168 protein-coding genes, 3 tRNA genes and 6 pseudogenes (1 of these 177 running past the window's edge) are annotated in these 185,450 nt (G+C 61.3%); 78 read left to right on the forward strand and 99 right to left on the reverse strand.

Features of this window, described 5'->3' with window-relative positions:
- Positions 1–1,390 carry the 3' portion of a molybdopterin cofactor-binding domain-containing protein gene (locus QRN36_RS20030; protein WP_285425669.1) on the forward strand. It extends 803 nt beyond the left edge of the window, so the window shows 1,390 of its 2,193 coding nt (coding positions 804–2,193); its start codon lies off the left edge, out of view; its stop codon occupies positions 1,388–1,390.
- Between the two features lie 10 nt (positions 1,391–1,400).
- Entirely contained in the window at positions 1,401–2,618 is a 1,218-nt protein-coding gene (locus tag QRN36_RS20035; RefSeq protein ID WP_373568775.1) for a c-type cytochrome, read from the forward strand.
- A gap of 3 nt (positions 2,619–2,621) precedes the next feature.
- Here QRN36_RS20035 and QRN36_RS20040 read toward each other — a convergent pair whose 3' ends face one another.
- Positions 2,622–3,014, reverse strand: a complete 393-nt coding sequence (locus QRN36_RS20040) for an ester cyclase (protein WP_285425670.1) — start codon at positions 3,012–3,014, stop codon at positions 2,622–2,624.
- Between the two features lie 137 nt (positions 3,015–3,151).
- Here QRN36_RS20040 and QRN36_RS20045 point away from each other — a divergent pair, with 137 nt between their 5' ends.
- Together QRN36_RS20045 and QRN36_RS20050 are read left to right on the forward strand one after the other, a co-directional pair.
- Positions 3,152–3,577 carry an NUDIX hydrolase gene (locus QRN36_RS20045; RefSeq protein ID WP_285425671.1) on the forward strand — a complete coding sequence of 142 codons (426 nt, stop codon included), beginning with the start codon at positions 3,152–3,154 and terminating at the stop codon, positions 3,575–3,577.
- A 250-nt stretch (positions 3,578–3,827) separates the two neighbouring features.
- Positions 3,828–6,251 carry a glucose/quinate/shikimate family membrane-bound PQQ-dependent dehydrogenase gene (locus QRN36_RS20050; protein ID WP_285425672.1) on the forward strand — a complete coding sequence of 808 codons (2,424 nt, stop codon included), beginning with the start codon at positions 3,828–3,830 and terminating at the stop codon, positions 6,249–6,251.
- 47 nt (positions 6,252–6,298) lie between these two features.
- On the opposite strand, the gene QRN36_RS20055 is transcribed toward QRN36_RS20050, so the two are convergent.
- The gene (locus QRN36_RS20055) at positions 6,299–7,246 is read right to left on the reverse strand and encodes a LysR family transcriptional regulator (protein WP_285425673.1); all 948 of its coding nucleotides are present in this window, start codon (positions 7,244–7,246) and stop codon (positions 6,299–6,301) included.
- 142 nt (positions 7,247–7,388) lie between these two features.
- On the opposite strand from QRN36_RS20055, the gene QRN36_RS20060 reads away from it, so the two are divergent.
- Complete coding sequence (locus tag QRN36_RS20060; RefSeq protein ID WP_285425674.1) at positions 7,389–7,793, forward strand: RidA family protein; 405 nt, start codon at positions 7,389–7,391, stop codon at positions 7,791–7,793.
- Between the two features lie 109 nt (positions 7,794–7,902).
- Here the strand turns inward: QRN36_RS20060 and QRN36_RS20065 are convergent, their stop codons facing one another.
- Together QRN36_RS20065 and QRN36_RS20070 are read right to left on the reverse strand one after the other, a co-directional pair.
- Positions 7,903–8,574: an ATPase gene (locus tag QRN36_RS20065; RefSeq protein WP_093467327.1), complete on the reverse strand. Its 672-nt coding sequence runs from the start codon at positions 8,572–8,574 to the stop codon at positions 7,903–7,905.
- 175 nt (positions 8,575–8,749) lie between these two features.
- Complete coding sequence (locus QRN36_RS20070) at positions 8,750–10,084, reverse strand: PLP-dependent aminotransferase family protein (protein WP_285425675.1); 1,335 nt, start codon at positions 10,082–10,084, stop codon at positions 8,750–8,752.
- Between the two features lie 101 nt (positions 10,085–10,185).
- Here QRN36_RS20070 and QRN36_RS20075 point away from each other — a divergent pair, with 101 nt between their 5' ends.
- Positions 10,186–11,082 carry a DMT family transporter gene (locus QRN36_RS20075; RefSeq protein ID WP_285425676.1) on the forward strand — a complete coding sequence of 299 codons (897 nt, stop codon included), beginning with the start codon at positions 10,186–10,188 and terminating at the stop codon, positions 11,080–11,082.
- A 32-nt stretch (positions 11,083–11,114) separates the two neighbouring features.
- Here the strand turns inward: QRN36_RS20075 and QRN36_RS20080 are convergent, their stop codons facing one another.
- The 9 genes from QRN36_RS20080 to QRN36_RS20120 form a co-directional block, all read right to left on the reverse strand.
- Positions 11,115–12,449 (reverse strand): sorbosone dehydrogenase family protein, encoded by a 1,335-nt coding sequence (locus tag QRN36_RS20080; RefSeq protein ID WP_285425677.1) that lies wholly within the window; start codon positions 12,447–12,449, stop codon positions 11,115–11,117.
- 299 nt (positions 12,450–12,748) lie between these two features.
- Positions 12,749–14,032, reverse strand: a complete 1,284-nt coding sequence (dctM, locus tag QRN36_RS20085) for a C4-dicarboxylate TRAP transporter large permease protein DctM (RefSeq protein WP_285425678.1) — start codon at positions 14,030–14,032, stop codon at positions 12,749–12,751.
- Positions 14,032–14,664: a TRAP transporter small permease gene (locus QRN36_RS20090; RefSeq protein WP_093467313.1), complete on the reverse strand. Its 633-nt coding sequence runs from the start codon at positions 14,662–14,664 to the stop codon at positions 14,032–14,034. The genes dctM and QRN36_RS20090 overlap by 1 nt, the downstream gene beginning before the upstream one ends.
- 103 nt (positions 14,665–14,767) lie before the next feature.
- Complete coding sequence (locus tag QRN36_RS20095) at positions 14,768–15,763, reverse strand: TRAP transporter substrate-binding protein (RefSeq protein ID WP_285425679.1); 996 nt, start codon at positions 15,761–15,763, stop codon at positions 14,768–14,770.
- 266 nt (positions 15,764–16,029) lie between these two features.
- Positions 16,030–16,854, reverse strand: a complete 825-nt coding sequence (locus QRN36_RS20100) for a CoA ester lyase (protein ID WP_285425680.1) — start codon at positions 16,852–16,854, stop codon at positions 16,030–16,032.
- Positions 16,855–17,004: 150 nt separating this feature from the next.
- Positions 17,005–18,204, reverse strand: a complete 1,200-nt coding sequence (locus tag QRN36_RS20105; protein ID WP_285425681.1) for a CaiB/BaiF CoA-transferase family protein — start codon at positions 18,202–18,204, stop codon at positions 17,005–17,007.
- 141 nt (positions 18,205–18,345) lie between these two features.
- Positions 18,346–19,695 carry an MmgE/PrpD family protein gene (locus tag QRN36_RS20110; protein ID WP_285425682.1) on the reverse strand — a complete coding sequence of 450 codons (1,350 nt, stop codon included), beginning with the start codon at positions 19,693–19,695 and terminating at the stop codon, positions 18,346–18,348.
- 10 nt (positions 19,696–19,705) lie between these two features.
- The gene (locus tag QRN36_RS20115) at positions 19,706–20,869 is read right to left on the reverse strand and encodes an acyl-CoA dehydrogenase family protein (protein WP_285425808.1); all 1,164 of its coding nucleotides are present in this window, start codon (positions 20,867–20,869) and stop codon (positions 19,706–19,708) included.
- A gap of 66 nt (positions 20,870–20,935) precedes the next feature.
- Positions 20,936–21,775 carry a MaoC family dehydratase N-terminal domain-containing protein gene (locus QRN36_RS20120; protein ID WP_285425683.1) on the reverse strand — a complete coding sequence of 280 codons (840 nt, stop codon included), beginning with the start codon at positions 21,773–21,775 and terminating at the stop codon, positions 20,936–20,938.
- 127 nt (positions 21,776–21,902) lie between these two features.
- On the opposite strand from QRN36_RS20120, the gene QRN36_RS20125 reads away from it, so the two are divergent.
- On the forward strand, positions 21,903–22,787 hold the full coding sequence (locus tag QRN36_RS20125) for a LysR family transcriptional regulator (RefSeq protein WP_093467298.1): 885 nt from the start codon (positions 21,903–21,905) through the stop codon (positions 22,785–22,787).
- 60 nt (positions 22,788–22,847) lie between these two features.
- On the opposite strand, the gene QRN36_RS20130 is transcribed toward QRN36_RS20125, so the two are convergent.
- The 4 genes from QRN36_RS20130 to deoC form a co-directional block, all read right to left on the reverse strand.
- Positions 22,848–23,228: a cupin domain-containing protein gene (locus QRN36_RS20130; RefSeq protein ID WP_285425684.1), complete on the reverse strand. Its 381-nt coding sequence runs from the start codon at positions 23,226–23,228 to the stop codon at positions 22,848–22,850.
- A 307-nt stretch (positions 23,229–23,535) separates the two neighbouring features.
- Positions 23,536–24,399 carry an AraC family ligand binding domain-containing protein gene (locus QRN36_RS20135; RefSeq protein WP_373568776.1) on the reverse strand — a complete coding sequence of 288 codons (864 nt, stop codon included), beginning with the start codon at positions 24,397–24,399 and terminating at the stop codon, positions 23,536–23,538.
- Between the two features lie 119 nt (positions 24,400–24,518).
- Positions 24,519–25,472, reverse strand: a complete 954-nt coding sequence (locus QRN36_RS20140) for an alpha/beta hydrolase (protein ID WP_285425685.1) — start codon at positions 25,470–25,472, stop codon at positions 24,519–24,521.
- 226 nt (positions 25,473–25,698) lie between these two features.
- Positions 25,699–26,379: a deoxyribose-phosphate aldolase gene (gene deoC / locus QRN36_RS20145; protein ID WP_285425686.1), complete on the reverse strand. Its 681-nt coding sequence runs from the start codon at positions 26,377–26,379 to the stop codon at positions 25,699–25,701.
- Positions 26,380–26,471: 92 nt separating this feature from the next.
- Here deoC and deoR point away from each other — a divergent pair, with 92 nt between their 5' ends.
- Positions 26,472–27,278, forward strand: coding sequence for a DNA-binding transcriptional repressor DeoR (deoR, locus tag QRN36_RS20150; RefSeq protein WP_306470493.1), 807 nt, complete (start codon positions 26,472–26,474; stop codon positions 27,276–27,278).
- 171 nt (positions 27,279–27,449) lie between these two features.
- On the opposite strand, the gene QRN36_RS20155 is transcribed toward deoR, so the two are convergent.
- From QRN36_RS20155 to QRN36_RS20175, 5 genes are all read right to left on the reverse strand, one after another.
- Positions 27,450–28,535 (reverse strand): aldose 1-epimerase family protein, encoded by a 1,086-nt coding sequence (locus QRN36_RS20155; RefSeq protein ID WP_285425688.1) that lies wholly within the window; start codon positions 28,533–28,535, stop codon positions 27,450–27,452.
- Complete coding sequence (gene fucP, locus QRN36_RS20160) at positions 28,532–29,863, reverse strand: L-fucose:H+ symporter permease (RefSeq protein ID WP_285425689.1); 1,332 nt, start codon at positions 29,861–29,863, stop codon at positions 28,532–28,534. Before fucP ends, QRN36_RS20155 begins: the two co-directional genes overlap by 4 nt.
- A gap of 79 nt (positions 29,864–29,942) precedes the next feature.
- A complete protein-coding gene (gene rbsK / locus QRN36_RS20165; RefSeq protein ID WP_285425690.1) occupies positions 29,943–30,863 on the reverse strand; it encodes a ribokinase in 921 nt (306 codons plus the stop codon).
- A 377-nt stretch (positions 30,864–31,240) separates the two neighbouring features.
- Positions 31,241–32,191 (reverse strand): DUF979 domain-containing protein, encoded by a 951-nt coding sequence (locus QRN36_RS20170; RefSeq protein ID WP_285425691.1) that lies wholly within the window; start codon positions 32,189–32,191, stop codon positions 31,241–31,243.
- Positions 32,188–32,916 (reverse strand): DUF969 domain-containing protein, encoded by a 729-nt coding sequence (locus QRN36_RS20175; RefSeq protein WP_093467253.1) that lies wholly within the window; start codon positions 32,914–32,916, stop codon positions 32,188–32,190. Before QRN36_RS20175 ends, QRN36_RS20170 begins: the two co-directional genes overlap by 4 nt.
- Before the next feature lie 263 nt (positions 32,917–33,179).
- Here QRN36_RS20175 and QRN36_RS20180 point away from each other — a divergent pair, with 263 nt between their 5' ends.
- Entirely contained in the window at positions 33,180–34,106 is a 927-nt protein-coding gene (locus QRN36_RS20180; protein ID WP_285425692.1) for a LysR family transcriptional regulator, read from the forward strand.
- A 169-nt stretch (positions 34,107–34,275) separates the two neighbouring features.
- On the opposite strand, the gene QRN36_RS20185 is transcribed toward QRN36_RS20180, so the two are convergent.
- Positions 34,276–35,163: a LysR family transcriptional regulator gene (locus tag QRN36_RS20185; RefSeq protein WP_285425693.1), complete on the reverse strand. Its 888-nt coding sequence runs from the start codon at positions 35,161–35,163 to the stop codon at positions 34,276–34,278.
- 106 nt (positions 35,164–35,269) lie between these two features.
- Here QRN36_RS20185 and QRN36_RS20190 point away from each other — a divergent pair, with 106 nt between their 5' ends.
- The gene (locus QRN36_RS20190) at positions 35,270–35,773 is read left to right on the forward strand and encodes a multidrug/biocide efflux PACE transporter (protein WP_285425694.1); all 504 of its coding nucleotides are present in this window, start codon (positions 35,270–35,272) and stop codon (positions 35,771–35,773) included.
- Here QRN36_RS20190 and QRN36_RS20195 read toward each other — a convergent pair.
- Positions 35,768–36,667 (reverse strand): alpha/beta fold hydrolase, encoded by a 900-nt coding sequence (locus tag QRN36_RS20195; protein ID WP_285425695.1) that lies wholly within the window; start codon positions 36,665–36,667, stop codon positions 35,768–35,770. The two genes, QRN36_RS20190 and QRN36_RS20195, sit on opposite strands and share 6 nt — an antisense overlap.
- 239 nt (positions 36,668–36,906) lie before the next feature.
- On the opposite strand from QRN36_RS20195, the gene QRN36_RS20200 reads away from it, so the two are divergent.
- Positions 36,907–37,344, forward strand: coding sequence for a carboxymuconolactone decarboxylase family protein (locus QRN36_RS20200; RefSeq protein ID WP_285425696.1), 438 nt, complete (start codon positions 36,907–36,909; stop codon positions 37,342–37,344).
- Positions 37,345–37,372: 28 nt separating this feature from the next.
- Here the strand turns inward: QRN36_RS20200 and QRN36_RS20205 are convergent, their stop codons facing one another.
- Together QRN36_RS20205 and QRN36_RS20210 are read right to left on the reverse strand one after the other, a co-directional pair.
- A complete protein-coding gene (locus tag QRN36_RS20205) occupies positions 37,373–38,524 on the reverse strand; it encodes an MFS transporter (protein ID WP_285425697.1) in 1,152 nt (383 codons plus the stop codon).
- 284 nt (positions 38,525–38,808) lie between these two features.
- Entirely contained in the window at positions 38,809–39,450 is a 642-nt protein-coding gene (locus QRN36_RS20210; protein WP_285425698.1) for an HD domain-containing protein, read from the reverse strand.
- A 262-nt stretch (positions 39,451–39,712) separates the two neighbouring features.
- Between QRN36_RS20210 and rarD the strand changes: the two genes are divergently transcribed.
- Positions 39,713–40,597, forward strand: a complete 885-nt coding sequence (rarD, locus tag QRN36_RS20215; RefSeq protein ID WP_093467228.1) for an EamA family transporter RarD — start codon at positions 39,713–39,715, stop codon at positions 40,595–40,597.
- A gap of 52 nt (positions 40,598–40,649) precedes the next feature.
- On the opposite strand, the gene zapE is transcribed toward rarD, so the two are convergent.
- Positions 40,650–41,771 carry a cell division protein ZapE gene (zapE, locus tag QRN36_RS20220; RefSeq protein WP_285425699.1) on the reverse strand — a complete coding sequence of 374 codons (1,122 nt, stop codon included), beginning with the start codon at positions 41,769–41,771 and terminating at the stop codon, positions 40,650–40,652.
- A gap of 9 nt (positions 41,772–41,780) precedes the next feature.
- A complete protein-coding gene (locus tag QRN36_RS20225) occupies positions 41,781–42,989 on the reverse strand; it encodes an MFS transporter (RefSeq protein ID WP_285425700.1) in 1,209 nt (402 codons plus the stop codon).
- Positions 42,990–43,555: 566 nt separating this feature from the next.
- Between QRN36_RS20225 and QRN36_RS20230 the strand changes: the two genes are divergently transcribed.
- The 3 genes and pseudogenes from QRN36_RS20230 to QRN36_RS27695 all read left to right on the forward strand — a co-directional run bounded on the left by QRN36_RS20230 (position 43,556) and on the right by QRN36_RS27695 (position 47,218).
- A complete protein-coding gene (locus QRN36_RS20230; protein WP_285425701.1) occupies positions 43,556–45,001 on the forward strand; it encodes a SulP family inorganic anion transporter in 1,446 nt (481 codons plus the stop codon).
- Between the two features lie 420 nt (positions 45,002–45,421).
- A pseudogene (locus QRN36_RS27690) lies at positions 45,422–46,363 on the forward strand (cache domain-containing protein); the annotation flags it as partial.
- 126 nt (positions 46,364–46,489) lie between these two features.
- A complete protein-coding gene (locus QRN36_RS27695) occupies positions 46,490–47,218 on the forward strand; it encodes a methyl-accepting chemotaxis protein (RefSeq protein WP_373568778.1) in 729 nt (242 codons plus the stop codon).
- Positions 47,219–47,302: 84 nt separating this feature from the next.
- Here the strand turns inward: QRN36_RS27695 and QRN36_RS20240 are convergent, their stop codons facing one another.
- Together QRN36_RS20240 and QRN36_RS20245 are read right to left on the reverse strand one after the other, a co-directional pair.
- Positions 47,303–47,863: a cysteine hydrolase family protein gene (locus tag QRN36_RS20240; protein ID WP_285425703.1), complete on the reverse strand. Its 561-nt coding sequence runs from the start codon at positions 47,861–47,863 to the stop codon at positions 47,303–47,305.
- 30 nt (positions 47,864–47,893) lie between these two features.
- Positions 47,894–48,817: a LysR family transcriptional regulator gene (locus QRN36_RS20245; protein WP_285425704.1), complete on the reverse strand. Its 924-nt coding sequence runs from the start codon at positions 48,815–48,817 to the stop codon at positions 47,894–47,896.
- A gap of 118 nt (positions 48,818–48,935) precedes the next feature.
- Here QRN36_RS20245 and QRN36_RS20250 point away from each other — a divergent pair, with 118 nt between their 5' ends.
- The 10 genes from QRN36_RS20250 to QRN36_RS20295 all read left to right on the forward strand — a co-directional run bounded on the left by QRN36_RS20250 (position 48,936) and on the right by QRN36_RS20295 (position 56,977).
- Positions 48,936–49,685, forward strand: a complete 750-nt coding sequence (locus QRN36_RS20250; RefSeq protein ID WP_285425705.1) for a 3-oxoacyl-ACP reductase family protein — start codon at positions 48,936–48,938, stop codon at positions 49,683–49,685.
- Between the two features lie 164 nt (positions 49,686–49,849).
- Positions 49,850–49,939 (forward strand) — tRNA-Ser (locus tag QRN36_RS20255).
- A gap of 420 nt (positions 49,940–50,359) precedes the next feature.
- Entirely contained in the window at positions 50,360–50,845 is a 486-nt protein-coding gene (locus QRN36_RS20260) for a helix-turn-helix domain-containing protein (RefSeq protein WP_285425706.1), read from the forward strand.
- Positions 50,846–50,912: 67 nt separating this feature from the next.
- Positions 50,913–51,344, forward strand: coding sequence for a DUF4124 domain-containing protein (locus QRN36_RS20265; protein WP_285425707.1), 432 nt, complete (start codon positions 50,913–50,915; stop codon positions 51,342–51,344).
- 161 nt (positions 51,345–51,505) lie between these two features.
- Positions 51,506–51,904 carry a nuclear transport factor 2 family protein gene (locus tag QRN36_RS20270; protein WP_285425708.1) on the forward strand — a complete coding sequence of 133 codons (399 nt, stop codon included), beginning with the start codon at positions 51,506–51,508 and terminating at the stop codon, positions 51,902–51,904.
- Between the two features lie 188 nt (positions 51,905–52,092).
- Positions 52,093–53,595 (forward strand): cytosine permease, encoded by a 1,503-nt coding sequence (locus tag QRN36_RS20275; RefSeq protein ID WP_285425709.1) that lies wholly within the window; start codon positions 52,093–52,095, stop codon positions 53,593–53,595.
- 177 nt (positions 53,596–53,772) lie between these two features.
- On the forward strand, positions 53,773–54,066 hold the full coding sequence (locus tag QRN36_RS20280; protein WP_093467192.1) for a DUF6388 family protein: 294 nt from the start codon (positions 53,773–53,775) through the stop codon (positions 54,064–54,066).
- 148 nt (positions 54,067–54,214) lie between these two features.
- Positions 54,215–54,907: a crotonase/enoyl-CoA hydratase family protein gene (locus QRN36_RS20285; RefSeq protein WP_285425710.1), complete on the forward strand. Its 693-nt coding sequence runs from the start codon at positions 54,215–54,217 to the stop codon at positions 54,905–54,907.
- Between the two features lie 250 nt (positions 54,908–55,157).
- On the forward strand, positions 55,158–55,934 hold the full coding sequence (locus tag QRN36_RS20290; protein WP_285425711.1) for a 1-acyl-sn-glycerol-3-phosphate acyltransferase: 777 nt from the start codon (positions 55,158–55,160) through the stop codon (positions 55,932–55,934).
- A 71-nt stretch (positions 55,935–56,005) separates the two neighbouring features.
- Entirely contained in the window at positions 56,006–56,977 is a 972-nt protein-coding gene (locus tag QRN36_RS20295; protein ID WP_285425712.1) for a magnesium and cobalt transport protein CorA, read from the forward strand.
- 55 nt (positions 56,978–57,032) lie between these two features.
- On the opposite strand, the gene QRN36_RS20300 is transcribed toward QRN36_RS20295, so the two are convergent.
- From QRN36_RS20300 to QRN36_RS20310, 3 genes are all read right to left on the reverse strand, one after another.
- Entirely contained in the window at positions 57,033–57,755 is a 723-nt protein-coding gene (locus QRN36_RS20300; protein ID WP_285425713.1) for an amidotransferase, read from the reverse strand.
- Between the two features lie 141 nt (positions 57,756–57,896).
- The gene (locus QRN36_RS20305) at positions 57,897–60,056 is read right to left on the reverse strand and encodes a 3-hydroxyacyl-CoA dehydrogenase NAD-binding domain-containing protein (RefSeq protein WP_285425714.1); all 2,160 of its coding nucleotides are present in this window, start codon (positions 60,054–60,056) and stop codon (positions 57,897–57,899) included.
- Between the two features lie 87 nt (positions 60,057–60,143).
- Positions 60,144–61,349, reverse strand: coding sequence for an acetyl-CoA C-acetyltransferase (locus QRN36_RS20310; protein ID WP_285425811.1), 1,206 nt, complete (start codon positions 61,347–61,349; stop codon positions 60,144–60,146).
- A gap of 653 nt (positions 61,350–62,002) precedes the next feature.
- Here QRN36_RS20310 and QRN36_RS20315 point away from each other — a divergent pair.
- Positions 62,003–62,374 carry a rhodanese-like domain-containing protein gene (locus QRN36_RS20315; RefSeq protein ID WP_285425715.1) on the forward strand — a complete coding sequence of 124 codons (372 nt, stop codon included), beginning with the start codon at positions 62,003–62,005 and terminating at the stop codon, positions 62,372–62,374.
- Between the two features lie 21 nt (positions 62,375–62,395).
- Positions 62,396–63,202, forward strand: coding sequence for a cytochrome c (locus QRN36_RS20320; protein ID WP_373568779.1), 807 nt, complete (start codon positions 62,396–62,398; stop codon positions 63,200–63,202).
- A gap of 392 nt (positions 63,203–63,594) precedes the next feature.
- Here QRN36_RS20320 and QRN36_RS20325 read toward each other — a convergent pair whose 3' ends face one another.
- The 5 genes from QRN36_RS20325 to QRN36_RS20345 all read right to left on the reverse strand — a co-directional run bounded on the left by QRN36_RS20325 (position 63,595) and on the right by QRN36_RS20345 (position 68,159).
- Complete coding sequence (locus QRN36_RS20325) at positions 63,595–64,434, reverse strand: transglutaminase family protein (RefSeq protein WP_093467169.1); 840 nt, start codon at positions 64,432–64,434, stop codon at positions 63,595–63,597.
- Positions 64,431–65,390: an alpha-E domain-containing protein gene (locus tag QRN36_RS20330; RefSeq protein ID WP_093467166.1), complete on the reverse strand. Its 960-nt coding sequence runs from the start codon at positions 65,388–65,390 to the stop codon at positions 64,431–64,433. The genes QRN36_RS20325 and QRN36_RS20330 overlap by 4 nt, the downstream gene beginning before the upstream one ends.
- A gap of 12 nt (positions 65,391–65,402) precedes the next feature.
- Entirely contained in the window at positions 65,403–66,812 is a 1,410-nt protein-coding gene (locus QRN36_RS20335) for a circularly permuted type 2 ATP-grasp protein (RefSeq protein WP_093467163.1), read from the reverse strand.
- Between the two features lie 525 nt (positions 66,813–67,337).
- Complete coding sequence (locus tag QRN36_RS20340; RefSeq protein ID WP_093467160.1) at positions 67,338–67,676, reverse strand: ribonuclease E inhibitor RraB; 339 nt, start codon at positions 67,674–67,676, stop codon at positions 67,338–67,340.
- A gap of 246 nt (positions 67,677–67,922) precedes the next feature.
- Positions 67,923–68,159 (reverse strand): hypothetical protein, encoded by a 237-nt coding sequence (locus QRN36_RS20345; protein WP_093467157.1) that lies wholly within the window; start codon positions 68,157–68,159, stop codon positions 67,923–67,925.
- A gap of 286 nt (positions 68,160–68,445) precedes the next feature.
- Here QRN36_RS20345 and QRN36_RS20350 point away from each other — a divergent pair, with 286 nt between their 5' ends.
- Positions 68,446–69,741 carry an OprD family porin gene (locus QRN36_RS20350; protein ID WP_285425717.1) on the forward strand — a complete coding sequence of 432 codons (1,296 nt, stop codon included), beginning with the start codon at positions 68,446–68,448 and terminating at the stop codon, positions 69,739–69,741.
- Between the two features lie 185 nt (positions 69,742–69,926).
- Here the strand turns inward: QRN36_RS20350 and QRN36_RS20355 are convergent, their stop codons facing one another.
- The 3 genes from QRN36_RS20355 to QRN36_RS20365 all read right to left on the reverse strand — a co-directional run bounded on the left by QRN36_RS20355 (position 69,927) and on the right by QRN36_RS20365 (position 73,531).
- Positions 69,927–71,999 (reverse strand): LTA synthase family protein, encoded by a 2,073-nt coding sequence (locus QRN36_RS20355; protein ID WP_285425718.1) that lies wholly within the window; start codon positions 71,997–71,999, stop codon positions 69,927–69,929.
- A 309-nt stretch (positions 72,000–72,308) separates the two neighbouring features.
- Positions 72,309–73,169, reverse strand: coding sequence for a polyamine aminopropyltransferase (gene speE, locus QRN36_RS20360; protein ID WP_285425719.1), 861 nt, complete (start codon positions 73,167–73,169; stop codon positions 72,309–72,311).
- A gap of 170 nt (positions 73,170–73,339) precedes the next feature.
- A complete protein-coding gene (locus tag QRN36_RS20365) occupies positions 73,340–73,531 on the reverse strand; it encodes a PLDc N-terminal domain-containing protein (protein WP_024688144.1) in 192 nt (63 codons plus the stop codon).
- Between the two features lie 238 nt (positions 73,532–73,769).
- Here QRN36_RS20365 and QRN36_RS20370 point away from each other — a divergent pair, with 238 nt between their 5' ends.
- From QRN36_RS20370 to QRN36_RS20380, 3 genes are read left to right on the forward strand one after another with little or no spacing between them, the layout of a single operon-like run.
- A complete protein-coding gene (locus tag QRN36_RS20370) occupies positions 73,770–74,501 on the forward strand; it encodes a hypothetical protein (protein WP_285425720.1) in 732 nt (243 codons plus the stop codon).
- On the forward strand, positions 74,501–74,926 hold the full coding sequence (locus tag QRN36_RS20375) for a phage holin family protein (RefSeq protein WP_285425721.1): 426 nt from the start codon (positions 74,501–74,503) through the stop codon (positions 74,924–74,926). Before QRN36_RS20370 ends, QRN36_RS20375 begins: the two co-directional genes overlap by 1 nt.
- Complete coding sequence (locus QRN36_RS20380) at positions 74,923–75,780, forward strand: DUF3618 domain-containing protein (protein WP_285425722.1); 858 nt, start codon at positions 74,923–74,925, stop codon at positions 75,778–75,780. The genes QRN36_RS20375 and QRN36_RS20380 overlap by 4 nt, the downstream gene beginning before the upstream one ends.
- Before the next feature lie 83 nt (positions 75,781–75,863).
- Here QRN36_RS20380 and QRN36_RS20385 read toward each other — a convergent pair whose 3' ends face one another.
- Both QRN36_RS20385 and QRN36_RS20390 read right to left on the reverse strand, forming a co-directional pair.
- The gene (locus QRN36_RS20385) at positions 75,864–76,388 is read right to left on the reverse strand and encodes a hypothetical protein (RefSeq protein WP_285425723.1); all 525 of its coding nucleotides are present in this window, start codon (positions 76,386–76,388) and stop codon (positions 75,864–75,866) included.
- A gap of 67 nt (positions 76,389–76,455) precedes the next feature.
- Entirely contained in the window at positions 76,456–77,001 is a 546-nt protein-coding gene (locus QRN36_RS20390) for an ankyrin repeat domain-containing protein (RefSeq protein WP_285425724.1), read from the reverse strand.
- Between the two features lie 489 nt (positions 77,002–77,490).
- Between QRN36_RS20390 and QRN36_RS20395 the strand changes: the two genes are divergently transcribed.
- Positions 77,491–77,769 (forward strand): DUF3509 domain-containing protein, encoded by a 279-nt coding sequence (locus QRN36_RS20395; RefSeq protein ID WP_093467128.1) that lies wholly within the window; start codon positions 77,491–77,493, stop codon positions 77,767–77,769.
- Positions 77,770–77,913: 144 nt separating this feature from the next.
- Here QRN36_RS20395 and QRN36_RS20400 read toward each other — a convergent pair whose 3' ends face one another.
- The 6 genes from QRN36_RS20400 to aroC all read right to left on the reverse strand — a co-directional run bounded on the left by QRN36_RS20400 (position 77,914) and on the right by aroC (position 83,158).
- Positions 77,914–78,630, reverse strand: coding sequence for a LuxR family transcriptional regulator (locus QRN36_RS20400; protein ID WP_285425725.1), 717 nt, complete (start codon positions 78,628–78,630; stop codon positions 77,914–77,916).
- Positions 78,631–78,944: 314 nt separating this feature from the next.
- Positions 78,945–79,628 (reverse strand): acireductone synthase, encoded by a 684-nt coding sequence (gene mtnC, locus QRN36_RS20405; protein ID WP_285425726.1) that lies wholly within the window; start codon positions 79,626–79,628, stop codon positions 78,945–78,947.
- Positions 79,629–79,635: 7 nt separating this feature from the next.
- Positions 79,636–80,181: an acireductone dioxygenase gene (locus tag QRN36_RS20410; RefSeq protein WP_093467119.1), complete on the reverse strand. Its 546-nt coding sequence runs from the start codon at positions 80,179–80,181 to the stop codon at positions 79,636–79,638.
- Between the two features lie 88 nt (positions 80,182–80,269).
- A complete protein-coding gene (locus QRN36_RS20415) occupies positions 80,270–80,884 on the reverse strand; it encodes a methylthioribulose 1-phosphate dehydratase (RefSeq protein WP_285425727.1) in 615 nt (204 codons plus the stop codon).
- The gene (locus QRN36_RS20420) at positions 80,881–82,029 is read right to left on the reverse strand and encodes an MFS transporter (protein WP_285425729.1); all 1,149 of its coding nucleotides are present in this window, start codon (positions 82,027–82,029) and stop codon (positions 80,881–80,883) included. The genes QRN36_RS20415 and QRN36_RS20420 overlap by 4 nt, the downstream gene beginning before the upstream one ends.
- Before the next feature lie 37 nt (positions 82,030–82,066).
- Positions 82,067–83,158: a chorismate synthase gene (aroC, locus tag QRN36_RS20425; protein ID WP_285425730.1), complete on the reverse strand. Its 1,092-nt coding sequence runs from the start codon at positions 83,156–83,158 to the stop codon at positions 82,067–82,069.
- A 128-nt stretch (positions 83,159–83,286) separates the two neighbouring features.
- On the opposite strand from aroC, the gene QRN36_RS20430 reads away from it, so the two are divergent.
- Together QRN36_RS20430 and QRN36_RS20435 are read left to right on the forward strand one after the other, a co-directional pair.
- A complete protein-coding gene (locus tag QRN36_RS20430; RefSeq protein WP_285425732.1) occupies positions 83,287–84,282 on the forward strand; it encodes an alpha/beta hydrolase in 996 nt (331 codons plus the stop codon).
- Positions 84,283–84,450: 168 nt separating this feature from the next.
- A complete protein-coding gene (locus tag QRN36_RS20435; protein ID WP_285425733.1) occupies positions 84,451–85,251 on the forward strand; it encodes a hypothetical protein in 801 nt (266 codons plus the stop codon).
- A 117-nt stretch (positions 85,252–85,368) separates the two neighbouring features.
- On the opposite strand, the gene prmB is transcribed toward QRN36_RS20435, so the two are convergent.
- On the reverse strand, positions 85,369–86,277 hold the full coding sequence (prmB, locus tag QRN36_RS20440; protein ID WP_285425734.1) for a 50S ribosomal protein L3 N(5)-glutamine methyltransferase: 909 nt from the start codon (positions 86,275–86,277) through the stop codon (positions 85,369–85,371).
- 254 nt (positions 86,278–86,531) lie between these two features.
- Here prmB and QRN36_RS20445 point away from each other — a divergent pair, with 254 nt between their 5' ends.
- From QRN36_RS20445 to QRN36_RS20455, 3 genes are all read left to right on the forward strand, one after another.
- Positions 86,532–87,155: a cysteine hydrolase family protein gene (locus QRN36_RS20445; RefSeq protein ID WP_285425735.1), complete on the forward strand. Its 624-nt coding sequence runs from the start codon at positions 86,532–86,534 to the stop codon at positions 87,153–87,155.
- A 238-nt stretch (positions 87,156–87,393) separates the two neighbouring features.
- Positions 87,394–87,714 (forward strand): hypothetical protein, encoded by a 321-nt coding sequence (locus tag QRN36_RS20450; protein ID WP_285425736.1) that lies wholly within the window; start codon positions 87,394–87,396, stop codon positions 87,712–87,714.
- 94 nt (positions 87,715–87,808) lie between these two features.
- Complete coding sequence (locus tag QRN36_RS20455) at positions 87,809–88,369, forward strand: Smr/MutS family protein (RefSeq protein WP_285425737.1); 561 nt, start codon at positions 87,809–87,811, stop codon at positions 88,367–88,369.
- A gap of 178 nt (positions 88,370–88,547) precedes the next feature.
- Here QRN36_RS20455 and QRN36_RS20460 read toward each other — a convergent pair whose 3' ends face one another.
- Together QRN36_RS20460 and QRN36_RS20465 are read right to left on the reverse strand one after the other, a co-directional pair.
- The gene (locus QRN36_RS20460) at positions 88,548–88,736 is read right to left on the reverse strand and encodes a hypothetical protein (RefSeq protein WP_285425738.1); all 189 of its coding nucleotides are present in this window, start codon (positions 88,734–88,736) and stop codon (positions 88,548–88,550) included.
- Between the two features lie 220 nt (positions 88,737–88,956).
- Positions 88,957–89,145, reverse strand: coding sequence for a hypothetical protein (locus QRN36_RS20465; protein WP_306470498.1), 189 nt, complete (start codon positions 89,143–89,145; stop codon positions 88,957–88,959).
- A gap of 235 nt (positions 89,146–89,380) precedes the next feature.
- Between QRN36_RS20465 and folE the strand changes: the two genes are divergently transcribed.
- Positions 89,381–89,926, forward strand: coding sequence for a GTP cyclohydrolase I FolE (folE, locus tag QRN36_RS20470; RefSeq protein ID WP_093467093.1), 546 nt, complete (start codon positions 89,381–89,383; stop codon positions 89,924–89,926).
- Positions 89,927–89,999: 73 nt separating this feature from the next.
- Complete coding sequence (locus QRN36_RS20475; protein ID WP_285425739.1) at positions 90,000–90,371, forward strand: glutathione S-transferase N-terminal domain-containing protein; 372 nt, start codon at positions 90,000–90,002, stop codon at positions 90,369–90,371.
- 72 nt (positions 90,372–90,443) lie between these two features.
- On the opposite strand, the gene QRN36_RS20480 is transcribed toward QRN36_RS20475, so the two are convergent.
- From QRN36_RS20480 to QRN36_RS20490, 3 genes are all read right to left on the reverse strand, one after another.
- On the reverse strand, positions 90,444–90,830 hold the full coding sequence (locus QRN36_RS20480; protein ID WP_285425812.1) for a lysozyme inhibitor LprI family protein: 387 nt from the start codon (positions 90,828–90,830) through the stop codon (positions 90,444–90,446).
- A gap of 125 nt (positions 90,831–90,955) precedes the next feature.
- Positions 90,956–91,558 carry a glutathione S-transferase family protein gene (locus QRN36_RS20485; protein WP_285425740.1) on the reverse strand — a complete coding sequence of 201 codons (603 nt, stop codon included), beginning with the start codon at positions 91,556–91,558 and terminating at the stop codon, positions 90,956–90,958.
- Positions 91,559–91,615: 57 nt separating this feature from the next.
- On the reverse strand, positions 91,616–92,782 hold the full coding sequence (locus QRN36_RS20490) for a PLP-dependent aminotransferase family protein (RefSeq protein WP_285425741.1): 1,167 nt from the start codon (positions 92,780–92,782) through the stop codon (positions 91,616–91,618).
- Positions 92,783–92,863: 81 nt separating this feature from the next.
- Here QRN36_RS20490 and QRN36_RS20495 point away from each other — a divergent pair, with 81 nt between their 5' ends.
- Complete coding sequence (locus QRN36_RS20495) at positions 92,864–93,301, forward strand: MarR family transcriptional regulator (protein ID WP_093467085.1); 438 nt, start codon at positions 92,864–92,866, stop codon at positions 93,299–93,301.
- A 192-nt stretch (positions 93,302–93,493) separates the two neighbouring features.
- On the forward strand, positions 93,494–94,681 hold the full coding sequence (locus tag QRN36_RS20500) for a benzoate/H(+) symporter BenE family transporter (protein WP_285425742.1): 1,188 nt from the start codon (positions 93,494–93,496) through the stop codon (positions 94,679–94,681).
- Positions 94,682–95,457: 776 nt separating this feature from the next.
- Here the strand turns inward: QRN36_RS20500 and QRN36_RS27700 are convergent.
- The 4 genes and pseudogenes from QRN36_RS27700 to QRN36_RS20515 form a co-directional block, all read right to left on the reverse strand.
- Complete coding sequence (locus QRN36_RS27700) at positions 95,458–96,339, reverse strand: methyl-accepting chemotaxis protein (protein WP_373568780.1); 882 nt, start codon at positions 96,337–96,339, stop codon at positions 95,458–95,460.
- Positions 96,319–97,428: pseudogene (locus QRN36_RS27705) on the reverse strand (HAMP domain-containing protein); the annotation flags it as partial. The pseudogene QRN36_RS27705 and the gene QRN36_RS27700, both read right to left, overlap by 21 nt.
- A 333-nt stretch (positions 97,429–97,761) precedes the next feature.
- The gene (locus tag QRN36_RS20510; protein WP_285425743.1) at positions 97,762–98,691 is read right to left on the reverse strand and encodes an LD-carboxypeptidase; all 930 of its coding nucleotides are present in this window, start codon (positions 98,689–98,691) and stop codon (positions 97,762–97,764) included.
- Positions 98,692–98,830: 139 nt separating this feature from the next.
- Positions 98,831–100,303: a mechanosensitive ion channel domain-containing protein gene (locus tag QRN36_RS20515; protein ID WP_285425744.1), complete on the reverse strand. Its 1,473-nt coding sequence runs from the start codon at positions 100,301–100,303 to the stop codon at positions 98,831–98,833.
- A 168-nt stretch (positions 100,304–100,471) separates the two neighbouring features.
- Between QRN36_RS20515 and QRN36_RS20520 the strand changes: the two genes are divergently transcribed.
- A complete protein-coding gene (locus QRN36_RS20520; protein WP_285425745.1) occupies positions 100,472–101,047 on the forward strand; it encodes a TetR/AcrR family transcriptional regulator in 576 nt (191 codons plus the stop codon).
- 1 nt (position 101,048) lies between these two features.
- Here the strand turns inward: QRN36_RS20520 and QRN36_RS20525 are convergent, their stop codons facing one another.
- A complete protein-coding gene (locus QRN36_RS20525) occupies positions 101,049–101,810 on the reverse strand; it encodes an SDR family oxidoreductase (protein WP_285425746.1) in 762 nt (253 codons plus the stop codon).
- A 247-nt stretch (positions 101,811–102,057) separates the two neighbouring features.
- Between QRN36_RS20525 and QRN36_RS20530 the strand changes: the two genes are divergently transcribed.
- The 3 genes from QRN36_RS20530 (at position 102,058) to QRN36_RS20540 (ending at position 105,316) form a co-directional block, all read left to right on the forward strand.
- Entirely contained in the window at positions 102,058–103,062 is a 1,005-nt protein-coding gene (locus tag QRN36_RS20530; RefSeq protein WP_285425747.1) for an NADP-dependent oxidoreductase, read from the forward strand.
- 254 nt (positions 103,063–103,316) lie between these two features.
- Entirely contained in the window at positions 103,317–104,660 is a 1,344-nt protein-coding gene (gene pssA / locus QRN36_RS20535; protein WP_285425748.1) for a CDP-diacylglycerol--serine O-phosphatidyltransferase, read from the forward strand.
- 2 nt (positions 104,661–104,662) lie between these two features.
- On the forward strand, positions 104,663–105,316 hold the full coding sequence (locus QRN36_RS20540; RefSeq protein WP_285425815.1) for a TetR/AcrR family transcriptional regulator: 654 nt from the start codon (positions 104,663–104,665) through the stop codon (positions 105,314–105,316).
- Positions 105,317–105,500: 184 nt separating this feature from the next.
- On the opposite strand, the gene QRN36_RS20545 is transcribed toward QRN36_RS20540, so the two are convergent.
- From QRN36_RS20545 to QRN36_RS20560, 4 genes are all read right to left on the reverse strand, one after another.
- Positions 105,501–109,127: a molybdopterin cofactor-binding domain-containing protein gene (locus QRN36_RS20545; protein WP_285425749.1), complete on the reverse strand. Its 3,627-nt coding sequence runs from the start codon at positions 109,125–109,127 to the stop codon at positions 105,501–105,503.
- A 14-nt stretch (positions 109,128–109,141) separates the two neighbouring features.
- A complete protein-coding gene (locus QRN36_RS20550; protein WP_285425751.1) occupies positions 109,142–109,630 on the reverse strand; it encodes a (2Fe-2S)-binding protein in 489 nt (162 codons plus the stop codon).
- A 249-nt stretch (positions 109,631–109,879) separates the two neighbouring features.
- Complete coding sequence (locus QRN36_RS20555) at positions 109,880–110,338, reverse strand: MarR family transcriptional regulator (RefSeq protein WP_285425752.1); 459 nt, start codon at positions 110,336–110,338, stop codon at positions 109,880–109,882.
- A gap of 398 nt (positions 110,339–110,736) precedes the next feature.
- Entirely contained in the window at positions 110,737–111,786 is a 1,050-nt protein-coding gene (locus QRN36_RS20560) for a 2,5-dihydroxypyridine 5,6-dioxygenase (protein ID WP_093467052.1), read from the reverse strand.
- Between the two features lie 356 nt (positions 111,787–112,142).
- Between QRN36_RS20560 and QRN36_RS20565 the strand changes: the two genes are divergently transcribed.
- The 5 genes from QRN36_RS20565 to QRN36_RS20585 all read left to right on the forward strand — a co-directional run bounded on the left by QRN36_RS20565 (position 112,143) and on the right by QRN36_RS20585 (position 117,716).
- Positions 112,143–113,291, forward strand: coding sequence for an FAD-dependent monooxygenase (locus tag QRN36_RS20565; RefSeq protein WP_285425754.1), 1,149 nt, complete (start codon positions 112,143–112,145; stop codon positions 113,289–113,291).
- Positions 113,288–114,106 carry an alpha/beta fold hydrolase gene (locus QRN36_RS20570; RefSeq protein WP_285425755.1) on the forward strand — a complete coding sequence of 273 codons (819 nt, stop codon included), beginning with the start codon at positions 113,288–113,290 and terminating at the stop codon, positions 114,104–114,106. Before QRN36_RS20565 ends, QRN36_RS20570 begins: the two co-directional genes overlap by 4 nt.
- 76 nt (positions 114,107–114,182) lie before the next feature.
- Positions 114,183–114,815, forward strand: coding sequence for an N-carbamoylsarcosine amidohydrolase (locus QRN36_RS20575; RefSeq protein WP_285425756.1), 633 nt, complete (start codon positions 114,183–114,185; stop codon positions 114,813–114,815).
- A 305-nt stretch (positions 114,816–115,120) separates the two neighbouring features.
- Entirely contained in the window at positions 115,121–116,434 is a 1,314-nt protein-coding gene (locus QRN36_RS20580; RefSeq protein ID WP_285425757.1) for an MFS transporter, read from the forward strand.
- A 205-nt stretch (positions 116,435–116,639) separates the two neighbouring features.
- A complete protein-coding gene (locus QRN36_RS20585) occupies positions 116,640–117,716 on the forward strand; it encodes a nucleoside hydrolase (protein ID WP_285425758.1) in 1,077 nt (358 codons plus the stop codon).
- A gap of 375 nt (positions 117,717–118,091) precedes the next feature.
- Here QRN36_RS20585 and QRN36_RS20590 read toward each other — a convergent pair whose 3' ends face one another.
- Together QRN36_RS20590 and QRN36_RS20595 are read right to left on the reverse strand one after the other, a co-directional pair.
- Positions 118,092–119,063: an aldo/keto reductase gene (locus tag QRN36_RS20590; RefSeq protein WP_285425759.1), complete on the reverse strand. Its 972-nt coding sequence runs from the start codon at positions 119,061–119,063 to the stop codon at positions 118,092–118,094.
- Positions 119,060–120,361, reverse strand: a complete 1,302-nt coding sequence (locus tag QRN36_RS20595) for an NTP/NDP exchange transporter (protein WP_285425816.1) — start codon at positions 120,359–120,361, stop codon at positions 119,060–119,062. Before QRN36_RS20595 ends, QRN36_RS20590 begins: the two co-directional genes overlap by 4 nt.
- Positions 120,362–120,542: 181 nt before the next feature.
- Between QRN36_RS20595 and QRN36_RS20600 the strand changes: the two genes are divergently transcribed.
- Complete coding sequence (locus QRN36_RS20600; RefSeq protein WP_093467031.1) at positions 120,543–120,887, forward strand: hypothetical protein; 345 nt, start codon at positions 120,543–120,545, stop codon at positions 120,885–120,887.
- 106 nt (positions 120,888–120,993) lie between these two features.
- Here QRN36_RS20600 and QRN36_RS20605 read toward each other — a convergent pair whose 3' ends face one another.
- Positions 120,994–121,335 (reverse strand): carboxymuconolactone decarboxylase family protein, encoded by a 342-nt coding sequence (locus QRN36_RS20605; RefSeq protein ID WP_093467028.1) that lies wholly within the window; start codon positions 121,333–121,335, stop codon positions 120,994–120,996.
- A 113-nt stretch (positions 121,336–121,448) separates the two neighbouring features.
- Here QRN36_RS20605 and QRN36_RS20610 point away from each other — a divergent pair, with 113 nt between their 5' ends.
- Positions 121,449–122,399, forward strand: coding sequence for an AraC family transcriptional regulator (locus tag QRN36_RS20610; protein ID WP_285425761.1), 951 nt, complete (start codon positions 121,449–121,451; stop codon positions 122,397–122,399).
- A gap of 120 nt (positions 122,400–122,519) precedes the next feature.
- Here QRN36_RS20610 and ligD read toward each other — a convergent pair whose 3' ends face one another.
- Positions 122,520–125,165, reverse strand: a complete 2,646-nt coding sequence (ligD, locus tag QRN36_RS20615) for a DNA ligase D (protein WP_285425762.1) — start codon at positions 125,163–125,165, stop codon at positions 122,520–122,522.
- A gap of 47 nt (positions 125,166–125,212) precedes the next feature.
- Positions 125,213–126,133 (reverse strand): Ku protein, encoded by a 921-nt coding sequence (locus QRN36_RS20620; RefSeq protein ID WP_285425763.1) that lies wholly within the window; start codon positions 126,131–126,133, stop codon positions 125,213–125,215.
- A gap of 245 nt (positions 126,134–126,378) precedes the next feature.
- Between QRN36_RS20620 and QRN36_RS20625 the strand changes: the two genes are divergently transcribed.
- On the forward strand, positions 126,379–127,590 hold the full coding sequence (locus QRN36_RS20625; protein ID WP_285425764.1) for an MFS transporter: 1,212 nt from the start codon (positions 126,379–126,381) through the stop codon (positions 127,588–127,590).
- 54 nt (positions 127,591–127,644) lie between these two features.
- A complete protein-coding gene (locus QRN36_RS20630; protein WP_285425765.1) occupies positions 127,645–128,367 on the forward strand; it encodes an SDR family oxidoreductase in 723 nt (240 codons plus the stop codon).
- A gap of 87 nt (positions 128,368–128,454) precedes the next feature.
- Here QRN36_RS20630 and metC read toward each other — a convergent pair whose 3' ends face one another.
- From metC to QRN36_RS20680, 10 genes are all read right to left on the reverse strand, one after another.
- Positions 128,455–131,193: a cystathionine beta-lyase gene (gene metC, locus QRN36_RS20635; RefSeq protein WP_285425766.1), complete on the reverse strand. Its 2,739-nt coding sequence runs from the start codon at positions 131,191–131,193 to the stop codon at positions 128,455–128,457.
- A gap of 79 nt (positions 131,194–131,272) precedes the next feature.
- A complete protein-coding gene (locus QRN36_RS20640; protein ID WP_285425767.1) occupies positions 131,273–131,929 on the reverse strand; it encodes a glutathione S-transferase N-terminal domain-containing protein in 657 nt (218 codons plus the stop codon).
- On the reverse strand, positions 131,926–132,522 hold the full coding sequence (locus QRN36_RS20645; RefSeq protein ID WP_285425768.1) for a cysteine dioxygenase: 597 nt from the start codon (positions 132,520–132,522) through the stop codon (positions 131,926–131,928). The genes QRN36_RS20640 and QRN36_RS20645 overlap by 4 nt, the downstream gene beginning before the upstream one ends.
- A gap of 177 nt (positions 132,523–132,699) precedes the next feature.
- A complete protein-coding gene (locus tag QRN36_RS20650; RefSeq protein ID WP_285425769.1) occupies positions 132,700–133,539 on the reverse strand; it encodes an amino acid ABC transporter ATP-binding protein in 840 nt (279 codons plus the stop codon).
- On the reverse strand, positions 133,526–134,314 hold the full coding sequence (locus tag QRN36_RS20655; protein ID WP_285425770.1) for an amino acid ABC transporter permease: 789 nt from the start codon (positions 134,312–134,314) through the stop codon (positions 133,526–133,528). Before QRN36_RS20655 ends, QRN36_RS20650 begins: the two co-directional genes overlap by 14 nt.
- Entirely contained in the window at positions 134,304–135,056 is a 753-nt protein-coding gene (locus tag QRN36_RS20660) for an amino acid ABC transporter permease (RefSeq protein WP_285425771.1), read from the reverse strand. The genes QRN36_RS20655 and QRN36_RS20660 overlap by 11 nt, the downstream gene beginning before the upstream one ends.
- Entirely contained in the window at positions 135,053–136,270 is a 1,218-nt protein-coding gene (locus tag QRN36_RS20665) for an aminotransferase class I/II-fold pyridoxal phosphate-dependent enzyme (protein ID WP_285425772.1), read from the reverse strand. The genes QRN36_RS20660 and QRN36_RS20665 overlap by 4 nt, the downstream gene beginning before the upstream one ends.
- Positions 136,267–137,706, reverse strand: a complete 1,440-nt coding sequence (locus QRN36_RS20670; protein ID WP_285425773.1) for an FAD-binding oxidoreductase — start codon at positions 137,704–137,706, stop codon at positions 136,267–136,269. The genes QRN36_RS20665 and QRN36_RS20670 overlap by 4 nt, the downstream gene beginning before the upstream one ends.
- A 17-nt stretch (positions 137,707–137,723) precedes the next feature.
- Positions 137,724–138,572, reverse strand: coding sequence for a transporter substrate-binding domain-containing protein (locus QRN36_RS20675; RefSeq protein ID WP_285425774.1), 849 nt, complete (start codon positions 138,570–138,572; stop codon positions 137,724–137,726).
- Positions 138,573–138,614: 42 nt separating this feature from the next.
- Positions 138,615–139,457, reverse strand: coding sequence for a transporter substrate-binding domain-containing protein (locus tag QRN36_RS20680; RefSeq protein WP_285425775.1), 843 nt, complete (start codon positions 139,455–139,457; stop codon positions 138,615–138,617).
- Between the two features lie 401 nt (positions 139,458–139,858).
- Between QRN36_RS20680 and QRN36_RS20685 the strand changes: the two genes are divergently transcribed.
- Positions 139,859–140,713: a LysR substrate-binding domain-containing protein gene (locus QRN36_RS20685; protein ID WP_285425776.1), complete on the forward strand. Its 855-nt coding sequence runs from the start codon at positions 139,859–139,861 to the stop codon at positions 140,711–140,713.
- A gap of 44 nt (positions 140,714–140,757) precedes the next feature.
- Here QRN36_RS20685 and QRN36_RS20690 read toward each other — a convergent pair whose 3' ends face one another.
- The 3 genes from QRN36_RS20690 to QRN36_RS20700 form a co-directional block, all read right to left on the reverse strand.
- A complete protein-coding gene (locus QRN36_RS20690) occupies positions 140,758–141,480 on the reverse strand; it encodes an alpha/beta hydrolase (protein ID WP_285425777.1) in 723 nt (240 codons plus the stop codon).
- Positions 141,481–141,758: 278 nt separating this feature from the next.
- Positions 141,759–143,084, reverse strand: coding sequence for an LLM class flavin-dependent oxidoreductase (locus QRN36_RS20695; RefSeq protein WP_285425778.1), 1,326 nt, complete (start codon positions 143,082–143,084; stop codon positions 141,759–141,761).
- A 14-nt stretch (positions 143,085–143,098) separates the two neighbouring features.
- On the reverse strand, positions 143,099–144,040 hold the full coding sequence (locus QRN36_RS20700; RefSeq protein ID WP_285425779.1) for an aliphatic sulfonate ABC transporter substrate-binding protein: 942 nt from the start codon (positions 144,038–144,040) through the stop codon (positions 143,099–143,101).
- 210 nt (positions 144,041–144,250) lie between these two features.
- On the opposite strand from QRN36_RS20700, the gene QRN36_RS20705 reads away from it, so the two are divergent.
- Positions 144,251–144,694 carry a hemerythrin domain-containing protein gene (locus QRN36_RS20705; protein ID WP_285425780.1) on the forward strand — a complete coding sequence of 148 codons (444 nt, stop codon included), beginning with the start codon at positions 144,251–144,253 and terminating at the stop codon, positions 144,692–144,694.
- A 78-nt stretch (positions 144,695–144,772) separates the two neighbouring features.
- Here the strand turns inward: QRN36_RS20705 and QRN36_RS20710 are convergent, their stop codons facing one another.
- From QRN36_RS20710 to QRN36_RS20720, 3 genes are all read right to left on the reverse strand, one after another.
- Positions 144,773–145,771 carry a bile acid:sodium symporter family protein gene (locus QRN36_RS20710; RefSeq protein ID WP_285425817.1) on the reverse strand — a complete coding sequence of 333 codons (999 nt, stop codon included), beginning with the start codon at positions 145,769–145,771 and terminating at the stop codon, positions 144,773–144,775.
- Positions 145,772–145,974: 203 nt separating this feature from the next.
- Positions 145,975–146,205: a hypothetical protein gene (locus QRN36_RS20715; protein WP_285425781.1), complete on the reverse strand. Its 231-nt coding sequence runs from the start codon at positions 146,203–146,205 to the stop codon at positions 145,975–145,977.
- A 186-nt stretch (positions 146,206–146,391) separates the two neighbouring features.
- Positions 146,392–148,299: a sigma-54-dependent Fis family transcriptional regulator gene (locus tag QRN36_RS20720; RefSeq protein WP_285425782.1), complete on the reverse strand. Its 1,908-nt coding sequence runs from the start codon at positions 148,297–148,299 to the stop codon at positions 146,392–146,394.
- 247 nt (positions 148,300–148,546) lie between these two features.
- Between QRN36_RS20720 and QRN36_RS20725 the strand changes: the two genes are divergently transcribed.
- Complete coding sequence (locus QRN36_RS20725; protein WP_285425783.1) at positions 148,547–150,385, forward strand: NAD(P)/FAD-dependent oxidoreductase; 1,839 nt, start codon at positions 148,547–148,549, stop codon at positions 150,383–150,385.
- 493 nt (positions 150,386–150,878) lie between these two features.
- Here the strand turns inward: QRN36_RS20725 and QRN36_RS20730 are convergent, their stop codons facing one another.
- Entirely contained in the window at positions 150,879–154,673 is a 3,795-nt protein-coding gene (locus tag QRN36_RS20730; protein WP_285425784.1) for a hypothetical protein, read from the reverse strand.
- A gap of 425 nt (positions 154,674–155,098) precedes the next feature.
- A pseudogene (locus QRN36_RS20735) lies at positions 155,099–155,467 on the reverse strand (histone-like nucleoid-structuring protein, MvaT/MvaU family).
- A gap of 242 nt (positions 155,468–155,709) precedes the next feature.
- Between QRN36_RS20735 and QRN36_RS20740 the strand changes: the two are divergent.
- Together QRN36_RS20740 and QRN36_RS20745 are read left to right on the forward strand one after the other, a co-directional pair.
- Positions 155,710–156,636, forward strand: a complete 927-nt coding sequence (locus tag QRN36_RS20740; RefSeq protein ID WP_285425785.1) for a DUF6216 family protein — start codon at positions 155,710–155,712, stop codon at positions 156,634–156,636.
- A gap of 250 nt (positions 156,637–156,886) precedes the next feature.
- A pseudogene (locus tag QRN36_RS20745) lies at positions 156,887–157,282 on the forward strand (transposase); the annotation flags it as partial.
- A 178-nt stretch (positions 157,283–157,460) separates the two neighbouring features.
- Here QRN36_RS20745 and QRN36_RS20750 read toward each other — a convergent pair.
- Both QRN36_RS20750 and QRN36_RS20755 read right to left on the reverse strand, forming a co-directional pair.
- Positions 157,461–157,551 (reverse strand) — tRNA-Ser (locus QRN36_RS20750).
- Between the two features lie 9 nt (positions 157,552–157,560).
- Positions 157,561–157,672 (reverse strand) — tRNA-Ser (locus tag QRN36_RS20755).
- Between the two features lie 134 nt (positions 157,673–157,806).
- Here QRN36_RS20755 and QRN36_RS20760 point away from each other — a divergent pair.
- Entirely contained in the window at positions 157,807–158,478 is a 672-nt protein-coding gene (locus tag QRN36_RS20760) for a Bax inhibitor-1/YccA family protein (protein ID WP_093466862.1), read from the forward strand.
- A gap of 113 nt (positions 158,479–158,591) precedes the next feature.
- Positions 158,592–158,960 (forward strand): annotated as a pseudogene (gene tusD, locus QRN36_RS20765) (sulfurtransferase complex subunit TusD); the annotation flags it as partial.
- Here the strand turns inward: tusD and QRN36_RS27710 are convergent.
- Positions 158,871–159,059 (reverse strand): annotated as a pseudogene (locus tag QRN36_RS27710) (hypothetical protein); the annotation flags it as partial. The pseudogenes tusD and QRN36_RS27710 sit on opposite strands and share 90 nt — an antisense overlap.
- Between QRN36_RS27710 and tusC the strand changes: the two are divergent.
- The 5 genes from tusC (at position 158,986) to QRN36_RS20790 (ending at position 162,076) form a co-directional block, all read left to right on the forward strand.
- The gene (tusC, locus tag QRN36_RS20770; RefSeq protein WP_285425787.1) at positions 158,986–159,348 is read left to right on the forward strand and encodes a sulfurtransferase complex subunit TusC; all 363 of its coding nucleotides are present in this window, start codon (positions 158,986–158,988) and stop codon (positions 159,346–159,348) included. The pseudogene QRN36_RS27710 and the gene tusC sit on opposite strands and share 74 nt — an antisense overlap.
- Positions 159,348–159,647 (forward strand): sulfurtransferase complex subunit TusB, encoded by a 300-nt coding sequence (gene tusB / locus QRN36_RS20775; protein ID WP_285425788.1) that lies wholly within the window; start codon positions 159,348–159,350, stop codon positions 159,645–159,647. Before tusC ends, tusB begins: the two co-directional genes overlap by 1 nt.
- Complete coding sequence (locus QRN36_RS20780) at positions 159,644–159,979, forward strand: TusE/DsrC/DsvC family sulfur relay protein (protein ID WP_093466854.1); 336 nt, start codon at positions 159,644–159,646, stop codon at positions 159,977–159,979. The genes tusB and QRN36_RS20780 overlap by 4 nt, the downstream gene beginning before the upstream one ends.
- Positions 159,976–160,977 carry a glycosyl transferase family protein gene (locus QRN36_RS20785; RefSeq protein WP_285425789.1) on the forward strand — a complete coding sequence of 334 codons (1,002 nt, stop codon included), beginning with the start codon at positions 159,976–159,978 and terminating at the stop codon, positions 160,975–160,977. Before QRN36_RS20780 ends, QRN36_RS20785 begins: the two co-directional genes overlap by 4 nt.
- 97 nt (positions 160,978–161,074) lie before the next feature.
- A complete protein-coding gene (locus tag QRN36_RS20790) occupies positions 161,075–162,076 on the forward strand; it encodes a glutathione S-transferase family protein (protein WP_285425790.1) in 1,002 nt (333 codons plus the stop codon).
- Positions 162,077–162,165: 89 nt separating this feature from the next.
- Here the strand turns inward: QRN36_RS20790 and cysG are convergent, their stop codons facing one another.
- From cysG to ftsK, 6 genes are all read right to left on the reverse strand, one after another.
- A complete protein-coding gene (cysG, locus tag QRN36_RS20795) occupies positions 162,166–163,560 on the reverse strand; it encodes a siroheme synthase CysG (RefSeq protein WP_285425791.1) in 1,395 nt (464 codons plus the stop codon).
- Positions 163,561–164,841 (reverse strand): serine--tRNA ligase, encoded by a 1,281-nt coding sequence (gene serS, locus QRN36_RS20800; RefSeq protein WP_285425792.1) that lies wholly within the window; start codon positions 164,839–164,841, stop codon positions 163,561–163,563.
- Positions 164,842–164,870: 29 nt separating this feature from the next.
- Positions 164,871–165,245, reverse strand: a complete 375-nt coding sequence (gene crcB / locus QRN36_RS20805) for a fluoride efflux transporter CrcB (protein ID WP_093466843.1) — start codon at positions 165,243–165,245, stop codon at positions 164,871–164,873.
- Positions 165,245–166,567, reverse strand: a complete 1,323-nt coding sequence (locus QRN36_RS20810) for a replication-associated recombination protein A (RefSeq protein ID WP_285425793.1) — start codon at positions 166,565–166,567, stop codon at positions 165,245–165,247. The genes crcB and QRN36_RS20810 overlap by 1 nt, the downstream gene beginning before the upstream one ends.
- Positions 166,568–166,586: 19 nt before the next feature.
- A complete protein-coding gene (lolA, locus tag QRN36_RS20815; RefSeq protein WP_285425794.1) occupies positions 166,587–167,210 on the reverse strand; it encodes an outer membrane lipoprotein chaperone LolA in 624 nt (207 codons plus the stop codon).
- A 75-nt stretch (positions 167,211–167,285) separates the two neighbouring features.
- Positions 167,286–169,691 (reverse strand): DNA translocase FtsK, encoded by a 2,406-nt coding sequence (gene ftsK, locus QRN36_RS20820; protein ID WP_285425795.1) that lies wholly within the window; start codon positions 169,689–169,691, stop codon positions 167,286–167,288.
- Between the two features lie 438 nt (positions 169,692–170,129).
- Between ftsK and aat the strand changes: the two genes are divergently transcribed.
- From aat to infA, 3 genes are all read left to right on the forward strand, one after another.
- Entirely contained in the window at positions 170,130–170,819 is a 690-nt protein-coding gene (gene aat / locus QRN36_RS20825) for a leucyl/phenylalanyl-tRNA--protein transferase (RefSeq protein ID WP_373568777.1), read from the forward strand.
- A gap of 47 nt (positions 170,820–170,866) precedes the next feature.
- Positions 170,867–171,574 (forward strand): arginyltransferase, encoded by a 708-nt coding sequence (locus QRN36_RS20830; RefSeq protein ID WP_093466831.1) that lies wholly within the window; start codon positions 170,867–170,869, stop codon positions 171,572–171,574.
- Positions 171,575–171,675: 101 nt separating this feature from the next.
- Complete coding sequence (gene infA, locus QRN36_RS20835; protein WP_002553999.1) at positions 171,676–171,894, forward strand: translation initiation factor IF-1; 219 nt, start codon at positions 171,676–171,678, stop codon at positions 171,892–171,894.
- 263 nt (positions 171,895–172,157) lie between these two features.
- Here the strand turns inward: infA and clpA are convergent, their stop codons facing one another.
- Together clpA and clpS are read right to left on the reverse strand one after the other, a co-directional pair.
- Positions 172,158–174,428, reverse strand: a complete 2,271-nt coding sequence (clpA, locus tag QRN36_RS20840) for an ATP-dependent Clp protease ATP-binding subunit ClpA (RefSeq protein WP_285425797.1) — start codon at positions 174,426–174,428, stop codon at positions 172,158–172,160.
- A gap of 29 nt (positions 174,429–174,457) precedes the next feature.
- On the reverse strand, positions 174,458–174,820 hold the full coding sequence (gene clpS / locus QRN36_RS20845; protein WP_074755300.1) for an ATP-dependent Clp protease adapter ClpS: 363 nt from the start codon (positions 174,818–174,820) through the stop codon (positions 174,458–174,460).
- Positions 174,821–175,042: 222 nt separating this feature from the next.
- Between clpS and cspD the strand changes: the two genes are divergently transcribed.
- Positions 175,043–175,312: a cold shock domain-containing protein CspD gene (gene cspD, locus QRN36_RS20850; RefSeq protein ID WP_306470501.1), complete on the forward strand. Its 270-nt coding sequence runs from the start codon at positions 175,043–175,045 to the stop codon at positions 175,310–175,312.
- Here the strand turns inward: cspD and QRN36_RS20855 are convergent.
- On the reverse strand, positions 175,303–175,488 hold the full coding sequence (locus QRN36_RS20855) for a hypothetical protein (RefSeq protein ID WP_285425799.1): 186 nt from the start codon (positions 175,486–175,488) through the stop codon (positions 175,303–175,305). The two genes, cspD and QRN36_RS20855, sit on opposite strands and share 10 nt — an antisense overlap.
- Before the next feature lie 481 nt (positions 175,489–175,969).
- On the opposite strand from QRN36_RS20855, the gene QRN36_RS20860 reads away from it, so the two are divergent.
- From QRN36_RS20860 to QRN36_RS20895, 8 genes are all read left to right on the forward strand, one after another.
- Positions 175,970–178,195 (forward strand): NADP-dependent isocitrate dehydrogenase, encoded by a 2,226-nt coding sequence (locus tag QRN36_RS20860; protein ID WP_285425800.1) that lies wholly within the window; start codon positions 175,970–175,972, stop codon positions 178,193–178,195.
- 202 nt (positions 178,196–178,397) lie between these two features.
- On the forward strand, positions 178,398–178,838 hold the full coding sequence (locus tag QRN36_RS20865; RefSeq protein ID WP_285425801.1) for an NUDIX hydrolase: 441 nt from the start codon (positions 178,398–178,400) through the stop codon (positions 178,836–178,838).
- 405 nt (positions 178,839–179,243) lie between these two features.
- Positions 179,244–180,374: a tRNA 2-thiouridine(34) synthase MnmA gene (gene mnmA, locus QRN36_RS20870; RefSeq protein ID WP_285425802.1), complete on the forward strand. Its 1,131-nt coding sequence runs from the start codon at positions 179,244–179,246 to the stop codon at positions 180,372–180,374.
- The gene (gene hflD, locus QRN36_RS20875; RefSeq protein WP_074755312.1) at positions 180,374–180,994 is read left to right on the forward strand and encodes a high frequency lysogenization protein HflD; all 621 of its coding nucleotides are present in this window, start codon (positions 180,374–180,376) and stop codon (positions 180,992–180,994) included. The genes mnmA and hflD overlap by 1 nt, the downstream gene beginning before the upstream one ends.
- Before the next feature lie 133 nt (positions 180,995–181,127).
- Positions 181,128–182,498, forward strand: a complete 1,371-nt coding sequence (gene purB / locus QRN36_RS20880; RefSeq protein ID WP_285425804.1) for an adenylosuccinate lyase — start codon at positions 181,128–181,130, stop codon at positions 182,496–182,498.
- Between the two features lie 84 nt (positions 182,499–182,582).
- A complete protein-coding gene (locus tag QRN36_RS20885; protein WP_093466814.1) occupies positions 182,583–183,749 on the forward strand; it encodes a cupin domain-containing protein in 1,167 nt (388 codons plus the stop codon).
- The gene (locus tag QRN36_RS20890) at positions 183,742–184,167 is read left to right on the forward strand and encodes a GNAT family N-acetyltransferase (RefSeq protein WP_093466812.1); all 426 of its coding nucleotides are present in this window, start codon (positions 183,742–183,744) and stop codon (positions 184,165–184,167) included. The genes QRN36_RS20885 and QRN36_RS20890 overlap by 8 nt, the downstream gene beginning before the upstream one ends.
- A 165-nt stretch (positions 184,168–184,332) precedes the next feature.
- Positions 184,333–185,121: a secretin N-terminal domain-containing protein gene (locus tag QRN36_RS20895; protein WP_285425805.1), complete on the forward strand. Its 789-nt coding sequence runs from the start codon at positions 184,333–184,335 to the stop codon at positions 185,119–185,121.
- Positions 185,122–185,450 lie beyond the last annotated feature (329 nt).

The raw sequence follows: 185,450 nt of genomic DNA on the forward strand, positions 1-185,450 counted from the left end.
CGTGCGCCTGGACAACGCCGTCGCGGTCACCGCGAGCAACTTCTGGGCGTGCCAGCAGGCGCTCAAGGCGCTGAACATCGAATGGGACATGGGTCCACATGCCGGTCTCGACTCCGCGCAGCTGGACAAATCGCTGTTCGAGGCGAGCGCTGGCGACGGCGTCTTCGCCCACCAGGCCGGCGACATCGCCAATGCCCTGAAGAATGCGTCCAGCCGATTCGAAGCCATTTATGAGCAGCCGTTTCTTTCCCACTCGCCGCTGGAGCCGATGACCTGCGTGGCCCACGTACGTGCCGACGAATGCGAATTGTGGGTCGGCTGCCAGGCGCCGGGGCTTGCCCAGATGGGCGCCGCCAAGGTCTGCGGCCTGCCGGTGGAAAAGGTGGTGATCCACAACCAGTTGATCGGCGGAGGATTCGGTCGGCGTCTGGAATCGGACTTCATCTTTCAGGCGGTCGATATCGCCCGTCAGTTGAGCTATCCCATCAAGCTGATCTGGAGCCGCGAAGAGGACATGACGCATGACCGTTATCGTCCGCATTACGTTGACCGGCTGACCGCGGCGCTGGACAAAGACTTGCGCCCGGTGGGCTGGGAACACCGCATCGCGGGCGCCTCGGTGGTGGCGGCATACCTGGGCGGGCTGCCACCGGACGGGGTCGATTTCGACGCCGTGGAAGTGGCCAAGGACCCGATCTACACCCTGCCTCACCTGCAAGTGCGGTATATCCGCCACGACCCGCAAGTGATCCCGGTTTCCTGGTGGCGAGGCGTGGGTCCGCTGCGCAGCACCTACGCACTGGAGTGCTTCATCGATGAGCTGGCGCATAACGCCAAGGTCGATCCGGTGAAATACCGGCTCGGGCTGATGCAATCGCAACCTCGGGCGCAGGCGGTGCTGACCAGAGCCGCGCAACTCACTGACTGGGACACGCCTCTGCCGACCGGATCCGGACGTGGCGTGGCGGTGACAGCGGTGTTCGGCAGCTTCGTTGCCACCGTCGTCGAGCTGGAAAAACAGGGCGACAAGGGCCTGCGCATCAAGCGACTGGTCACGGTCATCGACTGCGGTTTTGCCAACAACCCGACCTCGGTGGCCTCGCAGATGGAAGGCGGCACGCTGTTCGGTCTGTCGGCGGCACTGTTCAACGAAATCCTCATCGAAAACGGCCAGGTCCAGCAGACCAACTTCCACGAGTATCGGCAGATCCGCATGAGCGACGCGCCACCGGTGGAAGTGCACATCGTCGACAGCGTCGAAACGCCCGGCGGCGTGGGCGAGACCGGCGCAGTGCCGGCCGCGGCCGCGCTGGTCAACGCGTTGTTCGCGGCCACCGGGGTTCGCGAGCGTCGTCTGCCCCTGAGCCGTTCCGGCTATTTCACTGTTTGAGGAGCGCATCATGAAATATTTCCAGCGTGCGCTCGGACTGCTGGCCAGCTGTCTGGCTGTCAGCGTCCATGCGAGCGAAACACCGGCCATGAGCAAGGGCGAATACCTGACCCGTGCGGCGGATTGCGTGGCCTGCCACGTGGTGCCCGGCGGCAAGCCGTTCGCCGGCGGCCTCGAGTTCAAGCTGCCGTTTGGCAGCCTGTATTCACCCAACATCACACCGGACAAGGAAACCGGTATCGGCAACTGGACCGACGACGAGTTTGTCGACGCGCTGCAGAAAGGCGTCGGCAAGGACGGCAAGCATTACTACCCGGCCTTCCCGTACACGTCCTACACCTTGATGTCGCGCGAAGACATTCTGGCGATCAAGGGCTACCTGTTCAGCCTCGAACCGGTCAGGCAGGCACCCCCGGAAAACAAACTGTCATTCCCGTTCAACCAGCGCTGGGGAATGATGTTCTGGAACATGATCTTCGCCTCCAACGAACGCTTCGTACCGGACCCCAAGCAGTCGGCGGAATGGAACCGCGGCGCTTATCTGGTACAGGGCCCGGGCCACTGCGGCGAGTGCCATACCCCGCGCAACCTGTTCCAGGCGATGAGCACCGGCCGATCGCTGGCGGGCGCCGAGCTGGGCAACTGGCAGGCGTACAACATCAGTTCCGACAGCCAGTACGGGATCGGCGCATGGCCTGAAGAGGCGATCGTCAGCTACCTGTCCAAAGGCTACGCGGCAGGCTTCGGCGGCGCAGGCGGACCGATGGCCGACGCCGTGGAGCACAGCTTGCGCTGGCTTGACCCGGCCGACTTGAAAGCCATCGCCGTGTTCCTCAAAAGCACGCCTGCGCGCGCCGAAGGGATCGCGCGCCCGGCAATGGCGGTCAACGACGCGGCGCTGCAGAAGGGGCTGGGCATGAAGCTGTTCAATGACACCTGCGTGGCGTGCCACAGGCTTGATGGCAGCGGCCGGCAATCACCGGCCGGCGGGCTGGCAGGGCTGAAAACCGTCAACGACCCGTCCGGCAGAAACCTCGTCGCCACGCTGCTCGAAGGCCATACGCCGCTGGCCAGCCGTGCCGATCAGCGCATGCCTTACTTCGCACGCAGCTACAGCGATGCGGAACTGGCAGCGGTGAGTACTTTCGTCCTGCGCCGTTTCGGCCAGAGCAACGGTGAGATCAAGCCAGAAGACGTGGCGAAGAACCGCGCCAGCGCCCTGCACTGACGCTCAGCCTGACAACTGCGCCTCGATGGCGGCCTTGTCGATCACCGACCAGACGGTGACGATGCGGCCGTCGTCGAAGGCGTAGAACACATTTTCGCTGAAACGTACGCGCTGCCCGTTCACCGGTAACCCGAACAATTCGCCCGCCGGCGTGCAGTCGAAACGCAATCGGGCAGCCACGTGCGGCGGTTCGGCGATCAGCAGATCGATGTTGAAGTGCAGATCCGGGATGGCGCGAAAGTCGTTTTCGAGCATCTGCCGGTAACCGCTCAGGCCGATGCGCTGGCCGTTGTACTGCACATCCTCGGCGACGAAATCGCCCAATACCTTCCAGTCCTGCCGGTTAAGACAGTCGATGTAGCCACGATAACGCTCGCTGATGGCCTGGCTGCTCATCATTCCCCTCCTCGCCTGAACCGACGTGACATCAACTTCGTTGCGGTTGAAGATTCGGGCAGCCAATCGGGGTGATCGTTCCACATGACGGGCGGGCCGGTGCTAAGTTAACCGCACACTTCCCAGAAGGCGCTGCCATGGCCCCGCACCCTCCTTTTTCCGGCGCGAAGATTGCCGTCATCTGCGACGGCGAACTGCTGACGTATTTGCGCGACGACAAGCCCACCATTCCCTGGCCCAATCTCTGGGACCTGCCCGGCGGCGGCCGTGAAGGCGATGAAACCCCGGAGCAATGCGCGCTGCGCGAGACACTGGAGGAATTCGGCCTGGCCCTGGACCCGGTGAGCATCGTCTGGAAGCGGTTGTATCCCGGTCAGGGTGTCAACGGGCTGGACACCTGGTTTTTCGTCGCCCATGTGGCTGACGGCGTGTTCGACCAGGTGATATTCGGCGATGAAGGCCAACGCTGGCAGGTCATGACGATCGAGGCGTACCTGACGATGGACAACGCGATCGATCGGCTGCAGGCGCGGTTGCGTGATTATCTGGCCCGAGACCGCTGATCCAGAGCGGTCAAGCCCACAGACACAACGCATTATTACCAATCGCACAAGAGTGTTTATCCCGAGTGTCCGGGGACAATTTGCCGCAGGGCACGGTTTTTTTGGTATCTTTATGCAAATTAACTAACCGGTTAATTACACGATAGATGGCCGCCGCTGCTCGCATCCGTTGGCCATCGACACGAACGACGTTGTCCCCACCACTCTTGACGTTCTCGCGAACGTTCATGTGTCAGCAGGATCATGCAACATGACTAAGTCTCGACCTTCGGCATCCGCCAGTCGCTGGCCCATCTGGGTCGTCGCGATCGGCGTGCTGGTATTTGGATTACTTTTCGCAGCAGGTGGCGGCTACCTCGTCACGCTTGGTGGCAGCTGGTACTTCCTGCTTGCCGGTCTCGGATTGATCGTCAGCTCCGCGCTGCTGTTCAGGCAGCGCTTGCTGGGCGCCTGGCTGTTCGCCGCCGCCATGATCCTGACCGTGATCTGGGCAGTGGCCGATGCGGGCCTGAATTTCTGGCCGCTGGTGTCGCGCCTGTTCGCCCTCGGCGTGCTGAGCCTGCTGGTGGCGCTGGTCTACCCGACCCTGCGCAAGGCCAATGGCCTGGCGGGCGGTCGCGGTGGTTATGTGCTCGGCGGCGTGCTGGCGATTGCCATGGTCGCGGGTTTCTGGGGCATGTTCCAGCCTCACGCCTCGGTGGCGCCGACCGGTGATGGCCCGGCCGTGACCAAAGTCGATCCGACCAAGGCGCAGAAAGACTGGGCGCACTACGGTAACGACGAAGGCGGCGGCCGCTTCGCCGCACTCGATCAGATCAACCGCGACAACGTCTCCAAGCTGGTTCCGGCCTGGACTTACCACACCGGTGACGTCGCCATCAGCGACGGCAATGGCGCCGAAGATCAGATGACACCGCTGCAGGTCGGCGACAAAGTGTTCATCTGCACCCCGCACAACAACATCATTGCGCTGGACGCTGACAGCGGCAAAGAGCTGTGGAAGCACGAAACCAACGCCAAATCCGCCGTCTGGCAGCGCTGCCGTGGCCTGGCGTATTTCGACGCCACCGCCGCTGTCGCGCAACCCACCGATGACAGCACGCCTGCCGCGCCGGTTGCCGTCCCTGCGGGCGCCAACTGCCAGCGTCGCTTGCTGACCAACACCATCGACGCGCGCCTGATTGCTGTGGACGCCGACACTGGCGAGCTGTGCAAAGGCTTTGGTGACAATGGCCAGGTCGACCTGAAAGCCGGTCTGGGTAACGTGCCGGACTCGTACTACCAACTGTCGTCGGCGCCGCTGATGGCCGGCACCACCGTGGTCGTTGGCGGCCGCGTGGCCGACAACGTGCAGACCGACATGCCTGGCGGTGTGATCCGTGGTTTCGACGTGGTCAGCGGTGAAATGCGCTGGGCCTTCGACCCGGGCAATCCTGAAGACAAGCAGGCTCCGGCGGGCGACAAGACATATGTGCGCAGCACGCCGAACAGCTGGGCGCCGATGTCTTACGATCCGGCGATGAACACCGTGTTCCTGCCGATGGGCAGCTCGTCCACCGACATCTACGGCGTTGAACGCACCCAGCTCGACCACACCTACGGCGCCTCGGTTCTGGCGCTGAACGCCACCACCGGTCAACAGAAGTGGGTCTATCAGACCGTCCACAACGACCTGTGGGACTTCGACCTGCCGATGCAGCCGAGCCTGATCGATTTCACCAAGGCTGACGGCAGCAAGGTCCCGGCAGTGGTCATCGGCACCAAGGCCGGTCAGATCTACGTGCTGGACCGTCACACCGGCCAACCGCTGACCGAGGTCAAGGAAGTGCCGGTCAAGCCGTCGAACATCCCTAACGAGCCGTATTCGCCGACTCAGCCCAAATCGGTGGGCATGCCGCAGATCGGCGCGCAGACCCTGACCGAATCGGACATGTGGGGCGCCACGCCGTTCGATCAGCTGCTGTGCCGTATTTCATTCAAGAAGATGCGCTATGACGGCCTGTACACCGCGCCAGGCACCGACATTTCGCTGAGCTTCCCGGGATCGCTGGGCGGCATGAACTGGGGCAGTCTGTCGACCGATCCGGTGCACGGCTTCATCTTCGTCAACGACATGCGTCTGGGCCTGTGGAGCCAGATGGTCCCTCAACAGAAAGACGCGATCGCCTCCTCAGGCGGTGAAGCGCTGAACACCGGCATGGGCGCTGTGCCGCTCAAAGGCACGCCGTATGCGGTGAACAAGAACCGCTTCCTGTCGGTCGCCGGCATTCCGTGCCAGGCACCGCCGTTCGGCACGCTGACCGCCATCGACATGAAGACCCGCAAGATCGCCTGGCAAGTGCCGGTCGGCACCGTGCAGGACACCGGCCCGATGGGCATCAAGATGCACATGCAGCTGCCAATCGGCATGCCGACGCTGGGGGGCACCCTCTCTACCCAAGGCGGCCTGATCTTCATCGCCGGCACTCAGGATTACTACCTGCGCGCCTTCAACAGCGCCAACGGCGAAGAAGCCTGGAAAGCCCGTCTGCCGGTCGGCAGCCAGGGCGGCCCGATGACCTTCGTCTCGCCGAAAACCGGTAAGCAATACATCGTCATCACCGCAGGCGGCGCTCGCCAGTCGGCGGACCGTGGCGACTACGTGATCGCCTACGCGCTGCCAGACAGCCAGTAAGCGGCCGTAACAAAACCGCTGTCGCCTGTCCGGGTGGCAGCGGTTTTTTATTGCCCGGACGCGTCACCTGCACCTTGATACCCGGAAACGCCCGGTCCGCGATCGGCCATCAGCTCGACGATCCAGTCGATGAACACGCGAAGCTTGATGCTGATGTGCCGGTTGGGCGGAAATGCCACGTACATCGGCAGAGTGTCCAGATGCCAGTCCCCGAACAGCGGCAACAGTTCGCCGCTCGCCACGTGGTTACGCGCCATGTAGTCCGGCAGCCAGAGCACGCCCATTCCTGCCAGCCCCGCCGCCAGAAACGCGTTGCCGTCGTCGACCGACAGCACGTAGCGGCTTTGCACCTGTACGGTCTCGTTGTTGCGCTGCATGATCAGCGGGTACAACTTGCCGGTCCGCGCCCAGCGGTAGCCGACGACCCGGTGATCACTGTTTTCGAGCTCGCTCGGGTGTGCCGGTGAACCGACCCTTTGTAAGTAGGCCGGGGCTGCATAGACGCCCAACTGCAGATCGCCGATGTGGCGCGCCATCAGCGACTCATCGGTGAGTTCGCCGCCGCGCACCACGCAATCGACGTTCTCGCCGATCAGGTCGATCATCCGGTCACTGGCACCCAGGTCGATCTGGATATCCGGGTAACGGGCGTGAAACTGCGGCAGCGCCGGGATCAGGATCATCCGCGCGAACGGACTGGGCACGTCGACACGCAGACGCCCGCGAGGCACTGCAGCGGCGGCCGACAGGCTGGTTTCGGCGTCATCCAGATCGAGCAGCAGACGCACCGCGCGCTCGTAATACACCGCGCCATCAGCGGTGACGTTGACCTTGCGCGTGGTGCGGTTCAGCAACTTGACGCGCAGACGGGCTTCCAGTTGCTGAATCAGCTGCGTGACGGTGGTCTTGCTCATGTGCAGGGTGTCAGCGGCTTTGGTGAAACTGCCGGTCTGCGCCACCCGCACGAAGGCCTGCATCGCGTCGAAGCGGTCCATTCAAGCTCCAGAAGATCAGTGATTGTTTGGGTTTGCCAAACAGTGCTGACTAAGGTTGCGCGTTTATCCGCCCGGTTCAAGTCCCTACAGTGGCTTCATCGTCAATTGCGGGCCGCAGCCGGCCCATCGATGGAGGCAACACATGACCCAGCGCAACGTGATTTTTCCGCCAGGCCGCCACGCGCTCTATGAACGCAACCGCTACTCCCCCGCGGTCCTGTCCGATGGCTTTCTGTTCGTCTCCGGACAAGTGGGCAGCCGCGAGGACGGCTCGCCGGAGCCCGATCTGCACGCGCAGGTGCGGCTGGCTTTCACCCATCTGAACGCGATCCTGCACGCGGCCGGCATCACCTTCGACGACGTGGTCGATGTCACGGTGTTCATGGTCGACCCGGCGAATACCTTCGAGAGGATCTGGGAAGTGGTGCCGGAGTTCTGGGGCAAGGCGCCCTACCCCACGATCACCGCCGTTGGCGTGACCTGGCTCTATGGATTCGATTTTGAAATCAAAGTGATCGCGAAAGTACCGCAGCCTCGCCAGGCGTGAGCGGGCTGGACTGAAAGCGACAAGAGGGTTGGAGCGGGCGCGGCAGGCCGGGAGGATGGCGTTCAACTCGATGAGCGGAACGTGTGGCCTGTCGCGGAAGGTGACGGGATCAGTTGCTGGCGACCTCGGCGGTAGCGCCGGTGGTCACCAGCGCCTTGAGCGAGGCGTCGAACTGTTTCAGCGCATTGATCTGCAACTCGCGCTGCTGGTTGATCTGGGCGGCGATCTCGGGCGCCGCTTTGTCGTGGACCCACACCGAAGACAGCTCCTTGGCGCCCAGGCCCTCGGCCTTGCCGATGTACTGAAGATCGGCGTCATAGAACTTGGCGACGAAGCGGGCTTCGACCTGCGAGTTGCGCTGAGTCACCAGACGGTTGTAGGTGTCGAGCATGACGACCACATCAGGGTGCGCCTGCACCACCGCATCGAGGCTGTCGTAGACGGTGACCGAAGCGAACTCCTTCTGCAGCGACGCTTTGAGCCAGTCAATGGCCAGTTTCGGGTCGGAGCTGCTGACGAACGCATCGCGGATGCGGGCGTCCAGCGCGCCATTTTTCACGCCTTTCAGCGCGACTGAGTGATAGCGCTCCAGATACTCCAGCGTGCTGACCGTGTTTTCGCTGTAGATCACGCCCACGCTCTGGGAGTGCTTGAGTGCCACGCCGCTGTCGGCGACCGGCTGGAAATGGCAGGCTTGTTCGTCTGCGGCAGAGGCAGGAGCAGTGGCGGCAAAGCCACCGGCCAGTACGGCGACAAGTGTCAGCAGGGTTGAAATTCTCATCGCGTCGGGTCCTTCTCAAGCCAATTCGGTATGGCTCTATCCTCCTCCTTCCAGAAAAAAAAAGAACTCGCGAAGGATGATGGTAACTATCGATTTCGCGAATGGTATGTCTGCGGAAACAGACCTTTACCCAGAATCGAATAAAGCCGCCCGGCGCTATGCTTTAGCAGACTGATCAATAGGCAAATTCGGCAATGACCTGGCGGACTTTATGCAGCGCGACTTCCAGCGCGTCCCGCTCGAGCGAGCCCAGCGCCAGCCGGATCGCGTGCGGCACGATGCCGGAAACGGCGAACGGCTCGGCGGTCGACACCGACACGTTGGCGGACAGCAACGCCATCGCCACCTGATCGGCGCGCACCTCTTCGGGCAGCGGCAGCCACAGAAAGTAAGACGCCGGATGGCTGACGATGTGCAGGCCGTCCAGCACCTGCCGGGCAAGGCGTTGACGCGCTTTCGCGTCCTGGCGCTTCTGCGCCTCCAGACGCCGGACCGTGCCATCGTCGATCCAGCCACAGACCAGCGCGGTCATGACGCCAGGCGTATTCCAGGTGGTCGCCCGGATCGCCCGTTCCAATGCCGGGACCCATTTCAGCGGCGCCACGACGTAGCCGACCCGCAGCCCGGTCGCGATGTTTTTCGAGAACCCCGACACGTAAACCGTCAGGTCCGGCGCCAGCGTCTTCAGCGGCGCGGGCGGCTGATCGGCCAGAAACGCATACGCCGCGTCTTCGATCAGCAGCAAGCGGTGATCGCGGGCCATCGAGACCAGACGCTCACGCCACGGCAGGTCCATGACCCAACCCATCGGATTGTGCAGCGTGGGCATGGTGTAGACCGCCTTGATCCGACGTCGCCGGCAAAGCTGTTCCAGCCCGTCCAGGTCAGGCCCGTGGTCGGTGATCGGGATGGCCACCAGTTCCAGCCGGTGCGCTTCGGCAACCACCTTGAACCCGGAATAGGTCAGCGCATCGACCGCCACCACGTCGCCCGGTTTGAGCAGCGCCAGCACCGTGGCCGCCAAGGCATGCTGCGCGCCGCTGACGATCAGGACTTCTTCGGCTTCCACCGCCAGTCCGCGCTCCGTCAGATGGCGGGCAAAACAGGCGCGTTCGTGACTGCGTCCGGCATGGGGCTGATAACGCAGCAGCGCTTCCAGATCCCCCGACAAGGCCAATTGACGCAAACCGGTGCGCAACAACTCGGCCTGCCCGGGCAAGGCGGGATAGTTGAAATTGAGGTCGAGCACGCCCACCGCAGCGGCCTGCTGATCGACGCCATGCCCCAGCGGCAGCGCGGTTTCCCGGACAAAGGTGCCGCGACCGGTTTCGCCGCTGATCAGCCCCATCGCTTCGAGTTCGGCGTACACCCGCGATGCAGTCACCAGCGCCAGCCCTTCCTGCTCCGCCAGATGCCGGTGGGTCGGCAGGCGCGTGCCCGGCGGCAAGGCACCGGAGGCAATGTCGGCGGCAAAGCGGTCAACGACGGTCTTGTAACGGGCGCGGGGCATGGGTGACGTATCCATGACAATTTTTTGATTGTATCGATTCTGCGCCCTAGCATCGGCAGACCGCAACCGGTCGAATCGGGCCATCAAGGGATCAGACGCACATGGATCAAGCATCGAAACTGCACAACCACGGCACCGCCAACGCCTCTTCGGGCTGGCTCAACGGCCTGATCGGCGTAGTGATCTTCAGCGGCTCGTTACCCGCCACGCGAATCGCAGTGATGGAATTTGCCCCGGTGTTCCTGACCGTCGCCAGAGCCTCCATCGCCGGAGCGCTGGCGCTGTGCATGCTGATGCTGCTCAAGGAGAAACGCCCACACCGCCAGCAATTGTTGTCACTGTCCGTCGTCGCCGTGGGCGTCGTGGTGGGGTTTCCGCTGCTGACCGCGCTGGCGCTGCAATACGTGACTTCAGCACACTCGATCGTCTTCGTCGGCCTGTTGCCGTTGGCCACCGCTGCCTTTGCCGTACTGCGCGGTGGCGAGCGCCCGCGTCCGGCCTTCTGGCTGTTCTCGACACTGGGCAGCGCGCTGGTGGTGGGTTATGCGCTGAGCCAAGGGCTGAGCGCGTCTGCGACAGGCGACCTGCTGATGCTGCTGGCCATCACCGTCTGCGGACTGGGTTATGCCGAAGGCGCCCGACTGTCGCGGACCCTCGGCGGCTGGCAAGTCATCTGTTGGGCGCTGGTGCTGGCGCTGCCGTCGATGCTGGCGCTGACGTGGTTCACCGCACCGGTTTCACTGACCCACGTCAGCTTGCCCGCCTGGCTCAGCCTAGGGTACGTGTCGGTGTTCAGCATGCTGATCGGCTTCGTGTTCTGGTACCGCGGGCTGGTTCAGGGCGGCATTGCAGCGGTGGGACAGTTGCAGCTGTTGCAGCCGTTCTTCGGCCTGGCACTGGCCGCCACGTTGCTGCATGAACAGGTGAGCATGGGCATGCTGGCCGTGACCGTGGCGGTGATTCTTTGCGTTGCCGGTGCGCGTCGGTTTTCCAGATGACCGACGCGACCGGCTGACCATTGCCAGCGGCATCACTGCCGGCTGACGCGCCACACTTTGTTGCCCACGTCATCGGCCACCAGCAAGGCGCCCTGCTTGTCGAGGATCACGCCCACCGGACGACCCTGCGCATCGCCATCAGCGTTGAGGAATCCGGTCAGGAAGTCCATCGGCATGCCGGATGGCTGGCCGTCCTTGAAGCCGATGAAAACCACTTTGTAACCCGCCTGCGGATTGCGGTTCCACGAGCCGTGCTCACCGACGAAGACGCCTTCGGCAAAGTTTTCCGGCATCCCGCGGGCGTCAGACCAGGTCAGGCCCAGTGGTGCGACATGGGTGCCCAGCGCGTAGTCCGGCGCGATTGCCTGGGCCACCTTGTCGGGACGGGGCGGCTGCACGCGGGTGTCGACGTGATTGCCGTAATAGCTCCACGGCCAGCCATAGAACGCACCGTCCTTGACCGACGTCAGGTAATCGGGCACCAGATCGCTGCCGATCTCGTCACGCTCGTTGACCACGGTCCACAGTTCATCGCTGCCCGGTTTCCAAGCCAGACCGTTGGGGTTGCGCAGGCCACTGGCAAACAGGCGCTTCTGGCCGGTCTTCACATCGACCTCCCAGATCGCCGCGCGGCCCTGCTCCGCTTCCAGACCGTTTTCGCCCACGTTGCTGTTGGAACCCACCGTCACGTACAGCTTGCTGCCGTCGCGGCTGGCGATGATGTTCTTGGTCCAGTGATGATTGATGCCCGCCGGCAGGTCGGTGACCTTGACCGGCGTGGCGGTGATTTCCGTCTGGCCCTCGCTGTACGGGACTTTGACCACCGCATCGGCATTGGCGATGAACAGCTCGTTGCCCACCAGCGCCATGCCGAACGGTGACGTCAGGCCGCTGATGAAGACCTTGTGCACCTCGGCGCGGCCATCGCCATCGGCATCGCGCAACAACGTGATGCGGTTGGCGCTGGGTGCTTCGGCCCCGACGCGGCTCATGACGATGCCCGAGGCGGTGCGCTTGATCCACGCCATCACCCCGGTGCCGCCATCGCTTGAGCCTTCAGGTTTGGGCGGTTTGTTGCTCTCCGCAACCAGCACGTCGCCATTGGGCAGGCTGTAGAGCCAGCGCGGGTGGTCGAGGTTGTCGGCCAGCGCGTTGACTTTGAAACCTTCCGGCGCCTTGGGCGTGTCGTTGCCGGTCCAGCCCACGGCTTTGGACACCTTGAGCGTGGGGATCAGTGAAGTGGTGGGCTCGGGCAGTTGCGGCTTGGGACCGACACCGGCCTGAAACGGCAGCCTGGAAGATTCACCGCACCCGCCGAGCAACGCAGCGGCGGTCATCAGCAGTGCAAAACGGCGCAACACAATCATCGTTATAACCTCGCGACGGCCATCCGTGGGCCCATTATCCGGTTTGACAAAGACTGGCGAGTATCGCCATGTCGGCCGCCAGCAAACAGCACAGGGGACACAAATGACATTTGCCCTTCAGTCACGAATCAACCGACCACGCCACTCCCCCGCCGGTTCACTCGCCCGCGCTGACTCTCGGGAGCAAGCAGCCCTGCGCCAGAGGGTTACCCAGGCAATAGCCGTAAAAAAGCCCTCGAAGACTTCACGTCGACGAGGGCCAAGGCACTGCGCTCACAGTTCGGGGTGGATCGGTGTCGCTACGGCATGCCCAGCCAGTTCGGCAATGCCAGGGAGATGAACGGCACGTAGGTCACCAGAATCAGGAATAACAACAGGATAGACAACCACGGCAGGGCTGCACGGATTGTCTGGCCCAAGGTGAGGCCGGTCACTGCCGAGGTCACGAACAGGTTCAGGCCGACCGGTGGATGCACCAGACCGATTTCCATGTTCACGACCATGACGATGCCCAGGTGAATCGGGTCGATGCCCAACTTGGTCGCGATCGGAAAGAAGATCGGCGCCAGGATCAGCACGATGGCCGACGGCTCCATGAAACTACCGGCCACCAGCAGCACCACGTTGACCATGATCAGGAAACCGATCGGGGTCAGGCCTTCGGAAATCACCCAGTTGGTGATCTGCTGCGGGATCTGTTCGGTGGTCAGCACGTGCGCGAACAGGATCGCGTTGGCGATGATGAACATCAGCATGATCGACAGCCGCCCGGACTCCAGCAGCACCTTCGGGCAGTCGCGCCAGCTCATGTCCTTGTACACGAACAGGGCGATGAACGCCGAATAAACCGCCGCCACCGCCGCCGCTTCGGTCGGGGTGAACATGCCGCTGTAGATGCCGCCAAGGATGATCACCAGCAACAGCAGGCCCCAGAATGCCCGGCGCGCCGTCGTCAGCCACTGACGAAAGGAAACCCGAGGCTGGGCCGGCAACTTCTTGACCCGCGCCACGATGTAAATCACCACCATCAGGATCACGCCGAGCAGGATCCCGGGCACCACACCGGCAATGAACAGCTTGCCGACCGAGGTCTCGGTTGCCGCCGAATAGACCACCATCACGATCGAGGGCGGGATCAGAATGCCCAGCGTACCGGCGTTGCAGATGATCCCGGCACCGAATTCCTTCGGATAACCGGAGCGCACCATCCCGGCCACGGCAATCGAGCCCACCGCCGCGACGGTCGCAGGCGACGATCCGGACAATGCCGCGAACAGCATGCATGCCAGCACTGCCGCGATCGCCAGGCCGCCGCGGATGTGGCCGACGCAGGCGTTGGCAAAGTCGATCAGACGCTGCGCGACGCCGCCGGTGGTCATGAAGGCGCCCGACAAGAGGAAAAACGGAATCGCCAGAAAGGTGTAGCTGTCGGACGTTTCAAACAGCTTGATCGCCAGCGAGCTCAACGAGTCCTGGCTGAACAGCAGAATGGATACGGCGCCCGAAAGGCCCAACGAGATCGCGATGGGCACGCCCAGAAACATGAACACGAACAGCAACAGGAACAAACAGATAACCGTCATCAGTGTTGCTCCTCACCAGGATTGGCCAGCTTGCTCGCTTCCGCCGCCTCATCGGCCAGGCCCAGGCCTGTCTGCCGGTGGGTCCAGATGCGGTAGAGAATTTCCAGGTAACGCAGGATCACGAGGGTGAAACCGATGGGCACGATGACCGCGATATAAGCGGTCTTGACGCCATAGCGGTCCAGGTCTTCGGCACCGATGCCGGCCACGAACAGCGCCGACACCCATTTGTAGCTGGCGACCAGAAACAGCGCGGCGTAGGCCATGCAGGCCAGACACGCGATCAGCGACAGCGCTCGCTGGACCGGTTTGCTGGTGCGTTTGACCAGCGCGTCGACGCCCAGATGCCCGGCCGTGCGCACGCCGTAGGAAATGCCGAAGAAGATCAGCCAGCCAAACAAGGCCTTGGTCAGCGCCACGCTCCAGGTCATGCCCTGGGCGTAACCCATGAGGTGATCGCCAATCCCTGCGAAAAAATCACTGCTGACCGCCCACTGATCGCTGAGGGTGTAAAACAGCGTGTAAATGTTGTTCAGCGCCACGTAGACGAAAGTCACCAGCGTCATGGCAGCCAGCAGAAAGGCGATCATGCCCTCCTCCAGGTGCTCCCAGAGTCGCGTCAGCGATTGCATAAAAGTTCTCCGAACGTAGAGAGGGCGACCACCCGCAACCGGGTGGCCCCGCAGGCATCAACCGCGCGTGGCGATGCCTGGATGGATCAAAGCGCTCGAGGGCTCAAGGCGCCTTGTTCGAGTCGTCCGCAGCCTTGATCAGGTCCGGGCCGATCTCCTCGGAGAACTTGTCCCAGACCGGCTTCATGACTTCACGCCATTTGGCGCGTTGCTCGGGGGTGAGCGTGACGATCTCGCTGGTCTTGGAGTCGATGATCTTCTGCTTGGCCGTCTGGTTCAGCGCTTCGGCCTGCTTGTTCACCTCAACCGTCACCTGATCCATGATCTTCTGCAGCTCGTCACGCACGTCAGGCTGCAGGCCGTTCCAGAACTTGGAATTGGTGATGACCATGTAGTCGATCAGACCGTGGTTGGATTCGGTGAAGAACGGCTGGACTTCGTTGACCTTCTGGCTTTCGTAGTTCGACCAGGTGTTCTCGGTACCGTTGACGGTCCCCGTCTGCAGGCCTTGGTAGACCTCGGCGAAGCTCATTTTGCGCGGGTTGGCGTGCAGCGCGACGAACTGCGCTTCCAGCACGCTGGAGGCCTGGACGCGGAATTTCAGGCCGCGTGCATCTTTGGGCTCGACCATCTTCTTGTTCGCCGACAACTGCTTCAGGCCGTTGTGCCAGTACGCCAGACCGTGAATGCCCTTGTCATCCATTGCGGTCAGCAGCGCCTTGCCTTGCGGCCCTTGCTGGAAACGGTCGACGGCAGCCAGGTCGTTGAACAGGAACGGCAGGTCGAAAATCTGCACCTTTTTAGTGTATTGCTCGAACTTGGCGAGGGACGGCGCAAGCATCTGCACGTCGCCTAACAGCAAGGCTTCCATTTCCTTGCCGTCACCGAACAGCGAGGAGTTGGGGTACACCTCGACCTTGACCTTGTCTTTCAAGGCCGGATCGGCGGCAACGAGTTTCTGGAACATCAAGGCGCCCTGGCCTTTTGGCGTGTTTTCCGCCACGACGTGAGCGAACTTGATGACGATTGGATCAGCGTAGGCCATGCCGGCCACGGACACTGCGGCGGCGCAGAAGAGCGCCTTGGTCAGCTTCAACATCGATATCACCTTCTTATTGTTGTAGGAGCTTATTTTTGTAGGAGCAGTCGGTAGAGCTTGAGCGTAGCGCCAACTTACGATGCCCAACGCGGTGTGTTTGTAGAATCAGCTTTTATGTAAGCCAGCGTTCGGCAAAGCTGAACGCCAGCCAATCAGCATGATTTTCCAGCACCCGCGAGCCAGACAGCGCGTGTCGAGAAAATTAGCAGGCTAATGAAAAAGTGCCACTATTGCCTGCACCGGCGTTCAGCCTGTGCGTCCTTATCTCACGCCCGAACCAGTGCCAACAACCGCTGCGCCCGCAACAGCACGGGTGCGTCGATCATCTGTCCGTCCAGTTGAAAGGCCCCGGCGCCGTTGGCTGCTTTGCTGGCATCCACCACTTTCTGTGCCCAATTCAAATCGTCGGCGCTGGGCGCCAATGCGCCATGAATCACCGGGATCTGCGCGGGATGGATGCACAGCGCGCCGCCGTAGCCCATGTCGCTGGCGTGCCGGATACTCCGGTGCAGCCCGTCCGGGTCGTTGATCGCAGGATGCACGCCGTCCAGCGGCGGCAGCAGGTCGGCGCCGCGCGAGTGCAGCTGCACCGACATGCGCGCCTGATCGAGGAACATCCGGGCGGCCGCCGTGCCTGTGTTGAGGTTCAGGTCCAGCGCCAGATCGAGGCCGCCGAAGGACAGGCGCTCTACCCCCTCGGCCCGGGCGATCTGCTCCAGCGCCAGCAAGCCTTTTGCGCTTTCGATGATCGGCCAGACCGGCTTGCCGGTTTTCCGGACCGCCGCCACCTGCGCAGCGCTCTCGACCTTGGGCAGCAGCACGCCGACGACGCCCGCCTGTTGCGTGCAGAACGCAAGATCGGCAGCGTGTTCCGCGTGATCCGGGGCGTTGACCCGCACCAGCACCGAGGCGTGTGGATGCGCCTTGAGGAACGCGGCGAGATGATCGCGGGCCTGGCGTTTGAGCGGCTCTTCGACCGCGTCTTCAAAATCGACGATTACCGCATCGGCGCCAGCGGCGAGCGCCTTGGCAAAACGCTCGGGCCGACTGCCGGGCACGAACAGCGCAGAGCGAACGATGGATGGGGGCATGGGCAAAATTCCTGATCGATAAGCAGTGACTGAGCAGCGCCGCCTCACTTGCAGGCGCGTGGTTCGTCCCATGAGCTGCCGCTGCGCGACAGATCGCGGGACAAGGTGGAGCGCCACCCCGGCAGCGCCTGCGGTGAATGTGCGAGTCGGCTAGACCACCCCGGCCGCAGTCATCCGCGCCTGTTCCTCGGCGCTGAAACCCAGCTCGTCCAGAATGCTGCCCGTGTGCTGGCCCAACCCCGGCACGCCATCCATGCGCGGGGTGAACGCCGCGTTGCGACCCGGTGGCAGCAATGACGGCAGCGGCCCGGACGGGCTGTCCACTTCGCGCCAGCTGTCTCGCGCCTTGAGCTGCGGATGCTCCCAGACGCCATGCATGTCGTTGACCCGGGCATTGGCGATCTGCGCGTCTTCCAGGCGCGCCACCACTTCATCGACGCTCAGCGCGGCGAACCCCTCGACGATGATCTGACGCAGCACGTCGCGGTTTTCCGAGCGCTTGAAGTTTGCCGAGAATCGCTCGTCGGTCGCCAGCGCCTTGTCCAGCAGCACTTTCTCGCAGAACAACGCCCACTCTCGCTCGTTCTGCAGTCCGAGCATGATGGTGCCGCCACCGCCCGTCGGGAATGGCCCATACGGGTAGATCGTCGAGTGCGACGCCCCCGCGCGCGGCGGTTGCGGTGCGCCGTTGTAGGCGTAATACATCGGATAGCCCATCCACTCCACCAGGCTTTCGAGCATGCTCACGTCGATGCGACTGCCTTCGCCGGTCTTATCCCGCAGCAACAACGCCGAGAGGATGCCGGTGTACGCGTACATGCCCGCAGCGATGTCGGCGATGGAGCAACCGGCCTTCGCCATTTCGTTTTCGCCGGGACCGCCGGTCACTGACAGGAAGCCGCCCTCGCTTTGAATCAGCAAGTCATAGGCTTTCTTCTTTTCGTACGGGCCGCCTTCGCCATAGCCGGAAATGTCACACACGATCAGCCGCGGGAACCGTTCATGCAGCGCCTCGAAAGACAGGCCCATGCGCGCTGCGGCACCGGGCGCGAGGTTTTGCACCAGCACGTCGACCTGACCCAGCAGCGATTCGAGGATGTCACCGGCTTCGTCCTGCTTCAGGTCCAGCGTCAGGCTCTCCTTGGAGCGGTTGGTCCAGACGAAATGCGACGCCAGACCGTCGACGCGCTGGTCGTAACCACGTGCGAAATCGCCAACGCCAGGGCGCTCGACCTTGATCACGCGGGCGCCGAGATCGGCCAGCTGACGCGTGCAGAACGGCGCCGCGATGGCGTGCTCCAGGCTGATCACGGTGATGCCGTCCAGCGGACGGGGATTGTGTTGAGTCATGTTCATTAACCTCTTGCACAGTCTGATCGTTCCCACGCGCTGCGTGGGCTGCATCCCGTGACGCTCTGCGTCACTGCCTTAGACGCGGAGCGTCCGGGGCGGCGTTACCACGCAGAGCGTGGGAACGATCAGGCCAATGTCTTAAATCAAATCCGCCAGATCCCGCGCATCGCGCAGGTGCCAGATGCGTTCTATCAAGGCCTTGCCCTGCTCCGCCGTGCGGGCGCCGGAGAACGCCAGCAGGCGCTGCACCTTGTCTTCCAGCTCGGGGCGCGACAGAGTGTTGCCCGGGTCGCCCTTCGGCTCGTCGATCGCAGCGGTCAGGGTGCGGCCGTCGGTGGTGGTCACGATCACCCGACCCAACCAGCGCGCCGGGTAGGCACCGTCGACCTCGGGGTCCAGTTCCATCGTGACCTTTTCGCGGAACGCGGCTACGTCCGTATCGGTCAGCGCCCGATCGCGGAATTCGATCAACTGCGCGCTGCCGTGCACGGCGATCAGGCCCAACACGGCGCCCATCGAGAACTTGGCCTGATGCACCGTCTGCGGCACGTCGACCCGACCCAGCACATCGATCGCCCCCTGATGAACCCGCGTGACCACTTTGGCAATCTGGTCGTGGCGCAGGCCTTCGCGTTGCATCAGGTGCAACAACGCATCGGCAGCCGGATGGGTGTGGCGGCACGAGGCGTGGAACTTGAACGAGGTCTCGACCAACGCCCAGCGCGAACCCAGGCGATCGGACAACTTTGCAGGATCACTGTCGCTCGACATCCCGGCCGCCATACCCTGATCGCCCTCCAGAATATTGCGCGCACCGGTCAGACCGTCTGCGGTCATGTACGCGGCGAGCAGGCCATCGGCAGCGGCTTTGGCGGTGTGCAGCTGTTTGGAGTCAGCGGCGTCGCGCAGGAACTCCCAAAGACCCGCAGCCTGAGTGCCGGCGCTGCCAAAAAGGTTGACGAACTGCTCCTGGCTGAAGTTCAGCAGCTTGCCCACCGCAACGGCGGCGGCAAGCGTGCCCACCGTGGCCGTGGTGTGGAAGATGCGGTAGTGCGAGCGGCCCATGAACTCGCCGATACGAATGCCGGCCTCATACCCTGCCACCGACGCCAGCAACAGGTCCTGCCCCGACTTGCGCAAATCCTGCGCCGCCGCCAGCGCGGCAGAAAACACCACGGTCGCCGGGTGCAGCACCGAACTGTTGTGCAGGTCATCCTGCTCGACCAGGTGCGAGGAAGCGCCGTTGACCAGTGCAGCGAAATACGCCGACGTACTGCGGCCGTTGACCAGGATCCTGGAGGCGCCCTCGGCCGGGCCCATGCGCTCGGCATAACGCTCGAACAGCGGAATCGGTCGGGCGCCCTGGCTGGCCAGTGCCGAGCCGATCCAGTCCAGAAACAGGTCTTCGGTGCGGTCGAGCACGTGGCCCGGGATCTGCTCGTATGTCAGCTCGGCGAGAAAGCCCGCCAATGCCTGGGTATGACTCATCGGGATGTCCTCAGAAGCTGCGTGGCAGTTCGAGCAGATGCTCGGCGACGTAGGAAAGAATCAGGTTGGTGGAGATCGGCGCGACCTGGTACAGACGCGTCTCGCGGAATTTGCGCTCGACGTCGTATTCGCAGGCGAAGCCGAAGCCGCCATGAGTCTGCAGGCATGCATTCGCGGCTTCCCAGGAAGCCTTGGCGGCCAGGTACTTGGCCATGTTGGCCGCGGCGCCGGCATTTTTGCCGCTGTCGTATTCCTCGCAGGCACGCCAGCGCATCAGGTCCGCAGCCTCGATCTCGATGTGCGCCTCGGCAATCGGGAATTGCACGCCCTGGTTCTGCCCGATCGGACGTCCGAATACCACGCGGTCGCGGGCATACGCAGCCGACTTCTCGGTGAACCAGCGGCCGTCGCCGATGCACTCGGCAGCGATCAGCGTGCGCTCGGCGTTGAGCCCGTCGAGGATGTATTTGAAACCCTTGCCCTCCTCGCCGATCAGGCTGTCGGCGGGCAATTCGAGGTTGTCGAAAAACAGCTCGTTGGTTTCATGGTTGACCATGTTGGCGATCGGCTGAACGGTGAGGCCCTTGCCGATGGCTTCGCGCAGGTCGACGAGGAAGATCGACATGCCCTCGGACTTTTTCTTCACGTCGGCCAATGGCGTCGTGCGCGCCAGCAGAATCATCAGGTCCGAATGCTGGATGCGCGAGATCCAGACCTTCTGCCCGTTGATGACGTACTTGTCGCCCTGCTTCACGGCGGTGGTCTTGATCTTGGTGGTGTCGGTGCCCGTGGTCGGTTCGGTCACGCCCATCGATTGCAGGCGCAGTTCGCCGCTGGCCAGCTTGGGCAGGTAGTAGCTTTTCTGCGCTTCGCTGCCGTGGCGCAGCAACGTGAACATGTTGTACATCTGGCCGTGCACGGTGCCGGAGTTGCCACCGCAGGCATTCACCTCTTCGAGAATCACCGACGCCTCGGCCAGGCCCAGACCGGAGCCGCCGTATTGTTCCGGAATCATCGCCGACAGCCAGCCGGCCTCGGTCAGCGCCTTGACGAAGGCTTCCGGGAAGCCTTTCTCTTCATCGATCTTGCGCCAGTATTCGGCCGGGAATTCGGCACACAGCGCGCGCACGCCTTCGCGGATGGCATTGAGGTCTTCGTTTTCGTATGGATTCATCATGTCTGCTCGCAACCAGCGGCTCGGCGGCGATGCCCCGGCCTGGCTATATAAAAGAAGAAGGCGTCAGTCGAAGCTGACTTCAGCGCTCTGCGCCACGCCGGCATCGTTGCCCGCCCACAGCTGCGCCTTGCCCGGCTCGACAATCCGGCCACCGACCCGGAACGGCGTCGGCACGTTCAGCGGACGCACGCCGCGATAGGCGAAGTGCCGCACGCGTTTCTCGGGATGGGCGCGCATGAATGCACGCAGGTTGAGGGTGGCGATCATCGGACCGTGCACCACCAGGCCCGGGTAGCCTTCGGTTTCGGTGACGTAGGGATAGTCGTAGTGAATGCGATGGCCGTTGAACGTCACGGCCGAGTAGCGGAACAGCAACGTCGGGGTCGGCTCGACGGTTTCGCTCCAGTCGCCCGGCGCAGGCGCTTCGCCGCTGCTGAGCTTGGGCGGATTGGGCTCGCGGTAGACGATGTCCTGCTCTTCACGTACGCACAGCTGGCCATTCTGGGAATAGTCGTGACGCAGCGTGACGAACAGCAGCGCACCGGTGCGTCCGTGTTTTTCTTCGATGTGCACAATGGTTGACAGGCGATGGGCGTCAGCACCCACTTTCAGGGGCTGGATGAACTCCACTCGACCGCCCGCCCACATCCGGTTGCGGTTGTCGGCGGGAGGCAAAAAACCGCCACGAGCTGGATGGCCGTCGGCGCCCAGTTGCGATTCGAACACCGGTTCCTGAAAAAAACACCACTGCCACAAGGCTGGCAACGGGTCGCCATTGGCCGGCGTGGGCTCGCCGAAGGTGGCCGCAATGCGCTTGATCAGGGTATGGCTCAGGTGGTCGTGAGCCTCTTCGGTTCGTCCTGTCCAGGCACTGAAATCCACTGGCGAATCTGAAGCACTCATTGGCGAGAACCCTCTGCGTTTGTTGTTATGTGCAGATCATGGGATTGGCTCGGCATTCTGTGAATTTGCATTTGCGTAACCCGGCGTTCATGTATGCTGAACGCTCTTGCAACGTCCGGACACAACCATGCACTTCGACCTGGCTGACTTGCGCCTCTTCATTCATATCGGTGAATCGCCGAGCCTGACTCAGGGCGCCCGCCGCGCCTTTCTTTCTCCGGCTGCCGCCAGCGCGCGGATCAAGGCCCTCGAAAGCCAGCTCGACACCCGGTTGCTGTACCGCGACAGCCGCGGCGTCGAGCTGACCCCGGCCGGTCAGCGCCTGCTCAAACATGCGCGCCTGATCATGAGCCAGGTGGATTACCTGAAGAGCGAATTCACCAGCTACGGGACCGATTCGGCCGGGCACATCCGCATTTTCGCCAACACCACCGCAGTCACCGAATTCCTGCCTGAAGTGCTGGCGGGCTTTCTGGCGCAGCGGCCGGGCGTGACGGTCGACCTGCAAGAGCGCCTGTCGCGGGACATCGTGCGCGGCGTACTGGATGGCAGCACCGACATGGGCATCATCGCCGGGCCTGTCGAGGCGGCCGGATTGCAGGTGATCCACTTCAGCACCGACCGGCTGGTACTGACAGTCCCGGAAGGTCACGAACTGGCCATGCAGAAGAAGGTCACGCTCAAGCAGACCCTGGCGTTTCAGCACATCGGTCTGCACGAGGGCAGCACGCTGCTCAGCTTCCTGCGCGATCACGTCGAGCGGCTCGGGCAACATCTGTCGCTGCGGATTCAGGTGTCGAGCTTCGAGGCGATCTGCCGGATGGTCGAGGCCGGCGTCGGCATCGGCATCATTCCCGAATCGGCCGCAGTGCGACACAGCCGGACGATGAAACTCAAAACCATCGAGCTGGACGAACCGTGGGCGGTGCGAGAGCGCAGCATTCTGGTGAGGGAACTCGACGCCCTGCCCGGTGTGGTCAGGGCGTTGATTGCGGTGTTGATGCCTGGCTAGAGAAACCTGCGGTCCGTGCTGCCGTCCGAGGCTGCCCGCGCGGCGGTCCGCCTCAACGGCTCAGATCCAGACATCATTCTGCGCAGTGCGCTCATTGGTGTCGTCGCCGGTGTTGATCACCCCGCTGGGCTCGATGAGCATCAGCTTCACTTCCTGTGCGGCGAAGGGCTTGTGCTCCACGCCCTTGGGCACGACGTACAGCTCGCCTGCGTTGAGCTCGACGAAGCCGTCGCGAAAATCGATGCGCAGGCAGCCCTCGAGCACGATGAACGTTTCGTCGGTGTCGGCATGGCTGTGCCATAGAAAATCCCCTTCCAGTCGAGCCAGCTTGAACTGGTAGTCGTTCATCTGCGCGACGACCTTGGGCTGCCATTGTTCGGTGAAGAGGCTGTATTTGTGGGCAAAATTGACGGGGAAGTGCGTGGGCTGAGAGGTGGACATCGAGGTGGCTCCGCAAGGTTTCGGGAAGCCGGCACGTTAGGGCAGCACGTGCCTGCGGGTCTTGTACGTTATTGCACGATGGCCCGGCTGCACGCGTTTTTTCGTAGGACCGGCTTCAGCCGGGAACAGGCACTTGTGTACACATCAGCTTTTGCGGCGTAACGCCTGACGCGTTCCTGGCTAAAGCCAGTCCTACTGGGTGGTGCGACGGATCCGTAGGACCGGCTTCAACCGGGAACAGGCCCTTGTGCACGTCATCATTTTTGCGGCCCGACACCTGACGCTTTCCTGGTTCAAGCCGGTTCCTCTAGGTCACGCGGTGTGCAGGGATTGATTGGCGAACCCCCAACATTTTCAGCCAGCGCCCCGGCGGGTAACCGAAGGTCTTCACGAAGTGTCGGGTCATGTGGCTCTGATCGGAGAAACCGGCCATGACAGAAGCGTCGGTCAGCGACACGCCAAGGGAGATCGAATGGCGCACCAGATCCAGACGCCTGAGGGTGAGGTACCGATGCGGACTGGTGCCGAACAAGGCACGAAAGTCCCGCGACAGGCGCCAACGGTCGGTATCGCTGGCCTGCTCCAGTTCATCCAGACTCACGCCCTGCTCCAGGCTGGCCATCAGCAATTCCCGTGCGCGTTCGGCGCTGACGTAATCGACCCGCTGCCGCCCTTTGCGCACGCCGGCGGCGTCCTGCAGCGCCACGGCGATGTCGAAGACTGCGTCGTCCAGCTCAAGCGGATCGAGCGGGTTCTGCAAATCTTGCAGCAACGCCTGGGTCGCCTTGAACAAACGAGGATCGCCCGACACACCGCCCTTGATGAATGGCAGCGGCTTGCCCCCGAGCACCTGCTGAATCATCGCCGGTTCAAGGTAGAACATCCGATAGCGAAACCCGTCCTCGGTACCCGCATGTCCATCGTGGGGCTCATCGGGATGCAGGACCATGGTCTGCCCCGGCAGGTTGTTGACCATCTCCTTGCCGTAGCGAAAACTTTGCACGCCCGACAACGTGTGGCCGATGGCGTAGGTGTCGTGCCGGTGCATCTCGAAGCCATGACCATGGAAGTACGCTTCGATCCGCTCCATCTGCGGCAACGGCGCGGCGCGCATGACCCAATCGCGATCGGAATGGGTCAGGTGGGCTTCTCCGTTTGAGTACTTGTCCATGGTCGAAAGCTCGTCAGCGAAGGTGGGCGGGCGCACACAGATACCATCTGAACACGCCGTTGTGAATGCTCGTCCGCCGGCCGTTTACCGGGAAGCGGCGTTGAACCTTGCGCCTGCGTTCAACCCGGCTGTTTGACCGCGTCGGCAGTCGCATTCGCAGCATGCACCGCTGGCGCCTGCTCCTTGAGCAACGCCTGAATCGCCTGGCTGTAAGCCTGTCGGCCAATGTTCATGCTGTTGTTGTGGTTGCCGCCGGGCACCATCAGCAGGTTCTTCGGCTCTTGCGCGGCCTGAAACAATTCCTGGCTGAATCGCGGCGCGACGAACTGGTCAGCCGTGCCGTGGACGATCAGCACAGGCATGTGAATGTCGGCGATCTTGTCGATGGAGTCGAATTTCTGCGACACCAGCCAGCGCACCGGCAGCGATGTACGGGTGCTGGCGACGGACGATGCAACGTCGGCAAGGTTGGTGAACGTGGATTCGATGATCAGGCCACGGGCCTGGATCGGCTCGTCGCCCTTCTGTGCGTCACGACCCAACTCGGCGGCGAGGTCGACCGCCACCGCGCCGCCCAGAGAATGGCCATAGATCAGGCGCTTTTGCGGGTCGGGTTGAAGCTGTTTCAGACGTTCCCAGGCGATCCGGGCGTCTTCGTACACCGAAGCTTCCGACGGCAATTGGCCCTTGCTCTGACCGAAGCCGCGATAGTCGATCGCCAACACCGAAAACCCCAGCGCATGCAGTTGTTCGATGCGAAAGAACTGCCCGGTCAGGTTCCAGCGCGAGCCATGCAGGTACAACACGGCAGGCGCGTCCTTCTTGTCCGCCAGCCACCACCATGCGTGGATATTCTGCGAAACACCGAACGACGGCGCCTTGAGCTCCAGCTCCTGCACATCTGCCGGAATGCCGTGATACCAACTCGCCGTCCCCGGCTCGATCATGAACACCAGCTCACGCTCTTTGTGCTGCAGTGCCGAACAACCGACCGGAACGCCGACCACGATCAGCACCATGCACAGCCAGAAAAACCAGCGAGCCTTGAATTGCGCGAGGGAGAGTTGCGGCATGGGCGTGTCCGGGCTGAAATGAATACCCCGGCAGTTTGCCATTCATTGCCCGCACAGGTCAGTGCCGTTTGCCGGAAGGGATGCGTGCAGCCTCCTGTAGAAGCGAACTTATTCGCGAGAGGCAAGGCCAGCCGACACGCCTCCTCTTGCCTGCCCCATTTATCGCGAATGAATTCATTCCTGCAGTGAGAATTGTGAAACCCCGATCGAGCTTCGGCAGATCTGATCAGTAATCCGAACCCGATGCCGGGGCGCCGCTGACGATGGCGATACCGGAACTGGTGCCGAGGCGCGTTGCTCCTGCTTCGATCATCGCGACGGCCGTGGCGTAATCGCGCACGCCGCCGGAGGCTTTCACGCCCACACCGGCTCCGACCACCTTGCGCATCAACGCGACGTCTTCCAGTGTGGCGCCGCTGCGGCTGAAGCCGGTGGAGGTCTTGACGAACGCCACGTCGAGTTCGCGGCAGATTTCGCAGGCGCGGGTTTTCTGCCCGTCATCGAGCAGGCATGTTTCCAGAATCACCTTCAGCGGCACCTCACCACAGGCCTTCTTCACGGCCGCAATGTCGTCATGCACGGCGTCGAACAGACCGTCCTTCAACGCGCCGATGTTGAGCACCATGTCGATCTCGCCAGCGCCGGCGGCAATCGCCTGCTGCGCCTCGAATGCCTTGGTGTCACTCAGGCCGGCGCCCAGCGGGAAGCCGACGACGGCACACACTTTGACCGGTTGCCCGCTCAGCAGCGAAGCGGCATACGGCACGTAGCCCGAGTTGACGCACACCGAATAGAATCCGTGCTCTTGCGCTTCACGGCACAATGTTGCGATCTGCTCGCGCGTCGCGTCAGCGGCCAGCAACGTATGGTCTATATACTGCGCAAGTGCTGCGGGTTCGATCTTCATGACGGGTCATTCCTGATAGAGAATCTGAGACGGGCGACGGGCATGGGAACACATGCCTTTGCACATCGCTTATGTTGTATATATAACAGTAAATGTTACTTTTTTACCACATTCAATTGACAGCCGGAACGCCCGTGGACAGTAAAAAATTCGACCGCATCAAGTTGATCCAGCAGGCCCTGCAAGACCAGAAGGCCATTCACCTGCGCGAAATGGCGGCCTTGCTGGACGTCTCGGAGATGACCCTGCGTCGCGATCTGGGCCGTCATCCCGAAAAATTTCATTTGCTCGGCGGCCACATCACGCTGGCGTTCGACCCGTCCGAGGCCAGTGATTACAAAGTCACCGAGCAAGGCACCCGCCATGTCGAAGAAAAGCGTCGCATCGGCAAGCTGGCCGCCGCGTTCATCAAGCCGGGCGACACAGTGTTTTTCGATTGCGGGACGACGATTCCATTTGTCATCGACTTCATTCCCGAAGCGCTCGAATTCACCGCGGTGTGCAACTCGCTCAATGTCCTGCTCAAGCTGCAACAGAAACCCAACTGTAGCATCGTGCTTTGCGGTGGAACCTTTCATCGCAAGAACCAGGTATTCGAGCACCACAGCGAGGCCACCATTCTGGACGGGATCCGTCTGACGTGGGCGTTCGTTTCCGCCGCCGGCGTCAGTGACGAATTTGGCGTCACGTGTTTCAACTTCAACGAGGTCGAGGTGAAACAGAAGGTGCTGCGCCAGGCTCGGCACTGCATGCTGCTGGCCGACCACTCCAAGTTCGACGCCGTGCGCACTGCGCATTTCGCGACGCTGGACAACTTCCATGTGGTGGTGACCGACAAAAAACTGCCCAAACCGTATCGCGATCTGATTCAGGGATACGGCGCGCAATTGGTGATGTGATCGCGCCGCCGATTTCCGGACATCCGCAAAACCCGTAGGAGCGAGCTTGCTCGCGAGGCTGCATTTCGGCCGCTGAATCTTCGTCGGCGATACTGGCCTCTTCCGGGCTAAAGCCGGTCCTACAGACGCTGCAAGCTCTTCGTAGGACCGGCTTTAGCCGGGAAGGCGTCCTCAGCGTTTCAAACCACCCTCGATCCGTTGCACTTCCCCGGCGGCCAGATACCCTGTTCTTACGCTGAACGACGCACTTTCCCCCGCTGCGAGCAGCCTGACGTTACCCTTGGCTTTCTCGGCCAGGTACCCTTCCGGCTCGCAGGTCGCGGGCAGGATGAAGGCGGCGACCTGCTGATCGGCGTTGTGCAGGATCCAGCGTGCGGCATGGTTGAACTGGTCCGGCTGGTAGCGGGTGTAGAACGCCGGCCCGTCAGCGTGCTTGAGCAGGAAATGCGCGTCGCCCTTCGCATCCGCCTTCACGCCGTCGAAGAAGCAGACGATCTCGGGGTCGTACAACCCAGGCGTGTCCAGCGTTTGCAGACGTGAAGGGTCTTCGCTCAGTTCGGCCATGTAGGCTGACCACGCCGGCGTCGGCCTCACGTGGGCGGGCACGCTGCTGCGCACCCGCGTACGCTCAACTCCCAGAGGTTCGACGAAACGTCCACCCTCGACGTAGGCATAACTCATGTGCGCCATGTACATGAGCTCCATCGGCTTGCCGGCCAGGTTGCGCACGTCCATGCCGATGTCGAGCAGCGCCGAGCCCGCGCGCAGGGTAACGCTGGGCCGCGCGCGATAATGATCGCCGAAGCCCATCACGTACTCGTACTCACCGCCTATCCGCAACACAGCCCCTTCTGCGTCCTCTCCGATCTCGAGCCAGGCGCTGTCCATCGGCGCGCAAGGCATCTCGCCATGCAACGGATGATCGTCATCGGGCGTCGGACAGCCGTTGCGCAAGAGGCCGCTGTGAAACATGAAACAGCCGTAGGTGCCAATGACCGTCGGACTTGGCCGTGGCTGATCGAACATGTTGCGCATGGTCAGGTCGCAGCCGTCGAACACCGCCGACCAGATCATCTGGCCCTGATAAGGCAGCACCACCACCCGACCGCGATTGTTCTCCAGCGCCAGGGCCTTCACGCCGCTGGGGTAGGTCCAGGCCAGGACGCGAAAATCGGCGGACTCCAGCAGGGTCTTTTCATCCCCGGTGAACAGCTCGGGAAACAGCGGGATCGTCGTGCGCTTGTCGATGGTTGTCATGATGCAGTCACCGCGCCGGCCGGCGCCGTTTCGCGCTGCGGGTCACGCATGCATTTGATGGCGTACGCAACAATGACCACGAAGCACAGCAGCGGCACGCTGTAGGCGATCTGCATGTTGCCGTGAGTGGCGTCGGACAGCAGGCCCTGGAAAATCGGCATCACACCACCGCCGACAATGCTCATGACCAGCAAAGAACCGCCCACACCAGTGTCTTCGCCCAAGCCATCGATGGTCAGGCCGTAGATGGTCGGCCAGCACGGACCGAGGAAAATGCTCACGCCCACCGCCGCATACACCGCACTGATGTTCGGCACCAGAATGGTGTACGCCAGCAGCACGATGGTCAGCACGCCGTAAATGGCCAGCACCTTGGCCGGGTGCAGTTTGCGCATCAGCAGGTTGGCGATCATCTTGCCGACGAAGTAGGCGGCAAAGGTGGTCAGCAGGAACCACGACGCGCTGCGCTCGTTCATCCCGCCCATCTGCATCGCCAGGCGGATGGTGAAACTCCACACGCCCACTTGCGCGCCAACGTAAAGGAACTGCGCCAGCACACCGAAGGTAAAGCGCGGATTGCGCCACAGGCGAGAAAGGCTCTGGCCGATGCTGCTCTTTTTCGCGACGTCTTTGATATTGCCTTTGCAGGCCGGGAATCGAGTGAACGCAATCAGCACGAACATCAGGATCAGCACCGCGATCATCCATTTGTACGGCAGCAACGTGGACTGGATCATGTCCAGTTGCTGAAGCGCAGCCTCGGAGGCGCTCATCTGGGTCAACTGTTCGCGGGTGGCGTCGGTGTCCTTGAACATCACGAAGCTGCCGACATAGACACCGGCCATCGCGCCGAACGGGTGGAAGGTCTGCGAAATGTTCAGCCGACGGGTGCCGGTTTCGCGGGGTCCCATCAGCGTCGAGTAGGTGTTGCAGGCGGTTTCAAGAAACGACAGGCCGGCGGCGATGACGAACAGCGCCATCAGAAACATGCCGTACTTGGCCATGGACGCCGCCGGGAAAAACAGCGAGCAGCCCACCATGTACAGCAACAGGCCGATGAGGATGGTGGTCTTGTAGCTGAAACGTCTGACCACCATGGCCGCCGGAATCGCCACGAAGAAGTAGCCCAGATAAAACGCCGACTGCACGAAGGCCGTCTGGAAATCACTCAGCAGAAACGCTTTCTTGAAGTGGGCGATGAGCACATCGTTCATGCTCGCGGCGGCCGCCCAAAGGGCGAAGCAACAGCACAGCAGCAGGAAGGCAAACCAGGGCGTGCGGTTCAGGTAGAACCCGTCCGGGGATTGTTGGAGCGCAGGCTTTGTCATTGTTGTTCTCCGTGAAGTGCGAACCTGCCCCGCCACGCCGATCAAGCCGGCCGGTCAGGCGAGGCAGTGCTTGAGTGATTTACAGCGTGTCGAGAAAGCGCCCGAACGAGGCAGCGTCCGGGTAGGAACTTTGTGTGCCGAAACCTGTGACCGAGCAGGCGGAGTAGGCAACTGCCTGGGTCATGGCGTGCCGCATGTCGCCGTTTTCGCTCCAGTGACGGGCGAAGCAACCGATGAAGGCATCCCCGGCTCCCGTGGTGTCACGGGCATCGACCTTGATGCCGTCGACGCGAAACTCACCCTCCTCGCCCACGTACAGCGCGCCTTTTTCACCGAGGGTCACGATCACGTGCCGAATACCGTCCTGGACCAATTGCAACGCCGCGGAACGGGCGGACTCCAGCGAATCGACGACGTGGCCGGTGATCAGCGCCAGCTCGGTTTCGTTGGGAATGAAGAAGTCCAGCTGTGCCAGATGCGCGCGGCTAAGGCCTTTGACGGCGGGCGCCGGATTGAGCAGCACCGGAATGCCGTTGGCTTTGGCGAAATCGATGGCGTAGTAGACGGTTTCCAGCTCGATTTCCAGCTGCAGAACGATCAGCTTGCAGTCGCGCAAGGCGGCCTGGGCGGCGTCGATGTCAGCGGGTTTGAGGTGGGCGTTGGCGCCTTTGACGATGAGGATGCTGTTGTGCGAATCGCTCTGCACGAAGATGGGCGCCACGCCACTGGAAACGTCCGGCACCCGCTGTACGAACTGAGTGTCGATGCCGAAACGCTTGAAGTTGGCCAACGTGTTGTCGGCGAACATGTCATCGCCGACCTTGCTCAGCATCAGTACGTCGGCCCCCAGTTTGGCGGCCGCGACGGCCTGGTTGGCCCCTTTGCCGCCGCAACCCATGGCGAAGTTCGGCGCTTCGAGGGTTTCACCTTGCGCCGGCATCCGGTCGATGTAGGTGATCAAATCCACCATGTTGCTGCCGATGACCGCGATCTTGTTCATGTGTGTGATTACCTTGTTCACGCGCGGCGTTCCCAGGAGTGAACGACCGTGGCGTTATTATTTTTGTTATTTAAATAACATTTTCTGTGACTATTCAACCTCTATTTTGCAGGGCAATGGCCACCCGCAGACAAAAACGGCCAGACATCGCTGTCTGGCCCGCTCGGAACGCTGATTCAGAGAGGTTGGGACCGCTGGTCAATACAGACAACCGGTGGTCGCAATCGTTTGCGCAGAAGTCAGGTGATGGCGCAAGTCGCGCAGATCTGCCGCTGCTGAGAGGGTGACGCCCCGCTTGTTGCGGGACCGGGCCAAAGCTGGACGGTGCGTTTTCCGAAGCACCGCATCTGAAGGTTCTACGACGACCTCATCCCCCGCTACATCAGGAAGTACAGCAGCAGGATATTGGCCACCAGCATCGCCAGCGCCGTTGGGATCTGCGCCTTGATGACCGCGTATCTGTCGGGCAATTCCAGCAGGGCCGCCGGGATGATGTTGTAGTTCGCGGCCATCGGCGTCATCAACGTGCCGCAGTAACCGGAGAACATGCCGATGGCTGCCATGACCGCCGGATTGGCGCCGTACATCCCCACCAGCACCGGCACGCCGATGCCGCCGGTCATCACCGGAAATGCCGCGAATCCGTTCCCCATGACGATGGTGAACAAGGCCATGCCCAGCACGTACACCATCACCGCCACCAGACGGAAATCCAGATTGATGTAGGCCGTCGCCAGGTGCGCCACCGCCTTGCCGACCCCGGCATCGTTGAACACCAGACCGAGCATCGCGAGCATCTGCGGCAGCACCAGCGCCCAGCCCAGTGCTTCGGTCAGTCGTCTTGACTCACGCATGGCCTGCACAGGCGTGTCGCGGGTCAGCCAGCAGGCGAGCGCCAGCGCAACAAGGCTGCCAATACCCAATGAGACAAACGTGCTGTTGGCCGGGTCGAGCAGAAAGACGTCGCCGAACTTGATGTTCTTCAGCAGCACCGCACCGATGACAGTGACCAGTGGAATGGCCAGCGCCGGAATGAACAGTCTGTTCTTCAGACGCCCTGCACTCTCGCGTCGCGCCTTGTCCGGCAGGTTATCGTGCTGACCGGAACCGACGCCGCCACAGCCTGCAATCAGCGCCATGACGATCACGCCAACACCGACCCACACGGGCGGCAACTGCTCACCGGCCAGAAACGCCACGGCAAACAGTCCCCAGAACAGCCCCGTGCTCCACCGTTTAGGGTTGCTGCGGTCAGTGGCGGTCATGAAGGCGGTGATGGCCAGGATCACCCCCGCCAGCCAATACAGGTATTGAATGGAAATGATCATGGCGTCACCTCCTTCGCCGTCGCAGCAGTCTGCGACGCTGCCTGCAGTTCGCGGCTCAGGCGTCGATCAAAACGATGCAGGCGAACCGCGTGGATGACGAACGCGCAGATCGCCGTCGGAATGCCCCAGAGGGCGATGTGCATGGGGTCGACGTCGATACCCGAACCGAGCAGGAAGGTGTGCATCAGGGCGATGGCACCGAACGCCACGAAAATGTCTTCGCCGAAGAACAGCCCCACATTGTCGGTGGCCGCGCACAGCGCCAGCAGCTTGATGCGCAGCGCCTCGGGCAACTTGCCGAAGCGCGACTCGGCGGCCCCTTCCGCCATCGGCGCGAGCAACGGACGGACCATTTGCGGATGCCCGCCCAGGCTGGTCAGCCCTAATGCCGCCGTGGTTTCCCGCACGAACAGATAGGCGATCAACAGACGCCCGGCCGTGGCCTGAGTGAAACGCGCGATCCAGTTCTGCGCGTGCAGCCGCAGGCCGTGGCGCTCCAGCAAGCCGATCACGGCCAGCGGCAGCAAGATGATCAGCGGCAGCGTGCGGGTTTTGATGAAGCCGCTGCCGATGGTCGCCAGAATGGTTTCCAGCGGCATGCTCGCGGCAAGGCCGGTGGCCAGCGCTGCAAGTGCCACCACCAGCATCGGATTGAAGCGCAGCACGAAGCCTGTGACGATGACCAGCACGCCGAGCAGCGGCCAGAGGTTGATAGCGGTTTGCATGATCGAATTCTCGTTGTTGTGATGCGTTGACCCGGTTGCACGAACGGGACGCCGCTCTCCTGCCTGCGACCATCTTTCGGCAGGCCTGGACGCTGCGTCCAACGGGAAAAAACCGCTATGCCTCATAAAATTTTCTGTTGGGGCGGTGGCATGCAACCTGCTGTCCGTAGCGCACGTCGGCTCCCATGCCGATGGCGACAGCAGGCAGAATGGCTCTGCGACCAGGCCGTCGGCAACGCTCAATCGTTCAAGGAAATCGCTCGGTGAACCTCAAGTTTCTGGAAACCTTCGTCTGGGTCGCACGGCTGAAAAGCTTTCGTCTGACCGCGGAAAAGCTGTTCAGCACCCAGGCCTCCATCTCCAGCCGGATCGCTGCACTGGAGGATGAAATGGGCGTGCGGCTTTTCGTGCGGGACTCCAAAGGCGTGTCGCTGACCTCCGAAGGCCTGCGCGTGCTGGAGTACGCCGAGCACATCATGGACACGATGCAGAACATGAAAGCGGCGATCAAGGACCCCAGCCAGGTGCGGGGGCGGATCCGCATCGGCGCGATGGATACGGTGATACACACTTGGCTCAGCGCGCTGGTAACACGGCTGATGAAATGTTACCCGAATCTGGAAATCGAGCTGACCGCCGAGACGGCCAGCAACCTGTGTGCGCAACTGGAAAAGGGCTATCAGGACATCATTTTCCAGACCGACGTGCTGCGGTTCGACACCGTGCGCAACGCGGTGCTGGCGCGCTATCCGCTGCAATGGGTAGTGCCGGCGGGCTCGGCGTTCGACCGCCCGGGCGTGACGCTGGAGGACATTGCCCAGCAGCGCATCGTCACGTTTTCGCGCAACTCCAGGCCCCATCAGGACATCCTGAATATGCTGCACTCGGCCAACATCATCACTCCGCGAATCAACTGCGTGAATTCGGCCTCGGCCATCACCCGGCTGGTGCGCGACGGCTTTGGCATTGGCGCCCTGCCCGTCACCCTGGTGCACGGCGAACTGGCGCAAGGCGTGCTGACGCGCATCGAAAACGTGCCGTTGCCACCCGTGATGGACATCGTCGCCAGCTGGCGCACCGGTGCGGGAATGGAGCTGGTGGAAGACATCATCGGGCTCACGCGGGAGGTGGTGAACGAGTTCGCGCAGGACATGCCGGCGGGGTTTGTGCTGCAGGCTTCCTCAGATTGAGCACGGCAGCGCCGCAGATGAAACCCGATTCTGCGCGGGAGCGCTTGCCTGCAGACGTCTGAATACGTTCAGTCGCGGGCGCCGAATCGGGGCATTACCGGGACGTTTGCCCCGCTACGGCTCAGAAGAGCAGCACGATCGCCGATCCACATTGCATGACACCGGACGCTCAATAGTCGCCACGCCCTTCGAGCAACGTGTCCAGCAACCACGCCCCCGCCGGCCCCAGGCTTTTCTGCCGCGACCAGATCACATCCACCGCCGAGCTGCGTGGCCAGCCGGGCACCTGCAGCTCTTTGAGTCGTCCCTGGGCATAACCGCGCACCAGCCAGCGTGGCAATGCCGACCAGCCAAAGCCGAAAATCGCCATGTCCATCAGCAACAGGTAATTGGGCGCAGACCAGGTGCGGCGGGCGCCGCTGGGCAGATCATCAGTCGGGATGCTTTCGTCGACGATGGTGTTCAATCGCAGCGCGCGGTGCTGCGCCAGCTGCCGGTAGTCCACCGTGCCTTCGCTGGCCAGCGGGTGCTGGTGGGAAACGAACAGGCCGAAATCGGCGCGCTCGGCGATGGTCGCGTGGCCGACTTCCGGCGGATAGCTGGCCTGCGCCGAAAGCAATCCCAATGACGCCCGGCCCGACTGGATCAGGTTGATCGCGTCGCCATGCTCGGCAAACACGCATTCAAGCTCCAGTTCGGGAAAGCGCTGATCGAGTTCCGCCATGCGCGCCTCGAATTCGGCGAACTGGTTGGCGTCCGACAGCACCAGCGTCAGCCGGGGCTCCATGCCTTCGGCCAGGCGTCCGGCGGCGCGCCGTAATTTGTCCGACGCCGCGAGCACTTCTTCGATACGCCCGTGCAGGGCTTTGCCTGCTTCGGTGAGCGCCGGCTGCCTTGACGAACGATCGAACAGTTCGACGCCCAGGTCGATTTCCAGTCGCGAAATCGCCTCGCTGATCGTCGACTGGCTTTTGCCCAGCCGCCTGGCCGCTGCGCTGAATGAACCCAGCGCAATGGTCTGGGCGAAAGCTTCCAGGGCTTCGGGGGAATAGCTCATGGCTGCATCTCTCACTCTTCCATCGGTTTTTCCGATGGTAACGATTTTCACTTTAGTCCATCGCGTCGCGACAATGCACCTCTGCCCAGCAAGGAAATCCGCACTCATGCCCATCAGTAAGGTCGCCGCGTCGGCCGTTGAAAAAAAGTCGCTCAGGGAGCGCGCGCTGCACGCGTTGCTGTTCGAAATCATCGGCGTTCTGGTGTTCGCACCCGGCCTTGCCTGGGTGCTCGGCCAGTCGCTTGGCAAGATGGGCGCGATGACGGTGATGATTTCCACCGTCGCGATGCTCTGGAACATGCTGTTCAACGCCGCGTTCGACCGTCTGCGCGCACGCTTCGGGTTTGTGATGAGCCTCAAGGTCCGTGCGCTGCACGCTCTGTCGTTCGAGAGCGGCCTGATCGTCGCCGTCGTGCCACTGGCCGCGTGGTGGCTGTCGATCAGTCTGCTGGAAGCCTTCGTGCTGGACATCGGTCTGCTGCTGTTGTTTTTGCCGTACACCCTGGTGTTCAACCTGGCGTACGACCATGTGCGCGAGCGACTGATGCGGCGTCGTGATGGCAAACGCGGGCAGCGCCCGAACCCGCGGCCAGACCGGTCGTCTTTATAGCCCGCCGGCGCGTTGATGCCCCAGCAGAAACGGCAGCACGTTCGCCAGCAATTCGTCCGGTATCTCTTCGGCCAGGTAGTGACCGCCCGGTAATGCCTGACCGCGCACATCCGTCGCGACCTTGCGCCACTCATTCAGCGGCTCGAAGCATTTGCCGACCGTGCCGTCAGCGCCCCACAGCACCAGTAGCGGCAGTTGCAAATGATTGCCAGCGGCGATGTCGGCGCGGTCATGCTCAAGGTCGATGCCGGCGCTGGCACGGTAGTCTTCGCAGACACCCCGGGCCGCGCCGGGCAGGCTGGCGCAGCGCAGGTACTCGGCGAACGCCTCATCGGTGAACGGCGCCAGCCCTGCGCTTCGCGTCCCCATGACACTGCGCAGATACTGTTCCGGATTGGCTTGCAGCAACGTCTCCGGCAGCGGCGCCGGGCGGATCAGGAAGAACCAGTGCCAGTAGGCGCGAGCGAAGGCCTCATTGGTCTGGCTGTACATCGCAAGCGTCGGCGCGATGTCGAGCAGCGCCATGCGCTGGATCACGCCGGGATGATCCAGCCCCATCCGATGGGCGACGCGTGCGCCGCGATCATGGGCAAGCACAGAAAAGTCAGCGAAGCCCAGGGCCTGCATCAACTCGATCATGTCGCGGCCCATTTCGCGCTTGGCGTAAGGGGCGTGGTCGGCGGTGGCAGCAGGCTTGCTGCTGTCGCCATAGCCGCGCAGGTCGGCGGCAACCACCGTGAAATGCTGGCTCAGGCGCTCGGCGATCTTGTGCCAGATGACATGGGTCTGCGGGTGGCCGTGCAACAGCAGCAGCCCCGGGCCGCTGCCGCCGACGCGGTAGGCAATCTGCACGCCGTTGACCTGACGCTGGTCTTTCTGGAATCCGACAAACATGGCTCGCTCCTTCTGACGTTGTGCCCGCATGCCACCCGAAGGGCAGGCGCGGCGAGCCCTACAGTGTGGCCGTCGTGTGGGTGACAGCGTGTCGACAGTCGACCCGGATTAAAGACCACGCAAAGGGCAATTGGTCTCCCTCAATCCCGATCCATTGGCTATTCGAGCCCAGCGCTCGCCCGCGTAATGTAGCGCCACCGCTTACGAACTTTCCTGACTGTTTTATCGGAGACGCTGACATGAACAAGAGAATTGCCTGGGCGCAAAAGTCGCCGCAAGCCTACAAAGCCATGCTGGGCCTCGAGGCCGCGCTGGCCGCATCCGGCCTGGACCACTCGCTGCTGGAACTCATCCGCCTGCGCGCTTCGCAGATCAACGGCTGCGCCTATTGCGTGAACATGCACGCCAACGACGCGCGCAAGGCCGGCGAGACCGAAGCGCGCCTGCAGACACTCAGCGTGTGGGAAGAAACCGAATTCTTCACTGAAAAGGAGAAGGTCGTCCTTGCCTGGGTGGAGAGCCTGACGCTGTTGCCGGTCCATCACGCGCCTCAACACCAGTATGAAGCGCTGCTCGCCCATTACTCCGAAGCGGATGTCGCCAACATCACGCTGGCCGTTGCCACCATCAATGCCTGGAACCGCTTCGGCGTAGGTTTCGCGATGGTGCCGGCGTGAGTCACCGGGCACCGCCGCCGTTTGCGCTTCAGACTTTCAGGTAGCGGCCACTGAGCGCCACACCCAGCAGCATCACGGCGATGATCAAGAACGCAACGCCCAGGCTGCTCAGGTGGGCGACGAAACCGATGCCGGCCGGGCCCATGAGAATGCCGATGTAACCCAGCGTCGTGATGGCCGGAACGGCAACGTTTTCGGGCATGGTCTTCTGCCGCCCCACGGCGCTGTAAAACACCGGGACGATGTTCGAACAGCCAAGCCCGACCAGCGCGTAGCCGCACAAGGCCGCCTGCCAGGTGGGAACCAGCGTCGCCACGGCCATGCCGATGGCGGCGCACAGGCCGCCAAACAGAATGATGCGGTGCACGCCCAGGCGCCGCACGACCGGATCGCCGCACAGCCGGCCGATGGCCATGGCCAGGGCGAACACGGCGTAACCGAATCCTGCATAAGACGCTTCGACGCCCCGCTGCGCACTGAGGAAAACCGCGCTCCAGTCCAGCATCGCGCCTTCGGTGAGAAACACCGTGAAGCACATCAAGCCGATGAACAGGACCACGCCATGGGGCACCGCGAAGGCCGGTCCCCCGGCATCGCTGCCGTACGCGAGCAGATGCGGCGCGGCCTTGTACAACGCGATGGCGATGAACAGCGCCACCAGGGTCATGCTCAGCCACGGCCAGACGCCCACGCTCAACAATGCCGACACACCGGCGGCACCGATGATGCCGCCACAACTGAACAGGCCGTGAAAGCCTGACATCATGGTTTTGCCGCTGGCGCGCTCGACGATGATCGCCTGAATATTGGTGACGCAACCCAGCGCGCCCATGCTGGCGCCGTAGATGAACAATGTCGCCACCATCGACGGCATGTGGGTCAGCGTCGCCAGCAGTGGCAGGCACAGGCAAGCGATGCTGCCCACCACGACGATGATGCGCCGACAGCCGAAACGCACGGTGGCCGCCCCCGCCAGCGGCATCGAAAGGATCGAGCCGATGCCCAGGCACAGCAGGAGCAAGCCAAGGCTGGCATCGTCCAGCCCCAGCCGGCTTTTGGCGTAGGGCACCAACGGCGCCCAGGCAGAGATGCTGAAACCGGTGATAAAGAAGGCGACGCGGGTCGAGAACTGTTCCAGCCGCCCGGGAATAACGGGCACTGCGGTGCTGATAGAGGTCATTGCCGCTCCCTTGCTGCGTTGATGAATCCTGCCCGCCGCCATGGGCGGGCAAAAACAAGCGTAACAAAGGTTGCGGCGATGCCGAAGGAAGGATGTCGCGGGAATTGCCCTCAGGAATGCCTCAAAGGGCGTGACAGCCTACAGGCAGGCCCGACGTTATCAGGCCGAACGTTGCCTGCGATCAAGCGCTCGCTCGCGAAGGCGGTCATGCAGACACAGCAACGCTGACTGACACACCGCGTTCGCGAACACGCTCACTGCCCAGATTTATCGACGCGTGAAAATCAGGCTTTCCACGGCGACTTGCGGATGATGTCGACGAAGTTCAGCGGTTTGAACGTCGGGTCTTCATCCACCAGCACGTCGGCGTTGACGGTGCCGAAAGTGGTGTCCGGTTTCGCCCGGAAACCGTTGGCAAACGCACAGATAATGCATTCCTTGAATGCCTCGCCACGCGGATGGGCATGGGTGACGATCTCGCGCTGCTCATCGCTGAACTGCTCGTACTTGATTCCGAGTACGTCCATTTCGACACCCGCCGTCACCAGTGCCACGTTCGGCCGCAGATGCTCGGGCACGCCCGGCGTTGTGTGCAACGCAATCGACAACCAGACCTGCTCCATGTCGCCTTCGGACAGGCCGAACGGCTTCATGAACGCACGGGCGGCATTGGCGCTGTCGACTTCGAAGCGCAGGTCCGGGCTGCGGTGCTGTTCCACCAGGCCCAGGTCGTGGAACATCGCGCCGACGTACAGCTGTTCGGCGTCATACTTCAAACCTTTGCGCTCACCGGTCAACGCTCCCCAAAGGAATACGCGACGGGAATGGTGAAACAACAGATCGTCTTCCTGATCGCGGATGTAGTCGGTGGTAGCGCGGGCAAGTGCGCTGTCGGGAATCTTGATACCGGCGATTTCCTGGCTCATGGCGGTCTTCCTCAATCGGTCGCGCCGGCATGGCGCGTTGTGGACAAGTCTCCGGCAGGCAGGGGTCGCGCTCAATCGGCACGCGGTCTCGTTCTCTGCCAAACGTGCATCGTTTACTGCCAGCCGATCTGGTGTTTACCAGATAGCTGACCGCCCGCCGCGAACGCTTCGGATAGACTGTGCGCCGTTTCCCGCAAGCAGGCCGAAAGAGCCTGACAGCAGGTGACGTTTTCTCCCACAAGAACCGAACCAAGGAGCCCCCGTGTACAAGGGTGTCGCACTATCGGTCATGGCCTCCTGCCTCTTCGCGGTCATGTACTACTACACCTCATTGCTGAAGCCATTGAGCGGTGAAGAAATCTTCGGCTGGCGCATGCTGCTGACCCTGCCCTGCATCACGCTGTTCATGCTGTCCAGCGGCGACTGGAAACTTGCCCGCGGCCTCGCCGCGCGGGTGCGCCAGACGCCTGCCCTGCTGGGCGCGATGGTGTTGTCGTCGGCATTGATCGGCGCGCAGTTGTGGCTGTTCATGTGGGCGCCCCTGCATGGCCGCAGCCTCGAGGTGTCACTGGGCTATTTCCTCCTGCCGCTGACGATGATCCTGACAGGCCGCGTGGTCTACGGCGAACACTTGTCCCGTCTGCAGAAAATCGCGGCCTGCTGCGCGCTGATCGGCGTGGGCAACGAACTGTTCCGGCTGGGCAGTTTCTCCTGGGAAACATTGCTGGTGTGTCTGGGCTATCCGGTCTATTTCGTCCTGCGCCGGCGGATCAGGACCGACCACCTGGGCGGCCTCTGGTGGGACATGTTGCTGATTCTGCCTGCCGCGCTGCTGTTCATCTGCCGGGGCAATCCGTCGGTGGTCGAGCAGATGCCGAAGCTGTATGCGCTGATCCCCATCCTCGGCGCGATCAGTGCGTCGGCGCTGGTCAGCTACATCCTCGCCAGCCGCTTGCTGGCCTTCAGCGTGTTCGGCCTGCTCAGTTATGTCGAACCGGTGTTGCTGGTCGGCGTTGCCCTGCTGCTTGGCGAAACCATTGGCCGCGACGAATGGCTGACCTACCTGCCGATCTGGGTGGCGGTGCTGGTGCTGGTGGGCGAAGGGGCCAAACATGTGCTGGTCCAGCGACGCAGAAATCAGGCCTGACAGCACGTGCCGAGGGCAAGGCGGCCTTGGTCAGCGGGTCGCGGGCAGCGGTTCAGCGCCCGAAGCGCGCCAGCTGCATTTCCTGCAAGCGGCTCAGCGTGCGGCGAAAGGCGAATGCCAGATAACCTTCGGTGTAGAGCGCCTGCATCGGCAGCTCAGCCTCGACGTAGAGCGGCACCTTGCGGTCGTAGCATTCGTCGACCAGCGCAATGAAGCGGCGCACGCCGTCGTCGTAGGGTGACAACTGCGGCAGTTCTCGATCCCCCGCGGCCACCTGCTCCACGCCATCTTCGGTACCGCGCGCGATACGCCCTTCGCGCTGCGGCGCACTCAGTGCCGGCACCTCGCTGAGCAGCACGGCCGTGTAGCGGTCACACAATTCGATGAAATCCATGGCAGCCAACGGCTGTTCGCACAGATCGGCGTAACGGCACCAGACCACGGTCTTGCTGCTGCGCAGCACCGGCAGATGCCGCCGACCGAGGGGCACCGGCTGGATCGACACCGACTCGCCACTGCTCAGTTGTTCGAAGACGTCGACCAGTGCGCTGTGCCCCTGCCCGGCCTTGACCCAGTAACGCTGCTGCGCCTGCCCCGGATGCAGTCGGTGATCCTCACCGCCATCCACGCAGACCACGTGCATGTAGTGATTGATCGCAGTGATCGCCGGCACGAAACGCTCGCGGTTATGCCCCGTGGCATACAGCTGCTCGGGCAGCTGATTGGAGGTGCAGACCAGCACGACGCCCTGCTCGAACATCGCCCGCAACAGGCCGCCCAGGATCACCGCGTCGCCGATGTCATTGACGAACAGCTCGTCGAAACACAGCACCCTCACCTCCTCGCCCAGTTCCCGGGCCAGCACATCCAGCGGCTTTGCCACACCCGTGAGCTGAAAAAGACGCTGATGGACCCAGCGCATGAAGTGATGAAAATGCTGGCGACGCGCAGGGATCTGCAGGCCTTCGTAAAAACGGTCCATGAGCCAGGTTTTGCCACGGCCCACCGGGCCCCACAGATAAACGCCCTTGGGCGGCGCATGCCGTTTGCCATCGCGCAGGGCCAGCCAGCAGGCCTCAAGCGCGCGGGCAGCCTGACGTTGCGCCTCGTCTGCCTGAAAGCCCTGCGTGTCGACCGCCTGCTGCCAGGCTGCCAATGGAGAAAGCGCACTCATCGACAAACGTCACCGCGTACGGGAAGAGGATTCGAGGCGTCTGGAGTACGACGCCCCCAGCAGATAAAAACAGCCGCCTGCCACGATAAAGCCCGCCAGCATATAGAACATGAAGTGCGCTGACTGGGTGGCCAGGGCAAAACCGCACAGCACCGGGCCGAGCGCGCCGCCCAAGTTGGAGAGGTTCTGGGCGCCGTAGTACATGCCGCGCAGATGAGCAGGCGCGATGCGATCAATGAACATGTATTCGGCGGGGAACACGATGATTTCGCCCAGGGTGAACACTGCCACCGCCAGCGACCAGTGCAGCACGGTCGTGGATAGCGTAAACCCCACGACGCCGGCCAGAAACAGGCTGAAGCCCAGCGTCAGCCACTGGTTGAGGTACTGGTGACTGATGTAGCGGCCGACGAAATACTGCAGGCAAATGACCACCGCCGCGTTCACGGCGACCACCGAACTGATGACCTGATAAGTGAATTCCGGCGTGCTGGTGGTGACCAGGTATTGCGACAGGTACGCCGTGAACTGGCCGAACACCACTGCGCTGAGCACGCCACCCACGGTGAAGCAGACAAGCCGATAATCCTTGAGCAGGATCCGGCCAACCGCCACGAACGAAACCGGCGCGTTGGCCGGGTCCGCCGAGCTGAGCCGGCGGTCACCGTAGAGCGCATACACGACGAAAAAACCCAGCCCCAGCGCGGCCGACGTCAGGAACGGCAGTTTCATGTTCCACTGCGCCAGCCCTGCGCCAATGAACGGCCCGACGGCGTAGCCGATGTTGATCAGCGTGTAGCGCACCGAAAACACTTTGCTCTGCTCGGCCACCGGCAGCAGCTTGCCGAAAGCGGCCTTGACGACGATGTCGATGACTGAATAGGCGAAGTTGAACGACACCAGAAACAGGAAGAACAGCCACAACTGCCCGGTCACGCACATGCCGACGAAGCCGGCCACGAAAAATCCGGTGAAACACAGGATCAGTCGGTAGCTGGATAATTTGTCCGTCAGGTAGCCGCCATACAGACTGAGCAACGAGCCGACGATCAAGGCGCTGCCCACCACCATGCCGATGTCGCTGATGCTCAGCGTGAAATTCGATGACAGATAGATCACCAGATAAGGCAAGGTGATCGCCCTGCCCAACGTCAGAAACAGCGACGACGACAGCAGGAGATTGACTGAGGCAGGGTAATGTCTGAGCGCGGCGAGCATCCGTGGTCTGTCCTCGACAGTGGGCAGTGATCATTCAAGCCAAACATCGTTACACAATCGCGCTTGACTGGACACCAGGATGAAATTTTTCCCTGCAGATTTTCCGGGTAAAGGCACAGTAGAGCTCCCTTTGATCAGCGGCGTAACACCCGACGCCTTCCCGGCTAAAGCCGGTCCTACGGAAAGTTGGCAGTTTCTGTAGATCCGGTTTCAGCGGGTCCTACGAAAAGCTTGTAGCGCCTGTAGGACCGGCTTCAGCCGGGAAGAGGCCAGTGTGTCGGGTGGAGATCTGGCGGCTGGGAGTCAGCCTTCGCGAGCAAGCTCGCTTCCACGGGATTTGTGTCTGGTCAGAGAATTTGTGTGTGTGCCTGGAAATCCCTGTGGGAGTGAGCTTGCTCACGAAGAGGCCAGTACAGGTGGCGCTTCTCATTTGCCTGACCCATCCATTCGCAGGCAACACCTGCCCCGACAGCTTTGTTCCGTACGCACTGCCCATGTCTGGCTGGCCCGATTCGCTCACATTCCGTAACATCCCCACCCTTTGCGCCCTTCTCCCCAGGTATTTCATGAAGCCCGCTCGTTTGCGCGCCGACGTTCTCGCCGGCCTCACCACCTCGTTCGCCCTCGTGCCCGAGTGCATCGCCTTCGCGCTGGTCGCGCACCTCAACCCACTGATGGGCCTGTACGGCGCCTTCATCATCTGCACGCTGACTGCGCTGTTCGGCGGACGTCCCGGCATGGTTTCCGGCGCTGCGGGGTCGATGGCCGTGGTCATCGTCGCGCTGGTCGTGCAGCACGGCGTGCAATACCTGCTGGCCACCGTCCTGCTGGGCGGGCTGGTGATGATCGCCTTTGGCGTGCTGCGCCTGGGCAAGCTGGTGCGCATGGTCCCCTACCCGGTGATGCTCGGCTTCGTCAACGGCCTGGCCATCGTCATCGCCATGGCTCAGCTCGAGCACTTCAAAAGCGGCGACGCCTGGCTCAGCGGCACCCCGCTCTACTGGATGATCGGCCTGGTCGCCCTGACCATGGGCATCGTCTATCTGCTGCCGCGCCTGACCCGCGCCGTGCCGCCTGCGCTGGTGGCCATTCTCGGCGTCGGCCTGCTGGTGTTTCTGTTCGGCCTGCCTACCCGCACCCTCGGCGACATGGCCCACATCGCCGGCGGCTTGCCGGATGTCGCGTTGCCCGACGTGCCCTGGAATCTGGACACCCTGCGCATCATCGCGCCCTACGCCATCCTGATGGCGCTGGTTGGCCTGCTGGAAACCCTGCTCACCCTCAATCTCACCGACGAAATCACGGAAAGCCGTGGCTACCCGGATCGCGAGTGCGTAGCGCTGGGCGTCGCAAACATTGCCTCCGGTGTCTGCGGTGGCATGGGCGGCTGCGCGATGATCGGCCAGACCGTCATCAACCTCAGCTCAGGCGGCCGCGGTCGCCTCTCAGGCATCGTCGCCGGGGTGATGATTCTGATGTTCGTGCTGTTCCTGTCGCCGCTGATCGAGCGCATCCCGCTGGCAGCGCTGGTCGGCGTGATGTTCGTGGTCGCTCAGCAGACATTCGCCTGGGCGTCGCTGCGCGTGCTGCGCAAAGTGCCGCTCAACGATGTGCTGGCGATCATCGCGGTGACCATCGTGACGGTGCTCACGGATCTGGCGACTGCCGTGGTGTTCGGCATCCTCATTGCGGCGCTCAACTTCGCGTGGCAGCAGGCGCGTGAGTTGTACGCCGACAGCCATGTCGAAGCCGATGGCAGCAAGATCTATCACCTGCACGGCACGCTGTTTTTCGCCTCCACCACGCCGTTTCTGGATCAGTTCGATCACCTCAACGATCCCGATCACGTCACCCTCGACTGTCGCCACTTGAGCTTTGTCGACTATTCAGCGATCGCGGCGCTGAAAACCCTGCGCGAGCGCTACCAGAAGGCCGGCAAGCATCTGCGCGTGGTGCATTTATCAGAGCGCTGCAAGCAACTGCTCAAGCGCGCAGGTGTGCATCACGCGTAGACGCCGCCCCACGGCCGGCGGCGGACAGCCCCGGCCGCCACTTTTTCGCGCACGACATTAAGAATTGTTCCAAAAGTACTCACGCTTTGTACACAACCTGATCGTTGACTATTTGCCGAGCGATCCGCCAAACGGTCGCAACGCTGGAGATCAAAGGGCCAGCACCGCAGCCCCGGTAATTTCCTGACCGCTCGATCAACTCAATGGCGCAGTAATTGCTCGTGCTCAGATCAGCGGCACTGTTCCATCGTGGTTGTGCGCTTTACTGCGGAGTTTTCTATGCCTGTCTGGCGAAAAAGTATTCAGTGGCAGCTGACATTGAGCATGGGGGCTGCGCTGGTGATCAGCAGCCTGATCGTGATCGCCATCTATGCGTTCGCGCTGAACAGACTCACGGATCGCTACCTGCTGCAGCAGGCCATGCCGGCCAGCGTCGAGGCCATCCGCAACGACCTTGAACGCCTGCTCGCCGCTCCCCTCACGGCGGCCAGCGACATCGCCGACAATACGTTGGTGTCCGAATGGCTGGATAACGGCGAAGACGCCGCGCAGCAACCGGCTTTTATCCGGTATCTGGCGAAAATCAAAGAACAGCACAACGCGCTGACCACATTCATCGTCGCCAGGGACAGCGGCCATTACATCACCAATAAAGGCGCCGACCGCACGTTGCAACGCGGGCCGGCCGAGAACAACTGGTTCTACGGCTTCCTCGACAGCAACAAACAGCGCTCGCTGGACATCGACATCGATGCCACGACCAAGGTGCCGACGCTGTTCATCAATCAGCGGATCGTGCACAACGGCAACGTCGTCGGCGTGGCCGGGCTCGGCTTTGGCATGAGCGCGCTGTCGCAGATGGTTCGCGATTTCCGTTTCGGCAAACAAGGCCAGGTGTACCTCGTCAGCCAGGACGGCCGGATCAAGGTGCATCCGAATGCCGACCTCAATGACCGTGAAACCCTGTCGCAACTGGTCGGCGAGTCTGCCGCCCGCAGGTTGCTCACCGAAAACGAGAACGGCCAGGCGCTGGAATTCAAGCGCGACGGGCAGGACTACGTCGCCGTCGCCAAGCCAGTCGCGTCGCTGGGCTGGACACTGGTCAGCGAGGTGCCGATGGCTGAAGTCTACGGCCCGGCCAAGGATGCGTTGACGCTCATCTGCGCCATCAGCATCGCAGTCGTGTTGTTCTTCCTCGGTTTCGTGGCATGGATCGCGCGCGGTATCGTGCGCCCGATTCGTCAGGTGACCCATGCGCTGGTGGACATCGGCGCGGGTCAGGGCGACCTGACCCGGCGGCTGGACGACAAACGCGAGAATGAACTGGGCGATCTGGCGCGCGGCTTCAATCGCTTCATCGAAAGCCTGCGCGCACTGATCGGCGATGCCTTGAAAACCAGCGAGCAACTGCGTCACAACGTCGTCGAGGTCACGCGGGTTGTCGACAGCACGTCGAGCCGCGCGCTCAAGCAACAGCAGATGACGGACATGGTCGCCACCGCGGTTCATGAGATGGGCCTGACCGTGCAGGAAATCGCCCGCAATGCCGGGGCAGCGGCCGATGTGTCGCGCAATACGCATCGGGAGGCGGTGTCAGCCAGGCAAGTGGTCGGTGAGTCGATCGACCACATTCAGAGCATGTCCGACGGCGTCGGCATCGCCGCAGGCGCCGTGGAGCATCTGGCCACGCAGATTTCGACCATCGATCAAGTGCTCAGCGTTATCCGCAGCATTTCCGAACAAACCAATCTGCTGGCCCTGAACGCAGCCATCGAGGCAGCGCGAGCTGGCGAAATGGGCCGGGGCTTTGCGGTGGTCGCCGATGAGGTTCGCACGCTCGCCGGCCGCACCCAGACTGCCACTTCGGAAATCCGCCAGATGATGAGCGAACTGAAGAGCGGCGCCGATCAGGCAGTCACCTCGATGCGTGCCGGACAGGCCGCGACCGGAACAGGTGTCCAAGCCAGCCGGCGTACCGGGGATTCCCTGGATGCCATCGCCGGCCACGTCGAAGAGCTGACCGATCGCAACCATCAGGTCGCCGCCGCCACGGAAGAACAGAGCACGGTGACCGAGGAAATCAATCGCAACGTACAAGGCATTGCCGACCTTGCGCAGTCCACCGCGCAAGACGTCAAGACGTGCAGGGAGGATTGCCTGAAGTTGTCGGAGCAGGCCGATCATCTGGCCATGCAGATGGCGCGCTTCACGTTGTAATGCAGACGGTGCCCGCCGTTTGACTCATGGGCAGGCGGCATTCACCTGCCGCCTGCCTGAGGTGCGCCCGCGGACTGTGCGCAGTCAGCCCAGCGCCCGGAGGATGTCTTCGGTGCCCAGCACCTGCGCATATTCGCCGTGCAGATTGCCCAGCGACATGGCGTGAATGTCTTCGGCACGGCGCGGCTGACCGAAGAAGTCGGCGCCGTCGAAGGTGTAGCACGCGTCGTGCGGGACGAACACGTCAAAGCCCAGATTGCCGCCGGTGCGCGCGGTGGATTCCACCGAGTTGTGGGTGACGACGCCGACGATCACGACCTGGCGGATCCCGTCCGCGCGCAGCCAGCCTTCCAGCGCCGAGTGGCAGAACGCATCCGGAACCTGCTTGTGCAGCTCGCCCTCTCCTTCGTGCGGCAGAAATTCGGGCTGGAATTCGACACCGGACTGCTGCGGCCAGAACACCGAATCCGGCGAGCGGGAGAAATGCCTGACGTGTATGACGGTTCGCTGCGAGTCACGCCAGGCCTCAAGCAGCGCCAGCATGTTCTGCTCGGCATCCGGGTTGTTGCGCCGTCCCAGTTTCGGGTGATTGATGCCTTGCTGCATGTCGATGATGACCAGCGCGGCTTTTTTATCAAACTTCATTGCATCCCTCTTTCCTCGCGCTCGCTCCCCTCACACGGCACTGAAATGCCGCGCCAGTTCCTGTCGGGCGAACTGCTCAATGATGAAATCCACGAACGCCCGGGTCTTGCCGGGCAACAATTTGTGTTCACTGTAATAAATGCAGATGTTCCCGTCCTCGACATACCAGTCGGGCAGCACGCGCTGCAACGTACCGGCGCGCAGGTAAGGCACGGCGAAGGGCATGCTCACCAACGCAACGCCCAGACCCTGCACCGCCGCGCGGCAGGCGGCCTCGGAATCGCTCATGGTCATGCGCAGCTTCAGCCGCAGCGGCGTCTGCTCCTGAGTGCGATGGGTCAAGGGCCAGGACCGGATCCGCCCGGTCTGCGGCGAGCGGATCAGGATGCCGTCGCACTCGCTCAGATCGTCCGGGTGTGAAACGTGAGCATTTGCCAGCATCCAGTCGGGTGAGGCCACCAGGACGCGGTGCGCCGGGGCCAGCTTGCGCGCCACCACGCCCTGAGGCAGGTCGAAGCCACCGCCGATGGCGGCGTCGAATCCCCCGCCGATCAGGTCCACCTGGCGGTTGTCGAAATGCCAGTCGGGTGTGATCGCGGGGTATCGGCTCAGAAATTCACCCAGCAGCGGCATCACGTACAGGCAGCCGAATATAGTCCCGACACTGACTTTCAGCGTCCCGGCCGGACTGCCCTGCGCGCTGGCCAGATTGGCGACGGCGTGCTGGATGGTGTTCAGGCTGCTGCCGACTTCGGCCAGAAAGCGCTGCCCGGCTTCCGTCAGGGTCAACTTGCGGGTACTGCGTTGAAACAGTCGCACGCCCAGCCGCACTTCCAGTTTCGCCACGCTCTTGCCTACGGCGGCTGGGGTCAGGCTCAGGCGTCTGGCGGCTTCGGCAAAACTGCCGACCTCCGCACTGCGCACGAAGCATTCGAGGCTGCTGAAATATTCCATGGTTCGTATTCACAACTTCTGGTTTACACAGACTATAGCGATTACTGGCTACCGGTAACGTAATCCAGGGCAGATACTTCAGTCATTCACCCACTCTCAACGGTTACAGGAGATCGACATGACTCATCCCACCAACCTCATCGGCAAGACAGCACTGGTTCAAGGCGGCTCGCGGGGCATCGGCGCAGCCATCGTCAAACGTCTGGTCGAACAAGGCGCGGCCGTCGCCTTCACCTTCGTAAGCTCCGAAGAGAAAGCCCGCGCCCTGCAGGACAGCATCACAGCGGCAGGCGGCAAGGCGCTGGCGATCAAGGCCGACAGCGCCAGCGCCGAGGACATTCGCAGCGCGGTGGCCAAAACCGTCGACACTTTCGGCGGCCTGGACATCCTGGTCAACAACGCGGGCGTGCTGGCCATCGCGCCGCTGGACGAGTTCAGCCTCGAAGACTTCGACAAAACCCTGGCCATCAACGTGCGCAGCGTCTTCATCGCCACTCAGGAAGCCGCTCGCCATATGAAGGAAGGCGGTCGCGTCATCAATATCGGCAGCACCAACGCCGACCGCATGCCGTTTGCCGGCGGTGGTGTCTACGCCATGAGCAAATCGGCGCTGGTCGGCCTCACCAAAGGCCTGGCGCGCGACCTCGGCCCGCGCGGCATCACCATCAATAACGTACAGCCCGGCCCGGTCGATACCGACATGAACCCGGCCAACAGCGACTTCGCCGAAACCCTGCTAGGCCTTATGGCCGTTCCGCGCTACGGCAAGTCCGAAGAAGTCGCCGCCATGGTGGCCTACCTGGCAGGCCCGGAAGCGGGCTACGTGACTGGCGCCAGCCTGACCATCGACGGCGGCTTCGGCGCCTGATCCCAAGGCTGATCGGGAGCGAAAAAGCCCCGGACTTCGCAAAGAAGCCGGGGCTTGCTGCATTTCTGCTTAACCGCATGAAAATTCTGAAAAAAAGTTTTGCCTTCGCCAGAACTTTCGACTACATTAGCGCGCCTCGACAGACTGAACGTCTGAAGAGATACGGTGAGGTGTCCGAGTGGCTTAAGGAGCACGCCTGGAAAGTGTGTATACAGGAAACTGTATCGAGGGTTCGAATCCCTCCTTCACCGCCATATTCGATTCACGCTAAAGCCCCGATTTTCCTAAAGAAAGTCGGGGCTTTTTCGTTTCTGGCAAATAAATTAGGGCAGATTTAGGGCATCAATGTCCCCTGCTGCGCAAATCCTGCCTCTCCTCTTCCCGAGGGTGATCGCACGACAGCCGATCCATCGCCAAACCGCTACTCGCCATCCGTATGAATGCGCCACCTATCCAATGCGACAGAATTTTTCATCCTGTCGGGGTTTTATTCATCAAGCGGTAGCAAGACATCGGAAAACTCGCCGCTTGAGTGTATGAAGGTCTATGTTTACCCCTTGTTTCCAACAGGTGAAGCATTACGAGCACCTGAAGGTTCCTCACTGGATCGCCCGCCACCATTGCGCACCCCATTAAAACCATAACCAGGGTGCGAATTTCGCAGGAGAAGGTTGATGAACGGTATCGGCAAACGTTTGAGGCAGGAAAGGAAGCGGTTGAAACTGACGCAAAGCGCGCTGGGCGCCATTGGGGGCGTCGAAGCCAATGCGCAGGGTCATTATGAAAGCGGGCAGCGTCTGCCCAGAGCGGATTACCTGTTCAGGATCGCGGCGGCCGGGGTGGATATCAGCCGCGTGGTCACTGGCATCGAGTCAACCAATCGAATGGAGGTGCCGTTGATGCCGGTGCTGGCGGCGTCGCCGGCCGAGGAGGACTTCGACAGTTCGGAAAGCGTGGTGAAGATCATCGGTCAGCTTCGACAAAGCCTGTGGGTCACGGCCAATGCTTTGTGCGAAGTCACGCGGCTGGTGGATTCGAAAGACCAGCGCGCGAGCCTGGACCATGTCGAGGATCATCTCAAAGTGCTGCAAGGCGATGCCGACATGTTCGCGGCGCTCGCACTGGCGAAGGTGCAGAAAGCCAATCACGAAACCCACTGACGCCGGTCAAGCACCGCTGACAGCGACTCCCTGCAATGGTAGCCTTGCGCCATACAGGGAGGTTTCGATGAGCAGGTTTTCCACGATATTCGCAGTCCTGGCGCTGGTGTTCTGCACCGCGGCCCATGGGGAAGTGTTCAAGTGCGTCACCGAAGAGGGCAAGGTCAGCTTCGGCTACAGCCCCTGCCCGACCTATGTGGGCCAGACCACCGTGCAACGCGCGGGTCCGGCGCGAATCGGCAGCGAGTGGGAGGACGCTGATTTCCCTTATCGCCTGAACAAGAATGCGACCGAGATTCTGCAGATCAGTCGCCGCAGGAAGCTGATCATCACCAACGAAAAAGAAATCGCCGACCGCCTGCAAAGCATCCGGCCGCCGCCACCCGGCGTGCCCTCCACTTGCGTGGCGCCTCGCTACGACAGCGCCTGCTTCGACCCTTCCGGCGGGCGCGTGCGTCAGCCGGTGAAGAGCGGCCTGGTGAAATCCGGCGGCAATTGAACCTCTGCCTTTGGCCGTGACGATCGCCGCAGGCGCCTGCCTCTGCTCGGCGGCATAGTTCTCGATTTTCTGAACTAAGTTTTTATCGGCACCGATGTTACCGAATGTGAGAGCTGCTTAAAGTCAGGCCCCATCGCCAGAACCACAACAAAGAGACGGCCATGACCCCCATCGAACACCGCGAAGAACAGGTCCGCCAGGCAGCGCAGGCGCTGGTCGCAGCCTTCGCGAGCAACGACACCGAAGCCTATTTCGCCGCATTCAGCGACGACGCCACGTTCCTGTTTTACACCCTTCCCGCCCCGCTGCTGTCCCGCGCCGCCTATCGCCAGGTATGGAACGGCTGGCAGGCGGATGGCTTCGCGGTGCTGGGCTGCGAATCGAGCAACGTCAATATCAGCTTGCAAGGCGATGTCGCGATCTTCATGCACGATGTGGCCACGCAGGTACGCTTCGGCAGCGAAGAGAGCCGCTATCAGGAGCGCGAAACCATTGTGTTCCGTCTGCACGGCACGCGATGGCTTGCCTGCCATGAGCATTTGTCGGCGATGGCGGACTGACCCGCTGAATCACACGGCGAGCGCCCGAAGAGGCGCCGCCTGACCTTCTAACACCAACCACCGCTGTACCTCTTTTACGGTCGGACTGCCGACCACTGCCAATGCCACGACCGGGCGACGTCCGGTCGAAAAACGGGCCGACATTCCGTGTCAGCCTCATAACAACACGACAGCGTGCAGGACATCTCATGTCACACCCCACCACCAGCATCGAAACATTCGGTGTCGAACAGATCCCCGATGATCAACGCGACGCTTCTCCCATCGATCTGTTTCGCCTGACCTTCGGCGGCGCCAACACCTTTGCGACCGCCGTGCTCGGCAGCTTTCCGGTGCTATTCGGCCTGTCCTTCCAGGCAGGCGTCTGGTCGATCATCCTCGGCATTGTGCTGGGCTCGATCATCCTGGCGCCGATGGGCCTGTTCGGTGCACTCAACGGCACCAACAACGCGGTTTCCTCTGGCGCTCACTTCGGCGTACACGGGCGCATCGTCGGATCGTTTCTATCGCTGCTGACCGCCGTGGCGTTTTTCTCGCTGTCCGTGTGGAGCTCGGGGGATGCATTGATCGGCGGCGCCAAGCGGATGATCGGCCTGCCGGAAAACGACATCACGCTGGCGCTGGCCTACGGCGTATTTGCCGTGCTGGTCCTGGTGGTGTGCATTTACGGCTTCCGTTTCATGCTGTGGGTCAACAAGATCGCGGTGTTTGCTTCCAGCCTGCTGTTTCTCTTGGGCATCGTGGCCTTCAGCGGCAGCTTCGATTCAGGGTTCGCCGGCACCGTCAGTCAGGGCAGCGAAGGGTTCTGGGCCGCGTTCATCGGCGCGGCGTTGCTGGCCATGAGCAACCCGGTGTCGTTCGGCGCGTTTCTCGGCGACTGGTCACGCTACATTCCGCGTCATACCTCGAAAAAACGCATCATGGCCTCGGTGTTTCTGGCACAGCTCTGCACCTTGATCCCGTTCCTGTTCGGTCTGTGCACGGCCACGATCGTTGCCACCCAGGCGCCGCAATACATTACCGACAATAACTACGTCGGCGGCCTGCTCGCGGTGTCTCCAAGCTGGTTCTTCCTGCCGGTCTGCCTGATCGCGATCATCGGCGGCATGTCCACCGGCACGACCTCGCTGTACGGCACGGGTCTGGACATGTCGAGCATGTTCCCGCGTCTGCTGAATCGCGCTCAGGCGACGATTCTGATCGGGATCGCGGCCATCGCCTTCATCTTCATCGGACGTTTCGCCTTCAATCTGGTGCAGAGCGTGTCCACGTTCGCAGTGTTGATCGTCACTTGCACATCGCCATGGATCGTCATCATGGTGCTGGGACTGATCATCCGTCGTGGCTTTTACCACCCGGCTGACCTGCAAGTGTTCACCCGCGGCCAGAGCGGCGGGCATTACTGGTTCGAGCACGGCTGGAACTGGCGCGGCCTGGGCGCCTGGATTCCCAGCGCGGCGGTCGGCCTGTGCTTCGTCAACCTGCCTGGTCAGTTCGTCGGCCCACTCGGCAACCTGGCCGGCGGCATCGACATCAGCCTGCCGATCACGCTGGGCCTGGCAGCGCTGCTGTATATAACGCTGCTGCGCACCTTCCCGGAACCGGTGGGGGTGTATGGCGATCACGGGCCGCACCCGCTGCTGGGCGAAAACGCTCATCGCAACGACAAGAAACCCATGGCGATCGGCTGAATTCCCGGGGCAGATAAAGAAAGGGCCTGCCGCTGAGCAGGCCCTTTTCATTTCCGCTACCGACCGACGGCCCGCCTGTGGGTGGCGCGCATCGGTCACATCCAGCACAATCGCGATTCGCGTCACAATCCCGACAACAGAAAAACGTCAGCTCGAACCACAGGAGATCTACCTCACATGAATAAAGAAGAATGGATCGAAGCTGCCCTGCCGAAATACATCGTGACCAACCCGGCTCTGCAGGAAGAGATCTCAGGTCTGAGCCTGAAAGATCAGCAAGACCAGATTCGCTGGGCCTTCGAAGACGAAGCCGAAGCCGTGAACCTTGAAACCTGGGAGCTGGCTTTGCGGTTCAGCGACAAATCCGAGGACGAAGTCGCAGCGCTGCGACTGGCGGTGCACAAGGAGGCCGCCGAGGCGCTTGACATGGACTGGGACGAGTACTGCGAGCTGAACACGCTCGAAGTCTGAACCACCGCCCCTCCCCACTTCGGGCCGCGACCTTCACTGCCCTCCACGCGGCCCGAATCCCTGACTCATCGGTCACCCTTTACGCTTTACCTGGCCTCGACGGGTGAGTAACGTCTGCGCCACTTCAAAACAAAAAAGGACTCGCCCCATGAGTGATCTGGTCGCCTATCAACTGGAAGACGGCGTCGCCACGCTGACCCTGAGCAACGGCAAGGTCAACGCCATCAGCAACGACGTGATTGCCGCATTCAATGCCGCTCTGGATCAGGCCGAGAAGGACCGCGCCGTCGTCATCATCACCGGCCAGCCAGGCATCCTATCGGGCGGCTACGACCTGAAAATCATGACTTCCAGCCCTCAGGCCGCGCTGGATCTGGTGGCCGAAGGCTCGACCCTGGCGCGGCGCATGTTGTCGCACCCCTTCCCCATCGTTGTCGCGTGCAGCGGCCATGCCGTGGCCAAAGGCGCATTTCTGCTGCTGTCGGCGGATTACCGGATCGGGATTGTAGGGCCGTTCAGCATCGGACTGAACGAGGTGCAGATCGGCATGACCATGCACCACGCGGGAATCGAACTGGCTCGCGACCGACTGAGCAAAAGCGCTTTTGGTCGCTCCGTGATCAATGGCGAGATGTTTGACCCCAAAGGCGCGCTGCAGGCGGGCTTCCTGGACAAGGTCGTCACAGCCGAAGAACTGACCGACGCCGCCCGCACCGTCGCCCTGCAGCTGAAAAAGATCAACATGAGGGCGCACAAGCAAACCAAACTCAAGGTGCGCAAGGACTTCTTAGAGACGCTGGACAAGGCCATCGAACTGGATCGCCAGCATCAGTTTCAATGATGCCTGACTGACCTTCTTTTCCTGCAGGACTCAGCGTGCTGATGATCAGGCGCTGCGCGTTGGCAACGGCCAGCGACTGCCACCAGCAGCCGCAGGCGCGCTGAGCTCCTGGGGGAATGGCCAGATGCTTTGCCAGAGACGCTTCGGAAACATCTGCTTAAACACGGTCAAACCATCTGTCCGTCGGCCAATTGCCGATTTGAGTGCACATCCGTAAACTGCGCCACCTTTTATTTCCAGGGTGGTCTGCATGCTGTTCGTTCTGCGTATGTCGCTGATGGGTCTGCACTTTGTCCTTGCCGGCTTGCTGGGCCTGCTGATCGGCATCTGCCGTCCTTTCAATCCGGACAACAGCCGTCTGTGCGCGCGACTGTACGCCCTGCCCGCCATGTGGATTCTGCGCCTGCGCCTCAAGGCCCAGATGGCGCCCCACTTCGAACGCACCCGCCCGTGCGTGATCATTTGCAATCACCAGTCCAATTACGACCTGTTCATCCTCGGCAATATCGTGCCGCCGCGCACAGTCTGCATCGGCAAGAAAAGCCTGAAGTGGGTGCCCTTCTTCGGCCAGCTGTTCTGGCTAGCGGGCAATGTACTGATCGACCGCGGCAACCCGCTGCGCGCTCGGCATTCGATCAGGCAGACCACCGAAACCCTGCAACACCAGGACACCTCGATCTGGGTATTCCCCGAAGGCACCCGCAATCTGGGCAAGGGCCTGCTGCCGTTCAAGCGGGGCGCGTTTCAGATGGCCATCGACGCCGGCGTGCCCATCGTTCCGGTATGCGTCAGCACCTACGTGCGCGACATGCAACTGAACGCCTGGGACAGCGGCCAGGTGATGATTCGCTCGTTGCCGGCCATTTCCACCACCGGCCTGACCGGCGACGATATCCCGGCGCTGATCGAGCAGTGCCACAGCCAGATGCGCGCGAGCATCGAGCAGATGGACGCGCAACTGCGCAACCCGGTGCCCGCCGCCCAAACGGCAGCTGAACAGCTGACACAAAACCCTCGAACTCGCTGAGATTCGCCGACTCTGAACTGGAGAGCGCGCTAAGCTGCGCAGCGAATCCTCAGAAGAAGAAGCTGATCACCATGGGTCGAGTTGTTGCGGCTGCCGTCTATACCGCCGGAAAGAAAGTCACCAACATCACGCTGGACGAAGGCGCTGCCTGGGCGGCCAAGCCCGGACACTTCGTCTGGATCGGCCTTGAGCAGCCCAGTGCTCAGGAACTGGCGACGCTTCAAAAGCAGTTCAACCTGCACGAACTGGCCATCGAAGATGCGCTGGAGGTCCACAGCCGGCCCAAGCTCGAAACCTTCGGCGACGCGCTGTTCATCGTGACGTACGCGCCGATCCGCGAGAACGGCAAACTGCAGTTCATCGAAACCCACATCTTCGCTGGCAAGGGTTACATCATCACCTCGCGCAACGGCGACTCGAAGTCTTATGGCTTGGTCCGTCAACGCTGCGAGGCGCGGCCACTGTTGCTGGAGCACGGCGAAGACTTCGTGCTTTACGCGCTGCTGGACTTCGTCACCGAGAACTACCAGCCGGTCACCGAGGCCATCCACTGCGAGCTGGAGGAACTGGAGCACAGCGTGCTCAGCTCCGAACTCAACGAAGCCGACATTCACCGGATTCACAGCCTGCGCCGCGATCTGCTGCGTTTGCGTCGCTACGTGGCGCCGATGGTCGAGATCGGTGAAGAGTTGCAGAAACTCAGCTTTCCGTTCATCGACAAGAACATGCGGCCTTATTTCCGCGACGTGGAAATTCACGTCAAACGGCAGATGGAGGACCTCGCCAACCTGCGTGACATCGCCAGCCAGACCATCGAGATCGGCCTGTTGCTGGAGTCATCGCGACAAAGCCTGACCCAGCGCAAGTTCGCCGCCTGGGCCGCGATTCTCGCGTTTCCCACCGCGATCGCCGGGATCTATGGCATGAATTTCCAGAACATGCCGGAGCTGAGCTGGCACTACGGCTACTATGTCGTGCTGGGCGTGATTGTCAGCGGGTGCGGGATCTTGTTTGCGAGCTTCAAGCGCTCGGGCTGGCTGTGACGGCCCGGATGACCGACATTGCGCGCCCTGACCGAACGGGGCGCGCGTCGAACGATCAGGCCACCTGAGGCTTATTGGCCACAAAGCGCATCATCCACTCGGCAACTGCGGTGCCGTGGTGGTCTTCTTCAAGGCTCGCGATGCCCTTGCTGTAGACCTGCTCACCCAGCGCTTCCTGACGAATGTCCAGAAGCGTGCGTGAATAGTCGTGGATGAATTCCGGATGCCCCTGGAAACACAGCACCTGATCGTTGATGTGGTAGGCGGCAAACTGGCAGAAGTCGCTGGATGCCAGCACCGTCGCGCCTTCCGGCAGCGCGGTCACTTGATCCTGATGACTGATGAGCAAGGTCAGCTTGTCCATCGCCGGGGTCATCCACGGCTTGGCCGGGGCAAGGTCGTAATGATGGATGCCGACGCCCCAACCCTGCGTCGCGCGCTCGGTCTTGCCGCCCAGCAACAGGGCCAGCAGTTGATGACCGAAGCACACGCCCAATAGCTTGTCGCCCCGCTTGTAGCGGTCGAGCAGGTAAGTCTTGAGGGTCTGAATCCACGGATCGGTGCCGAATGAATCAGCCTTGGAGCCGGTGATCAGGTACGCATCGAACTGCTCGGCATCGGGCGGATAATCCCCTTGCATGACGTTGTAGACGACAAACTCGGCGGGAATCGGCTGACGGGCGAAGAGCGACTGAAACATCCGTCCATAACCTTGATATTGATCGACCAGTTCAGGGCGAAGAACGTCGGTTTCCAGAATGCAGATGCGTAACGACATAGAAATTCCTGAAGCGACAAAGCGAAAATGCGTACAGCCAAGCCTGCCTTGAAGCCTGGAGCAAGGCAAGACCCGTTTGCGTCATGACGCTGCGCGAGGCTGAACCGAGGCTTTCCAAAACGTGCAGACGGTTCGCGGCCCTCAATCAACAGACCGTGCCTGGAAGCGTTTGCCGTTCAGGGCCATTTCCAGTAGCGAAGCAGGCGGCGCGAAGCGGTCGCCGTAGTGTTCCGCCAGGTACTGCGCGCGGGCGACGAAATCCTTGAGGCCGTACTGATTGATGAACTGCAGCGCGCCGCCGGTCCAGGCCGGGAATCCGATGCCGTACACCGAGCCGATGTTCGCGTCGGCAGTCGAGCGCAGCACGCCCTCGTCCAGACAACGCACGGTTTCGATGGCTTGAATGAACAGCAGGCGGTCGCGAATTTCCTGGCCACCGATCTGCGCCTCGGGCTTCTCGAATCTGGCCTTGAGCTGCGACCACAAGCGCTTGGGCTGGTCCCGCGGATAGTCATAGAAACCCGCACCGGCAGCCTTGCCTGCGCGCTGAAACTCATTCACCAGCAGCTCGACCACCGCATTCGCCGGATGCTCGACGAGGGTTTCGCCTTGCGCTTCCAGGTCCTTGCGCGCCTGTTGGCGAATGTGGCTCATCAGGCTTAGCGACACCTCGTCCGAAACCGCCAGCGGCCCCACAGGCATGCCCGCCTTGCGCGCTTCGGTTTCGATCATCGCGGCATTGACGCCCTCGCCCAGCATGGCGATGCCTTCGTGGGTGAACGTGGCAAAAACCCGGGAGGTGAAAAAGCCTCGCGCATCGTTGACCACGATGGGGGTCTTGTTGATCTGCTGCACGAAATCGAAGGCACGGGCCAGGGTCATGTCATTGGTGCGCGCGCCTTTGACGATTTCCACCAGCCGCATCTTGTCCACCGGACTGAAAAAGTGCATGCCGATGAAGCGCTCCTGACGACTCACCGCACTGGCCAGCCCGGTGATCGGCAGCGTCGAGGTGTTGGACGCAATGACCGCGTTCGGTACCACGACTTGCTCGGCAGCGGCGCTGACCTGCGCCTTGAGCTCGCGGTCCTCGAACACCGCCTCGATGATCAGGTCGCACCCTTCCAGATCACTGTCGCGGCCAGTGGTCTTGATCCTCGCGAGCACTGCATCGCGCTGCTCCGGGGTCATCCGTCCCTGCGTCACCTGTTTGTCGAGCAGGCGCACTGAGTAATCCTTGCCCTTTTGCGCAGCCGCCAGATTGAGGTCCTTGAGCACCACATCGATGCCCGCCAGCGCGGTCACGTAAGCGATCCCGCCCCCCATCATGCCGGCCCCGAGAATGCCCACCTTGCGCATGTGATAGACCGGAGGCGCCTTGGGCCGCGACTCTCCGGCATTGACCTGATTGAGCTGGAACCAGAAACCGATCATGTTCTTGGCGATCTGGCCGGTGGTCAGCTCAGTGAAATATCGCGCTTCGATCTTCTCCGCCGTCGAGAAATCCACCTGTGCACCCTCCACCGCCGCGGCAAGGATTTTTTCCGGCGCGGGGTAGCAACCTTGAGTTTTGCTGCGCAGGATCGAAGGGGCAATGGCGAGCATCTGCGCCACTTTAGGATGACTGACCCCGCCACCGGGAATCTGAAAGCCAGGTCGGTCCCAGGGTTTTTCCGGCGCCGGATTGGCGAGGATCCAGTCGCGCGCCTTGGCGATCAGGTCGTCGGCATCGCTGGCGATTTGATCGATCAGCCCGATTTTTAGCGCCTGCGCAGCGCTCAGGTTGCGACCTTCCATCAGCAATGGCAGCGCTTTTTCAAGGCCCAGCATGCGCACCAGACGCACGGTTCCGCCACCGCCGGGCAGCAGGCCCAGGGTGACCTCGGGCAGACCAAGGCGCACGTGCTTTTCGTTGAGGGCAATGCGCTGATGACACGCCAGACACAACTCCCAGCCGCCGCCCAGCGCTGCGCCGTTGATGGCCGCGACCACCGGTTTGCCGAAGGTTTCCAGTGCACGAAGTTGCGCCTTGAGGTCCAGCGTCATCTGGTAAAACCACGCGGCACGCGAGGTGTCGACCTGAATCAGCTCGTTCAGGTCGCCACCGGCAAAAAAGGTTTTTTTCGCCGACCTGATGATGACGCCGAGGATGTCGTCGCGATCGCGCTGGAGCCGTTCGAGGGTTTCACCCATCGCCTGCCGATAGACAGCGTTCATGGTGTTCGCCTGCTGGCCAGGCATGTCCAGGGTCAGCGTGACGATCTGGTCGGGGCCGATTTCATACGCGATGGCATCAGTCATGCGGTCGTTCTTCCTGAAACGGTTTCGAATGTGAGTTGCTCAACCGGGGCAGCCGTCGGCAAGCGCTGCAAAGGCTGCGCCGGCAGCTCAGACCCGCTCGATAATGGTCGCGATTCCCATGCCGCCGCCGACGCATAACGTCGCCAGGCCGTAGCGCAACTGCCGCGCCTCCAGCTCATCGAGCAACGTACCGAGGATCATGCAGCCGGTGGCGCCCAATGGATGGCCCAAGGCGATGGACCCGCCGTTGACGTTGACCCTGGCAGGGTCGACACCCATGTCTTTGATGAACTTGAGCACCACGGATGCGAAGGCCTCGTTGACCTCGAACAAGTCGATGTCCTCGATGTTCAGCCCCGCCCGGGCCAGCGCCTTGCGCGTTGCCGGCGCAGGCCCCGTCAGCATGATGGTGGGATCGGTGCTGGTCACCGCAGCGGACACGATTCGCGCCCTCGGCCGCAGCCCCAGCGCCTGCCCTTTTTGCGCCGAACCCAGCAGCATCAACGCCGCCCCATCGACGATGCCGGAACTGTTGCCCGGTGTGTGCACGTGCTCGATGCGCTCGACGTGGCTGTAGACGCGCAACGCCGTGGCGTCATAACCCAGCTTGCCGATGGCTTCGAAACTGGGCTTGAGCCTGCCCAGGCCTTCAAGCGTGGTGTCGGCGCGAATGAACTCGTCATGATCCAGCATCAGCATGCCGTTGGCATCGCGGACCGCTACCAGCGAGCGCCGGTAAGCGCCTCGTTCCCGGGCCATTGCGGCTTTCTGCTGGGACTGCAGCGCAAACCGGTCGACGTCCTCGCGCGTGAAGCCTTCCAGCGTTGCGATCAGGTCTGCGCCAATGCCCTGAGGGGTGAAATGGGTGTGCAGGTTGGTCTGCGGGTCCAGCACCCAGGCGCCGCCATCGCTGCCCATCGGCACCCGTGACATCGATTCGACGCCGCCGACCACGACCAGATCCTCGAAGCCGGAGCGGACCTTCATGGCGCCCAGGTTTACCGCCTCAAGTCCCGAGGCACAGAAACGATTGACCTGCACACCGGCCACCTCCACCGCCCAATCGGCGACCAGTGCGGCCGTCTTGGCGATATCGGCGCCCTGATCGCCGACGGGCGTGACGCAACCGAGCACGATGTCATCCACCTGACTGGTGTCCAGATGACAGCGCACCTGCAACGCCTTCAAGAGCCCGGCCACCAGGTCGACCGGCTTGACGCTGTGCAGCGCGCCATCGGCCTTGCCCCTGCCACGCGGTGTGCGTAGCGCATCGAAAATAAACGCCTCGATCATCCTGTCCTCGCGCTCTGCTCGAATGGCCTGCTGGAAATAGGTCTGTTGCGTGCCGCCGTTACCATAGCTGGCATGTCCACGGATGCAATGATCAAAACGATCAGCGCCCTTGACCGCCTTGTAGGGTAGCCGCTTGTAGGACATTTCGGGGTCAGACGAACGGTAGCTCGCTACAGGAAGTGAATCGTTTAGCCCGAAAGCGTCTAGCAAGGGAATGTCTGCGCGGTGGCATTGCGCCTTATACCTATTACGCTAGGTAGAGTGAAACGGGAAATACCCAAGCGATCTAAGGCGCGCTGCACGCGGGCTCTAAGGTTAAGTCTGTAGCAGAGGCGCAATAAAAACCGACTCTTTCAGCGCCCGCCGTCCGCGATTCATTGATCGGGACATCTGCTCTTTGACTCACCTTTGCCAGCTGCCCGCTTCTGCCATCGCCGAAGCCGGAGAGCTTTTGTCGCTCAGGAATAACAAGAAAAGGCATACGTCATGTTCAAACGCTCAAAAGTACGTCAGGCCGGACTCATCGTTTTCGCCACCACGCTGCTGCTGATTTTGCCCAATCTGACCCGATTGTTCGGCTGACCTCACCACAAGGACTTGCGGCGAATTGCATTTGTGCCACCCTTTCTGCATTCAGCCAGAGGGATGGACACATGCGTCAGTGGTGGGCAGTTTTCGCGTTGGGCTTGAGTGCAGCGGCACACGCCGGGCCGGTTGAGCAGGCTGCGGCGGTGGCAGCGATCAAGGAGGGCAAACTTGCCATCGACGTTCGCAGCCAGAGTGATTACGAATCGGGGACGGTGCTCAACGCCGTGCGCGTCGATGACCGGCGGCTGGTCAATCAGCTCAAGCAGGTCATGACCGATCGCAACCTGGTGCTGGTGGTCTTCAGTTCCAGCGACGCCCGCGCCAGCAAGGCTCAGGACCAGCTGAAGAAAGCCGGTTACACCAGCATCATCAACGGCGGTTCCTACGATGAGTTGCACAACGCGCTCTACGACGTCACTGACGATCCTGCGGAGTAGCCGGTTTTGCGTTTATTTCTGATGCTGGCCAGCATCCTGACTGCCCTGCCCGTTCATGCCGCTCAGTTGACGATTGACCTCGGCAATGGCTCGCGCATGTGGAGCACCGCGCAACTGCTCGAACACCCTCAAGCGCAAGACATCGACATTCCCGACGATGTTTCCTACAAACGAACCATGCACTATCGCGCTGTGCCGATGGCTGCGCTGCTTGAAGGGGTGCCCGTCGACGCGCACCTTCAGGCGATCGCCACCGACGGCTTCGCGGCCGAAATACCGGCCGCGCCCTTGCTGCACAAGAGCGGGTCGAGGGCCTGGCTGGCCATCGAAGACCCCGCACACCCTTGGCCCGGGCTGAGCAAGGACAAGCCCGGCGCAGGGCCGTTTTATCTCGTGTGGACCGACCCTGCCGCCAGCCGGATCAGCCCCGAACAATGGCCCTTCGCCGTTGGCAGGATTCGCCTGCTGAGTCCGGTGGCCGAGCGCTTCCCGGCCCTGCTGCCCGACGCGAAGCTTGCGGCGGACGATCCGGTGCACAAGGGGTTTGCGCTGTTTCAGAAGAACTGTTTCGCGTGCCACCGCTTGAACGGTGCGGGGGATTCGCAGCTCGGCCCGGACCTGAACATTCCTCATAATCCCACCGAATACTTCGCCGGCGATTATCTCAAGCTGTACATCCGCAACCCCCAAGCCCTGCGCCAGTGGCCACAGGCGAAGATGCCGGCGATCACGCCAGAGGTGCTGTCGGATGAGGAATTGGGCCAGGTGGTGAGTTATCTGAAGCACATGGCTGCCAGAAAGGTTACAGGTTCAGCAGCTAGCCCATGAGTCAGAGCGTGAGCCGGGGTTCTTTAACTCCCGTTCGATCAGCGGAGTATCGCCTGACGCCTTCGCGAGCAAGCTCGCTCCCACAGGATTTGTGTCGGCCAGGGAATTCGGGAAGCTCGGAAATTGATGTGGGCGTGAGCCAGATGCCTTCAACGCCATCGATCAGCGGCATGACACCCGACGCCTTCCCGGCTGAAGCCGGTCCTACGAACAGCTCGAAGCGTCTGTAGGACCGTCCTTCTCGGCTAAATCCGGGTCCTACTAATACCTCACAGCGTCTGTAGGACCGGCTTCAGCCGGGAAGAGGCCGTGCATATTGTGGAGATGCAGTCTCTGGAAACCAGCCCTCGCAGGCGCGCTCACTCCCACGGAATGAAGCGCTTCATCGCATTCTAGGACTGCCGCTGCACCTGCATCTGCACCACGGGCTGTGCAACAGGCACCGCAATCGGCGCCGAAGGCGACACCACGACCTTCGCGTGCATCTGCTCGCAACCGCCGCCGCGACGCATGCCGCGTACCGGGCAGGCGTCCAGATAATCGAGACCGACCGCGAGTTTCAAATGACGCTCCGGAATCGCCAGCCGGTTGGTGACATCGAAGCTGTACCAGGCGTCGTCGATCCACGCTTCGGCCCAGGCATGGCTGGCCAGGTGCTCGCTGCTGTCGCTGTACAGGTAGCCCGACACATACCGCGCCGGCACGCCCAGGCTGCGGGCGCAAGCGAGAAATGCGTGGGTATGGTCCTGACACACGCCAGCGCGGTTGGCGAAGGCCTGCGCCGCGCTGGTGTCGACGGCCGTAGCGCCCGGCGTGTAAGTGATGTGCTGATTCAACGCCTGCATCAAGTCGATCAAGGCATTGCGATCCGTGCGCTTTTTCGTTTCCTTGGCGGCGAAACTGCGAATCGCCTCGTCAGCCTCGGTCAAACGGGTGAAGCGCAGGAACGGCAGCGAAGACTGGCTCTCATGCTCGGCCTCTCGCGTTTCATCGATCTCGACCTGGCCCCGTGCGCCGATGACGATGGCCTCATGAGGCTCGTCCATGGTCAGCACGTGCAGGATATTGCCGAACGGATCGATCTGCGCACGCACCGGACGCGGCAAAGCCAGTTGCCAGCTAAGCACCTGCTGACGCTCGCTGTCGTGTGGGGTCAGACGCAAATACTGGATGCTGGCGCGGACCTGATCGTCGTAGTGATAGGTGGTCTCGTGGCTAATCGAGAGTCTCATGCAGCCTCCAGATAAGAAGTGTGGATAACGTTACCCAGTTGGGCCAGCAGCGGAATGAATTCGTTCAACCATTCGTGCAGCCCCTCCGCGAGGATTTCATCGATACCGGTGTAGCGCAGCCGCGCATCGAGTTCGGCCGCCAGACGCTGCGCCGGACGACCATTGGCACCCGGCAGACTCGCCAGAATCATGTCCAGTTCTTCCAGGCAGGCGCGCAGCGAACGGGGAATGTCGGCCCGCAGCAACAGCAACTCGGCAACCTGCCGCGCGCCCGGCGCATCACGATAGACCTCGGTGTAGGCCTCGAATGACGACAGCGCGCGCAGCAACGCACTCCACTGGTAGTAACCGGCCGCCGAACTGTCTGCTGCCGCATTGGCTGCCGGGCCGCGCAGCTCGAGCATTTCGTAGCGGGCGTCAAGCAGGCGCATGGTGTTGTCGGCGCGCTCGATGAAGGTGCCCAGGCGAATGAAACGGAAGGCATCGTTACGCATGATGGTGCCGTAGGTCGCGCCGCGGAACAGGTGCGAACGCTCCTTGACCCACTCACAGAACCGGCTCATGCCATAACGGCTGAGACCCTGTTCAGCGATGCCGCGAATTTCCAGGTAGGTCGCGTTGATGTTTTCCCACATGTCCGCGGTAATCCGCCCACGCACGGCATGGGCACTGGCCCGCGCGGCGGCCAGGCAACTGAAGATGCTGGCGGGGTTGGCTGCGTCCAGGGCGAAGAAATGCAGCAAGCGTTCGGCATGCAACTCGCCGTGGCGCTCCAGGTAATCGTCCAGCGTTCCGGTGATCAACAGCGGCATGGCGAGTTCATTCAAGCCGTCGCCGCGCCCGTCCTGGGGCATCAACGATAACGAGTAACTGACGTCGAGCATCCGCGCGAGGTTCTCGGCCCGCTCCAGGTACCGCGACATCCAATATAAATCCGAGGCAGTTCTACTTAGCATTGGCAGGCATCCTTAATCCTCGACCACCCAGGTGTCCTTGGTTCCGCCACCCTGCGACGAGTTCACCACCAGCGACCCTTCGCGCAACGCCACGCGCGTGAGTCCGCCAGGTACGACGCGGGTTTCGCGGCCAGACAGGACAAATGGGCGAAGGTCGATGTGTCGCGGGGCGATGCCGTTCTCGACGAAGGTCGGACAGGTCGACAGGGACAAGGTCGGTTGAGCGATGTACGCATGGGGCTTGGCTTTGAGTCGCGCGCGGAACGCTTCGATCTCGGCTGCAGTGGCGGCAGGCCCCACCAGCATGCCGTAGCCGCCGGAACCCTGGGTTTCCTTCACCACCAGATCGCCGAGATTGGCCAGCACGTGAGACAGCTCCTCGGGCTTGCGGCATTGCCAGGTCGGCACGTTCTTCAGGATCGGCTCCTCGTCGAGGTAGAAGCGGATCATGTCGGTCACGAACGGATAGATCGACTTGTCGTCGGCCACGCCGGTACCGATGGCATTGGCCAGCACCACGTTGCCTGAGCGATAGGCCGACAACAGGCCCGGCACACCCAGCATTGATTCGGGGTTGAACGCCAGCGGATCGAGGAACGCGTCATCGAGGCGGCGATAAATCACGTCGACTGCTTTCGGCCCGTCGGTGGTGCGCATGAAGACACGGTCATCGCGCACGAACAGATCCGCGCCCTCGACCAGTTCGACACCCATCTCGCGCGCCAGAAACGCGTGCTCGAAGAACGCGCTGTTGAACCGTCCCGGCGTGAGCACGACGACGCTCGGGTTATCCAGAGGGCTGGAGCTCTTGAGGGTGTCGAGCAGCAGATTCGGGTAATGATCGACCGGAGCGATGCGCTGGGCGGCGAACAGCTCGGGGAACAGCCGCATCATCATCTTGCGATCTTCGAGCATGTAGCTCACGCCGCTGGGCGTGCGCAGGTTGTCTTCAAGCACGTAATAGGTGCCGTCTGCGTCACGAACCAGATCAACGCCGGAGATGTGCGAATACAGGTCGCGGTGCAGGTTCAGGCCCTGCATCGCCAGTTGATACTGCTCGTTGGCAAGCACCTGTTCGGCCGGGATGATGCCGGCCTTGATGATGCGCTGGTCGTGATAAAGGTCGGCGAGAAACATGTTCAGCGCCTTGACGCGCTGAATGCAGCCGCGTTCGACCACGCGCCATTCACTGGCGGGGATGCTGCGAGGAATCGTATCGAAGGGAATCAGTCGCTCGGTTCCCTGCTCGTCACCGTACAGCGTGAAAGTAATCCCGGCGCGATGAAACAAAAGATCGGCCTCACGCCGACGCTGAGCGAGCAACTCAGGCGGCGCTTCGCCCAGCCAGCGGGCGAATTCCCGATAATGTGGACGGACACCGCCGTCTACATCGTACATCTCATCATAAAAGGTGCGGATCATGCCGTACTCCTTGTCACCATGGACACATGGGCCTTCGCAAGGCCCGTGCCAGCGGCATAAACGCTTATAAATCAATTGGTTGAATAAATTCGAAGACGCTTGCGCACCATTCCTGTGCAAGAAGCGCTCTAACCAATTCTCCTACGCTTCATAGAGAAGCGTCCTGCCGCCGAAAAATCTATTAGCAGCATAGCCAGAGTTGATTTCCCGACGAGATTTTGTTTCCGGATAATCGCGCCATCAACGCAGAGAACCTGGTCCAGAGGACCCGAGCGTTTCCTGCCATCGCGCGTCTATTCACGAAATTCCCTTTACGCCGCTCATACCCGAGCGGCTTTTTTTTGCCCTGTTTTTGCCGCCGCCCACCTGCCGAATGCTTCAACGGGAGGGTGACGCAAAGTCGTGAGGGCCGATTCGTTCGCATGGGAATGGTCGATCGCCAGTTGATCTATCTGGCCTCAACCGCTGCCCGGCGCTCGTTCGACCCTCACTGTCACACAGTGCATTTGAGCAAGCGGCCAGCACTCAGTGCAGTCGCTTGATCTCCTGCTTCACGCCCCATCCTTCAACCTCACCGTCGAGGCCGATGATGGCGCTTTGAAAGTCCTGCTCGAAATCTCCTATGCCGTCGTACGTGGCATACATCAACTTGCTCAACTCCAGGTACCACGCCCCATCCTCCCGGGCGTTGAGCTGGACGTTGACGGATTCACCTCGGAATTTCTCTGCCGCCTGACGCGCCCGTTCCTCGTCCGGGAATATGGCGTAGAACTCGATTGGATGGATACTGGCGAAGTCGAAACCGCCTTCTTTCATGCGGCGCAGTACGTGACTGCTGATGTCTTCTTGATAGGTCGTGCTCATGAAACGTCCTCCTATGCAACGATAGATAGAGTTTCAACGATCCCGAAACGCCCGCTGTTGCGCGGCGTAGAGCAGCAGTTCATCCGCTGCCCGGGACTCAAGCATGTCGCTGACAAGGCCGATGCTGCTGTTACAAATCAGGCACCACGCGAACAGAATCGGCTAAGTGCTTCACCGGCCTCGATTGCAGAGTACGCCCATTGGTAGCGTGTTGCCAATTGGCGGTAATGGATCGTCGAGGCTGACTCATGATGCCTCGACGATGGAAATGATTTGCACAGCGTTCTGTTCTTTCAAGACTTCCGCCGTGGGGGCGTTTGATCGACCGTCCAGATCGTTCAGATCGAGCTCGCTGACGACGGGGAAAAGAATCGGGCGCAAATACCGCGCAGCTTCCTCCTCGCTTGGACGCTGCTCGGATTCAAGATCGTGGGTCTGCTGCACGCCATCTTTATCCTGAAACGAAATAGTCCAGACTTTCATCAATGTCTCCTCAGTGAGAGCCGTGGAAACGGCCTACTGATCTTGACCCTGCGGTATCAGTGACGTTCAACGGGAATGATCACTGCCAGCGCGCGCCTCATCTGTTCGTTTTCTGCGCCGAAACTGCTCTGAATCGGGCCTTGCAGAGCGGCCGCGCTATACAAAAGTGTAATGGGCTAAAAAAGCCCGAATCACCATACTGCGCGCCCATCCGATGCTCCGCCTTGCTGATCGCGCAACTGCGCCCGCTCAACGTCGGTCATCACCACTTGATCTGGAGTTCTTCATGCTTATTGGCCGCACCCGCCCGCGCACGCTTGTCGGTCTTGGCACGCTGTCATTGTTCGCGAGCGTCACTGCCCCGGTTTACGCCGAAGGTTTTCTGGAAGACAGCAAGGCGAACATCGAATCGCGCACGATGTATTTCAACCGTGATTTCCGGGATGGCAGTAGCTCCAATCCGCAAGGGGCGTCCAAGCGCGAAGAAGCGGCGCAGGGTTTCATCCTGAACTTTCAGTCGGGCTACACCACAGGACCTGTCGGGTTCGGCATCGACGCGCTGGGCATGGCGGGCTTTCAACTGGACTCAAGTCCGGACCGCAGTGGCACGGGTCTGTTGCCGTCAAGCGGCCGCAACCCACGCGAATCCAAAGGCGAATACGCCAAGTTCGGCGCAGCGGCGAAGGTGCGCTACTCGCAGACGGTGTTCAAATACGGCGCAATGATGCCCGACCTGCCGCTGCTCAAATACAACGATGGCCGTCTGCTGCCGACCATGTTCAACGGCGGCATGCTGACATCCGAAGACCTGCCTGGCTTCAAGTTCATGGCCTCGCGACTGGATCATTACACCGCGCGGGACTCGACCGACTCGCAGGACATTCGCCTCAACAGCAAGAACAAGCGCTACACCAGCGACATCACGGGCAACCATTTCGACATGTACGGCGTTGATTACAAGGTCACGCCCGCCATCACCGCGCAATACCACTACGCGGCGCTGGAAAACGTCTATCACCAGCACTATGTCGGCCTGCTCGGCAGCGAAAAGGTCGGGCCGGGTGTGGCCTCCGCCGATGTGCATTTCATCAAGAGCCATGATGACGGCTCAGCCCGAGCCGGCGAGATCGACAACCAGGCCTTGAGCACCCTGCTCGCCTACGCGCTGGCCGGGCACAAATTGACCGTTGGCTGGCAGACCATGATCGGCGACACGTCGATGCCTTACCTGGATGGCACCAACCCATATCTGGTCAACTACATCCAGATCAACGACTTCGCTGCCGCTCAAGAGCGCTCCTGGCAACTGCGTTACGACTACGACTTCAAGGCGATCGGCTTCAACGGCCTGAGCTTCATGACCCGCTACGTCAACGGCGACAACATCAAAGTGGCTGGCAGCGACAGCGAAGGCAAGGAATGGGAACGTGATACCGAGGTCAAGTATGTGATGCAGACCGGTACCTTCAAAGACCTGAGCATCCGCCTGCGCAACGCGACCTTCCGCAGCAACTACGAAAACTTCGCCCGCGACGTCGACGAAACTCGGGTGATTCTCAGTTACAACTTCTCGATCCTCTGATAGCGCGGCTTACCGACATGCACGTGTGGGTAGGAGCGGATGTATTCGCGAAGGGGTTGTGCGGGCGCTGCATCGTCAGCGCCTGAATATGCAATCGCGAATGAATGCGTGCCTGCGGGGGAACTCATCATTCGCCAAGGCAAAAAAAAACGCCCCGAGACCGGGGCGTTTTTCATTGTGCAGGTTTACTGCGGTTTTGCGTCTTTCACACCGGCGGTGTTATCCAGCAGGCTCTTGGTAGCGGTCTGCAGGAAGCTGTCGAGCTTCTTGCGCAACTCAGCGACATCCGCTGCGTTGGGCATCACTTCGGCGTGGGGCTTGGTGCCCAGCTCATAGCTGTAGACTTTCGGCTCCATTTCCTTTGGCTCAATCAGGATGCGGTTGCCGGTCACCAGCGCAACGGTCTGTTCGCTGCCTGACGGCTTGATCACACCGAAGCCCAGATCGCCAGCAGGCAAGTTCAGCAGGTCACGACCCCAGCATTGATGAACGGTCTCGCCACCCAGACGGCCCATGATGGTCGGGACGATATCGATCTGTGTGCCGACGATGCTGCTGCGCTTGCCGAACTTGTCCTGCAGGCCCGGCGCGATCATCAGCATCGGCACGTTGAAACGACCCAGGTCCATCTCGGTGATCTGCTCGTTGTTGCCAAAACCATGGTCGCCCACGACCACGAACAGCGTGTCCTTGTAATAAGGCTCTTTCTTGGCTTTCTCGAAGAACTGACCCAGCGCCCAATCCGAGTAACGCATGGCGGTCAGGTGTTCATCGAGCGTGCCATGGCCGGTGACCCGTTCAACGGGCAGGTTGGCCGGCAGCGCATAAGGCGTGTGGTTGGAGAGGGTCTGCAGCAAGGCATAGAAAGGCTTGCCCTTGGCTTCGCGATCCTTGAGCTCCTGCGCGCCACGGTCGAACATGTCCTGGTCGGACACGCCCCATGTAGGATCGGAGAACACCGGATTGACGAAATCGTTACGACCGATGAAGTTTGTCATGCCCTGGTTGCTGAAGAAACCGGACTGGTTATCCCAGGCGAAATCGCCGTTGTAGACGTAAACGTCGTCGTATTTACGCGCACTCAGCAACTGCGGCAGGCCTGACAGCTTGTGGCTGCCTTCCGGCGTCTGCATCAGGTATTCGAAGCCCGGCAGGTTCGGGAAGCACGCCATCGTGGCGAACATGCCCTGGTGAGTGTGCGTGCCGTTGGAGAAAAAGTGGTCGAACAGCAGGCCTTCTTCGGACAGTTTGTCGAAATAAGGCGTGATGTTCGATTCATCCCCCAGCGCGCCAACCGAGTGACCGGCGAAGCTTTCCATGAGGATCACCACGACGTTCTTGATCGGCAACGTATTGGCTTGCGGCGGCGTGAAATCGCGGCGGACAGCTGCGCGATCGGCATCGACCAGCTTGTCGTTGTCGGTCAGCAGCATGTCGCGCACGGTCTGCTGAGCCTCAGGCTGCGGCAACGTCGCCTTCCAGATATTGTCGCGATCTTCGGACATACGGCTCTTGGCCGCAGCGATCAGCGTCAGTGTGCCGTTCAGGCCCAGGGTGTTGGCGAAATTCGATTCGGTGGTGTACGCATCACCCCAGCGCAACGGCGGGCCTTGACGCAACGTGCCGCGAGCGGCAATCACGGCCACGACCAGACACAGAACGAACACGGCAACGCGCGTGTACCACGGAGCGACGACGCGATTGCCGGTACGGCTAACATTGAAACCGCCACGAGGACGGGTCAGGCGATCCACGCCTTTGAATACCAGGCTCAGCACCCAGGTCAGCAATGCCCACGCCAGCAGATAGCGCACGACCGGATAGCCGTACCAGATCATGCTCAGAACGGTCTTCGGGTCTTCCTTGACGTACTGAAACACAAGGCCGTTGAGGCGCTGGTGGAATTCGCGGTAGAAATCCATCTCCATCAGGCCGAAGAACGTGGTCAGGCTGGCAACCAGCGTCAGCCAGAATCGGAACAGGCCACGGGCGGCCATCATGCGGGCGCTGAACAGGGCCAGCAACAGCGGAATCAGGATGTAGACCACAAGACGCAGGTCGAAACGCAGGCCATTGCCGAACGCTTCGATGAAGGTCGAGGCTGGCGTCGCGCCAATCCCCTCACGGTTGTAAACCAGCAGCGCAATGCGCAAAAGGGTGTACAGGATCATCAGCACCAGACCGCTCAATAGCGTGTAGGCCAGGTGCGATCTGACGGTAGGTTGCGGCGCGCGCGCCGGGGCGTCCGTGTTGGCCATGTGTCTTGGGATCCGTTGGATTCAGGTTGAAGTTCAAAAGCCTTCGCGCCCGGTGACATCGAAACGCCGGACGGGGTCGCGGGGGGCAAATATTACGTGATCGCTGGCTGTTTACCACCGATCCCGTTCATTCTTCATGAGCGAACGGGCGCCGGACGGCAACGATGGCGGGACAGGCAGATTTCAAGCGACGGAATTTTCCCGAAGAACCGGTGAAAATTCCGTTGCTTCAATGATGTTCAAACATTTTCTTACAAAGCGTCCTGCCCCCTGAGCCATTCAGAAGGCATGAACGTCACATCGCGAGCCTCAGTCGTTGCTCGGTTTGTTCACGGCCTGCAACACGTACTGCGGCAGCGCGAACGCGCCCAGATGGATTTCCGGATTGTAGTAGCGGGTCACGATGCCGCTGCCGGCAAAGCGCTGACGCAAGGTGTCGAGGGCAAGCTTGCGGTACTGGGTGTTGGTCGAGCCCCAGGCGAAGGTCATCGAGCCGCCGATGTAGGTCGGCACGGCCGCCTGATAGAAATGCCAGTCGGCAAACAGGCCATTCATGCGCCCGGCGGTGGTCTGAACTTCGCTCAACTGCATGAATGGCGTGCCGTTCTGGGTGACCAGAATGCCGCCCTCGTTCAGGCAGCGGTGGCAGGCCTGGTAGAAGTTCTCCGAAAACAAGACTTCGCCAGGGCCGATGGGGTCAGTGGAATCGGAAATGATGACGTCGAATTTTTCCTGAGTGTTGGCGACGAAGCGCATGCCGTCGTCGATCACCAGGTTCAGACGCGGGTCCTCGAACGCACCTTTGGAGTGATTCGGCAGGAACTCCTTGCACATCTCGACCACGGTGCCGTCGATTTCGACCATGGTGATGTGCTCGACGGTCGCGTGTTTGGCGACTTCACGCAGCATGCCGCCGTCTCCGCCGCCGATGATCAGCACGCGCTTGGCCAGGCCGTGGGCGAGGATCGGCACGTGCGTGAGCATTTCGTGGTAGATGAATTCGTCGGCTTCGGTGGTCTGAATCACGCCATCGAGCGCCATCACCCGGCCCATGCGCGGGTTCTGGAAGATCACCAGATGCTGATGTTCGGTGCGCACTTCGTGAAGCATTTTTTCCATGCGAAAGCGTTGGCCGTAGCCTTCGTACAACGTTTCTTGATAATCGCTCATGGATGGGTCCCTGATTAAAGCTGATGACAGGACGGCGGGCCGCCCACAAGAAAGGCGCGCATTCTACGTCGCCCGCCATGACAGGTCGAATCTCGCAGCGACGCCCATGAAAAACGCCTGACTGCGCAACAGGCCAATCAGGCGTCGATGTTCTGAATCCTTGCCACCGTCTAGATGCGAACGTTGCCTCGCGGACCGGCGATTGCCCAGATGATCAGGCCCAGCACCGGAAGCAGCACGATCAACAGCACCCAGAGAATCTTCATGCCGGTCTCGGCGCCGCTCTTCAACACATTGATGATGGCCCAGATGTCGAGGGCCAGAATGATCAGTCCAACCAGACCATTGAAGGTGGAACCCATGGTGTCGCTCCTTATTGAAGGCTTGCCCAGATAGGAGTCGCGCGGCGCGATGAGGGTTCCGTCGGGTGTGTGCAGCGCCCTTGCGAAAGATGCAGCCGCCGTCCGTCTCTCCTTCAGAACTACTGATTCTACTCCCGGCTCAACCCTTTACAGCGTGCAGATTTCCTGCCGTGCGAGATGCAACTGCCAGAAGTGAAGCCGCGGTGAGCATCTCTTTCTATGAAGGAAGGTGACCAAGATGCCCACGATCAACCAAGGCGGCGACGGCGCGCAGCAGCGCTCCATGCCACCCAATGACGCACTCCACAGCTTACAGGACGACGCCAAGGCACTGTTCGACACGGCGCGGGAACAAGGGACTGAACATCTGGACAAGTATCGGCAGCGCGCGGCAGACGAGATAGAAAATCTGGCCCGGAGTGCGACGTCGGCGGCCGAACAACTGCAAGACAAGGATACATTGGGCCTGTCTCATTACATCACTGATGTCGCGGACAGCCTGGGCAGCTTTGCCGGAAGCCTGCGCGGAAAAAGCGCCGATGAACTGCTGCATCAGGTGTCGCGGCTGGCCCGCGATAACCCGGCGCTGTTTCTGACGGGCAGCATTGCATTGGGCTTTGGCCTCTCGCGCTTCATGCGCGCCAGCACGCCGGATCTGGCACAGCCCTCTTCACCTGAGTCCACAGCCCGCAGCGCCGATGCCGAAGACGACGCGTTCGACCCCAGAATCGCCGCCGACGAAGAACTCGCCGTCCGCCCGCCGCACACCGACGATGTCATACGCAGCCAGTCGGTCCCGCCCGGCTGGAGCATGTCGTCTGCGCCCACCGCCGACGCCGACCACGAGCCAGGGATTCAGCAATCAGGGGCCGAGATGGGCAGTTTTGACGATCACAACGACCGCGACGCCTCCCAGGCGAGGCCAGACGAGACGTCCACCGACAAGCCCGCAAATAAAGGAGAGCTGTGATGGCCATCAATCCAGACGTTCCGCGCAGCAGCGGCAGCAACCCGGACAGCGAGCAATCGGTGCTCGGGCTCGTGCGGCAACTGGCGCATGAGGTCCCCGCACTGATCAGTGAAGAACTGGCGCTTGCCAAAGCCGAGATCAAAACCTCCATCGACACCGCCAAAGCAGCGACCGCAGCCGTGGCCGGGGGCGTGGTATTCATGCTCGCAGGTCTGGTGATTCTGCTCATGGCCGCCGTCTACGGTCTGGCGCTCTACGTTGCCCCGTGGCTGGCTGCCCTGATCGTCGGGGGGGGCGCGATGATCGCAGGTTTTGTGATGGTGCAGTCAGGCAAGAAACAACTCGAACCGTCCCAACTCGCGCCTGAACGCACGATGCATGCCCTCAACAAGGATAAAGACGCTATTCAGAGGAAAGTCTCATGAGCACTGAAAGCAGTTTTGCGACCAAAGAGCAGTTCGAGCAGGACGCTGTTCCCGATGTCGAGGTTCCCAGGAGCCCCGATACGCTGGAGCGCGATATCGACGCACGGCGCGCCAATATCGAGAACATTGTCGATGCGCTGGAAAACAAATTGTCGCCGGGGCAGTTGTTCGACCAGGCGCTGGCGTTCACCCGGAACAACGGCGGCGAGTTCTTCACCAATCTAGGCACCTCGATCAAAAACAACCCGGTCCCGGTCGTTCTCGCCATGGTTGGCGTCGGCTGGCTGATGCTCGGTCAGAACAACCGCCCGCACAGCAGCGGGCCTTCGGTGCTCGGTCAAGTGGGCGAAACGTTAGGCGGCGCTGCTGCCGCCGTCAGTGACTCGCTGAGCGGTGCGAAAGATTACCTGCGCCAATCGGCCCACCAGCTCGGCGAAAAGGCCAGCCATCTGGCTGAGGGCGCGACTGACACAATGGGTGACCTCAAGGAGCGCGCGACATCGGGCACCTCGAATGCCCGCGACACGCTGAAGTCGACCGCTGACCGCACCCAGGACGCGCTTCTGAATCAGGGCCGCAACCTGCAGGGCACGCTCGATTACATGCTCAAGGAGCAGCCATTGGCACTGGCCGCCATCGGCATTGCCCTGGGCGCCGCAATTGGCGCGGCCTTGCCCAAGACCAGTCACGAGGACAAGCTGTTCGGTCAAACCCGTAACAAGCTCACCGATACAGTGAAAACCACGATGGATCAGGCCTGGGAGTCGGTCTCGGACCTGGGCAAGGACGTTGTGGATGACCTCAAGCAGGCGAAACCGTCGACTCCCGTCACGGGCTCCAACCTGGATGTCTGAAAATCGGCAGTAAAAGTCGCACGGGGGCCGGACGTTGAGCCCCCTCGGCTTTCAACGCAATCAGGCAGTCCGTGCCTGTCGTTTCATTCCTGCGCCTTGAGCGCTTCGAGCGACGGCTCGATGAGAATGCCCAGCTCCACGCCAAGTTCCATCACGCGCGCACGGTCATTGCCGTAGACCAGCACCGTCTGTAACTCATCGTCCAGTGGCTCGCTGAGATTCATCAGCACATAGCCGCCCATTTCTTTGTTCATGCTGCCCAGCTGGATCTGGATTCGGTTCAGTGCGGTCAGCGGTTCGGCCTTGGCCAACTGTTTGGGCTTGATGTTGAACGTGACATTGGGCCCGAACGACGCCGTGATTTCACTGAACAGATCCATGTAGGTGTCCGCCTGAAACATCACCGTTTCCGGGAGGCTGCCCACCACGATCCACTCGCCCAAGGGAATGGGAAAGGTGTCGTCGTAATTGATGTCGGGGTTGGCGTCGAGAAACCCTTGCGGGTCGGCATAAGCCTGGGCGGCCTCATCGGCGACTTTTTCGATTTCCTCGTCGCTCATGCAGCCGGAGCTGATCTTGCTGATGAATTCGATGAGTGAAGCTTTCATGTCGAGTGGTCCGCTGGCGAAAAACAGGCGCGCAGGATAGCCGGAAAACCTGCGCGCCTCTATCGCTTCAGGCGCCTGACACGCCCAACCGGGTCAACTGTTCTGCGGTTTCGGTAGCGCCCATGGTTTGAGCGGCCATCAACGGAGTGACGCCTTTGGCGTCCTGAACGTGGGGGTTGGCACCTTTGGAGATCAGGTAATCGACGATCGCCGTGCGGTTGAACATCGCCGCCATCATCAGTGCGGTCCGACCATCGGCGGACGCGCCTTCAACGTCCGCTCCGCCTTCGACCAGAATCCGGACGACATCCAGATCGCCCTTGAACGCGGCGCCGGCAATCGGGCTTTGTCCATTGTCATTGCGCAGCTCCGGGTCCGCTTTGTGTTTGAGCAAAACCTTCACCGCATCCTGATGCCCGTGGTAACTGGCCAGCATCAGCAGCGAATCACCCTTGTGGTTGCGCAGATTGGGGGTCAGTCCGTTCTCTAGCAGGCGATCCAGCATCTGGGCATCGCCGGCCCGCGCACGGTCGAACACCTGCTCGGCGAATTCCAGCGCCTCTTCGTCGGTCATGCGCGTGGCGGAACCGGGGGCGTTAGGTGCTTCAGACATTGCGTAACTCCTGTAGCGCAGACGGCCTGCGCGTGATCGATCATGTGAGCCGGAAAATCTCAGAGACCCGGGCCTGAGGTCAAGTTCCGTGTCACTGCACGATGCCAGTTCGGTCTACCAGCGACGAGGCATAAATATTGATCGCCTTTATAGACTGGCTTTGAGCGATGTTCGCTCGTCAAAAGAGACGCGCTTGCGGCACATAGCCATCTGTCGGCGCGGTGGAAATATTCTGTAGCGTCCGGAAATAAATCCGGGATAACGCTGTCTGAGATTTCAACACCGCTCGATTTTCCCCTTACTGCCCTCCTCTTCTCCCGCAAAATGCAGGACGCCCAACAGCCATTCATGCAAATTGCACGAAACAAAAAAATCTGAAAATTCGTAACTTACTGATTTATAACGATTTTTATTGAAGCCAAATACTGGCACAGTCACTGCACTAGTACTTCCAAGCTTGTTATCCCATGAGCAATGGAGCCGCTAGACATGACTTTCATTCAAGAAAAATTCGCTTCCGTATTCTCCGATTTCGAAGTCACCACCCAGCCGCGTCCTGACGGCGGTGTATTGCTGTCGTTGCGCAACCACGAGGGCAAACAGATTCGTCGCTCCGTGTCCTATGCCCAGTTGCACACGCCAGTTCAGCTCGAATGGGTCATCAGCGCGATTCGCCGCGATCTCGCCGCACAAGCCAGTGAACTGCCGGCCATTTCGATGCTGCAAAGCCAGCACCGCTTCGACCTGCCGACTTACCACACTCGCTGAATCGACACGCGCTGGCTGTAATTCCCTCAAGCTACGCCCTGAAGCATCCCTTTCAAAACCGCGACAGCATGCGTGCCGTCGCGGTTTTTTTTGTCCGGATGATGAGTCGGTGGCGGTCAGGACATCGCGGCACGGGCCACCTTGTCAGGTGATAATGCCTCGACACAGCGCCTCGCCCACTGCCTGAGCGCGATTGGTCACGCCGAGCTTGGCGTAGATGCTCTTGAAATGATGCTTGACGGTCGCCTCCGACACTTCCTTGATCAGGCCGATTTCCCAGGCCGTCTTGCCTTCACGCGCCCACTTGAGAATTTCCAGCTCCTTGGGCGTCAATGCCCGCGTCTGCAGTTGCCTGCCCTTGCCCGCCACATGCAGCATCGGCACCAGACTCGTCAGCAGGTAGCGGTCGTTATGGGACAGCGGGCGCTCCATGCCATTAAGCGAGCAGATGGTGATGACGCCCTGATTCGCACGATTCTGGCTGCTGTACCCATAGGAAAACGCTGGCAACAGCTGGCAATCTTCAACGGCCGCCATGTAGGCGGATGACGGCGGGTAGGTCTTGAAAGCGTCTTCCCAGTCGAGAAACCCCAGTGTATGTCGAAAGCAGCGTATGACCGGATCTTCGATCATCAACCGACCCTGGCAGTAAAGGTCTTTCCAGTAACTGTCCACGTTGGCGGTGATGCAACTGAGCAACATGCCGTTGCGGTACTGATAGAGCATGGCCCGCTCGCAGCGGCATTCTTCCCTGAGCCAGTCCAGTGCGTTAGCAATGGCGGCGTCGCCGTCCTGTTCAGTGATGCTGCTGACCATTTGCTGGATCAATGGGCTCAGCGTCCCTGTTTGCACGTTTTTCATCTTCCCCTCCGTTTAAAAAACGTCATTTCGCGTCCCTGAATGGCCTTTGATTTGTAATAGATGCCAGCCTCCCCGACGGTGCAGGTCATGCACGACCCGCGCGTCTTGAAAAGCTGTCAGGATCCGACAGGCGAAGGGTTACACAGTCCGTGGGGGTTAAACACAAGGGTCAAAACAAACAGGCATGCCTGACCTGCAAACAAGCAACTTCCCACAAACGAACAAAAACGTACTTACATTTTTTATCCTCCAGCAACGAAAACGGCCAATGTCAGAAACATTGGCCGTTCATTTTCTATCGAGAGAACGTGTCGTCAGAACGCCGTCGGATCGATCACCGCGAAGCTGGCAACGTTGGCATGACCTTCCAGCGACCCACCGTTTCTCACCAGCCCGCAGGTCGCCATTCCAGCGGCCTGGGCGGCGTCCAGTTCTTCGACAATGTCCGAGAGAAACAGGATTTCATGAGCCGCAACGCCGATGGCCGACGCAATGGTCCGATACGACGCCTCTTCACGCTTGGGACCCGAGGTCGTGTCGAAATAGCCGCTGAACAGCGGTGACAGGTCGCCCGCCTCGGAACGGCCGAAAATCAGTTGCTGCGCCTGAATCGATCCCGACGAATAGACATAAAGCTTGAAGCCTTCGGCGTGCCAGCGCCGCAGCGCTTCGACCGCGTCCGGGTAAACGTGGCCCTTGAGCTCCCCGGCGAGGTACCCCTGCTGCCAGACCATACCCTGCAACGCCTTGAGCGGCGTGGCCTTGCGATCCTCGGCAATCCAGTCCAGCAGAATCTCGATCACGCGCTCGACATCAGCGCCAGGTTCGCCGCTGTCTACACGCACCGCCTGCACCTGCGCCGCCACCTGCGCATCGTCGGCGTGCTTGCGGACATAAGCCGGCAAGTGCGCCTTCGCGTAAGGAAACAGCACGTCGAAGACGAAACTCACGGCACTGGTGGTGCCTTCGATGTCGGTCAGAATTGCTTTGATGGCCATGGGATTCTCAGTCTTCCAGACGCGGGAACTGGCTGGCGATCGATTCGCCTGTGAATTTCGCGACCCAGCCTTCCGGGTTGTTGAACAGTCGAATGGCGACGAAATGTGGATGCTCGCCCATATCGAACCAGTGGCGCGTGCCCGCGGGGACGGAAATCAGATCGTTCTTTTCGCACAGCACGGCGTAGACGAAATCCCCTATGTGCAGGGTGAACAGACCCCGTCCGGCCACGAAGAAACGCACTTCGTCCTCACCATGCTGATGCTCGTCGAGGAATTTGGCGCGCAATTCGGCTTTTTGCGGATGATCGCTGTTGAGGCTGATGACATCGACCGTGACGTAGCCGCGCTCGGTCATCAGTTTGTCGATCTGTGTGCGGTAGGCCGAAATCACGTCTTCCTGACTGGCGCCCGGGGCGATGGGCGTGGCTGCCTGCCAGCGGTCGAATGCCACGCCGTGCTCGGCCAGGGTCGAGGCGATGTCTTCGAAGTGGGTCAGGACCTTGTTCGGCAACTCAGGAGATGACACGTGATAAACGCTAAGACTACTCATGACGGGGTTCCTCGGTTCGGTCGGCGCGCGCCGGCTCTGCTGGCCGGTCAGGCGCGTTTCATACAGGCAAATAAAGAGCGGCGATGCATCAGCGATTGAGGACTGACAGCGTCTTCAACTCGCACTCGAACAGAAATTCAAACGCCTCGATCTGGCGCAAAGCATCACTCATCTTCGCTCCCCAGGTGTACAGGCCGTGGCCGCGAATCAGATAACCGGCGCAATCGGGATGCTGATCGAGCCAGGGCTGGACCTTTTGCGCCAGGCGCGCGATGTCCTGATCGTTGTCGAATATTGGCACCACCACCCGGGATTCGTGGGTAACGATGCCGCTGAACGCCTTCTGCAGTTCGTAATCCTCGAACACCAGATGATCGCCAGCCGTCAGCCGCGACAGCACCGTGGCATTGACCGAATGGGTGTGCAACACGGCGCCGACGTCAGGCTTGCAGCTGTAAAGCTGGGTATGCAACAGGGTTTCCGCCGACGGCTTCTTGCCCGGTTCAAGGCTGTTGCCGTTCAGGTCGGTGGCCAGCACATCGTCCGGGCCGAGCTGCCCTTTATGTTTGCCGGACACCGTCAGCAACGCCTGGGTCGGAGACAGGCGCACCGAGTAGTTGCTGCTGGTGGCAGGTGACCAGCCGCGACCGTAGAGAAAACGGCCTGCTTCGATGATGTCCCGGGCCAGTGTTTCGCGATTCATACGCGGTCCTCTTTCAAACATGATGCAGTCAGAATGGCGGCGGCCATGGCCGCCAGACTGGCGATGGCGAAGGTCCAGCCGGCGTCCAGCGAGTTCCAGCTGTAACCGGAATACAACGCACCCAGTGCGCCGCCGGTACCGGACAAAGCGGCATACAGCGCCTGGCCCTGCCCTTGTTGACGCGCGCCGAAACTACGCTGCACGAAATGAATGGAAGCCGCGTGAAAGCTGCCGAACGTGGCGGCATGGAGCAGTTGGGCGATGATCAGAACCGGCAGATGATCAGCCAGATTACCCAGCAAAAGCCAGCGCAGCGACGCCAGCACGAAGCTTGCGATCAGCACCCGGCGCACGCTGAAATGTTGCAGGATCCGGCTCATGGCCAGAAACATCAGCACCTCCGCGACCACGCCGACGGCCCAGAGCATACCGATGATGCCGCGGGTGTAGCCCATGTGCTCGAGGTGCAGCGTCAGAAAGGTGTAATACGGGCCGTGGCTGAGCTGCATCAGCGCGACGCTGCCATAAAAGGCCAATACGCCGGGGCTGAGCAGTTGCCGGAGGAAGCCGTCCCCGGCCTGGCGCGGGCCACTGTTGACGGGCTGGGCGTTGGGCACCCACCAACTGCTCGCGACGATGCCGGCCATGATGAACAGCAATGCCTGCGGGTACAGATCGAGGCTGAACCACTCGAACAGGCGTCCCAGCCCCACCACCGTCAGGATGAAACCGATCGAACCCCACAGGCGAATCTGGCTGTACCGTGAGGTCTGCCCTTGCAGATGCGCCAGCGTGATGACCTCGAACTGAGGCAGCACCGCGTGCCAGAAAAACGCGTGCAGCGCCATCACCATCGCCAGCCAGGCGTAGGACTTGTCGACCAGAATCAGCGAAAAACAGGCCAGCGTGCAGACCGCCCCGAAGCGCACGATGGGCAGCCGCCGCCCGGTGTAGTCGCCGAGCCAGCCCCAGATGTTCGGCGCAACGCAACGCATCAGCATGGGAATGGCGATCAGCTCGCCGATGCGCGCGCTGGGAAACCCCAGGTGATCGAAGTACAGCGCCAGAAACGGCGCCGTGGCCCCGAGCAAGGCGAAATAGAACAGATAGAAACTGGACAGTCGCCAGTACGGCAACGCTGCCACGTTCAACAGCCCGTGGCAGCCGTGTCGGGCCGGGGCATTACAGCTGACCCAGAACCGGCGTATTCACCCGCACATCGCTGTTCTGCCCGCGATGACGCAGCAGATGGTCGAGGAGCACGATGGCCATCATCGCCTCGGCAATGGGCGTGGCGCGAATGCCGACGCAAGGATCGTGGCGGCCCTTGGTGATCACCTCGACCGGATTGCCGTCGACATCGATCGAACGGCCCGGCGTGGTGATGCTCGAGGTCGGCTTCAGGGCCAGGTGGGCGACGATCGGCTGGCCGGAAGAAATCCCGCCGAGAATCCCGCCGGCGTTGTTGGACACGAAGCCCTCAGGGGTAAGCTCGTCGCGGTGTTCGGTGCCGCGCTGGGCAACGCTGGCAAACCCGGCACCGATCTCGATGCCCTTGACCGCGTTGATGCTCATCAGTGCGTGCGCCAGCTCGGCGTCGAGACGGTCGAAAATGGGCTCGCCCAAGCCAGGCATGACGCCTTCGGCGACCACCGTGATCCTGGCGCCTACCGAGTCCTGGTCGCGGCGCAGCTGATCCATATAGGCTTCGAGCTCAGGCACTTTGTCCGGATCAGGGCTGAAAAACGCGTTCTGCTCGACCGAGTCCCACGTCTTGAAGGGGATGTCGATCGGGCCCAGCTGGCTCATGTAGCCGCGCACCGTGATGCCCTGGGTCGCCAGGTATTTCTTGGCGATCGCGCCCGCCGCCACGCGCATCGCCGTTTCACGCGCAGAGCTGCGCCCGCCGCCGCGGTAATCGCGGATGCCATATTTATGGTGATAGGTGTAGTCGGCATGGGCCGGGCGGAAGAGATCCTTGATCGCCGAGTAGTCCTTGGACTTCTGGTCGGTGTTGCGGATCAGCAGGCCGATGGCAGCGCCGGTGGTCTTGCCTTCGAAGACGCCGGAGAGAATTTCCACCTCGTCAGCCTCCTGGCGCTGCGTGGTGTGGCGGCTGGTGCCTGGCTTGCGACGATCGAGGTCCCGTTGCAGGTCTTCCAGCGACAGCTCGACGCCCGGCGGGCAGCCATCAACGATAGCGACCAGCGCCGGACCATGGCTTTCGCCGGCGGTGGTAACAGAGAACAGCTTGCCGTAGGTATTGCCGGACATGCGGGAGGCTCCGAAAAACAGTCGATAACTCAAGCGCGCCAGTATACGCAGCCTGCGCGCGTAGTTCATCCTCGAACCTTCTTCGATTGGCCGCGTCCAATTGACACTTTATTGATGATGGTCTTGAGATGCTGAGTGCCTTACCCCTGATTCGCGGCTTCTGGCCGCTGCGAGCAATCATCTTGAGCCTGACCCTGCTGTCCTCCCTCGCCCACGCTGGAACACCCGTGGTGCTGCAACGCCCGATCAGTCTGGACACCGGAACCGGCGAGCTTTTCGGCACGCTGCTGCTGCCCAAATCGCCGAACCCGGTGCCTGTGGTGCTGATCATTGCAGGCTCCGGCCCCACCGACCGCGACGGCAACAATACCGATGGCGGGCGCAATGACAGCATGAAACGCCTGGCGCTGATCCTGGCCAGGCACAACATCGCCAGCGTGCGTTATGACAAGCGTGGCGTGGCGGCCAGCCGGCCAGCCACCCCGGACGAGCGTGATCTGAGCATAGAAAAGTATGTCGACGACGCCGTCGCCTGGAGCGCAAAACTCAAGGCCGACTCGCGTCTGGGCCCGTTGATTCTGATGGGCCACAGTGAAGGCGCGCTGGTTGCCTCCCTGGCCGCCGAGCGCGCCGGCGCCGTGGCGCTGATTTCCGTTGCCGGGACGGGCCGCCCGGTCGATCAGGTGGTGCGCGAGCAATTGCAATACCGTCTGCCGCCGCCTCTGCTGGCACGCAGCGAGCAATTGATCGAGGAGATCAAGGCTGGCAAGACCGACGACAACGTGCCTGACCCGCTGCAAGTGGTGTTCCGGCCGAGCGTCCAGCCCTACCTGATTTCGCTGTTCCGGCAGAACCCGACCGCCGCATTCGGTCGTCTGAAAATCCCTACGCTGATCATTCAGGGACGCAATGACATGCAGGTCGGCGTCGGCGATGCGCAATTGCTTCAACAGGCCAAACCGGATTCGCAACTGGCGATCATCGATGGCATGAACCACGTGCTGCGCATCGTGCCGATGGACATGAAGCGTCAGTTGGCATCGTACAAGGACCCGCAGTTGCCACTGGCCAGCGAAGTCACCGACCGGATTCTCACGTTCATCGGCGCCCTGCCCGCCGCCTGAACTGCACCCGCACGCGACCTACCCCGCAGCCAACTGCCCCGAAGGCTCTGCTGCGGGGCAAAACAAACTGTTTCTGCATGGTTTTCCCCTTCAGCTTCGTCGAAAACGGCCGATATCGGGATGCTGGCATTGTGTTTGCCGAGCAATGTCGAGAACAGGATCGCCGTGATGACAGAAGCAATGAGTGTGGCCGAGCCGGTCGCCCCGACCGACGCCAAAGAAGCTGAAGCAGCCTCCCCCGTCTTGTGGGAAGAGGTGCAGGCCGAGCATTTCTCGATGCTGCGTCTGGCCCCGCTGCCGACCGACCGCGCAACCGGCGGACGACCGCTGCGTTTCGTCGAATTTGGCAAGGCCGAGCGGCACAGCAAGGATTTCAGCCTGCTGCGCATGAATTACCAGTTGCCGGGTCAGAACACCCGCAAAGAACAGAATCACCTGGACGTCTGGGTAGACCACAGCAACCGCACCGTTCGTGTCGGCCCTGAATCGGGCTTGCAGATCGAGCCGTGGAACCGTGGCCTGGGTCGCTTCATGCTGGCGCAAGGCATCCACTGGGCGCAAAAGCGCTGGTCCGAATACAAGATCGAAGGCACAGCGCTGGCCAACAAAGATGCGTTGAACGAAGACACGCGCCTGCGTCGGGACCACTTTCTCAAGACCCAGGGCTTTGACGTCGCCTACGCCGACGCGCAGCACCTCAAGGGCAGCGTGAAAGACGCCAAAGTGGGCAATCTGAACAACACCTGGAACACCGACAAGATCCAGATCGTGGAAATTCTCGAAGCTGCCCAGATGCTGCAGGCCGCCGAACAGAAGATTCTGGAACAGGAAGTGACGATCAAGAAAGCGGAAGACAAGGTCAGCAAATACCGCCGGGATGACAGTGGTCTGCGCTTCACCATCGCCTGTCTGGTGACTTTCGCCGTGTTTCAGGCCGGGTTGCTGATCTGGATCGCCACCCACCGGTAAGCCCGATCCCCCATCGTTTCGATGGGGTCAGGTTGCTGGCGAACGCGGCGTCAAGGTCGGCAACGACCTGACATACACGATTCGCCAGCGAGCCCTCTCGAGACGTTCAGGTCTGCCTCAAATCCTTGCAGCGAACAGCGCCTGATGCTCGCGGCACTGCCCGGCGGTCAGCATGAACACGCCGTGGCCACCGCGGCGGAACTCGAGCCAGGCGAAATCGACTTCCGGGTACAGCGCTTCGACGTGAACCTGACTGTTCCCGACTTCGACGATCAACAGCCCCTTCTCGGTCAAGTGATCCGCCGCCTGCGCCAGCATCCGACGCACCAGATTCAGACCGTCATCGCCACAGGCCAGCGCAAGCTCAGGCTCATGCTGATACTCATCAGGCATGTCGGCGAAATCCTCGGCATCCACATACGGCGGGTTGGACACGATCAGATCGAAACGCTGACCTGGCAGACCGTCGAAGCCGTCGCCCTGCACGGTGTAGACGCGCGCATCGAGACCATGACGCTCAATGTTCTGGTTCGCCACTTCCAGCGCTTCGAACGACAGATCCGCCAACGCCACTTCGGCATCGGGGAAGACGTCCGCGCAGGCGATGCCGATGCAGCCGGAGCCGGTGCACAGGTCGAGAATTCGCGCAGGCTCGTTCGCCAGCCACGGCTCGAAACGCTGCTCGATCAGCTCGCCTATCGGTGAGCGCGGGATCAGCACGCGCTCGTCGACGATGAACGACATGCCGCAGAACCAGGCTTCGCCCAACAGGTAGGCGGTCGGCACGCGCTCATCGATGCGGCGTTTGATCAGGCGCTGCACCTGCACCAGTTCTTCGTCTTCGAGGTTGCAATCGAGGTAGTTATCGGAGATTTCCCAAGGCAGGTGCAGCGCCCCCAGAACCAGTTGGCGGGCTTCGTCCCAGGCGTTGTCGGTGCCATGGCCGTAGAACAGATCTTCCCCGTGGAAACGGCTGACAGCCCAACGGATATGATCGCGCAGGGTGCGCAGGCGGGAAGTGATCACAGCAGACTCCTTGAAAAAACGACGGGCGATTCTAGCAGCCATCCCTTCAACAAACGATGCCTGAACCCGACACCGGCGTACCCCGGAAAATTTTCAACAGCCTTTCGTACAATTTGCAGGCAATATGACAGTAACCGCGACCTGCTCGACAGCTTTAAGCCCGGCGAAAAAAGCGACGTCTGTAAGCATGACGATTCACAGAATCGCTCTGCCAGTGGACAATGTGGCAAAAGCCCCACTCGAAGGAGCCCCAGATGTCTGTTTCAAACAACGGTCCCAAGACCATGTTTCAACTCAGTGGCCGTGAATACGCAGCGGCCACTTTGAGTAATGCCACGCTGATCATCATCGATGCCCAGAGGGAATACCTCAGCGGCCCGCTGGCCCTGACCGGGGTTCAGGAAGCCATCGATAACATCGTCAAACTGGTCGACGCAGCCCGCGCTGCGAAGTCGCCCATTATCCACGTCCGCCATCTGGGCACGGTCGGCGGCATGTTCGACCCGCAGGGCGAGCGCGGCAAGTTCGTGTCCGAACTGCAGCCGCAGGCCGGGGACCTCATCATCGAGAAACGCCTGCCCAATGCACTGAACGGCACCTTGACCACTGACGATGGCAAGACCCTGCACAAGCTGCTCGAAGACCTCGGTCGTCTGGATCTGGTGGTCTGCGGCTTCATGAGTCACTCCAGCGTCAGCACCACGGTTCGAGCGGCCAAGGATTACGGCTTCCGCTGTACGCTGGTCGAAGACGCCTGCGCGACCCGCGACCTGCCGACGCCAACCGGCGTGATCAAGGCCGAGCTGGTGCAGCAGGCGGAGATGGCAATCATGAACGACAACTTCGCCAGGCTGACGCAGACTGAAAACCTGATCTGAGCCCGACACCTTTCCTCAGGAACTGATCCGACCCATCCGCAGCCCATTGCCCGGCCGGCGCATCATTTTCCGGCAGTTCCTGAAGAAAAAGCGTACAAATGCACTCATCAGGTTGTGTGATGCCTTTCACATAACCGCCTATCCATTAATCAGTCGTGTTTACCTTTGAATCCTGACCCTGCGGGAACCCCGCCTACGCAGACGGGTCAGAGCGCCGATACCCATAGAGGAAATCGGAATGAAGATATCCGATGGTTTTGATGCCCGTCGCCTGCGCCCGAAAGGCCAGAGCAACTGGGGAATGCGCTTTGGCGCAGCAATCTCGGCAATTCTCGCCACCGCGGGCATCCTGCTCGCCATGGCTGGCGTGGCCAGCCTGATCGGTCACCCCGCTGCACTCGGCGAGCTCAATGCCAGCCCGGCAGGCGCCGTCGTGACGATCATCGTCGGCCTGCTCCTGCTGTACGCCGGCGTCTGGCTCTGGCGCCGCAGTCGCCGTCGCCGCCGTCGTGCAGGCGAGCTGAACATGTCCCCGCACCTGATGAAGAAGCACGACTGACCCCTGCCCTGCGGCATCCGCAGCCGTTTGATCGTTTTAGTCGCGCCGATTGCGGCGTGACTTGGTTAAACTGGCGTCCTTCGCGGAGACCAACATGCAAGACGACGACTTTTCCCTGTTCAGAAGCGAGATTCGTGGCGTAAAGCCCATCAAGACTGAACACGCCGATGTGGGCAAACCCAAAACAGACCGTAAGAATCTGGCCAGATTGCGTCAGGCAGCGACCGTCCGTTCCGATGCGACGATTACCGTGGACGGTCTGTCGGACCAGTTCGTGATCGACGTAGGCCCCGAGGACGCGCTGTATTGGGCGCGTGACGGGGTTCAGGAAGGCCAGATGCGCAAGCTCAAGCTGGGTCAGATCAGCTTCGAGGGCAGCCTGGATTTGCACGGCATGAGTGTGGAGCTGGCGCGCGAGACGATGTGGGAGTTTCTGACCGAGGCCACCCGCCTGGAAATCCGCTGTGTGCGCATCACCCACGGCAAAGCGGTCCGGCTGGACGGCAAACGTCCGATGATCAAAAGCCACGTCAACACCTGGCTGCGCCAGCATCAACAGGTGCTGGGCTTCACTTCTTGCATCCCCCGCCATGGCGGCGCGGGCGCGGTCTACGTGATGCTCAAGCGCACCATGATGGATGGGCGTGACGAGTAACTGTTGGTGGCGCGGCCCAGGACTGCTGGGCATCAATTGCGAATGCGATCAGGCGGCAAAATTATTCCGCCTGACCGGACCGTTCGGGAGCCTGATCAACCCCGTTCCGGATGCATCCGCCCAGCGATCCTGAGCAGCACCGTTGAAGGCAGCGCTCAGGACGTGAGCTGATCCGCTATCAGCGCGGACCCGGACCGCCGCCAGGACCACCGCCACCGCCGGGGCCGCCACCCTCGTAATGACCGCCACCGCCGCCTCCGTGTCCACCGCCATGACCACCTCCGCCCGGACCCCAGAAAGGCCAGCAGCCGGACATGGCTGACATGACCGCGACGACCATCGCGACTTTCGCTATACGACTCAACATTCTCGTTACTCTCTCAACGGCAGGCATTTATCACCTGCCCAGTCTGACAGCGCGAGCCCGTCAAACCGCGTCGTCATTTGGTACCCGGCCGGTATCACCGTTGATACGAAACGATGCCATGAAAAAGGCCGCGACGAGGAATCCCTCCAGTCGCGGCCTGCGTTCAGCGCTCGATTGAGATCAGGGCATAGGGCATCCACACCTGATCGGTCTGTGATGATCAGCGGCGGTAATAACCCGGACCCGGGCCGTAGCCGCCCCGTCCGCCGTCGTAATGGCCGCCGTCATAGTAACGATGGTCATGCCAGCCACCACCATGGCGTCCCCAGCCGGGGCCAAAGAAACATCCCGAAACCGACGACGTCAGGGCGATCACCAGTGCGATTTTCGCGATTCGGCTAAACATCATATTCACTCTCTTCATCCGGGCATCTGTCACCCGTTAAATCAGACAACGAGCCGACACATTTCGACATATGGGCTGGGTAAAGGTTGGGTAAAGGTCCCTGCGAGGCAGCCCGGCGTCGAGATGCCGCAGGTTTGTCGGTCGCCCGCCATACACCTGCCCGCCCAGCTACGCTACTATGTGCGCCTTTGCAGGCGAGCACCCCTGCCTTTCTTGAACCCACACGGAACACACCCCTGTGACACTGGAACAGAACTACACGGCGATCCTTGGTCAACTCGGCGAGGACGTTTCCCGCGAAGGCTTGCTCGATACCCCGAAACGTGCGGCCAAAGCCATGCAGTATCTCTGCCGCGGCTATCAGCAGACCCTCGAAGAAGTCACCAACGGCGCACTGTTCAGCTCCGACAACAGCGAGATGGTGGTGGTCAAGGACATCGAGCTGTACTCACTCTGCGAACACCACCTGCTGCCTTTCATCGGCAAGGCCCACGTGGCCTATATCCCGAGCGGCAAGGTGCTGGGCCTTTCGAAAGTGGCGCGCATCGTCGACATGTATGCCCGCCGCTTGCAGATCCAGGAAAACCTCAGCCGCCAGATCGCCGAAGCCATTCAGCAGGTCACTGGCGCTCTGGGTGTTGCGGTCGTGATCGAAGCCAAACACATGTGCATGATGATGCGCGGTGTCGAGAAGCAGAACTCCTCGATGATCACCTCGGTGATGCTGGGCGAGTTCCGCGAAAACGCGGCGACCCGCACTGAGTTCCTCAGCCTGATCAAGTGATTCGGGCTTTCTGAAAGGCCGCAGCCGACGTTGCGGCCGTCTGGCGGTGATGACCGCCGAACGAGGTTTGAGCATGTTGATGAAGGCATTGAGGGTCGGCCTGGGCCAGGTCGTCATTCTGGTGGATTTCCTGACCCGTCCAGGCAAGAAAAAGCGTTCACCGCAAGCGCAGGCGGCCGTCGACGCGTCGGCACAGGACCTGACGCTGTATCAGTTTCACGCCTGCCCGTTCTGCGTGAAGACCCGCCGCACGCTGCGCCGCCTTAACGTGCCAGTGGCGCTGCGCGACGCGAAGAACAACGAGCTCGACCGCCAGACTTTGCTCAAAGAAGGCGGGAAGATCAAAGTGCCTTGCCTGCGGATCGAAGAAGCCGGCCAGACCGTCTGGATGTATGAATCCAAGGCGATCATCGACTACCTCGACACACGCTTTGCGGCGGTCTGACAAGGCTCGTCTGGCTGAAACCCTGTAGCGGCCGTCGATCGACGCCGCTGCCATGACAGCCGTCATCGACGCTTATTTCGGGCAGCCTTCCTGCCGACATGCCGTATAAGCTTTCAACTGCTCGACGCGCGTCCGGGTCTGTTCGGTCAGGCACTGCGCCTGCGCGAGTGGCCACAGGCTGCCGCCATCCTCACGTTTGCCCACCTGGTACGCGCAATCGGCGTCACGAAAGGCGATCCATTTCTTCTGCGCATCCTGCAGAGCTTTCTTCTTCGCCGGGCTCGTGAGAAACGCCATCTGCGCCTTGTACTGAGCGTTCAACTCGCTATCCAGCGCTGCGTACTGCTTGCTCGCGCACTGGTTCATCGCCGCCTGAGTCGAATCACAATCCTGCGCCTGGGCAGAACAGCCGATGCCCAGCGCCATGAACGTGCCCACCGCTATCATCATGAAGCGCATTGCAATCTCCCTTTTCTTCACTGGGCGTCCGGTCGATACCGGACGATCCTTTTTGCTTGCACGGTACTCAGACACAAAAAAACCGGTCACTGCTGCCAGGACCGGCTTTTTAATTGCGCCGACATTCAATCCAGCATGCCGACGTAGCCTGGCTGCTGCTGAACACGCTCGAGCCAGTGTTGGATGGCGGGGAATTGAGTCAGGTCAAAGCCCCCCTGATGAGCAACGTGGGTGTAGGCGTACAGCGCGATATCGGCGATGGAAAAATGTTCGCCCACCAGAAAGGGCGTGCGTTGCAGTTGCTGTTCCATCACTTTCAGGGCTTTGTAACCGCGCTTGTGCAGCGAGCGGTATTCCTCCAGACGCTCTTCGGGAAGGCCGAGGTAAAACTGGATGAAACGGGCAACGGCGATGGTCGGCTCGTGGCTGTATTGCTCGAAAAACTGCCACTGCAGCATCTGCGTGCGCAGACGCGGCTCGGTCAGCAGCAGCGGCGTACCTTCGGCGAGGAAGTTCAGAATCGCGTTGGATTCCCACAGGCACGTCCCGTCTTCCAGCTCCAGAACCGGGATCTTGCCGTTCGGGTTTTTCGCCAGAAACGCTTCGGTCTCGGTCTCGCCTTTGAGAATGTCGATCGGCACCCACTCGTACGCCGCGCCCAACAGGCTGAGCATCAATTTGATTTTGTAGCAGTTGCCCGAGTTGTAATCGCCGTAAACCTTGTACATCTGTTGCTCTCCCCTTCGTTCGTGCAAACGTGCCCGCTGCTGCGTGTGCGTAATGTATCAGGCTGCCTGGGCGGCCTGCGCGTCTGTGATGACCGCCGCCAGACGTCTCAGGCCTTCGTCGAGCCGTTGCGGATCGATGTGGCTGAAGTTCAGCCGCAGGTAACCGGGATTGGCGTCCGGATCGGTGAAAAACGGCTCGCCGGGCATGAACGCAACGTTCTGCGCCAGCGCGCTGTCGAGTAAGGTGCGCGTGTCGATTTTCTGTTTGAGGGTCAGCCAGAAAAACAAGCCGCCCTGCGGGGCGTTCCACTCGGCAAGGCCGCTGAAGTGACGCTGCAGCGCCGCCTCGAACTGATCCCGACGGGTGCGGTAGAAACCGCGCAATTCCAGCAGGTGCTGCTGGTACTGCTCGCTGCCGATCCATTGCAACGCCTGCCACTGACCGACGCGATTGGTGTGCAGATCGGCCGCCTGCTTGAGTTTGAGCAGGTGCGGAAACAGATCGGGCGTGGCGATGAGGAACCCTACGCGCAGGCCAGGCATCAGCGTCTTGGACACGGTTCCGGTGTAGATCCAGCTGGCCTTTTTCAGACGACTGACGATAGGCCGCGCGCTGGTGCCGTCAAAACTCAACTCGCGATAGGGTTCGTCCTCGATCAACGTGACGCCGAACTCGTCCAGCAGTGCTGCGACGGCGTCCCGTGCCTGCTCGCTGTATCGCACGGCAGACGGGTTCTGGAAGGTCGGGATCAGGTAGGCGAATGAAGGCGCGTGACGCGTCAGGCGCTCACGCAGTATTTTCAGGTCCGGGCCGTCGGTGAGTAACGGGACGGTGAGGCAATCGGCGCCAAACAGCTGGAAAATCTGCAGCGCCGCAAGGTACGTCGGGCCCTCCAGAAGAATCTCGGTGCCCTTGTCGATATACAGTTTCGCCGCCAGGTCCAGTGTCTGCTGCGACCCGCTGACGATCATCACCTGACTGGCCTCACAAGGGATGCCCAGCGCGCGTGCCTGCGCGGCGAGCGCTTCACGCAATTGCGGCTCGCCCTCGCTCATGCCGTATTGGCCGATGCTGCGCGGCATGCCCGACCACTCGCTGTGCGGCAGCATGGTCTCAGCCGGCAGACCGCCTGCGAACGACATCATTTCCGGACGCTGGGCAGCGGCCAGGATTTCGCGAATCAGAGAACTCTTCAGTCGGGTAACGCGTTCGGAAAAAGGCATGTGATCACCGCTGGCGGACATAATCGGAAATACGTCAAACTGGTTGACCGAAATTACGACGACTCATACGGATACGTCAATATGCTTGACCTTAAAAATGCTGCAACGCAGCAAATTGCCATGGAAGCGTTTTTTTTCGGTTATCAGGCGTTCACCGCCAAAGCCGACGAGATGCTTGATCGGCGCGGCCTGAGTCGGGTGCACCAGCGCATCGTGTTTTTCATCGCGCGCTATCCGGGCCTCAGCGTCAAGGAACTGCTCGGTGTACTGGGCGTGAGCAAACAGGCGTTGAATACCCCGCTGCGGCAGTTGATCGAGATGGAACTGGTGCTCAGCGTCGCGCCCGAGGACGACAAGCGTAAGCGGCTGCTGGAACTGACGGCCGAAGGCGCCAGGTTCGAGGAATCGCTGCGGCGCGAACAGGTGAAGTTGCTGCAGAAGGTCTTTGCCGAAGCTGGCCGGGAGGCGGTGGACGGCTGGCTGGCGGTCAATCAGGCACTGGGGCATGCGGTGAAATGATCACCGTCGCGTCGCTCTGCCCCGAGTAATGGATTCACATCGCGCAGCGGTCCGGTGATTAGCCTGTGCAGTGGACGCACTAGCACCTGGCAACTGTGCCGATTATTGCGCGTATGGCTGTATCGCAACGAACGGTAACAACTGCGTATAGGCTTGCCATTCTGATCCAACCGCCGCTTGCAGGAACACCCAATGACTGACGCGACACACACGCCGCTGCGACCACTGGCCGACTCTTCGCCTTCGGCCATCGTCGCTGGATTCATCGCCATGATGACGGGCGTCACCAGCTCTCTGGCGCTCATCTTTCAGGCCGGACAGGCAGCCGCCCTGACACCGGCGCAGATTTCCTCCTGGATCTGGGCGCTGTTCATCGGCATGGCGATCTGCAGCATCGTTTTATCGTTGCGCTACCGCTCGCCGGTAACTGTGGCGTGGTCGACGCCAGGCGCGGCGTTGCTGATCACCAGCCTCGGCCATGTGGCGTATCCGGAGGCCATCGGCGCCTTTATCACCAGCGCGTTGCTGGTGTTCATCTGCGGCGTGACCGGCACCTTCGAAAAACTGGTCAAACGCCTGCCGACTTCACTGGCCGCGGCCTTGCTCGCCGGCATCCTGTTCAAGATCGGCAGCGAGATTTTCATCGCCGCGCAGCACCGCACCGGCATGGTGCTGGGGATGTTTTTCACCTACCTCATCGTCAAGCGCTTCTCGCCGCGTTACGCCGTGCTGGTCACCTTGCTGGTCGGCGTGGCGCTGTCGGCCATGCTCGGCATGCTTGACTTCAGCGGGTTCACGCTGGAAGTTGCGGTGCCGGTCTGGACGACGCCTTCGTTTTCGCTGGGCGCTACGATCAGCATCGGCATCCCGCTCTTCGTGGTGGCCATGACCTCACAGAACATGCCCGGCATCGCGGTGTTGCGCGCAGACGATTACCACGTCCCCGCCTCTCCGCTGATCAGTGCAACCGGGTTGATTTCGATCCTCACTGCCCCATTCGGCGCTCACGGCATCACGCTGGCCGCCATCAGCGCCGCGATCTGCACCGGCCCGCACGCTCACGAAGATCGCAGCAAACGCTACACGGCGGCCATCTGGTGCGGAATTTTCTACGCCGTCGCCGGCGTGTTCGGGGCCACGCTGGCGGCGCTGTTTGCGGCGTTTCCCAAGGAATTGGTGCTGTCGATCGCCGCGCTCGCACTGTTCGGTTCGATCATCAACGGCCTGACGGTGGCAATGAACGAGCCGAAAGAACGCGAAGCCGCATTGATCACCTTCATGGTCACCGCGTCGGGGCTGACGCTGTTTTCCATCGGCTCGGCGTTCTGGGGGATCGTGGCAGGGGTTCTGACGTTGCTGATTCTGAATTATCGCAAGTGAGGGCAGATACCGCGTCTGCAGGTCTGGCTGCCGGGTCCCGGCAGATCGTCCGAGTGCGGCCCAGAGACAAGCGCGCTCCTGCGCCTGCGGCAGAGGCGGCCATGCTTGGACCCGGTGGGAGTGAGCCAACTGTCTTTAACGCCCTTTCGATCAACGGCGTAATACCCGACGCCTTCCCGGCTGAAGCCGGTCCTACGAAAAACTTGCAGCGTCTGTAGGACCGGCTTCAGCCGGGAAGAGGTCGGTGCATGCCGTGCAGATGCAGCGTCCGGAATTCAGTCTTCGCGGGCAAGCGCGTTCCTACAGGATTCGTGTCTGGGAGGAGAATCGGGAATGCCCGGAGATTCCTGTGGGAGTGAGCTTGCTCACGAAGAGGCCGGTGCGTCCGGCGCAGATGCAGCGTCCGGAATTCAGTCTTCGCGTGCAAGCGCGCTCCTACAGGATTTGTGTCTGGGAGGAGAATCCGGAATGCCCGGAGATTCCTGTGGGAGTGAGCTTGCTCACGAAGAGGCCGGTACATCCGGCGCAGATGCAGCGTCCGGAATTCAGTCTTCGCGGGCAAGCGCGCCCCTACAGGATTCGTGTCTGGGCGGAGAATCTGGAATGCCCGGAGATTCCTGTGGGAGCGCGCTTGCTCTGGGCCGCACTCGGACGATCGGCTGTGCAACAGTCGTAAAACCGATCACCGCGGTTTGCCTGATACACCGCATTCACCGGACTTGCTGCCGGTTACTGGCCTGCGCAGCAGGCGTGACATGCCGCGCTCAGGCGGGGCGTTACAGCCTGAAATGCCCTACCATGCCTTTCAATTCCATGCCCAGTGAGGCGAGCTGGATGCTGGATGCGGCGTTGCCTTGCATGGCCAGGGCCGATTGATCGGCGCTGGCGCGGATGCTGGTGACGCTGCGGTTGATCTCTTCGGCCACTGAGCTTTGCTCTTCGGCGGCGGCGGCGATCTGTTGATTCATCTGCTGGATCATCGATACCGCTGCCGCAATGCTGCCCAGGGCGCTCTCGGTCTGTAGCGCATCACTCACGGCCAGCTTCACCAACTCGCCGCTGTTCTGGATCTGCGCCACCGAGGCTTGCGCCCCGGATTGCAGGCTGGTCACCAACCGCTCGATCTCTTCGGTCGATTGCTGAGTGCGCCGGGCCAGCGCCCGCACTTCATCGGCGACCACCGCGAAGCCTCTGCCCTGCTCGCCTGCCCGCGCGGCTTCGATGGCCGCGTTGAGGGCCAGCAGGTTGGTTTGCTCCGCGACGCTTTTGATCACACTCAGCACTTTGCCGATGTTCTGGATCTCGGCGCTGAGGTTTTCGATGCTGTGACTGGCCGAGTTCGCCGAAGACGCCAGCTGCTCAATGCGCTGCATGCTCTGGCGCACCACCGCCTGGCCGCTGTCGACCTTGGTGTCAGCGGTCTGTGCTGCCAGCGCCGCTTCCTCAGCATTACGGGCCACGTCGTGAACGGTGGCGGTCATCTGATTCATGGCCGTGGCCACCTGCTCGGTTTCCTCTTTCTGGGTGCTGACTTCCAAATTGGTCTGCTCGGTCACGGCTGACAACGAGTGCGCCGACGTCGCCAGTTGTTCGATCCCCGCCTGCAGGCCGCTGACGATGCCGCTCAGGCCGGCGCCCATCTGCTGCATGGCCTGCATCAGCTGGCCGATTTCGTCTTTGCGCGTGACCTGGACCGTGCCGCTCAGATCACCCGAAGCGATCCGCTGAGCGATGGCGATCACACTGCGCAGCGGGGCGACGATGAGGCGGGTGATGACAAACGAGGCGATCAGACCGACGAACAATGCAAGGACCGAAGAGCCGATGATTTTCAGCGAGTTGGCCTGAAGCTCCGCCAGCATCGACTGATCTTCCGCGTCGTAAGCCTGATTGACCTGCTGCACGACGGTTTTGGCGTTGGTCGCCAGTTGCGCAGAAACCTTGGCTTCACTGTCCAGCAGCCCGGTGTACTCGTTGAGCTTGTCGCTGAAGTTGGTGATATGCCCGCCCACTTCGGTCAGCACGGTCAAGTAGCCGGCGTCCTTGATCACGCCTTTGAGCTGTTCGGCGAGCTCCTGGGCCTGGACCGCCTGCTCGATCTGGCCTGTCTTGGCTTCTTCACCGGAACCGGTCTTGCGGCTCTTGTCCAGCCGCACGCGGGCTTCGTCCATGGCCTGCATCATCAATTTGGAAATCTGGCTGACCTGATTCGATTGTTCGATGAATTCCCCGCCCTGCTGGCCTTGCGAATCTTTCAGGCCGTAGGCTCCGTCATCCGCGAGCCCGGCCTGCAGGACGTCAAGATTGTTGGCGACGCTGGACACCGACCAACTGGCCATTTCCAGCGCCAGATCCTTGCTCTGACTGATGCTGACGAATTCATCGAAGGATTTGCGATACGCCGCGAGCGCCTGCTGGACCTCGCCCATGACCTGCTGATTCACGGCAGAGCTGGCTTTGAGCTGCTCGGCCTGAGCATTCAGACCATCGAGCCCCGCGTGCAACTGATCGACGACCTTCGGATCGCTGTGCAGGGCGTAATCCTGCTCCAGCAGGCGAACCCGGTTGAGCCCGGTGTTGAGCGCGGTCATGTCCTTGAGGCTGTCGAAATGCACGCTGATCGAGCGCAACGACCAGACGCCGATGGCGGCGACAAGGGCGGTCAGCAGCAGAACCAGCACGAACCCGATGCCCAGCTTCTTGGCCATACCCAGATTGGCAAAACGCGTTTTCACGGCCGAAATCATATCGCTCAATCCCCGCTCGACGGCTGAAGGCGCACACAATGAGGCCAGCTCAGCACGGCCATTCAATTTTCGTGCAGATTCGCAACGGGTCAGCTGCAAAACAAGTCTTTGACGTCGGAATAATGGCAAATAGCTACGCCAGCGTCGCTTCCAGAATGGTGACCGGCGTATCCAGAGCAGGCAGCAAAGCGCAGTAAGCACGACAACCCGGTATCAGCGGCTTGTTGCGTCAATCAGTAACGCGCCAGGAAGGAGCGAAACCGGCCTGCGGTGACAGTTCGTGCGCCGTTCAGGCTCGACGGTGAGGCCGCCTGATCGCTCGATCCGCGTCGGTCAGCGCGCCGCCGCTGAAACGGTCAGCGTGCCTTCGTCGGCATTCAGCACCGCGTGAGTGCCTAGTGCCACGGCCAGATTGCGATCGCCGTGACCGATGGAAAGTCCGCCCAACAGCACGATCCCCAGGTCGCCCAGCCGCTCACTGAGTACATCTGGAGGCCGCACCGGATTATTGCCGTGGCCGGGCTCGCTGAACTGGCCGACTGCAATACCGCGCACCTGCTGGAGGATTCCGCAGTTGCGCAACTGTGTCAGCAACCGATCGACCCGATATGCCAGTTCGCCGACATCTTCGATGAGCAGGATCGCATCGCGCAGATCGGGCATGAACGGCGTGCCGACGCAGGTGCAGAGCATGCTCAGGTTGCCGCCCAGCAGAATGCCTTCGGTAACGCCACGGGTGCGCACGCTGAAGGTGGGCTCGTCAGCGTCGGCCGTGATCACCGAGGGATGAGTGGTCATCAGCGCTTGCTTGAGAGTGCTGGCGAAAACGCCGCCTCGCTCCAGTTGCGCGGCTACAGGGCCGTGAACGGTGACAAGGCCGGTCCGGTTCCAGAGTGCGCCGTGCAACGCCGTGATGTCGGAAAAGCCCGCCACCAGTTTCGGGTCGCGGCGCACGGCATCGTAATCGACGTGCTCGAGAATGCGCTGCACGCCATAGCCGCCCCGGTTACACAACACGGCGCGAATGTCCGGATCGGCGAGCGCATCGTTCAGATCCGCCACCCGGTCGGCATCGCTGCCTGCGAGAAATCCCGTGCTGTCCAGTGCGTGCGGGTAAACCCGAGGGCGCAACCCCCACGCCGTCAGCTCGCGCACAGCCGCCTGAACCCTTGCCTCGGCCACCGGCCCTGCCGGCGACACCAGCGCTACCGCGTCGCCAGCGCGCAGGACTTGAGGATGCAGGGTCGGAGGGGATGCGGGCATGTGGGCAACTCGGCTGGCGTTTAAATGAACAGGCAATGTAGAGCACTCGTTGCGTCGAATCCAGAGGTCGGTGCCGCTGCGTGCGGTCGGGCCAGAACGATCCGGGGCGACGAATCTGTCACGAAGGGTGTCGGACATCTCAACTCATTCTGTCGGGCGGGCGCGGGCCGCGAGTGATTTCCAGGCGCTTGACGCTTTTGCGCAACCAACTGAGGAATCCGCTCGGATCGGCCACCGCCGGCTTGGTTTCGAGCATCGACGCACGGGCCTTGGCGCGGAATTTCGCGAGCCCCGCCAACGCGCCGAGCAATTCCCCATGTTCGGCCAGCCAAGGCTCCAGGTCGGCCTTTTCGATCCGGTAAATCATGCAATCGGTGTAAGCGCAGAAGCGCGCCTGTGTCGGCGAGGCGTCCACGAAACCGCCCTCTCCGAGCAGCTCGCCGGGCCCCATCCGTCCCAGTTCCAGCCAACCCTCGGGCCGCAGCAGGGAAACCGACACCACGCCTGATTCAATGATGAACAGCGCATCGGGGACCACGCCTTCGGCCAGCACGATTTCCTTGGCGGTATAAGCGGCTAGACGCATGTGTTGCTCAAGCTGAGCGCGATCCGCGTCGCTGAGCATGCGCAAGGCGCCGACGGTGTTGAGCACCTGAGACTGCCGGGAAGCAGGGCGCAACTGTTCCTGCCGGGTTTCGGTGGACGCCAGTTGCCGGTGGATCAGATCGAACAATTGATTGCGCACCGCCGAGCGTCGGTCACGGGATTTGACGTAGCCGGTGACCTCGTACTCGACCGTGCGCATGCCGGACTTGACCACGATCGCCGAGGGCTTGGGCTGGGCCAGCAGCTCGCGACAGCCCTGCAGCGCCTTGTCCAGCGAATCCAGCACCAGGCTGGGGCGCAGACGGGTCGACAGCTCAATGGACAGCGTGACCGAATGAAAATGATCCGGGCGGCTGAAATTGACGATGCGGGTCTTGGCCGCCATGGAGTTGGGGATGACCGCCATGCTGCCTTCGGACGTCAGCAGATGGGTGGAGCGCCAGTCGATTTCGATCACCTTGCCTTCGATATCGTCGACGCGAATCCAGTCATCGACACGGAACGGTTTGGTGGCGTTGAGCACAATGCCGGAGAACACGTCACCCAAGGTGCTTTGCACCGCCAGACCGAAGATGATCGCCACTGCGCCGGACGTCGCCAGCAAGCCCTTGACCGGCAGATCCAGCACATACCCCGCCGCAGCGACCGCGGCCACCAGGAAGATGATCGCGCCCATCACGTCCTGTAGCAGATGGCCTTTGCCACCGATGCGCGGCTCCATCACCACCACTGCCAGCACGGTCAGCGTGCGTGCGCCGAACAGCCACCAGGCAATGGTCAGCAGCGTACCCAACACATGGCGCGGCACCGACCAGTCCATCGGCACCTGATAAAGCGGGCTCAGGCCGCCGTCGAGCAGGGCCATGCTGAAGAGGACGAACAGCACCAGCCGGCACACGAGCTTGCGCCGCAGATATCGGGGATGAAGCCATTGCCAGAGCAGCAGGTCGATGATCAGCAACAGCGAGGCGCTGATCAGTGGATAGGCGAACCACAGGTGATCCATCGAAGCTCCCTGAAGGTAGACAGCCAGTGCAGCTTAGCTGATTACTGCGCGAGCGGATGAGGCGCCGGAACAGGATGTCGTACGCCCTCCAATCCACCGCATGGACGTGCCACATTTGGCGTATGATCGATCGCCATATCGCTCAGAACGTTGTCAGCGGAGGTTCCCATGTCGCGCTCACAGGCCGAGAAGGCTGCCATTCATGAACACATCGTCGACCTTGCCGCCGCACGCTTTCGCGAAGTCGGGCTGAACGGCATCGGGGTGGCCGACCTCATGAAGGAAGCGGGTCGAACGGGCGGCGGATTCTACAAACACTTCGAATCCCGGGAGAAACTCGTTGAAGAGGCCCTGGAATGCGCCTTCGATAAGCGGGCCAGTGCTCTGGAAAAATACACCGAACCGGATTCCACGCTGACGATGAGCGATCTGGTGGAGCGTTACCTGAGCGAACGACACCTGAACGATCCGGGATCGGGCTGTGCGTTCGCCGCGCTGGTCAATGATGTCGCCCGCAGCAGCGATCCGGTCCGCGAGATGTACGCTCAGGGGCTTGAAAAAGAATTCGCGACGCTGGCCAGCCTGAGCAGCGCAAAGCAGTCGGCCAAAAAGCGCGCGCAGGCGGTGATGGCGATGTGCACCTTGGTCGGCGCCATCGGCCTGGCCCGCGCAGTCAAGGACGAGGACATGACCGCAGAGATCCTCAATGTCGGCAAAACCCTGCTCAAGGCGCTGGACGCCTGAATCAGAACGCCGTCACGCCGCCGTCCACTGCCAGTGAATGCCCCGTCGTGAAGGCCGCTCCGTCGCTGCACAGATAGAGCACGGCCGCGGCAATTTCCTCGACCTTGCCGATGCGTCCCACCGGATGCATAGTGGCCGCGAATTCAGCCTTGCGCGGATCGGCTTCGTGAGCGCGACGGAACATGTCGGTGTCGATCACCGCCGGGCACACCGCGTTGACCCGAATGTGTTTCTTTGCGTATTCGATGGCGGCGGATTTGGTCAGGCCGATAACTGCGTGTTTCGAGGCCGCGTAGATGCTCATTTTCGGCGCCGCGCCCAGCCCGGCCACCGATGCAGTGTTGACGATGGCCCCGCCGCCCTGAGCCAGCATGACCGGCAGTTGGTACTTCATGCACAACCAGACGCCTTTGACGTTCACGCCCATGATGGCGTCGAACTCGGCTTCGCTGCCCTCGGCCAGCCGCCCTTTCTCGATCTCGATGCCTGCGTTGTTGAACGCATAGTCCACCCGGCCGAACGCGCTCACCGCCTGACTCATCATCTGTTGCACATCGGCTTCACGGGTCACGTCGCAGCGCAGGAAAAGCGCCTCGCCTCCGGCCTGACGAATCAAACGGGCCGTTCCTTCTCCGCCATCGCTGTCCAGATCGACCAGCAGCACTTTCAAGCCCTGCTCGGCAAACGCCAACGCGGTGGCGCGGCCAATGCCTGCGGCGGCGCCGGTCACCAGGGCAACCTGGCCGGAAAACGTCATGCTCATGGAGTCGTCCTTTTTGTACTTATATAAAGAGGGATGGCGCGAGGCCGGACAGCGGCAGTTTAGCCAGTGCCTTGCGCCGCCCGTCAGCACTATCAAGGGCCCGGTTGAAGCTGCATGCACCGCAGTGATGTAGAGTGCCGATCACATCATCGAGATGGATCGGGGCGCATTCGCTGCAACGTCTTTACTTGCCCCGCGCGACATGCGCGTCTATCACTGGCGTTTCTCTTCTTGATCGAGAACCACCATGACCGCCTTGAACAACCGCCAGTTTCTCCTCGCCCGACGCCCCGTCGGCGCCGCCAGCCGCGACGACTTCACCTTTCAGACCGTTCCAGTGGCGACAGCGGCTGAAGGGCAGATCGTGGTGAAAAGTGAGTACTTGTCACTTGACCCGGCCATGCGTGGCTGGATGAACGAGGGCAAATCGTACATTGCCCCGGTTGAACTGGGCGCGGTCATGCGGGCGCTGGGCGTGGGCAAGGTAATCGAATCGAATCACCCCGGGTTTGCGGTCGGCGACTACGTCCAGGGCGTGCTGGGCGTGCAGGACTACTTCGTCGGCGAGCCCAAGGGCTTCAACAAGGTCGACCCCAAGCGGGTGCCTTTGCCGGTGTATCTGGCGGCATTGGGCATGACCGGCATGTCGGCATACTTCGCGCTGCTGGAGGTGGGTCAGCCGAAAGCCGGGGACACCGTGGTGATTTCCGGGGCCGCAGGTGCGGTGGGCAGCATTGCCGGGCAGATCGCCAAAATCAAAGGCTGCCGGGTGATCGGTATCGCGGGCGGCCGGGAAAAATGCCAGACACTCATCGACGAGTTCGGCTTCGACGGCGCCATCGACTACAAGAGCGAAGACATTCACGCCGCCCTCAAACGCGAATGCCCGAAAGGCATCGACGTGTATTTCGACAACGTCGGCGGCGACATTCTGGATGCCGTCCTCACGCGACTGGCGCTCAAGGCGCGCGTGGTGATCTGCGGCGCGATCAGTCAGTACAACAACAAGGAAGCCGTCAAAGGCCCGGCCAACTACCTGTCGCTGTTGGTCAACCGCGCGCGAATGGAAGGTTTCGTGGTCATGGACCATACGGAGCATTTCGCCCGGGCCGGCATGGAAATGGCCGGCTGGCTCGCCCAAGGCAAGCTCAAGAGCAAAGAGCATATCGTCGACGGCCTTGAAACGTTTCCGGAAACGCTGCAGATGCTGTTCAAGGGTGAGAACAGCGGGAAACTGGTGTTGAAGGTGTAATCCGATTGCCGTTTATCTGAAGGACAGCCCTTGCCCACGAAGGCTGGGCCGCGACCGACCGAAATGCGTCGGCGGCCCGGGCCACTGCGGGCAAGCGCGCTGCAACCGGTGTGCAGCCCTGCACGCCGCTGCGCCGTTGCCCTCCGGGTTCCTGAAATTTCCCTGAACAAGTCAACGAAGCCGCTGCCAAAACCACCACAAGGCGCGCGCTGGTGTAAGCTCGTGCGCTGTTGATCCGACCCATCGAGAGGCTTATGCGGGCTCCCTTCCGACGTTCTACCCTTGCGGCGTTGCGCGGTTTCGAATCGTCCAGCGCGGCGATCACCCTTCTGCCCAGTGCGGCTGATTATCGGCGCACGCTGCTGGAAAAGATTGCCGCAGCGACCCGGCGTATCTGCATCGTCGCGCTGTACTTGCAGGAGGACGAAGCCGGTCAGGAAATCCTCGATGCCCTCTACGCCGCCAAAGCGGCAAGGCCTGCGCTGGACATCGTCGTGCTGGTGGACTGGTTTCGCGCGCAGCGCGGGCTGATCGGCGCGGGCAAGCAGGCCGGCAATTCGGCGTGGTATCAGGCGCAAAACCTCGAGCACGAACAGGAGGTGCCGGTCTACGGCGTGCCGGTGCAGACCCGCGAGCTGTTCGGCGTGCTGCATTTGAAGGGCAGCATCATCGATGACTGCGTGATCTACAGCGGTGCCAGCATCAACAACGTTTACCTGCACAAGCTGGCGAAATACCGACTCGATCGGTATCACTTGCTGGAAAACAAGGGCCTGGCCGATTCGTTCCTGCGTCTGGTGCAACAGGAAATCCTGCCGTCCGAGGCCGTGCACCGGCTGGACCTGCCCAACCCGCCCGCCTCGCGCAGCCTGCGCGGGGAAATCCGCCAGTTCCGCCAGCGCCTCAAGCGCGCCAGTTACGACGTCAACGACGGCATCCGCGAGAATGGCGAATTGCGCCTGATCCCGCTGCTGGGCATCGGCAACAAGAACCCGCTGAGCAAGACGCTGTGCGACCTGATCGCCGCAACCCGGCATCAGCTGACGCTGTGCACGCCCTATTTCAACATGCCGCTGGTGATCAAGCGCGAGATCAACCGGGCCCTCAAGCGCGGGGTCAAAGTGGACATCATCATTGGCGACAAGACCGCCAACGACTTCTTCATCGATCCGGACGAGCCGTTCAAGGTTATTTCCGCGCTGCCTTATCTGTACGAAATCAGCCTGCGTCGTTTCATGCAGAAGCATCAGACGGCGATCGCCAGGCATCAGTTGAACATTCACCTGTGGAAAGACGGCGATAACACCTATCACCTCAAAGGGTTGTGGTCCGACGAGCGCTACACACTGCTGACAGGCAACAACCTGAACCCCCGCGCCTTCCAGCTGGACCTGGAAAACGCCGTGCTGATCGACGATCCCAAAGGCGAATGGCTCAAGCCGCGCGCTCAGGAGATCGAGCTGCTGATGCGCAACACCCATCGCGTCGGCAAGTTCGACGAACTCGACACGTTGAGTGAGTACCCGCTGGGCGTGCGCACCTTTCTGCGGCGCGTCAGCCGCGTGCGCGTCGAACGCCTGCTGTACCGGATTCTGTAACGATCATGAGCAAAAACACTGGCATCCGCGCGCAACAGGCCGATCAGACGCGAGCGCGCATCCTCAAAGCGGCCATCGCCGTGTTCACCCGCGACGGCTACTCCGGCGGACGGATCGAGAAGATATCGGCCGAGGCCGAGTCCAACGACCGGATGATTTATTACTACTTCGGCAGCAAGGAGAAACTGTTCGTCAAAGTGCTGGAGCACACCTACGAGCAGTTCAACCGCACCGAAAGCACGCTGCAGCTGGACCCGTCGACACCGGTCGCGACCCTGCGGCAACTGGTGGCGTTCGTCTGGGACTACTACGTGACTCATCCGGAATTCGTCGCGATTCTGAGCATCGAGAACCTGCACAAGGGCAAGCACGCCCGACAGTCCAGCGAGTTGCGGCGTCTGTCAGGCGAAGCCGTCGGCGTGCTCAGACCGATCATCGAAGCAGGTCAGCAACAGGGATTGTTCCGGGAGGATGTGGACATCAAGCATGTCTACCTGATGATCGCCTCGCTGTGCTACTTCTATAACTCGAACCTGCACACCCTCACCTCGTTTCTGGGTCAGGACATGGCCAGCCAGGGCGAGCGGCAGGACTGGCTGGCGTTCATCCAGGATCTGGTGGTGCGTGGGGTGATGGTGTTGCCGGCCCAGGCATGACACCTGGCAACGGCAGGAGCGCGGCGTATTCGGCCGATCCGCCTGCTGTCGCACTCGACCTCAGCGTTCGCACACTCGGCAGAACCGGCGAACGCGTTGCAGCAGCGCAATCGCATTCGCCGGTCGTAAGACGGGTTCCCCGTCGACTGCAGGACACGCCACGCCTGCAAGCGCTCGATGCCTGTCAGTGGCTGCCGGGATTGGCCTTCAGGTAGGCCACCTTGTCCTGCAGTCCCGTCCATTGCGGTTCATTGGGCGCGAACCGACTGCGCAGGTACGCCGCCAGATCGCTGATCTGGGTATTCGACAGGCTGTCCTTGAAGCCGGGCATGTAACCCAGGTCCGCTGTTGCCGGCTTGGCGATGCCTTGCTGAATCACTTTGATCAGATTGTCCGGCAGCGCGCTGTGCACGTTGGTGTTGGTCGCAAGCGACGGGCTGACGCCGAACAGTTTCGGCCCCAGACCATCGGCATGACAGCCTTGGCAGGAACCCTCGAAAACGCGCTGGCCATTGCTCAGCGACTGCGGGGAGACCGCCGCGACAGTCACTTTTTGTGCGGTTACTGTCGGCGCAGGCATTGTCGGCGCAGCCGCTGTCGGCGCAGGCATTGTCGACGCAGCCTCGGCGGAACCGTTCAAGGACGCGAGGTACACCGCCATCGCGCGCACGTCGGTCCTGGGCAACTTCGCCAGCTCCGAAACCACTGGCCCCATCGGTCCGGCGGCCACGCCATGGGCATCGGAATAGCCGGTACTCAGGTAATTGAACAATTGGTCCTCCGTCCACGGCGTCGGCGCTTTCGACAGGCTGTTGAGCGCCGGTGCCTCCCAGCCGTCAACCATGCCACCTGCCAGGAAAGAGGCGCCGCCCTTCTCCGCTCCCATCAGGTTGCGCGGTGAGTGGCAGGCGGCGCAGTGGCCCAGGCCGTTGACCAGGTATTGCCCGCGATTCCATTGCGCACTTTGTAGTGGCTGAGCCTGAACCTCGCCCTTGCGCAGAAAAAGCGCGTTCCAGCCGGCCATCAACGGCCGCATGTTGAACGGGAACCGCAGGGCATTGGCGGGCTGAACCTGCTTCACCGGCGTCTGCGACATCAGGTACGCGTACAGCGCCTGCATGTCGGCGTCGTCGATATTTCGGAACGCGGTGTAGGGAAACGCCGGATACAGATGTTTGCCATCGCGACTGATGCCGTCACGCATCGCCCGCTCGAATGCCGGATACGACCAGTTACCGATGCCCGTTTCAGGGTCGGGTGTGATGTTGCTGCTGTACAGCGTGCCGAAAGGTGTCTGCATGGCCAGACCGCCGGCATTGGTCACGCCGCCCGCGCTCGTGTGGCAAACGGCACAATCGCCAGCCGAGGCCAGCAATCGCCCGCGTTCCAGCGTCGCCGCCGACCAGGTGCCGGCGGCTGGCGGGGCAATCGGGGCAATTTCCGCGCGCCACGGCAGCGCCGTCGCCGCCACGCCCAACACTGCGCCAAATGCTGCAAACAATGAACCGAACAACCATTTGGAGCGCTTGGCCTTGGGCGATTCGGGCGGCTGGACGCTGGCCTCGTCGCCGGCGCTTTTCATCGCGGCCAGGATGCGTTCGGCAGTGATCGGCAGCTCGCGGAAGCGAATACCGGTGGCGTCATAGACTGCGTTGGCGATCGCCGCCGCGCTGGGCACCGACGCCGATTCGCCCGCGCCCATGGGCGGCTCGGTCTGGCGCGGCATCATCATGACGTCGACCTTGGGCACTTCCGGGAAGGTCAGGATCGGATAGCCGCCCCATTCCTGACTGCTGACGGTCGACTCCTCGAACGTCACGCGCTCCTTGAGCACGCGACTGGTGGACTGGATGACGTTGCCATGGATCTGATGTTGCACGCCTGCCGGGTTGACCATCATTCCGGCGTCGTGCCCGATCACCACGCGTGTGACCGACACATCACCGGTGTTTTTGTCCACCGCGACATCGGCGACCCACGCCGCCCACGCCGCGCCAAAGCCGGGAAATTTGCTGTGGATGTAACGGGCGTAGGCAAACCCCCGCCCGCGCAGCACGCCGTCGTCTTCCGGGGTCTGCATCGGCTGGGTGCGTGGCGTCCAGTCCGCACGGGCGGCGGTCGCCTTGACCAGCTCGCTGGCGCGGTCGTCGTTGAGGTAACGCAGGCGATATTCGACCGGGTCGACGCCGGCCGCGAAGGCCAGTTCATCGATGTAGGATTCATGGGCGAAGGTGTTGGGCAGCGCCGAGACGCCGCGCATCCATGACGCCCGGACAATCGGCGCCATGTCATTGATGGTGACGCGCATGTGCTCGATCTCGTAGGGCGGGATCGAGGTCCGGTCGCCCATCTCGAACATGGCCGCCACCGGATCAACCCGCCCGGTCAGCAAAAGCGCGAGCGTTGGCGAGTTGTTCGACGGGTAACTGGTCGTGAAGTCATAGCCGGCAATACCGCCCTCGGCGGTCAGCCCGCCATCGACTTCCATCAACTGCGCCGTCCCCTTCGGCTCCCACACGTGTTCCTGCTCGCGGGTCAGTTGCACCCGGACCGGAAGGCCCACCGCTCTGGACAACAGCACGGCGTCGGCGCACACATCGTCGGCGCAGTTGCGCCCGTAGCAACCGGCCGCTTCCATGCGAATGATTTCAATCCGTTCCTCAGGGTATTCCAGCAACCACGCCAGATCCGCCCGCAACATGTGCGGATTCTGCGTGCCGGACCATACCCGGATGCCGTCTTCACGGTAGTCCGCCAGCCCGCAGGACGGTCCGATCGAGCCGTGAATCTGGTAGGGCCACAGGTAAGTGCGGGTCATGCGCTCGCTGGCATCGGCCAGCGCCTGCTCGACATTGCCCTTGTCCAGCACCACGCGCTGGATGCTCGGGTTATCGCGAATGGCCTGCTCGACGTCGCTCATGTCCGGCAACTTGTGCTGCCAGGCTTTCCAGCTGACTTTCAGCTCGCGCGCAGCTTTGGCCGCCTGCTCTTCACGCATCGCCACCACGCCGACGAAGTCGCGGATCACCACCACACGCACGATGCCGGGAATATGGGCGATGGACGACTCATCGACTTCCAGCAGGCTGTTGCCGACGAAATCGCCGGTGTCGTGGCCGGCGTACGGCGGCCGCACCACCCGACCATGCAGCATGTCGGGCAAGCGCATGTCGTGAACGTAGGTCAGCTCGCCCGTGGCTTTGCCGGGGATATCGACCCGCGCGGCGCCCTGCCCCACCAGCTTGTAGTCTTCCTGACGCTTGAGTGGCGCGTTGCCGGAGATGCGCAATTCGACGTGCTGATCGATCAGAAGATCGCCAAACCTCGCGCTGCGCCCGTCGGCGGCCTTGATCACGCCGCTTTCCACAGCCAGAGAATCGACACTGACCGCCCAGCGCTGCGCGGCCTGCTCCAAGAGGTATCGGCGGGCCTCGGCGGCGGCATTGCGCAGCGGGATGGCGGAAATCTGCAACGTGGCGCTGGCGATGGTCGCGCCTTGATTGGGCGCGCGCTCGGTGTCGCCCAGGACCATGATGACCTGATCCATCTGCAGGTCGAGCTCTTCGGCGACGATCTGCGCCAGGGACGTGCGGATGCCGGTACCCAGATCGACATGGCCGTTGAAGGCGTAAACCGTATTGTCCTGATCGATGGCGATGAACAGCCCCAGTTCCTTGGGCTTCACTGTGGGGGTGCCGCCTTTGGCGACCGGGCCGGAGGGCGGCAGGATGTCGTCGACGACAAGCAGCACGCCGTTTCTGGCCAGCAGTTCGTCGCGGGTGGGGGTGGGCGCAGTCGTGGGCTGATTCAAGGAGGTCGCTCCGTTCAAAGCGAATGGCGCGCGGCACGCATGACCGCACGAAGGATTTCGATGTGGGTGCCGCAACGACACAGGTTGGCCGACAGCTCATTGCGAATCTGCGCCTCGGTCGGGTGCGGATTGCGGTCGAGCAAGGCCTTGGCGGTCATGATCATCCCGTTCATGCAGTAGCCGCATTGCGCGGCCTGCTCATCGATGAACGCCTGCTGCACCGGGTGCGGGCACTGGCGGGAGCCGATGCCCTCCAGCGTGGTGATTTCCCGGCCTTCGGCGCCTGCCAGCGGGAAGACGCAGGCGCGCGCCGCCACGCCATCGACAATCACCGTGCAGGCACCGCATTCGCCCAGACCACAGCCATATTTGGGGCCATTGAGGTGCAGGTCGTTACGCAGGATCAATAACAGCGGCGTGTCAGGCATCGCCGTGACGGACGAAGTCTGACCGTTGACCTTGAGTGTCACGGTCTTCTCAGCCGCCAGGAGCTGCTCGCTCATATTGCCTTCCCCATTCGTTACCCGCCCTCCCTGGCATTTGATGAAGTGTTCACTTCATGAAAAGAGAGCAGGAAGCGTGCCAGTGCCAAAATGGAAAGCGCGAAATGATCGCAGGAACATACGGATAGGCCTGTGGGAGCCACTTATTTGCGAAGAGGTCGGCCCTGTCGATTCATCATCAGGGGCCGCTCTACGGTCTTCGCGAACGCGCTCGCCCACCCGTATTTACAGGTTGTTCAACGGACCGGATTACTCGTCCGGCTCGTCGATCAGCTTGCGCAGCAGATAAAGCACCGCCACGCGTTCGGCAGGATTGAGTTTGCTCAGGGTCAGCTCGGTGATCTGCGCGGCGCGGGGCACGGTCTCCTGCACCAGCTGCAGGCCACTGTCGGTGAGGCTGCAGATCACTTTACGCCGGTCCTGCGGATCAGGATCGAGGCTGATCAGGTCCCGCGCCTTCAGCCGGTCGACGATGCCGCGAATGGTCGCCTGATCGACCGCCGTCGCCTTGACCAGCTCCGTCTGCGAGCTGGGCCCGTGATCGCGCAGCGCGCACAGGGTCACGAACTGCACGGCGGTGAGCTGCGAATCACCGACGTTCTGCTGGAAGATCGCCAGATGCCGCTGGTACGCCTTGCGCAGCAAGTGGCCGACCTGCTCGGAAAAGGTGTAGGACTGATTGTTTTTGGATGATTGGTCGGTAGACACGGAGGGGCTCGTTTGGCGGATCCGGGGAGATGGCGGCTACATTAACGGTTGCGCCGGGCTAAAGGGAGCCCTCAGGTCAACCCAAGTCAAAACGGTGGGAGGGAGCCAACTGTTTTCACCTCCTCGTCGATCAACGGCGTAACATTCGACGCCTTCCCGGCTAAAGCCGGTCCTACGAAAAACTTGCAGCGTCTGTAGGATCGTCTTCAACCGGTTCTACGACAACTTGCAGCATCCGCAGGACCGGCTTTAGCCGGTTCTACGACAACTTGCAGCATCCGTAGGACCGGCTTTAGCCGGGAAGCGGCCGCATGCTGTGGACATGCAGCGGCTGGAAACCAACCTTCGTGAGCAAGCGCTCCCACAGGATTCAGATCCTGGTATGAAGGGCAAGCGTCTCAGGCCTTCGAGGCCTCGGGCGCGACCACGTCACCTCCCAGCACCACCGCCAGGTCATCCAGATAGATGTCGCAATGGCGCAGCGGAATGTCCAGATGGCACGGCGTTTTACGCTTGCCACCCACTTCGGTATTCGGCCCGGTGGAGAACAGGAAATTGCCATAGAACGCCCTGGCGTCCATGCACATGCCGTCGTTCTTGTCATGCAGGCCCATGGCCGTCCACTGCGCGCGAGGCTGCAATCCCCAGCCGATGTGGGAAATGCCGTACACCTCGGGATCGTTGAAATACTTCATGTAGTCGCGCAGGTATTCGGCCTCGAAACCGCCATGAATACCGGTGATGAAGCCCTTCTCGATCTCCAGCGTGATCTGCTCGCGGGAGTAGGTCTTGAAGGGCAGAACGATGTCGCCGACATCGATGACCAGCGTACCCTCGGCGGTCTCCTCGTTCGGCCAGGAGAACAGAAAACCACTGGGCCAGTGATCCCAGCGCCCGGGCTCGTCGGCAAAACCGTACTCGGTGACGGACGGATACTGCCCCAGCTGCGCGCGGAAATCGCTGCCCGCCCGGGACTTCACGTGGATCGAACGCGCCGCTTTCAACACCTGTTCTGCCGCCAGCACGCGCTCTTTGTCCGCGACGGTCGGCAGCATGCGCGCCAGCACTTCCGGGGGTTCGACAGCCAGCAGAATGCGAGTGCCGGTCTTGAGGATCTGCTCCTGCTCGGGCGAATGCAGCAGCATCATGGTGTCGACCACCAGATCGGCTGCTTCAAGCGCGCGTTGTGCCGCCAGATTGCCGGTCAGCGCGGTGTCGCCGCAGTACGCCGTCATGTCGTTGCCCATGGCTTTGGGGTGATTGAACGAGGGTAGCTCAACCGCGTAGACCTTGGCGCCCAGGCGCTGCGCGGCGTCCATGGCGGCGCGCACGGTGCGCGGATCTGAATAGTGACTTTTGAGGACGGCGACACTCTGGGTCGGGTCCACCTTCGACAGTTTCAGCACATGCTCGAACATCTGGGTCAATTCGCAATCGCTAACCGGCATCTCTGATCTCCTGGTGGTTCGGGCTGATCTTTCTGCGTGACGCCAAGTGCACCATTGAAAGGCATCACGCTTCACTCTAGTGCATTTTTTAAAGCGTACACGCTAATTAAAAGTGATAAGACATCAATTGAAGGCAGTCTGCAATAGCTGCGCCAATTCGTTACCGATGCACACATACGTTGAATTCAGCGGGTTACGAAGGGTGACATGCCTATTTGCGACGTCGCTGAGTCTTTTTTGAAATACCTGTTCACATTTGAAAAATTCAGCGTATACACTTAAAAAACGCAACATGACGACGCGCTATCGTCGCCATGTACTCACCAGAGATTCACGAAACACGAAGGAAGCGCGCCATGCCAACTACGCAAAAAATCGCCATCGTCGGAGCCGGTCTGGGTGGGGCTGCTGCAGCCACGCTGTTGCAGAAAGCGGGTTTTCAAGTCGACGTCTACGAGCAGGCTGCTGAGTTCTCGCGCATTGGCGCGGGCATTCACATGGGGCCGAACATCATGAAGATCTTCCGCCGCATGGGCATCGAGCAGCAGCTGAGCGACATGGGCTCGCACCCGGACTTCTGGTTCAGCCGCGACGGCGCCACCGGCGATTACATGTCGCGCATCGCGCTGGGCGAGTTTTCGCTGAAAGAATACGGCGCGGCGTACATCACCGTTCACCGCGGCGATCTGCATGCATTGCAGATGTCGACCCTGGCACCGGGCAGCGTGCATTTCAGCAAATGCCTCACCGCCCTTGAAGAGCGCGATCATGGCGTGCGCCTGAACTTCGCCGATGGCACCTTCGCCGACGCCGACATTGTCATCGGCGCCGACGGCATCAATTCCAAGATCCGCGAAGTTTTGCTGGGCCAGGAAAAACCGCTGTACAGCGGGTGGGTCGCCCACCGCGCGCTGATCCGCAGCGACGTGCTGACGAAGTACAACCTGAATTTCGAAAATTGCGTGAAATGGTGGAGCGAAGACCGTCACATGATGGTTTACCACACCACCGGCAAGCGCGATGAGTACTACTACGTGACCGGCGTGCCCCATGCCGAATGGGATTTCCAGGGCAACTGGGTCGACAGCAGCCAGGAAGAAATGTACGAAGCGTTTGCCGGCTATCACCCCACCGTGCAGGCGCTGATCGAATCCACCGAAAGCGTGACCAAATGGCCGTTGCTCAACCGCAACCCGCTGCCGCTGTGGAGTCGTGGCCGCCTGGTATTGCTGGGCGATGCCTGCCACCCGATGAAGCCGCACATGGCTCAGGGCGCGGGCATGGCCATCGAAGACGCTGCCATGCTGACACGCTGCCTGCAGGAAACCGGCCTGAGCGACTACCGCACCGCGTTCGGCCTTTATGAAGCCAACCGCAAGGAGCGCGCCTCGCGCGTGCAAGCGGTGTCCAACGCCAACACCTGGCTGCGCACGCAGGAAGATCCAGCCTGGGTCTACGGCTATGACCTGTACGCCCAGGACCTGAAATCGGGGGTGGCCGCGTGAGCACGTTCATCCACGGCGGCAACGTCCAGGCCAATGGCATCCGCCAGCACTATCTGCGCTACGGCGGCGAGCAGCACGCGGGCAAACCGGCGCTCGTCCTGATTCCAGGCATCACCAGTCCGGCGATCACCTGGGGCTTCGTGGCCGAGCATCTGGGCAAGTCGTTCGACACTTACGTGCTCGACGCCCGAGGCCGAGGGCTGTCTTCGACCGGCCCGGACCTGGATTACAGCGTCGACACCTGCGCCGACGACATCAGTGCGTTCGCCCAGGCCATGGGCCTGGCGAGCTACCACTTGGTCGGGCACTCCATGGGCGCGCGCTTTGCCGTGCGCGTCTCGGTCCGCAACCCGCAGGGCCTGAAAAGCCTGGTGCTGATCGACCCGCCGGTGTCAGGGCCGGGCCGTCGCGAATACCCCTCGAAATTGCCGTGGTACGTCGACTCGATCCGTCAGTCCCAGAACGGCATGAGCGCCGACGACATGCGCGCGTTCTGCCCGACCTGGACCGAGGATCAGCTGCAGCTGCGCGCCGAGTGGCTGCACACCTGCTACGAGCCTGCGATCGTGCGCGCCTTCAACGACTTCCATGACGTCGATTTTCATCAGGACCTGCCGCACGTGCCGGTCCCTGCCCTGCTGATCGTCGCCACTCGCGGCGGTGTGATTCAGGCCGAGGACGAGGCTGAAATCCAGCAACGGCTGCCCGGCATACGGATCACTCGGGTCGAAGACGCCGGGCACATGATTCCGTGGGACAACCTGCCGGGTTTCCTTGCCGCGTTTGGGGATTTTCTGGGCAGCCCGTTGGCGTGAGGCCATCTCGACCGTAGGAGCGTGGCTTGCCCCGCTCCTGCAAGGGGTCAGCCTTGGCATTTGAGAGGAGAACAGAATGAGCAACCAACAAAGCGCAGACGCCAACTATCAGGGCGTGTGGGGCAACCGCATCGGTTTCGGGCAAAAGCCCGCCTTGCTGATGATCGACTTCATGCAGGGCTACACCCAGCCGGGCGCGCCGCTGTTCGCACCGGGCGTGGTCAGCGCCGTGGCACAAAGCGTGGAGTTGCTGGCCTGTGCGCGGCAGCACGGCATCCCGGTGGTGCACACCAACATTCGCTATCACCCTGCGCATTTCGCCGACGGCGGCATGTGGGTGAAAAAAGCCCCGGTCATGAAGGACATGGTCGAGGGCAATCCACTGGCCGCATTCTGTGAAGAAGTGCTGCCGCTGCCAGAGGAAGTGGTGATCAGCAAGCAATACGCCAGTTCGTTCTTCGGCACCTCATTGGCATCGATGCTGCACGCACAAGGCATCGACACCGTGGTGCTGGCCGGTTGCTCGACCAGCGGTTGTATCCGGGCGACGGCAGTGGATGCGGTGCAACACGGCTTCCGGACCATCGTGGTGCGTGAATGCGTCGGCGACCGCCACCCTGATCCCCATGAAGCGAATCTGTTCGATATCGACAGTAAATATGGCGACGTGGTGAGCAAGCAGGAAGCTGTCGAACAGTTCAGGAAATAACGCGCTCCTACACAATCGACGCAATACGCAAACCCGGCAGAAACGGACATTCCGCCGTCAGAACCACGCCAGAGAGCGCTGGTCGCGCAGGTTGAACGCGCACTTACTGGACACTGTTTTGCCATGGACCGGCGAAGCGACGTCCAGTCTTCTGACACTGCCTTTGGAAGTCGCCGTCCGGTGCTTGCCAAAGTACTGGATGTGCGGCAAACAAAAATCACAACAGGCCATTTGAGATCGCTGCAAATGCAGGCACCATCAGCCGCTGTCGCGCTCAACGGTCATAGAACCGCCAGGAGACACCCATGCCCTCTGCGAACATAGAAACTCCCGCGACCGTTGTCGCGGACCCGATCAAAGCGCTGTACCACAAGATCACCTGGAAGCTCATCCCGTTCCTGTGTTTCTGCTACCTGGCCGCGTACCTGGACCGCATCAACATCGGCTTTGCCAAACTGCAGATGCTCGATCAGCTGCACTTCAGCGAAACCGCCTTCGGCCTGGGCGCCGGGCTGTTTTTCGTGGGTTACATCCTGTTCGAAGTCCCCAGCAATCTGGTGCTGGAAAAGGTCGGCGCGAAAATCTGGATCGCGCGCATCATGATCACCTGGGGCCTGCTCTCGGCCTGCACGCTGTTCGTCAGCACGCCGATGCAGTTCTACATTTTGCGGTTCTTCCTCGGCGCTGCCGAAGCGGGCTTTCTGCCGGGCGTGCTGTTCTACCTGACCACCTGGTTTCCCACCTACCGGCGCGGACGCATCATCGCGCTGTTCATGATCGGCCTGCCGCTGTCCAGCGTCATTGGCGGTCCGTTGTCCGGCTGGATCATGGGCCATTTCGACCAGGCCGCAGGTTTGCGCGGCTGGCAATGGCTGTTCCTCATCGAAGGCGTGCCCAGCGTATTGCTCGGTGTGCTGACGTTCTGGGCCCTGCCCAATGCGCCGAAAGACGCCAAGTGGCTGAACGCTTCCGAACAGAGCCTGCTGGAAGGCGAACTGCGCCTGGACGACGCCGAAGGCAAGGACAGCAAGCACAGTTTCCGCGACGGTTTCTTCAACCTGAAAGTCTGGATGCTCGGCGGTATCGACTTCTCGATCCTGCTCAGTGCCTACGCCATGGGCTTCTGGATGCCGACCTTCATCAAGAACGCCGGGGTCACCGACACCTTTCACATCGGCGTGCTGACCGCGCTGCCGAGCGTCGCGGCACTGATCGGCATGCTGATGATCGGTGCCAGTTCGGACCGTCGCCGCGAGCGTCGCTGGCACATCATCGTACCGTTCTGGATCGGCGCGGTGGCAATGGCGGCGAGCCCGTTCTTCACCCACAACGTGGTCGCGACCGTTGCCCTGTTCGCCATCGCCTCAGCGGCGATCATCGGTGCCGTGCCGGTGTTCTTCAGCCTGCCGGCGACCTTCCTCAAGGGGCGGGCAGCTGCCACCGGCTTCGCGCTGGCCTGTTCACTGGCCAACATCGCCGGGCTGGTCAGCAACTCGATGATGGGCATCGCCATCGACGTCACCGGCAGCAGCGCGGGCGCCCTGTGGTTCTTCGCCGGCTGCCTGATTCTCAGCAGCCTGCTGGTCGTGGCGCTGCCGGCGAAGCTGGTGAACCGGTAAACAGCCACAAACCCTGTAGGAGCGTGGCTTGCCCCGCGATCGGCGACGCAGTCGTCGTGAATCCGTCAGATGCGGTGTATCAGGTGAAACGAGCCGCCTGACGTTACGACTGCTGCGCAGCCGATCGTCCGGATGCGGCCCAGACACAAGCCACGCTCCTACAGTGCGAATCACGTTCGTCCAATAACAACGGTGGAAACCGAGCATGCATGCGTTTTTGAAAAGTTGTGCCCTGGCTGTCAGCCTCGGGCTGTCAGCGACCTCCGTCCATGCGGCGGAAAAGGTCATCTTCGACACCGATTTCAACGTGCTCAACGATGATGGCCAGGCGTTCATCATGCTGGCGCAACTGCATGCGCAAAAACGCATCGACCTGCTGGGCATGACGCTGGTCAGCGGCAATGCCTGGGTCGATCAGGAACAGGTCGATGCGCTCAAGGCGGTCGAACGCATGGGCGTCGAGAAGGAGATCGGCGTGTATTCCGGCGCGGCCTATCCGCTGCTGCACGACTACGCCACGTACGAGCAGGAAAAAGCGCTGTTTGGCGCAGGCTGGCCGGGCGCGTTCAAGCACCCACGTCCAACCGCGGCTTCTCAGCTGGCCGCACCGCCGGATGGTCTGGCGACACACACCCGGCTGCGTGACGAGACTGCCGTGCAGTTCATCGTCGACAGCGTCAGGAAAAACCCTCATCAGGTGACCATCCTCGCGGTCGGTCCGCTGACCAACATTGCCCTGGCGATACGCAGCGCGCCGGACATCGTGCCGCTGATCAAACGCATCGTGTACATGGGCGGCGCCATCGAGATCCCCGGCAACACGACGCCCGCGGCCGAGTTCAACTGGTGGTTCGATCCGGAGGCGGCCAAGATCGTCCTGCGCTCGCCCATCGAGCATGTCATCTTTCCCAACGACGTCTGCGAAAAGGTCGTCTTCGGCGCGTCGGTGTACACGCGGATCGTGTCGCAAAAAGGCGTGATCCCCGATCTGTACAAAGCAGTGCTGGGGCCTGAGTTCGACAAGGATCCGAATCATCAGAGCTTCACCTGGGACAGCCTGCCTGCACTGTTCCTGGTGCACCCCGAGCTGGTGACTGAATCGAAGGATCTGTGGGTCGATGTCGACACCCACTTCGGCCCCGACTACGGCCGTTCGATGGGCTACAAAAAAGGCGCGCCGGTCGGTACGCAGAAGGCCAAGGTGGTGTTCGCGGTGGATCAGCCGAGATTCTGGGATGAATACGTGAAACTGGTGACCCTGCCCGCGCCGGTCAAACGCTGAGGTACCGCTCGTCTTGAGTCACCTGTAGGAGCTGTCGGAGGCTACGACGTTGGCGAATGCGATCAGCGGCATTGATGTCGACCGACACTCACCTTCGCGAGCACCCTCTACAAGAATCTCCGGGCATTCCCGAGCTCTCTGACTCGACACAGACCCTGTAGGAGCGAGCTTGCTCGCGAAGGCTAATTTCCAGCCACTGCATAGCCGGCGGATGTACCGGCCTCTTCCCGGCTGAAGCCGGTCCTACAGGCGCCGCAACCTTTCCGTAGGACCGGCTTTAGCCGGGAAGGCGCGGCTGTTACGCCGTTGATCGAGGCGCTGTTAAAGACAGTTGGCTCACTCCTACAGTTAGCGGCTGCCAATCCAGACAGCGCATCAACCCACCAACGCAATCAATTGCTGGCGCTGCGCATCGGTCAGTAACGGGCCGATCGCCGCGCCAGCGTTTTCCTTCATGTACTTCGGATTGCCCGTCCCCGGAATCGCGCAAGTGACGGCCGGGTGAGCGATCAGAAACTTCAGCGCCAGTTGAGCCCAACTGCTGGCCTGGACTTCCGCCGCCCAACCCGGCAGCGGTTTGTCGCGCAAACGCCCCAGCAGCCCGCCGCCGCCAAACGGGCGATTGCAGATCACCGCCACTCCGCGCTCCCGGCACAGCGGCAGCAGCCGCGACTCCACTGCACGGTCATCCAGCGCGTAGTTGATCTGCAGAAAATCGAACGCTTCGGCTTTCAGCGCCGCCTCCACCTCGGCATACGCCGATGACGTGTAATGGGTGATACCGATGTAGCGAATGCGCCCCTGCTGCTTCCACTCGCGCAGGACCGGAAGATGGGTCTTCCAGTCCAGCAGGTTGTGGATCTGCATCAGGTCGATGCGGTCGGTCTGCAACAGCCGGAACGATTCCTCCATCTGCGCGATGCCGGCGTCGCGCCCACGCGTCCAGACCTTGGTCGCGAGAAACGCCGGCGAACGCGGCTGATGAATCGACAGCAGCTCCCCGGTCGTCTGCTCGGCGCGGCCATACATGGGCGAACTGTCGAGCACAGTGCCACCCGCCAGAAACAACTGGTCAACCACCGCCGGCAGCAGTTTGTACGCTTCACTGCCCGGCTCGACATCGAAGCCGCGATAGGTGCCAAGACCGATCATCGGCAGCGCTTCGCCGCTGGAAGGAATGTTTCGTGTAAGCATTTTCGCGTCTCCTTGGCTGGCAGGCTGCCCCGCGGGGCCAGTGTTTTGCGGCGTCTGGGCCGCCAGCACGTTACGGTCGAAGGCCAGCGCCGCCGACACGCCAGCAGCCAGTGTGAGCAGTTGTCTTCGGGTGAACAGGCTGGAACGGGTCATGGCAGTGTCCTCTCCTCGGCGTCGCGCCGCTTGTCTTCCTGTCGTGCCGCCAGCCATGCCGACAGCCAGGCCCAGAGGCCGGCGAAGGGCACGATCAGCAGCGCCAGCAGCCCGAACCCTGCGCCCAGGGCCGCAAGGCCTACCGACAGCCAGCCACTGGCTGCGTCGCCGCCACGGTAGATCAGGGTTTCGATGACGTTTTTGGCTTTGTATTTTTCTTCACGGCTGACCACGGTCCACAGGACTTCGCGCCCCGGGCGCACGATGGCGAATTCCACCGCACGTCGCAGCCCTTGAGCCAGCGCGACGCTGGTCGGTACCGGCGCCAGGGCCATGGCGGCAAACGCCAGCAACGTCGCAATCGGCATGGCGGCCAGCGCGCCGCCGATCCCGACCAGGCGAATCAGCGGCGCCGTGAGCAGCAACTGAAACACCAGCGTCAACACCGACACGGTCAGGTCCACGTAGGCGAAAAACTGCGTACGCGTCGCCACGTCGGTGTAGCGGTCGGCGACGATCCGACCCTGTTCGAAATACAACAGGGTCGCCGCGCTGGTGTGCAACAGCATGAACAGCACCATGCCCAGCAGGTACCGTGACCGGATAATCAACGTCACGCCGGCCAGCACACCGCCGCCCATCCGGCGGTTTTCCTCGCCGAGTCGTTGATAACCGCTCTGTGCCGTCGACCCCGTCGGCCGGGTCTTGTCGAGCAGGCGGCGGTAACAGCGCACGGCAATCTCCAGCAACACGGCGGCTGCCAGCGTCAGTGCCAGTGGTCCGAGGCGAGTCGCCATGGTCGCAGCCAGCAGAGGGCCAATGAAGGTGCCCAATGTGCCACCTGCCGCGATGCAGCCGAACAGCCTGCGTCCCTGCTCGTTGGAGAAACGGTCGACCAGCACACTCCAGAACACCGTGACGATGAACAGGTTGTAGACGCTGATCCAGACAAAAAACACCCGACCGACCCACACGGTCGCCCAGTGCTGTGCGATCAGCACGCCGAAGATCACCATCGACAGCGCCACCAGCCGATACACCAGCGGCACGAACCGGGTGGCCGGCAGCCTCGCGACCGCAGCGCCATACACCGGCACGGCCACAAGCATCACGACGAACGTCGCGCTGAACAGCCATTGCAGCTTGTCCGCCCCGCCTTCCAGCCCCAGCGCGTCGCGCAACGGGCGCACCAGGTAATAACTGGCGAGCACACAAAAGTGGAAGGCAAAACCCAGCAGCAGCGCCGCCCGTTCGTGGGGCAGGACCTGAAGTCCTTTGAGCGATGGCCGACGGATCATGTCGCGCAGCGTCTGGAGCAGGCCATTGCGGGTCTCCGGCAGAGGATGGATCACGAAGTCTTTGATCGACCACCGGAGCCGGCGCTCGGTTCAACAGCCATTTCGTCCGGCGGGCGAAGATCTCGGGAACGCTCTCCCCCGGCGTACGTCACACGTTAAGCACTGACCAGGAGCCAATGACATGAAGACAGTGATCACGTTGCAAGAACTCGCCGAGGCCGACCTGCGGCCCTACAAGGAAGTCTGGCTGGCTTCGCCGGTCGCGTTGACCGAAGGCGGCCATGCCGAAGATGAGTTGTGCCTCTGGCGTGCGAGCCAGGCGGTCACCCACGACATGCTCAGCGAGGGCACCCATGATCAAAACGTCGCGGGTGTCTGGCTGGGAGTAGACGATATCGATGATCCCCATCAGGTGCGCATCATCGAGGACAGCCTGCGTCTGAGGCTTCAGGATCTGAACCTCGACGGTGAGTTCTACCCGGCCGAGACAGGCGACAGCCACGCGACGGGCGGACTCACGCACTGACAAAGAGTACGGCAGGCGACGCTCTTTCCAGCTGCGGTGTTCAATCAGAAAACCTGACACACCGGCTCCCGCCCTCGCGGGAGCCATCATCGTCACGACGCGTGATTTATTTCTTCAGCGCGTCGTACGCCTCAAGCGCGTGCATCGAATAAATATACGCAGCGCCGGCGTTCAGTGAAATCGCCGTGGCCAATGCGGCGGCGACTTCTTCACGGGTCGCGCCGGCGGCAATGGCGGCCTCCGAGTGAGCACCGATACAGCCGTCGCAGCGGGTGGTGATGGCCACCGCGATGGAAATCAATTCGCGGGTCTTGGCGTCGAGCACATTGTTCTCGGCGGCGGCGTCGCCAAGGGCCATGTAGGCCTTGACCATTTTGGGATTGGATTTGGACAACGATCCAAACGACTTCTTGATGGTGGCAACCAGATCGGGCCAATTGCTGAACATGATGGTATCTCCTGTGGGCGGCGACTAGACTGCGCCGGGAACACAAACAGTGTCCGCCAAGGGCGTATGCGTAACTTGCTCGTTTGGCTCATTTCTTTGTCTGAAAGTCGCATATGAACGCCATTGACACGCTCATCACTCTAGCCGACGTGCGCGGCAGCCTTGACCTGCGCTGCCAGTTTCAGGGCGACTGGGCGCTTGATCACGATCAGGAAGCCGACGGCACTGCGCCCTATCACATCGTGCTCGCCGGACAATGCCGAGTCGAATTGCCCGACGGGCGCCGGATCAAGCTGGTTGCAGGCGACATTCTGGTGCTGCCAGCGGGCACCCGCCACCTTCTGCTCAGTACCGGCGAGCGCGTGACGCCGTCCCGACCGCAACGGGTCAATGGCGGATTGCTGCCGGTGCAGCGCTTCGGCAACGGCGCGGACCTGGACCTGCTCTGCGGGCGCTTCGTCCACCAACGCCAGTCCCTGCTTTTTTCGTCGCTGCCCGATCACCTGGTGATTTCAAGTCAGGCGCTCACCCCGTCCGATCCTCTACCTGCGCTGGTCGCCTTGCTGCGCAGCGAGGCCGATGCCAATCAGGCGGGTGCGCGTTTCATGGTCAACGCCTTGACCTCGGCCTTGTTCACCCTGGTCCTGCGCGCACACCTGCAACAATCACCACAACGCGAAGGCAGCCTGGCGCTGCTGGGCGACAAACGCCTCGGCCGCGCCTGGCAAGCCATGCTTGAAGATCCCGCCCACGACTGGACCGTCGAAGCGCTGGCCGAATTGGCAAGCATGTCGCGGGCAACGTTCATGCGCACATTCGGCAAACTCAGCGGAAGCTCACCCTGGACGTTGCTGACACACGTCCGCATGCAGATGGCCTACGGTTTGTTGAGCCGCTCGCAAAGCGGCCTGAGCGACATCGCCGCTCAAGTCGGCTACCAATCCCAGGCGGCGTTCAGCAAAGTGTTCAAAGACACCTACGGCATGGCACCCGGGCAACTGCGCCGAAGCCTGAACGGCAATGCACCTGAACTCCCGGGCTCCGCTCCCGCATCGACCGTCTGACGCATCCGGCGTCAGTGGGAGGTTGCGTACTGATGAACGCGGTGGGCCAGCCATAAAGATGTCGTCTGACACTCAGCTTTCGTCAGCAAGCGCCCAGAGTGCTGTCGGCCTGGCCCTCGTTCAGGGCGCTTTGACGCCCAGGCGTTTCCACATCGGTTTGGTGATGCGCTGGGTGTTTTTGTAGCCGGCCCACGGATCGGCCTTGAGCTTGCGCAAGCGTTTGAGCACGTTGCTGATGTTCCACTGCGCCGAGGATTTCAGGCTGGCCAGTTCGTCGCGGGCGATGGGCACCGAGACCGGCAATCCCGGTCTTGCCCTGGCCGAGTAGGCGGCGACGGTGCTGGCGCCGCGGGTATTGCGCAGGTAGTCGATGAAGATCTTGCCCACCCGATTCTTGGGCCCGGAGGTGGCGGTGAACCGTTCCGGCAACTGCGCCGAGATAAACTGCGCAAGCGCCTTGGCGAACGCCTTCACGGTGTCCCAGTCCGCCTTGCGCGCCAGCGGCACGATGATGTGCATGCCTTTGCCGCCGCTGGTCTTGATATAGGCATCGAGCCCCAGTTCATCGAGCACCGCCAGGGTCATCTGCGTGGCTTCGATCATGCTGCGCCACGGCAGGGCCTCATCGGGGTCCAGGTCGAGCACGAAATGGTCGGGCAGCTCGATCTGATCGTACGTCGAGCCCCATGTGTGCAGTTCGATCGTGCCCATCTGCGCTGCGCCGACAAGCGCCTGAACACTGTCGATTTCCATCAGTCGCGCATGGCCGGGATCGAGCTTGGGGTCCAGCTGCTTGATATTGGGGATCGCCAGACGCTCCGAATGCTTCTGGAAAAATTGCTCGCCTTCCACCCCTTCCGGGCAACGCAGCAGCGCCACGGGACGATGGTCCAGGTGGGGCAGAATCCAGTCGCCAATGGATTCGTAATAATGCGCCAGGTCGATCTTGTGCAGGCCGCTCTGCGTGTCGATCACCCGCTCGGGATGGCTGACCAGCACACCGGCGACGTCAATTTTGTCCTTGTCCTGGGCGCCGCGCTTGCTGGACGCAGGCTTTTTCTCGCGGGCGGGGCTGTCTTGCGCAGGTTCCGCCTTGGCTTTGGACGCTTTGGGCTTGAAGGGCGCCTTGATGTCTTTGGGCGTCCTGGGGTACTCGTGAACGACTTCACGGGCCGGTTTGTCGCTGCGCAGCGCAATGAAGGCCGAATGGCGGATGATGCCTTCTCGTGTCCACTCGCCGAATTCGACCTCGCCCACCAATGTCGGCTCGATCCAGTGCACGCCTCGGGCCTGGGCGCTGGTGAGCTTTTTCGACAACGGCGAAGCGTCTTGCTCAAGCGGCTTCATCTGCTTGAACAGGTCGCCCAGCATTTTCTGGTTGAACCCGGTGCCGACGCGCCCGGCGTACACCAGGCCCGCGCCCTCCTCGTTCACCGCCAGCAACAACGCGCCGAATCCGCTGCGCGTGCCTTGGGGCTTGGTGAAACCGACGATGACGAATTCCTGGCGCAGTTTGCATTTGAGCTTGATCCAGTCCGGGCTGCGTCGGGATTGGTAAACGCTCCCGGCGCGCTTGCCGATCACCCCTTCCAGCGATAAAGAGCAGGCGCTTTCGACGATGTCGCGGTGGCTCGCAGAAAAGGCGTCGGAAAAGCGCAGCAGGCGGTTCTTTTGCTTGCCCAGCAGCTTTTTCAGCGCAGCGCGGCGTTCTTCCACCGGCTTTTCACGCAGGTCTTCGCCATTGAGAAACGGCACGTCGAACAGGTAATAAACGATGTCTTTGCTGCGGCCGATCTCGAAGGCGTTCTGCAGCGCCTGGAAATCCGGCAAGCCGGCGTTGTTGAGTACCACCGCCTCGCCGTCCAGCCAGCTGTCGCCCAGATTCATCTCGCTCACAGCCTTGGCCTGCAGGGGCAGACGCTCGGTCCAGTCATGGCCGTTGCGCGTGATCATCCGCACCTCGCCATCGATGATCCGGGTCATGATGCGATAGCCGTCAAACTTGATTTCGTACAGCCAGTCGCCCTCCGGCGGGGTGTCCACCAGGGTGGCCAGTTGCGGCGCGAGTTTGTCGGGCAGGCGGTTTTTTCCCGCCGCAGCTTTTCGGGCGGGCTTTTTTGCAGCTGCAGCTTGCGGCTCCGGCGCGGAAGCGGCGGTCTTGCGCGTGCGGCTCTTTTTCGCGGGCGCACGGCCCTCGCCTACCGTCGTGCCGCTGACGACGCTTTCGGGCTTGTCGACGACGATGTCGTATTCGTCGCCGGACCGAACCGCCTCGTCCTTTTCCTTGATGAGCAGCCATTGCTCCTTGTCACCGCTGCCGCGCAGGTGGGTGCGTACCAACGCCCAGTCGCCAGTGAGTTTCTCACCGATCAGCGTGAACTTGAGCTTGCCGTCGTTGTACGTTTCGCGCGGATCGCCATGGGGCTGCCAGATGCCGCGATCCCAGACGATGACGTCCCCGGCGCCGTACTGCCCCTCGGGAATGCTGCCTTCGAAACTGCCATAACCGAGCGGATGATCTTCGACATGCACCGCCAGGCGCTTGTTCTTCGGGTCCAGGCTTGGCCCCTTGGGCACCGCCCAGCTTTTCAAGGTACCGTCCAGCTCGAGCCGAAAGTCGTAATGCAGATTGCGCGCATCGTGCTTGTGAATGACGAACGTCAGCGCCTTGCCTTTGCTGCTGCGAGCCTTGCCACCGGTTTCGGCAGGTTCGGATGTGATGTCGAAGTTGCGCTTGCGGGTGTATTCACTCACAGGTTTTGCCATGATCGATCAGACCTCTGCGCTTATACCTATGCACCCGACGCCGTGAGTCACGACGCCTTGGTGGTTTTTTTCCTTGCAGGGGCGCGCCGTTTGGCCGGTGGTGCGTCATCAGCGGCAGCGGTTTTGCTCTTGCTGGCAGGCTTTTCTTTCTCTGGAGCCTTGGCTGAACCGCCACGGCCACCCAGACTGCGTTTGAGCAATTCGGTGAGATCGATGACATCCGCAGATTTACGCTCGGTCTCGCCAGCATCGGTTTCCACATCCTCGATCTTGCCTTCGCGGGCCTTGGTCTCGACCAGCGCCATGATCTGGTCCTGAAACGTGTCGCGGTACTCCTCGGCGTCAGGTGTCCATTCAGTGCTCATGTCCTTGACCAGACGCTTGGCCATGTCCAGCTCACTTTTACTGAGTTTGACGTCGGTGGCTTCCTTGGGCAGTTCGAGGCTGTCCAGGCCGCGCACTTCGGACGGCCAGCGCAACAACACCAGTACGATGGCCGACTCCAGCGGCATTACCGCCGCCAGATGCTGACTCGTGCGAATGACCACGTGGGCCAGTGCCACCTTGCCGGTGTCCACCAGTGTCTGTCGTAGAAGAGCGTAGACCTTCTCGCCGCGCTTGTCGGGCGCCAGAAAGTACGGCGTGTCGATGTGCTGAAGGGGGATCTGCTTGCTGTCGACGAAACCGAAGATGTCGATGGTCTGCGTCGACTTCGGGTGCGCGGCGCGGATTTCCTCCTCGCTGATCACCACGTAGCGACCTTTCTCGTACTGCACGCCCTTGACGATGTTTTCCTTGTTGATTTCCTTGCCGGTGACCTTGTTGATCCGCTTGTAACCGACAGGGTCCATGCTGCGCTTGTCCAGCCAGTCGAAATCGACGCCCTGCTGCGACGTTGCCGAAACCAGCGCCACAGGAATATGCACTAGCCCAAAACTGATCGCGCCCTTCCAGATTGCCCGAGCCATTGCCTTCATTCCCAAGGAGTGTGTGTAGGAGTGACCGGGGCGCGCGGCGAAAAGTTTCGGCGACACGACCGATGTGCCGGGGCTTGGGCAAAGGCCAGTCGTTTTCATGCATGAACGTTATCGAGTCGACGGCCCTTCTTAACGCAACGAAAAAGCGTTAGCCTTTCGCGCACGCCTTCAGGCTCCTTTTCTGCCACCCGAACGGCAAGCCAGCCGCCGGTGTGCAACCTCAACCGAGTACGTGCATGACTTCCCTGCCCGCCGCCGACCAAGGCACGACGATGACCAAGGGCCTGGCAACGCTGTTTGCGTTCTGCTGTGGCGCGATCGTTGCCAACCTGTATTACGCCCAACCGATCATCGGCCTGATCGCGCCTGACATCGGTCTGTCCAGCACGTTGGCGAGCTTCATCGTGTCGCTGACCCAGATCGGCTACGCCATCGGCCTGTTTTTTCTGGTGCCGCTGGGCGATCTGCTGGAAAACCGGCGACTGATGATCACCACCACCGGGGTGGCCATTCTCAGCCTGCTGGGTGCGGCGTTGGCCCAGACGCCCAATCTGTTCCTGCTGGCGTCGCTGCTGGTGGGCTTCAGCTCGGTGGCGGTGCAGATTCTGATTCCGCTGGCCGCGCATCTGGCCCCGGAAGAAACCCGCGGGAGGGTGGTCGGCAGCATCATGGGCGGCCTTCTGCTCGGCATTCTGCTGGCCAGACCTGCGGCCAGTGTGATCGCCGACCATTTCGGCTGGCGCGCCGTGTTCGGCACTGCCGCGCTGGTGATGCTGTTGATCAGCGTTGTGCTGGCGACCACCATTCCCCGGCATCAACCGGCCCACAGCGCCAGTTATGGGCAGTTGCTCAAATCGCTGTGGACGCTGCTCAGCGAGCAGCCGGTGCTGCGTCGGCGGGCGTTTTATCAGGCGTGCATGTTCGCGACCTTCAGCCTGTTCTGGACGGCCGCGCCGCTGGAGCTGGCGCGCAGTCACGGCCTGTCGCAGAGCCAGATCGCGCTCTTCGCGCTGGTGGGTGCCATCGGCGCCATTGCCGCCCCGTTCGCCGGACGCCTGGCCGACGCAGGTCATACGCGCATCGCCAGCCTGTGCGCCATGCTGTTTGCCGCGCTGAGTTTTCTGCCCGGCCTCGTGGAATCGTCCTACGCTGTGATAGCCATGGCGCTGACAGGCGTTGTTCTGGACTTCAGCGTGCAGATGAACATGGTCCTCGGCCAGCGCTCGATCTACGCCCTGGACGCCAAAAGCCGCAGCCGCCTCAACGCGCTGTACATGACCAGCATCTTCATCGGCGGCGCCATCGGTTCGGTGATCGCCAGCGCCCTGTATGACCATGGCGGCTGGCGCTGGATCGTGATCGCCGGCAGTGTGTTCCCGCTGCTTGCCCTGCTGGCTTTTCTGAAGCATTCCACGTCCGAGTCGCGATCCTCCCGAGCGCCCCGATAAAAACTGGCACAGGCCCGGGCCTTCATTCATTTCAGTCTTCACGGAGCAATTCTCATGTCTTCCCGCACCTTTCTCATCACCGGCGCCAGCAAAGGCATAGGCCGTGCGCTGTCGGAACATCTGGCGGCCGCGGGGCACACCGTGGTGGGCATCGCGCGCAACGCCGACGACCCGACGTTTCCCGGCGTCCTCAAAGAGCTGGATCTGAGCGACAAGGACCAGACTCGATGCGGGCTGACTGAACTGGCTCAGCATTACCGCTTCGACGGCCTGGTGAACAACGTGGGGCTGGTCCGCCCGCAGGCGCTTGGACAGATCGAGCTGGACGATTTCGACGCGGTAATGAGCGTCAACCTGCATTCGGCGTTGCTGGCCACCCAGGCGCTGCTGCCCAACATGCGCGAGCAAGGCTGGGGCCGGATCGTCAACATTTCCAGCCTGACCGTTCTCGGCATCACGCAACGCACGGCGTATGCCGCCGCCAAGGCCGCGCTGATCAGCTTCACGCGTTCCTGGGCGCTGGAACTGGCGCAGACCGGCATCACCGTCAACGCGATTGCCCCCGGCCCGACCGAGACCGAGCTGTTCCGGCAGAACAATCCGGTCGGCAGCGAAGGCGAAAAACGTTACCTGGCAGGCGTGCCCATGGGCCGCTTCGGCCAACCGGAAGAAATCGCTTCGGCGATCGCGTTTCTGCTGTCCGAACAGAGTGGCTTCATCACCGGGCAGACGTTGTTCGTCGATGGCGGGGCTTCGGTGGGCAAGGCAGGGTTCTGAAACCCGCACCCTGTGATTGATTCAGGCCCGGCTGGGAGCGGATGCATTCAGGCATGCATCCGCGCCCGACGGCGGGCAACCTGCGAATCAACGAATCGCCGCAAACCCTCTCTGCAGGTCCTCGATCAGTGCGCTGACGTCCTCAAGACCAATGTGCAGGCGCAGCAACGGATTGAGCGACTGGTCTGCAGCGTTTTCGCGATCGCGTACATTGGCGGCGATGATCAGGCTTTCGAAGCCGCCCCACGATGCGCCGAGGCCGAACAGGTGCAGGGCGTCGATGAAGCGCTCCAGATGCCTGGGGTCTTTGTCGGCCAGCTCGAAGGTCAACAGGCCATTGCTGCCAGTGAAATCACGCTGCCATAACGCGTGGCCGGGATGCTCGGGCAACGCGGGATGAAACACGCGCCGAACCTGCGGATGCTGTTGCAACCAGCGTGCGACCTGCAAGGCCTGGCGCTGATGGACGTCCAGCCGCGTTGCCAGGGTGCGGGCGCCGCGCAGCACCAGCCAGGCATCGTCCGGGCTGACGGTGCTGCCGAACGTGTCCGTCATGACGGCGAGGGGCTGCCACACGGCCTGAGTCGTACAGACGCTGCCCATGACCACATCGCTATGCCCGGCCAGGTATTTGGTCAGGGCCATGATCGAGATATCGGCGCCCAGCGCCAGTGGCCGGTACTGATAGCCGGAGCCGTAAGTGTTGTCGACCGCCAGCAAGATGCCTCGGGATTTGCACAGCGCCGCCATCGCCGGCAGGTCGGCCAGCTCGTAGAGCAGCGACCCCGGCACTTCGGCGTAGACCATGCGCGTATTGGCCTGCAGCCGTTCCTGCAGGCCACTGCCGTCAGCCGGAAAATAGCTGTACTGAATGCCGAAGGGCTTGAGAAATGCTTCGGCGACCTGACGCACCGGCGAATACACCGCATCGGTGATCAACACGTGATCGCCGGGACGCAGGTACGCCAGAAACGTCTGCGCAACGGCCGCCAGCCCGGTGCCGAACAGCCGCGTGCGATAGCCGCCTTCCAGTTCGGTGACCAGATCTTCCAGGGCGAATGCCGTGGGATTGCCGCGTGCGCCATAGCTCAACACGCGTTCGGTGTCGCGACGTTTGCGCGCGTCGCGCATGTCGCCCAGGCTGTCGAACAGCACGGTGCTCATGCGCGAGACAGGCGGATTGACCCCGCGCACGCCACTGCCCTTCTGGCCGCGAGCGGCATGCACCAGGCGCGTGCGGACGCGATCGTCCCCTGGACTGGCCAGCGGCTTGAGGCTGGCGATTTCCTGCGCGGTCATTTGTCCGAGCAGGCCGATTTCCCACGCCAGGTACTGACGCGCGGCGTCCTTGTTGCCCGAATGCCGGTCGTGGGTGAAAAACAGGAAATCGATGCAGCGCTCGTCGGGTGGCGTGCTCGCGTCCTCGCTGAGGGGCAGCCCGGCGGCCTGCCAGGCTGCGAAATCCAGCCAGCGCAGCTGACGGCGTTGCGCCTCGGGCAGCTCCAGCGCAGCGATGGCTGCCACATCGGGATGATCGGCGACCAGCACGACCGGGCGGGTTTCGTCGGCCAGATCATCGGCCAGGCGCGGGCGAATGGACCAGCGCGCACCCTCGATGCGGGCTTTGCGAAACGCCATGCTCGCACGCAGATCGATCAGCGCAACGGCGTCGTCCCGCAGCGCATCCGCCAGCTGCGCGGGGCTCAAGGATGGCAAGGGATCGGCGAGCGTCTGATGCGGCTGCGGCAGGGACAGTTCGCTCCGCAGGCCGTCCTCCAGCACGTACGCTTCGTGGCCCAACTGGCGTAGCCAGCTGGCGACGATCGGCGCGCGGACGCCGTCGTTGTCGATCAACACCAGACGCGCCTGGCGCACGCCGACGTACAGGTCGGTGGATTGAATCAGTTGCCCGCCCGGTGTGTGCTGCGCGCCGGGCAGGCTGCCCAGCGCAAATTCCTCCGGCGTTCGGACGTCGCACAAAAACAGGCTGCGACTGGCGTCTTGCGACCAGGCCGTGACCTGCGCGGCGTTCACACTCGCCACTCCCGCCTTCCGGGCCAGACGCTGTGCGGCCTCACGCTCATGGCTCAGGGATGCGGCCGCAGACACTTCGGGATAACGCCGGCTGCTGCCATGTTCGAGCGGCAGGTCAGCGAGGTACCAGCCCTGCGTACCGTTTTCCAGCGCATAGACCGGGTTCTTCACCCCCAGATCGATCAACGTCTGCGCGCCGATGATGCTGCGGGTACGACCGGCGCAATTGACCACGATGGGCGTGGTGTCGTCCGGCACCAGATCGGCCAGACGATACCCCAGCTCGCCATTGGGGCAGCACACGGAGCCCGGAATGGTCATCTTGCGGTATTCCTCGAAGGGTCGACCATCGAGCAGCACCAGCGCTTCGCCTCGGGCCTGCCGCGCAGCCAGCTCGGTGGCGCTGATGTGCGGCGTGTGGCTGACCTCTTCAACCCGTTCGCCGAATGCCTTGGACGGTACGTGAACCCCAGCGAACAGCTGCAGCCCCGCTGCCTGCCAACCTTCGGCGCCGCCCTCGAGGATGTGCACGCGGGAGTAGCCCAGGGCGTGCAGGCGCCTGGCAGCGGCAATGGAAACGTCGCCGCCGGTCTGGTCATAGATAACCAGACGCACCGCGGGGTTGGGCGCGAGGCGACGCACTTCCAGTTCCAGACGGCTGTAGGGCAGGTTCACCCCGTGGAACAGATGGGCTTCGCCGTACTGACCGTGTTCGCGCACGTCGAACAGAGCGATCTCCTGCCCATCGAACAACCAGGCTTGCAGGTCTTGCGGGGTGACTTTTTGGCTCATGGAATTCTCGTGAATCAACGTAAACAATCGAACGGCGTTTCGTAGGCGCTCATCAAGGATGGGCGGACGATTGCGGTCTTCACTGCAACACCAAAGACCTCTCGCCCGCCGCCACTTCCCTGCCCTTCTCGTACGCACGCTGCACCGCGGGACGGGCCTTGATGCGCTCGCGCCAGGCGTGAATAGCGGGGTAATCTTCCAGGTCCTGACCCTGACGCAAGGGCTGGATCCACGGGAATATCGCCATGTCGGCGATGGAGTACTCACCCGCGACGTAATCCGCCGCTTGCAGCCGCTTTTCCAGCACGCCGTACAGCCGCGAAGCCTCGGCACCCAGCAGGTCAAGGGCGAAGGGAATCGGTTCCGGCGCCTTCTCTTTGAACACCTGCAACTGGCTCAGATATGGCGTGACATGCCCGACCTGCCAGAACAGCCATTCCTGCACGCGCTGGCGCTCGACGCTGCCTTCAGGCGGCAGAAAACGCCCCGCCTTGCTCGCCAGATAATTGAGAATAGCCCCGGATTCGAACAGGCTCAGCGGCTCCAGACCTGCGCCGGGCGCATGGTCGACGATGGCCGGAATGCGTCCGTTGGCGCTGATCGCCTGGAACCAGCTCTGCTTCTGTTCGCCGGTGCGAATGTTGATCGGCAAGATCCGATAGTCCTGCCCCAGCTCTTCGAGCAGGATAGCGACCTTCAGGCCGTTGCCGGTTGGCCAGAAATACAGGTCGATCATGCGTAAGCCTTGATCGATGGGGCCATCTGCGAGGCGTTGTAGTTGAGGACCTTGCCTTCGGTGTTGACGCCATAGCGGCCGTTCAGGGATTCCAGCGGACGGCCGTAGAGGTGGAAATGCAGGGTCGGCGTTTCACCATCGACCTTGATGCCATGCAGATCCTCGCCCAGGAAACTGATTGAGGTGCCCGGTTGCACCACCACTTCTTTTTCCAGCTCCAGCCTGGCGAAGGTCGGGTCACTGCCGTCGTCGGTCCGGGCCCAGACGTAGTTGATCTCCTGCCCCTGCACCGCCACGATCACTGCCCAGGTTTCATGGTTGTGCGGCAGCGTGCTTTTGCCCGGCAACAGCGAGTTCATGTACAGCGTCGGGGTCTCGCCGTCGTCGTTCAGGCGATAGCGGAACGCAGTGTCGCCTTCACCAGGAATAGGGGCCGGAAACGTGTCGAAGTTGAACAGGTCGCGCCGCTCGGCCAGGCCTTCCAGCAGGCCGACGATCTCTTTCAGCGCGTCGCGGTCCACGCCGCGTTGGTGAATGACGCGGATTTTCTGAAGGAAGTCTTCGATCACGGGGCTACGGGTTTCGATGCTCATCAGGTACTCCTTTTTATGAGTCTCACTAAGTGAAATGCGTACCGCTTTCTATAGGACCGCGCTTGCCCGCGATGGGGGATACCTGTCGCCGACGATGTTGGATGGTTTGTCGCCATCGCGGGCAAGCGCGCTTCTACACGGTCTGCGGTGACCGAGGGTGGCCATTCCAGCCCGTCGCTACACCGACAGGCTGTACCGACTGATATTGCTCAACAGATAAGGGTCGCCGCTGGCTGCGGGACGCCGACCCGCGTCGCCGAGCGCGTGCCGCAAAAAGGCCTGGGTGCGTTCGCTCTGCGGGCGCTGAAAAATCTGTTCGGCGCTGCCGTGTTCGACGATCAGGCCATGCTCGGTGAAATACACCACGTCGCTGATGTCCTCGGCGAAGCGCATTTCGTGGGTGACCAGCACGCACGTCATGCCCTCCTCCGTGAGTTCGCGGATCACCGTCAGCACCTCGCCCACGGTTTCCGGGTCCAGCGCCGAGGTCACTTCGTCGAACAGGATCAGCTCGGGCCGCATTGCCAGGGCCCGCGCAATCGCCACGCGCTGCTGCTGACCACCGGACAACTGCCCCGGGTACGCATCGGCCTTGTGCTCCATGCGCACCTTGGCGAGCAGCGCCCGAGCCTCTTTTTCCGCATCGACCGAATTGCGCCCCAGCACCTTGCGCGGGGCGATCACCAGGTTCTCCAGCACCGACAGATGCGGAAACAGGTTGTACTGCTGGAAAACGAATCCGACGCGCTTGCGCAGCTCGATGCGCTGCGCTTCGTTATTGAGCGTGTGGACCTCGGTGGTGCCGACGCGGATCGACCCGCGCTCAGGCTGCAACAAGCCGGTGATGCAACGCAGGATCGTCGATTTGCCCGAGCCCGACGGGCCGATGATCGACACTGCCTGGCCGCGCTGCACGTCGAGATCGATGCCCTTGAGCACGCGGTTGCTGCCAAACGACAGATGGATGTCGCGCAGGCTGATCAGGGGTTGCTCGGCGCGCGTTTCAGGAGAAGGCATAACGTCGCTCCAGGTACTGAGTGAGTCGGGAAATCGGGTAGCAATAGGCGAAGAACAGCGCCAGCACGCTGAAATAGATCAGCACCGTAAAGCCGGTCCGGTTGACGGTATTGCTGGCGATCTGCGCGGTGTCGATCAGGTCATGCACCCCCACCAGCGAGGCCAGCGCGGTGCCCATGGTGATGACCGCGTAAAGGTTCATCCACGGCGGCAGCATGCGTTTGAAGCACTGCGGCAGGATGATCGAGCGGAAAATCTGCCCCCGTGTGAACGCCAGCGAGCGCGAGGCCTCCCACTGAGTGCTGGGGATCGAGCCGATCGCGCCACGAAAGATCTCCGCGACATTGGCACTGGCAGGCAAGGCCAGACCGATCGTGACTTTCACCCAATCAGGAAAGGCAATCCAGGCGCTGCCGATGTGCAACTCGAACGGGAACACATAGGTGGTGAAGTAGATCAGCACCAGCCACGGCGCGTTGCGAAACACCTGGACCCAGATGCGCGCGGGCAAGCGGGTGATCCACAACGGCGACACGCCCAGTGCGCCGATCAGCAGCCCCAGCAGCGAACCGATCGCAATCGCCAGCAGGCTGATGAGAATGTTCTGGCCGAAGCCTGTGGCCAGCGCAGGCGACCATTCCCACAGCGCCGCCAGCACCGAACTGCCCGGCGCCGCATAGATAACCAGCACGGCAAACACCGCTGCCAGCAGCAGCTTGCCCGGATGCCGGCGCGGCCACGAAAACGGCAGGTTCACAGACGAATCAATGGCCATAGCCGGGCATCCTCAATTTTGCTTCCAGGGCACGGCCGACGCAGTTGACGACGAAGCTGAGCAGACCGAAGAACGCCAGCAGCAGAATCATCAGCTCCAGCACGTTGTCGCTCTGGGTCCAGATCATGATCGAGGCATAAGTGATGTCGCCCACGGCAATGGCCGAGGCCACCGCGGTCATCTTCACCAGGTCGATCAGGTTGTTGATCAGTGAGGGCAACGCGAAGCGCAAGGCCAGCGGCAGCTGCACGTTCCACAGCAGTTGGCGCGTGCTGAACGCCAGCGAACTTGCCGCTTCCAGGGTGACCGCCGGCACCGCTTCGATGCCGGCGCGCAACGCCTCGGCATGAAAGGCGCCCTTGTGCAGGGATATCACGATCACCACCCAGGCAAACGGGGTCAGCGGGTTGGCGGCGCCCACCGCCTGGGTCAGCAGCATGTTCAGGACAAGGAACGCGCAGTACAGCTGCACCAGCGTCGGCGTGTTGCGGGTGACTTCGATGAACACCCGCGCAGGCCTGGCCAGATAAGGTTTGCCGCTGGTCAGCATGGCCGCCAGCGCGACCCCTGCCAGCAGGCTGCCGACAATGGTGCACAGGCACAGCAGCACCGTCGTCAGCGCACCGTTGACCATCGAACCCCGCTGGTAAGCATCCAGCAGAAAGCCGTAGTTCAGGCCGAACTTCGCGGTCCACTGCACGAACGCCCCCAGCCATTGATCAAGGGCAAGCCAATGACTCATGCAAGTGCCTCGCTGCGCAGTTGTCCGCAGGCGTCGGCAATGCGCCGTCCGGCCTCGATCACGCTGTGGGTGGCGGTGGCGATGGACAGACGAAACCAGGGCGACAAGCCGTAGGCACTGCCTGCAACACCGGCCACGCCCTGCTCCAGCAGATAATCGACGACATCGCCGTCGTCGTTCAGGCGCTGACCGTCGGGACGGATGCGTCCCAGCAGACCGGCGCAACGCACGAAGACGAAAAACCCGCCTTCTGGCGTAAGCACGTCCAGGCCTTGCACGTTGCCGAGTGTCGACACCAGCAGATCCCGACGTTGCCGATAGGCTTGCACCTGATCGGGAAGAAACGCCAGGCCGCCCTCGAACGCCGCCAGTGCCGCAGCCTGTCCCACCGAGGACGCGCCGGACGTCGACTGCGACTGCATGACCGCCATGGCGCTGGTCAGCACCTGAGGGCCGGCGCCAAAGCCGATGCGCCAGCCCGTCATGGCGTAGGTTTTCGACACCCCGCCGACCAGCAAAGCCCGGGCCTGAAGGTCGGGCGCGACGTTGAGCAGGCTCACGGCCGGTTGTCCGTCGAAACGAATGTGCTCATACAGTTCGTCGAGCAACACCAGCACGTGGGGATGCCGACGCAACACCTCGGCCAGCGCCAGCAGTTCCGCCTCGCTGTACACCGCGCCGCTCGGGTTGCCCGGGCCGTTGAGAATCAGCCAGCGGGTGCGCCCATTGATGTGCTGTTCGAGCTGCGCCGGGGTCAGCTTGCAGCCCTGCTCCAGGCCGCATTCGATGAACACCGGCTCACCACCATTGACCCGCACGATGTCCGGAAACGACGGCCAGTAAGGCACCGGCACCAGCACTTCATCGCCCTCATCCAGCGTCGCGGCGAAGGCATTGAAAATCACTTGCTTGGCGCCGTTGGCGACGACGATCGACGACAGCGTGTAATCCAGGCGGTTTTCCCGCTGCAGCTTGCGCTGGATCGCTTCACGCAGTTTTTTCACGCCCGGCGTCGGCGTGTACTTGGTGGCGCCACCGTCGATGGCGCGGTAGGCGGCCTGCTTGATGTGCTCCGGTGTGTCGAAATCCGGCTCGCCGGTGGTCAGGTCGAGGATGTCGCGACCGGCCTCACGCAACTCGGTGGCCCGGGATTTGGCGGCGGCATTGGCCGACAGCGAAACGCGCTGGATGCGCGTGGACAGACGAACGCTCATGGGGCGTCACTCCGGCTTTCGGGGCTTGCCAGGACTTTGCCTGGGTTGAGCAGATTGAGAGGGTCCAGCGCCTGTTTCACCCGGCGCATGAGGTCCAGTTCCACGGTGCTCTTGTAGCGCGTCAGCATCGCCCGCTTGCGCTGACCGATGCCGTGCTCGGCGCTGATCGAGCCGCCGAACGCGTGGGCGCTGTCATGCACCCGTTCACTCAGCTCAGCGTAATGAGCCATGTGCGCCTCGACCGTGGAGTCCAGCGGATGCGCGACGTTGTAATGCAGATTGCCGTCGCCCAGATGACCGAAGGTGAAATGGCGCACGCCGGGAAAATGCGCCTGCAGCAAGGCATCGGTGTGCTCGACGAACTCGACGATGCGCGAGACCGGTATCGAAATATCGTGCTTCATGTTGCGACCGGCGCGTTTCTGCGCCTCGCTCATGTTCTCCCGCAGCAGCCACAGCGCTTCGCTCTGCGCCAGGCTCTCGGCAATCAGCGCATCGGCCAGCAGACCTTCTTCGAAGGCGTTGCCCAACACGTCTTCAAACGCCTGACGGGCATGCGCTTCGCTGTGGTTGTCGGACAGTTCGAGCAAGGCGAACCAGGGTTGCGGCGCCCGCAGAAAAGGCTGCGGCCCCTCGGGAAACTGCTCGCGCAGCAGCGCCAGACAATCGGCCGTCAGCAGCTCGAACGCAGTCAGGCTGGCGCCGAAACCGGCCCGGGCGTGAGACAGGAAACTGACCGCCTGCGCCAGCGAATCAAACGCCAGAAAGGCCGTACTCTGCGCCTTGGGCAACGGGAACAGCTTCAGCGTCGCGGCGGTGATGATGCCGAGCGTGCCTTCGCTGCCGATGTACAGGTCGCGCAGGTCGTAGCCGGTGTTGTCCTTGCGCAGGCCGCGCAGCCCATTCCAGATTTCACCTTCGGCGGTAACCACTTCCAGCCCCAGCGTCAGCTCGCGGGTGTTGCCGTAGCGCAGCACCGCAGTGCCTCCTGCGTTGGTGCCCAGATTACCGCCAATGGTGCAGCTGCCCTCCGCGCCCAGGCTCAGTGGAAACAACCGCCCCGCACGACGGGCAACCTCCTGAACGTTCTGCAGGATGCAACCGGCCTCGACGGTCAGGGTGTCGTTATCGGTATCAACCTCGCGCACCCGGTTCAGCCGGTCAAGCAGCAACAGCACCGCCCGCCCGCTGCTGTCCGGGGTTGCCGCGCCCATCAGGCCGGTGTTTCCGCCCTGCACGACGATCGGCGCCCGGTGCGCGACGCAGGCACGCACCACTGCGGCGACCTCCTCCGTATTGGCCGGACGCACCACCGCCAGCGCTTTGCCGACATAGGTGCCCTGCTTGTCGGTGAGTTGCGCGGGTGACGCCTCACCCGGCAGGACGTAAGGCGTGCCGAGCAATTGCTGCAAGGTCTGGAACAGTTCGCCGCTCATGGCTGGTCTCCCGGGAATCACTGCGCCGCCAGCGGCGCGGCATTGCGGAACTGCTCGTGCAGGTCGCGCAGGGCCTGGGAGGGCGCCATGCCAGTGCGCTGGCCGACGTCGATCAGCCAGCCACTGCGATGCCAGTCACGAATGATCGCGTCCAGTTTCGCTTGCGTGTCGTGTTCGCCCTTGCGCACCCAGATCACCGATTTGGACGGGATCAGGTCGGTGGCCAGCGGAATGTCGTAGTCGGCCCATTCCGGGTCATCGAGCAGCGCGTGCATGGTCGGGCTGACGTGCACCGCCGCCACGCAGCCGTTACCGCGCAACGACAACAGCGACTCGGACTGGCTGCGGAACGCCTTGATCTGCGCGCCGTAGGTTTCCTGCAACGGCTTGATGAAGTTGCTGCCCTGCGACACGCACACCGGCTTGCCCTTGAGGTCTTCCCACGTGCTGATGCCTGCGCCTTTGCGGATCAGCGCCGCGCCGCCCACTTCTTCGTAAGGCGTGGGCACATAGTCGAGGATCTCCGCCCGCTCATCGGTGTACTGCATGTTGGCGATCAGGATGTCGACCTTGCCCTGCTGCAGAAACTGCACGCGATTGGGTGCCAATACCGACACGGTCTCGACCTCCACACCCAGCTTTTGCGCGATGCCTTTGGCCAGCTCGACGTTGTAGCCCAGGTGCTCGCCGGTCTTGGGATCGATGGTGCCGAACGGCGGACCGCTGAGGATCACACCGATGCTGATCTTGTGCCGCTGCTGGATCTTGTACAGCGTTGCGTCGGCGTGTGCGGACGCCGCGCTCAGCGCCAGACTCAGCGCCAGGCCGCAAGTGGACAGCGTCTTGCCAAAGGAAAAACTGCTCATGAACGATTGCCTTGTGGTGGAAGCCCGAATGAATGCAACGCCTCAGGCGCCGGCGGCCTGATACTTGTCATGCAGCTCGACCAGCGCAGGCGACGCAGGCGTGATGTGATGGCGCTTTTCGGCCTCGATCAGCCAGCCGCTGCGATGCAGTTCCTTGACGATGGAGTCGAGCCTGGCTTGGGTGTCGGTCTCGCCGGGGCGTGTCCAGATCACCGAAGGCGCAGGGTTGAGCTCGGGGCTGATCGCGCGATAGTTCTGCCACTCCGGACTGTCGGCGATCAGTGGGTTGATCAGCGTAGCGTCATGTACGGCTGCGACGCAGTTGTTGCCGCGCAGGGCGAGCAGCGATTCCGAGGAGCTCTTGAACGCTTTCAGCTGCGCCCCGAACTCGGTCAGCGGCTTGACGTAACTGCTGCCTTGGGAGGTGCAGACGGGTTGGCCTTTGAGGTCTTCCCAGCGGGTGATCTTGCTGTCTTTGAGCACCGCCGCGGTACCGCCGACGCGATAGAACGGCGTCGGCACGAAGCCCAGCTGCTGGCCGCGCTCGGCGGTCCACTCCATGTTGGCGATCAACAGATCGACCTTGCCCTGCTGGAGGAACTGCACCCGGTTGGCCGGAAGCACCGGCACCAGTTCAGCCTCAGCGCCCAACTGACTGGCGATGTTCTGCGCCAGATCGACATTCAGGCCTTTGGGTTGCTGGGTAAGCGGATCAATGGAGCCGAACGGCCCGCCGGACAACAGCACGCCGACCACCACACGATGACGCTGCTCGATCTTGTCCAGCGTGGCGTCGGCCTGCGCGGCGAAGCTGGCGCCCAGCGCAACAAGAGCGCCGGCGAACAAGGGCAACAGACGGGTAATGGGCGAGCGCGTGTACGGCATGGATTTCCCCTCGAAAGATCATCGGCTCGGCGCCTGAGACTCGTGGGTCGGCGCCTTGTAATGAACGCATCCTAGGGGAGCAATCAACAGCAACGGAAATGCAAATATCAAATATGGTTATAACTTTCTGGTCTCACGGCTTAGCGCAAAACGGAATAAGTCCGTGTTTATTGGGCTTCGTGAATATCCTGAAGGAAAAGGTGTTTCATATTCATAAAAATCCGTAATGTATTGGCCTTCGCAGCTGATGTAATTCGCGGCGCGTGGCTTGTCCCGCCATCCGTTGTCGACACAGCGCGCAGCACGCCAGGCTGCGCTGTCGACCGATTCGTTGCCGATAACCGGCAGATCGGCGGCACAAGCCTCGTGCCTACACATACTGACGTTACAGGATAGAAAACATGTCCTCGACACTCGATCTCGAACTGCTGCGCACCTTCGTCGCCGTTGTCGATCATCACAGTTTCGCCGGCGCCGGCGCGCAGCTGTCGCGCACGCAATCATCGGTGACGCAGCACATGCAGCGCCTCGAACAGCAGATCGGTGTCAGTCTGTTTCAGAAACAGGGTCGTCAGAAGCAGCTCACCGAGTCCGGGCGACAGCTGCTGCGCCACGCCCGGCAGATGCTGTCGCTCAACGACGATGCACTCAATTCCCTGCGCGAAAGCAGCCTCAGCGGCGTGCTGCGCATCGGCTCGCCCCATGACATCGCCGATACCATCCTGCCGCCCATCCTCAGCCACATCGCCCGGTCGGCGCCCAGGCTGCGCCTGGAAATCGACGTGGGCCGCAGCCCGTTTCTGATGGAGGACCTGCACCGCGGCAAGGTCGACATGGTGATTTCGACCCGCGAGGATCCGGCGCTCGAAGGGTTCGCCCTGCGCACCTCGCCGGTCTGGTGGATCTGCTCGGCGCAATACATCCACGTACCGGGCGAGCCGATTCCATTGATTCTGGTGGACGAACCGAGCATCTACCGTCGCTACGCGCTGCAGGCGCTGGAAAGCGCCAATATCGCCTGGCGCCAGGCCTACCTGGCGTCAAACCTGATCGGCATCAAAGCCGCCACCCGCGCAGGGCTGGGCGTGACGGCGCGCAGCATGGAAATGCTCGGCCCGGACATGCGCGTACTCGGTGAAGCCGACGGACTGCCGCGATTGCCGGATGTCACCTATCACCTGTGGATACGGCCCAACACCGTCAACCCACTGGCCCGCAGGGCGTACGAACTGATTCGCGGCAGTCAGGGGCTGTGACCGGAGGAGCCGTTCGCCGTGCGGGAGCGAACTCGTTCGCGGGATCAAGGCTTCAGCACGGTCTCGATCCAGCGCTTCAGATCGGTCACCTCGGTTCCCGTGATCGTGTGCCCTGCTCCGGCATACGCGTGAAACTGCGGACTGATCAGCAGGTTTTCCAGAACGGTCTGCGCATCGGTCGCGCCCGTGTATGCCACGCGGGTGTCGGCCGTGCCGTGGCCGATGAAGACTTTCAACGGTTTGAGGCGATCGTCAGGTTTCAGGCGGGCATTCAGGTCGGCCAGGATCTTGCCGCTCAGTGGCGCAATGGCGTGGACGAGTTCCGGGTATTGCAGGCCGATCTGGTAGCTCATCATCGCGCCCTGGCTGAAGCCGATCAGCACCACCTTGTCGGGCTGGGTGGCGTATTTTTCCGTGGCTTGCTGAATGAACGTCCTGAGCTGGTCGGTGCTTTGGTCAACGTCTCGGGTAACGCCTTCGTACTCGGCCTGATCGGTGTCCTGGCTGAACCACTTGTAACCGCCACCATCGACCTCCAGCGGCGCGCGCACTGACAGGTAGGTGTAATCCTGGGGCAACTCATCCTTGATGCCGAACAGATCGCGCTCGTCGCTGCCGTAGCCGTGCAGAAAGATGATCAGGGGTTTGTTCCGGGTGTCCGCCGGGGCAGCGGCCAGATAGGGCAAGGCAAGGTCGCCCAGCAGAGCGGGTTCGGCATGGGCAAAACCCGTGAATACGCACAGCAGCGCGGCGAAAAACTTCATCATCGACATGGGCCCTTTGCAAAAAAAACGTCGGGCCCATCATACGCAGCATGCTCCGGATGTCAGCCCGTCATTGAGCAAGGGAGGCTGTCAGAAGGCTGTACAGGATGCAGATTGTCCGGACACCCCCTGAAGCCGGGACGAATGCCACTCACTGTGGGAGCGGGCGGGCTCGCGATGATTCACGTTCAGCCACTGAAGCAGCGTCGGCTGGACCGGCTTCTTCGCGAGCAGACGCCCTCTCACAGGGATCGATTCAGATAAAGCCAGCGTTAGCGGCCTCAATCCTCCAGCGCGGCAAGCCCCAGATGCTCGCGCAATGTCGAGCCTTCGTAAGCCGTGCGAAACAAGCCTTTGCGCTGCAAGTGCGGGATCACGCTTTCGACGAACTCGCTGAACGAGCCGGGCAGATACGCCGGAGAAATCACGAAGCCATCACAGCCACCCTGGGTGAACAATTCCGCCAATTGATCGGCGATCTGCGCGCCTGTTCCCACCAGTTGCGGGACCCGAACGCTGCTGGCGAAGATCCGCCCCAGTTCCTCCAGCGTGGTCTGCGCGCCCTGCATCAGCAGCTTCTCGGCGGCAGCCGGATGGATCGACGGATCACGGGCAATTTCAGCCAGCGTGGCCGACAGCGGAAACGGCGACAGGTCCACGTTCAATTGCGAGGCCAGCGTCACCAGCCCCAACTCCGGGCGCGCCAGCGCGTTGTGCCGGTCGCGCTTGGCCCGCGCTTCGGCCTCGCTGCCACCAATGAACGGCATCACGGCGGTCAACACCTTGCAACTGTCGGCGCTGCGCCCTTGCTGCACGACCTGCCCACGCACGTCTTCGCGAAACGCCTGCATCGCTTTCAGGTGAGGGTGAATGGTGAAGATCGCCTCGGCCCAGCGCGCACCGAACCGCCGCCCTCGCCCCGACGAACCGGCCTGGATCAGCACCGGACGGCCCTGCGGTGTGCGCGGTATGTTCAGCGGCCCTTCGACCTTGAACCACTCGCCCTGATGCTGCACAGAGGTAATCTTCGAAGGGTCGGCCAGCACACCGCTTTCGCGATCCAGCTTCAAAGCATCCGGCGCCCAACTGCGCCATAGCTTGAGCGCCACTTCGACGAACTCATCGGCGCGGTCATACCGCAGATCGTGCTCAAGGTGCTTGTCCTTGCCGAACAGCCGCCCTTCGCTGTCGTTCATGGACGTGACGATGTTCCACGCCGCCCGGCCTTTGGACAGATGATCCAGCGTGGCGAATTCTCGGGCGATTTGCGCGGGCTCGTAGTAAGTGGTCGAACGCGTGGCGCCCAGCCCCAGCTTGCGGGTCTGCCCCACCAGATAGGACAGAATCGGCAGCGGATCCAGACGCGTCGCATCCTGGGCGCCGTAACGCAACGCCACATCGCGGGAGCCGCCCATCTGGTCACCGACGGCCAGACGATCGGCGAAAAACAGAAAATCGAACAACCCTTCTTCCACCACCCGCGCCGTGCGCGCGTAATACTCAGGGTCCAGATAATTGCCGATCGTTTCGGGGTGGCGCCAGGCCGCATGACTGTGGATGACCGGGCCGGTCAGCAGAAAGGCAGACAGGTGAATTTGACGACTCATGGACAGTCTCCTGCTTAGTTGGCCTTGGGCACCCAGACGGCGATGTCGGAAATTTTCAGTGGCTTGGGAATCAGCCTGGCTTCGAAGTAGTAATCGGCGATGCGCTGCTGCTCGGCCAGTTGGTCGATCTTGACCGGCACGATGTCGTAGCTGCGACGGCTGTTGGCCAGCTCGACGGTTGCCGTCGGAAGGTTGCCCCACAGCGGCGCCAGGTTTTTCGCCGCTTCCTGCGGATGGCCTTTGACCCACTGCCCGGCGTCATGAAGGGTATCGAAGACCACTTGCAGCACGTCCGGGTGGGCCTTGGCGAAGCTTGTATTGGCGACATAGAAACGGTTGTAGTTGGCAACGCCATCACTGCCATCGGCCAATACACGCACATGGTGCTCTCGCTGTTGCGTCGCCAGGAACGGGTCCCAGATCGCCCACGCGTCGACATTGCCGCTGGAGAACGCCGCCACGCCGTCCGGCGCTTCCAGGTAAACGGGCTGGATATCAGCGAGGGTCAGCCCGGCTTTTTTCAGCGCCGAGATCAACAGAAAGTTGCTGCCCGAGCCCTTGGACACCGCGACGCGCTTGCCCTTCAGATCGGCCAGGCTGTGAATCGGCGAGTTGTCCTGAACGATGATCGCCTGCGCAGTCGGCGACGGGTTTTCACGGGCGTAATAGGTCAGCGGCGTGTTGGCGGCCTGTGTAAACAGGGCAAAGGCATCCGCCACGTCAGCGTGCAGATCGACGCTGCCGGCATTCATGGCGCTCAACAGGCCACTGCTGAACTCATGCCAGTTGACGGTGAAGCCCAGCGGTTTGAGGCGCTGCTCCAGCTGACCGTCGTTCTTGAGCAGAATCCACAGCGTAGAAGACCGCTGATAGCCGATATTGATGACCTGCTCGGCGTGGGCAGTGACCGTCGCCAGCAGCAGAGTGGCGGCGACGATGAGCGTGCGAAGGGACATGGCGATCCTTGGGTTGAAGGCGACTGAAGCGGACGCTCAGCATGGAAATGCATGAGCGTTCGGGTTGAAATTCTTTTTTATTATAAAAATAGCCCATGAATATGAAAGAAACGTATGGATCTAAGCTTATGCCCCTGCCCTCAGGGAACGTCCGATCATCGCCGACGGTCTAGCAATAGGCATACCTGCCGTTGACCGAGGAACCACACCGTGAACATTTTCGAAGCCCTGAGAGAAAGCCATGACCGGCAGCGCGGTTACGCCGATGCACTGATCCAGACCCACGGCGACAGCAAGGAACGCGTTGAGGCGTACAAGCAGCTCAAGGCCGAACTCCAGGCTCATGAAACCGCCGAAGAGCGCTTCTTCTATATCCCGCTGATGCAGTTCGACAATGGCGTCGATCTGAGCCGCCATGCCATTTCCGAGCACCATGAGATGGACGAGATGATGGAAGAACTGGATGAGACCGAGATGTCCAGCCCGGCCTGGCTGGCGACCGCCAAGAAGCTCTCGGAGAAGGTCCACCATCATTTGAAGGAAGAGGAGCAGAAGTTCTTCCAGATGGCCGGAAAACTGCTCGACGACAAGCAGAAAGAGAAACTAGCGGGCGAGTACGTCAAGGAATACGAGGAACAACTGGCCGAAGCCTGATCGCAATCAACGCTTGCGGACACAAAAAGCCCCGAATCATCGGGGCTTTTTCATATCAGCGGCGTCACACCAAGACGATTACGGATCGACCTGCGCCATCAGTTCCGCAACCGGTTCAGTGCGCTTGGCGTAACGCTGGGCGAGCACCGCGCAAACCATCAACTGAATCTGATGAAACAGCATCAGCGGCAGGATCAACACACCTATGGTGCTGCCGGCGAACAGCACTTGCGCCATCGGGACGCCGGTCGCCAGGCTTTTCTTTGAGCCACAGAACAGAATCGTGATGCGGTCTTCCTGATTGAAGCCGAAGGCCTTGGACAGCAGGGTCGAGGCCGTCAGCACCAGCGCCAGCACCACACAGCAGACGACCACAAGACCGCCCAGCTGCCAGAGCGGAATCTTGTGCCAGATGCCTTCGTTGACCGCCTCGCTGAATGCGCCGTAGACCACCAGCAGAATCGAGCCCTGATCGACGAACTTCAGCCAGCTCTTATTGCGCCCTACCCAGGCACCGATCCAGCGACGGGCGATCTGGCCGACAATGAACGGCAGCAGCAGCTGCACGCTGATCTTGATGATTGCATCGAGCGTCGAGCCGCCCTCGCCGTGGACATTCAGCAGGAGCGTCACCAACAGCGGCGTCAGGAAAATCCCGAACAGACTCGACGCCGCCGCGCTGCAGATCGCCGCCGGAATATTGCCGCGCGCCAGCGACGTGAAGGCAATTGCAGACTGCACCGTCGCCGGCAGTGCGCAGAGGTAAAGGATGCCCATGTAAAGATCGTTGCCGATCAGCGGTGACAGCACCGGTTTGAGCGCCAGGCCCAGCAGCGGGAACAGCACGAAGGTCAGGCCGAACACCAGCAAATGCAGGCGCCAGTGGCCCGCACCGGCGATGATCGACTCACGCGAAAGTTTCGCCCCATGAAGGAAAAACAGCAGGGCAATGGCGATGTTGGTCAACCAGCCAAAGCCGACGGCGACCTGCCCACTGGCGGGCAAAAAGCTTGCGATGATCACCACGGCGACCAGCGTCAGGGTGAAGTTGTCAGGTAAAAACCGAGGGCGCGTCATCTCTTTCATCCGGATGTGCAGGAACATGGTGGCGACTTTAACGCGCCCTGAACGTGCAGGCTAACGCCAATATGTCGACCAATGCCGCGTAACGGACATACTTCAAGCGTGGGACGAAGTTCGATGCAGCGGCCTGAGCGAGCCACAGCGCGGTGTTGCTTCAAGCCGCGCTGCGTCTGCTACCCGGGCGAGTCATCCAGGTTTTACGACAGCCCGCCCTGGATCACGCGCATGACCGTCACCCGACGCTGACCTTGCGTCCGGCTGATCAGGTCGCTGAGCTGCGCCTGCCACTTGAGCACGTCCTTCTCCTGGGAGAGCGTCATCAACTGCTCCCAGCCCATCCCCGCCGGCGCGGCGCCTTGCGCACCAGGCGCCTCGGTCATGTGTTCACGCTTCAAAAGGTTTGCTGCAATTTCCGAGAGGGTGCTCAAGGCTGGCTCCAAGGCAGCTCATCTGGGAGCGTGCCGATTCGTGTCTGCGAGAAGGTGCAGGCGCCTTGCGTCAATTTTCGGTTGGCGAGGCGTCCTGTACAGGGGAAGTAGCAAGGTTCAGACCAACACGGGCGAGACTCTGGAAAGCGCGCGCTGGCAGCGTCGCCGCTTTCTGCGCACGGGCAGTCACGAGGGCAGCGGGTCGGGCCGGCCGGGACGAACGATGCCGTGATGCCGCAGCTTGCGATACAGCGTATTGCGACTGATGCCCAGCCGCGCGGCGACCCGAGCGACATGCCAGTGCTCGGCTTCGATCAGGCTGAGCAGCGTCTGACGCTCGGACTGATGCAAGGGGTTTTGCGCCACCGCCGAGGCGTCCGGCAACAGCTCGGCCACATCGTCGAGCGTCACGCGCCCTTCCCGGGCCAGCGCGATCAATGTGCGCAGGCAGGTGCGCAGTTGTCGGACGTTGCCCGGCCAGGGGTGCGCCAGCAAACGTTCCCTGACGCCCGGCTCCAGCTGAATCCGCAAGCCCTTGGCCTCATTGCGCAGCAGCAGATCGAGCAGCGCGTCTCGGTCGGAGCGCTCGCGCAGCGGCGGCAGCTGCACGGCAAAGCCGCCTAGGCGATAGAACAGGTCTTCGCGAAAACGGCCGTCGGCCACGCAGGCCTGCAAGTCCTGATGGCTTGCACTGATCAGGCGAACATCCAGAGGACGCGCCGACGCACCGCCCAGCGGCACGACCTGACGTTCCTCCAGCACCCGCAACAGACGCGTTTGCAGTGCCAACGGCATGTCGGCAATTTCATCGAGAAAAAGGATTCCGCCATGGGCCTGCTCCAGCTTGCCGACCATGCCGTCCTTGCGCGCGCCGGTGAAGCTGCCGCCACGGTAACCAAACAGCTCGCTCTCGATCAGCGACTCGGGAATGGCCGCGCAGTTGATCGCGACAAAAGGTTGGCCTGCCCTGCTGCTGGCTCGGTGCAGTGCCGCGGCAAAGGCTTCTTTGCCCGTGCCGGTTTCGCCTTGCAGAAACACCGGCACATCCCGCTCCATTACCCGTAGCGCGCGGTCGAAGCCGCGTTGCAGGCGCGGATCTTCCAGGCACACGCGCGCATCCTTGATGCCGGGTTGCGAGGGCGTCGTCCGTGGTGACGTACGCAGCGGTGCGCGAAGCTGAGCGTAAAACAGCCGACCGTCGAGCAAGCGCAGTGGCCAGCACACGCCGGGCTGGACGCTGGCCTGACTCAGCAGGTGTTCGATGGGCGTCTGCACTAACGCTGCAAGCGGCTGGCCCACCAGTTGCGCCCGGGTCATGTCCCACAGATCCAGCGCGGCCTGATTGACTGAGCAGACGCGGGCGTCATCGTCGAAACCGAGCAGGCCTTCTCCCAGCAGCCCCACGAACCCGGCTTCCGGGTGAAAGCGCAACAGATAACGGTGCGGTTCATTGCCCAGGAAAAAGCAGCTTTCGATCAGTCTGGCGGACAACTGGGTCAGCGCCATGGCCTGAAAATGCTGTGCGAGGCTCTGCTCTCTGCGCACCGAGGAAAGATTGAGCACCGCCAGCAATTCGCCGCTGGAATCGAATACCGGGCTGGCCGAACAGGTGAGCCCGACGTGTTGGCCGCGAAAATGCTCATCACGCCGAATCGTCACGTGGCGGCGCTCCACCAGGCAGGTGCCGACGCCATTGGTGCCCTCGTTTTCTTCACTCCACACCGACCCCAGCCACAGCCCGGAGCGCTGGAACTCCGAACGCTCGGCCTCATTGAATACGCTGTCGATCGCAACCCCGCGAGCGTCGGTCAGCAACACCACATGACCGTCACGCCCGACCTGCTGGTGCAGGCTGTTCATCTGCCAGCGCGCGGCGGCGATCATGTGTTCCAGCGGCGCGCGGTGATCCTGCAGGCGCGGCTGCTCGAGGACATCGGGCGCGCGGCGGCTGGCGGGATCGAGTCGATGTTGATCCAGACAGCGGCGCCACGATCGGGTGATGGCAAGGTCGGGGCCTGGGCCAGCACTGGCGTGAGTGCCCTGCACCGCTTGCAGCACCTGCTGCGCGTGGGCGTTGATCAGGGTGGGCGTCATTATTGTTGTTCTCCGTGACGGGAAGCGACGGCTCAGTCCGCAGCTTAGACCAAGAGACCGCCGCCGGCCGCCCGCGCGCCGCGTGACACTGTGTCACCGAGTCATATCGCCAGCGTGACACTCCGCCGATCTCAAAACACTGGCCAATCCCCCGAAAACCGCTCTGCCACGCAGGTTTGGCCAAGGTGGCCCGACGCTTGCTCTGATCCAGTCCGGTACAAAAACAACAAGATCGGGAGAAGCCCCCATGAACATCGCCGTAGAAACACCTCATCAAACGCCGACCACCGAACTGGCTGCCTGGGTCGACAATCTGGGTCAGCGGCTCGCCCAACGGGACCTGGACGGCGCCCTGGAACTCTTTGCCGACGAATGCTACTGGCGCGACCTGCTGCTGTTCAGCTGGAACCTGGTGACCCTGGAAGGCCAGCCCGCGATCCGGGACATGCTCGAAGCGCGCCTGGACCTGACCCGTCCCGAGCAGTGGCAGCTGGACGGAGAGGCGACGCTAAACGACGGTGTGCTCGAAGGCTGGATCAGCCTTGAGACAGACGCCGGTCGCGGCAAAGGCTACGTGCGTCTCAAGGACGGCCTGTGCTGGACCCTGTTGACGACCCTGCGCGAGCTCAAGGGATTCGAAGAGCCCACAGGCCGTCGGCGACCGATGGGCGCCAGTCACGGCCACGGCCACGCCGACGGGCGCAACTGGCTGGAGCGTCGTCGCGATGAAGAAGCGTCGCTGGGCCGCACTGTTCAGCCGTACTGCCTGATCGTTGGCGGAGGCCAGGGCGGCCTGGGCCTGGCGGCGCGGCTCAAACGCATGGGCGTGCCGACCCTGATTGTCGATAAAGCCGAGCGTCCCGGTGATCAATGGCGCGGACGCTACAAATCGCTGTGCCTGCATGACCCGGTCTGGTACGACCACATGCCGTACCTGCCCTTCCCCGATCACTGGCCGGTGTTCACGCCAAAGGACCAGATTGGCGACTGGCTGGAGATGTATGCCAAGGTCATGGAGCTCAACTACTGGCCGCGCACCGAATGCGTAAGTGCGCGCTTCGACGAGCAAGCGGGCACCTGGACGGTTCAGGTGCAGCGTGACGGCGAGCCGCTGACGCTGACGCCGACCCAGCTGATTCTGGCCACCGGGATGTCCGGCGTGCCGAACGTACCGGTCTACCCCGGCGCCGAGCACTTCCAGGGTCAGCAGCATCATTCCAGCCGGCATCCGGGCGGTGATGCCTGGCGCGGCAAGCGCGCGGTGGTGATCGGCGCGAATAACTCGGCCCACGACATCTGCGCCGACCTGGTCGAAAACGGCGCCGACGTCACGATGGTGCAGCGCTCCAGCACGCACATCGTGCGCTCGGACAGCCTGATGGACCTGGTGTTTGGCGGCCTGTACTCGGAGGACGCCGTGGAAAGCGGCCTGACCACCGACAAGGCCGACATGCTCTTCGCCTCCATTCCCTACAAAGTCATGCCTGCCTTCCATCGGCCGGTGTTCGACGTCATCAAGGCGCGTGACAGAGACTTCTACGAGGGTTTGAGCCAGGCAGGATTCATGCTCGATTTTGGCGACGACGAGTCAGGCCTGTTCATGAAATACGTGCGGCGCGGCTCCGGTTATTACATCGACGTGGGCGCCTCGGCGCTGATTGCCGATGGCACCATCAAACTGAAAAGCGCGCCGGGCCTGGGCGTCGAGCGCATTGAAGCGGACACGGTGGTGCTCAACGACGGCAGTCGCCTGCCCGCAGACCTGATCGTCTACGCCACCGGCTACGGATCGATGAACGGCTGGGCAGCGAAGCTGATTTCCCAGGAAGTCGCCGATAACGTCGGGCCCTGCTGGGGTCTGGGCTCGGGCACCACGAAAGATCCTGGTCCATACGAGGGCGAACTGCGCAACATGTGGAAGCCGACGCGGCAGCCGAACCTGTGGTTTCACGGCGGCAACCTGCATCAGTCACGGCATTATTCGCTGTACCTGGCGTTGCAGCTCAAAGCGCGTTTCGAAGGGCTGGCCACTCCTGTCTATGCCCCGCCCCGCGCACCCGGCGACGAAGTGGGCGCCACTGCCTGACGCTGAGCCCCGATGCATGATCGGCGAGTAAAAACCGAGGACGATTGCGCAGGACCTTCCTGTGCAATCGCGCCCCGGTCCGGGCAGGCTTGATGAAGTGTTCAGGGGGCTGTGTCAGTCGAGGGGGTATTCGCGGGGCTGCGACATTGATCAAGGAGCAAGATCTGGGGGACGTGAAAACCCGATACCCGGAAAGGCTTCAGTCAAGCTAGTCATAATCTCATAGCAGCCTTCTCATAAGGCGCGAGACGACAAATCACCGGCTCTCCTGGCAAAGCGGGCGGCGCTGCCACCGTCCGGTGCCTTCACATACCAGCAGCATGGCGTCAGCAACTTCGACCGCCCTTATACCCCCACCACAGATCCATCTACAGCGAATAATTGAGCAAATTTACTCCTGATGCATTCGGTGAATCGCGTCGTTCTGACACCTGCAGATCACGCTCTAAAACTTTTGCATTCACGGCTGCGCTGCGTGGTCAGCCTCACTGGACTACCCCCTCCCCACGCGCTTGGTATACACGGTGATGCCGTTTTTATCCTCTTTGATCTTGCCTACAAATCCTCGATCATGAAGAGCGTTTGCTAGCCGGAGATCCTGCTCAGTATTTGGCAGACGTACTGTTCGTTTGTCTCCCAAAAGCTCAGCGAACCCACCAGCCAGGGAGACCAGGATCAGTGACGTGGTTGCCCAATCGATGTGGAGTTTCAGTGCCTGGTGAAGTAGTTCCTGGCGTTCCCGTTGCGAGATTGCGGCGTCACGTGCCCGCGCTACGATCATGCTTCTGCAATTTTTTGGTAGCGTGACATTTTCGGCATTGGCTTTGGCGCAGACAGAACCAAGTCTTCCGATCACGGAAGCATCTCCGGCCTCCTCCCTCTCAACCAAGCCCTCCCACATTTTGGCAATGTCCCCAATGGGAACATTTTCGGCATCGCAGAGAGCCCCTACAATTTTTGGATCAAGCCTTCGCAGTTCGACGTAGTTCCGCGCTTGAGCCCAGCATCGGATAAGATACTTTGCCTCTGCGGCGGGAGCATTGTTGCCAATTTCTTCCAAGACTTCATCATCGAAGGGCACGAACGAAGCTTGCGCCAGAAACTCCCAACGGTTCTTCGGTAAGCTCAAGCCTTTAAGGGACTTCGCACCGACGGTAGTTTTCGCGAATATTTCTCCCAAAGAATCATCGTCAAGCTCCGACGCCAAGAGATAGGCTTTCAGCTCATCCGCATCAGTCCACTTCTCATCCCAAAGCTGTTGGGCTTCTATGGTGTTGCGAGCAAGGAATGCTGTGAGGACATCCCTGAGGTAATCTTGCTCATCCTTACTAGCCTCTTCTGAAGCGGCCTCAATCGATGTGAGTATCCTGCCGTAGTAGTAATGCCACGCAGATCGAGCCACTGATGCCACTCGGTCTGACGCTAGCGCCTTTTCCCAGATGTTCGGTGTGAAGCCTTCCAGATCCTCAATCATGCACTCGGTGTGCTTGAATAAATCCTCCTGCACATCTTGATCATCTTTTACAAGGTCGAGCAGGTATCGAAGGGATTCCGTGTTTTCCTGGAGCTTGTCTGGTTGCTTCAACAGTTCGAAGACAAATTCCTCGGGATCGATCTCAATCAACGCATCAAGTCCACGCAGATCCAATGCGCGCAGGCGCCTGCACGATACATCTCCGCGCTCGGGAGTAAACGTTGCCAACATCAGGGTCATCATTGGGAGTGTAAGCTGTAAGCACCCCCACTCTACCAACTGTCCTAATGTATCCTTGCCAACCTCTGAGGCTAGACTATTGAATCGGACAGGCTCGCGACGCAGCCACGCCCAGCCACCAGTGTTCGACTCCATACCTGCGATTAAGCCGTCGATTTCGCTCAGGCTTGAGATAGTTTCAAGGAGTTCTTTCCGATGAGCCATCAACTCAAGCTGCTTTTGGGACAAGCTCTCCATAACGCCGCATATCAGCGCCTGTCGAGTAGCTAGATCTTTGAATCCGTCGGAACCAAGTAGCTCAGTGAATAGGCTTGGTGCCAGCACGTACATTGCCTGAACGAATGGTGCCTGATGTTGCCCACCAAGGATGATTTGTGCTGCTTCACTAAGCCGGCCCAAATACCGATAGCCGCTCTGCAAGATCACATCTAGCTTTTGCGTTTTGGTGTCGGAGAGATCGTTGAGCGGCGCCGTCAGTGAGAGCTCGATTATCAGATCAGCGATGATGCCATTGCCGTCACCCAGAGCATCATGCTCCAGCTTGCCAACTACTCGCTCTGGGTTGCGAACTGGCAAAGAAACGTCGGGGCTGATACGACGTCGGAGGGCCAGAATCAGATTCTGATCATCGTGGGTCAGAGAGCCTTCGTAGAAAAACCCAAGGTAGTCCGTGTAATCGGTGTCGAGGTAACCGGCGCGCATCAGGTATACGACTACGTCCATACCTGTCAGACGTTGAGCGATGACTGCTCCGTACTCACCTCTGGCAGCTTCTCGGAAAGAAATGGTTTTGAGCTCCGTGATTTTCCTTTCCGTTGCTCTGATGGAATCGTCTAGTACTTTTACAGACTGCTGAATCCACGCAAGGCGCTTATTATATCCGGCCCGTGTAAGCGCGTCGCTTGGACGAACATGACTCCCTCTTTGCGAACTATGTGACCACTGCTGATGAAGAAGGCTCTCCAGCCTGTCAGCTTCACAGATCCGAGTGAATGCATCCTCTTGGAGAAACTCGTTGAGGCTGACTGTCTCATTACCGTCGATCCGGATGTGGTTTGCACCTTCAATTCCGCTCGCCTTTATCACCTCGTACCAAACTCTTAGCCTCAGATCGATTATGCGCTCTTCGCCGTGCTGTTCACGCAGAGCCTTCTCATCGGTTAGGCGCTTGAGCTCGGTGAGTTCTGCCGACGGTTGGCTAGCCCAAACGGCCAGTCCAGTAAGCGATGCGTATGCCTTGCCTCTTCGCTTGCTCAACTCAGCAAACTCATCTGGGTGAAGGTTCCTGAAGACTACGATGGCGAACAGCTTGTTCTGATCCAGCTTAAGGCCGCTGTGGCAGAGTAAATTCGCGATCATGTCGTATTCATTGACGATGTTCTTGATCAGCCGCATTTCATCGATGTAATAGCAGACCGTCTCCACCAAAATGGGGTCGAGTTCAGCTCCGAGCACCTTGCCGTCCACCTCTCTCCCCTTCATCAACTCGTAGAGCTTCTCCCTCGAGTTTTCCGAGTTGACGACCGGGATCACAGGAATGATGAGATCGAAAAACTTCGTCTTATCGGTGACTGTGAAAAGCTCGTCCCGAATCGCGTAGATGAAGTGGACAGGACGTTTGATCTGAGGCGAGTGTCGGATGGTGAAATTGATCTCGCGCAGGCGGAAAAACACTTCCTGAGTGCCGAACCGATCCAGATCCTCAATGACCACTACACGAATGTCACTCCGTTCAAAGCAGTAGATGATCTCGTCTACGTTCTTGTGGAGTACAGATCCGTGATGCATGGCCTCGAGCTTGCCGCCTTTGAGCGTCAGGCCATCGATACTGAACATTGAAAGGAATTTCAGCCCGGCGTACAGAAGGTACACACCTCCCAATCCCGCCAATACAACCGAAAGCCATCCGGGTATTGTCATCAGGGTTGGCAGCAACCATTCAGGGTCGAGCGCAGGAACGTCTTTCAGCGTAGGGACATAAAGCCGTGCACCCACGACGAGCATTACCCCCCAGAAGCCTGTCCGCCAGGCAATGCTCCGTCCCGAGGTCTGCACAATTCGCTTGAGACGAGTCTTGGGCAGTCGGGCGGCTGGTACCGCGTAGAGGAGCTGCTGGACTATCGTCTCTTCGATTCTGGAGATCAGATCACTGGACGTTTTGCTCTCGTCGGAATTTTGAGGTTGATGAGCTGGCTTGGAGGACGCCTCACTGGGATCAGCCTCTGAATTCGGCAAAGGGGAAGGAGCATCTTTGCTGAACGTCGCCAACGACACGTAAGCCGTTTGAAACTCGGGATGCCGATCAAAAAAGGTTTTCAGGACACTGCTTTTGCCGGCACCGTATCCTCCGGTGAGCGCGATATTCAAAACCTCATCATTACCAAGCGCGCTACGCAACTCGCGCTCATACCGGTCGAACTGAGCGCTCTCAATGAGCACCGGTGTGAGGGGCTCAAAGGTACCATCTGGGGTAGACACAGAGCGAAGAGATCGGAACACACGAATCCCTTCTTTGACCGCCACCGAGAGAGCGGTGCACACATGTTTAATACTGTCCAAAACTACCTGAGACATTCCTAATCCTGTCAGCTCGACATCCATGCCGTCAGGCTTGGGTATCCGGTATGGTAATTGAGCGCCTGAGATGAAGCAGCGCTCTCCAGTAGCGGCTATATGCCATAAACTCCCATTTGGATCCAGTAACGGTGAGTCCTTGCCGTGCTCAGGGAGCCCCCTTGATCGGCAACTGGGACTGAAACGATGGTGGGGTGGGTTCAGGTGGAAAAACCATGTTGGCTTTGACCCAACTTGGGAGATACATGAGGAATACTCCCAGCTTGCCCACGCGGGCCTATTGCCTACGCTCACTTAATTAATGGCCCGTTACTGGCTGGAGCACCCAGACATTAGGACGGCCCTACCAATGCCCTCGGCCGATGCTTAAAATTCAGCTATAAAAAAGCCGCCCAGCGGGCGGCTTCCTCAGCACTGATCATTTGTCACTGGGCAACCCAGGACTCGACTTCATTGCTGCCGAATTCAGCTTTCCAAGCTTTCAAGGTCTTGTGATTGCCGCCCTTGGTTTCCACAATTTCGCCGTTGTGCGGGTTCTTATAGACCTTAACGCTACGTGAACGACGTGTGCCTTTCTCAGGAGTTGCTGGGGCGCCTTTACGGTTCGCACCGTGAGGATCGAGAATATTGACAACATCGCGCAGGCTGCAGCCGTGTTCAGCCAAAAGGTTACGCAGCCTCGTCTCGAACTAAATTTCTTTCTTGAGGCCGTCGTCGTTTTTGATAGTTTCGAGCTCTGCTAGTTATGCAGCCAGCTGCTGTTCAAGCTTACGGAATTCTGTCAAGCGCGACATGTATTGCTCCTACTGAATGGGGGTGGTGACACTATGTTGTTAATGCTAGCCGAACTCAAGGTCATCGCCTATGTAAATCAGGAAAACCCTACGATTTCTAACCAGATTTTCAGACATCCGATCACCTGCTGACAGGCACGGTTACTGATCGTTTTTTTGCATTTCATTCTGCCGATCAGATGCTGTGCCTCCACCCTCATCACTGTAGGATGCTCGGTTGTTTCTCATGGAGAGAGCGAACCTTGACTGAACAAACTTTCACTACCGTGATGCACCTGCTGGACGTCCTCTACAAGCTCTGGCCTATCTTCTGCGGGGTGGTGGCTGTCGCAGTGGTCTGGTGGCGCACACGATCCCTGTTTTTCATCGTCCATCAGATCCTCAAGTGGCTCGGGCTTGAGGGAAAATATACAAATACCGACGACCAGAAGGTCGCTGACGAATATCTGGATCTGAACAAATTCAATTTGAAGACCGGCTTCCATCTGCAGTCTGGGAAGGCCAAATCAAAGCTTCATAATTGGATGCGCACATACGATCTTGAATTCGCCGAGCTACGACGTGCAGGCGGATACTTCAAAGCCAATAAATTGCGCTTCGAGATTCCTGATAGATGGGAGGTTCTCGTTACCCGGACGCTATACGTCATCCTGGCGGTTGCATTCATCGTAGGTGGGCAATTCGTCCAGAAGAGCGATTATGCACTACTCAAAGTCAACGCCACAGGTACGTGGTTCTGGGTCGGAAATCACGAGGCCTACAGTCTACGGTTCGACCTCCCTGTTTGGCTTCGTGGCGAGCCGTGGCACCTTCAGCAAGGTGACTGTCTTTACATCGATGCTCCACATCCGGTGCGCGACATTTGGGATAAAGATGTCATCTGCCGTCTGGTTTTAGGCTTCAATGACGGCTTTATTGCAGAGGCAATCGACTCACAAACGAACTCGGCGTGGATTCTGCGAGTGTTTGGTGCGGGTCTGTTCATCTTCGTAGCCATGTCTTGGTACCGGCTTTTGAGAGCAAAGGAGATGCAGACTTGGGTAGACCGAGCGTCTTCGACGGCGAATTCCACTAACCAAGCATATCCGATGTCTGAGCCCGAACCCCACCCCGATATGACCGTCGGATCAGTCTCCCGCGAGCAGTCCAGCCAAGCGAAATCACTATAGCTGCGAAATCTCATACCACTTGACCAGTATTTTGCACGGGGTCGGACAAGTCATTTCCATTACGCCTGACCGGTCGATTGCATTCGACCTGACCACTCTGCGCATGATTTGCACTGAGCATTTTGTCGGGTCAGAGGGGGGTGGAATGGCTAATGACCCGGAGCGTGGCGAGCGTCAGCTCGGAGAGAGTGTTAGGCAACAGGAGGTCGGCTAGGCGAGACTAGCTTGTAGTTTGCTTCTTAAGTTTTGGGCGGCGCTACTGCGCACAGTCTTCGCTCAGGACAGTCGCGCTGAATGCCATCAACAATGGCGCCTGGTGGCCGACCAACTGCGAGAGAAGTATCCAAAAATCGCCGTACTAATGGACGGCTGCGAAGATGAGGTACTGGCTCACATGGCGTTTCCCAAGGCGCACCGGCAGCAGTTGCACAGCACCAATCCATTGGAGCGGCTCAACGCCGAGATCAAGCGCCACACCGATGTCGTGGGTATCTTTCCCAACGATCCGGCGATCACACGACTGGTAGGCGCGATGTTGTTGGAGCAGAACGACGAGTGGTGTCTGCAACGGCGTTACATGCAGTTGGAAGCCTTTGAGGCAGTCAGCGATAATCCACAGGCCAAGCTTTCGGCCGTTATCAACTAAACGGCAAACTCAGTGGTCAAGGCCGTGATGAGTTACACCACTTCCTGGGGCACGATCGACAATACCGTCGCGCCTTATGAGAAGGAAAAAAATGGCCACCCCCTGATCCCATCTGAGCTAGTAAACAGACGAAAAAAAGGGCATAGCCGAAGCGTATGCCCTTGATTTCATTGATATTTGGCGGGAAACCAGGGATTCGAACCCTGGGTACGCTATTAACGTACGCCGGTTTTCAAGACCGGTGCATTCAACCACTCTGCCAATTTCCCGGATGCTGCTGGAGGTTGCTACGTAAGGTGCGACGACTAGGTACCTTAGATAAGAACTCAGGGACCTGTTACAGTCGGCAGTTTTCAAGACTGCTGCCTTAAACCACTCGGCCACACCTCCAATTGCGTTGCGGGCGCCATAATACCGGAATGAAACAAGCTGTCAAACTCTCTGCCTGGCGCAGGGCTTCGGCTCTGTTATGATCTTTGCAACTTGAGATTTCAAACCGCTCATTTCACATCAGGAGTAGCGCCATGCGCGAACAGGATTACGCAGTCAACAACCGCGTGCAGGTCGAGCAGCTAGAGGTTAGCCGCGTCCTGCGCAACACTTACGGCCTTCTGGCCCTCACTCTCGCATTCAGCGGCATCATGGCGTTCGTCGCGCAGCAGATGAACGTCCGCTACCCGAATGTTTTCGTCGTGCTGATCGGTTTCTACGGTCTGTTCTTCCTGACCAACAAACTGCGCGACTCGGCGTGGGGCCTGGTATCGGCGTTCGCGCTGACCGGCTTCATGGGTTTCATCCTCGGCCCGATCCTCAACCGCTACCTGGGCATGCAGGGCGGCGCTGAGATCGTATCCTCGGCGTTCGCCATGACCGCGCTGGTGTTCGGTGGTCTGTCGGCCTACGTGCTGATCACCCGCAAGGACATGAGCTTCCTCGGTGGTTTCATCACCGCTGGCTTCTTTGTCTTGCTGGCCGCTGTGCTGGCGAGCATGTTCTTCCAGATCAGCGGGCTGCAACTGGCGATCAGCGCAGGCTTCGTCCTGTTCTCGTCGGTCTGCATCCTGTTCCAGACCAGCGCCATCATCCACGGTGGCGAGCGCAACTACATCATGGCAACGATCAGCCTGTATGTTTCGATCTACAACCTGTTCATCAGCCTGTTGCAGATCTTCGGCATCATGGGCCGCGACGACTGATTCGACGCGCCATTCAACAAAAAGCCCGCTTCGGCGGGCTTTTTGCTGTCTCGCGTTCATGAATTCTTTATCATTGCCTGCATTGACCACACCGTTTTGCTGCCGAGCCGCCCATGAAGTTCGCGATTGCCCTCTACTCCCCTGCTCACGCGCCCTCGTCGCGCCGGGCCTTGCTGTTCGCGCAGGCGGTCCTGGCAGGCGGCCATGAAATCGTGCGGCTGTTTTTCTACCAGGATGGCGTGCACAGCGCGTCCTCCAGCGTTGTGACGCCGCAGGATGAACAGGACGTCGCGGCGCAGTGGCGGGACTTTGTGACAGACAATCAACTGGACGGCGTCGTCTGCATCGCCGCTGCCCTGCGCCGTGGCGTTCTCGACGCGGACGAAGCCCGGCGTTACTCGCGCCCGGCCGTCAATCTCGCAGCGCCTTGGGAGTTGTCCGGTCTGGGCCAGTTGCACGATGCGGTGCAATCGGCCGATCGTCTGATCTGCTTTGGAGGGCCATGACATGGCGAAGTCATTGTTGATCATCAGTCGGCAGGCGCCATGGACCGGGCCAAGTGCTCGCGAAGCGCTGGACATCGCCCTTGCAGGCGGCGCGTTCGATCTCCCGCTGGCGATGCTATTTCTGGACGACGGCGTGTTGCAGCTGCTGCCCGCCCAGGCCGCCGGCGAGCTGCAGCAGAAAGACATCACCGCCAACCTGCAGGCGCTTTCGATGTTTGGCGTCGATGATCTGTTTGCCTGCCACACCAGCCTGGCCGAGCGTGGGATGGGCCCAACTGAACTGAACGTCGAGCCGCTGCAGGTCCTGCGCGATCAGGAGATCGCCGCGCTCATTGACCGTTACGACCAGGTGATTACGCTCTGATGTCGACTTTGCATGTGTTATCTCACTCGCCTTTTACAGACACGCGCCTGAACAGCTGCCTGCGCCTGCTTGGCAGCGCCGATGCGATTCTGCTCTGCGGCGACGCCACGTACGCGCTCAGTGCTTCGACGGCACCGCGTCAGGCGCTGGAAGCGCGGGCCGACAATCTGTTGTTGTTTGTGCTGGACGAGGACGCCAAAGCGCGAAATCTCCCACTGCCGGAATGGGCAACGGCTGTCGACTATCCCCGATTCGTCGCATTGTCAGTGCAATACGACAAGGTCAACACCTGGCTATGAAACAACTCATCGTCGAAGGACGTACCCTGGCACTGGACAAGGACGGCTACCTCGAAGACCTGCACGCCTGGTCTGACGAGGTTGCCCAGGCCCTGGCGCTGGAGGAAGACATTGTTCTGACCGCCGAGCACTGGGAAATCCTGCGGCTGTTGCGTGACTTCTACGCCGAGTTCCAGCTGTCGCCCGCCACACGGCCGCTGGTCAAGTACACCGCGCTCAAGCTCGGGGCCGAAAAAGGCAACAGCCTGCACCTCAACCGTCTGTTCAACGGCACTCCTGCCAAACTTGCCGCCAAGCTGGCGGGCCTGCCCAGACCGACCAATTGCTTATGACTGATTTCGCCCCACTCGTGACCGAAACGCCCGCCGAACACCCGTTCGCACAGTTCGTGCGCATCCTGGGCAAAGGCAAACGCGGCGCGCGCAACATGACGCGCGAGGAGGCCCGCGAAGCGATGGGCATGGTGCTCGATCAGAAGGTCGAGGACACCCAGCTTGGCGCCTTCCTCATGCTGCTGCGCCACAAGGAAGAAAGCGCGGAGGAACTCGCGGGTTTCACCGCAGCGGTGCGCGAACGACTGAACGCGCCGCCGCTGGCGGTCGACATCGACTGGCCGACCTACGCCGGCAAGAAGCGCCATCTGCCTTGGTACCTGCTGGCCGCCAAATGCCTCGCGCAGAACGGCGTGCGGGTGCTGATGCATGGTGGCGGCGCTCATACTGCGGGCCGTCTCTACAGCGAGCAACTGCTTGATCTGCTAAGTATCCCGCTGTGCCGCAACTGGCAAGCGGTCGGTCAGGCGCTCGAACAACAGAACATCGCATTCATCCCGCTAGGCGACTGGGCGCCGCAGTTGCAGCGCATGATCGACCTGCGCAACACGCTGGGGCTGCGCTCGCCGATCCACTCTCTGGCGCGCATCCTAAATCCGCTCGGGGCCCGCTGTGGCTTGCAAAGCATTTTCCATCCGGGCTATCAGGCTGTGCACCGCGACGCGAGCAGCCTGCTGGGCGATCACGCCATCGTCATCAAGGGCGACGGCGGTGAAATCGAAATCAACCCGGACACCATCAGTCACCTCTACGGCACGACAGCGGGTCAGACCTGGGACGAAGAGTGGCCGGCGCTGTCCGATCGTCGTCATGTCAAACCCGCGACCCTCGATCCGCAGCAACTGATTGCCATCTGGAAGGGCGAAGCGCAGGACAGCTATCCGCAGCTGGCACTGATCGCCACGATCGCGCTGGCATTGCGGGGCCTGGGCATGCCAAGGCCCGAAGCGTTCGAACGCGCCGAGCAATTCTGGGCAAACCGGAATAAATCGATTTAATCGATTATTACCGCCCATTCTTTGCGCTATTTGTTCGAACGATTCTCTTTAGACTGATCTCCAACGTACATCTGTACACATCTATTTGGAGTCAGACATGGGCCTTCTCGTTGAAGGACGCTGGCAAGACCAGTGGTATGAAAGCAGCAAAGACGGCGCGTTTCAGCGTGAACAGGCTAAGCGCCGTAACTGGGTGACCGCAGACGGCCGCCCTGGCCCTTCCGGCGAAGGCGGCTTCAAGGCTGAAGCCGGCCGTTACCACCTGTACGTTTCGCTCGCCTGCCCCTGGGCCCATCGGACGCTGATCGTGCGCAAACTCAAAGGCCTTGAGGAGCTGATCGACGTGTCGGTTGTCAGCTGGCTGATGCGCGAAAACGGCTGGACCTTCGACCAGCAGAAAGGCTCGACGGGCGATCCGCTCGATGGCCACACGTTCATGTACCAGCGCTACCTCGCCGACACGCCCGATTACACGGGCCGTGTGACGGTTCCAGTGCTGTGGGACAAAAAGCTTCAGCGCATCGTCAGTAACGAGTCGTCGGAAATCATCCGCATGTTCAACTCAGCGTTCGACGGTCTGACCGGCAACACGCTGGATCTGTACCCCGAAGCGCTGCGCCCGGAAATCAACCGTTTGAACGACGAGATCTACCCTGCGGTGAACAACGGCGTTTATCGCGCCGGTTTCGCGACGTCTCAGGGTGCGTACGAAGAGGCGTTCGATGACGTGTTCGGCGAACTCGGCAAGCTGGAGACGTTGCTGGACAGCAAGCGTTATCTGGCGGGCGAATACCTGACCGAAGCCGATGTTCGCCTGTTCACCACATTGATTCGCTTCGACGCCGTCTATCACGGCCACTTCAAGTGCAACCTGCGGCGGATCGCGGATTATCCGAACCTGAGCAACTGGGTTCGCGAGATGTATCAATTGCCGGGCGTCGCCGACACCGTCGATTTCCAACACATCAAGCATCACTACTACGCCAGCCACGTCACCATCAACCCGACGGGCGTGGTGCCGAAAGGCCCGGCGCAGGACTTCAGTGGCGAACACGACCGTGCGCGTTTGAGCGGTAAAGGCATCCTGCAACACGCCTGATCCACCTGCTTGTGCTGCAAAGCACAGGGGCGCGGCTGGCCTGATCGAAACAGGTCAGCAGCGCGCCTGGCATCCGCCAGCGGCGCTGATCAGATGCTAGCTTGCGCCCCTTCGAACCACTTCAGCTTGTCACGCAGCGTGACGACTTCCCCCACGATCACCAGCGTCGGTGCATGCACTTCATGCTCCGCCACCAGTTGCGGCAGGTTGGCGAGCGTGCCGGTGAACACGCGCTGATTGGACGTAGTTCCTTGCTGAATGAGCGCGGCCGGTGTGTCTGCGCCGCGACCATGGCGGATCAATTCGCTGCAGATGATCGGCAGGCCGATCAGCCCCATGTAGAACACCAGCGTCTGAGCGGGTGACACGAGATCCTTCCACGGCAGGTCGGTGGTGTTGTTCTTCAGATGACCGGTGACGAAACGCACGGACTGGGCGTAATCGCGATGGGTCAGCGGAATACCGGCGTAGGCGGCGCATCCGCTGGCCGCAGTGATGCCCGGTACCACCTGAAACGGAATGCCGTGGGCCGCCAACTCTTCGATTTCCTCGCCACCACGGCCAAAGATGAACGGATCGCCGCCCTTGAGCCGCACCACGCGCTTGCCCTGCCTGGCCAGCGCAACCAGTTGCTGGTTGATCTGATCCTGAGGCACCGCGTGATCGGCGCGCTGCTTGCCGACATAAATCCGGTCCGCATCGCGACGGCACAGTTCGAGAATCGCCGGTGCAACCAGACGGTCGTAGAGGACGACATCAGCTTGCTGCATCAGGCGCAACGCCTTGAAGGTCAGCAGGTCGGGATCACCCGGCCCGGCGCCGACCAGATACACCTCACCGGTGGCCGCAGGCGCCTCGCCATCGATTTTGGCCTGCAGCAGACGCTCCGCTTCCGCACCCTGCCCTGCGAGCTGCCGATCAGCGATGGGTCCCTGGAACACCTCTTCCCAGAAGGCCCGGCGCTGCTGCACGTTCGGAAACAGGTTTTTCACCTGATGCCGAAAACGCGCGGCCAGTCCAGCGAGGTGTCCGTAGGTGGGCGGAATCCAGCTCTCCATCTTGGCGCGAATCAGCCGTGCCAGGACGGGTGCATCGCCGCCACTGGAGACGGCGATGACCAAGGGCGAACGGTCGACAATCGCCGGGAAGATGACACTGCACAGCGCAGGCGCATCCACCACATTGACCGGCACGCCCCGCTGACGCGCATCGGCGGAAACCTGCGCGTTGAGCGGCTCGTCATCGGTCGCGGCAATGATCAGCACGCAACCGTCCAGGTCGGCTTCGCTGTAGCCGCGCAACAATTCCTCGCCACCGCTGCTGTCGATCAGCTCGTGCAACTCTGCGCCAATCTGGGGTGCAACCACGCGCAGCACCGCTCCGGCGTCAGCCAGCAGCCGAGATTTGCGCAAGGCAATCTCGCCGCCGCCCACGACCAGAACCCGGGCGCCCCGCAGGTTATGGAACAGTGGCAGAAATTCCATTTAGCGGATGACCTCGATGCCACCCATCCAGGGTTTCAGCACATCAGGCACACGGATCGAACCGTCGGCCTGCTGATAGTTTTCCAGCACCGCCACCAGCGTACGACCGACCGCCAGCCCGGAACCGTTCAGGGTGTGAACCAGCTCCGGCTTGCCGGTTTCCGGGTTGCGCCAGCGCGCCTGCATGCGACGGGCCTGGAAATCGCCGCAGTTGGAGCACGACGAGATTTCGCGGTACTTGTCCTGGCTCGGAATCCACACTTCCAGGTCGTAGGTTTTCACTGCACTGAAGCCCATGTCGCCGGTGCACAGCGCCAGCACACGGTAAGGCAATTCCAGCAACTGCAGCACGCGTTCGGCGTTGCCGGTCAGGCTTTCCAGCGCTTCCATGGATTTCTCGGGCTCGACGATCTGCACCATCTCGACCTTGTCGAACTGGTGCTGACGGATCATCCCGCGCGTGTCGCGGCCCGATGCGCCCGCCTCACTGCGGAAGCACGGCGTGTGAGCGACGAACTTCAACGGCAGCTGCCTGGCGTCGAGGATTTCGCCGGAGACGATATTGGTCAGCGAGACTTCGGCGGTCGGGATCAGGTAAAGATCGGCTTCGCCTTCGCGGGCGATCTTGAACAGATCCTCTTCGAACTTCGGCAATTGACCGGTGCCCTGCAGCGCAGGCGCCTGAACCAGATAAGGGGTGTAGGCCTCTTCGTAGCCGTGCTCGTTGATGTGCAGGGTGATCATGAACTGCGCCAGCGCGCGGTGCAGTCGGGCGATCGGACCGCGCAACAGGGCAAAGCGTGCGCCAGAAAGCTTGGCGGCAGTTTCGAAATCCAGCCAGCCGAACTTTTCGCCCAGCGCCACGTGATCCTTGACCTCGAAATCGAACGCAGCAGGCGTGCCCCATTTGCGCACTTCGACGTTTTCTTCTTCATCGGCACCGACCGGCACGGATTCATGAGGCAGGTTCGGCATGTTCAGCAAAATGGCGTCGAGTTCTGACTGAATGCCATCCAGCTCTTTCTTGCCGGTACTCAGCTCTTCGGCCATGCGGTCGATATCGGCCATCAACGGCGCGATGTCTTCGCCACGCTGTTTGGCCTGGCCGATGGATTTGGAACGGGCATTACGCTCGGCCTGAAGCTGCTCAGTGCGGGTCTGCACGGTCTTGCGCTGGTTCTCCAGCGCTTCGATGCGGGCTACGTCCAGTGTGAAGCCCCGGGAAGCCAGGCGATCCGCTACGTCCTGAAGCTGGGTACGTAACAGTTTGGAGTCGAGCATATCGTTGCCTCGTTATTGAATCGGGTTTATTAAATTCGGGTCAGGGACAGGCCGGCCCAGGTGGCAAGCAGCCCGCCGAACACGCTGACTGCCGCATAGCCGATGGCCAGTGGCGCCTGACCGCTTTCCAGCAAGCGCAGCGTATCCAGAGAAAAAGACGAAAACGTCGTCAGGCCGCCGACGAAACCGACGATCAGGCCGGCACGGACCTCGATCGGCACTTCCGGGCGCAGTAAAAACCATCCATACAACAGGCCGATGATCAGGCATCCCACCAGGTTGACGGCCAGCGTCGCGGTGTAGAAGTGCCGAGGCCAGTTGGCAGACACCCAAGTGCCTGCCGCGAAACGCAGTAATGTACCAGCGATGCCGGCAATCGACACCGCAAGAATCGTCTGAATCACTATTTTCTCCGCTGGCGGGGACTGGCGCGATCGAGCGCAGCCAGATGCTTGAGCTTTTCGCCGATTTTGAGCTCCAGACCACGGGGCACCGGCTGATAATACTGACGTGGCTCGAGTTCCTGCGGGAAGTAGTCTTCCCCCGCCGCATAGGCATCAGGCTCGTCATGGGCGTAGCGGTACTCTTCGCCGTAACCGAGCTGCTTCATCAGCTTGGTCGGCGCGTTACGCAGATGCAGCGGCACCTCCAGCGAACCGTGCTCGGTGGCCTCGCGCATGGCCATTTTGAAGCCCATGTACACCGCATTGCTTTTCGGCGCGCACGCCAGATAGACGATGGCCTGCGCGACGGCCAATTCACCTTCAGGACTGCCGAGCCGCTCCTGCACATCCCAGGCCGACATGCACAGCGGCAGCGCGCGAGGATCGGCATTGCCGATGTCTTCGCTGGCCATGCGCACCACGCGGCGCGCCAAGTACAACGGATCGCAACCGCCGTCGATCATCCGCGCGAACCAGTACAGCGCCGCGTCCGGGTTGGAACCGCGAATGGATTTGTGCAGGGCTGAAATCTGATCGTAGAAGGCTTCCCCGCCCTTGTCGAAACGACGACGGCTGTCGCCCAGCAGGCTCGCCAGCAACTCCGGTTCGATTTCGCTGCCGTCTTCGGCGAGGTCGGAGGCGTTCTCCAACAGGTTGAGCATGCGTCGGCCATCACCGTCGGCAGCCGCCAGCAATGTGCTGAAAGCTTCATCGCCCAAGGTCAGATGACGATTGCCCAGCCCACGCTCCTCGGTCAATGCGCGATTGACCAATTGACGCAGCGCCGCTTCGTCGAGGCTTTTGAGCACATACACGCGGGCGCGGGACAGCAACGCGTTGTTGAGCTCGAACGAGGGGTTCTCAGTGGTGGCACCGATGAAGATCAGCGTGCCGTCTTCCACGTATGGCAGAAAAGCGTCCTGCTGCGACTTGTTGAACCGGTGCACTTCGTCGACGAACAGAATGGTGCGGCGACCGTACTGGCCTGCCTGCTGCTTGGCGACTTCGACGGCCTGGCGGATTTCTTTGACGCCCGCCAGCACGGCCGACACCGTTTCGAAATGCGCATCCGATACCTTGGCCAGCAGGCGCGCCAGCGTGGTTTTCCCCACGCCCGGCGGCCCCCAGAAAATCATGGAGTGCAGCGCGCCCTGCTCCAGCGCTTCGCGCAAGGGCTTGCCGTGGGCGAGCAAATGTTGCTGACCGACATACTCATCCAGATTGGTCGCACGCAAACGCGCGGCCAGAGGCTGGGCTATCGGCTCACTGCTGAACAGATCCATGAACGACCGTTGAAACCTCTTATTCCTGAATGACGTCAGCGCCTTTCGGGATCTGGAACTGGAATTTGCTCGCCGCCACAGACTCGTTCGCCTTGACACCGGTGAACAGGATATTGGTGCGCTGGCCCACGCTGTCGATCAGTTGCATGTCATTGATCATGCCGTTGCGAAACGACAGGCGCAGGTTGTCGAACAGCGTGTCCTTGGATTTGGGCTTGAGCACGAAGTCGATCACGCCGCCCGCTTCCTTGGCCGTGATATCGAAGCTATCGCTGATTTTCGAGACGTCGCCGGACAGCAGCAGGGCCGGGGTCTGGGTCAGGCGCTGATCGAGGGTCTTGATGGTGGCCTGCACAAGATCCGGGTCCCACAGCGTGACCTTCTTGCCGTCGGACACCATGGTCTGTTCCTGCGGCGCATTGGTGTGCCAGTAGAACAGGCCCGGACGCTGCAAGACCATATCGCCGGTGGTTTCCTGCAACTGTGTACCGCCGCCGTCGAGGGTCAACTGAGAAAAGTTGCCGGAGAGGGTTTTAGAGTTTTCCAGCAACTGGGTCAGGCGCGCCACGTCCTTGGCGTCGGCGTGGGCCGGAATAGCGGAAAAAGCCAGTGCAGATGCCAACAGCATGCGGATAAGACGCATGGGATTCCTCTTTGAGTTCAGTTAAAGCCGGACGGCGCCATGGTGGCGCCGTCCAGTCACTCGTGACGTAAAGTGTCAGTCACGCATGGGGGCTGGTGCAATCACTTCCCGCGAGCCGTTGGTGTTCATCGCTGTCACGACGCCGGCCATCTCCATGGCTTCGATCATGCGCGCGGCGCGGTTGTAGCCGATTTTCAATTTGCGCTGAACCGCGGAGATCGATGCGCGTCGGCTTTCAAGCACGAACTTGACCGCCTCGTCGTACAGCGCATCGCTTTCGCTGTCATCACCGTCGCCACCGCCGCCGCCACCTTCAAACCCACTGCCCGCCTCTTCGACACCGTTGAGGATGTCGTCGTTGTATTGCGGGGTGCCGCGCAGTTTCCAGGCTTCGACGACGCGATGCACTTCATCGTCGGAAACGAAGGCGCCATGAACCCGGATCGGCAGGCTGGTGCCCGGAGGCATGTAAAGCATGTCACCGTGCCCCAGCAACTGCTCGGCGCCGCCCTGGTCGATGATCGTGCGCGAGTCGATCTTGCTCGACACCTGGAACGCCATGCGCGTTGGAATGTTGGCCTTGATCAGACCCGTGATCACGTCAACGGAAGGACGCTGGGTCGCCAGAATCAGGTGAATACCGGCGGCACGCGCCTTCTGGGCGATCCGGGCGATCAGCTCTTCGACCTTCTTGCCGACGATCATCATCATGTCGGCGAACTCGTCGACCACCACGACGATGGTCGGCAGCTTGGTCAGCAGCGGCGCTTCGTCGTGAATGCTTTCGCGGTGGTACAGCGGATCGGCAATCGGAGTGCCCGCCTCTTCCGCTTCCTTGATCTTGTGGTTGAAGCCCGACAGGTTACGCACGCCCATCTTGGCCATCAGTTTGTAGCGACGTTCCATTTCCGCCACCGACCAGCGCAGGGCGTTGGCGGCGTCTTTCATGTCGGTGACCACCGGACACAGCAGATGCGGAATGCCTTCATAGATCGACAGCTCGAGCATTTTCGGGTCGATCATGATCAGCTTGGCGTCCTCGGGGCCTGACTTGAACAGAATCGACAGAATCATCGCGTTCACGCCCACCGACTTACCGGAACCGGTCGTACCGGCCACCAGCAAGTGCGGCATCTTGGCCAAGTCGGTGATGATCGGCTTGCCGCCGATGTCGTGGCCCAGCGCCAACGTGACCGGCGATTTGAAATTGTCGTACTCCGGCGTCGACAGCACCTCGGAAAACCGCACGATCTGGCGGTCTTCGTTAGGTATTTCGATGCCGACCGTGGTCTTGCCCGGAATCACCTCGACCACCCGCACGCTGGTCACTGCCAGCGAACGCGCCAGATCCTTCGCCAGGTTGGCGATGCGGCTGACCTTGACGCCGGCCGCGGGCTGAATCTCGTAGCGGGTGATCACAGGGCCAGGGTGAATCGAGTCCACCGAGACCTCGACGCCGAATTCCTTGAGCTTGATTTCCAGCAAATGGCCGACGGCTGCCAGCGACTCGGGCGAATAGTTGAGCTGTTTCTTTTCCGCCGGATCGAGGATCGAGATCGGGGGCAAGGTGCCTTCTACGGCGCTGTCGACGAACAACGGCACCTGCTTTTCTTTCTGCACGCGCTTGCTCGGCTCGGGCGGGCGGACCGGCGCGGGAGCAATGACCGCAGGCACGTGCTTTTCACGGGCGGTCATGTGCTCACTCAGTGCCTGTTCGCGTTCGATCAGACGCTCTTTGGCCTTCGCCTGCTCGCGCCGGTCCGGTGCGACGGGCGCCACCACCTCGTCGACACGCATGTCGACTTCGCGCAATTGGGCGACCATCTGCTTGCGTTCATTGCGCGCCGTCCACCAGCGATTGATCGCGCCCTGGAACAACTCGACGAGGTCCAGCGTGATCTTGCCGGTGGTGTCCATCACCTTGAACCAGGACAGATCGGTGAACACGGTCAGGCCGAACAGAAAGAGTGCGATGAACAGCAGCGTGCTGCCCTGAACATTCAGCGCGCGCTTGGCCAGATCGCCCAGCACTTCGCCCAGCACGCCACCCGCAGAACCCGGCAGACCCGAGGCGGAATGGAAATGGATGTGCGCCAGCGCCGCGCCGGCCAGGACCAGGAACACAAGGCCGATGAGGCGCCAGGAAAACAGCCAGCCGCTCCACTGCCACGGGTCATGGCGCTGGCGGAACACCTGATACGCTTTCACACCCAGCAACAACGGAAAGATGTAGGCGAAGTAGCCCAGCACCATGAAGAGGATGTCGGCAGAGAACGCACCGGCGCGACCGGCAGCGTTCTGTACCTGAACGGAGCTGCTGGTATGGCTCCAGCCCGGATCGGCCTGATCGTAGGTCAACAAGGCCATCATCAGATACAGGCACAAGGCGCCGAACGCGATCAGCGCACCTTCCTTGAGTCGGTAGTGCAAATGCTGCCGCCAGAGCGGAACGGGGCTGGGTGCTGCGGTGGATTTCTTCAAAACGCTTCAATTCCTGCGCGCAAGCGCGAACATCTAATGGTTGACTATACGAATAGTGCTGACCGATCCCTGAACGGCGTCGGGAACAACGGTGAGGTTGAACGCGCGCTCGACAGGTGACTTGAAAAGAGGTTAAACAACAACGGGCATTGTACGGATTTGCACGCCCTACGCCACGTTAGTCTGGCGTGGACCTTGCAGATCTTCAAGCCTGGATAACAACAGATGATTTGAGCACGCATTTTCTTTGCCGACAAAGGGTTATGACGTGTTGTTCCCACACCACACTACTGTCCAACGGCCATGCCTGATGCGAAGCGTTCAAATCTCCCCGACATCCATCCAATGCTGCGACGGTCAACCGCCTGTGACCGCGCTGATGGCCTGGAGTTGCACACCCGCGCGCTCTCCCCTCCCCTCTCGTAAAGTCTCGACGCCATGCTGACCTGGTTACAACGCGACAATCTTGATTTCCCTGCGCTGGAGAAAGCCACCCGCGAACCCAACGGCTTGCTCGCCGCGGGTGGAGACCTGTCAGCCGACCGGCTCGTTCAGGCCTATCGGCACGGCTGCTTTCCCTGGTATCAGCAAGGCCAGCCAATCCTCTGGTGGTCGCCGGACCCGCGCACCGTTTTGTTTCCCGAGGAATTGCACGTCTCGCGCAGCTTGAACAAGGTTCTGCGCCAGCAGCGCTATCAAGTGACGTTCGATCAGGATTTCGCTGGGGTGATTCAGGCCTGCGCCGAACCTCGCGACTACGCCGACGGCACGTGGATAACGGGCTCCATGCAGGCTGCTTATATCGAACTGCACGCGCGGGGATTCGCTCACAGCGTTGAAGTCTGGGATGGGCAGCGGCTGGTCGGCGGGCTATACGGGCTGGCGATGGGGCAGCTGTTTTTCGGTGAGTCGATGTTCAGCCGGGCCGACAACGCCTCGAAGGTGGGCTTCGTCACGCTGGTCGACCACTTGCGGCAATGGGGCTTCGTGCTGATCGACTGTCAGATGCCGACCCAGCACCTGCAAAGCCTGGGCGCCCGCTCGATCCCGCGCCAGAGCTTCGCCGAATATCTGCACGGACACCTGGATGCGGAGAATTCCGCCGACTGGCTACCTAGGCGATTTTGATTCGCCTGGCATACACTCTTATCTAAAGTTTTTCTCGAGGGTTGATCATGACCGAGCTGGCGCGGCTTAAGTTCTATGCCACTCAACCCCACTCCTGCAGCTACCTGCCCGAGGAACAAGCCACTACGCTGTTTCTCGATCCCAGCCAGCCGATGGATGTTCAGGTCTACGCCGACCTCTCCGACATGGGGTTTCGCCGCAGTGGCGATCATCTCTACCGCCCGCACTGCCAGAATTGCAGCGCCTGCGTGCCTGCGCGGATTCCCGTAGGACTGTTCGTTCCCGATCGCCAGCAAAAGCGCATTTTCAAGCGCAACGCCGACATCGAAGTCACCAGCACCAAGCCTCATTTCAGTGAGGAATACTTCGACCTCTATCAGCGTTACATCGAGCAACGCCATGCCGATGGCGACATGTACCCGCCCAGTCGTGACCAGTTCTCGACGTTTCTGGTGCGCGACCTGCCGTTCTCACGGTTTTACGAATTCCGCGTGGAAGGTCGGCTCCTCGCCGTCGCGGTCACGGACCTGCTGCCCAACGGACTGTCGGCCGTTTACACCTTTTACGAGCCGTCCGAAGAGCGGCGCAGTCTTGGCCGTTACGCGATTCTCTGGCAGATCGCCGAAGCCGCGCGCCTGCAGTTGCACGCCGTGTATCTGGGTTACTGGATCAAGAACTGCAAAAAGATGAATTACAAGACTCAATATCGACCGATCGAGCTGCTGACCAATCAAAGATGGGTCACTCTTTACTGAAGCCCTTGGCTTGACCCCCACTTTTCGGGCACAATGCAGCCCGCTTTTGCCTGGCTGCCGTTTGCACCGGGCCATTCATTGGATACCGAGGGCTTTACTGCATGTCGAAAGAAGACAGCTTCGAAATGGAAGGCACTGTCGTCGACACCCTGCCCAACACCATGTTCCGTGTGGAGTTGGAAAATGGGCACGTCGTAACCGCGCACATCTCCGGCAAGATGCGCAAGAACTACATTCGTATTCTTACCGGCGATAAGGTCCGCGTTGAGCTGACGCCCTACGACTTGAGCAAAGGGCGCATCACTTACCGCGCCCGCTAACAGGTCTTAACAAAAACGCCCGGCACATGCCGGGCGTTTTTGTTGGCGCGGGATTCGCCCGATCCATCCGTTCAGTGCGCCGGCAGGGGATCACTCGGTCCCTCTGACTACGGCACGATGCAAACGGTGTGGGAGCGAGCTTGCTCGCGAATAGGCCCGAAGGGCTTCAAAGTAACGTTCTCAAGTCAACCACTGCCCAACGCCGTTCACCCCAAAGCAGAAAGGCGCCAATCGGCGCCTTTCTGCTGTATCGCGATCAAACGTCAGGCCATTTCCGCCGTGGTTTCGTAATCGAACGTGATCTCGCCGTCCTTGAAGTCGATGTGTACCACACCGCCATGCTCGGACAACTCGCCGAAGAGAATTTCCTCGGCCAGTGGACGCTTGATCTTGTCCTGGATCAGACGTGCCATCGGACGAGCGCCCATGGCCGCGTCGTAACCGCCTTCCGCCAAATAGCTTCTGGCCGCATCCGTCACCTCGAGCAGCACACGCTTGTCTTCCAGTTGCGCCTGAAGTTCGGTAAGGAACTTGTCCACCACGCTTTTGATGACCTCGTGACTGAGGCGACCGAATTGAATGATGGTGTCCAGGCGGTTCCGGAATTCCGGCGTGAAGCTCTTCTTGATGACTTCCATCGCATCGGACGAGTGGTCCTGATGGGTGAAACCAATCGAAGCCCGCGCAGCGGTTTCGGCACCGGCGTTGGTGGTCATGATCACGATCACATTGCGGAAGTCCGCCTTGCGGCCGTTGTTATCGGTGAGCGTACCGTGGTCCATCACCTGCAACAGCAGGTTGAAGACTTCCGGATGCGCCTTTTCGATCTCATCGAGCAGCAGCACGCAATGCGGTTGCTTGGTGATCGCCTCGGTCAACAGACCGCCCTGGTCGAAACCGACATAGCCTGGCGGCGCACCGATCAGACGCGACACGGTGTGGCGCTCCATGTACTCGGACATGTCGAAACGAACCAGTTCGATGCCCAGCGCTTTCGCCAGCTGACGCGCCGCTTCGGTCTTACCGACACCGGTCGGACCTGCGAACAGGAACGAACCGACGGGCTTGTCCGGCGACTTCAGGCCAGCTCGCGACAGCTTGATCGCCGTCGACAGCGAATCGATCGCCGCGTCCTGACCGAAAACCGTGAGCTTCAAGTCGCGCTCAAGGTTGCGCAGCAGCTCTTTGTCGGAGCTGTTGACGTGTTTCGGCGGAATCCGCGCGATCTTGGCGACGATGTCCTCGACCTGAGCCACTTCGATGCGCTTGACGCGCATTTCCACAGGCTGCAGACGCTGGAAAGCCCCCGCCTCGTCGATCACGTCAATGGCCTTATCGGGCATGTGACGATCATTGATGTAGCGCGACGCGAGTTCGGCCGCTGCACGCAGGGCTTCATCGCTGTACTCGATGTTGTGGTGCTGCTCGAAGCGACCTTTGAGGCCACGCAGAATGCCGATGGTGTCCTCGACCGAAGGCTCGGACACGTCGACTTTCTGGAAGCGACGGGCCAGCGCGCGGTCTTTTTCGAAGATGCCGCGGAATTCCTGGAACGTGGTCGAACCGATGCAACGGATATCACCCGAAGACAGCAGCGGTTTGAGCAGGTTGGACGCGTCCATCACACCGCCCGATGCAGCGCCGGCGCCAATGATGGTGTGGATTTCGTCAATGAACAGGATCGCCTGCGGACGCTTCTTCAATTCGCCCAGCAGGGCCTTGAAGCGCTTCTCGAAATCACCACGGTATTTGGTCCCCGCCAGCAGGGCTCCGAGATCAAGCGAATAGACGACACTGTTGGCCAGCAGATCCGGCACCTGATTGTCGACGATGCGTTTGGCCAGGCCTTCGGCGATGGCAGTCTTGCCGACGCCTGCCTCACCGACCAACAGCGGATTGTTCTTGCGACGGCGCGCGAGAATCTGAGCGACGCGCTCGACTTCAAGCTCACGGCCCACCAACGGATCGATGCGGCCCTGACGAGCCAGTTCATTCAGGTTGCTGGCATAGGCATCCAGAGGATTGCCTGAGGAAGAAGACTCACCGCCCTCATCGTCCTGCATATCTTGCTCACCTTCAGAGTGATCGCCATGCCCAGGCACCTTGGAAATGCCATGAGCGATGTAGTTGACGACATCGATACGGGCAACGCTCTGCTGCTTGAGCAGAAACACCGCCTGACTTTCCTGTTCACTGAAAATTGCCACCAGCACGTTGGCGCCGGTGACTTCACGCTTGCCGGAACTCTGCACATGAAACACGGCACGTTGCAGCACACGCTGGAAGCCCAGAGTGGGTTGGGTCTCGCGATCCTCATCGTGTACGGGGATCAGCGGCGTGGTGGAGTCGATGAACTCCTGGAGGTCGTGTTTGAGTTTGTCGAGGTTTGCGCCGCAGGCACGCAGAACAGTGGCGGCAGCCTCATTGTCCAATAGGGCCAGCAGGAGGTGCTCGACCGTCATGAATTCATGACGTTTGGAGCGGGCCTCTTTGAAAGCCAAATTGAGGGTGACTTCGAGCTCACGGTTTAACATAGCTTCACCTCATACCCAAGTGTCCGGCGTTAACCGTCCTTCTCGATCTCACAGAGTAGCGGATGCTGGCTTTCCCTGGCGTATTGGTTGACCTGCATTGCCTTGGTCTCGGCGATGTCGCGGGTAAACAATCCACAGACTGCCCGTCCCTCTGTATGGACGGCCAGCATGACCTTGGTGGCCAGCTCACGATTCAGGTTGAAAAACACCTCGAGCACTTCGACAACGAAATCCATCGGGGTGTAGTCATCGTTGAACAAAACCACCTTGTACATCGGTGGCACCTGCAATGTCGGCTTGGCTTCCTGTACAGCGATGCCCGCCGCGTCGTCCTCATGGGATTGCGGATCATCCTGATTGAATGTTAGTCGAATCTTGCTGATTGCATGCATGGTAAAGAAGGTTCACAGGGGACGTAATTGAAATAAGTAGTCGCAGTCATACCGGTTTTCAACTGGACCGCTGCGTGACCTTGACTATCGGCTAATCGGTGTTACAAACAATAGAACCCACATTGGGTAAAAAGGGTCCGCGCAGTCAACCAAAATTTTTTAGGTCCGGCGGATGAGAGGTGATGATACTCCCATCGGAGTCCTTTGCAGAGGGATGTGACTATGTCAAGCGGTAAGGTCAAGTGGTTCAACAACGCCAAGGGGTATGGCTTCATCGTTGAGGACGGCAAGTCCGAAGACCTGTTCGCCCATTACTCGGCGATCAAAATGGACGGCTACAAGACCCTGAAGGCCGGGCAACCGGTTCAGTTCAATATCACCCAGGGTCCCAAAGGGCTGCATGCAGTGGACATCACTGCGCACCCATCCGCCACCAAAGAGACGATCGATCAGCACGAAACGCATCACGAACACAGCAAAGATCACGCCTGAGCCGGACCGTTCACGCGCGAGACCTTAAAGCCGGTCGGCTTACGAAAGCCGACCGGCTTTTTTTCGTCTGCACAATTTGGCCTGCCTATAAATAAGGTGACGCGGAAGGCGCGGCCGACAAAGACATCACTCTGGCCTGGCAAACGGCCCAAGTCTGCGGCCAACGCTTTGTGCATGTTCTTTCCATCCGCCGACAGCTTGAAAGCCGCTTGGATCGAATGCTCCTTTAGTCGAAATCCGACTTGCAATCCGAGTGTCCGACACTGCACCATCCGGACTGCGTCAGGTTGACGCAGGGCAAGCAGGCCGTGGCCTGTGGCGATCAGCGAGAATTTTCAAGGCCCGACCGACGGCACTGAACCAATCGCTGCGAGCGCAACGCGTTCACACGGGTATCGTATCAATGGTCGGGACCGGTGATATACTCGCGCCGGTGACCGTAGGGTCATTGGGGGCCGAGCCATCTGGAACGAGACTTTCAGCCCTCGACAAGCCGCGCTGTTACCGCAGCCCGGCTGCTTGATGCTCGACTGATCTACCCCATATCACGCGACGAAATTCTCGACTTTCGGCTCATCGATACTTTGGGCGAAAGTGCCTACCCTGCGCATATCGAAATTTTGTGTACGCTCAGCAAAGAAGAGAGTTATCCCAAAAATGTCCAACCGCTCGAAGATCATCTATACCTTCACCGACGAAGCGCCTGCCCTCGCCACCTACTCACTGCTTCCCATCATCGAAGCCTTCACCTCCTCCGCCGACATCACCGTCGAAACCCGCGACATCTCTCTTGCAGCCCGTATTCTGGCCAGCTTCCCCGAGCAGCTGGGCGACAAGAAGGTTTCCGACGATCTGGCAGAGCTGGGCGAGCTGGCGACGACGCCGGAAGCCAACATCATCAAGTTGCCGAACATCAGCGCATCGGTTCCGCAACTGAAGGCCGCGATCAAGGAACTGCAAGCCAAGGGCTACGACGTGCCGGACTATCCGGATGAAGTCGTGACCGAAGCCGACAAGGCAGCCCGGGCTGGCTATGACAAAGTAAAAGGCAGCGCCGTGAACCCGGTTCTGCGTGAAGGTAACTCTGATCGTCGCGCGCCGCTTTCGGTGAAGAACTACGCCCGCAAGCACCCGCACAAGATGGGCGCCTGGGCTGCCGACTCCAAATCCCATGTTGCCCACATGGACAATGGTGATTTCTACGGCAGCGAGCAGTCTTCCCTGATCGAAACCGCAGGTGCGGTGAAGATCGAACTGATCGGCAAAGACGGCAGCACCACCGTGCTGAAGGACAAGACTTCGGTGCTGGCTGGCGAAGTCATCGACTGCGCAGTCATGAGCAAGAAAGCGCTGCGCGCATTCGTCGCCAAGGAAATCGAAGACGCCAAGAAGCTGGGCGTGCTGTTCTCCGTTCACCTCAAAGCCACCATGATGAAGGTCTCTGACCCGATCATGTTCGGCGAGATCGTCGCCGAGTACTATCAGGACGCGCTGAACAAGCACGCTGAAGTCCTGAAGGAAATCGGCTTCAACCTGAACAACGGCATCGGCGACCTGTACGCCCGCATCAAGAATCTGCCAGCCGACCAGCAGGCGCAGATCGAAGCGGACGTCAAAGCCGTTTACGCCACCCGCCCTCCTCTGGCGATGGTCAACTCCGACAAGGGCATCACCAACCTGCACGTGCCGAGCGACGTCATCGTTGACGCCTCGATGCCTGCGATGATTCGTGATTCCGGCAAGATGTGGAACAACGACGGCGTCCTGCAGGACACCAAGGCCGTGATCCCGGATCGCTGCTACGCCACCATCTATCAGGCAGTGATCGAAGACTGCAAGAAAAACGGCGCCTTCGATCCGACCACCATGGGCAGCGTGCCGAACGTTGGCCTCATGGCGCAGAAAGCCGAAGAGTACGGCTCGCACAACAAGACGTTCCAGATCGAAACCGACGGCGTGGTCCGCGTGACCGACGACAAAGGCCAGGTCCTGATGGAACAGAACGTCGAAGCGGGCGATATCTGGCGCATGTGCCAGACCAAGGACGCGCCGATCCAGGACTGGGTCAAACTGGCCGTCAACCGTTCGCGCCTGAGCAACACCCCTGCCATCTTCTGGCTGGACCCACAGCGCGCGCACGACGCCGTGATGATCAAGAAGGTCGAGAAGTACCTGAAAGACCACGACACCAGCGGCCTGGACATCACCATCAAGTCGCCTGTCGACGCGATGAAAACCTCGCTGGAGCGTATCCGCGCCGGCAAGGACACCATCTCGGTGACCGGTAACGTCCTGCGTGACTACCTGACCGACCTGTTCCCGATCATGGAACTGGGCACGAGCGCGAAAATGCTGTCGATCGTCCCGCTGATGAACGGCGGCGGCCTGTTCGAAACCGGCGCCGGCGGTTCGGCTCCGAAGCACGTTCAGCAGCTGAACGAAGAGAACTTCCTGCGCTGGGACTCGCTGGGCGAATTCCTGGCACTGGCGGCTTCCCTTGAGCACCTGGGCAACGTCTACGACAACCCGAAAGCGCTGGTACTCGCCACTGCCCTGGACAAAGCCACCGGCCAGTTCCTGGACAACAACAAGTCGCCATCGCGCAAGGTTGGCGGTATCGACAACCGTGGCAGCCACTTCTACCTGGCGACCTACTGGGCTCAGGCCCTGGCCGCTCAGACCGAAGATAAAGAGCTGCAAGCCAAGTTCACCCAACTGGCGAAAACCCTGGCCGACAATGAAGCAACCATCGTTGCCGAACTGAACGGCGTTCAGGGCAAGCCACTGGACATCGGCGGTTACTACTTCGCCACGCCAGAACTGGCCAGCAAAGCCATGCGGCCTAGCAAAACCCTCAACGACGCGATCAACGCGTTGAAGTAAGGTTGACAGGTCGGCGGTTCACCCCGCCGAACGCATCATGAAAGCCCCGGCCATGTGTCGGGGCTTTCTTTTTTTGTGACGCACACGATTCCCTGTAGGAGCAATCGGAGGTTGCGAGGGTCGCGATGCGGCGTGTCAGGAACACCGCGATCGCGACCCTCGCAAACTCGGATTGCTCCTACATTAACCGAGGAGATCTCGAATGACTTGGCAACCCCACATCACGGTCGCAACCGTCATCGAAGACAACGGCCGCTTCCTGTTCGTCGAAGAATTGAAAAACGGCAAGCTGGTGCTCAACCAACCCGCCGGTCACCTGGAAGCCAACGAAACCCTGCGCGAAGCCGCCATCCGTGAAACGTTCGAAGAAACGGGTTGGGACGTCGAGCTGACCGGTGTCGTCGGCATCTATCTGTACACCGCGCCCAGCAATGGCGTGACCTATCAGCGCGTGTGTTTTTCGGCCAAGGCGATCAATCATCATCTCGATCAGCCGCTGGACACCGGCATCGTCGGCGCCCCGTGGCTCACCCGCGACGAACTGGTCAGCCAGCCCGAACGCTGGCGCAGCGAACTGGTGCTGCAATGCATCGACGATTACCTGGCCGGCCCGGTTCACAGCATGGATGTCGTGCGCGATTGAACGGCGCCTTCCCTGCTAAAGCCGGTCCTACTGAAACGCATTCTCACCCGGACCGGCTCTAGCCGGGAACCGACAGGCGCACGTCATCGTAGGACCGGCTTTAGCCGGGAACCGACAAGCGCGCGTCATCGTAGGACCGGCTTTAGCCGGGAACCGACAAGCGCACGTCATCGTAGGACCGGCTTTAGCCGGGAACCGACAGGCGCACGTCATCGTAGGACCGGCTTTAGCCGGGAAGGCGTCCGGTTTCACACCACAACATTCAGGGTGCTCACTCAGCCCTGCTCTCGCTGAAGCCGTTCCTCTCTTCCCATGCATTGCGTCAGCGCAACTGAATAGCTTTTAGCCTTGACGCCGACTCCCTGATAGAATCGCGTCCTTTTCCAGACTACCCATCGAATTCCTATGTCTGATTCAGCCTTTTCCAACACAGAAAAGAAGCGCGTCATCGTCGGCATGTCCGGCGGCGTGGATTCTTCGGTCTCCGCCCTTCTGCTCATGGAGCAGGGGTATCAGGTGGAAGGCCTGTTCATGAAGAACTGGGAAGAAGACGACGGAACGGAATACTGCACCGCCATGGACGACCTCGCGGACGCTCAGGCGGTGTGCGACAAGATCGGCATCAAGCTGCACACCGTGAATTTCGCTGCCGAATACTGGGATAACGTCTTCGAGCACTTCCTCGAGGAATACAAGGCCGGCCGCACGCCGAACCCGGACATCCTGTGCAACCGCGAAATCAAGTTCAAAGCCTTTCTCGACTACGCCTTCATGCTCGGCGCCGACCTGATCGCCACCGGTCATTACGTGCGCCGTCGCGACATCGATGGCCGTACCGAACTGCTCAAGGGCCTGGACCCGAACAAGGATCAGAGCTACTTCCTGCACGCCGTCGGCGGCGAACAGATCGCCAAGACCTTGTTCCCGGTCGGCGAACTGGAGAAGCCCGAAGTGCGCACCATCGCCGAGAAGTACCAGCTGGCGACCGCGAAGAAAAAGGACTCTACCGGCATCTGCTTCATCGGCGAACGTCGTTTCACCGACTTCCTCAAGCAGTACCTTCCTGCGCAGCCGGGCGAAATCAAGACCACCGAAGGCGAAGTCATCGGGCGCCACGCGGGCCTGATGTACCACACCATCGGTCAGCGTCAGGGACTGGGCATCGGCGGACTGAAGGATGCCGGGGATGAACCCTGGTATGTGCTGGTCAAAGATCTGGAACACAACGAGCTGATCGTCGGCCAGGGCAACGAGCACCCATGGTTGTTCTCCCGCGCCCTGCTCGCCTCGGAGATCTACTGGGTCAACCCGATCGACCTCAGCACGCCGCGCCAGCTGACTGCCAAAGTGCGTTACCGGCAGAGCGACCAGAGCTGCACGCTGGAACGCACCGCCACCGGCTACCGCGCCACCTTCGACGAGCCACAGCGCGCGGTCACGCCCGGTCAGTCCGTGGTGTTTTACGACGGCGAAGTCTGCCTGGGCGGCGGCGTCATCGAAACCGCCGAACCCTGGCACAGCAAGGACGCTCGTTGATGAGTCCGATCCAAGAGCAACTGACCGCCCTGGGCGGCGTGTTTCAGGCCGCGGTGCTGGTGGACCGCATCGCCAAGACCGGGCAGGCCAGCGAGGCGGCGGTCGGCTGCCTGCTGGGCGGACTGCTGGTGATGGACCCCAAGGACACACTCGATGTGTTCGGCGGCGACGACCTGAACCTGCGCGAAGGCTATCGCGCCCTTGCCAGCGCTCTGGAGCGTGACCCCGGCACCCTGCAGCGCGAGCCACTGCGTTATGCCCTGGCGATGCTGGGGCTGGAGCGTCAACTGTCCAAGCGCGACGACATGCTCGACACCATCGGCAAGCGTCTGCCGCAGATCAAGTCCCAGGTCGAACACTTCGGGATCGTTCACGAGAACGTCATCGCTGCCAGTGGCGCGCTGTATCAGGACACGTTGAGCACACTGCGCCAGCGCATTCAGGTGCATGGCGACATGCGCAACCTGCAACAGCCGAACAACGCCTCGAAAATCCGTGCGCTGCTGCTGGCCGGAATACGCTGTGCGCGACTTTGGCGACAAGTGGGCGGGCATCGCTGGCAACTGGTCATCAGCCGTCGCAAGTTATTGAAAGAACTGTATCCCTTGCTCCACGGCTGATCCGGCGAGCACTGCGCTACACAGGATTTACCCCTCACGGCGCCCTCCATGGCGGTAACCCGGCCTCGGCTGGACCGAATTTTCATGTATGATACGCGCCCCTTTTCGTTGCCCGACTGTCCGAGAACACCCCATGCAGCTTTCTTCGCTCACTGCGGTTTCCCCTGTAGACGGCCGCTACGCCGGCAAAACCCAGGCCCTGCGCCCTATTTTCAGCGAATACGGCCTGATCCGTTTTCGCGCCCTCGTCGAGGTTCGCTGGCTTCAACGCCTGGCGGCTCACCCGCAAATCTCTGAAGTCCCGGCCTTCTCCGCCGAAGCCAACGCCATTCTCGACGCGCTGGCCGATGACTTCGCGCTGGAGCACGCCGAGCGTGTGAAAGAGATCGAGCGCACCACCAACCACGACGTCAAGGCCATCGAGTACCTGCTCAAGGAACAGGCCGCCAAGCTGCCTGAACTGGCCAAGGTGAGCGAATTCATCCACTTCGCCTGCACCAGCGAGGACATCAACAACCTGTCCCACGCCCTGATGCTGCGCGAAGGCCGCGACACCGTGCTGCTGCCACTGATGCGCCAGATCGCTGAGTCGATCCGCGAGCTGGCGATCCGTTTCGCTGCCGTACCGATGCTGTCGCGCACTCATGGTCAGCCGGCTTCGCCGACCACGCTGGGCAAGGAACTGGCGAACGTCGTGTACCGCCTGGAGCGCCAGATCGCGCAGGTCGCCGCAGTTCCGCTGCTCGGGAAGATCAACGGCGCTGTCGGCAACTACAACGCACACTTGTCGGCCTACCCGGACATCGACTGGGAAGCCAACGCACGCGCCTTCATCGAAGACGAGCTGGGCCTGGGCTTCAACCCTTACACCACTCAGATCGAACCGCACGACTACATCGCCGAACTGTTCGACGCGATCGCGCGTTACAACACCATCCTGATCGACTTCGACCGCGACATCTGGGGCTACATTTCCCTGGGTTACTTCAAGCAGAAGACCGTCGCTGGCGAAATCGGCTCCTCGACCATGCCGCACAAGGTCAACCCGATCGACTTCGAAAATTCCGAAGGCAACCTGGGCATCGCCAACGCATTGTTCCAGCACCTGGCGAGCAAGCTGCCGATTTCCCGCTGGCAGCGCGACCTGACCGACTCCACCGTATTGCGCAACCTCGGCGTGGGCTTCGCTCACAGCGTGATTGCCTACGAAGCGAGCCTCAAAGGTATCGGCAAGCTGGAGCTGAACGAGCAGAAGATCGCCGCCGACCTGGACGCGTGCTGGGAAGTACTGGCCGAGCCAATCCAGACCGTCATGCGCCGCTACGACATCGAGAACCCGTACGAGAAGCTCAAAGAGCTGACCCGCGGCAAGGGCATCAGCCCTGAAGCGCTGCAGACGTTCATCGACGGCCTCGACATGCCTGCCGAAGCGAAGGCCGAGCTGAAAAAGCTGACGCCTGCGAATTACATCGGCAACGCCGTGGCTCAAGCCAAGCGCATCTGATCGCACCCTACACGCTCTGAACGCCCGGCTGAGCCGGGCGTTTTTATTCCGGTCTGAAAAATACCTTTTTTCAATAGGTTACACATGAATCCTGATACTCCTCTTCAGTTGCTTGGTGGCATCTCGGCTCGCGAATTCCTGCGCGACTACTGGCAGAAGAAACCGCTGCTGATCCGCCAGGCGATTCCGGACTTTCAAAGCCCAATCGACCCTGACGAACTGGCGGGTCTGGCGCTGGAAGAAGAAGTCGAGTCGCGCCTGATCATCGAGAACGGCGAGCGCCCCTGGGAGCTGCGTCGTGGCCCGTTTGCGGAAGACGAATTCAGCAAGCTGCCGGAAACCGAGTGGACGCTGCTGGTTCAGGCCGTCGACCAGTTCGTCCCTGAAGTCGGCGAGCTGCTGGAGCACTTCCGCTTTCTGCCCAGCTGGCGCATCGACGATGTGATGATCAGCTATGCGGCGCCGGGCGGCAGCGTCGGCCCGCACTTCGATAACTATGATGTGTTCCTGCTGCAGGGCCACGGCAAGCGCCACTGGAAAATCGGCCAGATGTGCGACACCGAAAGCCCTCTGCTGGAGCACGCCGACCTGCGCATTCTCGCTGACTTCCAGGGCGGCGAAGAGTGGACGCTGGAGCCGGGCGACATGCTGTACCTGCCGCCGCGCTTGGCGCACTGGGGTGTTGCAGTGGACGACTGCCTGACGTACTCGGTGGGTTTCCGCGCCCCGAGCGCGGCCGAAGTGCTGACGCACTTCACCGATTTCCTGAGCCAGTTCATGTCGGACGAAGAGCGCTATACCGACGCCGACGCCCAGCCGGTCAGCGATCCGCATCAGATTCAGCACGACGCGCTGGACCGGCTGAAAGCGTTGCTGGCCGAACACATGGGCGACGAACGCCTGCTGCTGACCTGGTTTGGCCAGTTCATGACCGAGCCGCGTTACCCTGAACTGGTCGTCGGCCCTGAACTGGACGACACCGAACTGCTCGACAGCCTGGAACAGGGCGCCGTACTGATCCGCAACCCAAGCGCGCGCCTGGCGTGGTCGGAAGTCGACGACGACCTGTTACTGTTCGCCAGCGGCCAGAGCCGCCTGCTGCCAGGCCATTTGCGCGAGCTGCTGAAAATGATCTGCGCCGCCGATGCACTGCATTTCGATAATCTGGGCCAGTGGCTGGCAGATGACGACGGTCGCAACCTGCTCTGCGAGCTGGTCAAACAAGGAAGTCTGGGGTTTGCCGATGAATAAGATCCGCGTACGGGTAGCCGACTGGCAGAAAGATAACGCCGACATCCGGCGCATTCGCGAAGCCGTGTTCATTGCCGAGCAATCGGTTCCGCCGGAGCTTGAGTGGGACGCCGAGGATGCAGGTGCCCTGCACTTTCTCGCCCACGAAGGCGATTACCCGGTCGGGACGGCGCGGCTGTTACCCGATGGCGAGATCGGCAGGCTGTCCGTTCTCAAGGACTGGCGCGGCCTGAAGGTAGGCGACGCCTTGCTGACCGCGGTGATCAGCGAAGCGGAGAATCGTGATCTGAAAGAGCAGAAGCTTAGCGCTCAGGTTCATGCAACGGCGTTCTATGAGCGCTTTGGCTTCACGGTGATCAGCGAAGAGTTCCTCGAAGCCGGCCTGCCGCACGTGGACATGGTCCGGCATTCGGCATAAGCAAGGGCGCTGCCGCCTTTGAACGCCCCGTCGTTCTTGCCTCAGCTGGCTATGCTGATACAAGAACGCCGGGGCGTTCTGCTGTCTGCGATTCAATTTGGTCATGTCCAGGCCGACAAACTGGCAAACTCACTGCTTTGATGTGCCCTCGCGGAGAATCCACCGATGTCGTTACGCACCCTGCTCGCTTCAATGCTGTTGGCTTGCAGCTTCGCGGCAGTTGCCGCCACTGAAGTCATCCCCCTGAACAATCGCACCAGCGATGATCTGATGCCGACGGTGAAATCCTTTCTGGGCAACGAAGGCACCGCCAATGCTTACGGCAACAAGCTGATCGTCAACGCCGAGCCGGGCAAGATCAGTGAGTTGCGCGACCTGCTGTCTCAACTGGACACCGCGCCGCGGCGCCTGCTGATCACGGTGGACACCAGCGACAGCACTGTGCAGAACGATCAGGGTTATTCGGTCAACGGCACCATTCGGTCGCAAAACGGCCGCACCGGCGTCAACGGTCAGACGCGCATCATCAACTACGGCACGGCCAGCCGTGATGGCGGCCAGCAACAGGTTCAGGCCAACGAGGGCACGCCTGCACTGATTCAGGTGGGCCAGAGCATTCCCATCACCACCGTGCAATCGGACGGCTATGGCTACCCGCAGACGAACACGCAATATCGCAACGTCACGCAAGGTTTCTACGTCACCGCCAACGTCACCGGCGACACCGTTCACCTGAGCATCACCACCAACAACGACCGCATGAGCCAACAGCGGGCCGACGCCATCAAGGTGCAGAGCACCGACACTCAGGTCAGTGGTCGACTGGGCGAATGGATCACCCTGGCCGGGGTGAGCGATCAGTCCCGCGCCAACGAACAGGGCGTGACCCAGCGCTATTCCACTCAAGGCCGTGACGACATGACCCTGCGCGTGAAAGTCGACAGCCTCGATTGAGCCCACACCCACCAGGATGTCGCAGCATCACCCGGCAATTGAGCTGACGCTCTCACCAGAACGCTGCGGCATTACCTGGCATCCGAGCTGACACTCAAACCTGTAGGTGTGAGCTTGCTCGCGATGACTGACGACCTGTCACTGCATCTCCAGCGGATGCACCGACCTCTTCCCGGCTGAAGCCGGTCCTACAACCCTCCAGTCAGACACAAATCCGTGGGAGCGAGCTTGCCCGCGATGACTGACGACCTGTCACCGCATCTGCGGCGGATGTACCGACCTCTTCCCGGCTGAAGCCGGTCCTACAACCCTCCAGTCAGACACAAATC

It is taken from the genome of Pseudomonas sp. efr-133-TYG-103a (assembly GCF_030209235.1).
Taxonomy (GTDB): Bacteria; Pseudomonadota; Gammaproteobacteria; order Pseudomonadales; family Pseudomonadaceae; genus Aquipseudomonas.

Bases quoted from the DNA above. Each gene is read 5' to 3' on its own strand.
- QRN36_RS20680 (WP_285425775.1), bottom strand. From the start codon at position 139,457: ATGCCGTACACGCGCTCGCCCATTACCCGTCTGTTGCCCTTGTTCGCC.
- QRN36_RS20665 (WP_285425772.1), bottom strand. From the start codon at position 136,270: ATGAGCGTTCGTCTGTCCACGCGCATCCAGCGCGTTTCGCTGTCGGCC.
- QRN36_RS20785 (WP_285425789.1), top strand. From the start codon at position 159,976: ATGACTGATTTCGCCCCACTCGTGACCGAAACGCCCGCCGAACACCCG.
- QRN36_RS20275 (WP_285425709.1), top strand. From the start codon at position 52,093: ATGTCACACCCCACCACCAGCATCGAAACATTCGGTGTCGAACAGATC.
- QRN36_RS20600 (WP_093467031.1), top strand. From the start codon at position 120,543: ATGAAGACAGTGATCACGTTGCAAGAACTCGCCGAGGCCGACCTGCGG.
- QRN36_RS20465 (WP_306470498.1), bottom strand. From the start codon at position 89,145: ATGATGTTTAGCCGAATCGCGAAAATCGCACTGGTGATCGCCCTGACG.
- QRN36_RS20035 (WP_373568775.1), top strand. From the start codon at position 1,401: ATGAAATATTTCCAGCGTGCGCTCGGACTGCTGGCCAGCTGTCTGGCT.
- QRN36_RS20265 (WP_285425707.1), top strand. From the start codon at position 50,913: ATGAGCAGGTTTTCCACGATATTCGCAGTCCTGGCGCTGGTGTTCTGC.
- QRN36_RS20520 (WP_285425745.1), top strand. From the start codon at position 100,472: ATGTCGCGCTCACAGGCCGAGAAGGCTGCCATTCATGAACACATCGTC.
- QRN36_RS20490 (WP_285425741.1), bottom strand. From the start codon at position 92,782: ATGCCTTTTTCCGAACGCGTTACCCGACTGAAGAGTTCTCTGATTCGC.
- QRN36_RS20810 (WP_285425793.1), bottom strand. From the start codon at position 166,567: ATGGATCTGTTCAGCAGTGAGCCGATAGCCCAGCCTCTGGCCGCGCGT.
- QRN36_RS20585 (WP_285425758.1), top strand. From the start codon at position 116,640: ATGCATGCGTTTTTGAAAAGTTGTGCCCTGGCTGTCAGCCTCGGGCTG.
- QRN36_RS20530 (WP_285425747.1), top strand. From the start codon at position 102,058: ATGACCGCCTTGAACAACCGCCAGTTTCTCCTCGCCCGACGCCCCGTC.
- QRN36_RS20340 (WP_093467160.1), bottom strand. From the start codon at position 67,676: ATGAGCACGACCTATCAAGAAGACATCAGCAGTCACGTACTGCGCCGC.
- zapE (WP_285425699.1), bottom strand. From the start codon at position 41,771: ATGAGTGCGCTTTCTCCATTGGCAGCCTGGCAGCAGGCGGTCGACACG.
- QRN36_RS20455 (WP_285425737.1), top strand. From the start codon at position 87,809: ATGCAAGACGACGACTTTTCCCTGTTCAGAAGCGAGATTCGTGGCGTA.
- QRN36_RS20595 (WP_285425816.1), bottom strand. From the start codon at position 120,361: ATGATCCGTCGGCCATCGCTCAAAGGACTTCAGGTCCTGCCCCACGAA.
- QRN36_RS20645 (WP_285425768.1), bottom strand. From the start codon at position 132,522: ATGAGCATCGAAACCCGTAGCCCCGTGATCGAAGACTTCCTTCAGAAA.
- QRN36_RS20310 (WP_285425811.1), bottom strand. From the start codon at position 61,349: ATGATCGAGGCGTTTATTTTCGATGCGCTACGCACACCGCGTGGCAGG.
- fucP (WP_285425689.1), bottom strand. From the start codon at position 29,863: ATGACAAAGCCTGCGCTCCAACAATCCCCGGACGGGTTCTACCTGAAC.
- QRN36_RS20655 (WP_285425770.1), bottom strand. From the start codon at position 134,314: ATGGCCATTGATTCGTCTGTGAACCTGCCGTTTTCGTGGCCGCGCCGG.
- QRN36_RS20730 (WP_285425784.1), bottom strand. From the start codon at position 154,673: ATGTCTCAGGTAGTTTTGGACAGTATTAAACATGTGTGCACCGCTCTC.
- infA (WP_002553999.1), top strand. From the start codon at position 171,676: ATGTCGAAAGAAGACAGCTTCGAAATGGAAGGCACTGTCGTCGACACC.
- QRN36_RS20365 (WP_024688144.1), bottom strand. From the start codon at position 73,531: ATGGGTTCCACCTTCAATGGTCTGGTTGGACTGATCATTCTGGCCCTC.
- QRN36_RS20355 (WP_285425718.1), bottom strand. From the start codon at position 71,999: ATGGCCAACACGGACGCCCCGGCGCGCGCGCCGCAACCTACCGTCAGA.
- QRN36_RS20525 (WP_285425746.1), bottom strand. From the start codon at position 101,810: ATGAGCATGACGTTTTCCGGCCAGGTTGCCCTGGTGACCGGCGCCGCC.
- QRN36_RS20115 (WP_285425808.1), bottom strand. From the start codon at position 20,869: ATGAATCCATACGAAAACGAAGACCTCAATGCCATCCGCGAAGGCGTG.
- QRN36_RS20890 (WP_093466812.1), top strand. From the start codon at position 183,742: ATGAATAAGATCCGCGTACGGGTAGCCGACTGGCAGAAAGATAACGCC.
- QRN36_RS20295 (WP_285425712.1), top strand. From the start codon at position 56,006: ATGGGTCGAGTTGTTGCGGCTGCCGTCTATACCGCCGGAAAGAAAGTC.
- QRN36_RS20760 (WP_093466862.1), top strand. From the start codon at position 157,807: ATGCGCGAACAGGATTACGCAGTCAACAACCGCGTGCAGGTCGAGCAG.
- QRN36_RS20205 (WP_285425697.1), bottom strand. From the start codon at position 38,524: ATGACCTCTATCAGCACCGCAGTGCCCGTTATTCCCGGGCGGCTGGAA.
- QRN36_RS20500 (WP_285425742.1), top strand. From the start codon at position 93,494: ATGACTGACGCGACACACACGCCGCTGCGACCACTGGCCGACTCTTCG.
- QRN36_RS20855 (WP_285425799.1), bottom strand. From the start codon at position 175,488: ATGCACAAAGCGTTGGCCGCAGACTTGGGCCGTTTGCCAGGCCAGAGT.
- QRN36_RS20190 (WP_285425694.1), top strand. From the start codon at position 35,270: ATGCCCATCAGTAAGGTCGCCGCGTCGGCCGTTGAAAAAAAGTCGCTC.
- QRN36_RS20395 (WP_093467128.1), top strand. From the start codon at position 77,491: ATGACTTTCATTCAAGAAAAATTCGCTTCCGTATTCTCCGATTTCGAA.
- hflD (WP_074755312.1), top strand. From the start codon at position 180,374: ATGAGTCCGATCCAAGAGCAACTGACCGCCCTGGGCGGCGTGTTTCAG.
- QRN36_RS20045 (WP_285425671.1), top strand. From the start codon at position 3,152: ATGGCCCCGCACCCTCCTTTTTCCGGCGCGAAGATTGCCGTCATCTGC.
- QRN36_RS20200 (WP_285425696.1), top strand. From the start codon at position 36,907: ATGAACAAGAGAATTGCCTGGGCGCAAAAGTCGCCGCAAGCCTACAAA.
- QRN36_RS20095 (WP_285425679.1), bottom strand. From the start codon at position 15,763: ATGTTGAAGCTGACCAAGGCGCTCTTCTGCGCCGCCGCAGTGTCCGTG.
- deoR (WP_306470493.1), top strand. From the start codon at position 26,472: ATGTTACTTTTTTACCACATTCAATTGACAGCCGGAACGCCCGTGGAC.
- cspD (WP_306470501.1), top strand. From the start codon at position 175,043: ATGTCAAGCGGTAAGGTCAAGTGGTTCAACAACGCCAAGGGGTATGGC.
- serS (WP_285425792.1), bottom strand. From the start codon at position 164,841: ATGCTCGACTCCAAACTGTTACGTACCCAGCTTCAGGACGTAGCGGAT.
- mtnC (WP_285425726.1), bottom strand. From the start codon at position 79,628: ATGGCCATCAAAGCAATTCTGACCGACATCGAAGGCACCACCAGTGCC.
- lolA (WP_285425794.1), bottom strand. From the start codon at position 167,210: ATGCGTCTTATCCGCATGCTGTTGGCATCTGCACTGGCTTTTTCCGCT.
- QRN36_RS20195 (WP_285425695.1), bottom strand. From the start codon at position 36,667: ATGTTTGTCGGATTCCAGAAAGACCAGCGTCAGGTCAACGGCGTGCAG.
- QRN36_RS20245 (WP_285425704.1), bottom strand. From the start codon at position 48,817: ATGGAATATTTCAGCAGCCTCGAATGCTTCGTGCGCAGTGCGGAGGTC.
- QRN36_RS20605 (WP_093467028.1), bottom strand. From the start codon at position 121,335: ATGTTCAGCAATTGGCCCGATCTGGTTGCCACCATCAAGAAGTCGTTT.
- QRN36_RS20400 (WP_285425725.1), bottom strand. From the start codon at position 78,630: ATGAAAAACGTGCAAACAGGGACGCTGAGCCCATTGATCCAGCAAATG.
- QRN36_RS20110 (WP_285425682.1), bottom strand. From the start codon at position 19,695: ATGAGTCATACCCAGGCATTGGCGGGCTTTCTCGCCGAGCTGACATAC.
- QRN36_RS27695 (WP_373568778.1), top strand. From the start codon at position 46,490: ATGGTCGCCACCGCGGTTCATGAGATGGGCCTGACCGTGCAGGAAATC.
- ligD (WP_285425762.1), bottom strand. From the start codon at position 125,165: ATGGCAAAACCTGTGAGTGAATACACCCGCAAGCGCAACTTCGACATC.
- QRN36_RS20625 (WP_285425764.1), top strand. From the start codon at position 126,379: ATGACTTCCCTGCCCGCCGCCGACCAAGGCACGACGATGACCAAGGGC.
- cysG (WP_285425791.1), bottom strand. From the start codon at position 163,560: ATGGAATTTCTGCCACTGTTCCATAACCTGCGGGGCGCCCGGGTTCTG.
- QRN36_RS20475 (WP_285425739.1), top strand. From the start codon at position 90,000: ATGTTGATGAAGGCATTGAGGGTCGGCCTGGGCCAGGTCGTCATTCTG.
- QRN36_RS20210 (WP_285425698.1), bottom strand. From the start codon at position 39,450: ATGAGCCAGGAAATCGCCGGTATCAAGATTCCCGACAGCGCACTTGCC.
- QRN36_RS20790 (WP_285425790.1), top strand. From the start codon at position 161,075: ATGGGCCTTCTCGTTGAAGGACGCTGGCAAGACCAGTGGTATGAAAGC.
- QRN36_RS20105 (WP_285425681.1), bottom strand. From the start codon at position 18,204: ATGACTCAACACAATCCCCGTCCGCTGGACGGCATCACCGTGATCAGC.
- QRN36_RS20260 (WP_285425706.1), top strand. From the start codon at position 50,360: ATGAACGGTATCGGCAAACGTTTGAGGCAGGAAAGGAAGCGGTTGAAA.
- QRN36_RS20510 (WP_285425743.1), bottom strand. From the start codon at position 98,691: ATGCCCGCATCCCCTCCGACCCTGCATCCTCAAGTCCTGCGCGCTGGC.
- QRN36_RS20070 (WP_285425675.1), bottom strand. From the start codon at position 10,084: ATGCCCCGCGCCCGTTACAAGACCGTCGTTGACCGCTTTGCCGCCGAC.
- aroC (WP_285425730.1), bottom strand. From the start codon at position 83,158: ATGTCCGGCAATACCTACGGCAAGCTGTTCTCTGTTACCACCGCCGGC.
- QRN36_RS20285 (WP_285425710.1), top strand. From the start codon at position 54,215: ATGAGTGATCTGGTCGCCTATCAACTGGAAGACGGCGTCGCCACGCTG.
- QRN36_RS20415 (WP_285425727.1), bottom strand. From the start codon at position 80,884: ATGAATCGCGAAACACTGGCCCGGGACATCATCGAAGCAGGCCGTTTT.
- QRN36_RS20450 (WP_285425736.1), top strand. From the start codon at position 87,394: ATGAAGATATCCGATGGTTTTGATGCCCGTCGCCTGCGCCCGAAAGGC.
- QRN36_RS20550 (WP_285425751.1), bottom strand. From the start codon at position 109,630: ATGAGCGAGCAGCTCCTGGCGGCTGAGAAGACCGTGACACTCAAGGTC.
- QRN36_RS20390 (WP_285425724.1), bottom strand. From the start codon at position 77,001: ATGTCTGAAGCACCTAACGCCCCCGGTTCCGCCACGCGCATGACCGAC.
- QRN36_RS20100 (WP_285425680.1), bottom strand. From the start codon at position 16,854: ATGCCCCCATCCATCGTTCGCTCTGCGCTGTTCGTGCCCGGCAGTCGG.
- QRN36_RS20460 (WP_285425738.1), bottom strand. From the start codon at position 88,736: ATGTTGAGTCGTATAGCGAAAGTCGCGATGGTCGTCGCGGTCATGTCA.
- QRN36_RS20080 (WP_285425677.1), bottom strand. From the start codon at position 12,449: ATGATTGTGTTGCGCCGTTTTGCACTGCTGATGACCGCCGCTGCGTTG.
- QRN36_RS20130 (WP_285425684.1), bottom strand. From the start codon at position 23,228: ATGTCCACCTCTCAGCCCACGCACTTCCCCGTCAATTTTGCCCACAAA.
- clpS (WP_074755300.1), bottom strand. From the start codon at position 174,820: ATGCATGCAATCAGCAAGATTCGACTAACATTCAATCAGGATGATCCG.
- QRN36_RS20270 (WP_285425708.1), top strand. From the start codon at position 51,506: ATGACCCCCATCGAACACCGCGAAGAACAGGTCCGCCAGGCAGCGCAG.
- QRN36_RS20170 (WP_285425691.1), bottom strand. From the start codon at position 32,191: ATGATCATTTCCATTCAATACCTGTATTGGCTGGCGGGGGTGATCCTG.
- QRN36_RS20610 (WP_285425761.1), top strand. From the start codon at position 121,449: ATGAACGCCATTGACACGCTCATCACTCTAGCCGACGTGCGCGGCAGC.
- QRN36_RS20040 (WP_285425670.1), bottom strand. From the start codon at position 3,014: ATGAGCAGCCAGGCCATCAGCGAGCGTTATCGTGGCTACATCGACTGT.
- QRN36_RS20135 (WP_373568776.1), bottom strand. From the start codon at position 24,399: ATGGACAAGTACTCAAACGGAGAAGCCCACCTGACCCATTCCGATCGC.
- QRN36_RS20860 (WP_285425800.1), top strand. From the start codon at position 175,970: ATGTCCAACCGCTCGAAGATCATCTATACCTTCACCGACGAAGCGCCT.
- QRN36_RS20315 (WP_285425715.1), top strand. From the start codon at position 62,003: ATGCGTCAGTGGTGGGCAGTTTTCGCGTTGGGCTTGAGTGCAGCGGCA.
- QRN36_RS20410 (WP_093467119.1), bottom strand. From the start codon at position 80,181: ATGAGTAGTCTTAGCGTTTATCACGTGTCATCTCCTGAGTTGCCGAAC.
- QRN36_RS20225 (WP_285425700.1), bottom strand. From the start codon at position 42,989: ATGCTCGCCGCGCTCAGACATTACCCTGCCTCAGTCAATCTCCTGCTG.
- tusC (WP_285425787.1), top strand. From the start codon at position 158,986: ATGGCGAAGTCATTGTTGATCATCAGTCGGCAGGCGCCATGGACCGGG.
- QRN36_RS20125 (WP_093467298.1), top strand. From the start codon at position 21,903: ATGCACTTCGACCTGGCTGACTTGCGCCTCTTCATTCATATCGGTGAA.
- QRN36_RS20320 (WP_373568779.1), top strand. From the start codon at position 62,396: ATGCTGGCCAGCATCCTGACTGCCCTGCCCGTTCATGCCGCTCAGTTG.
- QRN36_RS20335 (WP_093467163.1), bottom strand. From the start codon at position 66,812: ATGATCCGCACCTTTTATGATGAGATGTACGATGTAGACGGCGGTGTC.
- QRN36_RS20690 (WP_285425777.1), bottom strand. From the start codon at position 141,480: ATGATGAAGTTTTTCGCCGCGCTGCTGTGCGTATTCACGGGTTTTGCC.
- QRN36_RS20780 (WP_093466854.1), top strand. From the start codon at position 159,644: ATGAAACAACTCATCGTCGAAGGACGTACCCTGGCACTGGACAAGGAC.
- QRN36_RS20350 (WP_285425717.1), top strand. From the start codon at position 68,446: ATGCTTATTGGCCGCACCCGCCCGCGCACGCTTGTCGGTCTTGGCACG.
- QRN36_RS20430 (WP_285425732.1), top strand. From the start codon at position 83,287: ATGCTGAGTGCCTTACCCCTGATTCGCGGCTTCTGGCCGCTGCGAGCA.
- QRN36_RS20660 (WP_285425771.1), bottom strand. From the start codon at position 135,056: ATGAGTCATTGGCTTGCCCTTGATCAATGGCTGGGGGCGTTCGTGCAG.
- QRN36_RS20725 (WP_285425783.1), top strand. From the start codon at position 148,547: ATGAACATCGCCGTAGAAACACCTCATCAAACGCCGACCACCGAACTG.
- QRN36_RS20720 (WP_285425782.1), bottom strand. From the start codon at position 148,299: ATGACGCCCACCCTGATCAACGCCCACGCGCAGCAGGTGCTGCAAGCG.
- mnmA (WP_285425802.1), top strand. From the start codon at position 179,244: ATGTCTGATTCAGCCTTTTCCAACACAGAAAAGAAGCGCGTCATCGTC.
- QRN36_RS20290 (WP_285425711.1), top strand. From the start codon at position 55,158: ATGCTGTTCGTTCTGCGTATGTCGCTGATGGGTCTGCACTTTGTCCTT.
- QRN36_RS20590 (WP_285425759.1), bottom strand. From the start codon at position 119,063: ATGACCCGTTCCAGCCTGTTCACCCGAAGACAACTGCTCACACTGGCT.
- QRN36_RS20885 (WP_093466814.1), top strand. From the start codon at position 182,583: ATGAATCCTGATACTCCTCTTCAGTTGCTTGGTGGCATCTCGGCTCGC.
- speE (WP_285425719.1), bottom strand. From the start codon at position 73,169: ATGAGCGATTATCAAGAAACGTTGTACGAAGGCTACGGCCAACGCTTT.
- purB (WP_285425804.1), top strand. From the start codon at position 181,128: ATGCAGCTTTCTTCGCTCACTGCGGTTTCCCCTGTAGACGGCCGCTAC.
- QRN36_RS20515 (WP_285425744.1), bottom strand. From the start codon at position 100,303: ATGGATCACCTGTGGTTCGCCTATCCACTGATCAGCGCCTCGCTGTTG.
- pssA (WP_285425748.1), top strand. From the start codon at position 103,317: ATGCGGGCTCCCTTCCGACGTTCTACCCTTGCGGCGTTGCGCGGTTTC.
- QRN36_RS20055 (WP_285425673.1), bottom strand. From the start codon at position 7,246: ATGGACCGCTTCGACGCGATGCAGGCCTTCGTGCGGGTGGCGCAGACC.
- QRN36_RS20090 (WP_093467313.1), bottom strand. From the start codon at position 14,664: ATGCAATCGCTGACGCGACTCTGGGAGCACCTGGAGGAGGGCATGATC.
- QRN36_RS20140 (WP_285425685.1), bottom strand. From the start codon at position 25,472: ATGCCGCAACTCTCCCTCGCGCAATTCAAGGCTCGCTGGTTTTTCTGG.
- QRN36_RS20485 (WP_285425740.1), bottom strand. From the start codon at position 91,558: ATGTACAAGGTTTACGGCGATTACAACTCGGGCAACTGCTACAAAATC.
- QRN36_RS20065 (WP_093467327.1), bottom strand. From the start codon at position 8,574: ATGAGAATTTCAACCCTGCTGACACTTGTCGCCGTACTGGCCGGTGGC.
- QRN36_RS20830 (WP_093466831.1), top strand. From the start codon at position 170,867: ATGACCGAGCTGGCGCGGCTTAAGTTCTATGCCACTCAACCCCACTCC.
- metC (WP_285425766.1), bottom strand. From the start codon at position 131,193: ATGAGCCAAAAAGTCACCCCGCAAGACCTGCAAGCCTGGTTGTTCGAT.
- QRN36_RS20650 (WP_285425769.1), bottom strand. From the start codon at position 133,539: ATGCCTTCTCCTGAAACGCGCGCCGAGCAACCCCTGATCAGCCTGCGC.
- QRN36_RS20445 (WP_285425735.1), top strand. From the start codon at position 86,532: ATGTCTGTTTCAAACAACGGTCCCAAGACCATGTTTCAACTCAGTGGC.
- QRN36_RS20305 (WP_285425714.1), bottom strand. From the start codon at position 60,056: ATGACTGATGCCATCGCGTATGAAATCGGCCCCGACCAGATCGTCACG.
- QRN36_RS20710 (WP_285425817.1), bottom strand. From the start codon at position 145,771: ATGACGCGCCCTCGGTTTTTACCTGACAACTTCACCCTGACGCTGGTC.
- QRN36_RS20175 (WP_093467253.1), bottom strand. From the start codon at position 32,916: ATGCAAACCGCTATCAACCTCTGGCCGCTGCTCGGCGTGCTGGTCATC.
- QRN36_RS20495 (WP_093467085.1), top strand. From the start codon at position 92,864: ATGCTTGACCTTAAAAATGCTGCAACGCAGCAAATTGCCATGGAAGCG.
- QRN36_RS20120 (WP_285425683.1), bottom strand. From the start codon at position 21,775: ATGAGTGCTTCAGATTCGCCAGTGGATTTCAGTGCCTGGACAGGACGA.
- deoC (WP_285425686.1), bottom strand. From the start codon at position 26,379: ATGAAGATCGAACCCGCAGCACTTGCGCAGTATATAGACCATACGTTG.
- QRN36_RS20280 (WP_093467192.1), top strand. From the start codon at position 53,773: ATGAATAAAGAAGAATGGATCGAAGCTGCCCTGCCGAAATACATCGTG.
- QRN36_RS20060 (WP_285425674.1), top strand. From the start codon at position 7,389: ATGACCCAGCGCAACGTGATTTTTCCGCCAGGCCGCCACGCGCTCTAT.
- QRN36_RS20565 (WP_285425754.1), top strand. From the start codon at position 112,143: ATGCCAACTACGCAAAAAATCGCCATCGTCGGAGCCGGTCTGGGTGGG.
- QRN36_RS20435 (WP_285425733.1), top strand. From the start codon at position 84,451: ATGACAGAAGCAATGAGTGTGGCCGAGCCGGTCGCCCCGACCGACGCC.
- QRN36_RS20330 (WP_093467166.1), bottom strand. From the start codon at position 65,390: ATGCTAAGTAGAACTGCCTCGGATTTATATTGGATGTCGCGGTACCTG.
- QRN36_RS20050 (WP_285425672.1), top strand. From the start codon at position 3,828: ATGACTAAGTCTCGACCTTCGGCATCCGCCAGTCGCTGGCCCATCTGG.
- QRN36_RS20240 (WP_285425703.1), bottom strand. From the start codon at position 47,863: ATGAAGTTTGATAAAAAAGCCGCGCTGGTCATCATCGACATGCAGCAA.
- QRN36_RS20865 (WP_285425801.1), top strand. From the start codon at position 178,398: ATGACTTGGCAACCCCACATCACGGTCGCAACCGTCATCGAAGACAAC.
- QRN36_RS20385 (WP_285425723.1), bottom strand. From the start codon at position 76,388: ATGAAAGCTTCACTCATCGAATTCATCAGCAAGATCAGCTCCGGCTGC.
- QRN36_RS20250 (WP_285425705.1), top strand. From the start codon at position 48,936: ATGACTCATCCCACCAACCTCATCGGCAAGACAGCACTGGTTCAAGGC.
- QRN36_RS20370 (WP_285425720.1), top strand. From the start codon at position 73,770: ATGCCCACGATCAACCAAGGCGGCGACGGCGCGCAGCAGCGCTCCATG.
- QRN36_RS20895 (WP_285425805.1), top strand. From the start codon at position 184,333: ATGTCGTTACGCACCCTGCTCGCTTCAATGCTGTTGGCTTGCAGCTTC.
- QRN36_RS20185 (WP_285425693.1), bottom strand. From the start codon at position 35,163: ATGAGCTATTCCCCCGAAGCCCTGGAAGCTTTCGCCCAGACCATTGCG.
- clpA (WP_285425797.1), bottom strand. From the start codon at position 174,428: ATGTTAAACCGTGAGCTCGAAGTCACCCTCAATTTGGCTTTCAAAGAG.
- QRN36_RS20560 (WP_093467052.1), bottom strand. From the start codon at position 111,786: ATGCCGGTTAGCGATTGCGAATTGACCCAGATGTTCGAGCATGTGCTG.
- QRN36_RS20300 (WP_285425713.1), bottom strand. From the start codon at position 57,755: ATGTCGTTACGCATCTGCATTCTGGAAACCGACGTTCTTCGCCCTGAA.
- QRN36_RS20380 (WP_285425722.1), top strand. From the start codon at position 74,923: ATGAGCACTGAAAGCAGTTTTGCGACCAAAGAGCAGTTCGAGCAGGAC.
- QRN36_RS20675 (WP_285425774.1), bottom strand. From the start codon at position 138,572: ATGAGCAGTTTTTCCTTTGGCAAGACGCTGTCCACTTGCGGCCTGGCG.
- QRN36_RS20630 (WP_285425765.1), top strand. From the start codon at position 127,645: ATGTCTTCCCGCACCTTTCTCATCACCGGCGCCAGCAAAGGCATAGGC.
- QRN36_RS20700 (WP_285425779.1), bottom strand. From the start codon at position 144,040: ATGTCCCTTCGCACGCTCATCGTCGCCGCCACTCTGCTGCTGGCGACG.
- rbsK (WP_285425690.1), bottom strand. From the start codon at position 30,863: ATGAACAAGATCGCGGTCATCGGCAGCAACATGGTGGATTTGATCACC.
- QRN36_RS20325 (WP_093467169.1), bottom strand. From the start codon at position 64,434: ATGAGACTCTCGATTAGCCACGAGACCACCTATCACTACGACGATCAG.
- QRN36_RS20075 (WP_285425676.1), top strand. From the start codon at position 10,186: ATGGATCAAGCATCGAAACTGCACAACCACGGCACCGCCAACGCCTCT.
- QRN36_RS20685 (WP_285425776.1), top strand. From the start codon at position 139,859: ATGTCCTCGACACTCGATCTCGAACTGCTGCGCACCTTCGTCGCCGTT.
- QRN36_RS20620 (WP_285425763.1), bottom strand. From the start codon at position 126,133: ATGGCTCGGGCAATCTGGAAGGGCGCGATCAGTTTTGGGCTAGTGCAT.
- QRN36_RS20640 (WP_285425767.1), bottom strand. From the start codon at position 131,929: ATGATCGACCTGTATTTCTGGCCAACCGGCAACGGCCTGAAGGTCGCT.
- aat (WP_373568777.1), top strand. From the start codon at position 170,130: ATGCTGACCTGGTTACAACGCGACAATCTTGATTTCCCTGCGCTGGAG.
- QRN36_RS20480 (WP_285425812.1), bottom strand. From the start codon at position 90,830: ATGCGCTTCATGATGATAGCGGTGGGCACGTTCATGGCGCTGGGCATC.
- QRN36_RS20230 (WP_285425701.1), top strand. From the start codon at position 43,556: ATGAAGCCCGCTCGTTTGCGCGCCGACGTTCTCGCCGGCCTCACCACC.
- QRN36_RS20580 (WP_285425757.1), top strand. From the start codon at position 115,121: ATGCCCTCTGCGAACATAGAAACTCCCGCGACCGTTGTCGCGGACCCG.
- dctM (WP_285425678.1), bottom strand. From the start codon at position 14,032: ATGACGGTTATCTGTTTGTTCCTGTTGCTGTTCGTGTTCATGTTTCTG.
- QRN36_RS20155 (WP_285425688.1), bottom strand. From the start codon at position 28,535: ATGACAACCATCGACAAGCGCACGACGATCCCGCTGTTTCCCGAGCTG.
- QRN36_RS20670 (WP_285425773.1), bottom strand. From the start codon at position 137,706: ATGAGCGGCGAACTGTTCCAGACCTTGCAGCAATTGCTCGGCACGCCT.
- QRN36_RS20345 (WP_093467157.1), bottom strand. From the start codon at position 68,159: ATGAAAGTCTGGACTATTTCGTTTCAGGATAAAGATGGCGTGCAGCAG.
- QRN36_RS27700 (WP_373568780.1), bottom strand. From the start codon at position 96,339: ATGCAGGCCATGCAGCAGATGGGCGCCGGCCTGAGCGGCATCGTCAGC.
- QRN36_RS20695 (WP_285425778.1), bottom strand. From the start codon at position 143,084: ATGAGTCGTCAAATTCACCTGTCTGCCTTTCTGCTGACCGGCCCGGTC.
- QRN36_RS20375 (WP_285425721.1), top strand. From the start codon at position 74,501: ATGGCCATCAATCCAGACGTTCCGCGCAGCAGCGGCAGCAACCCGGAC.
- tusB (WP_285425788.1), top strand. From the start codon at position 159,348: ATGTCGACTTTGCATGTGTTATCTCACTCGCCTTTTACAGACACGCGC.
- QRN36_RS20575 (WP_285425756.1), top strand. From the start codon at position 114,183: ATGAGCAACCAACAAAGCGCAGACGCCAACTATCAGGGCGTGTGGGGC.